This is a genomic window from Mucilaginibacter kameinonensis (genome assembly GCF_003675385.1).
Classification (GTDB): Bacteria; Bacteroidota; Bacteroidia; order Sphingobacteriales; family Sphingobacteriaceae; genus Mucilaginibacter; species Mucilaginibacter kameinonensis.
This window is the reverse complement of sequence record NZ_RCWZ01000002.1, coordinates 634,387-865,072: the sequence shown is the minus strand read 5'-3', so window position 1 is coordinate 865,072 and position 230,686 is coordinate 634,387. Positions and strand designations below refer to the sequence as shown.

General features: G+C 43.3%; 173 protein-coding genes, 1 tRNA gene and 1 riboswitch (2 of these 175 running past the window's edge). Of the genes, 99 read left to right on the top strand and 75 right to left on the bottom strand.

Annotated features, from left to right (window positions below; translation table 11 throughout):
• The 3 genes from EAH55_RS10550 to EAH55_RS10540 all read right to left on the bottom strand — a co-directional run.
• Nucleotides 1-1,001 carry the 5' portion of a PepSY-associated TM helix domain-containing protein gene (locus EAH55_RS10550; protein ID WP_121809587.1) on the bottom strand. 244 nt of this gene lie to the left of the window's left edge, so 1,001 of the gene's 1,245 nt are visible here — the first part of the coding sequence; its start codon is at nucleotides 999-1,001; the stop codon falls past the left edge of the window.
• Nucleotides 1,002-1,056: 55 nt separating this feature from the next.
• Entirely contained in the window at nucleotides 1,057-3,495 is a 2,439-nt protein-coding gene (locus EAH55_RS10545) for a TonB-dependent receptor (RefSeq protein WP_121810039.1), read from the bottom strand.
• Nucleotides 3,496-3,704: 209 nt separating this feature from the next.
• Entirely contained in the window at nucleotides 3,705-4,496 is a 792-nt protein-coding gene (locus EAH55_RS10540; protein ID WP_121809586.1) for an AraC family transcriptional regulator, read from the bottom strand.
• Nucleotides 4,497-4,593: 97 nt separating this feature from the next.
• On the opposite strand from EAH55_RS10540, the gene EAH55_RS10535 reads away from it, so the two are divergent.
• The 6 genes from EAH55_RS10535 (at nucleotide 4,594) to EAH55_RS10510 (ending at nucleotide 9,660) form a co-directional block, all read left to right on the top strand.
• On the top strand, nucleotides 4,594-5,652 hold the full coding sequence (locus tag EAH55_RS10535; protein WP_121809585.1) for an SDR family oxidoreductase: 1,059 nt from the start codon (nucleotides 4,594-4,596) through the stop codon (nucleotides 5,650-5,652).
• Nucleotides 5,653-5,787: 135 nt separating this feature from the next.
• On the top strand, nucleotides 5,788-6,237 hold the full coding sequence (locus EAH55_RS10530) for an SRPBCC family protein (protein WP_121809584.1): 450 nt from the start codon (nucleotides 5,788-5,790) through the stop codon (nucleotides 6,235-6,237).
• Complete coding sequence (locus EAH55_RS10525; protein ID WP_114936969.1) at nucleotides 6,218-6,544, top strand: ArsR/SmtB family transcription factor; 327 nt, start codon at nucleotides 6,218-6,220, stop codon at nucleotides 6,542-6,544. Before EAH55_RS10530 ends, EAH55_RS10525 begins: the two co-directional genes overlap by 20 nt.
• Nucleotides 6,541-6,990, top strand: a complete 450-nt coding sequence (locus tag EAH55_RS10520; protein WP_121809583.1) for an SRPBCC family protein — start codon at nucleotides 6,541-6,543, stop codon at nucleotides 6,988-6,990. The genes EAH55_RS10525 and EAH55_RS10520 overlap by 4 nt, the downstream gene beginning before the upstream one ends.
• Nucleotides 6,991-7,125: 135 nt before the next feature.
• The gene (locus EAH55_RS10515) at nucleotides 7,126-7,626 is read left to right on the top strand and encodes a VOC family protein (protein ID WP_121810038.1); all 501 of its coding nucleotides are present in this window, start codon (nucleotides 7,126-7,128) and stop codon (nucleotides 7,624-7,626) included.
• An 18-nt stretch (nucleotides 7,627-7,644) separates the two neighbouring features.
• Nucleotides 7,645-9,660, top strand: coding sequence for an FAD-dependent oxidoreductase (locus tag EAH55_RS10510; protein WP_121809582.1), 2,016 nt, complete (start codon nucleotides 7,645-7,647; stop codon nucleotides 9,658-9,660).
• Nucleotides 9,661-9,764: 104 nt separating this feature from the next.
• On the opposite strand, the gene EAH55_RS10505 is transcribed toward EAH55_RS10510, so the two are convergent.
• From EAH55_RS10505 to EAH55_RS10450, 12 genes are all read right to left on the bottom strand, one after another.
• Nucleotides 9,765-12,620 carry a M16 family metallopeptidase gene (locus EAH55_RS10505; RefSeq protein WP_121809581.1) on the bottom strand — a complete coding sequence of 952 codons (2,856 nt, stop codon included), beginning with the start codon at nucleotides 12,618-12,620 and terminating at the stop codon, nucleotides 9,765-9,767.
• A gap of 146 nt (nucleotides 12,621-12,766) precedes the next feature.
• On the bottom strand, nucleotides 12,767-13,321 hold the full coding sequence (locus EAH55_RS10500) for a TlpA family protein disulfide reductase (RefSeq protein ID WP_121809580.1): 555 nt from the start codon (nucleotides 13,319-13,321) through the stop codon (nucleotides 12,767-12,769).
• Nucleotides 13,322-13,330: 9 nt separating this feature from the next.
• Nucleotides 13,331-15,211, bottom strand: a complete 1,881-nt coding sequence (locus tag EAH55_RS10495; RefSeq protein WP_121809579.1) for a protein-disulfide reductase DsbD domain-containing protein — start codon at nucleotides 15,209-15,211, stop codon at nucleotides 13,331-13,333.
• 7 nt (nucleotides 15,212-15,218) lie between these two features.
• Nucleotides 15,219-16,355 (bottom strand): TlpA disulfide reductase family protein, encoded by a 1,137-nt coding sequence (locus EAH55_RS10490; protein ID WP_121809578.1) that lies wholly within the window; start codon nucleotides 16,353-16,355, stop codon nucleotides 15,219-15,221.
• Nucleotides 16,356-16,381: 26 nt separating this feature from the next.
• Nucleotides 16,382-17,314 carry a hypothetical protein gene (locus EAH55_RS10485; protein ID WP_121809577.1) on the bottom strand — a complete coding sequence of 311 codons (933 nt, stop codon included), beginning with the start codon at nucleotides 17,312-17,314 and terminating at the stop codon, nucleotides 16,382-16,384.
• Between the two features lie 134 nt (nucleotides 17,315-17,448).
• The gene (locus EAH55_RS10480; RefSeq protein WP_112573903.1) at nucleotides 17,449-18,366 is read right to left on the bottom strand and encodes a zinc-binding metallopeptidase family protein; all 918 of its coding nucleotides are present in this window, start codon (nucleotides 18,364-18,366) and stop codon (nucleotides 17,449-17,451) included.
• A gap of 18 nt (nucleotides 18,367-18,384) precedes the next feature.
• A complete protein-coding gene (locus tag EAH55_RS10475) occupies nucleotides 18,385-19,806 on the bottom strand; it encodes a PKD-like family lipoprotein (protein WP_121809576.1) in 1,422 nt (473 codons plus the stop codon).
• 19 nt (nucleotides 19,807-19,825) lie between these two features.
• Nucleotides 19,826-20,665: a DUF4843 domain-containing protein gene (locus EAH55_RS10470; protein ID WP_162996820.1), complete on the bottom strand. Its 840-nt coding sequence runs from the start codon at nucleotides 20,663-20,665 to the stop codon at nucleotides 19,826-19,828.
• 14 nt (nucleotides 20,666-20,679) lie between these two features.
• Nucleotides 20,680-22,155, bottom strand: a complete 1,476-nt coding sequence (locus tag EAH55_RS10465; RefSeq protein WP_121810037.1) for a RagB/SusD family nutrient uptake outer membrane protein — start codon at nucleotides 22,153-22,155, stop codon at nucleotides 20,680-20,682.
• Nucleotides 22,156-22,166: 11 nt separating this feature from the next.
• The gene (locus EAH55_RS10460; RefSeq protein ID WP_121809574.1) at nucleotides 22,167-25,595 is read right to left on the bottom strand and encodes a SusC/RagA family TonB-linked outer membrane protein; all 3,429 of its coding nucleotides are present in this window, start codon (nucleotides 25,593-25,595) and stop codon (nucleotides 22,167-22,169) included.
• A 224-nt stretch (nucleotides 25,596-25,819) separates the two neighbouring features.
• The gene (locus tag EAH55_RS10455) at nucleotides 25,820-26,986 is read right to left on the bottom strand and encodes a FecR family protein (RefSeq protein WP_121809573.1); all 1,167 of its coding nucleotides are present in this window, start codon (nucleotides 26,984-26,986) and stop codon (nucleotides 25,820-25,822) included.
• Nucleotides 26,987-27,163: 177 nt separating this feature from the next.
• Nucleotides 27,164-27,742, bottom strand: coding sequence for an RNA polymerase sigma factor (locus EAH55_RS10450; protein WP_121809572.1), 579 nt, complete (start codon nucleotides 27,740-27,742; stop codon nucleotides 27,164-27,166).
• A gap of 295 nt (nucleotides 27,743-28,037) precedes the next feature.
• On the opposite strand from EAH55_RS10450, the gene EAH55_RS10445 reads away from it, so the two are divergent.
• From EAH55_RS10445 to EAH55_RS10435, 3 genes are read left to right on the top strand one after another with little or no spacing between them, the layout of a single operon-like run.
• Nucleotides 28,038-28,685: a FadR/GntR family transcriptional regulator gene (locus EAH55_RS10445; protein WP_121809571.1), complete on the top strand. Its 648-nt coding sequence runs from the start codon at nucleotides 28,038-28,040 to the stop codon at nucleotides 28,683-28,685.
• 3 nt (nucleotides 28,686-28,688) lie between these two features.
• On the top strand, nucleotides 28,689-29,522 hold the full coding sequence (locus tag EAH55_RS10440) for a sulfite exporter TauE/SafE family protein (protein WP_121809570.1): 834 nt from the start codon (nucleotides 28,689-28,691) through the stop codon (nucleotides 29,520-29,522).
• A 10-nt stretch (nucleotides 29,523-29,532) separates the two neighbouring features.
• Complete coding sequence (locus EAH55_RS10435) at nucleotides 29,533-29,934, top strand: DUF1634 domain-containing protein (RefSeq protein WP_121809569.1); 402 nt, start codon at nucleotides 29,533-29,535, stop codon at nucleotides 29,932-29,934.
• A gap of 105 nt (nucleotides 29,935-30,039) precedes the next feature.
• Here EAH55_RS10435 and EAH55_RS10430 read toward each other — a convergent pair whose 3' ends face one another.
• Nucleotides 30,040-33,468 (bottom strand): ABC transporter permease, encoded by a 3,429-nt coding sequence (locus EAH55_RS10430; RefSeq protein WP_162996819.1) that lies wholly within the window; start codon nucleotides 33,466-33,468, stop codon nucleotides 30,040-30,042.
• 313 nt (nucleotides 33,469-33,781) lie between these two features.
• Here EAH55_RS10430 and EAH55_RS10425 point away from each other — a divergent pair, with 313 nt between their 5' ends.
• From EAH55_RS10425 to EAH55_RS10370, 12 genes are all read left to right on the top strand, one after another.
• The gene (locus tag EAH55_RS10425) at nucleotides 33,782-34,219 is read left to right on the top strand and encodes a DUF1003 domain-containing protein (protein WP_112573913.1); all 438 of its coding nucleotides are present in this window, start codon (nucleotides 33,782-33,784) and stop codon (nucleotides 34,217-34,219) included.
• Nucleotides 34,220-35,243: 1,024 nt separating this feature from the next.
• Entirely contained in the window at nucleotides 35,244-38,252 is a 3,009-nt protein-coding gene (locus EAH55_RS10420; RefSeq protein ID WP_121809567.1) for a SusC/RagA family TonB-linked outer membrane protein, read from the top strand.
• Between the two features lie 34 nt (nucleotides 38,253-38,286).
• Complete coding sequence (locus EAH55_RS10415; protein ID WP_121810036.1) at nucleotides 38,287-39,795, top strand: RagB/SusD family nutrient uptake outer membrane protein; 1,509 nt, start codon at nucleotides 38,287-38,289, stop codon at nucleotides 39,793-39,795.
• An 11-nt stretch (nucleotides 39,796-39,806) separates the two neighbouring features.
• The gene (locus tag EAH55_RS10410; protein WP_114936948.1) at nucleotides 39,807-40,916 is read left to right on the top strand and encodes a discoidin domain-containing protein; all 1,110 of its coding nucleotides are present in this window, start codon (nucleotides 39,807-39,809) and stop codon (nucleotides 40,914-40,916) included.
• Nucleotides 40,917-40,961: 45 nt separating this feature from the next.
• Nucleotides 40,962-42,050 carry a DUF5007 domain-containing protein gene (locus EAH55_RS10405; RefSeq protein ID WP_244228151.1) on the top strand — a complete coding sequence of 363 codons (1,089 nt, stop codon included), beginning with the start codon at nucleotides 40,962-40,964 and terminating at the stop codon, nucleotides 42,048-42,050.
• Nucleotides 42,051-42,070: 20 nt separating this feature from the next.
• Nucleotides 42,071-45,217, top strand: coding sequence for a SusC/RagA family TonB-linked outer membrane protein (locus tag EAH55_RS10400; RefSeq protein ID WP_121809566.1), 3,147 nt, complete (start codon nucleotides 42,071-42,073; stop codon nucleotides 45,215-45,217).
• Between the two features lie 11 nt (nucleotides 45,218-45,228).
• Complete coding sequence (locus tag EAH55_RS10395) at nucleotides 45,229-46,752, top strand: RagB/SusD family nutrient uptake outer membrane protein (RefSeq protein ID WP_121809565.1); 1,524 nt, start codon at nucleotides 45,229-45,231, stop codon at nucleotides 46,750-46,752.
• 29 nt (nucleotides 46,753-46,781) lie between these two features.
• The gene (locus EAH55_RS10390; RefSeq protein ID WP_162996818.1) at nucleotides 46,782-47,504 is read left to right on the top strand and encodes a fasciclin domain-containing protein; all 723 of its coding nucleotides are present in this window, start codon (nucleotides 46,782-46,784) and stop codon (nucleotides 47,502-47,504) included.
• 41 nt (nucleotides 47,505-47,545) lie between these two features.
• Nucleotides 47,546-49,156: a DUF5008 domain-containing protein gene (locus EAH55_RS10385; protein ID WP_121809563.1), complete on the top strand. Its 1,611-nt coding sequence runs from the start codon at nucleotides 47,546-47,548 to the stop codon at nucleotides 49,154-49,156.
• 30 nt (nucleotides 49,157-49,186) lie between these two features.
• Nucleotides 49,187-50,887, top strand: coding sequence for an alkaline phosphatase family protein (locus tag EAH55_RS10380; RefSeq protein WP_121809562.1), 1,701 nt, complete (start codon nucleotides 49,187-49,189; stop codon nucleotides 50,885-50,887).
• Between the two features lie 32 nt (nucleotides 50,888-50,919).
• A complete protein-coding gene (locus EAH55_RS10375; protein ID WP_162996817.1) occupies nucleotides 50,920-52,353 on the top strand; it encodes a PA14 domain-containing protein in 1,434 nt (477 codons plus the stop codon).
• A 36-nt stretch (nucleotides 52,354-52,389) separates the two neighbouring features.
• Nucleotides 52,390-53,202, top strand: a complete 813-nt coding sequence (locus tag EAH55_RS10370) for a PKD domain-containing protein (protein ID WP_162996816.1) — start codon at nucleotides 52,390-52,392, stop codon at nucleotides 53,200-53,202.
• A 132-nt stretch (nucleotides 53,203-53,334) separates the two neighbouring features.
• Here the strand turns inward: EAH55_RS10370 and EAH55_RS10365 are convergent, their stop codons facing one another.
• The 3 genes from EAH55_RS10365 to EAH55_RS31495 all read right to left on the bottom strand — a co-directional run bounded on the left by EAH55_RS10365 (nucleotide 53,335) and on the right by EAH55_RS31495 (nucleotide 55,301).
• On the bottom strand, nucleotides 53,335-54,417 hold the full coding sequence (locus EAH55_RS10365; protein ID WP_121809559.1) for an MBL fold metallo-hydrolase: 1,083 nt from the start codon (nucleotides 54,415-54,417) through the stop codon (nucleotides 53,335-53,337).
• A 196-nt stretch (nucleotides 54,418-54,613) separates the two neighbouring features.
• The gene (locus tag EAH55_RS10360) at nucleotides 54,614-55,057 is read right to left on the bottom strand and encodes a GNAT family N-acetyltransferase (RefSeq protein WP_121809558.1); all 444 of its coding nucleotides are present in this window, start codon (nucleotides 55,055-55,057) and stop codon (nucleotides 54,614-54,616) included.
• A complete protein-coding gene (locus tag EAH55_RS31495; RefSeq protein ID WP_121809557.1) occupies nucleotides 54,999-55,301 on the bottom strand; it encodes an acyltransferase family protein in 303 nt (100 codons plus the stop codon). Before EAH55_RS31495 ends, EAH55_RS10360 begins: the two co-directional genes overlap by 59 nt.
• Before the next feature lie 186 nt (nucleotides 55,302-55,487).
• Here EAH55_RS31495 and EAH55_RS10350 point away from each other — a divergent pair, with 186 nt between their 5' ends.
• Nucleotides 55,488-56,102 (top strand): Crp/Fnr family transcriptional regulator, encoded by a 615-nt coding sequence (locus tag EAH55_RS10350; protein WP_121809556.1) that lies wholly within the window; start codon nucleotides 55,488-55,490, stop codon nucleotides 56,100-56,102.
• Here the strand turns inward: EAH55_RS10350 and EAH55_RS10345 are convergent.
• Both EAH55_RS10345 and EAH55_RS10340 read right to left on the bottom strand, forming a co-directional pair.
• Nucleotides 56,085-56,399 carry a DMT family transporter gene (locus tag EAH55_RS10345; RefSeq protein WP_114936938.1) on the bottom strand — a complete coding sequence of 105 codons (315 nt, stop codon included), beginning with the start codon at nucleotides 56,397-56,399 and terminating at the stop codon, nucleotides 56,085-56,087. The genes EAH55_RS10350 and EAH55_RS10345 overlap by 18 nt on opposite strands.
• Before the next feature lie 115 nt (nucleotides 56,400-56,514).
• Nucleotides 56,515-57,615 (bottom strand): MraY family glycosyltransferase, encoded by a 1,101-nt coding sequence (locus EAH55_RS10340; RefSeq protein WP_121809555.1) that lies wholly within the window; start codon nucleotides 57,613-57,615, stop codon nucleotides 56,515-56,517.
• 706 nt (nucleotides 57,616-58,321) lie between these two features.
• On the opposite strand from EAH55_RS10340, the gene EAH55_RS10335 reads away from it, so the two are divergent.
• The gene (locus EAH55_RS10335) at nucleotides 58,322-58,945 is read left to right on the top strand and encodes a class I SAM-dependent methyltransferase (RefSeq protein WP_121809554.1); all 624 of its coding nucleotides are present in this window, start codon (nucleotides 58,322-58,324) and stop codon (nucleotides 58,943-58,945) included.
• Here EAH55_RS10335 and EAH55_RS10330 read toward each other — a convergent pair whose 3' ends face one another.
• Entirely contained in the window at nucleotides 58,946-59,695 is a 750-nt protein-coding gene (locus EAH55_RS10330; RefSeq protein WP_121809553.1) for a glycosyltransferase family 2 protein, read from the bottom strand.
• Between the two features lie 129 nt (nucleotides 59,696-59,824).
• Between EAH55_RS10330 and EAH55_RS10325 the strand changes: the two genes are divergently transcribed.
• The 32 genes from EAH55_RS10325 to xrtY all read left to right on the top strand — a co-directional run bounded on the left by EAH55_RS10325 (nucleotide 59,825) and on the right by xrtY (nucleotide 94,371).
• Complete coding sequence (locus EAH55_RS10325; protein ID WP_162996815.1) at nucleotides 59,825-60,577, top strand: polysaccharide biosynthesis/export family protein; 753 nt, start codon at nucleotides 59,825-59,827, stop codon at nucleotides 60,575-60,577.
• The gene (locus tag EAH55_RS10320) at nucleotides 60,577-62,997 is read left to right on the top strand and encodes a GumC family protein (RefSeq protein ID WP_121809551.1); all 2,421 of its coding nucleotides are present in this window, start codon (nucleotides 60,577-60,579) and stop codon (nucleotides 62,995-62,997) included. The genes EAH55_RS10325 and EAH55_RS10320 overlap by 1 nt, the downstream gene beginning before the upstream one ends.
• 12 nt (nucleotides 62,998-63,009) lie before the next feature.
• Complete coding sequence (locus EAH55_RS10315) at nucleotides 63,010-63,528, top strand: UpxY family transcription antiterminator (RefSeq protein WP_112573942.1); 519 nt, start codon at nucleotides 63,010-63,012, stop codon at nucleotides 63,526-63,528.
• Between the two features lie 158 nt (nucleotides 63,529-63,686).
• The gene (gene asnB / locus EAH55_RS10310; RefSeq protein WP_121809550.1) at nucleotides 63,687-65,471 is read left to right on the top strand and encodes an asparagine synthase (glutamine-hydrolyzing); all 1,785 of its coding nucleotides are present in this window, start codon (nucleotides 63,687-63,689) and stop codon (nucleotides 65,469-65,471) included.
• Nucleotides 65,464-66,582 carry a glycosyltransferase family 4 protein gene (locus tag EAH55_RS10305; RefSeq protein WP_121809549.1) on the top strand — a complete coding sequence of 373 codons (1,119 nt, stop codon included), beginning with the start codon at nucleotides 65,464-65,466 and terminating at the stop codon, nucleotides 66,580-66,582. The genes asnB and EAH55_RS10305 overlap by 8 nt, the downstream gene beginning before the upstream one ends.
• A complete protein-coding gene (locus EAH55_RS10300; RefSeq protein ID WP_121809548.1) occupies nucleotides 66,579-67,442 on the top strand; it encodes an ABC transporter permease in 864 nt (287 codons plus the stop codon). The genes EAH55_RS10305 and EAH55_RS10300 overlap by 4 nt, the downstream gene beginning before the upstream one ends.
• Before the next feature lie 3 nt (nucleotides 67,443-67,445).
• The gene (locus EAH55_RS10295; RefSeq protein ID WP_121809547.1) at nucleotides 67,446-68,693 is read left to right on the top strand and encodes an ABC transporter ATP-binding protein; all 1,248 of its coding nucleotides are present in this window, start codon (nucleotides 67,446-67,448) and stop codon (nucleotides 68,691-68,693) included.
• Between the two features lie 2 nt (nucleotides 68,694-68,695).
• Nucleotides 68,696-69,532: a class I SAM-dependent methyltransferase gene (locus tag EAH55_RS10290; protein WP_121809546.1), complete on the top strand. Its 837-nt coding sequence runs from the start codon at nucleotides 68,696-68,698 to the stop codon at nucleotides 69,530-69,532.
• Nucleotides 69,529-70,530, top strand: coding sequence for a glycosyltransferase (locus tag EAH55_RS10285; RefSeq protein WP_121809545.1), 1,002 nt, complete (start codon nucleotides 69,529-69,531; stop codon nucleotides 70,528-70,530). The genes EAH55_RS10290 and EAH55_RS10285 overlap by 4 nt, the downstream gene beginning before the upstream one ends.
• Before the next feature lie 13 nt (nucleotides 70,531-70,543).
• On the top strand, nucleotides 70,544-71,434 hold the full coding sequence (locus tag EAH55_RS10280; RefSeq protein ID WP_121809544.1) for an alpha-1,2-fucosyltransferase: 891 nt from the start codon (nucleotides 70,544-70,546) through the stop codon (nucleotides 71,432-71,434).
• On the top strand, nucleotides 71,427-72,341 hold the full coding sequence (locus EAH55_RS10275) for a glycosyltransferase family 2 protein (protein ID WP_121809543.1): 915 nt from the start codon (nucleotides 71,427-71,429) through the stop codon (nucleotides 72,339-72,341). The genes EAH55_RS10280 and EAH55_RS10275 overlap by 8 nt, the downstream gene beginning before the upstream one ends.
• Before the next feature lie 9 nt (nucleotides 72,342-72,350).
• Nucleotides 72,351-73,472 (top strand): glycosyltransferase family 4 protein, encoded by a 1,122-nt coding sequence (locus EAH55_RS10270; protein ID WP_121809542.1) that lies wholly within the window; start codon nucleotides 72,351-72,353, stop codon nucleotides 73,470-73,472.
• Nucleotides 73,469-74,494, top strand: coding sequence for a glycosyltransferase (locus tag EAH55_RS10265; RefSeq protein WP_121809541.1), 1,026 nt, complete (start codon nucleotides 73,469-73,471; stop codon nucleotides 74,492-74,494). Before EAH55_RS10270 ends, EAH55_RS10265 begins: the two co-directional genes overlap by 4 nt.
• Nucleotides 74,487-75,407 carry a hypothetical protein gene (locus tag EAH55_RS10260; RefSeq protein WP_121809540.1) on the top strand — a complete coding sequence of 307 codons (921 nt, stop codon included), beginning with the start codon at nucleotides 74,487-74,489 and terminating at the stop codon, nucleotides 75,405-75,407. Before EAH55_RS10265 ends, EAH55_RS10260 begins: the two co-directional genes overlap by 8 nt.
• The gene (locus tag EAH55_RS10255) at nucleotides 75,404-76,030 is read left to right on the top strand and encodes an acyltransferase (RefSeq protein ID WP_121809539.1); all 627 of its coding nucleotides are present in this window, start codon (nucleotides 75,404-75,406) and stop codon (nucleotides 76,028-76,030) included. The genes EAH55_RS10260 and EAH55_RS10255 overlap by 4 nt, the downstream gene beginning before the upstream one ends.
• Entirely contained in the window at nucleotides 76,027-76,926 is a 900-nt protein-coding gene (locus tag EAH55_RS10250) for an NAD-dependent epimerase/dehydratase family protein (protein ID WP_121809538.1), read from the top strand. The genes EAH55_RS10255 and EAH55_RS10250 overlap by 4 nt, the downstream gene beginning before the upstream one ends.
• Nucleotides 76,905-78,062, top strand: coding sequence for a glycosyltransferase (locus tag EAH55_RS10245; RefSeq protein WP_121809537.1), 1,158 nt, complete (start codon nucleotides 76,905-76,907; stop codon nucleotides 78,060-78,062). Before EAH55_RS10250 ends, EAH55_RS10245 begins: the two co-directional genes overlap by 22 nt.
• Before the next feature lie 20 nt (nucleotides 78,063-78,082).
• Nucleotides 78,083-79,006: a glycosyltransferase family 2 protein gene (locus EAH55_RS10240; RefSeq protein WP_121809536.1), complete on the top strand. Its 924-nt coding sequence runs from the start codon at nucleotides 78,083-78,085 to the stop codon at nucleotides 79,004-79,006.
• 10 nt (nucleotides 79,007-79,016) lie between these two features.
• Complete coding sequence (locus tag EAH55_RS10235) at nucleotides 79,017-80,213, top strand: glycosyltransferase family 4 protein (protein WP_121809535.1); 1,197 nt, start codon at nucleotides 79,017-79,019, stop codon at nucleotides 80,211-80,213.
• A 24-nt stretch (nucleotides 80,214-80,237) separates the two neighbouring features.
• Nucleotides 80,238-81,146: a glycosyltransferase gene (locus tag EAH55_RS10230; protein ID WP_121809534.1), complete on the top strand. Its 909-nt coding sequence runs from the start codon at nucleotides 80,238-80,240 to the stop codon at nucleotides 81,144-81,146.
• A 26-nt stretch (nucleotides 81,147-81,172) separates the two neighbouring features.
• A complete protein-coding gene (locus EAH55_RS10225; protein ID WP_162996814.1) occupies nucleotides 81,173-82,093 on the top strand; it encodes a glycosyl transferase in 921 nt (306 codons plus the stop codon).
• Complete coding sequence (locus tag EAH55_RS10220) at nucleotides 82,075-83,097, top strand: glycosyltransferase family 2 protein (RefSeq protein ID WP_121809532.1); 1,023 nt, start codon at nucleotides 82,075-82,077, stop codon at nucleotides 83,095-83,097. Before EAH55_RS10225 ends, EAH55_RS10220 begins: the two co-directional genes overlap by 19 nt.
• Entirely contained in the window at nucleotides 83,094-84,074 is a 981-nt protein-coding gene (locus EAH55_RS10215; protein ID WP_121809531.1) for a glycosyltransferase, read from the top strand. Before EAH55_RS10220 ends, EAH55_RS10215 begins: the two co-directional genes overlap by 4 nt.
• Before the next feature lie 33 nt (nucleotides 84,075-84,107).
• A complete protein-coding gene (locus EAH55_RS10210; RefSeq protein ID WP_121809530.1) occupies nucleotides 84,108-84,878 on the top strand; it encodes an FkbM family methyltransferase in 771 nt (256 codons plus the stop codon).
• Nucleotides 84,875-86,032, top strand: a complete 1,158-nt coding sequence (locus tag EAH55_RS10205; RefSeq protein ID WP_121809529.1) for a glycosyltransferase family protein — start codon at nucleotides 84,875-84,877, stop codon at nucleotides 86,030-86,032. The genes EAH55_RS10210 and EAH55_RS10205 overlap by 4 nt, the downstream gene beginning before the upstream one ends.
• 4 nt (nucleotides 86,033-86,036) lie before the next feature.
• Nucleotides 86,037-87,245, top strand: a complete 1,209-nt coding sequence (locus tag EAH55_RS10200) for a glycosyltransferase family 4 protein (RefSeq protein WP_162996813.1) — start codon at nucleotides 86,037-86,039, stop codon at nucleotides 87,243-87,245.
• Nucleotides 87,235-88,194, top strand: coding sequence for a hypothetical protein (locus EAH55_RS10195; RefSeq protein ID WP_121809527.1), 960 nt, complete (start codon nucleotides 87,235-87,237; stop codon nucleotides 88,192-88,194). Before EAH55_RS10200 ends, EAH55_RS10195 begins: the two co-directional genes overlap by 11 nt.
• Before the next feature lie 3 nt (nucleotides 88,195-88,197).
• On the top strand, nucleotides 88,198-89,478 hold the full coding sequence (locus EAH55_RS10190) for a glycosyltransferase (protein ID WP_244228149.1): 1,281 nt from the start codon (nucleotides 88,198-88,200) through the stop codon (nucleotides 89,476-89,478).
• On the top strand, nucleotides 89,465-90,352 hold the full coding sequence (locus tag EAH55_RS10185) for an FkbM family methyltransferase (protein WP_121809526.1): 888 nt from the start codon (nucleotides 89,465-89,467) through the stop codon (nucleotides 90,350-90,352). Before EAH55_RS10190 ends, EAH55_RS10185 begins: the two co-directional genes overlap by 14 nt.
• Nucleotide 90,353: 1 nt before the next feature.
• Complete coding sequence (locus EAH55_RS10180; RefSeq protein WP_121809525.1) at nucleotides 90,354-91,508, top strand: glycosyltransferase family 4 protein; 1,155 nt, start codon at nucleotides 90,354-90,356, stop codon at nucleotides 91,506-91,508.
• The gene (locus EAH55_RS10175; RefSeq protein WP_112573967.1) at nucleotides 91,498-92,910 is read left to right on the top strand and encodes an exosortase Y-associated Wzy-like protein; all 1,413 of its coding nucleotides are present in this window, start codon (nucleotides 91,498-91,500) and stop codon (nucleotides 92,908-92,910) included. The genes EAH55_RS10180 and EAH55_RS10175 overlap by 11 nt, the downstream gene beginning before the upstream one ends.
• 45 nt (nucleotides 92,911-92,955) lie before the next feature.
• The gene (gene xrtY, locus EAH55_RS10170; protein WP_121809524.1) at nucleotides 92,956-94,371 is read left to right on the top strand and encodes an exosortase Y; all 1,416 of its coding nucleotides are present in this window, start codon (nucleotides 92,956-92,958) and stop codon (nucleotides 94,369-94,371) included.
• 394 nt (nucleotides 94,372-94,765) lie between these two features.
• On the opposite strand, the gene EAH55_RS10165 is transcribed toward xrtY, so the two are convergent.
• Both EAH55_RS10165 and EAH55_RS10160 read right to left on the bottom strand, forming a co-directional pair.
• Nucleotides 94,766-95,395 (bottom strand): response regulator, encoded by a 630-nt coding sequence (locus tag EAH55_RS10165; protein ID WP_112573969.1) that lies wholly within the window; start codon nucleotides 95,393-95,395, stop codon nucleotides 94,766-94,768.
• A gap of 69 nt (nucleotides 95,396-95,464) precedes the next feature.
• Nucleotides 95,465-98,284 carry a sensor histidine kinase gene (locus tag EAH55_RS10160; protein WP_162996812.1) on the bottom strand — a complete coding sequence of 940 codons (2,820 nt, stop codon included), beginning with the start codon at nucleotides 98,282-98,284 and terminating at the stop codon, nucleotides 95,465-95,467.
• Between the two features lie 330 nt (nucleotides 98,285-98,614).
• On the opposite strand from EAH55_RS10160, the gene EAH55_RS10155 reads away from it, so the two are divergent.
• Together EAH55_RS10155 and EAH55_RS10150 are read left to right on the top strand one after the other, a co-directional pair.
• Nucleotides 98,615-99,418 (top strand): AraC family transcriptional regulator, encoded by an 804-nt coding sequence (locus EAH55_RS10155; protein ID WP_121809522.1) that lies wholly within the window; start codon nucleotides 98,615-98,617, stop codon nucleotides 99,416-99,418.
• Between the two features lie 72 nt (nucleotides 99,419-99,490).
• Nucleotides 99,491-101,944 carry a TonB-dependent receptor domain-containing protein gene (locus EAH55_RS10150; RefSeq protein WP_121809521.1) on the top strand — a complete coding sequence of 818 codons (2,454 nt, stop codon included), beginning with the start codon at nucleotides 99,491-99,493 and terminating at the stop codon, nucleotides 101,942-101,944.
• 44 nt (nucleotides 101,945-101,988) lie between these two features.
• Here the strand turns inward: EAH55_RS10150 and EAH55_RS10145 are convergent, their stop codons facing one another.
• Together EAH55_RS10145 and EAH55_RS10140 are read right to left on the bottom strand one after the other, a co-directional pair.
• Complete coding sequence (locus tag EAH55_RS10145; RefSeq protein WP_121809520.1) at nucleotides 101,989-102,969, bottom strand: amidohydrolase family protein; 981 nt, start codon at nucleotides 102,967-102,969, stop codon at nucleotides 101,989-101,991.
• 191 nt (nucleotides 102,970-103,160) lie between these two features.
• Nucleotides 103,161-103,745, bottom strand: a complete 585-nt coding sequence (locus EAH55_RS10140) for an RNA polymerase sigma factor (RefSeq protein ID WP_121809519.1) — start codon at nucleotides 103,743-103,745, stop codon at nucleotides 103,161-103,163.
• A 128-nt stretch (nucleotides 103,746-103,873) separates the two neighbouring features.
• On the opposite strand from EAH55_RS10140, the gene EAH55_RS10135 reads away from it, so the two are divergent.
• The 4 genes from EAH55_RS10135 (at nucleotide 103,874) to EAH55_RS10120 (ending at nucleotide 111,692) form a co-directional block, all read left to right on the top strand.
• Entirely contained in the window at nucleotides 103,874-105,046 is a 1,173-nt protein-coding gene (locus EAH55_RS10135) for a FecR family protein (RefSeq protein WP_121809518.1), read from the top strand.
• A 135-nt stretch (nucleotides 105,047-105,181) separates the two neighbouring features.
• Complete coding sequence (locus tag EAH55_RS10130) at nucleotides 105,182-108,601, top strand: TonB-dependent receptor (protein ID WP_162996811.1); 3,420 nt, start codon at nucleotides 105,182-105,184, stop codon at nucleotides 108,599-108,601.
• A gap of 8 nt (nucleotides 108,602-108,609) precedes the next feature.
• On the top strand, nucleotides 108,610-110,130 hold the full coding sequence (locus EAH55_RS10125; protein WP_121809517.1) for a RagB/SusD family nutrient uptake outer membrane protein: 1,521 nt from the start codon (nucleotides 108,610-108,612) through the stop codon (nucleotides 110,128-110,130).
• Between the two features lie 356 nt (nucleotides 110,131-110,486).
• Nucleotides 110,487-111,692, top strand: a complete 1,206-nt coding sequence (locus tag EAH55_RS10120; RefSeq protein ID WP_162996810.1) for a sensor histidine kinase — start codon at nucleotides 110,487-110,489, stop codon at nucleotides 111,690-111,692.
• A gap of 179 nt (nucleotides 111,693-111,871) precedes the next feature.
• Here EAH55_RS10120 and EAH55_RS10115 read toward each other — a convergent pair whose 3' ends face one another.
• A complete protein-coding gene (locus EAH55_RS10115; protein WP_121809515.1) occupies nucleotides 111,872-112,273 on the bottom strand; it encodes a response regulator in 402 nt (133 codons plus the stop codon).
• Nucleotides 112,274-112,554: 281 nt separating this feature from the next.
• Here EAH55_RS10115 and EAH55_RS10110 point away from each other — a divergent pair, with 281 nt between their 5' ends.
• Nucleotides 112,555-112,839 (top strand): hypothetical protein, encoded by a 285-nt coding sequence (locus EAH55_RS10110; RefSeq protein WP_112573979.1) that lies wholly within the window; start codon nucleotides 112,555-112,557, stop codon nucleotides 112,837-112,839.
• 18 nt (nucleotides 112,840-112,857) lie between these two features.
• On the opposite strand, the gene EAH55_RS10105 is transcribed toward EAH55_RS10110, so the two are convergent.
• On the bottom strand, nucleotides 112,858-113,550 hold the full coding sequence (locus tag EAH55_RS10105) for a LytR/AlgR family response regulator transcription factor (protein ID WP_121809514.1): 693 nt from the start codon (nucleotides 113,548-113,550) through the stop codon (nucleotides 112,858-112,860).
• A complete protein-coding gene (locus EAH55_RS10100; protein WP_121809513.1) occupies nucleotides 113,547-114,695 on the bottom strand; it encodes a sensor histidine kinase in 1,149 nt (382 codons plus the stop codon). Before EAH55_RS10100 ends, EAH55_RS10105 begins: the two co-directional genes overlap by 4 nt.
• Before the next feature lie 235 nt (nucleotides 114,696-114,930).
• Between EAH55_RS10100 and EAH55_RS10095 the strand changes: the two genes are divergently transcribed.
• The 3 genes from EAH55_RS10095 (at nucleotide 114,931) to EAH55_RS10085 (ending at nucleotide 120,517) form a co-directional block, all read left to right on the top strand.
• A complete protein-coding gene (locus tag EAH55_RS10095; RefSeq protein WP_121809512.1) occupies nucleotides 114,931-115,857 on the top strand; it encodes a GLPGLI family protein in 927 nt (308 codons plus the stop codon).
• Entirely contained in the window at nucleotides 115,854-118,529 is a 2,676-nt protein-coding gene (locus tag EAH55_RS10090; RefSeq protein ID WP_121809511.1) for a carboxypeptidase-like regulatory domain-containing protein, read from the top strand. The genes EAH55_RS10095 and EAH55_RS10090 overlap by 4 nt, the downstream gene beginning before the upstream one ends.
• A gap of 209 nt (nucleotides 118,530-118,738) precedes the next feature.
• Nucleotides 118,739-120,517, top strand: a complete 1,779-nt coding sequence (locus tag EAH55_RS10085; RefSeq protein WP_121809510.1) for a phospholipase D-like domain-containing protein — start codon at nucleotides 118,739-118,741, stop codon at nucleotides 120,515-120,517.
• A gap of 57 nt (nucleotides 120,518-120,574) precedes the next feature.
• On the opposite strand, the gene EAH55_RS10080 is transcribed toward EAH55_RS10085, so the two are convergent.
• From EAH55_RS10080 to prpB, 3 genes are read right to left on the bottom strand one after another with little or no spacing between them, the layout of a single operon-like run.
• Entirely contained in the window at nucleotides 120,575-122,026 is a 1,452-nt protein-coding gene (locus tag EAH55_RS10080; RefSeq protein WP_121809509.1) for a bifunctional 2-methylcitrate dehydratase/aconitate hydratase, read from the bottom strand.
• Between the two features lie 44 nt (nucleotides 122,027-122,070).
• The gene (gene prpC / locus EAH55_RS10075) at nucleotides 122,071-123,225 is read right to left on the bottom strand and encodes a bifunctional 2-methylcitrate synthase/citrate synthase (RefSeq protein WP_114936889.1); all 1,155 of its coding nucleotides are present in this window, start codon (nucleotides 123,223-123,225) and stop codon (nucleotides 122,071-122,073) included.
• On the bottom strand, nucleotides 123,215-124,117 hold the full coding sequence (gene prpB / locus EAH55_RS10070; RefSeq protein WP_121809508.1) for a methylisocitrate lyase: 903 nt from the start codon (nucleotides 124,115-124,117) through the stop codon (nucleotides 123,215-123,217). The genes prpC and prpB overlap by 11 nt, the downstream gene beginning before the upstream one ends.
• A gap of 235 nt (nucleotides 124,118-124,352) precedes the next feature.
• Between prpB and EAH55_RS10065 the strand changes: the two genes are divergently transcribed.
• Nucleotides 124,353-125,471: a glycosyltransferase family 4 protein gene (locus EAH55_RS10065; RefSeq protein WP_121809507.1), complete on the top strand. Its 1,119-nt coding sequence runs from the start codon at nucleotides 124,353-124,355 to the stop codon at nucleotides 125,469-125,471.
• A 257-nt stretch (nucleotides 125,472-125,728) separates the two neighbouring features.
• Here EAH55_RS10065 and EAH55_RS10060 read toward each other — a convergent pair whose 3' ends face one another.
• Nucleotides 125,729-126,229, bottom strand: coding sequence for an Lrp/AsnC family transcriptional regulator (locus tag EAH55_RS10060; RefSeq protein WP_244228147.1), 501 nt, complete (start codon nucleotides 126,227-126,229; stop codon nucleotides 125,729-125,731).
• 143 nt (nucleotides 126,230-126,372) lie between these two features.
• Nucleotides 126,373-126,568: riboswitch (cobalamin riboswitch) on the top strand.
• A 154-nt stretch (nucleotides 126,569-126,722) separates the two neighbouring features.
• Between EAH55_RS10060 and metE the strand changes: the two genes are divergently transcribed.
• The 3 genes from metE to EAH55_RS10045 all read left to right on the top strand — a co-directional run bounded on the left by metE (nucleotide 126,723) and on the right by EAH55_RS10045 (nucleotide 130,762).
• Complete coding sequence (metE, locus tag EAH55_RS10055) at nucleotides 126,723-129,023, top strand: 5-methyltetrahydropteroyltriglutamate--homocysteine S-methyltransferase (RefSeq protein WP_121809506.1); 2,301 nt, start codon at nucleotides 126,723-126,725, stop codon at nucleotides 129,021-129,023.
• Nucleotides 129,024-129,228: 205 nt separating this feature from the next.
• Nucleotides 129,229-129,645 carry a 6-pyruvoyl trahydropterin synthase family protein gene (locus EAH55_RS10050; protein WP_121810032.1) on the top strand — a complete coding sequence of 139 codons (417 nt, stop codon included), beginning with the start codon at nucleotides 129,229-129,231 and terminating at the stop codon, nucleotides 129,643-129,645.
• 58 nt (nucleotides 129,646-129,703) lie between these two features.
• Nucleotides 129,704-130,762 carry an alpha/beta hydrolase family protein gene (locus EAH55_RS10045; protein ID WP_121809505.1) on the top strand — a complete coding sequence of 353 codons (1,059 nt, stop codon included), beginning with the start codon at nucleotides 129,704-129,706 and terminating at the stop codon, nucleotides 130,760-130,762.
• A gap of 18 nt (nucleotides 130,763-130,780) precedes the next feature.
• Here EAH55_RS10045 and EAH55_RS10040 read toward each other — a convergent pair whose 3' ends face one another.
• A complete protein-coding gene (locus tag EAH55_RS10040) occupies nucleotides 130,781-131,572 on the bottom strand; it encodes a CHAD domain-containing protein (RefSeq protein ID WP_121809504.1) in 792 nt (263 codons plus the stop codon).
• Nucleotides 131,573-131,820: 248 nt separating this feature from the next.
• Here EAH55_RS10040 and EAH55_RS10035 point away from each other — a divergent pair, with 248 nt between their 5' ends.
• Nucleotides 131,821-132,231, top strand: coding sequence for a cupin domain-containing protein (locus tag EAH55_RS10035; protein WP_121809503.1), 411 nt, complete (start codon nucleotides 131,821-131,823; stop codon nucleotides 132,229-132,231).
• A 67-nt stretch (nucleotides 132,232-132,298) separates the two neighbouring features.
• Here the strand turns inward: EAH55_RS10035 and EAH55_RS10030 are convergent, their stop codons facing one another.
• Nucleotides 132,299-135,940 carry a family 78 glycoside hydrolase catalytic domain gene (locus EAH55_RS10030; protein ID WP_121809502.1) on the bottom strand — a complete coding sequence of 1,214 codons (3,642 nt, stop codon included), beginning with the start codon at nucleotides 135,938-135,940 and terminating at the stop codon, nucleotides 132,299-132,301.
• A gap of 179 nt (nucleotides 135,941-136,119) precedes the next feature.
• Between EAH55_RS10030 and EAH55_RS10025 the strand changes: the two genes are divergently transcribed.
• From EAH55_RS10025 to EAH55_RS10005, 5 genes are all read left to right on the top strand, one after another.
• Complete coding sequence (locus tag EAH55_RS10025; protein WP_121809501.1) at nucleotides 136,120-136,569, top strand: MarR family winged helix-turn-helix transcriptional regulator; 450 nt, start codon at nucleotides 136,120-136,122, stop codon at nucleotides 136,567-136,569.
• A 44-nt stretch (nucleotides 136,570-136,613) separates the two neighbouring features.
• Nucleotides 136,614-137,540 carry a DUF6268 family outer membrane beta-barrel protein gene (locus EAH55_RS10020; RefSeq protein ID WP_121809500.1) on the top strand — a complete coding sequence of 309 codons (927 nt, stop codon included), beginning with the start codon at nucleotides 136,614-136,616 and terminating at the stop codon, nucleotides 137,538-137,540.
• A 409-nt stretch (nucleotides 137,541-137,949) separates the two neighbouring features.
• Complete coding sequence (locus tag EAH55_RS10015) at nucleotides 137,950-139,818, top strand: DUF4231 domain-containing protein (protein WP_121809499.1); 1,869 nt, start codon at nucleotides 137,950-137,952, stop codon at nucleotides 139,816-139,818.
• A 99-nt stretch (nucleotides 139,819-139,917) separates the two neighbouring features.
• A complete protein-coding gene (locus EAH55_RS10010) occupies nucleotides 139,918-141,195 on the top strand; it encodes a toll/interleukin-1 receptor domain-containing protein (protein WP_121809498.1) in 1,278 nt (425 codons plus the stop codon).
• A 78-nt stretch (nucleotides 141,196-141,273) separates the two neighbouring features.
• Entirely contained in the window at nucleotides 141,274-143,646 is a 2,373-nt protein-coding gene (locus EAH55_RS10005; protein WP_121809497.1) for a hypothetical protein, read from the top strand.
• An 18-nt stretch (nucleotides 143,647-143,664) separates the two neighbouring features.
• Here the strand turns inward: EAH55_RS10005 and EAH55_RS10000 are convergent, their stop codons facing one another.
• Nucleotides 143,665-145,119, bottom strand: coding sequence for a hypothetical protein (locus EAH55_RS10000; RefSeq protein WP_121809496.1), 1,455 nt, complete (start codon nucleotides 145,117-145,119; stop codon nucleotides 143,665-143,667).
• A gap of 208 nt (nucleotides 145,120-145,327) precedes the next feature.
• Here EAH55_RS10000 and EAH55_RS09995 point away from each other — a divergent pair, with 208 nt between their 5' ends.
• On the top strand, nucleotides 145,328-146,122 hold the full coding sequence (locus EAH55_RS09995; RefSeq protein WP_121809495.1) for a hypothetical protein: 795 nt from the start codon (nucleotides 145,328-145,330) through the stop codon (nucleotides 146,120-146,122).
• A gap of 132 nt (nucleotides 146,123-146,254) precedes the next feature.
• Here the strand turns inward: EAH55_RS09995 and EAH55_RS09990 are convergent, their stop codons facing one another.
• Together EAH55_RS09990 and EAH55_RS09985 are read right to left on the bottom strand one after the other, a co-directional pair.
• A complete protein-coding gene (locus EAH55_RS09990) occupies nucleotides 146,255-147,361 on the bottom strand; it encodes an acyltransferase family protein (protein WP_121809494.1) in 1,107 nt (368 codons plus the stop codon).
• Nucleotides 147,362-148,028: 667 nt separating this feature from the next.
• Complete coding sequence (locus EAH55_RS09985; RefSeq protein WP_121809493.1) at nucleotides 148,029-149,117, bottom strand: YVTN family beta-propeller repeat protein; 1,089 nt, start codon at nucleotides 149,115-149,117, stop codon at nucleotides 148,029-148,031.
• 246 nt (nucleotides 149,118-149,363) lie between these two features.
• Here EAH55_RS09985 and EAH55_RS09980 point away from each other — a divergent pair, with 246 nt between their 5' ends.
• From EAH55_RS09980 to EAH55_RS09965, 4 genes are all read left to right on the top strand, one after another.
• Nucleotides 149,364-149,750 carry a VOC family protein gene (locus tag EAH55_RS09980; RefSeq protein ID WP_121809492.1) on the top strand — a complete coding sequence of 129 codons (387 nt, stop codon included), beginning with the start codon at nucleotides 149,364-149,366 and terminating at the stop codon, nucleotides 149,748-149,750.
• A gap of 44 nt (nucleotides 149,751-149,794) precedes the next feature.
• Complete coding sequence (locus tag EAH55_RS09975; RefSeq protein WP_121809491.1) at nucleotides 149,795-150,037, top strand: hypothetical protein; 243 nt, start codon at nucleotides 149,795-149,797, stop codon at nucleotides 150,035-150,037.
• A gap of 267 nt (nucleotides 150,038-150,304) precedes the next feature.
• On the top strand, nucleotides 150,305-151,330 hold the full coding sequence (locus tag EAH55_RS09970; protein ID WP_121809490.1) for an SDR family NAD(P)-dependent oxidoreductase: 1,026 nt from the start codon (nucleotides 150,305-150,307) through the stop codon (nucleotides 151,328-151,330).
• Nucleotides 151,331-151,372: 42 nt separating this feature from the next.
• Nucleotides 151,373-152,179: a helix-turn-helix domain-containing protein gene (locus EAH55_RS09965; RefSeq protein WP_121809489.1), complete on the top strand. Its 807-nt coding sequence runs from the start codon at nucleotides 151,373-151,375 to the stop codon at nucleotides 152,177-152,179.
• Nucleotides 152,180-152,511: 332 nt separating this feature from the next.
• On the opposite strand, the gene EAH55_RS09960 is transcribed toward EAH55_RS09965, so the two are convergent.
• Nucleotides 152,512-152,584 (bottom strand) — tRNA-Gly (locus EAH55_RS09960).
• Nucleotides 152,585-153,116: 532 nt separating this feature from the next.
• Between EAH55_RS09960 and EAH55_RS09955 the strand changes: the two genes are divergently transcribed.
• Both EAH55_RS09955 and EAH55_RS09950 read left to right on the top strand, forming a co-directional pair.
• Nucleotides 153,117-155,399 carry a glycoside hydrolase family 3 N-terminal domain-containing protein gene (locus EAH55_RS09955; RefSeq protein WP_121809488.1) on the top strand — a complete coding sequence of 761 codons (2,283 nt, stop codon included), beginning with the start codon at nucleotides 153,117-153,119 and terminating at the stop codon, nucleotides 155,397-155,399.
• A gap of 206 nt (nucleotides 155,400-155,605) precedes the next feature.
• Nucleotides 155,606-157,711 carry an AAA family ATPase gene (locus EAH55_RS09950; RefSeq protein ID WP_121809487.1) on the top strand — a complete coding sequence of 702 codons (2,106 nt, stop codon included), beginning with the start codon at nucleotides 155,606-155,608 and terminating at the stop codon, nucleotides 157,709-157,711.
• On the opposite strand, the gene EAH55_RS09945 is transcribed toward EAH55_RS09950, so the two are convergent.
• Nucleotides 157,708-157,929, bottom strand: a complete 222-nt coding sequence (locus tag EAH55_RS09945; RefSeq protein ID WP_121809486.1) for a DUF6965 family protein — start codon at nucleotides 157,927-157,929, stop codon at nucleotides 157,708-157,710. The two genes, EAH55_RS09950 and EAH55_RS09945, sit on opposite strands and share 4 nt — an antisense overlap.
• 51 nt (nucleotides 157,930-157,980) lie before the next feature.
• Complete coding sequence (locus EAH55_RS09940; RefSeq protein ID WP_208644822.1) at nucleotides 157,981-158,439, bottom strand: SRPBCC family protein; 459 nt, start codon at nucleotides 158,437-158,439, stop codon at nucleotides 157,981-157,983.
• A gap of 329 nt (nucleotides 158,440-158,768) precedes the next feature.
• On the opposite strand from EAH55_RS09940, the gene EAH55_RS09935 reads away from it, so the two are divergent.
• The gene (locus EAH55_RS09935; protein WP_162996809.1) at nucleotides 158,769-160,115 is read left to right on the top strand and encodes a ligand-binding sensor domain-containing protein; all 1,347 of its coding nucleotides are present in this window, start codon (nucleotides 158,769-158,771) and stop codon (nucleotides 160,113-160,115) included.
• Nucleotides 160,116-160,123: 8 nt separating this feature from the next.
• On the opposite strand, the gene EAH55_RS09930 is transcribed toward EAH55_RS09935, so the two are convergent.
• Together EAH55_RS09930 and EAH55_RS09925 are read right to left on the bottom strand one after the other, a co-directional pair.
• The gene (locus EAH55_RS09930) at nucleotides 160,124-160,585 is read right to left on the bottom strand and encodes a GyrI-like domain-containing protein (protein ID WP_121809484.1); all 462 of its coding nucleotides are present in this window, start codon (nucleotides 160,583-160,585) and stop codon (nucleotides 160,124-160,126) included.
• A gap of 138 nt (nucleotides 160,586-160,723) precedes the next feature.
• Entirely contained in the window at nucleotides 160,724-161,272 is a 549-nt protein-coding gene (locus EAH55_RS09925; protein ID WP_121809483.1) for an inclusion body family protein, read from the bottom strand.
• Between the two features lie 409 nt (nucleotides 161,273-161,681).
• Here EAH55_RS09925 and EAH55_RS09920 point away from each other — a divergent pair, with 409 nt between their 5' ends.
• From EAH55_RS09920 to EAH55_RS09900, 5 genes are all read left to right on the top strand, one after another.
• Entirely contained in the window at nucleotides 161,682-162,230 is a 549-nt protein-coding gene (locus EAH55_RS09920) for a hypothetical protein (protein ID WP_162996808.1), read from the top strand.
• Nucleotides 162,231-162,252: 22 nt separating this feature from the next.
• Entirely contained in the window at nucleotides 162,253-162,918 is a 666-nt protein-coding gene (locus EAH55_RS09915; RefSeq protein WP_162996807.1) for a hypothetical protein, read from the top strand.
• Entirely contained in the window at nucleotides 162,902-163,708 is an 807-nt protein-coding gene (locus tag EAH55_RS09910) for a sensor histidine kinase (protein ID WP_121809480.1), read from the top strand. The genes EAH55_RS09915 and EAH55_RS09910 overlap by 17 nt, the downstream gene beginning before the upstream one ends.
• Nucleotides 163,709-163,735: 27 nt before the next feature.
• On the top strand, nucleotides 163,736-164,386 hold the full coding sequence (locus EAH55_RS09905) for a response regulator transcription factor (RefSeq protein ID WP_121809479.1): 651 nt from the start codon (nucleotides 163,736-163,738) through the stop codon (nucleotides 164,384-164,386).
• A gap of 247 nt (nucleotides 164,387-164,633) precedes the next feature.
• The gene (locus tag EAH55_RS09900) at nucleotides 164,634-165,329 is read left to right on the top strand and encodes a Crp/Fnr family transcriptional regulator (RefSeq protein ID WP_121809478.1); all 696 of its coding nucleotides are present in this window, start codon (nucleotides 164,634-164,636) and stop codon (nucleotides 165,327-165,329) included.
• Nucleotides 165,330-165,347: 18 nt separating this feature from the next.
• Here EAH55_RS09900 and EAH55_RS09895 read toward each other — a convergent pair whose 3' ends face one another.
• The 7 genes from EAH55_RS09895 to EAH55_RS09865 all read right to left on the bottom strand — a co-directional run bounded on the left by EAH55_RS09895 (nucleotide 165,348) and on the right by EAH55_RS09865 (nucleotide 176,996).
• Nucleotides 165,348-166,289, bottom strand: coding sequence for an AraC family transcriptional regulator (locus tag EAH55_RS09895; protein WP_121809477.1), 942 nt, complete (start codon nucleotides 166,287-166,289; stop codon nucleotides 165,348-165,350).
• A 173-nt stretch (nucleotides 166,290-166,462) separates the two neighbouring features.
• The gene (locus tag EAH55_RS09890; protein ID WP_121809476.1) at nucleotides 166,463-167,317 is read right to left on the bottom strand and encodes a glycerophosphodiester phosphodiesterase family protein; all 855 of its coding nucleotides are present in this window, start codon (nucleotides 167,315-167,317) and stop codon (nucleotides 166,463-166,465) included.
• Between the two features lie 137 nt (nucleotides 167,318-167,454).
• Nucleotides 167,455-169,533 (bottom strand): glycoside hydrolase domain-containing protein, encoded by a 2,079-nt coding sequence (locus EAH55_RS09885; protein WP_121809475.1) that lies wholly within the window; start codon nucleotides 169,531-169,533, stop codon nucleotides 167,455-167,457.
• Nucleotides 169,534-169,589: 56 nt separating this feature from the next.
• On the bottom strand, nucleotides 169,590-171,122 hold the full coding sequence (locus EAH55_RS09880; protein WP_244228145.1) for a RagB/SusD family nutrient uptake outer membrane protein: 1,533 nt from the start codon (nucleotides 171,120-171,122) through the stop codon (nucleotides 169,590-169,592).
• A gap of 22 nt (nucleotides 171,123-171,144) precedes the next feature.
• On the bottom strand, nucleotides 171,145-174,426 hold the full coding sequence (locus EAH55_RS09875; protein ID WP_121809473.1) for a SusC/RagA family TonB-linked outer membrane protein: 3,282 nt from the start codon (nucleotides 174,424-174,426) through the stop codon (nucleotides 171,145-171,147).
• A 377-nt stretch (nucleotides 174,427-174,803) separates the two neighbouring features.
• On the bottom strand, nucleotides 174,804-175,682 hold the full coding sequence (locus tag EAH55_RS09870) for a hypothetical protein (protein WP_121809472.1): 879 nt from the start codon (nucleotides 175,680-175,682) through the stop codon (nucleotides 174,804-174,806).
• 72 nt (nucleotides 175,683-175,754) lie between these two features.
• Nucleotides 175,755-176,996 carry a YdcF family protein gene (locus EAH55_RS09865; protein ID WP_121809471.1) on the bottom strand — a complete coding sequence of 414 codons (1,242 nt, stop codon included), beginning with the start codon at nucleotides 176,994-176,996 and terminating at the stop codon, nucleotides 175,755-175,757.
• 186 nt (nucleotides 176,997-177,182) lie between these two features.
• Here EAH55_RS09865 and EAH55_RS09860 point away from each other — a divergent pair, with 186 nt between their 5' ends.
• The 3 genes from EAH55_RS09860 (at nucleotide 177,183) to EAH55_RS09850 (ending at nucleotide 179,956) form a co-directional block, all read left to right on the top strand.
• Nucleotides 177,183-178,367: a PAS domain-containing sensor histidine kinase gene (locus EAH55_RS09860; protein WP_121809470.1), complete on the top strand. Its 1,185-nt coding sequence runs from the start codon at nucleotides 177,183-177,185 to the stop codon at nucleotides 178,365-178,367.
• A complete protein-coding gene (locus EAH55_RS09855) occupies nucleotides 178,367-179,410 on the top strand; it encodes a response regulator (RefSeq protein ID WP_121809469.1) in 1,044 nt (347 codons plus the stop codon). Before EAH55_RS09860 ends, EAH55_RS09855 begins: the two co-directional genes overlap by 1 nt.
• Nucleotides 179,411-179,494: 84 nt before the next feature.
• Complete coding sequence (locus EAH55_RS09850) at nucleotides 179,495-179,956, top strand: Rossmann-fold NAD(P)-binding domain-containing protein (RefSeq protein ID WP_121809468.1); 462 nt, start codon at nucleotides 179,495-179,497, stop codon at nucleotides 179,954-179,956.
• A gap of 308 nt (nucleotides 179,957-180,264) precedes the next feature.
• Here EAH55_RS09850 and EAH55_RS09845 read toward each other — a convergent pair whose 3' ends face one another.
• From EAH55_RS09845 to EAH55_RS09830, 4 genes are all read right to left on the bottom strand, one after another.
• Complete coding sequence (locus EAH55_RS09845; protein ID WP_121809467.1) at nucleotides 180,265-180,663, bottom strand: hypothetical protein; 399 nt, start codon at nucleotides 180,661-180,663, stop codon at nucleotides 180,265-180,267.
• A 25-nt stretch (nucleotides 180,664-180,688) separates the two neighbouring features.
• Nucleotides 180,689-181,144 carry a hypothetical protein gene (locus EAH55_RS09840; RefSeq protein ID WP_121809466.1) on the bottom strand — a complete coding sequence of 152 codons (456 nt, stop codon included), beginning with the start codon at nucleotides 181,142-181,144 and terminating at the stop codon, nucleotides 180,689-180,691.
• A gap of 74 nt (nucleotides 181,145-181,218) precedes the next feature.
• Nucleotides 181,219-182,625 carry a D-alanyl-D-alanine carboxypeptidase/D-alanyl-D-alanine endopeptidase gene (gene dacB, locus EAH55_RS09835; RefSeq protein WP_121809465.1) on the bottom strand — a complete coding sequence of 469 codons (1,407 nt, stop codon included), beginning with the start codon at nucleotides 182,623-182,625 and terminating at the stop codon, nucleotides 181,219-181,221.
• On the bottom strand, nucleotides 182,603-184,069 hold the full coding sequence (locus tag EAH55_RS09830) for an APC family permease (protein ID WP_121809464.1): 1,467 nt from the start codon (nucleotides 184,067-184,069) through the stop codon (nucleotides 182,603-182,605). Before EAH55_RS09830 ends, dacB begins: the two co-directional genes overlap by 23 nt.
• A 158-nt stretch (nucleotides 184,070-184,227) precedes the next feature.
• On the opposite strand from EAH55_RS09830, the gene EAH55_RS09825 reads away from it, so the two are divergent.
• The 3 genes from EAH55_RS09825 (at nucleotide 184,228) to EAH55_RS31245 (ending at nucleotide 188,201) form a co-directional block, all read left to right on the top strand.
• Nucleotides 184,228-186,471 carry a sodium-translocating pyrophosphatase gene (locus EAH55_RS09825; protein WP_121809463.1) on the top strand — a complete coding sequence of 748 codons (2,244 nt, stop codon included), beginning with the start codon at nucleotides 184,228-184,230 and terminating at the stop codon, nucleotides 186,469-186,471.
• Nucleotides 186,472-186,915: 444 nt separating this feature from the next.
• Nucleotides 186,916-187,236 carry an ArsR/SmtB family transcription factor gene (locus EAH55_RS09820; protein WP_091217982.1) on the top strand — a complete coding sequence of 107 codons (321 nt, stop codon included), beginning with the start codon at nucleotides 186,916-186,918 and terminating at the stop codon, nucleotides 187,234-187,236.
• Nucleotides 187,233-188,201, top strand: coding sequence for an SRPBCC domain-containing protein (locus tag EAH55_RS31245; protein ID WP_121809462.1), 969 nt, complete (start codon nucleotides 187,233-187,235; stop codon nucleotides 188,199-188,201). Before EAH55_RS09820 ends, EAH55_RS31245 begins: the two co-directional genes overlap by 4 nt.
• Before the next feature lie 138 nt (nucleotides 188,202-188,339).
• Here the strand turns inward: EAH55_RS31245 and EAH55_RS09810 are convergent, their stop codons facing one another.
• The 20 genes from EAH55_RS09810 to EAH55_RS09715 form a co-directional block, all read right to left on the bottom strand.
• On the bottom strand, nucleotides 188,340-190,487 hold the full coding sequence (locus EAH55_RS09810) for a GH92 family glycosyl hydrolase (RefSeq protein ID WP_162996806.1): 2,148 nt from the start codon (nucleotides 190,485-190,487) through the stop codon (nucleotides 188,340-188,342).
• Nucleotides 190,488-190,656: 169 nt separating this feature from the next.
• Nucleotides 190,657-192,963, bottom strand: a complete 2,307-nt coding sequence (locus tag EAH55_RS09805) for a glycoside hydrolase family 3 N-terminal domain-containing protein (protein ID WP_162996805.1) — start codon at nucleotides 192,961-192,963, stop codon at nucleotides 190,657-190,659.
• A gap of 141 nt (nucleotides 192,964-193,104) precedes the next feature.
• Nucleotides 193,105-195,372, bottom strand: coding sequence for a beta-N-acetylhexosaminidase (locus EAH55_RS09800; protein WP_121809459.1), 2,268 nt, complete (start codon nucleotides 195,370-195,372; stop codon nucleotides 193,105-193,107).
• Nucleotides 195,373-195,394: 22 nt separating this feature from the next.
• A complete protein-coding gene (locus EAH55_RS09795; RefSeq protein ID WP_121809458.1) occupies nucleotides 195,395-196,555 on the bottom strand; it encodes an acyltransferase family protein in 1,161 nt (386 codons plus the stop codon).
• 14 nt (nucleotides 196,556-196,569) lie between these two features.
• Nucleotides 196,570-199,341, bottom strand: a complete 2,772-nt coding sequence (locus tag EAH55_RS09790) for an alpha-L-rhamnosidase (protein ID WP_121809457.1) — start codon at nucleotides 199,339-199,341, stop codon at nucleotides 196,570-196,572.
• Nucleotides 199,342-199,513: 172 nt separating this feature from the next.
• Complete coding sequence (locus EAH55_RS09785) at nucleotides 199,514-201,010, bottom strand: RagB/SusD family nutrient uptake outer membrane protein (protein ID WP_121809456.1); 1,497 nt, start codon at nucleotides 201,008-201,010, stop codon at nucleotides 199,514-199,516.
• Between the two features lie 50 nt (nucleotides 201,011-201,060).
• Nucleotides 201,061-204,411 (bottom strand): TonB-dependent receptor, encoded by a 3,351-nt coding sequence (locus tag EAH55_RS09780; protein WP_162996804.1) that lies wholly within the window; start codon nucleotides 204,409-204,411, stop codon nucleotides 201,061-201,063.
• A 270-nt stretch (nucleotides 204,412-204,681) separates the two neighbouring features.
• On the bottom strand, nucleotides 204,682-205,842 hold the full coding sequence (locus EAH55_RS09775; RefSeq protein ID WP_121809454.1) for a FecR family protein: 1,161 nt from the start codon (nucleotides 205,840-205,842) through the stop codon (nucleotides 204,682-204,684).
• Between the two features lie 125 nt (nucleotides 205,843-205,967).
• A complete protein-coding gene (locus tag EAH55_RS09770; RefSeq protein ID WP_114936840.1) occupies nucleotides 205,968-206,552 on the bottom strand; it encodes an RNA polymerase sigma-70 factor in 585 nt (194 codons plus the stop codon).
• A gap of 284 nt (nucleotides 206,553-206,836) precedes the next feature.
• Complete coding sequence (locus EAH55_RS09765) at nucleotides 206,837-207,460, bottom strand: alpha/beta hydrolase (RefSeq protein ID WP_121809453.1); 624 nt, start codon at nucleotides 207,458-207,460, stop codon at nucleotides 206,837-206,839.
• 4 nt (nucleotides 207,461-207,464) lie between these two features.
• Nucleotides 207,465-208,400, bottom strand: coding sequence for a ring-cleaving dioxygenase (locus EAH55_RS09760; RefSeq protein WP_121809452.1), 936 nt, complete (start codon nucleotides 208,398-208,400; stop codon nucleotides 207,465-207,467).
• A gap of 265 nt (nucleotides 208,401-208,665) precedes the next feature.
• Nucleotides 208,666-209,457 carry an FHA domain-containing protein gene (locus EAH55_RS09755; RefSeq protein WP_121809451.1) on the bottom strand — a complete coding sequence of 264 codons (792 nt, stop codon included), beginning with the start codon at nucleotides 209,455-209,457 and terminating at the stop codon, nucleotides 208,666-208,668.
• 25 nt (nucleotides 209,458-209,482) lie between these two features.
• Nucleotides 209,483-213,559 (bottom strand): FtsW/RodA/SpoVE family cell cycle protein, encoded by a 4,077-nt coding sequence (locus EAH55_RS09750; RefSeq protein WP_121809450.1) that lies wholly within the window; start codon nucleotides 213,557-213,559, stop codon nucleotides 209,483-209,485.
• Between the two features lie 3 nt (nucleotides 213,560-213,562).
• On the bottom strand, nucleotides 213,563-214,990 hold the full coding sequence (locus EAH55_RS09745) for a PP2C family protein-serine/threonine phosphatase (protein WP_121809449.1): 1,428 nt from the start codon (nucleotides 214,988-214,990) through the stop codon (nucleotides 213,563-213,565).
• Between the two features lie 90 nt (nucleotides 214,991-215,080).
• Entirely contained in the window at nucleotides 215,081-216,046 is a 966-nt protein-coding gene (locus EAH55_RS09740) for a hypothetical protein (protein WP_112568041.1), read from the bottom strand.
• An 18-nt stretch (nucleotides 216,047-216,064) separates the two neighbouring features.
• Nucleotides 216,065-217,495, bottom strand: coding sequence for a serine/threonine protein kinase (locus EAH55_RS09735; protein ID WP_121809448.1), 1,431 nt, complete (start codon nucleotides 217,493-217,495; stop codon nucleotides 216,065-216,067).
• Between the two features lie 252 nt (nucleotides 217,496-217,747).
• Nucleotides 217,748-220,060: a glycoside hydrolase family 20 protein gene (locus EAH55_RS09730; RefSeq protein ID WP_121809447.1), complete on the bottom strand. Its 2,313-nt coding sequence runs from the start codon at nucleotides 220,058-220,060 to the stop codon at nucleotides 217,748-217,750.
• A gap of 169 nt (nucleotides 220,061-220,229) precedes the next feature.
• A complete protein-coding gene (locus EAH55_RS09725) occupies nucleotides 220,230-221,042 on the bottom strand; it encodes an N-acetylmuramoyl-L-alanine amidase family protein (protein ID WP_121809446.1) in 813 nt (270 codons plus the stop codon).
• On the bottom strand, nucleotides 221,039-221,485 hold the full coding sequence (locus tag EAH55_RS09720; protein WP_121809445.1) for a Fur family transcriptional regulator: 447 nt from the start codon (nucleotides 221,483-221,485) through the stop codon (nucleotides 221,039-221,041). The genes EAH55_RS09725 and EAH55_RS09720 overlap by 4 nt, the downstream gene beginning before the upstream one ends.
• 214 nt (nucleotides 221,486-221,699) lie before the next feature.
• A complete protein-coding gene (locus tag EAH55_RS09715) occupies nucleotides 221,700-222,116 on the bottom strand; it encodes a MerC domain-containing protein (protein WP_121809444.1) in 417 nt (138 codons plus the stop codon).
• Between the two features lie 144 nt (nucleotides 222,117-222,260).
• On the opposite strand from EAH55_RS09715, the gene EAH55_RS09710 reads away from it, so the two are divergent.
• On the top strand, nucleotides 222,261-222,899 hold the full coding sequence (locus tag EAH55_RS09710; protein ID WP_121809443.1) for a phosphatase PAP2-related protein: 639 nt from the start codon (nucleotides 222,261-222,263) through the stop codon (nucleotides 222,897-222,899).
• Between the two features lie 121 nt (nucleotides 222,900-223,020).
• On the opposite strand, the gene EAH55_RS09705 is transcribed toward EAH55_RS09710, so the two are convergent.
• Nucleotides 223,021-224,514 carry a gluconokinase gene (locus EAH55_RS09705; RefSeq protein WP_121809442.1) on the bottom strand — a complete coding sequence of 498 codons (1,494 nt, stop codon included), beginning with the start codon at nucleotides 224,512-224,514 and terminating at the stop codon, nucleotides 223,021-223,023.
• 259 nt (nucleotides 224,515-224,773) lie between these two features.
• Between EAH55_RS09705 and rhaT the strand changes: the two genes are divergently transcribed.
• The 4 genes from rhaT to EAH55_RS09685 form a co-directional block, all read left to right on the top strand.
• Nucleotides 224,774-225,853, top strand: coding sequence for an L-rhamnose/proton symporter RhaT (gene rhaT, locus EAH55_RS09700; protein ID WP_121809441.1), 1,080 nt, complete (start codon nucleotides 224,774-224,776; stop codon nucleotides 225,851-225,853).
• 52 nt (nucleotides 225,854-225,905) lie between these two features.
• Complete coding sequence (locus EAH55_RS09695; RefSeq protein WP_121809440.1) at nucleotides 225,906-228,026, top strand: bifunctional aldolase/short-chain dehydrogenase; 2,121 nt, start codon at nucleotides 225,906-225,908, stop codon at nucleotides 228,024-228,026.
• Nucleotides 228,027-228,292: 266 nt separating this feature from the next.
• Nucleotides 228,293-229,567, top strand: coding sequence for a TIM barrel protein (locus EAH55_RS09690; RefSeq protein ID WP_121809439.1), 1,275 nt, complete (start codon nucleotides 228,293-228,295; stop codon nucleotides 229,565-229,567).
• 4 nt (nucleotides 229,568-229,571) lie between these two features.
• Nucleotides 229,572-230,686 carry the 5' portion of an FGGY-family carbohydrate kinase gene (locus EAH55_RS09685; protein WP_121809438.1) on the top strand. Its footprint extends 271 nt past the window's final position, so the window shows 1,115 of its 1,386 coding nt (coding positions 1-1,115); the start codon lies at nucleotides 229,572-229,574; its stop codon lies off the right edge, out of view.

Genomic DNA, 230,686 nt, shown 5'->3' with positions numbered 1-230,686 from the left:
GATGCTTTAATCGGCTTCAGTGTGTATTGATCAAAATTGTAAATATTGGTTTTATAGTAAGTACCCAAACGCAGGTAGGCTATCACCTCAACCAAATCTGCTTTTTGACGGGGTAAATTAATATAAAAGCCCTCTGGCTTATCTTGTATGGCAATCTGGTTCCATAATTTATCTACCGATGCCATGTTAAAAGAAAGCTTTGTGGTAGTATCTGATACCATGGCGGTTTCTTCGGTTAATGATTTACCACCCGATGTAGCCCAATATATTGATTTACTCACCCACTGAAAACTCCACACCAAACCGGTTAAAGCTATGATAAGCAGCAATAGCATACTGTAGAAACCAAAAACATTATGCAGATCATAATTTACCCGCTTAAAGCTGGCGTTCCATTTTACTTTAAAGCTTTTATCGCGCGTGGCTTTAGTCCACTTTTTGGGCCACCATAATACCAGGCCCGATAGCAAAAGCACTACAAAAATCAGTATGGCTACCCCAATTATCGGTCGGCCAATGGGATATGGCAACCACAAGGCACGGTGCCCGTGCAGTATAAACCTAAAGAAATCAAAATCACCCTTGTTACCCACAAAATCTGTAGTCGTTTTTTTCAATACACGGCCGCTGTAGGGATCAATAAAAACGGTTATCAGCAAACCTGTTTTACGGCTGTAAGAAACCGCCGCGGCAGACTGATCTGGCAGTCCGTAATTTAGCGCGGTAGGTTTCATACCTGGCACAGTTTTAACAGCGATATCTGTCAACGCCGAAGGAGGTAGCATTTTTTTATTTTGCGGCTGTACGTGCGTCCAGGGTTCGGTTACACTACGGATCTCTTTTTCAAAAACATAAATGGCGCCTGTAATACTTACAATCACCACAATAATTCCCGAAAAAAGCCCAAGCCACAGGTGCAGCCACGCCGAGATCCTTTTAAACAGTGAGTCGCCTTTCTTTTTGGGTTTAACGGCTTTGGCCGGAGTAGCAATTTTAAGCATACTGAACTAAAAAAGGCAGGCCGGAATCCCGGCCTGCAGGTGAATAAATATTTTTTTAGAAACGATAGCTGATGCCAAGGCGGTAGTTGCGTCCCGCTTCGGCCTGCCAGTAGTAATAAGTGGCATAAGCCGCGCCGCTGTACAGGTATTTATCAAGCAGGTTATACACGTTGGCGCTTATCTTGATATGATCCTTACCCCAGAACAGACCGCCGTCAAACTTGTAATAATCCGGCAACTGTAGCTGGCCGCTGCTGGCGTTCCAGGTCCATGTGGTACGGTCGCCCTGGTACGTTGCACCCGCGTAAACACCACTGTTTTTCAACGGGCCGCTTTGTATGGTATAAGTTAATGAAGCATTGATGTTATGCTTAGCATATCCCGGAACCTTTGCACCAACAACAGCCGTAGCAGGCAGGTTAGCCGCACCACCTGTTTTTGAGATCTTTGAATCGGTATAAGCATAGTTGGCTACCAATGAAAGGCCGCTGAAGATCTGTCCGCGGGTATCAAACTCAATACCCTGGGTTTTGGTTTGACCAACATCTATCACAAAACCTTCTGAACCTTTGTTATCCGGGTCGGCGGTAAGGGTATTGTTTTTGAGAATGCGATAGGCAGATAATGTAGTGCTCCAGCTGCCGTCAAACCAGTCTCGTTTAATACCGGCTTCCAGGTTGTTACCGGTGATTGGTTTTGGTAGGCTACCATCGCGGATCAGGGCGCTTTGCGGCACAAATGATTGGTCATACAGGCCATAAACGGATGTTTGCCTATCGATATTTACACTTACACCAAAACGGGGTGTAAATTTCTTCTGGTTACGGCCGGCAAGGTAATTGATCTCTTTTACATAAGTATAACGGCCGGCAAGGGTTACACGTAGTACATTATCAAAAAAGCCCAGTTCGTCCTGACCGTACACACCGGTGTAAGATTGACTTGAAAGGTTACCCGCACCGCGCTGTGCAAGAGGTTTCGATCTGTCAAATACTGGTAAACCCAAAGCAGGCTGATTGTAAACCGGGTTATTGATATTAAAAGGTTTAGCATCGCTGTCAATAGCGCCGCCTTGTCCCCAATCGGCAATATATTGCTTGTTGCCCAAGTCAAGGCCACCCAATATCCGGTGACGCACCACGCCGGTTTGTACATCGCCATTTAAAAATACCTGGCCAAATTTCATCACGTTTGATGCATCCCAGATACTAACGCTCCTGATCAGATCGCCATTGGCCTTTACACTGTTTACCCATGCCGAGCTTCCCTGCTGTTGGTAGTTAAAATAACCCAGCTGACCGGTTAATTTCCAGTGTTCATCAATCTGGTGGTTAAGGTAGATAAAGGCGCTGTTATCTTTAATATAAGTTGGGGCTATACCGGGTTCTGTTATGGTAAAATCGCGGGGTTTTATCGCATAGCCCTGGGTTGCAAAAACATAGTACGAACCAAGGTTTGATAATTTGGCGTGCTGATAGGTATACTCAAAGGTAAGTGATGTTTTATCATCAACTTTCCAGGTAAGTACAGGCGCTATGCTGAAACGGTCATTAAACTCGTAATTGCGGAACGAGTTTTTGGTTTGATCCATTAAGTTTAAGCGATAAGATAGGCTACCCGATTTAGTGGCTTTACCATCCAGATCTAAAGTGGCACGATACAGGTCATAGCTGCCCATGGTCATCGTAACCTCGCCGTTAAAATCGCGGCCGGTAGGCTTCTTGGTAACTACGTTATAGATACCGCTTGGCTCACCATTGCTCATCATAAAGCCGGCGGGACCTTTTACGAATTCAATACGATCAACAAAGCTCATATCTTCGCTAAGCGGGCCCCAGTTTGAGGTTACGTTCATACCGTTGCGAAATGCCGCGGCACGGCTACCGCGCATATTTACACGGGTGTACAGATCGCCCCAGTGCTCCAGGCGGGTTGCACCACTCACGTTACGGGTAACGCCGTCACTCATGGAGATCACCTGCTGATCGGATAGGGTTTGTGAAGTAATTACCTGGATGTTTTGAGGGGCCTCCAGCAAAGGTTCATTTAGGCGGATAGAGTTGGAGGGCACATCTGCCTTATAACGGCTTTTAGCGCCGGTGATAGCTACTTCTTTTAATAAGCTGGCATTTTCTTTCAGCATAAAATCAAGCGTTTGGGTACTGCCGGACGCTACAGTTACCGATTGTTCTTCGGGAGCAAGGCCCACGGCAGATACACGGATAGTGTAGCTTCCGGGCTTGATTTTCCCAATGGCATAACGACCATCGGCATCGGTAAGGGCACCATAAGTTGTGTTTTTTAAGGCAACGGTAATGCCGATTGCAGGCTGGCCGTCGGCTGTGGTAACCTTACCTTTTATGCTACCGGTTGCACCATCATCAGCCTTAGCTGCGAAAGTTGAAAAAGACAGGATGATTAAGAGAAAGTAAAAATGTTGAAATAATAGTGAAGTAAAGTTTGACCGTTTACTGCAGAGTAAAACAGATTTCATAATTTTGAGTGAAATGATTAATGGATTAAAAGGATCGGTTAACATTAACCCGATGTAAAGTTTGGCGACGGAGCATCGGGATTTTTGTTTTTATAAGAACCTTCAAGGGGGTGCGTTGATGTTCATTGCTAACAGGATTTAGTGCAAAGAAACAACTTATTTAGAATCAGTCCAAATAAAATTAAGGTTACTACTGGTATTAATCAGATTTACAAAGCCTTATGAACAATTTTACTGACGTGACTTTCATCTGTTAATCCAAACTCGGCGGCTATTTGTTTAAGATTATACCTACCACTGGCAATTCGCTGTTTAATTAATTCATTGCGATAATCGCGGATGTAATCGCGTAGCGTAACACCAGTATTCCTTTTAAAATAAGGCCCCATATATTCGCCGGCGATATTGAAGCTGGCAGCCATCACCGGCAGTTTAAGCAACCTGGGTTCGTAAATGTGTTTATGAATATAGCAAAAGATGGCCTGCATATCTTTACTGCCGTTAGCGGGCTTCTTTAACTCAGGCATATTTCTTTGCAACACAGCCGATAACGCAATGATCTGCATCCAAATAAGCTGCTCATTTAAAAACATATCATGCTTTAAAGAAACTATTACATTAAAGATCATCTCAATAGTGTGCCTGTCAGCGTTATTTAATGCAAAGCCTGATAAATGTGTTTCTCTGCTTTTAATCAGATATTCAAGGTTTTGGGCACCATTGCTGGTCTTGTTGCCCGCCTGATGAATATACAGATCGGTAAATTTCAGGTAGATAAACCGGGTGGTCTCTTCTATCTCAAAATAATGAGATTCTTCCGGCCCCAGTAAAAACACATCCCCGGCATTGTAACTAACAGATAACCTGTTTATGATGTGCGAACCTGTCCCTTTTTTGATATAGATCAATTCATAATGGTTATGATTATGTTCGGGGTGAGACCATTTTCCCGTTTCAAAATCAGAAATCAGCACAGGTTCAAATTGCCGGTAACGTTCCATAGCGGAAATATACCATATTATCACAGATAATTACAATTTTGGCTTGTAGCTTTTACCCAATTTTGATCAACAAATATTTGTTATCAAACAAAAAAAAATGGAAACTATAAAAAACACAGCTCTTGTTGTTGGCGCCAACGGGGTGATAGGCAGTAATTTGATAAATTACCTTGCAGGACTTAACAATTGGAACATTATCGCATTATCCCGCCGTGGCGGATCAAACAACGGGAATATCCGCTACGTAGCAGTGGATTTGCTGGATGAAAACGACTATAAGCAAAAACTCAGTGTATTAACTGACGTTACACACATATTTTACGCTGCTTATCAAGACAGACCCACGTGGGCCGGACTGGTACAACCCAACCTTGCAATGCTGATGAATGTTGTTTTAGCAATTGAGCCCATTGCCTACAATTTGCAGCACATCAGTCTTATGCAAGGATACAAAGTATATGGCGCGCACCATGGCCCATTCAAAACACCTGCAAAGGAAAGTGATGCTGGGCATATGCCGCCCGAATTTAATGTAGATCAGCAAATTTTCCTGGAAAAACAGCAGCAAGGTAAAAAATGGTCGTGGTCGGCCATTCGCCCATCAGTGGTCGGCGGTACGGCTATAGGTAACCCTATGAACCTGGCCCTGGTGATTGCGCTATACGCGACAATTTCAAAAGAACTTGGCCTACCTCTTCGTTTTCCGGGTAAACCGGGCGCTTATGATAAACTGTTGGAAATAACAGATGCCACCTTATTGGCTAAGGCTACTGTATGGGCGGCCACTACTCAGGCTGCAGTAAACCAGGCTTTTAATATTAACAATGGTGATTTATTTAGATGGACCGAGCTTTGGCCTAAAATTGCGGCTTACTTTAAAATGGAAACAGCACCGCCGCTTCAAATGCCACTGCAAACTGTTATGGCCGATAAAGAACCACAATGGGAAGCTATCCGGGAAAAATACAACCTTGCGCCACATAGTTACCGCCAGCTATCATCATGGGCGTTCGGCGATTTTGTATTTTCATGGGATTACGATTTTTTTGCCGATGGCAGCAAGGCAAGGCGCATGGGCTTTCATGAATTTATTGATACCGAACAAATGTTCTATGACCTGTTTAATGAACTCCGGGTAAAAAAGATTATACCCTGAACCATCATGCCCCGGTATTTCAAAGAAATAGTTTCTGCCAGAGCAATAGCATGCTATAAGAGTTAAAAAAATGAAAATAAATTTGCGTAACCCACAAGTTACATATAAATTTGAGTAACTTAAAAGTTACCTATTATGGCAAAAATCATTCAACACCAATTATTCTACCCTCACCCACCCGAGGTGGTTTGGGAGTACATTACAAACCAGGAGCTGATAAGCCAGTGGCTAATGCCCGGCGATCTGAAGCCTATATTAGGCCATGAATTTCAATTGAGGGCCAAACCCATGCCTGAAATGGATTTTGACGGAATTTTTTATTGCAAGATCCTGGAAGTTATCCCACACAAAAAACTTTCGTATTCATGGAAATTTGGCCCCGGCAATGGCGAACTGTGCGACTCGACAGTGAACTGGACGCTTATTGAAAAAGATAATGGTACCGAACTTTTGCTGGTACACCGTGACTTTGCCGGCGCTGTAAGTCCGTTGATACTTACATCGATGGAAAAAGGCTGGTTAAGCAATATGCATAAAATACTGAATGCTATAAACGCTGAAAAAGATGGAGCAGCACAGGCTTGATGTATTCCAGGTAATTGCCGACCCGAGCAGGCGACAAATACTGCACCTGCTTTCGAAAGACAGCAGCACGATTAATTCGCTGGCCGAAAATTTTGATATGAGCCGCCCCGCGGTTTCAAAGCATATCAAAGTGCTTTACCATGCCGGCTTTATTGAAATTCAGGACATTGGCCGGGAAAGACATTGCATTTTAAAACAGGATGGCTTTAAAGAACTTAATGAGTGGCTTGCTTACTATGATAAGTTCTGGGGCGATAAACTGGATAAGCTGGGAGCATTAATGAACGATAATTTAAATAAGAAATGAAAGATCAGGATTTAACTGTAACTATAGCGGTAGACAAATCGCCTAAAGAGGCATTTGACGCTATCAATAACGTTCGCGGATGGTGGTCGGAAGAAGTTAAAGGCGGTACGGAAAACCTCAACGATGAGTTTACCTATAAAGCCCGTGACCTCCATCGCTGCACCATGAAGCTCATAGAAGTTGTCCCCAACCAAAAAGTAGTTTGGCTTGTGCTGGACAACTATTTCAGCTTCACCAAAGATCAAACTGAATGGAAAGGCACAAAAGTAATTTTTGAAATTTCTGAAAAGGACGGCAAAACGCAAATCCAATTCACACATCAGGGTTTAGTTCCTCAACATGAGTGCTATGAGGTTTGTTCAAACGCCTGGACAGGTTACATCACAGGCAGCCTGTATAACCTGATCACCACCGGCAAGGGCGAACCCAATCCGAAAGAACGTTAGTTATTATACCGGATAATCCAGACTTCCGAAGTTTTAAAAACTTCGGAAGTCTTCTTATGGGCGATTGATCAGAAACGGCACCTGTATTTACCCGGTCAATTCATTTATATGTTATCTTTAGATAAAACATATAACATGAAAAAGTTTCTGCTCCTCGGGCTGTTTTGCGTGGCCTTTTTACTGGGCTATAGTTTCAATCGTTTAACCAATCCCGTAAACAAAGGCCCGCGGGTAACGGGCCTCGGCGGCATTTTCTTTAAGGCCAAAGATCCCAAGGCTTTAGAAGCATGGTACAGTAAGAACCTCGGAATCCGGGTTGGCGATTACGGTGCAAATTTTGAGTGGCACCAGGGCATGGACAGCACAAAAAAGGGATTTACCGTATGGGCGCCATTTAAAGAAACCACCAAATACTTTCAGCCTTCCGAAAAGCAATTCATGATCAATTACCGTGTTGAAGGCTTAACCCAGCTTTTAGCCCAAATGAAATCGGCAGGTATCCTACCGACCGACACCGTAGAAAAAACAAGCTATGGTGATTTTGTACACCTGATGGACCCCGAGGGCAATAAAATTGAACTATGGGAACCCAATGATGTAGGGTATGCAAAAATGGGTTCTAACACCACCAAATAAAACCCGCCAAACACTACCATGAAAAACCTGTTCAAAACCACCTGGCTTTGCCTGCCCATATTGTTCATAACAGTTAACACCTCCATAGCATCGACATCTGTACTTAACACCGAGGTATGCATTTATGGCGGGACTTCTGCTGGAGTTATAGCCGCTTATACCGCTAAAAAGATGGGGAAACAAGTGCTGCTGATTGAGCCAGGGCTACACCTGGGCGGAATGTCGAGCGGTGGCCTAGGCTTTACCGATATTGGGAACAAGTACGTAGTGACTGGCCTCGCGCGCGATTTTTATCGCCGGATTGGGGCCAATTACGGCAGGTTTGAGCAATGGATATTTGAGCCTAAAGTGGCCGAAAAGATCTTTGATGATTATGTAAACCGCGCCGGTTTCAAAGTTTTAAAAAGCACCCGTATCGTATCGGCACAAAAACAAGGCAGTAAGATCATTAGTATTACCACCGAAGACTCCGAACATCCCGGCAAAATATCCTACCGAACCATTAAAGCAACTATGTTTATCGACTGCTCTTATGAGGGCGACCTGATGGCAAGGGCCGGTGTATCTTATTCTGCCGGTCGCGAGGCCAATAGTGAGTATAACGAAACCATCGACGGCGTTCAGGTGATGGATGGTCATCAGATGCCAGATGGAATTGATCCCTATAAAATACCAGGCGATACTAACAGTGGTCTGTTATGGGGCATCAACCAAGGTAATGTTCGACCTAATGGCAGCGGTGATAAAAAAATCCAGGCCTATAACTATCGTATAACCTTAACTAACGTTCCCGAAAACAGAATTCCCATAACCAGGCCGGACAATTATACCCCCGAACGGTACGAGCTGCTGAAGCGGTTAAAGCAATTGAAACCCTGGAAATCATTTACCGATATTCTCTTTTTGAGCAACATGCCTAACGGAAAAACAGATATCAATAATCTGGGCGGTTTTTCTACCGATATGATCGGGATGAACTGGGATTATCCTGATGCTGACTATGCTAAACGTGCGCAGATCATCAAAGCACATGAGGATTACACCAAGGGCTTGCTCTATTTTGTTAGCCATGATACTTCTGTGCCTGAACAGGTGAGGGAGCAAATGCTGCAATGGGGCTATCCTAAAGATGAGTTTACAGACCATCAGCACTTTAGTCCTCAACTTTACATTCGCGAGGCCCGCCGAATGAAGGGAGAACTGATCATGACCCAACATCATTGCCAAGGCCAGGAAACCGTAACAGACGGCGTGGGCATGGCCGCCTATACTATGGATTCGCACAATTGCGACCGCCAGGTTATCAACGGCATGGCAAAAAATGAAGGCAACGTAGAAGTAGGTGGCTTTGGCCCCTACCCGGTATCTTACCGTGCTATTACCCCTAAAAAGGCGGAGGCTACTAACCTCCTGGTACCGGTTTGCCTGTCAGCAACCCATATCGCATATGGTTCTATTCGCATGGAACCCGTTTTCATGGTACTCGGGCAATCGGCCGCGGTTGCCGCTTGCATAGCTATAGATAAAGGTACAACTGTACAACAGGTTGATGTAGCGTTGATCCGTCAACAACTGCGTGATAACCCGCTTGCCGATGGCAGCATACCCGAAGTTTTGGTTGATAATGATGACACCGCGCACTGCCGGATTACAGGCAACTGGCAAAAAGAAAAATCAGGAGGCTATGGCCCTTCATATTTGCTCGATACCCTGAATTCCGGCGAAGGCAAATCGATAAAATACCTGCCGGAAATAAAGGCGAGTGGAAGCTACAGCGTTTATGCCTATTTCCCAAAAGTCAAGAAAGCGTCGACTAAAACGATGATTAAGATTTTTGATGGTAAACAACTGAATGAAAAAACGATCAACGCGGCATCTCTTGAAGTTGCCGGGCAAACCTCGGGCGAGTGGATTGTGCTGGGCAGCTTTCCTTTATCCAAAGGGCAACAACCATATGTAGAAATCAGCACCAGGTATGCCGACGGAGCTACAGCCGCGGATGCCATTCTGTTTGTGCCGCAAAAAAAGCTTTAGTTAGCTGACAACAACTTGTCCTCAAAAACAAAAAAGCACCCAGATCATACATATGTAGTCCGGGTGCAGTTTTCAGGCCTTTTCCTTACGGATAGCGCTTTTTATTATTTACCGGCAGTTGCTTCCGGAAGCAATTGCATACGGATATAGTTTTTGCCGCTCAGGTATTTTTGCGCGGTGGCTTTTACGCTTTCTATAGTTACACTATTTAAATCCTTAACATAGGTATCTAACTGGTGTAGGTCTTCCTTGTCGTTAATCTGCCCGCCAATATAACCCAACCAGAAGCCGTTGGTACGTACCGCCGTTTCGCGGCTACGGATACTCTCAGCACGCCATTTATCAATGTTTACCTGTGCAGGGCCATTGGTTTTGATCTTGTTTATCTCATCCAGTGTTGAGGCTACCAGCTTGTCGGCATTTTTAGGATCGCAACCGAAGTAAACGAATATTGAATAACGTTGCGTAGGGAACTTGCTGTTATTGGCAAACGCTCCCGGCGAATAAACGCCGCTTTCATCTTCCCTTAAACGCTCAATCAGCCTGATCTCTAAACACTCTTTCAAAGCATCCAGCTGGATCTTTTCGGCAGCACTGTATTCAAACTGGCCAGACCAGATCAAATCAACAGAAGCTTTAGGTTCCGAACCTTTGTATACGTTTTTAGCTATCTGCCCTTCCGGGATGTGGATACCTAAATCTTTAGCCTGTTCGCCCAGGTTTTTGGCCGGTAACGAGGCTATGTATTTTTCAAGCAGCGGTTTAATTTTTTCAATGTCGATATTACCAACAAAGGTGAAGGTCATGCCCGATGCATCGGCAAAACGCTCTTTATAAATAGCATATTCCCGGTCAAGGTCAATCTGATCGATCTTGGCAATACTCGGACCGGTACGGCGAACGTTGTGATTACCCAGTACCGCGCTTAAAGTATCCTGGAACACCGCATTAGGATCGTTCAACCTGTTGGCAAGCCCGGCTTTTGAGCTGGTGATAATACCCTGAAAAAGATCGGCATCTTTACGTGGCTCGGTTAAGTATCCGTAAATAAGCTCAAAGGCCGTTTCCAGGTCTTTAGGGGTTGAGCTTCCGCTAACGCCTTGTGTACGCTCGCTAATGTACGGGCTAACGCTTAGCTGCTTACCCGAAAGGTATTTCTCTAATTGTGTAGGATTATAATTACCTACGCCAAATGATTCCACCATCCCCGACGCGTTTTTAGCCGACTCAAAATCAGCATCGCTGTAAAGCGATGTACCACCCGGTGCAGAAGCACTGAACAAGATCTCGTTATCTTTAAAGTCGGTTGGTTTTAATACTACCTTGATACCATTGCTTAGCGTAAGGGTTGTTGTGCCCAGTGCGGCATCTTTGGTTTCGGCTGTGATTTTGCCGGCTACAGGCGCATTGGCTAACAACGCTTGTTTGCTAACCTCATCGTTATAAGGTTTCAGATCTTCTGCTTCAACATCCTTTATCCAGGTGTTAACCACTGTTTCTGATGGCAGAGTGGCTTTATCCTTTTCAGGCGCAAGCAGCATCACATCACGATTGCTGTTTTTGATAGATGTTTTGGTAACAGCATTCACCTCGCTTAACGCAATACCAGGCAGGTCATTTTTTACCAGGTCATACTCGTAGCTGATACCCGGAGCTGCAGTACCCTTTAAAAAGTATTGCAGGTATTCGTTCACGTAGCTATCGGAATTGGTTTTGTTTTTCTCTTTCAGCGCCGATTCCATATCGCTCAGGAAGCTTTGTTTGGCACGGTCAAGTTCGGTTTGGGTAAAGCCAAAACGTTTAATCCTTTCTGTTTCGCGCCAGGCAGTTTTGAAGCCTTTTTCAAGCTCACCAGGTTTAGCTACAGCGTATACGCTATAGGTATCTAATCCGCCTAAAAAGCCGCTCAGGTCGGCACCACCCTGTAAATATGGCGGATTAGCCTGACGCATGATCTCAGCATAACGGGCGCCAGACATCCTGTTGAATAAACCACGGATAATGCTTTGACGGTATTGAGAAGCGGTATGCAGATCAAGCGCCGGTTGTTTCATGAACACCTGCGCTACAGTAACCGTCATCTCCTTATCGGTAATGGCAATAAACTGATTTTGCCCGGTCAACGGCACTGTATATTTAGTACGAGGCTTTTCAGGAGACGGTTTCTTCAGGTCGCTAAACTTGGCCTTAACGATTTTCTCCATCTCATTAACATCGATATCACCTACTACTATTAAGGCCTGCAAATCCGGACGGTACCAATCGTGGTAAAAACGTTTGATGGTTTCTGGTTTAAAGTTATTCAGCACTTCATCCGTACCGATAGGCAGGCGCAGTGAATAACGTGAGTGGTTAAGGATTATCGGCAGGTAAGCCCTTTGCATGCGTTCCTGTGCGCCTTTACCAAGACGTTTTTCTTCCAGCACAACACCGCGTTCTTTATCAATCTCAGTCGGATCTAAGGTAGCATCCTGGGCCCAGTCGCGCATAATCTGGATGCCGTTTTTCAGGATCTCAGGATTATCAGACGGGATAGGCAATTGATATACCGTTTCATCAAATGAGGTATAAGCATTTAAATCGGCTCCGAAACGTACGCCAGATTTTTGCAGGTAACTCACCAGCTCATTTTTAGGAAAATGTTTGGTGCCGTTAAAGCTCATGTGCTCCATAAAGTGAGCAAGGCCGCGCTGGCTGTCATCTTCCAATACCGAACCAATTTTGTTGGCCAGGTAAAAGGTAACACGTTTTTTGGGTTCTTCGTTATGGCGTATATAGTAGGTAAAACCGTTGGGCAGTTTGCCTGTACGCACTGCCGGGTCAAGAGGCAGGTTCTTTTCGGCTGCGGCCTTTGTTATTTTAGGTTTGCTTACCTGCGCCCATGTAGGAGCTGCCTGAAACGACCAACTGAGGGCAAGGCCCACGCTGGCCAGTAAAATAGTACTTTTTATGCTTTTCATATTTTGTTTATCGGATTAGGATTCAGCGCTAATTTAAAAAAGAGCCGGTATTAAAACCGGCTCTCCGGAAAATTAAACTAACTAAACTGATGAAAACGCCCGAAAGCTTCTTTAAAGGTTGCTAAACGCAATCCTGTTAATGTCTTTTATTTATTAAATGTATCTTTCAGATACCCGTCCATATCGGCAGCAGCCGGGTTAACCAGTATCACCTTCCCTCCGGCATCAAGCATAATAGCAAATGGTACAGACTGGATCCCTAAGGCCGCCATCATTATTGATGCGTCTTTACCTTCCTCGTACCTATCAATTCCCTGCTGCCACGGCATAGCTTCTTTAAGCATCGCGTTTTTCCAGGCTTTGCTGTTCTGATCTATCGAAATGCTAAGTATCTCAAATCCTTTAGCGTGGTACTGTTTATATAACTCTTTAAGGTGCGGAATAGCGGCCCGGCAGGGCATACACCACGACGCCCAGAAATCAACAAGTACCACTTTGCCTTTAACCGATGACAATTTGATGGTTTTACCACCTGCAGTTTGTAACTCAAAAACCGGCAATGGTTTTCCAACAGTCAGATTTTGACTGGCGGCAACCGTATCCCGTTTTGATGATGAAGCTTTTCCATCTGCCTTCCATCCTGTGCTTAAGGCAAGTGCTACCGGTGTTACCAGCATCAACCTTTTAAAATTTATTTTCATAGGGCCGGATTATAAAACCTGTATTTCAATTATTTTTCTTTTTGGCGGGAAACATTTGTTGTTATCACAAACCTGGTAGTAAAGGCCGCATTTGATCACCATTCCGGGCTTTAGTGAGGCCGCGCTTATTTCCGTTTTAAAAGTTGCCTTGTCTTCCCACACAAACATGCCTTCGCCACCGGTAAATGGTACCCCGGCTGATGTTTGCCATTCGGTGCTGGTTATGCCTTTGGGCAACTCAATAATAGGTTGCGTGGTAATAAAAGGGCTGTCTCTGGGCACATACGCGTAAATATGCCAGCCTTGTAAAATATCGGCTTTAACAACCACCTGTTTTTTTCCGTTTGCTTCGTCAACCAATGTGGCGCTCACTACCACCGGGTCGGTACGGGTTGGTATTGTTGCCGCGTTTGCAGTTTTAATGTCGCCGGTTGATGCCGGTACAACTGCCGCTGTTTCAGCTTTATAAGTATTCACCATGAATTTGAAACCACCCGATTCGGTGTAATAAAGGTTCGCTTTGTTCCTGGTCAACCAGTCGCGCCACTCTTTAGCCGACGTGAATTTTTCGATGGTATACCTTTCCAGTATCCTTTGCGCCAGGGCAGGCTCCTCTCCTTTCTCAAGCATTTTGATACATTTCTCCAGCAGCTCAACTTTACGGTTGGAGATACCCAGTTTTTTGGCATCCTCATCAACCTGTAGTGAGTAAGCATCAAGCGGGTAAAAGTATTCGAGGTTGGCAAGGTAGTACTTATGATAAGCTGAGGTATTGGTACCAAACATATCATACATACCACTACCAGCCCAGCTTTTAAGGTAATCGTCAAAGCTTTGTGTATCATCGGTAACCGGCATTTTCAAAAACATCTCGTTTCCACGGCCAATATCTTCGCCTTTGGCTTTGCGGTCTTTAAGTTCCTGCTGCATTTTCAGCAAACGGGCGTTACCCTCTTTTCGGGCAATCAGCGCTTTTTCATACAAATCCTTATCTGTGCGATAGATCATTTCGTTAACCCATTCACGGTTCTCGATCTGCACTTTTTTCATGATAGGTTTCCGGTGATCAAACTTTTTGATGTAGCAAACAGTATTCACCAATACATCCTTAGCTTCATCAGTCATGTGATTGGGCGAACCCGAAAATCCCCACATAAAATAATTACCCTGACGCCCCAATGCTACAGCTTCGGCATTTTTAAGACAAACGCCACCACTTATCGCTTCCGCATCGGGCGAATCATTGAAGCCCTCGCCGTGGGCTACCATGCCGATAATGTATTTATCCTTAGCAGCCGGATCTTCTTTGATCACCTTCCACATTGGCAGTTCCTTTGGCGTTGTGGCTCCCTGGAAACCGTTAAAAAAAGAACCCGGTGTGGGCCTGTTAACCAAAGTCAAATTCACCTTTATAGGTGTATTAAATATAGCATGGCTGGTTTTAATGTTCAGCGCGTCATCCTCCAGACACTGGCAATACCAATCGAATTTCAGGCCAATAGGCAAGCCTACGTTTGGGGCCATTTCATGCATCAGAACTATAGGACGATCAAAACCGGCAGGCAATTTTACTGGCCCGGCATCAAGAATGGTAACATCTACCTTCTCCGACATCGTGGCATCATAATCCCTTACATCCACAACATCAGCCTTTTCAAATCTTTGCTCTAAAAATGCCTTAAAATCGGCCATGCGGGTTTTCCATGCTTCATCAATGGCACCGGTAGCCGTACTGTAATAATTTACATGCTCCGGCTTGGGTTTTGCAGGGTCATAGCCTACATATAACACATGGAGGGCTATTTTACCTGCTCCATGTTTTATTGCATTAGCAAATGTGGCCGCGCCAAACACAAGGCAAAGCAGCAAAGCCAAACTGATCTTTTTCATATCCGTTTTAGTTAAAAATTTCGGCGAGTTTGGTATTCAGGAATTCATCGCGCAAGGTATTGCCGATGATTTTACCATCTTTATCAAGCAAGAAGCTTTGCGGTACAGCCCTAACGCCATATAAACGGCCAACGGCATTGTTCCAGCCTTTAAGGTCAGACACATGGATCCACGGCAAGCCATCTTTAGCGATAGCATCAACCCATTTTTCCTTTACATTATCAAGTGAAACTGAAATGATCTCGAAGCCTTTATCCTTATAAAGCTCGTATTGCTTTTTCAGGTTAGGATTACCTGCACGGCAGGGTGCGCACCAGCTTGCCCAAAACTCAACCAAAACATATTTGCCTTTTAAATCGCTCAGCGAAACCGGCTTTCCGTTTACATCATTTTGGGTAAACATTGGTGCAGCTTTACCGATTGCGGTGATACCGGCAGCCTGTATGCGCTGCTCAAGCTCTTTACCCACATCGGTTCCGCGCAACGTTGCGTTAAGTGCTTTAAATACCGGGCCAACTTTATCTGCATCAACCTTAACACCTGCCGACTCAGACAAGCCTACCAAACCAAAATATGAGTTGGGGTTGTTTTTGGCGAAGAGAAATTGTTTTTCATTTCTATCGGCAATGTTTTTGCGATAACGTGCATCAATAGCTTTTACAAAAGCGGTATCTTTTTGCTGCTCAGGAGTAGCACGTGAAAATTCGGCGTTAACGGCTTTGGTTAAATCCATAATGGTACCGCCTATCTGCTTGTTATATGCCTGAAACTCGTCGTAAACTTTTGAGCCCGTAACTTTAGCATTCACCAGTGAATCGGCCGAGGTATATACCATATTCTCTTTACCGAAATAGATATAAACCACATCTGCATTTGGGGCATAAATAGCGTGTTGTTTGCCCTGCCCGGTATGGTCAAACGCCATGCGGCTGGTAGTTATACCTGATACATTGCCTGTAAATTTAAATGTACCATTGGTAACCACGCATGAATCTTCATGACTGCTGCCGTTATCCATATAATCGATATAGGCTTTGGCAGGTTTATCCAGTTTACCTATGTGTCCGGTAATGCTGAAGTTAGCTTTCTGAGCCGAAGCCATGAGCGGCAACAAGGCAGCCAGAATTGATAATTTTAATTTCATTTTATGTTGTGAGAGTTTAAAAAATGTTATTTGTATTTCAATTTAGGGAACTCCTTGCGGGCCGCGTTGTACTGTGCTTCCCATTCGTCTGTCCAGCCGAAGGCTTGTTTGGCCTGTTCTTTAAGGTTTACACCTGCGGCCCCGCTCCAGAAATGGACAAACTCACCCCAATTGATATCGCGTGTATATTCGCGCCCCTGTTGGTTTTTCTGTTGAGAAAAGTTGGCCGCCAGTAAGGCAAAATATTTATTGAGCACCTTTGCTTTGCCATAGTTGCTGTAAATAGGATAAAACCAGTTTTTAAACCAAAGACTTTTTGGCCGGGGGAAATCATCATACTGGGTTTGCATTTGCTGGTATATTTTTTCAGCCTCATCTTCGCGACCGATATGCAGCATCACATCGTAATTGAAGATCTCCATGAACTTACTGTCGCCCCAAAGCGCATCTGATGGTGAGCCTTTTACTCCATGACTTGCTCCGCTTACTATATGCCCCATTTCATGGATTGGCATCGCGAGCTGTTCGCCGGTTGGCTTTTGCCAGGTACCTAAACCACAGTCGATGGTGTTGCGGTAGTCATGACTATCATCAAAATAAGTAGCAGGATGACCGCCGCCATAAATGCCCTGGTGAAAAACAGTGTATAGCCTTGTTGAATCGCCGAAACGGCCGTAAGTACTTTTAACATATGCCCAGGCGGCCGACATGGTTTTGTACGGCCAGGTAACCGACTTATCCATGCCTTTATCATAGTAAACAGCCACATTTTTATCCTGGTAAACCAATGATAATGCCTGGTCATGCTCAAACCAATGCTCATGCCAGGTTGATGATGGCAGCCCCTGTTTGTAATTTGCTTTTAACTCATCAATTGTTAAACATTTACCATAAAAAAAGGAAAATGATGCAATGATGATCCCCCCTACAAGGAGTTTAGCCGTTGTACTCTTTTTCATTATGATGTAATATCAGTTAACGTATGCAGAACCGGGAACGGCACCCCTACTCTTAAATGAGCGCCGCCCGGCCTGCAAAAATTTTGTTCTATATTCAAGTTCGATGTAATGCGTACCTGCATTAAAAAGGACTATTAATCTTTGTATTTAATATCCGGAAAATCTATCCGGGCCTGGTTAAACTCCTCTTCCCATTCATCGCTCCAGCCAAAAGCGATAGTTGCCTGAAACTTGAGGTTTACCCCTGCTGCTCCACTCCAGAAATGGATCCATTCGCCCCAGTTGAGATCGCGGTTAGACGGAACATATTTGGCATACAACTGGAAATATTTACTAAGCACCGGCCCTTTGCCATAATTATTCCAAACGGGGTAAAACCAACCTGCAAACCAATTTGACTCCGGGTTCGGAAAGACCTCGCGCAGGTCCTTGAGCTGGTAGTAAAGCCGGGAAGCTTCGTCCTGCCTACCGATGTTCATGAGTACATCGTAAATGAAAATCTCAGCAAATTTGCTGTCGTGCCAGATGTTTTGATCTTCATGTGCGTGTCCCCATGAAGCATTAGCTACAATATGTCCCATTTCATGAATAGGGATAGCGATCTGCGTACCTGTTGGATATGTCCAGTTATCCAGCCCGTCGTCGATAGTATTGTGATAATCGTGTGTCGAATCGCGCCAGGATGCGGGGTGGCCGCCGCCTAATTCGCCGGTGGTATCAACCGTTGAATGGAAAATGCAATACAGACGTGGATCTTTGCCAAAGTCGCCATAGTTTTTCTTAACATAAGCCCAGGAGTCAGACATGGCCTTAAAGGTCCACGTAACCGACGGATCCATGTTGGCATCATAGTAAATGGCTACATTATCATCATAATAAACGCGTTTCAACAACTGGTGATGCAAGCCCCAATGCTCCTGCCATGTTTTGGCCGGCGCACCCGGCGGATCAACCTCTTCCTTAACTGTATCCTTTGTTTTTTTGCATGACGCAATGGTTAATACGGCCATGAGCAAGCCTATTAAGAATGTTGTTATCCTTATCAATTTCATGTCGATTTTAATAAATGGTTAATTTTTAGACACTTCATCAACCGGCGCGCCCGGGATGCCTGTAACTGTTCTTTTTATGGTTCCGTTAACGCCAACACTTATATCAAGGAACATCAAAGCTCCATCAACCCCAACAATGAGTTTATTATCATTATCATCCAGCTTGAGCATGGTTACTTTTTTGCCGCCAAAATTGGCGTCAAGCGTCCGCAGGTCCTGGTTAATAGGGTTGTAGCGATAGATTTTATCATTTGATGTAAAGTAAAACACATCCAGGTATGAGCGCTGCCATTTGGTATCGGCGTTTACTAATGCTGCACCTTTAAAAATGCGCTTATCATCGGCGCTGATAATGCGGGTGTTTGAATAATCGTCCATATCAACATTGAACGAAAATTCATAGATCTGTCCATCGTTACTTTTCATGAAAGCATAGTTGCGGCCCGATACTGGTTTCATGAACAGCAAATCTTTCATACCCAATTTTTGCGGGTTAAATGCAGTCCCGGTTACGGTATAAAGTGTATCCAGATAAGCACCTGATGGACTGAAAGACACAAAAGCCGACCGCTTTTTATCGTATCCAAAAAAGAAATTATTGGTATTTGAAAAGTAGGGCGACAATTCATAATTCCCGGCAACCGGATTGGCAAACTTACCCCAGTCTTCGGCAAAAGGAGCGGTTGATGTTACACTCAGATATAATTTATCATTAATAACACCCGATACCCAGCCTTTTGTTGCTTCAAATGCCTCTGGTTTTATTGTTGCCGGCGGAGAAAAGAACTGACCGGGAAAATCCCTTTTCTTTAGCATAGTACTGCCGTCAATAATAACGCTACTCTTATTGGCATCTGCACAAATTACCCAGTAGTCTTGTACGGTGCCGGGCTGATAAAATACAGGCCTCGCAAACAGCTGCAAAGGGGTTTCGGGTAAATTTTCATGGTGAAGAGCAAAATATAGGTCGGGCAGTACGCCAATGGTATCTGCCTTAACAAATGATAGTTTTGTTATGCCGTCCTGCACACTTAAAACCGCTAAACCTTTTGAAAACTGCGTTTTGCCCGATATTTTAAAATCGTAAAAGTATTTCATGCTGTTACGTTTATCGGTAACGGTAAGCTTTGCCGCACGCACACCGGGGGCAAGGCTGTACACCACTTTCAGGGGATAACCTGTGTAATGAATATCACGGGCTTCTTCCTGGATGCTTATCCGCCAGTCAAAATCCAGGTCTTTAGTCGGGTCCGCATCTTTAAAACTGATGTATGGTTGTAGTACAAGGGTATCGCCAATGGTGGCATCAACCGTAGCGTCCTGCAGGTTAACAACAATGGGCTCGGTAGGCGGCGAATATTTATAGTTACCCAAATCCTTTTTGCATGAGCAAAAGGCAAGGATAAGAAGAACACAAATAGTTATAGGATTAAATTTCATGATACGCTGGTTTTATCAATTATTCCATTGTTACTTTTGCCCCTGTTTCGCTGTCAATAAAATAGGATTTATCTACCTCGGGGAAATATTTGTACAGGAACCGTTTGGTTGGCGAATTGATATAGTAAAACTCGTAATCCCTGGTGCCTGCTTTTGGTGTTATAACGTAGCCCTTTTCAGGGTGCTCCTGAACCCAGCCAATAGGATCTCTTAAAAAAGTTCGGGTGTTTTCTATGTAGTACAGGCAACGCGGAATCTGGAAATTAGGATCGCCATAGGTTTTATAGTCAATCAGATCGCGTGTGCCCGAAGTAATTAAAAACAACTGGTGCTTTGTACGGCCGTATTCCTTCACCTCATCAAGCCACGAATTCCACCAGAAAGGTTTTTCAAGCCGGTTTGAGAACAAAATGGTTTTGGTACGCAAACTATCGGGCATATTATTGGTAAAATCACCGGTACCCGAAACACGGATAGTTAATATCACAGAGTTGTTCTCAAGCGCAGCATCCGTATTTTTAAGAATAACTGGAACCTTTACCACGCCCGAATCGGCAGGCATAGTATAAGTTGGTTTCAGTGCTTCGTAATGCAGCGGGCTGGTTGCTGTGGTAGCAGTATCAACCAGGCTAATTGAAAAACTCCTGGCCTGATGGCTCCGTTTACCCGAAATTATTACCGGGATCCAAACCGTATCCTGTACAAGGGTAGGATCGTAAGCAAAAGAATAGGTAAGCGTATCCTTTTTAGGGTAATTGAAATAAATATTATCGGTTGAATTGTAGAAAAACTTTGCATCTTTCTTACATCCAAATAAAATGGTGCCCGCAAGCAGTATAAAAAGTATTTGCTTTTTCATCGTCATCATTATTATTAGTTATTTCTGAAAGCCTCCTCATCTGGCGGCAGCGGGAACACAAATATTTTATCGGTAGCCGGATAGCTAATTCCCGAAGTTGCTTTAACAGGTACGTTAAGCCTTTTATACATGTAAAAGATCTGACTTTCGCCATAAAACTCTTTCCGGGCTTCTTTCAGCAGCAAATCAATAAAATCGGCTTTGGCCGGAATCTCGGTTAAATCGTTCCCTATGCCACGGCTTCGCCTTACGGTGTTATAGTAATTCATTGCTTTAAGCGGATCGGTATCAAAGCTGGCCTCGGCGGCTATGTAGTACATTTCGCTAAGCCTTAATGCCGGTGCAACCAACGGATGCAAGTTTTTTACAGGGGCTGTGTTGGTGAGATATTTTTGCAGCAAAGCTCGTTCAATACTGCTTGACCCAATTTTAGTTTTGAAAAACCATTGCCTGTATCGCCAATCGTCGGCGCCATCCGCACCTGATTCATAGATATCATCTATCTGTGTGCTGGTTGGCGAAAAAAGAGGCGCATCGCCGGCAAAGGCAGCCAACAGGTAGTTTTTAATATCCTTGTTATCATTAATATACCAGCAGCTAATAAGTTCCTTGTAAAAAATACGATCTTTTTTAGTGTTATCGCTTTGGTTAAAATCGGTACCGTTTGTTGCCGGGAAACGTTTTGAATTAATCACCTCATTGGCCATGGCCAAACTATTAACCATGTCGTTTTTATACAGGTATGCCCTTGCAAGCTCGCCGCAAGCTGTAAAATAGTTCATGCGCTGGCGGCGGTTTTGCATAAATAATTCAGGATCAGAAACTTCAGGGTTACCGTCATCGCCAGGATACCCAACGGTATAATTTGAAACGATGGGATCTGAAGAGCGGAACAATGTTCTTGCGGTTTTCAAATCGGTAATAACACTGTCAAGCGCCTGGCTCACCGTCGAGAACTTAGTGCTTTTGATAGTGACCGATGTTACATAAGGGATACCGCTTGCATTAGGCTTGCTTTTGTATGATGGCGCAAACATCCTGAGCATATCAAAATGCAGGTAAGCCCTTAGCGCCAGTGCCTCGCCTTTTATCAGCTCATAATTGTGCCCGGTAAACAGGTTTTTCTTTTTCTCGATATTATTTAAAATGTAGTTGCAATTGGCAATGGCGCGGTAACCTGAATTCCAGATGTCTGTATTGCGGTTAATAAGATCAACATAAGTATAGTTGAAGCTGGCGATATTGGAATAACCAACATCAGTAAAATCATAGTTTTGAGCCATAATATCCAGGTAGCCGAACGTAAGACTTTCGCCATATAGTGACGGACCTGCGCACAGGGTGTACACACCATTAAGAGCCTCTTTAAAACCCTGCTCGTTTTCAAACAGCTGATCCTGCTCAATTTGCGAGGTAGGCTTTACATCCAGAAACTTTTTACATGATGTAAAGGCCATCAGCACGGTTAGTATATATAAATATTTCTTCATTGCTGTATTTGTTAAAATGTAGCCTGTAATGAACATGTTAAACTGCGGGCAAACGGATAATCGATACCCCGCTCCACTCCCGCACTTGCCGAACGGAAAATATCATTGGCCGTAAACGCGATTCTGAGCAGTTGCAGCCCGAGTTTTTTAGCCACTATGCGGTTCACATCGTATGATAAATAAACCGACTTAAGCTCAACCAGGTTATCCTTTTGTACAAAGCGCGATGTGGCGTAAGTAGTACCCAAATCGGCTATATTTTTGTAAAAGGAGATATCGCCAGGCTTTTTCCAGCGCTCTTCAAGGGCACGGCTGTCAACGTTAAACCGCGGATCGGCATTCTCTACCCTATCAACTAAAGTTTGGTTATACAACTGGCCACCAAACTGGTAGTGAAAATTAAAACTTAACAAAAACTGCTTGTAGGTAACATTGCCGCCAAAGTAACCTTCGGCCTTTGGTGTTATATCGCCCACGGGCTGGGTATCTTTTACATCGTAAACGTAAGTGAGCGTGCCATCCCTTTTAACGTAGATCTCCTTTCCTGTTTCCGGGTCAATCCCCATTGACTTTACGGCCCAGATAGTGTTTAATGATAAACCTTCCCGGTACCTGAGCAAAGGTGTACCCTGCAGGTTATTTTTGGTGTTGGCCTGCATGGTATCAACCATGTTGTTGTATGACTTTAAGGCATTGGAAATTTTAACAATGGTGTTTTTATTATGCGCCAGGTTGGCAGTAAGGTTAACATTAATATCCTTTGCCCGGTAAGCATTTACTGTTACAGCAAGCTCATAACCCTTATTGGTCATATCGCCCAGGTTGGCTTTGTAAGTTGTAAAACCGGTTGATGGGGCTATGTTAATATCATTAACCAGGCCATGTGTAAGCTTATAATAGTAATGCGGAATAAGGGTAACCTTGTCATTAAACAAACCCAGATCAAGCCCTACATCATAGTTATCGGTTTTTTGCCATTTCAAGCTTTCGTTACCATAATTATTTACGGTAGCACCTATGCCTGTTGAGTACCAATTGGCACTTTGATAACTATAGGTAGTTTTTGACAGGTACGCCGGAAAATCTACCGAACCAACCATACCTGCGGTTACGGTTAATTTCATCCTGTTAATAACCGGTGAAAGGTTTTTCATAAAATTCTCGCGGTGGATGTTCCAGCCCAAACCGCCCGAATAAAACGGCGCATACCTGCTATTTGAACCAAAAGCCGATGAACCATCAAGGCGGAATGTAGCATCAACCAGGTACCTGTTTTTGTATGAATAGTTGGTTGAGAAAAGCGTACCCACCAGCCTTGTCAGTGTAATATCCCCATTGGGGTGGCCGTCGGGCTCATAGCTGCGGGCAAAGCCTACATTGGTAAACTTATCATTTGAAAAGCCCCTTGCTACAAATGATTTAGCGTCGTTTCTGTCTGATGTGATATTGGCGCCTAAAACCGCGTTAATGGCATGATCGCCCATTATTTTGTTGTAGCTAAGCCTGGCGTTACCATCAATATTGAGCATATTATTGCTGCCATAGGTGTAACTGCCACGGTTTTGAATTTCGCTGGCAGGGGTTAAATAAAATACGTTGCTATATGGCGAAATAAATTGATCGGCAGTAGCTTTATTATCAATCAGGCTAACCAGGCCTAAAAATCGTAAAGACGGCGTAATCCTCCAATCGATTGAAAGATTATCCAAAACCTCAAGGTAAGCGTTCTTATCAAAATTACCCAGGCTGGCTTCATAAAGCGGGTTTAACACAGGTACGTTCTTAAACTGATCCTGCCCTTCGCCATGGGTGTCAACACGCCAGTTGGCAATTTCCCTGATCAGGTTACCGCTTGCATCGCGGATGGGATAATAAGGGTTCATGCGTACATAGGTGCTAAAATCGCCATATTTAGAGTTAGCAGCGTTAACCTGCGTAACCGTAAGCTCATTCTTAAAAAGCAAATTGCGCGTAGGGTTATAGTTAAACACCATACCACCACTGTACCGGGTACGACCCGAACCTTTCATTACACCCGGAGTGTTCTGATAACGCAGATCAATACCATACCTGAATGTTGTATCGCCACCCTCGGCATATAAAGTATGTTTATGGCCAAAGGTGTTTTGCAGGGGCTGCGACAGCCAATAGGTATTTACGCCGCTTACCACATTTTTAAGCCTGCTATAATACATTTCATCAAGCTGGTCTTGCGTATAGGCCGCCGAATTTCCTGTAACATATAAACCCGCCAGCTTTTCATATTCCAGCTTTTGCGATGCGTTAAGTACGTGATAATCGGTTAAATCGGGTGCGGTAACGGTTAGTTCATAGTTATAGGTAAGCTGTAATTTACCGGGCTTGGGCACTTTAGTGGTTATCACAATAACACCGTTTGCAGCGCGTGAGCCATAAACTGCCGTAGCTGCAGCATCTTTTAAAATGGTGATACTGGCTATACGATTGATATCAAGGTCGGTTACTTTTTGCAGGGTTGCCTCAAAGCCGTCCAATATAAAAGCAGGTAAATTGTACGAGCTTGAAAGATTGTTGCGGTCAAGCACACCGCCGTTTAATGATGGTAGCGTGGTTGATCCCCTAACGTTAATTTTGGGCAACGCGTTAGGGTCCGAGCCTAAAAGATTATTTTGATCTATCCTGAAAGAGGGATCAAACGATGCTAAACTCTGAATTATATTATTAGGGTTAACGCGTTTAAGATCATCCCCTTTTATAGTGATGGCGCTACCCGTATAATTATCTCTTTTGATAACCTGGTAGCCGGTTACCACCACATCATTGATATTATTCATTTTTTGCCCAAGCTTTATTAGCATTGGTTTACCTGCAACTGCCTTAATTTCCTTTGTGTTGTAGCCGATATAGGTAAATACCAGCATATCACCTTCATCAACAGTTACTTTAAACTCGCCGTTGCCGTTAGTTTGCCCTAAAAAGGTTTTAGTTTTTTTAAGAGTGATGCTTACCCCCGGCAGGGTTGTTTTATTGTTTGCAGAGTCGATAACTGTGCCGCTTATTTCTATCTTTTTTGCAGCTTCTGCCGGCCCCTCCTCGGGCACCTTATTCCTGATCACGATCGTTTTATTTACTATGGTATAGGTGAGTTCATAGTTTTTGAGCAGGATACCAAGAGCATCGGTTAAAGGCACATTCTTAAGCTCAACATTTTGAGTTTTGCCACCCGTATTTATTTTTTCGCTGTAAAAAAACAAATACCCGGTTTGCAGCTTTATATCCCTGAAAAGAACTTCAAGCGTGGCGTTCTTACGCGATATGGTTACCGTTTGCGAATAACTCGCAGCAGATAAGTGCAATGCGCCAATAAGCAGCAGGATAGTGGTGAGTTTCAATACTAATAAGAATTTGCACTTTACCCCCCGCATTGCGCATACGGCGTTGTAAAGAAAAGTTAATTTCATATTTTTGAATAAGATTGGGTTAATAAAATGCAGCCCAGGGCTTCGACATCTTGTGCTGCCTGACCTATTTTAAACCGGAAGCGGTGAGAGGCTTCCGGTTAATTTTTGGTCTGTTAATAGGAGATATGGCTGAGATTTATCGTAGTTGTTTATCCATCAAGCATTGTTTTAGTGATTAGCATTTAGTTTTGTTCAGTTGTTAGTATAAAGTTTAAGGTTAAATATTATTTACTATACGATACGGTCACTGTTTTACCCTCCACCCTAAATTTCATGTTGTTAAGTTCCAGGATCTTGAAAACATCGGCCAGGTTGCTGCTTCTTGAAATTTCGCCGAAGAATTTTTCAGTCGGCATATCACCCTCATAAACCACATCAATATCATACCAGCGGCTTACCTGGCGCATTACCTCACGGATATCCTCATCTGCAAATGAGAACACACCGTTTTTCCAGGCCACTTCCGCATCAAGATTTACTTGTTGCTTGCTGATAACACCATTACCCTGACGGTTTATTACAGCCTGCTCGCCGGGAACAATAAGCGTTGAGTTGGTTTCTGATATTACCTTCACCGAACCTTCCAGCAGGGTTGTTTTAACAACTGCTTCATCCGCATAAGCATTGATATTAAAATGCGTACCTAATACTTCAATAGTTTGCAATGCTGATTTTACCCTGAAAGGCATCGCTTTATTTTTAGTAACTTCAAAGTACCCTTCACCATTAAGTGTTACCACCCGCTCTGCTCCCTTAAAAACTGTTGGATAGCTTATTGATGATGACGCGTTGAGCCATACGTTGGTACCATCGGGCAGGATCACTTTATATTGCCCCCCTTTTGGTGTGGCCACTGTATTTTGAACAGCCTGATCCTGTCCTGTCGCGTCGGCCTGGTAAACTATCTGCCCATCGGCAGTTTTGGTAATTTTTACGCCAGCCTGTTTGGCTATCTGCCCCTTAGCGGCATCATCAAGCAATATGGTGGTACCGTTAGCCAAAGTAAGCGTAGCCTTGTTTGTTCCGGGCACTATTCCTTTATAGGCATTTGCCGCGAAATTATTGGCCGTATGATTACCACGAATCAAAAAGTAAGCGCCAACCGAAATAAACAACATAATTGATGCCGCCACAGCGTACCTGATCCAGCCAGATCTTGAAGACATGGTAACCGGCTTTTTTTCGAATTGCGCTATCCGCTCGTCAACGTTAGCTTTAATGGCATGTTTCAGATATAGATAGTCGGCCTCATTCTCGTCGGTAATCAGATCATCATTTAAATCAAACAGGTTATAATACGACTCCAGGAATTTAATTTCTTCCTGGGTAGCCTCGCCAAGCCTGTATTTTGTTAGTATTTGTATGAAATATTGTTTGTTCGCCTCGTCCATTTACATCCTTTATATATACATGAGTCGGCAAAATGAAAATAGCCCATGTTAATTGAAAATATTTTTAATGTTTTATTTAAAAATAGCACATATTACCAATCAAACTGATAAAATTGAACCAACAAAGCTGCATTATTAATAAAAAAACGACACCGACTTTAGAGAAAAAACGTTTTATCAGCCCTTTTGATAAAAATAAAGCAATACATGAAATAAAAAAAGTGACTTCCGGAGTGTGGCAAGGGCCTTTCCCATCTGGTTACGGACAGTTTTTGGTGAGATCTGCAGCTGATCTGCAATTTGCTGGCTTGAGAGGCCTTCATTAAAGCGCAAATTGAATATAATACGCTGCTGGGGTGGTAAAGTATCTATGAGCTCGTTAAAAGCTTTTAAAAATTCGTCATGAAGCATATTGGCATCGGCACGACCAAGAGGGCTTTCAATTTCCTGCACGGTATCCGGCAATGCCGCATAGCGCGATTCCTTCTCCATGTATTTGAAAACGCCGTTACGGGCGGCAACCAACAAATAAGCCGACAGGTTTTCAATAGGCGATTTTGACCCGCGCATCCATAATTGCACAAATACATCCTGGGCAATATCCTGCGCGCGCTCAATATCATTAACCCGTTTGTATGCCGTGTTATAAACCTGTTTCCAATATTTGTTATACAACGCGTCAAAGGCAGGTTTGTAGCCTTCGCTGATAAGTTTCAGAAGTTCAGCATCGTCGGCTGATAAGTCAAGGGGGGCCATGTGTTATTTCAATTTCCTATAGCAATCAGGTTAATTACACAAACATCATGGTGGTTCAATGCTTCTTGTTTATGTGTCAAATCCAAATATAGAAATTATCTTATAAAATAGATTTTATAGATTGACATTGGCTGAAGAAATGATCTCGCCCCTTCAACACGATACAAAACCAGCCTGTCATATCAGCTACTCCCCTACCAAAAGCCTTGTAATGTCATACAACTATAAAAGAATTAAATTAAAACATCAGATGTTTAAATAAACATCATACATTTGTGCAGTTTAATAGCTCAACATGGCAGAGAAACTTAGCAATAAAATTATCCGGCTTATCAAAAACGATATTGTTGCCGGTAAATGGAACGAAGGCGATAAGATGCCTTCGGAGTTTGAATTGATGGATTTATATAATGTTGGCCGTTCAACAGTACGCGAAGCCATCAAATCACTCGCAGATGCAGGCGTGCTACGCGTACAGCAGGGATCAGGAACATTTGTAAACGCAATAGCCGATTCAGACAATATTGACCAGCGATTAAAACTTGCCGCCTTTGATGAGATTAATGCAGTGCGCCAGATGCTTGAACTGGAAATTGTCACCCTCGCTTCAAAACACCGTACGGAAGATAACCTCCAGGAAATTAAACTCAGGTTGCAACAGCGTAAGGATGCGATAATGGCCGGGCAGCGGTTAGCCTGTATCGATGCCGATTTATCTTTTCACTCGGCAGTTGCAAAGGCATCTTCAAACAGCGTATTGGCCGATCTGTACCATAGTTTCACAGTAATCATCCGCGATTTTTTTGAAAAACGCGAAAAACAGGGCGTAAATCATTTTGCCATGAGCCATCATTTGCATGAGGCGCTTTATGACGCCATAGCAAAAGGCGATGCCGAAGTCGCACGACAGATTACTACCGAAATTTTAAAAAATAATTATTAAATCATGACCATTTTAACTTTCACCATCATACTATTGGTCGGCGCATATCTGGCTGGCCTTGTAGGTTCATTAACCGGCCTCGGAGGCGGAGTAGTTGTTATTCCTTTGTTAACCCTGGTTTTCCATGTGGATATTCGCTATGCCATTGGCGCGGCCCTGCTTGCTTCTATTGCCAACTCATCAGGCGCGGCAAGCGCGTATGTAAAGGAGGGTATTACCAATATTCGTTTAGGCATGTTCCTGGAAATTGCTACTACCGTTGGGGCGGTCATAGGCGCGTTACTTGCAGTATACACTCCTACTAATACCATCGCGATACTTTTTGGGTGTATCCTGCTTTTTTCGGCAGCAATGACTTTGAGAAAGAAGAACCAGCTTGCACTTACAGAAGGAAGCAAAACATCGGAATTTTTAAAGCTTAACGGTAGCTATCCAACCCCGGCAGGACCGGTTGACTACAAACTTAAAAATGTAGGGGCCGGATTTTCTATCATGACCTTAGCCGGTATACTTTCAGGCTTGCTGGGCATAGGCTCGGGGGCACTCAAGGTACTGGCCATGGATTCAACCATGCACATACCATTTAAAGTAAGCACTACCACAAGTAATTTCATGATTGGCGTTACTGCCGCAGCCAGCGCGGTGGTTTACCTGCAACGGGGCTATATGGACCCGGCAATCGCCTTTCCGGTTGTACTGGGCGTATTAGGAGGGGCATTTACCGGAGCCAGATTACTTAAAAAACTTGATCCAAAAGTATTACGCTATATTTTTTGTGCCGCCATAGTTTTTGTAGCTGCCGAAATGATGTATAACGGATTTCAACACAAATTTTAATTGAAAATATATGAACGCAAATAACAATGGCAAAAACCTGGGCGACCGCGATATTGAGCTCCTTGTAGGGCGATTGCTACGTACCGGTGTAATAACAGCAAGTTGTATAGTACTGCTCGGGGGCATATTATTTCTTATTCAGCATGGTTCGGCCCCGATGCCTTCTTATCATCATTTTAACGGCGAGGATAGTAATTACACTACTTTCGGCGGTATCATTTCAAGCACACTGCAGTTCAATCCAAAAGGCATTGTGCAATTCGGTGTTATGGTGCTTATTGCCACGCCGGTTTTGCGGATAGCATTGTCGCTATTAGGTTTTGCATTAGAAAAAGATAAGCTTTATGTGATTATTACCACAATAGTACTCTGCGTAATGCTATTCAGTACTATAGGCGGATTGAAAGTATAAAACAGCTCAAAGCAGAGGTGATAGCTGTCTTTAAAGCTTCCCTCTGCAATTTAATATCCTACGTTAAGAGATATTCCAATCAGATAACCTGTGCGCAAAGTCGACTCACTCTGTTCTCAAATTCTTTACCGGGTTAGTAATAGCCGCTTTGACTGATTGAAAGCTGATGGTAATCAGGGCAATGAGTATCACTAACATAGCACCTGACGCAAATAGCCACCAGTTAAGTGCTATCCGGTAGGGATAATACTGCAGCCACCTGCTTGTCGCTATCCACGCAAACGGAATGGATACAGCAAGTGCGATCAGGATCAGTTTTAAGAAACCCGCCGATAAGAGTATAACGATCCTGTCTGCCGAGGCTCCAAGTATTTTGCGTACGCCAATCTCCTTAACACGTTTTTCAACGGCTAAAACGGACAGCCCGAATAAACCAATGCACGAGATAAAAATGGTTAATACCGCACTGAACAAAATAATCCCTTTCCACCTGGCTTCGGTGGTATAGCTTTGCTGATTCTGGTCTTGTTTAAAATTGTAACTAAACGGATTTAACGGAAAGAGCGCTCTAAATACTTTAGAGATATGTTGCAGGCTTGCTGTTTCGGTACCGGGCCTGATCCTGATGTACATCATTCCATAATTATTTGCAGGGCTCGCGGTAAATAACTGGGGAAGGATCTTTTCTGTTAAAGGCCGGTAATGATAGTCTTTTACTACGCCTATAACCTGGTAGGTTTCGTTTTCAAAGCTTGATATTTGCTGCCCTATGGCTTGCTTCCACCCTGCCTGTTGCACAAATGCTTCGTTCACCAGTACAGAACGCGTGCGGTCTGAGGAGTATTCGGCAGAAAAGTTCCGGCCTGCCAGTAATGGTATTTTAAGGAGCGGCACGTAAGCTGCATCAACCGTTTCAACAGAAACATTGATCGACTGGTCGCCGTTTACTTTCACCGTATTATTATTGTAGCCGCCGTTCCTGGGTGCCGCATCAATAATATCCGGATCCTTTATCAACTCCTGCCTGAACAAAGCAGCCTGATCGGCACTTAACGGAAATTGATCAATAGTTATTAAATGTCTGTCGTCGTAACCCAGCTTTTGAGTCGTCAGATAATCGAACTGGCGATAAATAGCCATAGCACCAATAATTAAAAACGACGCAAGTGCGAATTGAAAGATGACAAGCGCCTTCTGCAGGCCATTTTTCCCGGCCAGGTTAAACCGGCTGTACAATGTTTCAACAGGCCGATAGCCAGATAAAACCATCGACGGGTAAGCGCCGGCCAATAAGCCGGCAACTATAAAAAGTGCGATATAATCAATGATCAGTTTCGGGCTAAATAAGTAAGAAAGCGATAAGGCTTTATTGGCCAGACTACTGAAGAAAGGTAATACGATAACGACAATTGCAAATGCGAAGATGAAAGCGATGAAACAAAGTACAAAGGACTCGCTTAAGAATTGAAACCGCAACTGCCGGCTTGTACCCCCAATCACCTTACGGATGCCGATCTCCTTGGCCCTTTTTACAGAGCGTGCTACCGTTAGGTTAATGAAATTGATACAGGCAATCAGCAGGACAAAAACGGCTATAGCCGAGAGGATATAAGAAAACTCGGGATTGCTTTTATCACTCAATATCTCATCTTCATTGGGGATGATCTTACCGAGATGGATCCCGGTTAGCGGCTCCAACATATACGACTGGCCAATATGCTGAACATGATATTTGTTTTTGATCTCGCTGATGGCTTTACTGGCGTCCGATTCAAATACCTGGTTCATTTTATCCTGAACCGCTTTGATATCGGCGCCGGGAGAAAGCACCACAAAGGTGCTCAGAAAGGAATTGAACCAATTACCGTTGTTGCTTTCATCTGCCGCCGAAACGCTCAACCGGAGCAGCACCTGGAATTTGATGGATGAATTCTCCGGGCAATTTCTGGCGACTCCAGTGATCATAAAAGGTTTAAAATTACCTTCGTTTTTTACAGAGATGATCTTGCCCAGGGCATCCGCGCTGCCAAAATATTTTTTAGCGACATCTTCTGTAATTACTACCGAATTAGGTTCTGTTAATGCAGATCTGGCATCGCCGTTAAGTAGCGGAAAATTAAATACCGACAAGAAATTTGCATCGACTAAGCAAATTGCCTGCGACCGAATGTCGGTCCCCGTTTTGATATCCGCCTGCGATGGTTGAAAACGGACGAAGCTTTGTATTTCGGGAATTTTCGCGGTAAAACGAGGTCCGGGAAAATAGCCTGTGTAGCTACCATTGTTAATACTTCCATCATCCCTTTTCATTTGCTTATCTATCCGGTAGATCTGACCAACGTTCTGATGAAAACGATCGAAGCTTACCTCGTCCTGAACATAAAGGAGGATCAGCATAGCGCAGGCGAGACCAATGCTCAGCCCGGCGATGTTAATGAAAGAATATACCTTGCTATGCAGCAGGTTTCTGAATGCCGTTTTGAAATAATTCCTGAACATATAATTGCGTTTTAATGTGTTACCTGTCCAAACAGACAGTGTTTCCTGACGCAATATTACAGGGCGAATTGCCGGCGGAACAGCCAATTTATGAGTTGGCCACTCTTTTTCCAGGCTCTTTTTATATTCTGCAGGTGTTTTACCGGTCATTTCCTTGAAAACACGATTGAACGTTCTTTGAGAGTTAAATCCGGATTCGTAGGCGATACCCAGCAACGTGAAATGATTATAACGCGGGTCCTGCATTTTACGGGCTATTTCCCGAACGCGGAGTTCATTAATAAAATCGTTGAAGCTCCTGTTCAATCCTGTATTGATAATGCGGGATAAATCATGTGGATGCATTGTTAATTTCACAGCCAGGGAGCTCAGGGTTAATTCAGCGTCCGCATATAGACGATTGGCAACAACGACCTCCTTCAGCCGCCTGCCCTTCTCCCTCACATCCGAACGATCTGCAAAAGATGCTGCTGGTTGGCCATTACTATCTGGTTGCAATATCGTGCTGGCCGCCACGCCGAACAACACATAAGTAACAGCGAAAGAGAAAAGATCATTCAAGGGCCAGCACAGGCAGAGCAAAGCCAGGAGAATGTGAACTTTTTCCAGCCGCCTGAAAGTAAAACGCGGTTTATCCATCAGTACTGGCTTCAGGCGGCTATAGAACTTTTGGATCAAACTGTATGATAAATAAAGATAACCGATGTTCGAGATCAAGACCAGCCATGGTGATGCAATCAAATACGCAGCCGGCAGGGGCCAGAAATGCATGCTATCCCGCCAGCGAAATTGCCTGTCGGGGTCTGTTTGCCGGCGAACAAAAAAACACCATAAAGGCCCCACCAGTGGTAAGCAGAACGCTATAAGGCCTACAACCTTTAATATAATGGCAACTATAGCCAAACTCAAAAACAAGTTTGCCCATTGGTCTCCCCGTTTTGAAAGCAGTAAAAGAACCACGAGGGGCATTCCCGAAAACAAGGTTCCGAGAGATGCCAGTTCGTAAAAGCCAATATGAAAGGTTATAAATTCCAAGTGAATAAAACAGGGGCAACCATCATTCCAAAATTACAAACAACTAATCAACAACAAATTACACTAAGAAATACCAATTAAACCGTACCGAAAGCGGACGATAAGGTGTACGTTTCCGAAAAGAAACCTCCCTTGAATTAGCCTATAAAATATTGGACATATTCCCTTTTCCAATTAACTAAAGTTTTGAAGTCGGGTTATAACGTGTTAAATTAGTTTAGTCTTTGACTCGCGTTGCCCGCGTTAACTTTAACCGAGGCATAAACGTAGAATTAGGTTCTGAATCAATAGCAACCATATTTAAGTATTACAAATGAAACTAAAGCTAAATCATTTAAAGGCAGAAAAAACCTGGCATCAATTACACAAGGAATCATTAGATTTTGGTCAGCGATTAGCCGACTCAGTTGCGACAGGCATGGGTTCATGGCGCTTTATCATTATCCAAACTATTATTGTAGCCCTTTGGATGATCCTGAATGCCGTTGCATATATCTATCATTGGGATCCGTATCCTTATATATTACTAAACCTTCTTTTTTCAACGCAAGCGGCCTATGCTGCACCTATCATCATGATGGCACAAAACCGCCAAAATGAACGAGACAGGGCCCAGGCCGACGCTGACTATAAGACAAACTGCGATGCTAAAGAAGAAATTGAGGCATTAACAAAAAAACTAAACTCCATTGAAGTTGATAAGCTGGACCGCATATTGGAACTTCTTGAAAAGATGGAAAATAAGAAGTAGTGCCCGTAACGAACCTGCCAAAATTTTCAGCAAGGAAAGAAAAGATTTTAAGCAGGCTTATGCTCTTTATTCAAACACAAGCAAATACGTCAAATTCCGTGGAATAGCCTGTTCAAGATTCCCGGAATTTCTAACGATTGCCTCCTTGTAAGGAATTCCCTCTTATACTCCGCGCCTTTTTATTATCCCATTTTTTCAGGGACTAAAAACTCCTCACAAGATTAGGGAATAGGCCAACCCAACATTTCCTTATACTAAAAGATAGCAACTTCATAACCAACGAGAATTTTAAAGCACCAATTACATTGTTTTAACTAAAAATGTAATTCTTACATTTTATGACAGTTTTTTAATGCACCAAGAACATTTTTTAGCGCGCTGTTAGAATTTAGCATGATGTTTTCAATGATAAAATATCAAAAAAGACAAACATTCTGCCAATTTTGTTAACACTTTTTCAATTGAGATCGATTGTTATTGCTTGAAATAGCAAAAATTTAATATTTCATCAATATCTCTTGGTAAAACGTTTTTGTTAATTATATTTGTTAAAACCAGTTATAAAAATACGTTTACCACTTAATCGTTTAAGCCACCTGACCTGCTTTTTTCGAGATTTACGTAACAAATATATTAACCAATATCACTGACATGAAAAACCTGATTTACCTGTACCTCGTCCTTCAGAAACCAATCATCTGACAAGGAAAAAATTTCGTGCTGAGATTTTAGGCATCAAAGATTTTTATTAATTAACCTAATCACCAAAAGTGAAAAGAACGCTTAGGCATTGCCTTTTTGATGGCAAACCTGAGGGGGCATAACTATGCACCGCTGTCGAGAGTATTCCTGCAGACTACTCCTAACTTCCTGTTCTTTTCACTTGAAAATCAACACTATGGAAAAAGAATTACACGCTACCTAACCTAAGGGCACATGTTATCTGCATAACTCTTTTGCAGGCATAGCAACACATGGCCGTTAAATCAAAATTTTATTTCACAAACTAAAAGATCCATTCATTATGCGATACTTATGGCTGTGCTTTGTGGTTTTCGCAGCAATTACCACGAATGCACTTACGGGCTTAGCTAAGGGGAATGCGGGTAAAAAAAGCAAGGTAAAACGTCCTTTCTATAGTAAGCCTTATGTCCGTCGGGATACAACGGCAAAAGACTCATTATTAAAAGATAGTATAAATATTATTATCAGGCATACCTTATATAATAAGCTTGCGGATAGTGTTACCAAAAAGCCCTATGACCTATCCAAATTCCCGGCTGTTTCCCTGCAGCAACTGTTAAAAGGGCAATTTGCGGGGCTCTATGTGCAGGAACCTTCGGGCGAACCAGGCACTGTTCAAAATATGTTTATAAGGGGCGTACCTATGCCGCTTCTTTCTCAAAGGGATGTTTATCAATCGCAGCCGCTGGTTGTGCTTGATGGTATTCCGCTGGTAACAGAACACCCCTTTGCGTTTGATATACAGTTATATGACTATAACAGGATGGGAACCGCCACCAACCCGTTTGCTGCTATCGATATGAATAATATCGCCTCGGTTGAGGTATTAAAAGACCTGTCGGCTACAGCAATTTATGGTCCCCGTGCGGTTAATGGCGTTATCGTGTTAACCTCTAAAACCCCGGTGGCTGCTAAAAGCATCACCTTTGATTCATATATAGGTTTAGCGCAGCGCCCTCATGTAACTACCATAAACGGCAAGTATGAAAACGCTTTCAGACAGCGCTTTTATGACCTGTATACCACCAATGGCAGGTACTCAGACGATGAAAACTACCCTATTTATCTGAGCGATTCATTGAACAATGTTTATAGCGGAAAATCTGATTGGAGCGATCTTTACTATCGTAACGCGGTAGTTTACGGCATAAACTTCGGCATCTCCGGAGGTACAGATCGTGCTAACTTTCGTTTTTCCCTGGGGGATCTGAAAAACAATGGCATTGCTGATGGAACTATGCTAAACCGTTATAGCGCCATGTTCAATATCAATATGAAGCCGCTCAAATGGTTGCTTTTCTCGACTATGGTAAATGCCAACCGACTGGACAGGCAACGAAACAAATATCTCCGGGACAGATTTGCCCAGATCAATTACTTCCCCGATCTCAGTGCTCCGCTGCCACCCAACAAAGAATATTATGCCGATTATCTGGCACAATACAAAAAGGGCTTTGATAACAACAAGACAAATATTGTTGATGGTTATGCCAAAATAGGCCTCGATCTTGGAAAATTTAAATTCACTACTACCTTTAATGTAGATTATAATGAAGGTTACCGCGACGTATTTTACGCGCGTACCCTTTTGCAAGGCAATAGTTATGCTTCCAATTACTTTGGGTTTAGCCAAAGAATAATGGCAGATAACAGAGCAACTTATGATCTGACAATCAACAAGGTAAACGATTTCCATTTTGAGCTGGGGCAATCAACGCAATGGGATATTTACAAGTACAGCAATGCCTATGCGTACAAAGGCGTAAACGACTACATTAAGATAGACCTCCTGGATTCAAACCCGAAAAATCCTGACGGGTCTGACAATCCTAACTATCTTAATCCTACGGCATTTCCGCGCGAGTTAACCTTCCGTTTTCTGGATAAGATCAAGCATAACCTGGTTTCGTTTTATGCAAAAACCGACTATTCGTTCAAACAAAAATATTTCCTTTCTGCAACCGTGCGTGCCGATGGCTCATCAAACGCTCAGCCTACCAGCCGATGGTTCTATTCGCCTGTGGTATCTGCAGCCTGGAATATTAAGAAAGAGTTATTAGCCAACAACACTATCATCAACGATCTTATTTTACGTGCAAGCGCGGGCAGAATAGGCCGCCTTAACGCGTTTGATAATTACGCACAGGGGCCTCAATACACAGCTTCTGTGGGCTATACCGGTAACTTAACCGTTCCCGGATATAACGCGTTTGGTGTGCTTACCCGGCCCTACTCTACCGGCTGGATTGGTTATGGTATACCGTGGTCATATTCCAATCAGCTTAATATAGGTACCGATGCGGGCTTAATTAATAACCGTTTACACCTTTCGGTTGATTGGTATCTGAAACAGGAAAAGAATTTGCTGATAGGTATCCCGGCCTTTGCCGAGTATGGTTATAAACAGTCTATCGAGAGCGGTATGGCTGTGAATAATACCGGTATAGATGTATCTGTATCTGCCAATATCATTCAGAATACAAAATTTGGCTGGTCATCTTCCTTAAATCTAAATCATAATATCAATAAGCTGAAAGCTTTGCCAAGGGGCTTAAACCAAATCACCATTGATAACAAGCTTTTAAAGGTTGGCAGCCCGGTTGATCAATATTGGTTGCTGATAAACGATGGCATTTATAAATCTGAAAGTGAAATACCTGTTGTAAACGGGCAGCCGCTCAAATACAATGGCATTGCCATGCATGCCGGCGATCCAAAATGGCGGGATATCAATGGCAATAATGTAATTGATAATAACGATAAAGTATTAAAGGGGCATTCATTACCCAAAATATCAGGAGGATACGATAACAATTTCAGGTATGGCAACTGGAATTTGAATATCAACCTGTATTTCAATCTCGGGCGCGACCTTATACACCAGGAAATGGCCAACCGGTTTGATTTTATTAACCGCGAAGGCAACAGCGATGTAAATTCTGTTAAAGAGATCACCTTTTGGGAAAAACGCGGCGACTATAGCAAATACCCGCTGTATAACCCCTGGAGTACAGTTATCCCCTACCGTGTAGATCAGGACCTGTTTCTTGAAAATGCTTCATTCCTGAAATTAAGAACGGTTTCAATCGGGTATGATCTCACCAAAGCCATGCGCTTAAAGAAAATCAAGCTAACCCGGTTCTACGTGTATGCCACTGCCAATAATGTGTTCACTATAACACCTTACACAGGCCAGGATCCCGAATTGGTGAACTATGACGGGTATGATACAGGCTATGGCCTGCCTATACCAAGAACATACACGCTGGGTGTAAAAATGGAATTATGATATGAAAAACGATCACAAAAATCATGTTGTAAAAATGAAAAAGACATTATGTATCGTCCTGATCCTGTTTACCGCAGCAATTACAAGCTGTAATAAAACACTGGATATTGATTCAACAAGGGTTGTGGGCGAAAAAAATATGTGGAATAAGCTTGAAGACGCACGCGCGGGCTTATTAGGTGTGTATGCGCTTACGCGTGCCGCTTTATCTGACAACGATGGCCACTGGCTTTACGGCGATGTACGCACCGGCGAATTTATTAGCCCCAATCGTCAGGACCTGAAAGCAATTTCAACTAATCAGCTCAACGCGTCATACCCAACTGTTGATGCTTTGTCTGACTGGACAAGGTTTTACGCTATCATTAATGCTGCAAACATTTTTCTTGAGCGCATTGGTGATGTAAAAGCAGCCGATAAGCGCTATACAGAAAATTATTTGATAGTTGATGTTGCCCAGGTTCGTTTTTTAAGGGCCTTTACCTATTTCTATATGGTAAGGATCTGGGGAGATGTGCCATTCATCACTGCATCGCACGATGGTAAGTTTGAAAATCAGGCCCGCGAAAGCGGCAGCAAAATATTAGTATGGGCACAGCAGGAAATGCTTAAAGCAGCTGCCGATCTGCCGTTTGTATACAGCAATAACGATGTACAGCAGCCCGGCAATTATTATAATGAAGATGCTACCCGCTGGGGCGGAGCTTTAGCTACCAAAAACTCGGCATACGCGGTGCTGGCCCATTTAGCGGCATGGCAGGGCAACTACACCGATGTTGCTACCTACGCCAAGTTTGTTGAAGATAATTACAGCAAAAGCGGTATCAATTTTCAAAGCACAGAAGATTTGACCAAATCAAACGGGTTCTTTTTTAATAAGAACACCAGCCAGATGTTCGGCTTTAACTCTGACTGGGGACATGTTGACGGATCTGTGACCGGTCACCTCGAAGAGTTAACCCTGGCCGAACCCGTGGTGAATAAAAAAGTGCCGGATATTTATATGCCTAAGGATACCATCCTTAAAATATTTGATATGCCTAAAGACGAACGCTTTAGCATAGATACGCTTGGCCAGCCCCGTACCGAGCGATACTTCACCAATATTAACGGCAAGTACCCCATTTTCAGCAAAGTGAAAGTAATACTGGGGGGCGTTTCTGATCCCACATTCCGGTACTTCACCAGCGCCTTGATCTTTACAAGGATAGAAGATGTCGTATTACTCCGGGCCGAAGCGCTGGCTGTTTTAGGAGATGTGAACGGCGCAGTAAATGAAGTGTTTAATATCATGACCCGCCGGGGGATGACAGATCTTACGATAGACAGCAACCAGGATATTATCGATGTGATATTCAAAGAGCGGCACCGCGAGCTTATGGGCGAGGGCCACCGCTGGTATGATCTGGTACGATACAACAAGATCAAGCAAAACAACCCGGCATTCCTCAAACTCATCAATTCAGGGGGGATTTACTGGCCTGTATCGCGCAAGCTCATCGCACAAAATAACCTGTTAACTCAAAACCCATTTTGGAAATAAACTGACCATATATGAAAAAGTTGATAAAATATATGAGTGCCTTAACGCCGGTGTTGATTGCAGCCTTGCTGCAAAGCGCCTGCAAAAAGGATGGCGGTTATCATGACGCTACAGGCACCAACTCAAAATTTGCGGGTAATACCTATGAGTATTTGAAAAGCAAGCCCGGTGTATATGATTCATTACTGGCGGTAATAAACCGGATGGGCCTGCAACAGACGCTCATGGATAGTAACGTTACCCTTTTTGCGGTTACCAACCCAAGCTTTCAACTGGCAATCAGAAACCTGAATACACTGAGGAGGCAAAGCGACAAAGACCCTTTGTTTTTGGCAAAAGTAGATGGTGTGCAGTTAGACACCATGGTGTCGTACTACATTATCAGGGGTAAACGTACAACCGATTCCCTGCTGCTGCAGGACGGGCTTGACCTTTCCAGCGTACGTTTCGGATACCCTATGCATGGCAAGGTTTCCAAGATTTCAGCTTCAGGACTTACAGGCGGTGGCCCCGATGTTATTGAATTTAGCAATACTAAACGCAGCAAGTTTATCAGAAACTGGGCAACCACTACAACAGGTTCTAATAATATCAGCACCAAAAACGGTATTGTTCATGTGCTAAGCCCCGATCACATTTTTGGTTTTGATGAATTTGTATCGCGCTTAACCTTTGTTCCGCCACCGCCCAACCTCATGACCCTGATAGGTGGTAAGCTTACCGTTTTAAGGGATAACAACGGCGGTCCGGATAATGGCGAAGGCTCTAAAAAAGTAATAGACGGCGACGACCATACCAAGTTCCTGGCCGACCTTCAGGGACGCCTGTGGATGCAGTTTGAGCTAAATGAGCCTGCCGTATCAGGGGTCTACACCCTCACATCTGCCAATGACGCGCCCGAACGTGATCCCAGGGCCTGGACCTACGAAGGCTCAAATGACGGCAAAACCTGGACAGAGTTAGATCGACGGAGCAACTTCTTCTTTGAAGAACGATACCAGACCAAAGTTTTCAGATGCCCCAATACCACAGCTTATAAATTCTACAGGGTAGATATTTCCGAGCTGCGCGATGGCGGCCTTTTCCAACTGGCCGAGTGGACCATCAATAAAGTAAAGTAAGGTATGGAACATCAAAATATCAATGCATTTAAAAAACGAAGAGAGATGCAAACATTCATAAAAATGGGATCTGTAGCGCTGCTGTTTGCTGCGGTCGCGCTCAGTAGTTGCAAAAAGATGTATGGCATTCCAGATGAAAAAGATTATCTGAGTTCGAATGTAAACTACAGCAATAAAGTTTTTGAACCGATTTTAGGCCGAACCACTTTAATGGGCGGGTTTAATGGCGACAATTCAACCCAGCCACTAAAGTTTGAGATCATCAACGCTCGTTTTGGTGACGGCAGGCCGGTGACCGATCTTTTTCAAAAAAGGCCAACCTACGTATGGACAGCACCCTACAACGGGCTTGAAAAGAGCCTGGCCGAGATAGAGGCAAAACGTAAGCTGGAAGATCATCCCTTATTTGAAGTGCGCTCATCTGGCGAATTCATCATGTGGGCCTCTTCCAGCAATGACCTTATCAAGCCAAGACCATCTGACAGTACCAATTTCCCGCAGGATACGCGTTATTTCGACATAAAAATAACCAATACAGGCGGTAGCACCATAATTCGTGACTTGCAGGTACGGCCATTCCGCGAACGCCCATATGAGCCTTCTGACGACTTTAACATTTATTCGGGCGGACCGGCACCTCACCCTAAAACGCCTTATAACCCTGCGAGCCGCAACTATATCAGGCCATTTTTGAACGGGGTAATAGGTGATGCCACCGACATTCCGCTACAGAGTAATGACGATAAAAAAGATGTGGTGGTTTATATCCGTCCGTTTACCGGCGGTACAGGGAACTCGTTAAGGTTTAAGTTTTTGAATAAGGATTCGGTAGAGATGAACCCGGCTTTGCTTAACGAAACAGCCTGGGACAAAATAGTGCATGGCTTTAACATGCAAAAAACTGCCACCTATGTGCAATATGATGTTGCCTATCCTATCCCTTTAGTGGAGGTATCAACTGCTTATGCGCCCGGAGGAACCAGGGACCATGCCGAATTCAAATATTCGCGAATTGGTTTTGGCGGCGGCCGCACAGTGGCAAGTTTCGGGATAGATTTCGCCATATACAAAAAAGGCGACTGGGAGATAGTGTTCCATTTTTTGAAGGACAATCCAAAGTTTAAAGACGAATAACCGATTTAAAACTTATCACGATGAGAAAACACATACTATTTTATATAGTGCTTGTTGTTTGCACAATCTTCTGCTGCACAGAGGTTGATGCACAGGCACAAAATATAACGGTTACCGGTACGGTGGTTGAAAAGGCAACCAATAAAATTTTGCCCGGCGTAAATATTTATATGGGCAGTAAAGGCTTAACGCAAACCGATTATAAAGGAAAGTTTACCATTAGCGTACCAGCTAACAGTACACTTACTTTCACCTTTGTTGGTTTTGTTACGGAAAAAGTAAAGCTTGAACCCGGACAAAAAAATATAACTGTAACATTAACCGAGGATAAGAAGGGCCTTAATGAGGTAATCATTGTAGCCTACCAGAACAGGAATAAAGAATCAACCCCGGGTGCCTCTGTTACTATAACAGCCAAAGATATCCAGGACGTACCAACATCAAACGTTGAAAGCTTGCTGCAAGGTAAGGTAGCCGGCTTAAATATTCAAAATAATACTGGTGCACCAGGTTTCAGGGGCTCTGTTCAGGTACGAGGTTTATCAACCCTGAGTGTATCCGGCAGCGGCAGCGAATCATTCTTACAACCTACGTCTCCACTGTATATCATTGATGGGGTACCGCTGGATGCGGATAAGGCAGCCGAGTTTGGTTTTCAAACGCAGGGGCCGGGTGTGAGTCCTTTATCATTGATACCGGTAGAGGATATCCAGAGCATACAGATCATGAAGGATGCCCAGGCCACCTCCATGTACGGATCAAGAGGTGCTTATGGTGTAATCATCATTACTACCAAGCGCGGAAACTCCAAAGTGCCGCGGGTACGTTATACCGGGAACTTCTTTGTAAACGCTACCCCACAACTACGTGCAACAATTGGAGGTAATGCCGAACGCAGGGCAAAAATCCAGCAGATATTATCAAACGCTACCGTTATTGATGAGCTTAGAAAATTAGGGCAAACCGGCTTCCTGGCCGATAGTTTGAACGCCTATTGGAATAATTCAACAAACTGGCAGTCTATTTTTTATGGCACAACACACAACCAGAGCCATAACGTAGCCTTAGACGGTGGCAACGACCGCTTTAACTATAAAGTGAACATGGGCTACTATTCAGAAAAAGGGGTTATCAAAAACACAGGTTTCGACAGGTATAACCTGAATATGAACATGGAGTTTAAACCTAATGATAAATTCAGGTTCTTCGGCTCATTATTCGGCTCATTAGGAAGTCAGGCTAAGGGTAACGGTGTGGGCTTGCTGCAACAGGGCGTGGCACAAAACGGCCAGGCTTCTACCCTGCTGCCGCCTCCGTCGTTTTATCTTTCGCCCGATGGTGTAACATCGGCCCTTCAAACTCAAAACAGTAACAGCACAAGAAACATCCGTACCAATATTGATGGCCGTTACGAGTTTATCCGGGGTCTGGCGTTATCTTCAAGCATCAGTTACGATTATACATCGGATGCGGAATCAACATTTACACCGGCAGCTGCAAATGCCCAGTTTGCACAGATGTATGATTATGAGGGGCGCAACTTTACATTATATAACCGTAACGCGCTTACTTACGCTAAAACATTCAGCGCCGATCATACCATATTCATTAATACATTTAATGAGATATATAAGCAAGGCGGCCAGAGCGGAATCATCCGCCAAAGCCGTGTCCCTAATGATCAGTTACAGGGGCCGGTTGGGTCCGACTCTTATAATTCAAGAGGCGGTGGCGTATTATCAAACTTCAAAAATGCCACTATCGCATCATTTGCAGGTTCCTTTAATTACGATTATAAAAAGAAATACGTACTGGAGCTATCTTACCGCTTGGATGGTACATCCTCAAACGGCCTGGAGAATCCGTATTCCAAAAACCCTGCAGCCGGTTTAAGGTGGAATTACTATAAGGAAAACTGGTTTAAAAACTGGGACTGGCTCACATCGGGTGGTTTAAGGTTAACCTGGGGCCAGAATATCGTGCCAACCGGTAGCTTGCAAAGTATCTATGGCTTGTACAACCTGAATGGCAATTTCAATAATAATCCAACTATCGGTATTAACTATGAGTTTGTACCTAATCCTGCGCTAAAGCCAACTACAACCACGCAGTATAACCTTGGGTTTGACATGACGATTTTGCAAGGTAAGGTTGACCTGAGTTTTGATACTTATTATAAAAAGGTTGATAATTTATTGTTTGACAGGTTTTTACCTAACAGTACAGGCTTTCAGAAAAAATCAAGTAACGATGTATCCATTGCCGATTATGGGTATGAGCTGATGGTAACCGTAAGACCGCTAACCGCTAAGGATTTTAACTGGACGGTATCATTTAATGGCGCCATTAATCGCGATTACCTGCTGAGGTTACCGGCCGAATACAACGGACAATACATCAAGTTTGATTATAACAACTATCAGCACATCGTTTTCAGGGTGGGTAAAAACACCTTGTCAAACTATCTGCTGGTTAACCAGGGTGTTTATCCAACAGATGCCAATGTGCCTGTAGATCCGGTAACAGGTAAAAAATATCAAACCAATGGGCTTGCCTTCAAAGGCGGTGACCCGATTTTTAAAGACGTTAACGGCGACTATATTCTTGACGACCGGGATTATGAAATAACCGGCAACTCACAACCTTTAATTACGGGTGGTGTATCTACAAATATAAACTACAAGAATTTCGGATTAAATATTTATGCCAGTTATACAGCCAAGAGAACAATATTAAATAACGCGCTGTCAGACAGGCTGTCAATCATGAAGGATCCTTATGCCCTACTGGCCGCGGTTCCATTGGATGACATGGACATTTGGCGAAAACCGGGTGATCATGCTAAGTATCCTAACCCCTATTCGTTTTCAAGGTTTAACCAAATAAGGCCGCTTCGCTCCGATCAGAGTTTATGGCAGGAAGAAGGGGCATACCTCAAGATCAACACGGTTACGCTATCCTACATGTTTGACCGGAAATTTGTACGGCGCTTTGGGTTTAACAACGTAAGGGTTTATTTCTCAACCAATAACCTGATCACATTTTCAGGATATAATGGCCCTAACCCCGAAAACGTAACCTCCCTGGGCCGCGATATATCAAGCGGATACCCGGTACCACGTACTTACAACTTAGGTTTAAATATTGAACTCAATACAAGTAAATAAAACTCAAGATCATGAAAAAAAGTGTTATATACATTTTAGCAGCGGCAGCAAGCTTGTGTTTACCATCCTGTAAAAAGTTTCTGAATGTACAACCCATTGATAAACTAACAGGGAATAACTTTTACCAATCGAAAGATGACGTTGTGGCCAATATTTATGATATGTCAAGAACGTTTTTTGGCAAGATCAACGAAACACATTTTATTGGCGCAACCGGCGAATACCGTTCAGGAGAGGTTTTATATGAGCCCCAATCAGACCTGGGGCCGGCACGTGCATTTGTGGAGGTACTGGGCAGGAATGACCTGCTTGGCCTCATCAACGGAAACCCACCCTGGAATTTCTACAACTTTGGCCTTATTACCGACTGGACAGGCTATTACCAGGTGATACAAAGCGCCAATATCCTTATTTCAAAATTGGAAACCGGCATACCCGGCGTAAGTGCTGCCGAGAAGAAGCAGTTTGAAGGTGAAGCCGCTTTTATACGCGGGCTTGCATACTTCTACATGGTGAGGCTTTATGGCGATGTGCCTTATTATACCGACGCTTTCCATTCAACAGCTTTACCTCGCGAAAACATGGTATCTGTTTTAAATAAATGTATCGCCGATCTTAAAAATTACAAGGACGGTTTACCCTGGACCTACGCCGATCCGGCCTTAAAAGGTGTAAGGGCCAGCAGGGGCAGCGTAATCGCGCTCATCATGAATATGAACATGTGGAATGCCGGCTTTGATAAGCCCAATGCAAACAAATACTACCAGGAAACCGCAGATCTGGGACAGGAGCTTGTTAAGAGCAATGCTTACAGGCTACTGCCAATAACTGAGTGGGCTACTGTTATAAAAGGACGATCGGACGAAAGCCTTTTTGAATTTTACCGCAGTATTAACTATGGCGATCAGAATACCAATGTTGCACCGATTGGTGATATGTTTCTGCACTATCCTTACAAAAGGCCTGAGTACACGCACCGTATCAGCTTTGCTTATTTCAGAGGGGAGTATATGCAAAAACTATATCCGGGATCCTCTGATAAGCGCGCTACTATATGGTTTAACTCCGATATATATGCCGACAACGGAAAATTCATGATGCTCAAGTTTGCTCAGAATGCCTTTGCAACCGGCGAAGAGGATGCCAATCCAGATAACACTTTCATGATATTCAGGTATGCCGGTGAAATACTGCTATGCGCGGAAGCACTGGCCGAACTGGGACAGGATGACCAGGCCATCGCTATGCTGAATAAAGTAAGGGACAGGGCCGAAGCATCACGCTATGCCGGAAGTGGCGGGCAGGATCTTAAAGACTTCATTTTCCTGGAAAGATCGCGCGAACTGATGGGCGAAGGGCACCATTACTTTGACCTGGTACGTACCCGGAGGATCATGAGCAGTGAGTGGTCATACAATGTATTGACACTGGACAAATTTAACCGTGGCGCCTGGACCTGGCCAATCAACAGTAACGCGCTTGCAAATAACCCGTTTATGTCATTAAACATGTATTGGGTAAACGGAGGTAATTAACCTATTCCTAAAAAGTAATGATAAGAAATATGAAAAATATAATTATTGTTTTTGCCGGTTTTTTACTGGTACTCACCGGCTGTAAACGCGATGAGTATTATAAAGATGGCGGTAAAGCCCAGGCCAATTATCCTGCCGATATGCTTCAATATCTGCAAGATAAAGCGGTACCGTTTGATACCATCGCCCAGATCGTAAAACTGGCCGGCATGGAAGAAACATTCCGCAAAAGTGATTTTACCTTTTTTGCGCCTGATGATGACGTGATCAAAAGAACCATAGGCAATAACAAAACCAGCGGCTCTTTAAACTATTTTTTGTTTTATTCCGGTCGTGATACTGTGAAAAAGCTGTCAGATATCGACTCAGCCATATGGAAAAAATACCTGCAACGGTATATGTTCAAAGGTATTAACCACCTTAAAGATTATCCGCAGATAGATTTCAACCTGCAAAATCAGTATCCGGGAGCCCTTTATTATTCTTACAGTGGCGATGTGGAGAACATTGGTGTACTATACGGCGACGCCAATAACATCAAATACATTGGCCCGCGCACGTTGGTTATCAGTTACATATACGACATCAACAACGCTCAAAACGCGGTTTTTCGAAATAATGTCTCCTCATCTGATATCAAACCCACAAATGGGATAGTGCATACCCTGCAGTATAACGCGGCTTACTTCGGATTTAACCAGGATGACTTTTATGAGGAAATATACTTCGCAGGCCTTCATCATTCTGAGTAAAACATTATTAACGACATTCTTTCAATGATAATAAATTGAATATGAGAAGATTTAACCATATCATGATGTTTATCCTGCTGGCACTCACCATAGCGGCTTGCAAAAAGGATAAAACAGTTTATTCCGACCCATATGGGGACGGAAAACCACCATTGGGTGTTACCCTCAGCCCTGACGCTGTACCTGCGCCGGCAGTTGGAACGGTGGGTACAGAGGTAACATTCAAAGCTACAGGCCTGGTCCCCTACAAAGACAAAATAAAGTTCATGTTTAACGGCGAACCCGGTCAGGTTACCGAAGTAACAGAATCAACCATTAAAGTAAAGGTGCCCCCGTTTGGCAGTACCGGTATTACGTCAATTGCCATTGATGATCAGTTAGTACTGGGGCCACTATTTAAGGTATCCGGATTAATTAACATTGATCCTTCTTTCAGGGCCACAGCCGGCGCGAACGGCACTGTAAACCAGGTATATCCTCTTGCTGACGGCAGGAACCTGGTATTGGGTTGGTTTACCAATTACGATAATAAAGGTATTATCACCCCTCTTAACCGCATTGTACGGACTTCGGCTGATGGTGAGTTTGATCGTACTTTCCGGACTGGTAAAGCAGCAAACGGATCATTATCAAGGGTGATAGAACTTGGCGGAAAATATGTTATCGCAGGGGGCTTTAGCGGCTACAACCAGCGTACAGAAAACATCAGCAATATTACCACTTTAAATATTGATGGTAGCATTGATACTATCGGCGTAAAAACTTACAGGCGTCCGTCGCAGACAGATACAACTAAATACTTTCCAAAGTTTAACGGCGGTACCAATGAGTACATATCTAAGATATATAAGCATCAGAACAAAATACTGGCAACCGGCAGCTTCAGATACTATGTAAACCGGGTTTATACCGAGCATAATCATGATTTCACCCGCGATACGGTGATCCTTGATAGTACAGAAATACGACAGATTGCCCGCTTTAACCTGGACGGATCGCTGGACAAAACCTATCGGTTTAATATAGCAAGCAATAAAGGTTTGCCTTCGGCAAATGGCCCGGTTGACTCCTACATGCATACTGATGCTGATCAACTGGAAAAACTGGTGTTATTTGGAAGCTTTACCACGTTTGATCAAGCACCCGCAGGACGCTTGGTTCGCTTAAATGCAAATGGAAACATCGACGACTCATTTAAAACCGGAGCCGGTACAGATAATAGTATCTCATCGCTGACATACAACCCTGTAACCAAAAAATACCTGATAACAGGGATCTTCAGAACATACGATGGCAAACCGGCCATCAGCATGGCGCTGGTTAACCTTGATGGATCTCTTGACCAAAGCTTTGTGGCTAAAACATTTGAAGGAGGTTACCCCGGTTTTGCCCGCCAGCTCAACGATGGATTGATAGTGGTTAGCGGCAGCTTTAAAAAATATAACAATGTTACCCGTAATGGCTTTATGGTGTTGAATACCAAAGGTGAACTTGCCGGAAATTATAACACTACCGGCCCATTCTCAGGTAGCTTGTCTGATATCATCGAAACAAAATCCACTGATGGTAAACGGGCGTTATTGCTGATCGGTAGCATATATCGCTTTGATAATACCCCGGTTAACAATATCATACGTGTAACCATCGAATAAATTTTATGAGAACCTATAATCTATAAGGAAATGCAGAACAGGAAAAAATATAAAGGAATCATTTTTTCAATTATTTGTGCATTGGCTGTTGCAACCATATCATGCAACAAGGATTTTGTACGTACCCTCCCCGATAAAAACTATACGGATACAGCCAAAGCAACATCCGGCGAACGCAAGGTGTTGTACCTGATTGTTGACGGGGCAAGGGGCTCATCCGTAAACAGCGCCAATGTTCCTAATATTAAAACACTACTCCCCTACTCCATTTATAGCTGGGTAGCATTGAGCGATCCGGATTCGACACGGGATGTAAGCAATTGGGCCAATATGCTAACCGGTGTAAAGAAAGAAAAACACAAGATCCTATCAGATGATTTTGCCGGAAACAACCTGGCAACTTATCCTGTGTTTTTTGAAAGGATAAAGGAAGAAAAGCCCAACGCCAAAATTGTCTCTTTTTCATCTTCGGCTATTTTTAAAAACAAATTAACCCAGGGCGCTGCCATAAGCCAGCAATTTGACACCGACGAGCAAATCAAAACTGCCGTAGTTAATAGCCTGAATACAGATACAGCGCAATTGATACTTGGCCATTTTAATGATATCAAAGAAGCCGGCGCCAAATATGGATTTGACAACTCATCATCGCAGTATAAAGCCTCTATTGAAAAGTTTGATGGCTATGTAGGTGAGATGATTGATGCCCTGAAAAAAAGGAAAAATTACGCCAATGAAGATTGGTTGGTAGTAATTGCATCAAGCGGCGGCGGAAAGTTTGCTATTCCGGCTAACCAGGACGACAATACTGTTTTCAGCAACACGGCAGTTAACACGTTTACCATTTATTACAATCCTAAATATAAACAAAGGATAATAGGTAAACCGTTTACCGGCAACAGGTATCTGGGGCGCACAGTGCGTTTAAAGGATACCGGGATACGGGCCGAAATTGATACGGCCGATATTTTTAACCTTGATGACACTACCAAATTCACCATTGAGCTAAAAGTTAAGAAAAATGAGGACAAATTCTTTTGGCCAAGTATTTTGGGTAAAAGGGCACAATGGTCTTCAGGACACCCGGGCGTTGGCTGGGTAATTTACCTGGAAGATGCTTACTGGTATTTTGAATACCGCGGTACTAAAGACGGAGACTATCATCAATGCCGTGGCGGCGACCTGCAAAAAGGCAGATGGCAAAACCTTTCGGTTAAATGCGAAATACGAGCAGGCAGGCGATATATCAGAACCTACACCGACGGGGTTTTCAATAATGAACTGGACGTAACCGAATCGGGGAGTTTTAGCAACCACAGCCCGCTAAAATTGGGGTACTTAAACGGCCAGGGGCATGGTACCCCCGACGTGTATGTAACTGACATCAGATTTTTCAAGATTGACGTGCCCGATGCCGTAATAGGAAATTATGCATGCGAAACATCCATCAGCGAAGGTCACCCTTACTATACTTTTCTGGCGGCGTACTGGCCGGGCACAGATGGTCAGGGTGATAAGATCAGGGATATAGGTCCACAGGCCCGCGACTTCCAATTAAAAGGCAATTATCAATGGGAAGATTTTAATGACCTGATATGCCCGCCACCGGCAGGGGCGCTTGCCCAGTTTGTTCCGCAAACGGCAGATATTCCTGCACAAATAATCAACTGGTTCAGGATACCTAACAGGCAGGCCTGGGGGCTTGATGGCCGCGTTTGGCTTGATCAGTAAAAGTTAACCATTACAAACTAAATTATTTGATGATGAAAAAATACAGATATGTTTTGTTTATCGGATTAATTGTTCTGATAGCGGGAGCCTGCAGGCAAAATAATCTTGATGAGCTTAAAGCAATTCAAAACACCGACAGGAATGTTTCCGGCGCAGGAGCCGATGCCAATGGTGTAGTTGCCGGCAATGAAATAGTTAAAGTACCATTTAAAATATCCTTATCGGGCCCCGCAACTAAGGCGTTCCAGGTAGGTATAACGTTTAATAATGATACCGTTTCCAAACTGATAGCCAACGGTACGCTTAAAAATACGGTAATGCTACCTGCCGGTGCAATTGATTACGACGGCGTGATCAATGTAGCATTCGGGGCTGATACCGCATCCTCTGTTGCCAGTGTCAGGCTATCAGCCATTGAAGCCAATTATGGTAAAAATGTAGCTTTTGCATTTAAATTGACAGATCCCGGCAAGGGCAACCAGATTAAAGGATCACAATCAAATATCCTGGTAGTACTTGATACCAAAACACTTATTAAAGAAAGCGATATTCATTACGTTTCGCTTTTGAATGGCGGTGGTATCTTGAATGTTGATTATCAAAAAAACTACACAACATCGCCGGCAGGTATCACCATTCCGTTAACTATAAACCTGGCGGGTGTGCCGGCAGGTGCATTTAATGTTAATGTGAAACTGAATATGGATACCATTGCCGACCTGGTAAGTAAAAAGGTGCTGCCTGATAACACTATCGCTCTCAAACCCGATCAGTTTAACATTGATACATTGATCAGGGTAAACTCTAACGCCAGCACAGCGGTGATACGCTTATCAATAGGATGGCCTGTTTTTGATGCCAACATAGCCGCTAATAAACGTTTTGGCTTTGTAGTGAGTTTGGTTAATCCGTCAAAACACATCCTGCATCCAACAAACAGCAAAATGATTGTTTTGGTACAGCCAGAGGTTAATCTTGATAACAACTCATACATCACAGGCAACGGTACAGGTTTAAAGGCGGAATACTTTTCGAATAATCAACAGCTTGATTTTGATGGCAGAAAGCCTGATCTTGTACAAATAGAACCCACTATTGATTGGCCTAACGACGGGGTTTGGCAAGCTGCTATACCAAGTATAAGCCATGATAATTTTTCAACCAGGTGGACGGGTGAGTTTCTTGCGCCCGTTCGGGGTGAATACGTGTTCTGGCAGAATGAATGGGACGATGGATCGAGGTTATACATAGACGGTAAGGCCATTATTAATGATTTCACCACCGAATGGGATAAAGACAGCCGTACAGCCAAAATATTCTTAGAACGCGGTAAACGCTATAAAATAGAAGCCGATCATCGTGAAAACGTGGGCGGCCAGCGTGCCCGTTTAACTTTTGAAGTACCATCGGCCGGTATTAATGGCAGAAGGATAGTACCGCAAAGCCAATTATTCCCAGCCCCTTAAGGCAGCTATGCTAATTGATTAATGAAAATTAAGGACATGAAAAAAATATTGCATATCATATCGGTATTTTCAACAGTAGCCCTGTTGTTTGCCGGATGTAAAAAAGATAAGCCCGCGCCACAACCCGAACCGGATGAGCCAAAACCTATTGTGGGTTTTACAGCCGTACGTACAGATAGTGTTGACTTTTTAAGTTATCAATTCACCAGTACGGCCGTCAATTACAAAGATATCCTGTGGCAGTTTGGCGACGATAGCACATCGGCGGAAAAAGCGCCTAAGCACAGGTATGCTTTCGACGGATTATATCACGTAACATTAACAGCCAGAAATTCGCAGGGTTACTCGGCGGCACGGGAAATAATACTGAACGTTGCCGATCCTAATTTTGACCGCACCAAGGTTGGAGAAAACTACTTTGCTACCATAGGCGGCACGTTTACCGTATCGCGCGATAATGGTGGCGGCCCAAACTCAAACGAGGGTTCGTTAAAAGTGGTTGACGGCGACCCGAATACCAAGTTTTTCCAGTCGGGTTTTTCCGGCGACCTGGTGATGAAATATGAACTTAAAACTGCGGTTGTTGCAGGAGCCTATACCATGACATCGGCAAATGATTCTCCTGATCGTGACCCTAAAGGATGGATACTTCAGGGCTCGGAGGACGGTATACGCTGGATAAACCTGCACAGTAAAAACAATGAAGTTTTTGCCAATCGCTTTCAGCGGATCATATATCACTTTAACAATAACGTAGCTTATAAATTTTACAGGATAACCATTAAAACCAATAATGGCAGCCGCGATTTCCAGATGGCTGAGTGGACCGTTAACAAAAAGCAGCCGTAAGGGCTGCTTTTTGTTATAATAAATGAGATGTTAGTATTAAGCTTTTCTTCGGCGGTTGGCTGGTTTCGAACCGAAAAATAAAGAAATGAAAAGGTTCCAATGATGCTGCTATTTTGCCCCGTACACCTTAAATTACTCGAAATCCCACCAGGGTGATAGCTTAGGCGGATTACCCAGGGTGTAAGGCTCCCCAATGCGGGGTACATTCACTGGCATACCCAGCTTTTTGGCTGCCGGCAGGAGTTTTTTTATCGGTTCGTTCCAGGGATGATTTGCTTCTACAAACTTGGCCCAATGGATAGGCTGCAGTAATCGGGTCCGCAGGTCAACAGCTGCCTGCGCGGCCTGCCCCAGCCATAAATGTGTCCATGGCCAGTTCGGGCTATATTGCCCACATTCCAACAGCGCCAAATCGAATGGCCCGTATTGCTTACCAATCTGTTTAAAATGCGGCCCGTATCCGCTGTCACCGCTGTAAAACAAGCGATAGCCGTTTGTTTGTATTACGTACGATGCCCAAAGGGTTTTATTTTCTGTACCATAGGTGCGGTTACTCTTATGTTGTGCAGGGGTGCAGGTAATGCCAAGTCCGCCGGGCAGCGTGGCCGACTGGTTCCAGTTCAATTCTGTAATCCGTTTCGGATCAAACCCCCAGTACACCAGATCTGCCCCTACCCCCATTGGTACTATGGCCATTTTGATACGGCTTTTTAATTTCTTCATCGTGCGGTAATCCAGGTGATCATAATGATCATGAGAAATGATCAGCACATCAATTTGCGGCATATCTTCAGCATGATAATGCATCGTCCCCCGGAACGCTTTCATCAGTCCGGGCACAGGCCCTGCATGGTTACTAAAAACCGGATCGATAAGGATATTACCCTGCCCTGTTTTGATTAACAAAGAAGAATGCCCGAACCAAACTATAACAGGCGCCGGCGCCGTCAATGCTTTCAAATCGGTTTTAACCCAGGGTAACGGATGCGAAGGCCTGACGATTTCCGGATGCCCCCGGAGAAAAAGAAATCTCGTTTTAACGGTTGTATCGGCACGCTCCGCCAGGTTTTCGAAGGCGCCATTTTTATAATTAGGCAAAGTATCAAGCCGGGCAAGTGCCTCGCCATCTGGGTCGTGTCCTAATGACTTCCATATACCACAACCGGCCAACGCCATCAGCGACAACACAGCCATCCCCAACCATAAACTTTTCATACCCAAACCATTGGAATAACGTTCTATCCTTCCAATTATTTCATGAACCTGGCTCCCGTAGTCACGAGGTTAATCAATAAAACTATTTTCCCCACCCACCTAAAGATCAACGCTTGATCTCGTAAAACTCACCGCGTTGCCAGAATATGAAGTCTAAATCATGGATATCCGGCCTGTAAACAGAGTTTATTTTCGCTCACAAATTCAGTTGTTTAAACATAAACACGTACTGATCTGCAAGGGTATAATCCATCATTTCATAAAAGTTATAAACCGGCAGATACTTATTGGTCATTAAAACCAATAGCTCAATTTGGTTGGCGTTAGCATAGTCCTCGCTATATTGCAGCAACTTTTTTCCGTAACCTTTTTTCTGAAACGCAGGCGAAACAAACAATTCATCAATCATTAATTGCCTGTTGGTCCACCAGGTTTTTTTATGACCTAAAATGGCTCCAGCTGGTTCATTATTATCGTAAATAATAAATCCAACAAAATCTCTGTGACCAACTAATTCGGCCAGGTACTGGTGTGCCTTTTCGCTTGTCCATTGGCAATTCCAGGGCGGTGCGTTATAGGCATCAACCAGGATAGCGGCGCAGTGAGACAGATGACTTTCGGTTATTGAGATAATTTCCATGCTGATGTTTGTTAGCTGACCGCTTCAGTAAACCCGAAATAATAAAAAACAGGGGCATCCTGAAACCGTACAAGAATACGCCAATGTAATTCAGAACAGGGTATTCATCGAGCGCGAGTCCATGATCTTTTAATATCTCGTAACAATGACCATAGGCTACAAGTATGATACTTATCCCTTTATCGTAATCGATCCATGACCACCTTTTTTGATTTTGTATAAATCGGGTGTTAAATGGATCCATGAAAAAAAATGCGTTTTTTTGTTTTGCAGGTATTAGATGTAATCATATACCAACACAATTCAAACACCCTAAAATTGTTTGTTTTAATCAAAAAAGTTACGGAAGTAACGAAAATTGAATATTAAACTGCAGTGCGGGTGCGTAATACCGGGCCGGTAACATTTTAGCTATAACAAACATAACAATATGAACTTCCGCGAAATTGTATTTACGATCAAGACGATACCTGAAGAGTCATTCTTGAAGTTGGAAGACATCGTAAAGCAAGTTGCATTACCTAAAGGTCATCTGCTATTTAAAGCAAATAAGATCAACAACCGTATTTATTTTATTGCAAAAGGCATTTCAAGGGCTTTTATTGAGGGTGATCAAAACGAAGTAACCTTTGCTTTTTTTGACGAAGGAAAAATCCTCCTGTCTATTCAAAGCTATGTGATGGATATTGCAGGTTACGAAAGCATCGAATTATTGGAAGATTGCGAGTTGTTCCAGCTCCATAAAAACGACTTGGAAGCCTTATACAGTTCCGATATCCACCTCGCTAATTGGGGACGAAAACTTGCCGATATCTCGTTTGTGGAAACTGAAAAACAAACGATCTCAAGGCAATTCAAAAGCACGCTTGACCGGTACGAGGAGTTTGTTAAATCATATCCAGATATTTTACAGCGGGTGAAACTGAAACATATCGCATCATACCTTGGCATGACCCAGGTTTCCCTGAGCCGCATCAGGGCAAAGGACAAGAGGCGCTTAAGGCAAGCTCAATTAAAGAGTACAGAATCAGGCAAAAGCCTTTAAGCCTATTACAGATGCGATAAGTGTAGTAATGAAAAACATCCGGATAAACGACAAAGGCTCACTAAAGAAAAAAGCCCCAACAATAACAGTTCCGGCGGCACCTATCCCGGTCCACACGGCGTAAGCAGTTCCCAGCGGAATGGTTTGGGTAGCTTTATTAATCAGCACAAAACTAAAAATAATACATACAACGAAACCCAACGTCCATTTCAGGTTGGAGAAGTTGTCAGATAATTTCAAACAAGTGGTAAATCCAATTTCTAAGAGGCCGGCAAAAATTAAACAGATCCAGTTCATGATATTTTTTCCGGCAAAACTAACCGGTAATATCACGCAAAAATTTATCCGATGTTAAATTCTGCAAGGTATATACGACACGAAAAAACGCTTAAAAAACAATTCGGATCCCGCTTCAATTAGATATTGCCAGGGCTGCTTCTTTGCGTTTTTTGGCACGAAGCATAATGGTGATCAGGCAATTGACTATTAAGGAGATAAAAAAAACAAGTCCGATAAGCCAGGAATTCCCCAGCTTGCTGAACAAAAACACGCTACCTATAGAAAGCAAACTCATTACCGAAAGGCATAAGGTTGCCTGAGCATGGTTAAACCCGAGTCGCAGTATACGGTGATGAATGTGGTTCCGATCTGCATCAAACGGCGATTTCCCTTTAGATAACCGGATGGTAAAAACACGCAGCGTATCAAAAACAGGCCCCGCTAATATCGCTACCGTTAGCGCAGGACTATAGAACATCAGATCAGGTGCCCCTCCTCCACTCATGCTTAGGGCGATAAACTTCAATGCCATAACAGACGATACCAATCCAATCAACAAGGCTCCGGTATCGCCCATAAAGATCCTTGCAGGCAATAAGTTAAAACGAAGAAAACCGAGAATTGCACCCGCCATGGCCAAACCTATAGCTGCAAGCTCGTATTGCCTGATATAAAAAAACAAAAAAGCAAAAGTACAATTAACAATGATTCCGGTTGAGGCCGCCAGCGCGTTAATACCATCAATCAGGTTGAAGGAATTGACAATGAGCATAATCAACAAAACAGACATTAAAACACTTGGCAAATAAGGTAAACTGTATATACCAAAAATGCCATACATGCTTGAGATACGGATATCGGCCGGAACAACAAGGATCAGTGCTGCAATTGCCTGTATAACAAATTTTGTACGTGGGTTTACTCCAGACAAGTCATCCTTAAGCCCCATAGCAAACAGAATAATACATGCGGTAAGCATGTAACTTACCGGCAACGACTTGTCAAGTATGCCGAATAAAAGGGCTGTTATGTTAAAACTTACAAAGATCGCCACACCGCCTAAACGGGGTATGCCATGGTCATGCTCCTTTCTAAAATGACCAATATCATCATACAAATGTCGGGCGCGCGCCACGTGCAAAATTGAAGGAATACACAACCAGGTAATTGTGGCCGAAACCAGAAAAATAAGGGTATAAAATACTAAGTGTTGAGATCGTAAAATTTCAAGCATAGTTTATAAAAATCAGGGTGAAGGCCAATTTTAACCGGATAAATGCAACTATTCCCCTCACACAAGCACGATCTCCTTATCCGGATAAAACTGCTTAAGTCATAGCTCCGCATAAACCTTACCAGTATTTTATAAACAATGGTTTAAGCGTAATTAAGGCGATGTTGGCTCTTTTTTCGTCGATTCCATTTATTGTAAAGGAAACACATGGGCGCGTAATCCTCAGATAAAGGAATTATTTCCACACTCGTACTGCTCCATATCTTGAAACATCACCCATAATTTCGTTTTCATTTACAATGCACACGATGTAAGTATCCAACAACAGAGCAAAAAGAAATTGCTGAATAAAGCTTATTTTTAATATGCTCTCGATATTTAAAACGCTGACATTCTGCAGCGAACTAAATATTGAAAGGCTCGCAAATATTTAACAAAAGGGAAACTAAACAAATCCATGTAAGGCTATTAGAAGTTTCATTAGCCAGTAAAAAAAACGTTACATTAGGCAATCTGGTCTGTTGCTTGTTTATTTCGCCGCCACGTGATGAAACTTTGGCGATCGGATAATTAAGAACCCGGGTATTGGTATACTTGCATTGTCATGTAGTTGAGATTGCAAGATCCAATACGTGAACTGCCGATCATATCAATAAATGTTATTATACAACCCATCAACTAACTTATACCCACAGATCATAAGCACATGAGCTCATACCAGGATTACGGTTATCCTAACGACGAAGCCAGCCACGCTTTCAATTATCTTGAACGGCCGTTAACCTCGTTACTAAATCACGATCAAAATACCAGCATCCTCGACCTTGGTTGCGGCAATGGCTTTTTGGTAAATTACCTGCTTAAACACGGTTTTAATGCTTACGGAACTGATGCATCAAAGCAGGGCATTGAAATTGCAGACAAAATAAATCCGGGAAGGTTTTTCGTACAGGATCTTTCGGTTCCCGGCTTACCTAAACAACTCGAAGACATAAAATTCGATACCGTTATCTCAACAGAGGTAATTGAACATCTTTACGACCCTCATGCTTTTATAGCGCTTTGCCGGGATATACTAACACCAACTAAAGGTGAACTGATCATATCAACACCCTATCATGGCTATTTAAAAAACCTGTTCCTGAGCATTTTCAATAAATGGGATAACCATATTAGTCCATTGTGGCAAGGTGGACATATCAAATTCTGGTCGGTAAAAACGCTTACTCAAATTTTAAATGAGCATGGTTTTGAGGTAACTGCATTCAGGGGATGTGGAAGGATACCTTATTTCTGGATGAGCATGATCATTAAGGCCAAGCTCAAGTAACTATGCTTTAAGTTTTAAAAATTGATGCAGCTTGCGAAGCGGTTTTAAAACAACTGTAAGCACAGGTATTTTTATACGGTTATGGTGCATAGCTTTTAAGTCAAATTTCCAGGCTTTAATCCTGTTGCTAAAACTGCTGTTACTAACGCCGCCCGCAAGCATATTAACCAATACCTTATTTAAAAAACAACCATTAACCCTGTGCTTATACATAAATCTAAGCATCAGTTCATAATCTGCCGCCGAACCAAATTCAAGGCTATAAAAACCGTATTTCCCGAACAATTCCCGCTTACAATAAAATGTTGGATGTGGAGGCATAAAACCCCAGCTGAACGAGTTTCTTAAACACTGTTTTGATACCCACCTGCGGATTATATGACCCTGCATCCCTATAACATTTAAGTTTCCGTAAACAACATCTGCATTTTGCTGCTCAAATGAGCGGACAACAGCGGCCAACACATCATTGTCTGCCAGTGCGTCATCTGCATTAAGTGTACCAACAATATTGCCGGTTGCGCGCCTGATCCCTTTGTTCATGGCATCGTATATTCCTTGATCAGGTTCGGAGATAACAACACTTATAAAATCGCGGTATTTGTCGATGATCCGGAGGGTTCCATCTGTCGAACCGCCATCGACGATAATGTATTCTATTTCAGGGTAATTTTGGCTGATAACCGAGTCGATACACCGGGCCAATGTGTTCTCGGCGTTATAAACAACAGTGATTAATGAAACCTTCAAATTCTAAAAATTGGAAAAACACACATCGGTAACACAAATTGTGTATTTTTGAAATATTACACAATAATAGAAATATTCAGCGTAGATACCGCCAATATGCGTAGATCGATATATATTTATTCCTGTTCTTTGATCTTACTTGTTCTAACCTCTTGCGCCGGAAAACAATACCAGGTGCTTTTTGAACAAAAAACTCCCGTTACAGACACAACTTCTTCCAAAAGCACGGGTGATCTCAGCGGTTATCATATCAAGTCTCAGGATATCCTTCAGATCCGGAACCTGCAAAACATCAAATACGTTGTTGACGAATCCCCTTCAGGCAGTTCGCAGACAGGTGGTGCCGGAGGTGCTGGTTCAGGGCAAACTTACCAGGTTGAAGAAGATGGTACCGTAGCGTTGCCGGTGGTAGGCCACGTTGCTGTTGCGGGGCTAACCCGCAGTCAGGCGGCCAAACTTATTGAGGATCTTTACCGTAAAAAGCTTCTTAAAGACCCCATTATTGAGTTAAAGATTACAAATCTGAAGGTGACGCTATTAGGAGAATTTAAAGGGCAGGGAAATTTCCCATTGCTCAAAGACAGGACTACACTTGTTGAGATGATTGGCGAAGCGGGCGGACTATCTGAAAGAGCCAATGAAACTAATATCAAGATTATCCGTGGAGATCAACTAAATCCCCAGGTAACATATATCAACCTGAGGGACATCCAATCAATCAATGATCCCCGGGCTATTTTACAAAGTGGGGATATTATTTACGCGTCTCAAAACAAACGGGCTATTCGTAGTGACAAACTGCAAAACCTATCAACGCTAACACAGCCGATATTGCTTTTGCTTAACACCGCCCTGGTAATTTTATCGCTTTCACGCCGCTAATGGAAGAAACAGAAAAAGTACAGAGAAAGCTTCCTACACAGGAGTTAGATTATTTCAAGATAGCGAAAATATTGCTGAGCCGATGGTATTGGATTGCAGCCTCGGTTGGCATTGCCTTAATTATATCCTACTCCTACCTCTGGTATACGCCTAAAACGTATGCCACATCAGGCACTTTGCGGGTTGAAGAGAAAAAGTCGGAAGTATCTGACCTGATAACGGTAATGGCTACCCCCGATCGCGGGCCGTCAAAAATTCAAAGTATCATATCGGTATTACAAAGCCGGGGCGTGATGCTGAGCGCAATCAAAGATATTGACTATAGGGTGAGCTTTTTCATCTCGGGCCGGGTACGCACAAGCGAAACATATCCTTCCAAGCCGTTGAACATTCAGTTCATTAAATTTGACAGCCTGAATTTTTTCCATGATCTGATCACCTACAAACCTATCGACAAACATAAATTTTCGTTGAGCTATAAGGCCGGAGAAAAAGAGATCGCCAATAATTACGCATACAACAGCCCTGTAACCATAGGTAATACCAGTTTCAATATTAAATCTCCGGGCGAGATGGGGAATAATACTATCCTCCTGTTTAAGTTTAATATCCCGGAAGACTATATCGGTCGTGTTCAGAGCGGTTTCAGGGCTGGTGAAACAGGTAGAAATACCAATATCATTTCCTTACAGGAAACAGACTCAAATCCTGTTTTCGCTGCTGATATTCTTAACAATATCATGAAGGAGTATGTCATTTTTGACAGGAATCAGAAAGCGCAATCTGCCTCTCAGATGATAGACTTTATTGATACACAGCTATCTTTCCTGCTAAACGAGGTAAAAGGCTCAGAAAGCTCTATAGAAAAATACAAAAACAAAACTAAAATACTCGATGTAAGTACAACGTCAACCTCTGCTGGTGCGAAAGCTGCCGAAATCGAGACCAACCGTTCGTTATTAAAAATCCAGATCATCGCGTTAGATCAATTAAAAGATCAGATCACGAATAACAAAGAAAACGTTACCCTGAATTTCAGTACGGGCGGGGCTGCTTTCCCGGCAATAGAAGCCCTAATTGGTAAGCTGGACGCAATACTCGCTGAAAAGGCAACTGTGTTGAAGACGTTTACACCAAATTCTCAGCCGATCCTTGACATTAACCAGCAAATTCTGCAAACCAAGCTTAATCTGTTAAATAACATTAAAGGTATCCGTACCAATATTGAAAAAAACATTGCTTACTTAGATTCGCAGCTGGCACAAATCAACCAAACCATCCAGGCATTACCTGCTGCTCAACGAGATATGGTTAGCCTGCAACGTGATTTTGACATTAATGACAAGGTATATTCTTTTTTATCTGAAAAGAAACTGGAAGCCCAGATCAGCCGTGCGGGAATTTTGCCTGGTGCTACAGTGATTGAAAATGCCCAGCCCAATTTTAGCCCGGTTTCACCTAATGAGCACGATATACACCGCGCCGCAATCATTTTTGGCCTGGCGATAGGTCTCGGTCTTATTGTCCTGATCCGGATTCTTAATCCTTATATTTATGATAAGGAAACTATCGAGAGCCTGACCTCCATCCCTATTCTCGGTATTATCAGAAAATATCCGGACATTGTAGATGAAAACAGCCGCGAAATTCTGGCGCTGAGTAAACCCCGCTCCATATTTGCCGAATCCGTGCGCTCGGTACGAACCAATTTAAGTTTTCTGGCCTCAGAAAAAGCAAGCAAAATTATCTGCGTTACTTCAGAAGTTGCCGGCGAAGGCAAGTCATTTGTGGCTGTAAATTTGTCAAGTACACTTTCACTTATCGATAAAAAAGTAGTTCTTGTGGGTGCGGACTTAAGACGTTCAAGACTCCACAAAACCTTCCATTTATCAAACGATATTGGCTTAAGTAATTACCTTGCCCACCAAAATAATATCGACGATATTATTGTTCATTCGGAACAGGCAAATTTCGACATCATCGTTTCAGGCCCTGTTCCTCCCAATCCTTCCGAGTTGTTGCACAGCGAAAGAATGAAAGCGTTGATTAACGAGTTAAAACAAAGGTATGATGTGATCATGATTGATACGGCGCCAATAGGCCTTGTGTCTGATGCCGTCCCTTTGATCAGATTAAGTGACATCAACATTTTTGTGATCCGCTCAGGCAGATCCAAATTTTATGCAGCCACCATTCCGCAACGTTTAGCAAATGAATACCACCTTGACAATACGGTTATTGTGCTCAACGCTTTTGAAGAAGACCTGCTTCATGCCCGTTATTATACAACCAAATTTACAGGTGAAAACGCGGGTTCAAGGTACTATTACTATTCAACCTACGACGGCTATGAAGGATCCGGATACTATCTGGATGATAAAAAAACTAAATGGTGGGATGTGAGACGATGGTTCAAATAAATTTGCTGAATAATGATGGATTTGAAAGCAGATGGAACAAATAAAAGATGGTATCCTGTTTACACGCACCCACGCGCCGAAAAAAAAGCATGCGAGGCCCTTGCGGGTAAAAAGATCGAGGTATACCTGCCCTTACACCGGCAGTTGAAACAGTGGAGCGACCGAAAGAAATGGGTGGAAGAACCACTTATTAAATCATACCTGTTTGTTAACATTGCCCCACATGAACAAGGCGATGTGCTAATGACAAAAGGAATTTCCCGTTTCCTGTATTTCAGCGGCAAACCCGCGACAATGCCTACCAGTCAGATAACCGAATTAAAGTTATTAATGGCGGGCCCATATGAATTGGAAGTAACTGAAGATAATTTACAGCCCGGCGAAAAAATCAAGGTGAAAGCAGGTGCACTAAAAGGAATGACAGGAGAAATTATATCGCACAAATCGCAAAAACAGTTTATCCTGCGGTTAGAAAGCATAGGACAGTCTATCATTGTTCATACCCTGGCTTCTTACATTCAACGCATTTAATCTTAAGGAATTATTTTTAACTAAAAATCCGGTTATTTTTGTTACCGGGGATCAACCATACGCATTACATTCATTAATGCGCAAACAAATGACTATTAATAAGTTACAATAAAACATTGTGACTTACGCGGCGAAGCCATGTACAAACAGCAAACAAAATGTGCCGGATAGCGGGTATAATTAATAACATGGTACAGCCCGAGGTTCTACTTGAAAAGGTAAAAGTTATGTGCCGTACACTTCAGCATGGAGGACCGGACGACGAGGGGGTACATTATGACCAGAACGGTCACCTGGTATTCGGGCACCGCAGGCTCTCGATCATCGATCTGAGCAGTGGTGGTCATCAGCCAATGGCGGATACGCATGGCAGAGCCTTAATAACGTTCAACGGCGAGATCTATAATTACCTGGAGTTGCGAGGTGAGCTCACCGGACTTGGCATCACATTTAACTCGGCTACAGACACCGAAGTTATATTGCAGGCTTATCTGAAATGGGGTGTAGAAGCCTTCGGAAAATTTAGGGGAATGTTCGCGTTTGCCCTGTTTGATACTGCCCGACGGCTAACCTACCTCGTGCGCGACACCGCCGGTATTAAACCGATTTACTATACCACGCAGGACAATGACTTAAGTTTTGCCTCAGAAATCAGTGCATTTACAGCAGCCGGTATTGCTGCTCAAGAAGACCCAAACTGGCCCATCAGGTTTTTAGCCTTCGGTCATATCCCTGAACCTTATACCACGTTGCTCCAGGTATACAGCTTACCTAAAGGACATTATTTATGCTGGAACCATTCCCTTTCCACTTATCAAATCTGTAGATATCAGCAGCAGGAAAACACAAACAGGATAAACGATATCAACGAGGCGCACGAAATTATTAAGCAAGCTTTGACAAAAGCCGTAAAACGGCAAATGGTTGCAGATGCGCCGCTGGGTGTTTTTTTAAGCGGCGGGATCGACTCAAGCTTGTTAACACTGCTGGCCGACGAAGAAAAAGGCCAACAGCTGAAAACCATATCCATTTTCTTTGACGAAAAACAATACGACGAACAGGCTTACCAAAAGGTAATCTTAAACAAAACCAGGGGAGAAAATTTTTCGCACCTGGTTAAACAAGAAGATTTTGAAAACCACTTCGAACACATCCTGGAAGCTATGGATATGCCAACCACAGATGGTATCAATAGCTGGTTTATTAGTAAATACGCTCATGACAACGGTTTAAAGGCAGTATTATCAGGTATTGGTGCAGATGAGTATTTTGGAGGTTATCCTTCTTTTAGCCGCATCAGATACCTGGGTTATTTACGCAATATTCCACCATTTCTATTCTCTTCTGTACATGGGCTGTTACCCGACGCCTACAAAAAACTTACGTTCCTGGTTGATAAAAGCCCGATTGCCGACTACCTTTTACTTCGAGGCCTGTTCTCACCCGGCGATATCAGCAGGATACTTGACACTGATACCACACAAGTTAAAACTGTACTTTTTGACAATAATGAGGGGTCGGAGTCAAGCCGGTACAGCCCTGAACAGGCTTCATGGTTTGAAACAAACCTTTACATGCAAAATCAACTGCTTCGGGATACCGATGTAATGAGCATGAGCCATGGCCTGGAGGTACGGGTACCATTTTTGGATGAAGATTTTACTGCTGCTGTGCAAAGCATCGCATCCGATATTCGCTTTAATCGTCAGCAACCCAAAAAGCTGCTTATTGATAGCTTCGACATATTACCGGCTTCGGTTTGGAACCGGCCCAAGATGGGTTTTTCATTCCCGCTACAAATATGGATGCGCGAGAACACGCGTATTAACAACCCCGAACACTATAAGGGGAAGTTAGCGCGATACAATATTCAGAAATTTAAAAACGGCCAGATCCACTGGTCAAAAGCCTTTGCACTTTACCAGATACAACCCCATGTCTAAAAAAGTGATCCTTTTCACCCTGCAAACCTTCAGTACCACCGGCGGTATCCAGAAAATGACCCGCACGCTTGGTTACTCCTTACACAAACTTGCCCTTAGCAACAAATGGAATTTTGAACTCTGGTCCGCCTATGATAAACAGGAAGACCTGATGGAACAATACCTTCCACAAAGCAAATTCAAGGGTTTTGGTACAAACCGCATTAATTTTGTTTTAAAAGCGATAAGCCGATATGTAAAACCTGATATCATCATACTTAGCCACATCAACCTCTCCATTATAGGCTTGTTGATTAAATGGGCCCGCCCCAACTGCAAAGTATGGTTGATTGCACATGGCATAGAAGTGTGGCGCAAACTTTCGCCCGTAAAAAAACACCTGCTAAGTAAATGCGACAAGGTAATTTGTGTAAGCAATTTTACCATGCATCAAATGATGGAAAGACACCAGATAAAACGGGATGTTTGCAGTGTGCTCAACAACGCCGTTGATCCTTTTATGAAACAGCCGCCTCTTAGTGATAAGCCGCTGTATCTGGAGTCTCGTTATCAACTGAATAACAGCTCGCCCATTATATTTACGCTTACACGTCTGGCATCTACGGAAAAATATAAAGGATACGAGCTTGTTATACAAGCCATAAACAACTTAAAGCATCAATTCCCGAATATAAAATATGTACTTTCGGGCAAATATGATGAACAGGAAGAGTTGAGGATCAATGAACTGATCACCAGACTGGGAGTAGCAGACCAGGTAATACTCACCGGCTTTATTGAGGAAAATGAACTGGCCGATCATTTTTTAATGGCCGATCTTTTTGTGCTGCCCAGCAGAAAAGAGGGCTTCGGTATCGTTTTTATAGAAGCCATGGCCTGCGGTTTACCTGTTATTTGCGGCAATGCCGATGGCAGTCTCGATGCAGTCAGGAACGGCGAGCTGGGCAGCGCTATCAGCGTTGACGATCCGGATGAACTGGTCAGATGTATAAAAAAGCACTTAGAAAATCCCTTAACAATAGCGAAAAGAAAAGAATTGCAGGAACAGTGCCTTATGCATTTCAATGAACTCGATTACAGGCTAAAAATAAAAACGCTGCTGAACGAATGAGTAAATTAACAGATGAAAAATGGGATATTGAACTAAGCCCACAAAGCAGTCCCTTTGATTTGAAGCTAAAGGATATGTGGCACTACCGGGACTTGTTGGTTTTACTGGTGAGAAGAGACTTTGTTTCCTTTTACAAACAAACCATCCTCGGCCCTTTGTGGTTTTTTGTTCAGCCGCTGTTCACCACAATTATATACACCTTTGTATTTGGGAGTCTTGCTGATATCTCTGCAGACAACCTACCCAAGCCCTTGTTTTACCTTGCAGGTATCACTGCCTGGAATTATTTTGCCGATTGCCTCACGAAAACATCAACTGTTTTTACGGTTAATGCCGGGCTTTTTGGAAAGGTTTACTTTCCAAGGCTGATCGTTCCGTTGAGCATTGTGGTATCAAACCTGCTTCGGTTTGGCGTTCAGATGATCCTGTTCCTTTTAATCATGTTCATTTATGTTTTCAAAGGCGCAAACATCCATCCTAACGCTTTCCTGTTGATATTCCCGTTACTTCTGATACTTATGGCCATGCTTGGTTTGGGGCTCGGTATGATCATATCTGCCATGACTACAAAATACCGCGATCTGAGTTTCCTGGTCACCTTCGGGATCCAACTCATGATGTACTTAACAACAGTAATTTATCCCCTTTCGGCGGTAAAGCAAAAATTTCCAAGTTATACATGGATTGTTGAGTACAACCCGATGACCTCCATTATTGAGGCCTTTAGATATGGCTTTCTCGGCCAGGGAACGTTTACCATGTTGTCATTGGGTATTACTACATTGGTAACCTTCATTATACTTCTGGTTGGCATCTTAATATTTAATCGCGTGGAGCGCACATTCATTGATACTGTCTGATATATGCCAGTTGTTATTAAAGCAGAAAAACTCTCCAAAGCATACCAGTTAGGAGAAATTGGAACGGGAACCATCTCTCGTGACCTTGAACGCTACTGGGCAAAACTGCGCGGCAAGGAAGATCCGTTTTTAAAGATCGGGGAAATCAATGATCGTGCTAAAAAAGGAGAAAGCGACGTCATATGGAGCCTTAAGGACATTAATTTTGACATCAACCAGGGAGACGCCGTTGGCATAATCGGTAAAAACGGTGCAGGCAAAAGCACGCTGCTTAAAATCTTAAGTCGGGTTACCGCTCCAACCACAGGATCCGTTAAGGTGAAAGGCCGCATTGCCAGTTTGCTGGAAGTTGGAACCGGATTTCATCCTGAACTGAGCGGCAAGGAAAACATTTACCTGAATGGGGCCATACTTGGCATGCGCAAGGCCGAAATAAAACGAAAGTTTGATGAGATCGTAGATTTCTCGGGGGTGGAACGCTACATCGACACACCGGTAAAGCGTTACTCATCAGGGATGTACGTACGGCTTGCCTTCGCCGTGGCTGCACACCTGGAGTCAGAAATTCTTATCGTTGACGAGGTTTTAGCTGTTGGCGACGCCGAATTCCAAAAAAAATGTCTTGGAAAAATGGGCGATATCAGCAAAGGCGAAGGCCGGACTGTATTGTTTGTAAGCCATAATATGGGGGCGATAATATCTCTTTGTAATCAGGGAATTTATTTAAAAAACGGCCAGATTACCGGTAACGGCAGCATTGAAGAGGTAATGAAGATCTATTCGGACGACAGGGATGGGGGATATTCAAAAGCCGTCAAGATTCTGAATGACGGTAAAAAAGCCTGGCTATCCGGCTTTAAGGTTACAGATGAAGATGGCACCGAGCATATTCAAATGGAGGGTAAAAAAACTGTACAGCTGGAAATAGACTCAACCAAGCAACTTGAAAACGTTTCTGTCGGGATAGGCATAAACGATGTGAACGATGTAAGGATAACCACGCTCTTTAGTAAATTTTTTGATAAAAAATACACGTTACAGCAGGGTACCAATCAGATAAGTTGCAAAATAAATCACCTCAATTTAAAGCCCGGAACTTACAAAATCGCAATCTATATTGGCAATGATCAGGAAACCCTCGACTATTACGACAATGGTTTGCAATTTGAGATATTCCACTCCGTAAAACAGACACACTTATTACCGGATTCGAGCCAGGGCAGCATATTTACCGAACAAATCTGGATATAAACATGACTGAAGCTGAACGTTTAACCGAAGAAGTTTTCTGCTTAAATTTTGAATTGAACACGCTGGCCAATCAACTGCTCAGGCAGTCGTCAGAACGCTGGGTGCCCGGATTTTTATATGAGAAAACTGAGTATTCACATATTGAAAGATATAAGCTTGCCTGTAATTATACAGCCGGTAAACGGGTAATTGATATTGCATGCGGCGTGGGTAAGGGTAGTAACCTGATGGCTCTTCAAGGTGCAGCCAACAGCGTATACGGGGCCGACATTCAGCCAGATGCTATCAGGTATGCGCAATGGCGCAATGGCCGGGAAAATATTACCTTTCAGGTTAACGACGCCCAACAGTTAGGCATTGAGAACGCCTTTGACATCGCCGTAAGCTTTGAAACGATTGAACATTTACCCGACTATAGAAAATTTTTGACCAGTATAAAAACTACCCTAACAACAAACGGACTGTTTTTGGTTTCTACACCAATTGCATCTATTCCAATAGATAATACTCCGGCAAATCCTTATCATGTGCAGGAATGGGGTTTTCGGGAGTTTCACCATGTAATCGATGAGTTTTTTAATATCGAAAAGGTGTATGTTCAGCTTTACCCTGAAATCCCTCTTCCGCCACCTGTGGTACGGATTGGTTTAACCAGGCGGGTCCTTAATAAAATTAAAAATAAACTGCTCCCCCCGCCCCATAAAGCAGAAACACCGGATCCGGTCATCAAGCCGGATAATGGTTTTTCAAAGATTGAAGAATATACAGGTCAATACAATACTGAAGAACTCGGTAAATCAAGATTAGGTTATCAAATTATTGTAGCCCGGGTAAAATGAGCGATTTAGCTATCATCATACCTGCTTATAAGAAGATATATTTTGATCAAACGCTGGCATCGCTTGCCGCTCAAAGCAACAAAAATTTCACGGTTTATATCGGAGATGATTGCAGCCCGGAAGATTTAAGGTCTATAGCAGAACGGCATCAGGAAGATCTGGACATTGTATACAACCGTTTTGAAAACAATATCGGAGCTAAAAACCTGGTTTTACAATGGAAGAGGTGTGTTGCATTAAGTAAAACTGAAAAATGGATCTGTCTATTTTCGGATGATGACCTGATGGACAGCAATTGCGTTGAAGAGTTTTATAGTACCGTCGACGTTGCAACAAATGATTTTGATATTTTCAGGTTTAACACCGTGGTGATCAATCAGCATGGCGAAATTATGAACCGAGGCACAACTGGCCCGCAAACGGAGAGTTCGGCACAGATGGCTTATAACCTTTTACATGGCAGACGCGGAAATTCTATGCCTGACCATATTTTTTCAAGGAGTATTTATGAAGAATGCGGAGGTTTTGTATTTACCCTTTACGCTCAAGGGGCTGATTGGGCGATGTCTATATTGTTTTCCAGGAAAAAAGGGATGTTTATAATCCCGAACGCCCAAATATATTGGCGTTACAGCGGTATCAATATTTCATCTAACGCTGCCAGGAACAAAAATGATATGATTTGCGGCCATCTGGATTTCATCAGCTGGGCGCTTGTACATTTCGAATACCTGAAAACTACAGCACTGGATATCACTTACGAGATGATTGTTGAGGCCTTACGGTTTAACCTTAAAATGGTGATGCTTTATCATTATAAAGGATTCAATTATAAACAGGCTCCTGCCCTGCTTTTCTTTTATCACAATAAATTGCAGCTATCTTACCGTGAGTCCATCCGGCAAATGATGGAAATCAATGGGCTATCGTTTCTTAATGTGCAAACTGTGAAGCGGGTATTGGTGAAGCTGAGAGATAAAATACTCAAACGGTCATGATCGGCATCAATTTATGGTAATTGTTAAACTACAGGGAGGGCTCGGAAATCAAATGTTTCAGTATGCCGCGGGCAGAGGCCTTTCACAGGGTTCTCCGGTGTATATTGACCATCAGTTCCTGGAAGAAAATCAAACAGACTCACCACATTTTACGGCGAGGAAGTATGAACTGCAGCTATTTAAAAATATAAAGGCTGTTAAAGCCACAGCTAAACAATTAGCAATCTTTAATAAAAATAGCTTTTATTATCGGTTATACAGGCGTTTTTTTAAAACCGTAATAAGCCGGCAGATAGAAAACGAATATATTGACTTTGAAAAAGCGTACGGTAAGCCTGTAAATACATACCTTGATGGCTATTTTCAGTCGGAGAAATATTTCAAACACCTGCGCAATCAATTGTTAGGAGATTTTGAGTTCCCTGCACTCGATACCGACAATGACAACATCAGGAAAAAGATTGAAGCTTCAGCCAACCCGGTGAGCATTCATGTGCGCAGAGGTGATTATTTGAAGTCGCCGGAAGTATATAAGATTCATGGCGTACTTGAAGTACAATATTACCAACAAACATTGAACCTTTTAACAGCAAAGTACGCCGATCTGACCCTTTTTATCTTCTCTGACGACATAGACTGGGCAATGAAAAATTTAAACTTAAACAGCGATCAAACCTGCTATGTAAGTGGTAATCAATCCGAAAATAGCTGGAAGGATATGGCTTTAATGAGTTATTGTAAACATCATATCATCGCAAACAGCAGTTTCAGCTGGTGGGGTGCATGGCTGTCAAAAAGCAACGGCGAAGTTTTTGCACCGGCCAATTGGTTTAATGCCAACAATGTGAAGTTCAATATTCATGACTTTATCCCGGCAAACTGGCATATTATAAGCAATGAATGATCAGCTTGTTTCTGTAATTATGCCTGCTTATAATGCTGAAAAATATATTGCAGCAAGCATTGAAAGTGTAATTCAACAAACCTATACCAATTGGGAGCTACTCATTGTTGACGACGGCTCGACAGATCAAACAGCAGCGGTTATAAAACGTTACGCTTCTGCAGACAAGCGCATTAAATGCTTTTTCCAGGAAAATGGCAGGCAGGGCAAAGCAAAAAATCTTGCTATTGCAAACAGTTCCGGCGTTTTTTTAGCATTTCTGGATGCCGATGATCTTTGGCTTAAAGAAAAGCTGGAGGTTAGTATACATGAAATCAATACAGGGGATTATTCCTTGGTTTTCACAGATTGTTACATTTTTGAAGGGGAGTTGCCCGAGGATTTCTCTACTTTAAAAACAATGGGCGTTCAGTCTGCAGTATACGAAGGGCGCCCGGCCTTACTAACGTTTTTGAATTACAACCAGATTCCTAACCTCACAGTACTGGCAAAAAAAGAGCTATTTCTGAATGCAGGCGGCTTTATTGATAAAGTGGTTGCCGAAGATTACGAAATGTGGCTGCGGCTGTTGAAAAATGGTGCCGTGTTTAAAGCACTTCCGCTTCAACTATCCCTTTACAGGGTGCATAATGAGTCAATAACAGCAAGGGACAGGCATGCAACTCTTGAGCTTATTGAAATCATCAAAACTTTCGGCAAAGAAAACCCGGAATATTGGCAGGATACACAATTGATCATCAGGGAAAAACTTAAACACTGGCTTTATTACGGGCATCAGCGTACTTCCCAAAATTTCAGAACCCTGATCAAAGATGTTTTTAACTTGCCTTTAACTGTTTTGTTTTATACACTAAGTTTGCTAATGCCGGTTGATCAGTTAAGAAAAATAGTTGTCAGGACCTATTAATACCGCTCTGTGGCAATAAAACATATCATCTTCACTAAGTTATTTGATTTCAGCGGAAGTAATACGCACCTGCGAGCCTTGATAAAAGTTTTGGGGCCGCAAAACGTACTACTGGTTTTGGAGGATGAGGACGAAGTAAAATTTCTTGAAAAAGTGGATGAAAGCGGTCTTATAAGTTATAGGATCAAAACAAATCTTTGTGGTTACGCCCATTTACAATACCGGTGGACCACCACTCTAAAAGAGGCGTTTCGACTTTTGAAATCAGTACTTTATATTCAATTACTGAGCATTAGATATGGCCTGGCCGATATTACAGTTTGCGCGGTGGAGCCGGAGAAACATTTATACTTTTTTTGGGCTCCATTCTGCAAGGTTTATTATATCCTGCACACAACGCCCAGCAAAAGATATACATCTTTCACCTCATATACCTGCAACAGAAAACTGGGCAACAGAAAAAAAATCATTACCGTTTCACAGTCCAATAAATCACTGATTAGTAAAAACTGGGAAATAGCCAAAAAGAAGCAAGCATACGTAAACGTTGTTTATAACTGCGTCACAGAACCTAACAGCGGCGTGCAACCCAATATAAAACAGAGTGCTGCCCCTCCGATATATGTCATCACAATGGGGCACGTCATCGGGTACAAAAATCCGGAAACCTGGCTCAGGGTAGCTAAGGCAGTTACCGCAGCACGCCCCCAGGTTACTTTTATCTGGCTTGGGAATGGCCCTTTACTGTATCAATACCTATCGGAAGTAACCAATCAAGAGCAGATCTTTTTTAAAGGAGCCGTAAACAATACCAATGATTATTTGAAAACGGCACATATCTATTACCAACCCAGTTTTTATGAAACTCATGGCATTGCAGTAGTGGAAGCCATGTCTCAATCATTGCCTTGTGTAGTATCAAATGTAGGCGGCCTTCCAGAATCTGTCTGGCATGATTATAATGGCTACCTTGTTGAGTCGGAAAATGTATCTCAACACGTTGAAGCTATCCTTAAATTGATAGATAACGCAGATCTACGCCATTTCTTAGGCGAAAATGCGTTCACAAGGTTTGAAGAAAAATTTAGTTTTGAGCAATTTAAAACACAGCTTAATTCCATTTACAGTTGAATAATACCAGGGGCATATCCGTAATTGTATGCTGCTATAACTCCACGTTACGCCTGCCTGAAACTATCAGGCATTTGGCGCAACAACAGGTTCCGGCTCATTTACCCTGGGAAATATGGATCGTTAACAATGCATCTTCCGATAATACGGCACAGGTTGCTATAAATGAATGGCAAAAATATTCATCCGCAGGTATTGAGTATAATGTAGTGGACGAACCCGTACCAGGATTATTCAATGCCCGGAGAAAAGGAATTGATTGCGCACGCTATGAATACCTGCTATTTTGCGATGATGACAACTGGTTAAACCCCTCCTACCTGGCCACTGCATTTGAAATTATGCAGGCCAATCCGAAAATCGGGGTATTAGGGGGCTGTGGAGAGATCCTTCCGGAAGAACCGGTCACAATGAATGAAACCTTGCTTAGCCAACTGAATGCCAATGGGCCACAGCACTGGGCCGCGACAGACCATTGGGTTTACGGTGCCGGGATGACGATAAGGAAAAGCATTTTTATGGAATTGGCGGAACATGGCTGGTTACAAATTACCACCGGGCGAACAGGTTCTAACTTCCTTTCGGGCGAAGACGCGGAAATTTGTTTTATGTTTTATTTATGCGGCCATCAGATTGTAGCCGATGATAGGTTAACATTCAAACATTTAATTCCAGTAAAAAGACAGAGCATTAAAACCATTATTAATATGGCATTCTGGCTTAGTTACTCCTACTACTTTTTGTATGGCTATATCGCTATGATCAATAAAGAACCTGTGTCTTTGAACGATTTAAGTACCAGGCTATTAAAAAGTCATAGCATATCCTTATTAAGGAGCGTACAAGCGGTAGTGATACAAGCGCTAAAAAAAAGGAAACGACCAACACTGGAACAAAGATGCACCGTATTGAGGCACTACGGCATGGTATCCTCCATTATAAAAAACCGGAAGAAAGTGATAAATCACCAACAACATATTCAGCAGGTTTTGAACTCGGTCAAGCAAGCGGCAAATGAGTAGTACCACTGTTCCGGTATTATTTCTGATTTTCAACCGCCCGGAAAACGCCCAACGTGTATTTGATTGCATCAGGCTGCATCAACCTGAATACCTGTTTATTGCAGCGGATGGTCCGAGGCCAGAAGTACTAACAGACGAGGCATTATGCGCTTTAACAAGAAGTATAGCCACCCAAATAGATTGGGAATGTGAGCTCAAAACACTATTCAGGCCGCAAAATTTAGGTTGTAAGAATGCTGTAAGCGACGCGATCAATTGGTTTTTTGACCATGTGGAGGAAGGCATTATCCTTGAAGATGACTGTTTGCCGGATAATACCTTTTTTTCATTTTGTTCGGAATTACTGGAACGGTTCCGGGATAACGAGCAGGTTATGTCCATCTCCGGTTCTAATTTATTAGGTAAGTCGGGCGATGAGCATTCTCCGTCTTACTTCAGGGCTCATGGCGGGATCTGGGGATGGGCTACATGGAAAAGGGCCTGGAAACGCTACGACATCGACATGAAAGCCTGGCCGGAGAAAGCAACTCAAACGCAGATCAGACAGGCGATTGGAAGCCAGGAATGGTTTAATACCTACTACACTATGTTTGAGAGCGCACACAACAATACATTGGATACCTGGGATATTCAGTGGTTTTATAGCATCCTTATCAATGATGGAATAGCTATTAACCCTTCGGTTAACCTTGTAAAAAACATCGGATTTGAGAGCGGTACGCATATGAATTCGGTAGATAATCCGATAGCTCTATTGCCTGCGTTTTCCATGTCATTCCCCCTGAAACACCCCGGAGAACTTCCGTTGGATGCGGCTTATCTGGAAAATTTATATTTAGCTTTAAATCCGCCTGCTAAACGCAGGCGTTCATTGATCCGGCGGCTAATTAACCTGTGGCGTAACAAACGATGAAAAAACTGATAAAGAAACTGATCACCGGCTTTTTAAAGAAGATCAATATCCACCATATACTTAATACTCTATATCAGGAGCAAAACAACAGGCACATTGAAGCCAATGTGGTTAATTCAGGAGCTATTTTTTATCCTGAAGCCACAGTTTCTAACGCGCAGGACCGGTCAAAAATAACAGTTGGCCAAGGCACTCATATCAGGGGGATGCTGCATGTATTTAAATATGGCGGACAGATCACTATTGGCGAAAACTGCTATATAGGTGATCATTCCAGGATATGGTCGGGCGACAGCGTTAGCATTGGTGATTATGTACAGATATCACATAACGTAAATGTTATGGACACCAATGCCCATGAACTTGACGCCATAGAAAGAGCGGAAAGATATGTAGACCTGGTTAATAATGGCTCGTGGGCAGAAAAGGGCAATGTGCTCACCGCACCCGTGATCATTGAGGATTATGCCTGGATAAGTTTTAATGCCACCATTTTAAAAGGTGTAACTATTGGTAAAGGAGCTATTGTTGGTGCTAATACCGTTGTGACTAAAGATGTGCCACCCTTTACATTAGTGACCGGTAATCCGGCCAGGGTAAAAAAGCAACTTACTGAAAAATGAATATTCTGATCATAGGCTCAAAAGGATTTATAGGCTCTGTCTGCTACAACTTTTTCAAAGATCTGGATGGCTATGATGTTTACGGAGCGGATGTTGTAACGGAATACAACGATCCCAACTATTTTTTAATAGATGCCACCAATGCGGATTTTAAATCGGTGTTCCGAAAACATCAATTTACCTGGTGTGTTAATTGCGCCGGCGCTGCCTCTGTACCAGATTCTTTCATTCGTCCGGAAAAAGATTATCTGTTGAATGTGAACCTGACAGTTGCCCTGCTTAACGCCATCAGGGAAGAAAACAATGATTGTAAGTTCCTGCAGATGTCAAGCGCGGCAGTTTATGGCAATCCCGTTGTTATGCCGATCAAAGAAACCGATAGGCTGGCTCCCCTATCCCCTTATGGCATTCATAAAAAGCAGGCAGAAGAGCTTTGTGAACTATATCATAAATATTATGGGCTAAGCATCTTCATTTTCCGTGTATTTTCCGCATACGGCAGAGGCTTACAAAAGCAATTATTCTGGGATCTTTTCAAAAAATCAAGGTCACAGCAGCATTTCGCTCTTTTTGGTACCGGTGAAGAAACCCGCGAGTTTATTCACGTAACCGACATCGTGAATGCAATGTCACTAGTTATTAGTGGAAACCAAACAGGTTTCAAAATTATTAATATCGCCAATGGCAGCCCAATCACCATAGCAGCAGCTGCCAGTGCGTTTCTTGAAAATATAGAATTTAAGGGAGTCTTTAGCTTTGAAGGAGTGAATCGATCCGGCGACCCGCTTTATTGGCAAGCCGATACAAGTTTGCTGAAAAGTTTAGGCTACCAGCAGCAAATAAGTTTTGAAGATGGTATAAAAGACTATTGTAAATGGCTAAAAGAAAGAGGATAGCGCTCAATTACTCATACAACGAAAATTGGATTGGCGGTACTTATTATATAGAGAATCTTGTAAGCGCATTAAACACACTTGATGAAGAGCTTAAACCGCACCTCGTTTTGATCATTAATAAGCGAAGCGATTATCAAGCTGCTAAAAATAACATATCCTACCCATATATAAGCTTTAGGTTAGGTACCGGAGAGGCCAGTTTTGCCACCCGCTTTTTTAATAAAATAACCAATCGCCTGGTTAAGACCGCATTCTTTAATCAAACTATAAAAAACCTGGATGCGGTATTTCCATATTACAAAAGCATGGCCCAATCTCTCGCCAGTAATAAAATTTATTGGGTAGCAGATTTTCAGGAACATTTCGCCCCCGAATTTTTTAGTGCAGAGGCTATTGAAGGCAGAAAAAGAAGCCAGATGGAGATTCAGGGTTCGTCAGAGCATCTTATTCTGAGCAGCCAAAACGCGGCGGGACATTTTAAATCGCTTTATCCCGGACATCTTGTTAAAGTGCATGTGCTGCCCTTCGCCGTCACTCACCCAGTCTACCGGAATTTGACTATCGGCCCCCTGCTTAAGAAGTTTGATTTGCCTGATATTTATTTCCTTTGCCCCAACCAGTTTTGGAAGCATAAAAACCAGCTTACGGTTATCCAGGCCGTACACAGGCTTAAAAATAATGGTACCAACATTACTGTTGCTTTTACCGGCAATACGGCAGACCTCAGGAACCCTGAATATTTTACAGAACTTAATACTTATGTTCAGCAAAATAATCTTACCGACAATATCAGGTTTCTTGGTTTTATCAAAAGAGAGGAACAATTACAGCTAATGAATAATGCTGTTGCTATTGTTCAGCCATCCCTTTTTGAGGGCTGGAGCACCGTAGTTGAAGACGCTAAATCAATGAATAAGGCATTAATTGTTTCCGATATAGAAGTTCACCAGGAGCAACTTGTTGATAGCAGCGCCAGGTTCTTCGCTCCTTTGGATGTAAAGGACTTAGCGGCAAAATTGGAGCTTGCCATTAGTGCACATCCGCTCCCTTCGCTTTATGCCAATCCTGATTATCAACGCAATATTAAAAATTTCGGCAATGGATTTCTGCGCATAGCGCTACAGGAAACGGCATAACCATTTATTAAGCAAGCAGGATGAATTTACCTGATCTGAAAAAATACCGGGAAGATTTTATAGCAGCAGGCGTTAACGTACCTTTACAGGTAATACCGTCGGGTGGTCTGCTTAAAGTTTTGCCCGCTCCCGATAATCAGCAAACCGGCTGGCCCTGGACCGAGGAAACAGATCCGGAGGTTTACCGCACCAACAATAACTGGCCTAAGCTGACGATAGTTACACCATCCTATAATCAAGGCAGGTTCATTGAACAAACCATTCGCTCCATCCTGCTGCAAAACTATCCTAACCTGGAATATATCGTAATAGATGGCGGAAGTAACGATGAGACCGTCTCTATTCTTGAAAAATACGCACCATGGATCAGCTACTACCGCAGTGCCAGGGATAACGGGCAGGGCCAAGCTATTAACCTGGGGTTTAGCCTGGCATCAGGCGATTTTTATGCATGGATCAATAGCGACGATTATTATCTGAAAGATGTTTTTCAGGAAGTTATCCAACTATTTACACGGTCGAAAGCTAAATTCGTTTATGGTTATGGTTTGAATTATCGCGAAACCACACAACAGTTCGATGTAAGCAAGGTACTGCCATCACTGGACTTCTTTTTGAAAATACCCAATCTTGTACAGCCGTCGTCGTTTTGGAGCGCGACAATACATCAACCTATCTGGGAAAGACTGCATTGCGCGCTTGACTTTGAACTCTGGCTTCGCCTGGTTAAAGGTCAGAAAAGGAAACTAATCAAAAAGCCGCTATCGGTAGCTAATATTCATGATACCGCTAAAACATCAGATGCAAAGATGAAAATGAAGTGGGATGAGGATGAAAAACTGATGTGGTCAGACGAGGGACATGGCGCTGTTCCTCATTGGGGGAAAGTTAACTTCATTAATCGTATAAGAACTAAAATTTACAGATCATTAGGTCTGATATAAAAGGCAGCAGATGAAAATCGCGTATATATCTTATGAATATCCTCCTGACACTGCCGTTGGCGGTATAGCCACCTACGTTCAACAGGTTTCGCGGATGATGCTTGAACGAGGACATATTGTTGAGGTCTTTTGCGCTTCAACGCACCGTACGGTTACAGAGGTAGTGGATGGGATCAAAGTAAATCGCGTATTATGTACAGACAGGGAAATTTTCCATACTGTAATTCTGCCTTTTTTTGAAGCGGCTAACGAAGCCGGAAAATTCGACCTGATTGAGTCGCCGGAATTCTCCGGAGATGGCCTGTCTATTAAACGGAATTTCATGCATATCCCGCTCGTGGTGAGGCTGCATATACCCTGGTTCCTGGTTGATATAATTAATAATCATTATTTAACCTATTTACAAAAATGCAGGTTCATACTCAGCGGTATTATTCGCGGAAAACTATACAGACGTTTCTGGAAACCGCGCAATACTAAAACAGATCCTGATTATCTAACCACGGTGCTGGCAGAGCAAATACATACGCCTTCCATCAGCCTGGGCGATATTGTTGCCCGCAAGTGGCGTATAGACAGGAACCGGATATTGAACATTCCCAATCTGTTTGCTCCCGGAAAAGAACTTCTTAGTATTCCATCAAGCACCAACACAAACACGATAACCTATATAGGCCGCCTGGAAGTTAGAAAAGGGCTTGTAAAGCTGGCAGCTGCCCTGTCAATCGTTTTAAAAGCAAAACCATTTATCAAGGTTAAATTCGTAGGCGGGATACAAAAATCGCCAGTTAAAGGCCTTGATATGAAAGAGTATCTGCTTGAGGTACTGAAAGATTACCGCGATAACCTGGAATTTACCCTGGTACCGGCTCACCTTATTTCAGAAATTTACGCCGGTACGGATATCTGCGTTTTCCCGAGTATCTGGGAAAATTTCCCCTACAGTTGCCTTGAGGCTATGAGCGCCGCGCGTGGCATTGTAGCCAGCCGGGAGGGCGGCATGAAAGATATGCTTGAAGATTGCGATGGAGGCCTGCTTATTGATCCCTCCAACCACATGGAAATAGCGAGGGCACTTATCCGTCTTATTGATAATCCAGACCTGCGAATACAATTGGGAGAAAATGCAAGGAAAAAAGTAGTTGCGGCGTATAGTAACGAAAAAATCGGAGCACTTTTGGAAGAAAATTACAGTAAACTTATTTAAAACAAATCCACAATTTTACCGGTCATGTACCTCTCCGTCGTTATACCAACTTATAACCCGAACAGCGAACGGCTTCTTGCCACAATTGAAGGGCTCAAAAAGCAAAGCGCAGCGCCCGAAGCCTGGGAACTCATTTTAGTAGATAATAACTCTAACAATAAAGTTATTGATGAGATTTCATTACAGTGGAAAGCGGCAGCCCGGGTGGTTATCGAAAAAAATCAAGGACTGACCTACGCCCGGTTAAGAGGTGTAGACGAAGCTAAGGGCGATATTGTAATTTTTGTAGATGATGATAATATTTTGGACGAAAACTATGTTCAAAATGCGAGTACTATTTTTACTGATCACCCAAACATGGGCGCAATAGGTGGAAAATCGCTTCCTGAATTGCCATATGAAGAGCCGGAATGGCTACCCACTTTCTATTTCAGTTTAGCGCTGCGCGATTTCGGCGACGAGGTAATCATTCAGCAATGGGAAAACAAATTCCCCGAATATGGCCCCATAGGTGCCGGTATGGCAGTGCGTAAGGCTGCATTACAATCTTACCGCGCTAAGATCACATCAGGAAAATCGATCATTACCGATCGGAAAGGAAACTCCTTAAGTTCTGGCGGAGATAACGATATATTGCTTGAAATTGTAAAGTCGGGATGGGACAGCGGGTATTTTCCACAGCTGTCCCTGCGCCATATCATCCCGGCAGAGAGGCTGGAAATAAACTACCTTGGCCGGCTTTGCAAAGATCTGAGTAAATCATGGATCTATGTACTGGAAAGTCATGGCATCAGCCCCTGGAAAAAAATACCGGGATGGACAGTGCCTTTAAGGAAACTGAAAAGTTTTGTTGTTTATAAAGCCTGGAAAAACAGCTATAATTACCTCAAATGGAAAGGGGCTTGTGGAACCTTTGAAGGTTTGGCAGGCTAAGCATCTAACAGCAAAAAACTATCAAGTTGCTCCAAAAAATTATAAATATCCTGTACCGTTACCCCAAAGCCAGGCTGAAGACCTTTAAAAGGTTCGGGGGATACAGGAGTTACAAGAAGATGATCCGCCTGAGCCATTTGATGGCATCAAAATCAGCGGAACTCCCCCCGGTGAAATCTTTTGAAGATGGCTTGCCAGTCTATTTCCTGACAGGCAAAAAATATCTTTATCAAACATTGTTTTGCATCCAATCGCTCAACCGGGTGGCCAATGCGCCGCTCAGATTTATATTGGTTGATGATGGCAGTTTTGATGAAGACCTGCTGGCTCAAATCCGTAAACAGCTTCCGGGTGCAGGTATTGTAACCCGGCAGATGATAGAGAAAAATCTCAACAGTATATTACCGGAACAGCGATACCCGCATTTAAACCATAAAAGGAAGGTTTATCCGCACATCAAAAAATTAACGGATATACATACAATCGTGCCTTCAGGCTGGAAAGTAGTTTTAGATTCTGACATGTTATTTTGGAATGAACCAACGGAATTGTTGAATTGGCTACAAAACCCGACATCCCCTATTTATATGCTGGACTGCCAGGAATCGTACGGGTACTCAAGGCACCTGATGGAAGAACTTTGCGGCAGTAAAATACCTGAATTATTAAACGTAGGCGTTATCGGCATGAACAGTGCCGATGTCAACTGGGATAAAATAGACCGGTGGATAGGTGTCCTGGAAGAAAAAGAGGGAGCGTCTTACTACCTGGAACAAGCCTTGACCGCTATGCTACTGACAGGTGTTAAAACAGAAATACTGCCATCTAATACCTACATCGTTAACCCCGATAGCTCAATGGTTAATAATGCGGCAGGTGTGCTACACCATTATGTAGACCTGTCTAAAGATGATTATTTTACAACCGCGTGGAAGAAACTGATTTGAGTCCCCTGGTTTCCATTATCATACCGGTTTATAATTCGGCGCTATATCTCGCCGAAGCTATCAATTCCTGTATTAACCAGACCTGGCAAAATATCGAGGTAATTATTATCGACGACGGATCGACGGATCAATCTCTTTCTATCGCGAAAACCTTTCAAAACGAGCGAATCAGGGTTTATCACCAGGAAAATAAAAACGCTGCTGCTGCCAGGAACAGCGGATTAATGAAAGTAAAAGGAGATTATATTCAGTTCCTCGACGCTGATGACATACTAAGTGCTGATAAAATAGAAAAACAGGTAACCCTGTTAGCCGCGAATCCCGACATGGTTGCAGTTTGCAGCACCATCCATTTTACAGATGGCCGTCAGCCTACCGAATTTGCGCCATCAGCATATGAAGAAGCATTTTTGTTAGACCTGCCCCCATTCAATTTTCTCTTTAATCTTTACGGGGGAAATAATGAAGGCAACGGCTCTATGGTGCAGCCGAATGCCTGGCTATGCCCAAAAAACATTGTAGAAAAAGCCGGCAAATGGAATGAAGACCTAACATTAGATGACGACGGTGAGTTTTTTTGCAGGGTAGTACTGGCATCCAAGGGTGTTTTAAAATCAGCCGGTTACAATTATTACAGGAAATACCAGGGAAGTAAAAACCTGTCGGGCTTAACAACACAGAAACATCTGCGCTCACAGTACGATGCCCTAAGCCTTAAAATTTCATGGCTAAAAGCTAAAAACACATTGCCGGAATTGAAGAATATGCACGCCCGATGGTTACACGGTTTGCTTTTCAAAGCATATCCAGCCTATTCTGAGCTTGAGCGGCAAATCAAAAACGATCTTAAGACATTAAAAGCGGAAATTCGCACGGAGTATCCGTTTGGTACAACAAGCGGCAAATTATTATCCATGGTGTTTGGATGGAAATTTACTAAACGGCTGCAGCTCTTCAAACATCAATTGAGTAAAAGGCCAAACAACTCAGGCAAGCTATCATGAAACGCATTCACCTTTACTTTCGCAAACCACCGGAAAAAGACCGTTATTTTCCCGGCGACAGATATATTTTCTCGGCTGCGCGAAAACTTTTACGGCCGAAGAAAATAAGCGGCATAGAGAAGGTTTTTATTAACCTACGCCTCGGATTCGATGAAATTGGGGTAAACTATGTGGTAAACCGGCCGTTTAAAGAAATAGCCCCCGGTGAACCCGTAGTAGTATTAGGGATTGGCAAACAAGCACTTGAAGGCTATAATAAACCTAATCCTATTATAGCCGGTATCGCATTGGTATCTCATCCCACACAATGGCTCACCATGTGCCAGGATTTTTCAATAGTTAAATACCTGCAACATTCCAAATGGGCTAATGACATTTACATTCCTTATTATGGGGCCGAAGTCTGCGAACTCTGGCCTGCAGGAATAGAAACCCAAAAGTGGCTTCCTGAAAAAGATAAAAAACCGGTTTACGATGTTCTGATATATAATAAAATTAGATGGAATCATGCGGAAATGGAAGCGGAATTGGTTGAGCCTGTCAAAAATAAACTAAAAGAACTTGGGTTGTCATTCACGGAAATCATTTACGGACATTACCAGGAAGCAGATTATCACAAGCTTTTAAAACTATGCCGGTCGATGGTGTTCCTATGTGAACATGAAAGCCAGGGATTTGCCTGTTGCGAAGCTTTATCTATGGATATACCTGTTTACGCCTGGGACCAAAATTTTTGTCTTGACCCTGAAAGAGATAAATGGGGCACACCGGATATACCTGCTTCATCCGTTCCTTTTTTTGATGATACCTGCGGGATGAAATTCAAGAACTATGCAGCGTTTGAAACCGGGTTTGATGCTTTTTGGGAGAAGGTTACACAACAGCAATTTACCCCAAGGGATTATATATTGAAAAACATCACCCTGGAGAAAAGTGCCCGGCGTATGCTGGAAATCATACAGGAAGTTTACGATTAACCGGTAACTAAAACACTCCTATCCATACCGTCCATGAATTTCTCCATCTTATATAAACCAAAAAGACTGATTGAAAGGTTGGCGCTTGAAATAGCGCGTAAACGCCGTATCAGAAAATTAAAAAACACACCAGGGGAAGCGCTGAAACTCGGGCATATCGATTCGCTTGAGCTACTTGAAATAATCGGTAAAGACCCTTTATTGAGCGCAAACCCCATTGTTTATGATGTGGGCAGCAACATCGGTACCTGGACCTTACTTGCCAAATCTGTTTTGCCAAAGGCTTCGGTCCACGCGTTTGAGCCATTATCTTTTCATATTTCACAATTCAATGAAAATTGCAGGGCGTTGAATGATATTTACCTGCACGCGTATTGCGCGGGGAACGAAAACGGAACTGCCACCATCAACATATCCAGTTTTTCTGACTCATCAAGCTTACTATCTGCTACCCCGCTTGAGTTTGAGCATTTTCATATTCAAAAGGCAAATGAGGAGCAAGTAGAAGTTAAACGCCTTGCCGACCTGATTGATAATAAATCTTTATCGCCACCTGATATTATCAAACTTGATGTACAGGGATTTGAATTAGAGGTGCTTAAAGGACTTGGAGATTGGCTAAACTCCTCGAAGTATATTATCTGCGAAGTATCCTTTAAAGAATACTACTATGGCCAGGCACAGTTTCTTGACATTGCCAATTACCTGGCGGGATACCGGTTTCAACTTTTTGCATTCGGCAACAACACACCTTTGGGCACAGAGCTCAACCAGATTGACGTGCTGTTCAAACGACTTTCATGAGGATCTTACTTTCTTTTATGCAGGATAGTGGGGCAGCACCGCACGCAATCCCGGCCTATCGTTTCTGGACTTACTATATCAAAAATGGTATAAACGAAGCTGGTATGAAATGGATAGAGATCCCCGGATTGGATTGGGCCGCCGGGATGGTCCCTTATGAGAAAGACCCGGCCTTAGAACTGTGGAAACAAGAGACCTGGGCGCAAACTGTCAATTACGTAAAAAACAACCGGCAGCATTTTGACATTTTTCTTTGTTACCTGTATCCCAAGCAGATTGACATTAACGCCATTAAACAAATAAGGGCGATGGGCGTGCCTTGTGTTAATTTTTACTGCGATAATATCAGGTCCTTCAGCAAATTACCCCCTGAATTTAAAATATTTGATCTGGTGTGGGTACCGGAATTTGAAGCCCTTAATATGTACCAGGTAGCGGGGGTAGCTCATATTCATCTCCCAATGCCTATGTGGGTGGCGCCAGAATATCGGACGCTTCCTGTTAGGGAAACAGGTGCCATTACCTTTATTGGTTCTAAAGACTACCTGCGTGCGCAACTCCTGGCAAATGTGATCGACAAAGGATTACCGGTACAAATAACCGGAACGGGGTGGCACAATGAAAACGAATCGGCGACTGTGTTACCAGCATCAAATCTATCTGCAAAAATCAGTAATCAACTGCAACTGATACGCCAAACCGGACTGAAAGCCTTTGCTGCCTATCATGTTAAACGGTTTAACAAACAGGAACCGGTTGTTGTACCGCCGGAAAACTTGTTTGAAAAGCCGGATTTTGAAGAATACTTCCGGCTTAGCCGGGAAAGTATGATCACCCTGGGTATAAACCGGGTACCAACCTTTCACAGCTTTGGAAAAAACATATTGACTTACAGCAGGCTCCGGGACCTGGAAGCCTCTATGTTGGGCGCCTGCTACCTTACAGAATATACCGAAGGGCTCGCCCATTTATACGAATTAGGCACTGACATTGAGACATATGCTGATGCAGATGAATTGGTGTTGAAAAGCCGGGAATTAGTCCGGTCCGAAAGTAGGCGAAAAGAATTGAGGGCCAAAAGCCAGCAGAAAGCGCTCGGAGCACATTCAATCCCGGAGTCCCTCCAAAAAATAAAAACCAGGTTATTTAATTAACAACTTGCACGAAACGATCTGCATTGTTACCCAATCGCACCTTTGCCGGAACCCCAGGGTTTTGAAAGAGGCTACAGCACTGGCAGCTGCAGGTTATGATATTCATATTTTAACCGGCAGCGTTTCGGCCGATCTTTATGCTCAGGATTTGTCGGCCATCGCTAACTTTCCAAATATTCGTCTGCAATTGGTATCTGATCTATCCAAAACCAACTCGAAATCAATTTCGGATAGGTTTTTCAATAAATTAGGGCGTTGGGTGATTCGCAGGTTTAAGATAGAAAATAGCCTCGCGCTTGGTTATGGCGCCTTGCGCTATTATGATGCAGCCAGGGCAATAAAAGCCGATCTGTACATTTGCCATCAGGAACTGCCCACCCACATCGGTAGCCGTCTGCTAAAGGCAGGTTTTAAAGTTGCATTTGACCTGGAAGACTGGTACTCTGAAGACCTGCTTCCTGAGGCGCGCACAGAGCGACCGATTGGTTTATTACGCCATGCCGAATCAGAAGCACTTAAAAAAGGAACCTTTTGTATAACAACATCAAACACACTTGCCGAGAAATTGGCCCAACAATATTCATCCCCAAAGCCACAGGTAATTTATAATGTTTTTCCAAGTCCGGAGATCTCCTTTCAAAAGACAAAGCTCTTTAGCAAACCACTAAAACTGTTTTGGTTTTCACAAACCATAGGCCCCGGACGTGGGCTGGAACAGTTTATAAAAGTCCTTTATCTACTAAAAACACCCGTCGAATTGCACTTGTTGGGAAACGTAACGGAGGCCTACAGGCAAAGTTTAATGGCATTGCTCCACAGTCAACATCATCTGTTTTTTCACGACCTTGTACCTGAAAACCAGCTCGCTGCAAAAATAGCTGAATTTGATATTGGCCTGGCTTTGGAACTGAATACACCGGCAAGCCGCAATTATACCATCACCAATAAATTTTTCCAATATATTCAATCCGGATTACCCGTTATCACGAGTGAAACCGAAGGGCAAAAAGAGGGTTATGATTTGTTCAAACCAGGCTTTAAATTATCCCAACAGCCTGATGGTGCAGAAATTGAAGCGCTCGAAAAATGGCTTAATAGTCAGGAGGAATTGCAGTTAGCACGGAACCGGGCAATTGAAGCCGGAACATTTTACAATTGGGAAAACGAATCTAAAAAACTGATTTCATTAGTCGGCACAGCCCTTGAAAAATAAAGTAAGCTTACAGATAAACCTTGCGCCCGGCGACTACCCGCATCTACGCTTCATGCTTAAACATCAGTTGGAGGTATTGGCCGGACAAGTTGACGACATTGTTTTAACAGTTGATACTCGCCCAAGCAAGGGGCGTTTCGCTGATGGCTGGGAGGCCAATAAAACCTTGCTGGACAAATTTCTGGAAACAGACATTAAAAGCAATTATGCAATAAGTATAAACTACGTTGATTACACCCCGGCGACGAAACAAAAGATAGCCGATAAATTCTTTGGTAAAAAGAATATGCCCGACAAAGATTTCAGGGGCGGTCCGTTTTACGCCTACTTTTTCGGGTTGTACTCGGCCCAAAACAATCTCGTTTTACACCTGGATTCGGACATGTTTTTAGGCGGAGGAAGTCAGCAATGGATTGGCGAAGCGGTTAAACTTTTCGAGTCTGATCCAGATTGCTTTGTCGCTTCACCATTACCCGGCCCACCGCACCCGGCCGACATTCTGGTTGGTCAGAATGTTATTCAAAAAGTCGCCCCCTATACATGGGCACTAAAGGGCATGAGTACCAGGATTTTCATGATCGATAAAAGCCGATTTGATGCTGATAAATTGGTATTAACTCAGCCACCGCTTCGTGGACAAATAAAAGCGATTATTGAAGGAAACCCTAATGCCGACCTTCCTGAGCACCTATTTTCGGACTATCTTACAAAGCATCATTTAAAACGGGTCGACTTTTTAGGCAGCGGTAAGGGATTATGGTCGTTACATCCCCCTTATCGTACCGAAGCTTTTTATCAGCACCTACCACAACTCATTGAAAAGATCGGGCAGAATGATCTGCCTGAAAAGCAACAGGGTTTCTATGACATTATCGATGAGGTTTGCGATTGGTCGCCGGCTCGTGAAAAGATCAGCGGTAACCGGTGGTGGAAAAGGATCATAAAATAATCCATGAAAAAACTACTGATCATATCCCCTTATTTTCCACCTGTAAATGCTGCCGATATGCAACGCGTAAGGATGAGTATTCCTTATTTTGTAGCAAACGGCTGGGAAGCAGAAGTAGTTGTTGTGGATGAGCAATATTCAGATCTCCCTACCGATCAATTGCTTTTACAAAGTATCCCGGAAGATATCAGGATCTATAAAATAAAAGCGCTCCCCAAAAACCTCACCTCAAAATTTGGCTTGGGCAGTATTGCTTTGCGGTCGTTGCCGTTTTACAAGAAAAAAATCAGGTCTCTTTTAAAGTCGAAACAATATGATCTGATCTATTTTTCGACTACGCAGTTCCCCGTTTGTATTTTAGGGGCATATTTAAAAAAGCGCTTTGGCATTCCCTATGTAATTGACATGCAGGACCCCTGGCACTCGGATTATTACCAGAATAAACCAAAGGCCCAACGACCGCGTAAATACTGGTTTTCATACCGATTGAACAAATACCTGGAGCCCATTGCCCTGAACAACGCGGACGGTTTGATCAGCGTATCTGACCATTACATTACCGATCTTAAAAACCGATACCCTCGTATTCAGCATATCCCGGCCGCTACAATTACTTTCGGGGCCTTTGAACCCGATATGGAAATTGCCGAAAAAAATCAAAGCAATTTTCCCAAGCTGCTTGATGACTCTCACGTCAATATAGTATATGTAGGGCGTGGTGGAGCAGACATGCAAAAAGCAGTAAGTACCCTTTTCAAGGCGTTCAAAGCCGGACTGGATGCGGGAAACAAAGCTTTGGAGCTTGCAAGGTTCTACTTTATTGGCACCAGTTATGCTCCCGCCGGCGAAGGCAAGCCCAGCATCCTGTCAGTTGCTGATCATTTTGGTGTAACCGGCTACGTAACCGAAATTACCGACAGAATAAGTTATTATCATACATTGCTCACACTAAAGCAGGCCGATGCCCTGTTCATACCGGGCTCCGATGATCCCAAATACACCGCCTCGAAAATTTATCCCTATTTGCTTACGCAAAAACCGATCTTGGCTATCTTTAACGCCTCAAGTTCGGCAATTGGCATTATGAAGGAATATGGAGTAAAACAAGTGTATAATTACGATACGGTTACGGATGATAAGATCAATACCTTTTTACTTTCTATCGTTCAGGGTAATGAACCGCTCCCTAATTATAACGAGGAAGCCGCTGATAAATATTCCGCAAGGCAAATGACTGTAGAACAATGTAAACTTTTTGACCGTGTTATCAGTGGAAAAAATTAAGAGAACTTTCGGCTTTATTTTAAATCACCCTTTAGGTAAAAAGCATCCGTTTAAAGCGTTTTTGAGATTTGTAGGCTGGCAGCTTCAAAGCAGTATTCAACCCTCAAAATTGTTGATAAAACCTTTTGTAGGCAACGTAAATTTTTATGCCCGTAAAGGCCTTACCGGGATAACAGGAAACATTTATACCGGGCTGCACGAATTTGAGGACATGGCATTCCTGCTTCACTTTTTGACCGCGCAGGATGTATTCTTTGATATCGGCGCTAACGCGGGTTCGTACACCTTACTGGCCTCTGGCGTTAGTAATGCAAAAACCATTGCTATTGAGGCTTCGTCAGCCACGGCGATATTAACCGCTAAAAATATCGAGCTAAACCGGCTTCAAAACAAGGTTACGCTGATCCATGCGGCGGCAGGTGCAACGGCAGGACAGTTAAGCTTTTCAAAAAATGAAGATACCACCAACCACGTGGTGCTCGATACTGAAAAAGCAGATGCGGAAATGATAGATGTGATCACTGTAGATTCGTTAACTGCTGACGACTGTCCCTCACTCATTAAGATTGATGTGGAAGGCTTTGAAACGGAAGTGCTTAAAGGAATGAACGAAACTTTAAAACAACCAACGCTAAAAGCCATTATCATTGAGCTGAACGGCAGTGGCTCGCGTTACGGATTTAACGAAGAAGATATTCACCAAACCCTGGTATCTTCGGGTTTTACGCCATACCGGTATGATCCGTTTACGAGGGGATTAAATTTGATACCCTCATTTGGGCATTACAATACCATTTACTGCCGTGACATTGATTTTATCCTGTTACGATTAAAATCGACCCCGAAGTTTACAGCATTGGGGGAAAAAATTTAACATGCGCCTCGCCATTATTACCACCCACCCTATTCAATACTATGCGCCGGTGTTTAAGCTGCTAAGCCAAAGCATAGAGGTGATGGTATTTTATACTTGGGGTGAGGAAGCTCAACAAAAGTTTGATCCCGGTTTCGGCAAAACGATAGCCTGGGATATTCCGCTGCTTGATGGCTACCCTTACCAGTGGGTTAAAAACACGGCTCCAAACCCAGGCTCCCATCATTTTAAAGGAATCGTTAATCCCGACCTGATCAATCAGGTAAAAAATTGGCAACCCGATGCTATTTTAGTGTACGGATGGGCTTACAATAGTCATTTGAAAGTTATACGCCATTTCAAAAATAAAATACCGCTTTATTTTCGGGGCGATTCAACATTACTTGACGGGCAAACAGGCTTCAAAAACCTGTTACGCTCGCTTGCGCTGCGCTGGGTGTACAGCCATGTTGACTATGTTTTTTACGTTGGTACTAACAACAAGGCATATTTTCAGAAATATGGGTTAAAAAACGATCAGCTTTTTTTTGCACCTCACGCTATCGATAACAGCAGGTTCGCTGCAGACCGGTCACAGGAAGCAATTGAGATCAGATCCGGCCTTGGCATTAAACCAAATGATAGGGTTATTTTATTCGCAGGTAAACTGGAGGAAAAAAAATCTCCGCAGATGTTACTTGATGCTTTCCTATCGATGGGCATACCAAATGCTCATCTGTTGTTTGTTGGAAATGGGCCTTTGGAAAATTCCCTTAAAGCAAGTGCAGCTGATTCGGAAAAAGTTCATTTCTTACCATTCCAAAATCAATCGGCCATGCCAGCCATATATCAGGCATGCAATATATTTTGCCTCCCTTCAAAAGGGCCTAACGAAACATGGGGACTTGCGGTAAACGAGGCAATGGCCGCAGGCCGCCCTGTACTTGTATCTGATAAATGTGGCTGTGCAATTGATCTTGTAGATTCGGGTATCAACGGGGAGATGTTTGAAGCCGGAAGCCGGTCTTCTTTAATCCAAAAGTTATCTTTGTTGCTTGAAAACAAAACAGGGTTGAGCACCTTAGGCAACAACGCCAAAACTAAGGTAGCCTCCTGGAGCTTTGAAATCCAGGCCGAAACCATCCTGAAAACGCTGAAGAATACATATGCAAAATAACCAGGCGCCCCTTGAGCGTATTATTGTACTATTCATACCCTGGGCTTTAGCCATGTTGTTTAGCGGCGATCCTAAGCTATCATACTGCGTGGCCTGGCTGGGTTCTTTCCTCATATTTTTCCTTACCCTGACCGGATGGGTAAAACCCCTACCAACAGACAGAGGCATAGCCGAACAACTCATGCGCCCTATTTTTATGGTGCAAATCATTTTTGCGGGCTATATGGCTTGTACATCTATTTTTTATTTTATGGATGTGTTGGGTTATGAGAATTTCGAAAAGGTGGCTACCACCCTGATTGATAAAGACCGGCTGGAGCATACTGCTCAATGCCAGCGTTATTATTGCCTTGCGCATGCTTCTTTTGCTTCGGGTATTTTAATGTTCATGAATTATGAAACCAAGTCAAAGTACTATATCTCGAAGGAAAAGCTGGCTAATCTTTTGATGATGTTCGCTGTCGTCAGCTTTCCGGCGTCTATACTTTTCACCAAGGTTCCTGGTCTGTCCCAATTTGCCAATCAATTCAGTTCACTTAGTTTTATCGCAGGCACCCTGGCCCTCGCTTTCGCTATACCCTTAAAAAAGCCCGGTAACACATTAATTTGTTTCATCTTCTACATATTTAACTTCTACCAGGCCTTAACGTCGGGATTTAAAGAACCGATCATTATCAGTGTATTGGTTTTAGGCATTTTCTTATATCCCAACTATAAAAAAATTGTGATAGGTGTTTTCGTTCCTGCATTGTTACTTTTATTCATGTTCCTCCCCACCTATAACCGTATTTTCCGGCAGAACGCATGGTCGGGGGATGCATCTGCCGATGAGGCTACACAACTGGCTCTTGACGCAGCCATAAACAGCGCAAATACAGGAGAGGAAGATGACTCTAACTGGGGCTTCCTGGTCTTCAGGCTCAGCGAAGTCGATATGTTCATCAAGTTCACGCAATCGACACCAAAAACCATTGATTTTTACGGAACGAAATTGTTCGAGCAATCAGCAATAGCACTTGTACCACGTATTTTCTGGCCTGCAAAACCTATTACGGAAGACTTGGTGATGGAGCGCGTTTTTGACGCTGGTGTAGTTAACAGGGCTTCTTCGGTATCGGCTAAGCCGGCTTTTATTGTCGATGCTTATCTCACCGCCGGCGCTCCGGGCATATTTGTCATTATGCTGGTTTATGGGGCTATTGCGCAAATAATTTCGGTAAAGGCAGAGAAACTCTTCGGCGGCTATATCCTGGGCACTGCCTTGATCTTTAGCGGATTATTCCAAATCATGTGGCGCGGACTTAGCTTCGAGTTTATCATCAACAACATATTCTGGAGCTATATCAGTATGTTGGCCATCCACAAGATCCTTACTGCAGCCAACATTTTAAAAGAGGTTTAAAGCCGTTAAAGAAAACGTAAGTTTGTATAACAGATAGCGTAATTATTGACACCGTTATATTCATTTATCATTTTAACCTATAACGAGGAGCGGCATCTGCCCCGTTTGCTGGCATCCATCAGGGATTTAAACGCCCCTGTTTTTATCTTAGACTCCGGCAGTGAAGATAATACCATCAATATAGCGCAAAACGCAGGGGCTGTTATTTTACAGCATCCATTCGAAAATCATCCTAAACAATGGGATTTCGCGCTTAAAAATTTCGATATTAAAACGCCATGGGTCATTTGCCTGGATGCCGACCAGGAAGTAACGCCCGAGCTTCAACAAAAACTTCGTGATTTCAAAGATGAAGACCACCAGGATATTGATGGCATTTACTTTAACCGTAAAAATTACTTTAAGGGGCAATGGATAAAACATGGAGGCTATTATCCTTTTTACTTGTTAAAAATGATCCGCTACGGCAAAGGGTATTCAGACCTTAATGAAAACATGGACCACCGCTTCATTGTACCGGGCAATACCGAAGTTTGGAAGGATGGGCACATTTTGGAAGAAAACCTAAAAGAAAATCAAATCAGTTTTTGGATAGCCAAACACAACCGCTACAGCGATTTACTGGCGAATGAAGAGGTGGAACGCATAAAAAAATTGAGGACACAAACACTCAATCCAACTTTATTTGGCTCGCCCGATGAACGTACCGCCTGGCTAAAAAATTTATGGTGGCAACTACCTCGCTATGTGAGACCCCTGATTTATTTTACCTATAGGATGATTTTTCAGTTGGGTATTTTAGAAGGGCGAACCGGTGTAATATTCCATTTTTTACAGGGCTTTTGGTTCAGGTTAATTGTGGATGTAAAAATTGACGAGCTTATTAAAGGACCGCAGAAGAAAGAAGATAAAAAATACGCAATGGTTTCCCCTTTCAAATTCGCGTTTAGTTTCCTGTTTTTGTTTGTGATATTTTATTATTTCAACATCCTGTTTTATGGTGCAACCAGCCCGGGAAACCATTATTATCCTTTCCTTGCCGATAACCTCAATTACATCCAGAGCTTACGCTGGTTTTTATTAAGCTGCAGTACGCAAATCTTAAACTGGCTGGGCTTCACGGCTATACATAACGGGACTCAGCTATTAGTGGCTGGTAAAGGCTCTATTGAGGTTGTTTACTCCTGCCTGGGATTAGGATTAATGAGTTTTTTTGCTGCCTTTGTGATTTCTTACCCTAAACAACTAAAGCAGAAGATGATTTTCCTGGTATCAGGGATCCTGGTTATCCAGACTTTAAATATCATGCGCTTTGTACTTTTGGCTTTATTCTGGAGCAAAAAGGCCAACCGCATTGTTGATCATCACACCATCTTCAATATCATCATATACATTATCATCATGATCAGCCTCTATTTTTGGATTACCAAACACGACCAGGTCAAAAGTCAGGGTGATTAAATCTTTCTACTTCTCAAAATAACCCTACTTTCAGCTTCTCCGCTCCCATCCGCAACCGACGTAAACGTCCCGAAAACGAAAAGTTAAAATCCCTGGTTTTGAAAATTATCTATTAAAATTTTTGATTTTATAAGCGGCTTAAACTGTAAACTTCCCGGCTGCAAAAAGTTCATAAAAAAAATTTCAGATCGCATTATGATGCAAACTGAAATTAGCTACTTTGCTTTGCTTCAGCAAAGAAACCCGCGACCTTACGGTCACGAATTTAGATTTATGATAAGGTTTAGGTTTTAAATCACTAACAGGCAGCAAATTTAAACTCCACCCCTCAGTTTCTTTATGATGCTAAATTAGCTTTAACGTCCGGTCTCCGCAATACTGAAAAAGTGGTATATCAGATAGCCCTGAATTTATTAATGGCTTCCACTTTGTTTTGTACCTGCAGCTTAACGTAGGTATTGCGGATATGTTTTTTAACCGTACCTGTAGAAATTTCAAGGCGATCTGCAATTTCTTTGTATTGCAGACCACGCGCCAGGTGGTTAAGGACTTCAACTTCACGCTCTGTAAGATTTTCGGAGGAAACAACAGCCGGCTTTGCCGATGCTGTATTAAATGATGCTATCACCCTGCGCGAGATATAGGCGCTCATGGGCGAACCGCCCGCCGCTATCTCGTTGATCGCGCTCCTGATCTCATCTGCCGATGATTCCTTGAGCATATAACCGGTCGCGCCGCTTTTTAACGATTCAAAAATATTGGTATTATCGTCGTTTATAGTACACACTAAAAATTCGGTATTTGGCAGAAAAGGTTTAGCCCGTCGTATAAATTCAATTCCAGACATACCCTCAAGATTGATGTCAACTATGAAAATATCCGGTTTAAGCTGATCTATCTTTTTTAATACGGATTCGGCATTGGTATATGATCCCATCAAGCTTACTCCGCTCATGTCATGAATAATCTGTTCCAGTCCGCGCCGGTAATGTAAATTATCCTCTATTAAAATGATCTGGAGCATGCCTTCGGTAAATATAAAACGCTAATATCTTAATTTGTCCCGGCTTTCGTTATACCTATTATGGGGTAGTTAAAGGCTTAGTTTAATGCTTACGGATGTACCTTTTCGGGGGGCCGTATCAATTTTCAACTCTGCATTTAACCTTTTTGCACGCGCATGAATGTTACGGAGCCCCATGGTTTCATGCTTACGAATATCCGGATCAAAACCGCGGCCATCATCACGGATGCTGATATGCAGCCGTTCCTTATAAAGGTTGATTGTCAAATAGGCGTTTCGCGCCTTGGAATGCTTAACAATATTATTTAAAACTTCTTTCACAAGCAGGTATATCTGCCGCCTCTTCTCGCCACTGATAATAGTTACAGTTTCCCCAACCGAGGTGTTTTCATGAAAGCTTACATTACTGAATTCAAATATCTTAATAGCTTGCTTATGAATAAAGTTGGCCAGGTTACTTACCTCATCGTTTTCCGGGTCAAGGCTCCAGATAATCAGCCTCATCTGGGTAGATATATCCGTAATAGCCTCATGAATGCCATCTATTTCCTGAAAGTCGGGTTGATCGGCTACCTTCCGGCTCAACAGCTCGGTTCGTAACTTAATACCGGAGATACTTGCCCCCAAATCGTCATGTACTTCACTACTAATCCGCTGACGTTCACGTTGCAGGGCAAGCTCGTTTTCATAATCCTTTTTTTGTAAGCCGATAATAGACAGATAGTATTTACGTACCAGCAAAAACACTATAACTATCGCGCTGATAACAGCCAGGGCCTGGAGCCATACCTGCTGATACCATAAAGGCATCACCGTAAACTGAAAAATAAGCGAAGAGCTCAATTGGTTGAAACGGTCGGCCGCCACTGCTTCCAGCTCATAGTTTCCCGGAGGCAACAGGTCAAACCTTTTTTCGCCGGTAGGTGCAACACTCCAATTTTTATCAACACCTTTTAGCCTGAACCGGTATTGTATTTTGCCCATGCTTTTGTAGGATAAGGCAACGCAATTAAACACAACCGGCTGGCCGTAAGTAAAATTATTTTGAGCTCCGGGCGCCCCGTCATTAATCAGTACCGGTTTGGGCAGGTGCCTGTTCCCCAGGTTTTGAGTAACTGCTATGCCCCTGTCTGTCGCTATATAATAATTAAGACCGTATTTTACTACATCGGCCACATTATCTGACGGAAGCCCGTTACTGGTATTAATCAGGCTTACCTTGTAATCGTGATAATTGTTACTGAAGCTAATAACACTTACCCCATTTGCCGTACAAGCCCACAAGGTGTTAGCATCCGTCCATACCAGCCTACGGATATCGCCCGAAGAGATCAAAGGCGAGTTAAATTGAATCGTTCTTTCCCCGGCAAATAAAAATAAGCCCTGGGCTTCGGTACCTACTGCATATGCCTTATCATTTGCGGCCAGGCATTTAACAGCATTTATCCCTTTATTGGCTAATACCCGCACATAATAAATATCATTGGTGGTTGGCTTTAACCGATACAACCCGTAAAGTGAACCTATCAGCAGCTTGTTGTCAAACCAGGCAAGGGATGTCATGCGTACTGGTTTAAATCTGTAACCTTTTATACGTTTGAACTGCTTTGACAATGCAACAACTGCGTTTTGTGAAATAAAATACACTGTATCAGGCCGCTGCTCAATTCCTTTTATTGGGCCGAAAAAATAGTTTTCGGGGTGCCATGATGACGGGTTATTTTTGGAAACATCTAATCCGAATATGCCGTTATCTGTGCCAATAAGGAGCCTGTTACCCGGAATGGTAAGCAGATTGGTGATCCGGTTAAAGTCCGACCGGTTTTGATTTAAGGATATAGTGCCTATCGGCGGCCTCGGATTAGCGTCAAGTTTTATATAACTCAGCGTGCTTAAAACATGCCCGGCAAAAAGGTAGCCTCCCGCGATGCCCAATTTTAAAGCATCTTCATTTGCCAAACCGCTTTCCTGATCAATAACCTTTACTTCGGGATTGGTGCTTAAAAAAAAGCCTTTATCATAACTGCCAAACCATAAATTATTTTCTCTGTCGATAAGGGTTGAGGTAGTGATATGATTATTCAAATAGTTTCTTCGTTCGCCGGTGATATAGTCTATAATATATGTTCCTTGTTTTACCGTGGTAACGGCAAAGGTGTGTTTCCCGGTGAGATAAACTGAGGTCACGTTACCGGTAAAGGAGAATTTCTCAAGAGGAATGATCCCGCTTCTTTCATACTGATAAACATGCACCCAGTCTTTAGTTATCAATAACAGGTGATTTTGTTCAATAGCTAATCTGTAAGGCCTGGTATTGTTATTAGCTGTTTCATAGTTTAGCTGGCCTTCCGACAGCTCTTTTTCGAGCATATCAAGGTCATTTTCAGATAGGATAATCTCTTCTCCGTCCGAGCCATAAATATACCCGCTTAGGTGTCGGAGGGTATGCCTTTTTGATTTTAGCTCGTCAAAGTGATATACTTTAGTAGTTAGCCTGTAATTTACACAAAGCTCATTATAACGGTTAAAAAAGAAATTGGCAAAAGGTAATACAAGTACCTTCTGAGATGAGTTAACCTTATGTATAAGCCCGTTTTCATAATAACAAACCTTATAATTACTGCAGTAAAAAAAGATCCGGCGATAATTGTCTTCGGCTATCCGGAAGCACTCGTTGCTTTCCAGGCCATCGGCCGATGTGAAATTTTTGAAATGCTGACCATCAAACCTGCTTACGCCCTTATCTGTGGCTATCCAGATAAAACCCCGGCTGTCTTGCATGATATAATTAACCCTCGAACTGAGCAAGCCCTCCGTAGCGTTGTAGTTTTTAAGGTAAACTACCTGGTAGGGCGTATCGGCATATACCCGCCACGGGAATAAAAACAACGTTATTACTAAGAATTTAAAAAAAAAGCTTTTTAGCGGCATTTTTATTATTTGTATCGATTTACTATCGGTACTTTTTAAACATTATACAACTATACAGAATATATAACCCTGTCAATTATATCAACTGATAAATATAGAAAGAAATGCCATGCAAATAAGTAAGCTCCTTCCCTATTATAATTATATATAATCTGTCTAAACGTAATATTAATTGATATGGTTCAGGCTGATATTTTATACAGTGGATATAACAGTACTATCAAACACGAAAAAGTTACCCTACACAAGCGGTGAAGATCTTAATACGTTGCTTATTTTTGAGCAGACATGAGCATATTACCTTTTAAATCAAAGATTGGCCAGGAGCAGATTTTAAAGATCAGTCCTTTTAAGGAAGTGATTAAACCTACCGTGCCGCACAAACACGCCGGGTATTTTGAGCTGATTGTTTTGAGCGACGGGGCAGGCGAACACGTAATAGATGATATTATATACGAGGTAAACCCGCCCATGATATTTTTCCTGAAACCAGGGCAAACGCATTGCTGGAATTTTACCCGGATCCCCAAAGGTTATGTGGTATTGTTTAAGGAGGAGTTGTTGGACGCGCAGCTACTGGCACTGGTTTACCAGCTAAATATTCTGATAGATTTGCAGGACAGCCGCGCTTATATGCAGTTACTGGCCTTATTTCATGAAGAATACGCGCAAACCCAAACAGAGATCCCGGTACTAATGGCTTATATGCGCCTGCTCCTGGAAAAAACCGCCGCACTTTCTGGCAAGGGCCCAAAGCCGCCCGCAAACGCCTTATATTATCAGTTCAAGAGCCTGTTACATAATACTGATGCTGGGGCAAAAAATGTGAAAGATTATGCAGATGAACTGAATGTATCCACACACCAGCTCATCCAGGTTTGCCGCGAAGCCAACGGCAAAACCCCGTCGATGATGCTGACTGAACGCCTGCTGCTGGAGGCTAAAACCTTATTATCGGCCACAGATCACCCGATCAAAGAGATTGCGCATGTATTGCATTTCACCGATACCTCCCACTTTGTTAAGTTTTTTAAAACCAATACTAACCTTACCCCGGGGGCATACCGCGAATTATCACAGTCCAGGCACTAAATATACCGTATAAGGCTGCAATACTACCGCGCACCCTGCAAACGTCAGGGTATTTTTGGGCAAGAATCAGCCATGAAACAACTGTTTGCTTTTTTTCTGCTTTGCAGCCCGGTACTCCTTCTCGCACAAACCGCCCAGCTAAAAGGCAGGGTATTGGATAGTCAAAATCATCAGCCCATAGAATATGCGAGCGTTGCCATGATCCATTCCGGCGATTCGGTCCTGGTGGCGGGCACGGTTACCAAAGCCAACGGCGTATTCGAATTCGGCAAAATAGCAGCCGGAACTTATCGCTTAAAAATTGCATTTATCGGCTACCGTGACATAATCAAAACAGATATCCGCCTAACTCAAGGCCAGCAACTCAATCTCGGCGACGTGCTTTTACAACCGGCCAGTAAACTGCTGAACGAAGTAAATGTGAGGGGACAGCAGGTAAATGCTGTTAATAAAATTGACAGGCAGGTTTACAGAGCCGGTCAGTTTGAGGCAGCCCGCGGTGGCTCGGCTATTGATGTGATCAAAAACCTGCCATCGGTATCTGTTAATGGCGAAGGGAACATCAGCATGCGAGGTTCAGAAAGCTTTATGGTGCTTGTAAATGGCAAACCAGTTATTATCGATGCGCAAACCGTGCTTTCGCAAATACCGGCTAATTCGATAGCGAATATTGAAGTGATAACTTCCCCATCGGCCAAATACGATCCCGACGGGCGTGGCGGTATTCTCAATATCATCACCAAAAAAGGGGCTATAGATGGCGTAACACTGGCCACCAACGTACAGGGTGGTTTACCCAGTACCGGCGATTTCGGTAATACGCGTAAACCTTTACGATTTGGGGCCGATGCCACCCTGAATTACCGCAAAGGCAAATGGGATATTTCGGTAGGTGGTAACTATAACCGCAACGACAATGCCGGGTATCGCGAAGGTGATGTTTACACCAAAAACTTTGCTGCAGGCACTATCACTCGCGTCCCTTCAACCGGCGAACGCAGTTTCAAAAAGTACAATTATGCCGGTCGCGCATCCATCAACTTCACGGCAGACGCGGCCAATGTTTTCTCGGGAGGCCTGTTCCTGGGTCAACGTTACCAGGACCGTGTTGCAGATCTGCTCTATCACAACACTACATCAAACCTGAGCAATAACGCGCTTATTAAAAATACAACCTATTATAATTCCAACCTCCAAACAAAAGAGGGTAGCTTTGCCCTGGCCAACTTGGATTATACGCATACTTTTCAGGATAAGTCAACCTTGGCTGCGGGTATGGTTTATGAACACGCAGATCTTTACGGCAACACCAAAAACCGGAACCAGCATTATCCCAACACAGCCGATACCATCCAATATGTATATAACCCTTACAAACGCCCTATCACGGGCTATCGCTTAACGTTGGATCATAGCTTGCCCATAGGAAAAGGCAAGTTGGAAAGCGGTTACCAGCTAAGGTATGATACGCAGGACGGGCAGTTTGATTATTTAGTTACTCCTCCCACTTCGCAGCCAGACGCGGCCAAGTTTCAGGGCAGCCTTCATGCCAAAAATGTTATCAACGCTGTTTATAGTCAGTATACAGGTAAATCCGGCCAATGGGAATATAACGGAGGCCTGCGATATGAATATGCCACCCGGTCTGTTACCCTTTCCTATGATCCAATGGTACACCGGCTCAATTTGTCAAACCTGTTCCGCTCTGTATTGATACAGTATAATTTAAGCGAGGGTTGGAAGCTTAAGGCCGATTACAGCAGACGCATTAACCGTACCACCAACCTGGAGCTGAACCCTATCCCCGAGCGTGAGCATTCGGAAACGCTGGAAGAAGGTGACCCAGATCTGCTACCAGAATTTATTGACCAGGCAGAACTGGGTTTAACACATAGCTTTAAATCGGGCACGTTTTTTTTAACCGGCTATTATCAGCATATCAAAAACCCGATACAGCGCCTTAACAGTGTTTATGCTGATACCATACTGAACCGGGTTTATACCAATGCAGGCGCAGCCACCCAAATAGGCGTAGAAATGGGCACTAACCTGCAACTAAAGAAATGGTGGAGCTTATACATAGGCGCCAACGCTTATAATTATCATATCAGCGGCGATATCCGCATTCTTGATGAGCCTTTTATCGTTAACAACCGGCGCTGGGCCTATACATTGAATATGAACACAGCTTTCCTGTTTAGTAAAACCTGGAGCGCGCAGGCTAACTTTAACTACCTTTCTAAGCGTCCTACCGCCCAGGGCGAAGATTCCCGGTATTTTATCCCTAATACTTCGGTAAAGAAAACTTTTATGAACGGCCGTTTGGCGGCATCATTGCTTTGGCAAAATATCGACATTTTTAACGCGGCCAAACAACGGATCACCACTTCGGGTACCGACTTCTATACAACTACTAATTACATCTATGAAACCAATATGTTATTGATCAACCTGAGTTTTAACCTCAACCGTTTTACCAGCAAGCTAAAATTACCTAACAGCGAATTGAACGACCGGGAGTTTTAGTGTTTCATAATCAGCAAACATAGCCCGATGTAAATCTGTTTAACTTAAAGTCCAAGAAGTTTTTCGGCATTCCCATGTGCAATTTTTGCTACCTGATCAGGCGGTAGCTGTATTTCATTCAAAAAATCAATACCCATCTGGTTACTGCTAAAGGGGTAATCTACCGATAGGATAATGTTGTCAATACCGATAGTATCCAGGGCCAGTTGCAATGGTGGTTGTGTAAAAAAGCCGCTTGTGGTAATATACAACTGCTCACGAAAAGTATCCTCCAGTGTACGCTGATTCGCTGCCCCGTTACCCGGTTGAAAAGCGCGATTTGACCGCACCCACATCATAGGCAGCATTTCACCCATGTGGCCAATGACAACCTTTAGCTTCGGATACTTATCAAATGTACCTGCTGCTAAAAGCCGAAGTACGTGAACAGCCGTTTCAGAATGCCAGCCCCATCCCCAGCAAGCTATCGCCTCAAACGCTCCTGTTTTACCGCCAACATTACTATAGTATGCGTCCAGTACTGTTTGCGGCGGCAGTCCCGGATGAATGTAGATTGGAACGTCAAGTTTTTCGGCTTTTTCAAATATTGGCGCAAATTTAGGTGTATCCAGAAATTCGCCGTTGGTAAGGCCTCTGATCATTGCACCTCGGAAACCTAAATCATTTACCGTACGTTCCAATTCATCTGCGGCAGCCATCGGCGCGGTCATCGGAAGGTGGGCAAATGCAGTAAAACGCCCGCGGTGATCGCTGATCTTTTCGGCCAGCATGTTATTGTATTTTGTGGCAAAATATGGTGCAGCAGTACTATCTAATAAATTTACATCTGTGTTTTCGACTGAAAGCACCTGCATAGAAATGCCGCATTGATCCATCGAGGTTAAACGTTCGCCGGAGATGTCGGCCAGCTTGGGCATCATCTGTGCTGCTGCGCTCGAATGTCGTCTTTTACTAAGTATATCAGCCGGCAAAAATCCGCTCATCTCCGGAAATGAAACATGCTCTTCTATGGTTACTATTCTCATTTTCACAAGTATTTAAATCAATACAAAGTAAATACAGCGCGTGTTGACCATCAATGGACAATTAACGAGATTAATAGCACAATTCACGGTATAACACACTGTTCAAAATAGATTATGAGCAATATAATCTATATAGAATTGAACAATTACCGGAAAACAAACAAGGAGTACCGCGCAATGTTATGCGCTTACTATTTAAAAAACATATAATATAGGCAAAGTATAGTCGAAACTTGTTTAAAGCAGGTCCGCAGATGTTTTAAGGCCATGGTTATCTGGTTTTCGACGGTTCGTTTGGATATTCCGAGGCGGCCGGCTATTTCCTGATTGCTCAGGTTGTCCATACGGCTCATATAAAATATTTCCTGGCAGCGTTTAGGTAGTTTTTCCAGGTACTGACTTAGCTCCTGTAACAATTCCTGGTTTTTGATACGGAAATCGCCCTGATTATAATCTGGCAGGTTGCTCATTTCCAGGTCGCCAAGTTCTAAGGTTACTGGTGGCTTCGCGGCACGCATACGGTTGTAAACCTGGTAGCGAATGGCCGATAATAAAAAATTAGGAACAGATTCTATTTCCAGTTGACCGCGGCGTTCCCAAATATTCAGGAAAACATCATGTACTGCCTCTTCGCTTTGCTCGCGGTCTTTCAGGTATCTGAGGGCAGTTTTATACAACCTCACCCAATAACGGTCAAAAAGCATAGCAAACGCATGCTCATCGTCGTTACGCACGGCAAGCCAAAGCTCCGGATCACTAACAGGGGTATTGTGCATATAACTGGTCGGATAAAATTAGGAATAATTCAACACTTAAGACAGCCTGTAAAAAAAAATCAAAAAATGTATGTGTGTGCCCGCATGAAATTTACACTAACACCATATAAACCTGCAATTACAACCTAATGATAACCAAAGACGAGTTCCTGGCACTGTATGAGAAATACATGAGCGGCCAATGTACCGATGCTGAAAAACAGCTATTGGATACATACCGCGATGAAATGCTATTGGCCGAAGAAGGTTGGGATGATGAAGATGCTAATGAAACCGATGTACGCGCCCGTATATGGCAACGCCTAAACCAAAACCGCAAAGTAGTATCAATAAGCAAACACAAAATTTATAAAAGCTGGTGGTTGCAAATAGCGGCAGTTTTACTGGTGGCTTTATCAGCAGGATTGCTTTTTATCCCTGCTAAAAAAAATCAGGAAACTGGTAATGTAAACCTGACAGCAAATAAACACCCAAAACCTATTGTTCCGGGCAGCAACAAGGCCTACCTCACCTTAGCCAATGGATCGCAGATTGTACTCGATGACGCAAAAAATGGAGCACTGGCAAATCAATCCGGGGTGAAAGTAAATAAAACAAGTAATGGAGTAGTAGTTTATAAATTCGACAGAAAAGCTGGCGAAAAGGGGCAAAAAGATATTCCTGAAATCAATACCATTACCACCCCCCGTGGCGGCCAATACCAGGTTATATTGGCAGATGGCACCAAAGTGCTGCTCAACGCGGCTTCATCAATCAGGTTCCCGGAGTTTTTTAACGGAACCAACCGCGAAGTTGAATTGACCGGCGAAGCCTATTTTGAGGTTGCAAAAGATAAGGCCCATCCATTTATAGTTAAGGCTAATGGTACGCAGGTGCAGGTATTTGGCACCCACTTTAACATTAATGCTTATAACGATAACCAGGAAATCACCACCACATTGCTTGAGGGATCGGTTAAAATGAGCAAAGGCCTGGCGGCAGTAATGCTTTTACCGGGTCAGCAAGGCAGTGTAAATCAAAACGGTTCATCAATAAAAGTACAAAAGGCCGATGTTGAAGCAAACATGGCGTGGATAAACGGCTTTTTTGTATTTCATGATCAAAGTATTGTGAACATCATGAAGCAGGTAAGCCGCTGGTACGATGTGGATGTTGAATATCAGGATGCCCAGGTTCAGGAAAATGAATTTGGTGGTACTATATCAAAATACAAGGATATTAAAGAGTTGCTTGATAACATTAAGCTAACCGGCAGTATCCATTACAAAATTGAAGGAAGGAGGGTTATCATTATGAAGTAATCAGCTACTTACATAATGCTATCCTTAAAGATGGCCAGGAGCGTTCGCACCGCCCCTGGCACAATGCTACGGGTAGCAAATCAGGTCAGTTAACGATCATTTTTCTCACAACCAATTATTTAACCTAACATTCAAATGTACAAAAATTCTACTGCATTAAAGCGCGGGCAGATACCCCGTGCTGTATCAAAAATATTTCTGATCATGAAATTGTCGTTCTTTTTGTGTCTGGTTTCGATACTTCAGGTAAGTGCCTCAACCACATTTGCACAAAGGATAAGCCTAAGTAAAAATAACGCTTCGCTGGTGGAAACGCTTAAGGACATCCACAGGCAAAGCGGTTATAGCGTGCTTTATAACACCAAAATGCTAAAAAAGGCTTTGCCGGTAAGTGTAGACTTTAAAGATGCAGCACTTGAAGAGGTATTGCGCGAGTGTTTCCGCGATCAGCCTTTTAGTTATGTCATTAACAATACTACCATTGTGGTCACCCCCAAACCCGCCGAAAAGAAACCGGCACAGGTGATAACAGTTACAGGTACGGTAAAAGATCAGAAAGGCGCCCCTTTACCGGGAGTAACCATAAAGGTTAAAGGCAGCAACACAGGTGCGCAAACCAATATCGACGGTAATTATAGCATTACTGTGGATAATAACGCCGTACTGGTTTACTCATTTGTAGGCTTTGTTAACCAGGAGATAACGGTTGGTAACCAAACCAAAATTGATGTGGTACTTAAAGAACAAACATCGGCACTTAACGAAATTGTGGTGGTTGGTTACGGTACACAAAAGAAGGTAAACCTTACAGGTGCCGTAGCAACGGTAACCGGCGAAACACTGAATAAACGCCCGGTAGTGAATACAGCGTCGATGCTTGAGGGTTTAGCTCCGGGTGTACAGGTAAACACAGGTTCTGGCGAGCCGGGAAACGAGGCTGTATCTATCCGCATCCGCGGTAACAGCACGTTTAGCGGTGCAGGTTCAGATCCATTGGTGTTGATTGATGGTGTTCCGGGTAACTTTGCTGATCTTAACCCAACTGATATTGATAACATATCTGTTTTGAAAGACGCAGCTTCGGCTTCCATATATGGTTCAAGGGCCGCAAACGGTGTAGTATTGGTGACAACCAAACAAGGTAAAGCCGGCCAAATGTCTGTTACTTATGATGGTAATTTAGGCTACAACAGTCCTACTAAAATGTTTAAACTGGTAACCAACTCTGCCCAATATATGGAGATGTTTAACCAGGCCCGTATCAACAGCGGTACAACAGATCCGGGTTCACTTTATCCGCAAGATCAGATCGACCTTTACCGCACCAGTACCGACAGGCTGCATTACCCGAATACCGATTGGTTAAGCCTCATCTTCAGGACAGCGGTAACACAAAACCACAACCTGACTTTTAGCGGCGGCAGCGAAAAAACCACTTACAATGTATCATTAGGCTATGTTGATCAGGATGGTATTGAGCGGGGATTTGATTACAAAAGATATAGCGCGCGTATCAACCTAACTTCAAAAATCAATGATCATATCAAATTTGGTACTAACGTATTGCTAAAATCGGGTACCAGGGGCGCTGTAGCCGGTAACCCTTCATCGCCAAGCCAATGGGACGGTTCATCTATGGACCTTTTCCTTTCGGCTATGTCACAGGCTCCTACTTACGGGCCTTACCTGACTGATGGCAGCGGACATTACACCTACAAAGCTTACGACTTTGAGTACAACAACAAAAATCCTATAGCCGTACTGGATCAAAACTTTAGGAGGATCACTAACGATTATGCGGTAAATGCCCAGGGCTGGTTTGAAGTTCAGTTTAACAAAGACTTTTCATGGTATACCAAAGGTGCGGTAAACTTTAACATGAATAAGTACAAGGATTTTAAAGCTACCCTTGATGAGTACAACTTCAAAACAAATCAACTGGCTACCTCGCTTGACCTTGGTAAAGGTTTAACCGATCAGGATGAGCAAACCGTATACACCAACTTATTCAGTTATTTAAACTACGCACACAACTTTCATGGGCATAACCTTAAGGCACAAGTTGGCTACAGTATTGAGCAAAGTAAATATCAATACCTGCAGGGCTACCGCAAAAACTTTCCAGACCTTGATCTGCAGGAGTTGAATGCAGGCGGTTCGGACATACAAAATGCTTATGGCAGCAGCAATCAATGGGCTTTAATGTCGTACTTCGGCCGTTTAAATTATGATTATCTGGGCCGTTACCTGTTAGAGGCTAACGTGCGCGATGACGGAAGTTCAAAATTTGCCGGCAAAAACAAATGGGGCGTGTTTCCATCGTTTTCGGCGGGCTGGCGTGTTACAGAAGAGCCTTTTGTAAAAGCTATGAATTTAACCTGGCTGGATAACTTCAAACTAAGAGGGTCATGGGGACAATTGGGTAATCAGAATATAGTTATTAATGGCTACGGCGCCAATTATCCATATCAGGCCTTACTGAATTTCACCGGTAACTATTCTTTTGACAATTCAACATTGGTAACCGGTGTAGCTCAGCAAAACCTGAACAACCCGGCCATTAAATGGGAAACTACCACCATGACTGATATTGGCCTGGATGTTACCGTTTTCAAAAACTTTAACTTAACTGCCGATTGGTATAACAAAACAACATCTGATATTTTAAGACAGGCCCAGGTTACAGCGGCTGTTGGCTTAAGCGCACCTACTATTAATGACGGTTCGGTGAATAACCGTGGTATTGAGCTTGGCATATCATACAATAACGTAATAACTGACGGTGCTTTAAGAGGTTTAGCCTTTAATGTAGGCGCAAACGTTGATCATAACAGGAACAAACTGGTAAAATTTGGTCAGACCGAAATTGGCGACTATACCATTAACCAAAACGGACAGCCATGGAATTCATTCTATATGTTGCAGGTTGTCGGCATATTCCAGTCGGCACAAGAAGTAGCTAACTCTCCTAAACAGTTCTCTGACTCTACGCTACCAGGCGATTTAAAATACAAAGACGTAAACGGTGACGGCAAAATTGACCAGAATGACAGAACAATTATTGGCGGTGTTTATCCAAAATTAAATTACTCATTTAACCTATCGGCCAGCTTTAAAGGTTTTGATTTGTCGGCCATGATGCAGGGCGTTTACGGCGTTAAATCATACGTGTCTGGCTGGGGTACTATACCTTTTGTACAGGGATCATCGCCAACTACAGATTGGCTGAACGCCTGGACACCAGAGCATCCTTCAACCACTATGCCACGCCTTTATTTCGGCCAAAGTGCACCTGATAAAATCGGTCGCCGGTCTTCATATTTCCTGCAGGATGCATCATACTTAAGACTTAAAAACCTCGTGTTTGGTTATACCCTTCCGTCGCAGCTTACCAAAAAGATAGGTATCAACAGGTTAAGGGTTTATTTTGCAGGCGATAACTTGTTAACCATTACCAAGTTTAAAGGCCTTGATCCTGAACGTTACGGCAGCGGCGACCAGGTGCAGTACCCGCAAAATAAAATCTACTCTTTTGGTTTGAACGTTTCCTTTTAATTAGCCCCATGAAAAATCGAATTATAATAACCATCATATTAATTACATCGCTGTTTTTAGGCGCATGTAAAAAGGCGCTGGACCTTAATCCTAACGACCAGATCGCCACCTCAACTTTCTATAAAACAAAGGCGGATTTTGATGCAGCTTTAGCAGCTGTTTACGCTTCACTTCAAACCGAAGAATTTTCCTACGGCATGGGCTTTAGGGATGGGTTTACCGATAACGGCTATAACCAGTTCAATTCGGGAGCTGCTAAAGATTTTGTACAGGGTAATTTTAACCCTACAACCGGCGGTTACGAAACTGCTATTTATAACGACAGCTATGTTGGCATTGCAAGGGTAAATCTGTTTCTGCAAAACTTAGGCGGTTACAAAGGCGCGGATATTTCTGATAGCCAGCGTAAAATTTACGAAGGCGAAGTAAGGTTTATCCGTGCATTTCTTTACTTCCAGCTATATAGTATTTATGGAGATGTGCCGCTGGTAGTACAGCCGCTTGACCTGAGCAACCAAAAGCAACCTAAAGTGCCTGCTGCGCAAGTACTCGCCCAAATCACTGCAGACCTTGATTATGGCATTGCTAATTTGAGCAGCAACGCTTATTACGCTAACGGTGGCCATGCCGCGGCATCATCTGCCAAAGCTTTAAAGGCAAGGGTATTATTATTTGCGGCTTTCGGTAACACCGGTACCGCTGACGCTACCATGCTAACCCAAGTACGCGACCTTTGCCTCGACTTGATGGGCCAATACAAATTGAGTACCAATTTTGAGGATATCTTCAGAGATGCTACCCAGAAAAACAACACCGAGATCATGTTTTCGGTTAACTTCCTGGCACCAAACAATACAGCTCCATGGGATATGTATTATGGCGACTGGGATGCCTGCGCGCCAATGCAAAATATGGTAGATGCCTACGAGTGTACTGATGGTCAACCGTATGGTACTTCGCCATTGACTGATACTAAAAACCAGTTTAATAACCGCGACCCAAGGCTTGCTAAAACCGTATATGCTGATTCGGTTTATTTTGGCCCCGGCAAAGTTCATCATCCTTCAAACTTAAGGCCTACAGGCTACGGCATTATCAAGTTCCTCGAGCCTAACAATATCCCTTATGGTTTCTCCACCCTTAGCCAACAGGATGCAGTTATATTACGTTTAGGCGAAGTAATGCTGATGTATGCGGAAGCACAAAATGAGATTGCAGGCCCTGACGCGACAGTTTATAAAGCGATGGCCGATTTGCGCGCACGTGTAAATATGCCTGCCTATCCGACCGGTTACACTAAAGATCAGATGCGCGAACGCATCAGGCATGAACGCCGTGTTGAGCTTGCTTTTGAAGGCTTGCGCCATTACGATTTGTTAAGATGGCACATTGCCGGTCCGGTGCTTAACGCGGTAAAATCAACCCTCATTAATTATCATTTTGAGGATAAGTTTTACCACTGGCCACTCCCTCAAACAGAAATTGATAAGAGCGGGGGTGTATTGATACAAAACCCCGATTATAAATAATCTTGTTTTAAAAAGCAGCGGCAAACTCACCGCTGCTTTTTTATTAACACTAAAATATTTCGTCGACATCCTTTGTAAAAGTTAGCGACACCGCTAAATCCAAGTTCAATACCAAGCTCCGGCAAACAAAATTTTAAACATAATAGTTTTAAATTCGTATAATTAACCCGTTTTAGCATTCCGAAGCGTGTTTTTTACGATAGTTACAATTATACATTTGCAGGTTGGTAGTTTTTGATAAAATTTCAGGGATTTGGTCCCGCCTGGTTGGGAATGGAAAGGATTTGCCGCTAACAACCCGGATTTTTCACTCCATCTGCCTGATATGCGTTCTTGCCCTTGTCTATAACATTCCCTTGAATTTTTTTGTAGGCCTTCCTGACATCGCTTTTATAAGCGCGGGGACTCTACTGATTGTTATTGTTCTCTATCTCGCGTCCAGGATCAAAGCGTATACCGGTATAGGCATCTTTATATTTTGCTCTACAAGTCTTGTTCTGTTTACCGTCAACTACTTTCTAAACTCCGGTGTAGATGGCCCAACAGATCTTTTCTTTGTACTGGTGATGGTTATCATGGTTGCTGTTGTACCCGTTAAACGGTATTGGATTGCAGTGACAAGTAATATCCTGATCCTTTTGGCATTGCATTATCTTCAATACCAACATGGTAACTGGGTGCCGTTTACCTACACCAGGAAACTTGACCGATATGTTGATCTTAGTTCAGCATATGTCACTGTGGTAGGAGTTATCTTATTTACGTTTTACGTAATAAGAAGGAATTATGAAATTGAGAAGCAATCTGCAGAAGAAAAAACGGCCGAAATGAAAGTGCTTAATGATGAGAAGAATAAATTGCTATCTATCATCTCGCATGATTTGCGGGCGCCCCTTTCAAACATTCAAAACTACCTCGAGCTTCTTTCCCAAATCAACCTGAGTATGGAGGAAAGATCAGAGATAGAGGAACAGCTGCTCCTTTCAACCAGGGGGACATTAGATTTGCTTAATAATGTACTTTCCTGGTCGAAGAACCAAATGGATGGGATCAAATTTACAAGGACTGTTGTTAATGTTTCCGCATTGCTTTCTTCGCATCTGCTTATTTTTCAACCAATAGCACAACGAAAGAAGATCACATTTCAGATGGCACTTGATCCGCTTTCTGAAATTATTGCGAATGGAGATATGGTTCAACTGATTATCAGGAACCTGGTTAACAATGCCATTAAATTCACCGCTCCGGGCGGAACCATAACTGTTACTACCGCCTCCGAAAATGGCATATGCAGGATAGCTGTAAGCGATAGCGGAAACGGACAGCCGGTTCAATTATCGGATGATATCTTCAATTTAAATTCAGGATCTGTACCGGGAACAGGCAATGAGAAAGGCGCAGGCCTTGGTCTTGTGCTATGTAAACAGTTTACCGAAGCGCTTGAAGGAAAAATATGGTTTGAATGCCATCCTAAAAGTGGTACCACATTTTTTGTAGAGTTTCCTTTACACCAACGGGAAACCATTAAAACAGGGACGAGCGAAACGCTTACTGCAATTTAGAGCGGTCGGATAATCAGCGTGCAATTCCGCCCCAATCCCTTCCATTGTACACTAAGAGATGAAAGACTTCTTATCTATCACTTCCCGAAATAAAGATTAAAAACAGAGATTCGCTTACTATCGGGATATGATACAGACAGTATTCCTATCGTGTTCTTAGCAAACACGTACGCCATTAATTACTCCGCATTAAATAATTTATGCAGATGTTCTGGCGATAGTGGCTTGCTTATAAAATCAAAAACCACATTATATGCCATAGCGCGATCAGCGTCATGTTTAAATACCGATGAGCTTAAAATAACAATCCGGGTACCTTCAGGAGAATAGCCCGACGCGATATATTCGTCGAGAAAATCCCAGCCATCCATTACACGCATGTTAAGATCCAGAAAAATGTATTCGGGTAATGAGTTACCATCCGCTTTAAGTTTATGTAAAAAATCAAGGCCCTCCTGGGCACTCAGGCAACACTTAACATTAATATCGGGATAGTATTTTTTGAGTATAGACTGAGCTATAAAATTGTTAATAGATTCGTCATCAATAACCAGAACCCTTTCAGGTTTAGTATAATTCATGTTGTTCCTCCGGTAATTTAGTAGATGCTTAGGTCGCCCGAACCATGTACGGCTCCGGCTTTATTTAAACTGCCGGTATTACCAGCATAATATTTTTACAACTGAACGGGTACAAGATATGATTTCTTTGGCATATGAAAAAATAAACAACGGTCTGTTAATTTAATTACCGGGTCATAAACTAATTAATTGTTGCATATATATAATCAAACACATAGATTTATTTGTGAGTATTCACTGGTTAAAACAAGGTTGATTATTTATTGTTATAGCTTCCGAAGATGAATCCATTAGAGCTTTCCCAAATAGCCGATCTCAGTTCGGCTGTAGCCCACCTGATCAAAAGCCAGCTGGCAGCAGGCGGAACCGTTACTGCAGTTGCCAACCAAATTGTTGTATCAATTTCCCGTTTTGAAGTAGAGCATAAGCTGGGTAGCCTGCTTCAGCACATCTACCAATCTGTTGATCAGCATTTCCCGGTACGCAAGGAGCACCTTTCGCTGATCATTCGTGATGCTGAAGGCGTTTACGAAAACAGTTTCAAGATCTGGAAGTCGGGTTCTTAATGCTGTCCTCAAAAGATATTATTTAAGCCCCAATCTGCTGCGTAAAAGATCACGATAAGTACTGCCGATGGGGATTTTTTCGCCATTGATGATAAGTTGATGTACTTCGATCATGGCTATATGTTTAATGGCCACTACATATGATTTGTGCACCCGCAAAAAATCTGTTGCCGGTACAAGATCAAAAATATCTCCCATGTTTTCGCGGATAAGGATATTTCTGTCCTTCAAATGAATGGTAATGTAGTTGCCGTCTTTTTCCAGGTATAAGATGTCCCCTACCTTAACCTGGTACGTTTGCGGCCCGCTTTTGATAAAAACGGTTTGCTCATCCTCATTACCTGCATTATTTTTTGACGGCTGTTTGCTTACAGCTTTATTTATTGCCGCAAGATAACGCTCAAAAGTGATGGGTTTAAGCAGGTAATCGAGCGCGTTGAGGTCGTAACTTTCTACCGCATAATGGCTGTAGGCAGTTGTAAAAATGATCATTGGCCTGGGCGATAAGGTTTGCACCAACTGCATTCCGCTGATATCCGGCATGTTAATGTCCAGGAAAATGAGATCTATCTTCTCGCGGTTCAAAAACTCAATTGCCTTTACCGGCTCACGGAAGGTGGCCTTTAAATCAACCAGGCTGGTTTTGTGGCAATAACGTTCAATCACTTCCAGCGCTTTGGGTTCATCATCAATGGCAATACAGGATATCATTCCAGGTCAATTTCAAGTTTAACAATATATTTCCCCTCATCTTCATTTATCTGCAGGTTATGCCTATCCGGATATAGCAGATCAAGCCGCCGTTTTACATTTTCAAGACCTATCCCACTCTTTTCATCTTCCATCTTTTTTACGGCCGCGTATTTAGGATTGGTACAGGTAAAAATCAACCTATTATCTGAAAACAAAATAGCTATATAAATATCAGATGTATGGCCAATAGCAACGCCATGTTTAAAGGCATTTTCTACAAAGGGAATAAACAGCATTGGTGCTATGGTGATATTTCCGGTTTGTGCAGGATGATCAAATAATACGCTTACCTCATCATCGGCATAACGCAGTTTATTAAGTGTGATACAATCTTCCAGATAGGCTATCTCCTTGCTGAGCGGCACACCGCCCGCATTGCTATCATAGATCATATAACGCATCATGCCCGAAAGTTTGGAGATCCCATCGGCAAGTTCATCATTCCCTTTTTCCTGCGCCATCGAAAACAAATTATTAAGCGTATTGAACAAAAAATGCGGATTGATCTGTGATTTGAGGAACTTAATCTCGGTGCTCAGCTGATAGGCCTGCAGTTGATTTCGCGCCAGTTCATTGCGTGCCCATTCCTTTAAAAAGAAATAAGCTATCGACAGCCCGGCTGTAGTAAAAAAGATTAGCAGCATTGTGAGCTGCATGTGCACCCAGTTGCCCAGGGCAAAAATGGAGGTACGGTTTGAAATAAGATGGTCGTGACTATCCTTAGCCCCTGGAAAATCGGGTATTGGCGGCCCAATCGGAAGGTTACTACTTAGCTTAGATCCGACGAAAATATAATTCGCAACAAAGATCAATATAAACCATCCCAAAGCTATGGCAATACCCGCAACCATACTTTTATAATGGAGCGCCTTTTTAAACACCCAGAATATGTTACTATAAAACAGCAGGATCAAAAAAACAAGAGTGAAGCGCGAATAGGGAAAAATGGTATCCACCGCTCTTTTTTCCATGATATTCCCGTTGTGGTTTACACGTACGCTGATTGTTGAACTGGTTAATGAGTTCAGCGTATAGTAAACCCCAATCCAGAACGCCAGGTGGATCAGTATTTCAATAATGTATTTGGCTTTAATGCGGCGCATAAGGTCAAAGGTATATTACCACCCTGCTCATTTATAAATTATTGATGTTAATATAGTGATTTGATGGATAAACCTGCATTTTTTGAAATCCGGACACGAAACCGCCGACGACTTGTTTTGGGTAGCACCTCAAATAACAAATATCCATTTTACACCCGGGCGAATAAGTGGTTCATCACAATGTTTTTGGCGGGTTTAAAGCGCAAAGTAGTATTGCTTAAAAATATCCGAAATTATGAAAAAGCAATTTCTATTAAGTGCCGCCCTTTTATCATGTGCCATCATGGCCCGGGCGCAAAAGCCTGATACCGCTCAATTATTGGTGCATTACAAGTTTTCCCACATCCGCGATACCACCAACCGCGAACACCCCTTCACCGAAAACATGGTTTTAATTGTGGGTAAAAGCGCTGGAGCTTACAAGAGTTATGACAAGCAACTACAGGATGCGCTATTCAGGAAACAAGTGCAGGAACAAATGGCTAACTCGGCAGATGGGCATATAAACATCCAGCGGAAGGCGTCAGGTTCAGGCACGGAATATTATCAATTCCCAAATGGTAAAAAATTGGCAAGGAAAGAGCCGCTGCTATTCAATAATTATCTGATAACAGATGTACTACCCCCGATAGACTGGAAAATAAGCGGCGATACAGCAACTTTTGGCGGCTTGCACTGCCAAAAAGCTACGGCTCATTTCAAAGGGCGGGATTATACGGCCTGGTTCAGCCCCGACTTGCCATTACACATAGGCCCATGGAAACTCAATGGCTTACCGGGAGTAATTGTAGAAGCTTACGATACCAAAAAAGAGGTTGATTTTAAGTTTGACGGAATTGAGAAAGCGGTGATCTCGGCAAAAAAGGATGACCAGCCAACCAGCCAGGCGCCGGGTAACCAGGGACGAATGGCAGTCATGATAGGCATGGACGAAGAAGCCAGCGATCCCAATATTATCCAGATGCCGACCAAGGCCATCAAAACTACCGAAAAGGAGTTTGCCAACCTGCAGGAAGCCATGCGTAAAGACCCTAATGCTTTTGCGCAGTCGATGGCCGCTGCCCAGGCCGCAAGCCAGGGTAGGCCTGCACCCAAAATTGACATCAGGATAGGTCCGCAGCCTGTAATCAATAACCCCATCGAATTACCTGAAAAGAAATGAGCCGATTTATAAAAGCTGTACTGTTGCCGGTTGTGGCCTTACTGTTTTCGGCTCCAGGCTTTGGTCAAAGTATTAAGGGGATAGTGAAAGACAGCACCGGCAAGGTTGTGTCTTATGCTACCGTCAACCTAAAAAACTCGACCAACAACGGTATAATAACGTATGCTATTTCTGATGTAAAAGGTGCGTATACTTTGCTGCTCCCGGTCAATGTACCGGTGAGCAGCCTGGTGATAGAAGTACGTTGCATAGGCTATAAAAATCAGAGCAAAAGTATTACAGATGTACAAGCATCTGTAGATTTTACCTTGTCGCCCTCTATCAACCAGTTACAGGCAGTAGTGATCAAAAGCAGCCGGCCGGTATTGCGCACAAGCGGCGACACCCTCAGTTATAAGGTATCAGATTTCAGCAGCGTGCAGGACAGGGTTATAGGCGATGTGATCAAAAAGCTGCCGGGCATAACGGTTGCAGCCGATGGCAAGATCAGCTACAACAATAAACCTATCTCCAACCTGTACATCGGCGGCGATAACCTGTTGGATGATAAATATAATATCGCTACCGGCACTATTCCGCAGGGCGTGGTAGACCAGGTACAAGTGATCCAAAATCATCAACCGGTTAAAGTACTTCAGAATAAGGTAGTAAGCGACGATGTAGCGCTAAACCTCAGCATAAAAAAAGGGGCTAAGCTACAAATGGTTGGGCAGGAAAGTGTTGGTGCAGGCTTACCCGGCAATTACGATATAAACCTTAACGCCATGATGTTTAAGGATAAGTACAAGGCTATTAATTACATCAAAGGCAACAACACGGGCAACGATTTGCAGGAGGACCTGGTATCGCACAATTTTGCCGATTACGTAAACCGGATAGATAACAACGTACCACCAACCGTGCTATCGCTTGGTTCGGTGAATGATCCGGCCTTATCACGCGACAGGTATTTGTTCGACCGCTCCGGTCTTCTCAATCTGAATAACCTTGTCAACTTTAAGAAGAGTGTCCAACTTAAAATCAACGCATGGTATTTACATGATACCCGGCGGCAGGACTATAGCCAGCACACCACTATCTACTTGCCCGGCGACACCGTGCGCTATGATGAAACCCAACGCAACCGTTTTCAGCCCGATTTGTTGCATACCCAATTTACATTGAATATCAACCGGGATAAGTATTACCTGAATAATGTGCTGTTATTGGATAATAACCGGTCTACCAATTATTCGAGCCTCAATACCAATGGCAACATGGTAAACCAGGTATTCAGGGACAACGCGCTGAGTTTTTCCAATGAATTTAACCTGATCAAATCAATGCGATCAGGCAATATCATCGAAGCCTATTCATATATCAGTCATTCATCCGAGCCAGAGAACAGGGCTATCGAACCCAATTATAATGCAGCGACATTCAATAACAATGTACCCTACGCCCGGCTGTTGCAAAATGTAAATGTGCCCACGTGGTTTACCAATAACTACATATCCTTCAAAATACCATCAAATCTCATCACGCAAAGTTTCCGGACAGGATTCAATATACAATCGCAAACGTTAACGTCAAACCTGAACGTTGTGCAGACTAACAATACGGTGAACCTGGAATCGGACAGTTCAATCAATCATTTAAGCTGGAGCCGGAAAAAACTGTATGCCGAAGCAGCTTATGACCTGCCGGGCGAAATCCTTAAAGTAAACCTGACACTACCGGTAAGCCTGCAGCAGATCAACTATTCGGATACATTATATGCGCTGCAAAAAAGTTTGACACGGTTGTATTTCAATCCGCAATTAAGAGTAAAGTATCAAACAGGCCTTGAAAACTACCTAACGTTCCTATACAGCTATCGCAACGAAACAGGCGCTATAACAGATATGTACCAGGGCTACATATTGAAAGATTACCGGACGCTTTACGCCAATAACGCCGCCCTAACCGAACGGCAGAACCAACAAGCAGCCTTGGGCTTCAACTACCGAAAAGCACTCACTCTGTTTTTCGCCAGCCTGAACGCGCAATACAATCATATCGCTTCCAATAATATCGCTTCTTATATGATCACCAATAACTTGCAGCAGCGCATGGTACTCCCCTCCCCAAACAGCACCGATTCCTGGGCGGCGAGCGGTACAGTTAGTAAATATTCCTTCGCGTTAAAAACTACTTTTGGTGCCGGCGTCCAATGGCAAAGCAACAGATCGGTACAGATTCAGAATAATTCACTTTTGCCTTTCAACACCACATCAGAAACCGTTAACATAAGTGCCAATACCAAAGTAGATGAGCAGGTAAACTTTAGCTACAAGGCTATTTTTACGCAAACCGATAGTCATTCGGCGGCAGTGGCATCGGCGTATCATATTAACCAATTGCTTCAGCAGGCATTTATCAACTATAGCCCAACAACCAATTTACAATTCAAATTATCGGGCGAGCATTATTTTACCCGCCAGCGCGGCAACCCCGATCTAAAATACTTTTTCGCAGATGCTTCCGCAAGACTACGGGTAGAAAAATGGAAAACCGACCTGGAGCTGAGTGCCGTCAACTTCCTGAATGTAAAAACCTATGATGCGCTTTACCTAACGGCCAATACGTTAACAGCGAGTTCCTATACTTTGCCGGGCAGGATTATACTGTTAAAGGTGATGTTTAATCTATAATGTTTTGTTCAATTTATTGAGATCGGCCATGCAATCAATTCCCTCAAACCTGTCGGCTCGGAGCGGCGTCACTACTTCCAAAGTACAACCCAGTCAATCAAATAGTTAAGGCATTTTTTACTAATAATTGTTTATATTATTTAAACACGCTTAACACATCTTTGGGTATATTTATATCAACCAATTCCTGCAACCTTAAATTTATCACTATGGCGACTTTATCACTTAAAAAACCTGCAGATATCCACATCAAGGTTACTGCCTGTAACAACTGCGATGACGTTCAGCTCACCTGGCGTACACTTGACAACATGAATACCGACAGCCCGGTAGAAGGCTGTTTAGGCTTTATGATTGAAAGACAAAGAAAAACTAAAAATAAGTGGGGAAAAACAGAGATCCTTCGAAACCGTGTTGGGTTTGACTCTGCTAACGTTGATCCTGAAAAACCTGAATCGCTCTCCCAACCATCTTCTATCTGGCCATTTCAACGATACAGTTGGACAGAACATGGTGCAAACAATAACGATAGCGTCCGTTATCGCGTTTCATGCCTGGGGAAGAAAGCAAATACAGTGCTTGGGGAAACCAAACTACAGGTAATTGCGAAATCTTCATGGACGGCTCAAATCGATGTAAACGCGGCCGCGGGTGATGATATCGAAGTTTATTTTAACCGGGGCGCGGTGATGTCGCAGTATGTGGCCAGAATAGCCCGCGAAAAAAAATGGACTGCTAATGATATTTCTAATAACGTTAGATTGATCCAGGAACCGTTACGGATCTTTTTATCCGGAGAATTACGGATTGCACTGCTCAAGCTGCTGAATACCGTAATACAAGATCCGTTTCTGGATATTCATGCCGCACTCTTCGAATTGTCGGATACAGAACTGATAGATAAACTGAAACAAATAGGCCCAAGGGCGCACATCGTCCTGTCTGACGGTGCAAATACAAAAACAATTGATGGTCATACCGCTTTTGTCGATGAAAACGAAGATGTACGCGCTGATCTAAAGTTGGCCGGTGTAAACGTATCAGACAGATTGCTGGCTAAAGAAGGCCTGGGCCACAACAAAATACTCATCACCGTTGATAACCGTACGGATAAGGCAGTGTCTGCCTGGACTGGCAGCACCAATTGGTCGCCTACCGGGCTCTGCACTCAATTAAATAATGGCATCCTGTTAAAAGATGCTGCTGTAGCCGGTTTATATTACGATTATTGGAAAAAGCTAAAACAAGCCGGAAGCGCCTTTACATCAGACCTGGTGACTTTCAATGGCAATACTCCCAAAACTATCGGTAATGTAAGCGCATGGTTCACCAGGACAGAGAAGGCTGCAAAAAAAACAACCCCGGTTGATATCAAATATCTGCAGAATTTGGTTAACAATGCAAAAGAATCCATCCTGTATGTTATGTTTCAGCCCGGCGGTGAACCTTTGACAAGTATCGTAAAAAAGGCAGCACAAGATGGGATGTATATACGCGGTGTTGTGAGTACGGTAATTGCCAGCAATCGGGAAAACTTCAGGCTCCTGGACGAAACCAAGGACATGCCTTATACCACCAACCTGGTTCAGCCGGAAGGGATCGGGAATGATTTTAGCTTTTGGGTTGGTGAAGTTACCCGGAACATATTTTTAAGTAAAATAGGCTTCGCAATTACACACGCCAAAATGATTGTTATAGATGCTTTTACTGATAACCCGATTGTTGTTACCGGCTCTCACAATTTCTCATCAAGCGCCAGCCAGGCAAATGACGAAAATTTTGTTGTAATTACAGGAAATAAAGCGCTGGCAAAACATTACGCGGTTGCCTGTATATCTACATACGCTCATTATCGCTGGCGTGCTTATTTGCATGATATGGAAGCTGCCGGTAAAAAGCCATGGAGCCAGCTTAACAGTGATCCTGCCTGGCAAAACAGTTACCTGCAAAATACCCGAACCCTCAGGGAACTTAGTGAATGGTGCTAAACTATAAAGGCTTCCTGTTTTAGCAGGAAGCCTTTATGATAAGTATTTCGATCATATCTACATCACCATCAAATCCACAAATTCATTAACCGGGGTGTTCACCAGTCTATCATAATCCAATGCAGCACTCAAAATATTTTGCTGCTGTTTTTCGGCAAAGATCCTGGCCAGGTTAATTTTAAATTTATCCAGCAGTTTAGGTATGCCTTCTTCACGGCGGCGTTTATGACCTATTGGATATTCAACCACTACTTCATCCAGTATAGTTCCATCATTCAGTTCAACTGTCAGGGCATTGGAAATTGAGCGTTTTTCGGGGTCGAGGTAATCTTTAGTGAACTGCGGGTCTTCCACGCAGGCCATTTTATCACGTAGTATATCGATACGGATATCCGCGGCAACATTGTCTTCATAATCGGCGGCGGTGAGCCTTCCAAATATCAGCGGCACCGCAATCATGTATTGGATACAATGATCCCTGTCCGCAGGGTTATTTAAAGGCCCTTTTTTATCGATGATACGTATAGCGGCCTCATGGGTACGAATAGTGATTCTCTTAATGTCGTTAGCAGTTTTACCGACTTCCTTCAGTTTATTGTGCAGGGTCATTGCCGCTTCAACTGCGGTTTGCGAGTGAAATTCAGCAGGGAACGAAATCTTAAACAGGATATGCTCCATTACATAAGAACCATAATCACGCTGAAACTTAAACGCATTCCCTTTAAATGAAACATCATAAAAGCCCCATGTTTTGGCGGTAAGTACCGATGGATATCCCATTTCGCCTGTTTGGGCTATTAAGGCCAAGCGTACAGCTCTTGATGTAGCATCGCCGGCTGCCCATGATTTGCGGCTGCCCGTATTAGGTGAATGGCGGTAGGTACGTAAAGCCTGCCCATCAACAAAAGCTAATGATACTGCGTTTATCAACTCATCGCGGGTTAAGCCAATCAGCCTGCCAACTACCGCTACAGAAGCCACTTTCACTAAAAACACATGATCCAGGCCTACTTTATTAAATGAGTTTTCAAGCGCCAGCACACCTTGTATTTCGTGCGCCCGCACCATAGCGTCAAGCACGTCTTTCATCAGCAATGCGGGTTTACCTTCAGCAACTAATGTACGCGACAGCCAATCTGCTACAGCTAAAATACCACCGAGGTTATCTGAGGGGTGCCCCCACTCTGCCGCCAGCCAGGTATCGTTAAAATCCAGCCAGCGCACAATCGCGCCTATATTAAACGCAGCCTGAATAGGATCAAGCTGAAATGATGTTCCGGGAACTTTAGCGCCGTTGGGCACTATGGTACCTTTAACTACGGGGCCCAACAACTTGGTGCAGGCCGGATAAGTTAAAGCTTCAAACCCGCAGCCCAAAGTATCCAGCAGGCAATAGTGTGCTGTTTTCCAGGCCTGGTCACTTTTAATTTCATAGTTTAACACATAATCTACTATATCGGTTAGTACTTTATCCGGTTGTGGTCGTTCGTTTGAGATATGGGCTGACATGAATTTATTTTAGATTTTTGGTTATTAAAGATTTCTATTGGCGATTAACATCTTTTATCCAGCGGGACAAACTCCTTGTTATCCGGTCCGATATAATTAGCGCTCGGGCGGATGATCTTGCCATCCTGCCGTTGTTCAATGATATGAGCGCTCCATCCTGTGATACGTGATATCACAAAAAGCGGTGTGAACATTAAGGTTGGTACACCCATCAGGTGATAGGAAACAGCAGAGAACCAATCGAGGTTGGGGAACATCTTCTTTTCGTTCCACATCAGTGTTTCCAGACGCTCGGCAATGTTAAACAGCAGCATATCACCCGATTCTTCCGAGAGGCTTTTTGCTACTTTTTTGATCACCACATTTCGTGGGTCGGATATGGTATATACCGGGTGCCCAAAACCAATAATCACCTCCTTATTGGCCAAACGTTTGCGGATATCCTCTTCGGCCTCATCCGGCGAATTATAACGGCTTTGGATATCAAAAGCCACCTCATTTGCGCCACCATGTTTAGGCCCCCGCAAAGCGCCGATCGCTCCTGTAACGGCCGAATAAATATCTGAACCCGTACCTGCAATTACCCTGCTGGTAAAGGTGGAAGCATTAAACTCATGCTCGGCATACAGGTTTAAAGAGATCTGCATAGCACGCTCCCATGAAGCTGAAGGTTTACGGCCATGCAACAGGTGAAGAAAATGCGCGCCAATACTATCGTCATCGGTTTCCACCTCAATGCTTTTGCCGTTGTGCGCATAATGGTACCAATATAACAAAGCCGAACTGAAGCAGGCTAATAGCTTATCCGCGATATCCCTCGCTCCGGAAACATTGTGGTCATCTTTTTCGGGCTGAATGCTCCCGATAGCCGATACGGTTGAGCGCATAACATCCATAGGATGCGCCGCCGCCGGAATCTGCTGCAGAATATTCTTTACCGAGTTAGGCAATCCCCGCATTGATTTCAGCTTGGTTTTATAGTTGGCCAGTTGCGGTTTACTGGGTAGCGAACCATAAATGAGCAGGTAAGCTACCTCCTCAAACTCCGCCTGGTCGGCAAGGTCAAGAATATTGTATCCCCGGTAATGCAGGTCATTACCGCTTTTTCCTACGCTGCACAAGGCAGTATTTCCGGCAATAACTCCCGAAAGAGCCACGCTCTTTTTAGGTTTGAACGTATTTTCAGTATTACTTTCCATCCTGGTTCTTCTTAAAAAGGTCGTCTAATTTTTGCTCATAAGCGTGGTACCCTATGCTTTTATATAACTCTTCGCGGGTTTGCATCGTGTCCAGTACATTTTTCTGGGTGCCATCCTTACGGATATGCTGATATACATTTTGTGCGGCCTTATTTGCTGCCCTAAATGCCGAAAGCGGGTAAAGCACCAGCTCTACACCTGCCTCTCCAAGTTCTTCAACCGTATACATCGGGATCATGCCAAACTCTGTAATATTGGCCAGTACTGGGATACCGGTTGCTTCCACAAACTTCCGGTAATAGCTTAGGTCTGGAACGGCCTCAGCAAAAATGAAATCGGCACCGGCTTCTTTGTAAGCAACCGCCCGCTCCAGGGTTTTCTCTAATCCCTCGTTGGCAAAGGCATCGGTGCGGGCACCTATTACAAAATGCTCATCTGTACGGGCGTCTGCCGCAGCTTTTAAACGGTCAACCATTTCATCTTTACTTACTACTTCCTTACCGGGGCGATGCCCGCAGCGTTTGGCCCCTACCTGGTCTTCAATATGCAAAGCAGCTGCTCCGGCTTTAATTAGAGACTTAACAGTACGGGCAACATTAAACGCGGATGGTCCAAAGCCGGTGTCAACATCTACCAGTAATGGCAGGTCACAAACATTGGTGATCCTTTGAATGTCGATAAGCACATCTTCCAGAGTTGTGATTCCCAAATCAGGGATGCCTAAGGATCCGGCGGCTACGCCGCCGCCTGATAAATAAATAGCGTTAAAGCCGGCCTGTTGTGCCAGCAATGCGTGGTTGGCATTTATAGCGCCAACTATTTGTAGTGGTTTTTCATTTCGCAAGGCCTCACGAAATTTCTGGCCCGGCGATTTAGGGTTATTTGGTTGCATCGTAAACTTTTTAGAAAAGTACGTTTGTTAAAGCCCCTTTAATTGGAAAAGGAACTATTGCCAAGTTAGAAAATAAATCCAAACAAATCCCCTCCATCAACCGGCTTTAAAAACATCAGCATTATAAAAACGAGTCCGTTAAGCAACCCGGCGCAAAATTCTCCCGTAACTAATAGTGATTACAATGCTTTAGAAAGGTTTATCCCTATTCCGAAAAGCATTAAATATTATTTCAATGAAGCACAAAACACTGGTCATTTTAACTCCCGGCTTTCCCGAACATGAAGGCGACAGTACCTGCATCCCCCCGCAGCAGGTTTTTGTAAAGGCCTTACAGGAAGAACATCCGGAATTAAATATAGTGGTGCTTACTTTTCAATATCCCTTTTTCAGTGGCGAATATCTGTGGCATGGTATAAAGGTTATCGCGTTTGGCAATCCCCGCAACAGCAGGGTTGTCCGGCGTTTTACCGGGCTCAAGGTGCTCAGGGTTTTACATAAGCTTCACAAGGAGACCCAGATCATTGGTATGTTAAGTTTCTGGCTTGGCAAATGTGCTTACATCGGTAATATATTTGCCCGCAGATATGGGCTAAAGCATTACACCTGGCTATTAGGGCAGGATGCGAAAGCGGGCAATAAGTATTTTACCAAAGCAAAACCAACTGCAAATAGATTGATCGCTTTGTCTGATTTCCTGGTGCGTGAGTTTAATAACAATTATGCTATAAAACCGGCACATATAATTCCGGTTGGGATTGATGTTACCCGGTTTAAAGACTCTAATGCCAAACGGGATATTGATATTATTGGAGCAGGCTCATTGATCCCATTAAAACAATACCATGTGTTTTTAGAAGTAATTGCTTCGCTGAAAATAGCTATCCCCGGCGTAAAAGCGGCAATTATTGGCGATGGTACCGAAATGAAGCGTCTAAAGGAAATGGCTGCAGCACTTGGCCTGACAAATAATGTTTCCTTTGCAGGCAGGTTGCCTCATGAAGAGGTATTACAAATGATGCAGCGTGCCAAGGTATTTTTACACACCTCAAATTATGAAGGTTTCGGTGCGGTTTGCCTGGAGGCATTGTACGCCGGGGCGCAGGTTTTGAGTTTTGTAAAACCGATGGACGCCACAATCGAAAACTGGCGTATCGCTGCTGATAAAATGGAAATGGTTAATATGCTCAGACGTTTACTAACTAACCCGGATGCCGGCTATCAAAGCATTTTACCTTTCACAATACAACAAAACGCGAAAGCAATGATGCAGTTATTTGAATCAAACGAAGCAACTAACGTGAGGGTTCGGCCTGCGGAAACTTCAAAACTAAATCACCAACTATATATTTGAGCGACCGTTTTAAATGCAAAATATTCGTTGCCGTTGGTTTTAACCAACGGTACAAAGACTGAAAAGCTCTGGCTTTAGCCTAATTACACATGTGGATTTGGGCTAAAGCCCGCTTGTTACCATTCATTATTCCGTTGGTTAAAACCAACGGCAATGAAGCATTGCTTAACGAATAATCTTTCATCAAATTTAAAGACGCATGTGATGCGTCTCCACGTGAAACTTTCAAATAAAATCTAATATCCTTTAGATCATCATTATAAATTGATATTATAAGAGTTCTTATTCTCACACATGACAAAAGTGCTGTGTGTACTCCCGATGCTTGTCACCGAGCCCAGTTTATTAAATACAAAATCCTGGTAGTGTTTCATATCCCTCGCGTAAACTTTCAGCAGAAAATCGAAATCACCGGAAATATTATAACATTCTACTACTTCTTTAAGCTTCAGGATATCGGTCACAAAGCTATGCCCAATGCTTTTATCGTGTTGTTTAAGCTTGATATTGCAGAAAACTATTAAACCGTAATTAAGCTTTTCTGCATCAATCAGGGCAATGTATTTTTTGATGTACCCGTTGGCCTTCAGTCGTTTTACCCTTTCAAAAACCGGCGTTGGCGAAAGGTTTACTTTGGCCGCCAGTTCTTTTATGGTTAGTTCCGAATCGTCGCCCAGCAGCTTGAGCAATTGTATATCTGTATCGTCCAGTTCTTCCATAGAATATTTTTCTTTTATCGCGAAGATTACAACCTTCAATTAGTTCAATAATCTTAAATAAAAACCAAATGTAGATTTTTAAACCTATTTAAATACCATTAATTAGTTATTAAATCTTACTTATTAGCTTTGTTCAGAATTTAATCCTAAAACAAGAGGATAAATCACAACAAAAGTTCTTTACTTTCTCTACCGGAAAAGGTTGTCCCATAAGCTATGGGAAATTAAAAGGGAACCGTGTGCAAATCACGGGCTGTCGCGCAACTGTAAATAACAAGAAAGTTTCGGCCTGCAATGTCCACTGACCACCAAACAGCGGTTGGGAAGGACGGCGGAAATGTTATAAGCCAGGATACCTGCCCTTTTCGGAAAGACGATGCTTTCGCGAAATAAAGCAAATGGTCTGACCTGATGGTTTTCAATAGCTGGCAATAGCCTGCCCGAACGCCTGAGTATGCCCTGTTTTTTCGTGAATCGCTGTAAAGTTTGTAAAAACACTTTCAACTGTTTTCTAACTAAAATCTTTAAAGAAATGCTAACGCAAAACCTCGGTTATCCGCGAATAGGTAGCCAAAGACAACTCAAAAAAGCCTGCGAACAATTCTGGGCAGGTAAAATCGACCTGAAAGAATTAAAGGAAGTTGCCCGTAAAATCAAAGAAGAGAACTGGCAAACCCAGTTGGATGCAGGTATCGACCTAATCCCCTGCAACGATTTTAGCTTTTACGACCAGGTATTAGACACCAGCCTAATGCTGGGCGTTATTCCTCAGCGTTATTCGCCTGTACTATCCCAGGTAAAAGCCAACAGCGAAATTGACCTTTATTTTGCCATGGCGCGTGGTTATCAGAAAGATGGACTTGATATTACCGCCATGGAAATGACCAAATGGCTGGATACCAATTATCATTACATCGTTCCTGAATTTACCGCTAATCAGGAGTTCAGCATTTTTCACGAAAATGTTTTTGGCGAATACAACAGCGCCAAACAACAATTGGGGCAAAAGGCCAAGCCAGTATTGGTTGGCCCCGTAAGCTACCTGCTGCTGGGCAAAGAGAAAGAAGCAGGCTTTGAGCGTGTTGACCTGATCAAAAAATTGGTGCCTGTTTATATCGAGATCATTAACCGCCTGAAACAACAGGGCGCCGAATGGATCCAGCTTGATGAGCCTTGTCTGGCCCTTGATCTGTCGAAAAAAGAAAAAGAAGCTTTTGAATTTGCCTACCGCTCAATTGCCAACAGGGTAAGCGGCGTTAAGCTACTGGTAGCAACCTATTTTGAAGCTTTACTGGACAATACACAACTGGCCGTTAATCTTCCTGTAAGTGCATTGCATATCGACCTTGTACGTGCTCCAGAACAACTGGACGAAGTTCTCGCACTGATCCCGGCTCACCTTAAACTCTCTCTCGGCCTGGTTGACGGGCGTAACGTATGGAAAAACGACTACGAAAAATCGCTAAGCCTGATCAATAAAGCAGTTGAGAAATTGGGTACCGAAAGGGTGATTATCGCTCCTTCGTGCTCGTTGCTGCATAGCCCGATAGATCTTGACCTTGAAACGGCCATCGATCCTGAAATTAAACACTGGATGGCATTTGCCAAACAAAAGCTAAATGAGATAAGTGAACTGAAGCAGATAACCGAAGGAAATAACGATTTGCTTGAAACGAATATAAAAGCGATCGCCAGCAGAAGATCATCGCAAAAAGTGCATAAACAAACGGTGAAAGACCGTGTTACGGCTATTACCGCAGCTGATGCTACCCGCCAAAGCGCTTTCCCGGCACGTCAGCAATTGCAGCGTGAGCGTTTTAACTTACCTTCCTTCCCTACTACTACCATTGGTTCCTTTCCACAAACAGATGATATCCGCCAGTTAAGGGCAAAATTCAAAAAGGGCGACCTGACCATCGAGCAATACGAAAAGGAAATAGAACAGGCAACTATCGAAGCTATCCGCTGGCAGGAAGACATAGGCCTTGATGTACTGGTGCATGGCGAATTTGAGCGCAATGACATGGTTGAATATTTTGGCGAACAGCTTGATGGCTTCCTGTTCAGTAAAAATGGATGGGTACAAAGCTATGGCAGCCGCTGTGTAAAACCACCTGTAATTTATGGTGATGTAAGTCGCCCTAAGGATATGACTGTACGCTGGAGCGCATTTGCCGCGGCACAAACCGACAAACCGATGAAGGGTATGTTAACCGGTCCGGTAACTATTTTACAATGGTCGTTTGTGCGCGATGATCAGCCGAGAGATGTAACTACCAACCAGATCGCTTTGGCTATTCATGATGAAGTTTTGGCGTTGGAAGCCGCTGGCATTGGCATTGTACAAATTGACGAGGCGGCCATTCGTGAGGGTTTGCCGTTACGGAAAGCTAAGCGCCCGCATTATTTGGATTGGGCGGTTAACGCATTCCGGATCACAGCCAGTGGCGTTCAGGATCAAACACAGATCCACACGCATATGTGTTACAGCGAGTTTAACGATATCATTGAACATATAGCGGCGATGGATGCCGATGTGATCACGATTGAAACATCGAGGTCGCAAATGGAACTGTTACAGGCATTTGCCTATTTTGAATATCCAAACGAGATAGGCCCCGGTGTGTATGACATCCATTCGCCACGAGTGCCTACAACCCAGGAAATGGCTTCCCTGCTGGCCAAAGCAGCCGATCTGCTCCCGGCGCAACGCCTATGGGTAAATCCCGATTGTGGCTTGAAAACCCGCAAATGGCCTGAAACCAAAGCCGCCTTAGAAAATATGGTAGCCGCGGCCAGACAGGCAAGGGAGCAGATTAGTGTAGAAGTGTAATTAGTTAACAGATGTTGCTTTAAAAGAAATATTAAATCCCCTCTTGAGAGGGGCGCGGAGGAAAGGGCGTTGGCAGGGGTGGGTTTACACGATTAGTATATTGGAGTAGAGACACACCCCTCCACCCCTATCAAGAGGGGAATCGCACTTCCCCCGCTTTTTATGGCTACAGCGTTTACCAGCTTTTTTATAAGAATTAAAAATGATTGTACATGTTACCCGCCGGGAACACTTTAACGCCGCGCACCGGATGTACCGGGAAGAATGGAGCGCCGAACAAAACGAAGCCGTATTTGGCAAATGCGCCAACCCGAACTGGCATGGCCATAACTACAACCTTTTTGTAACAGTTAAAGGCGAGATCAGCTACGAAAGTGGCTACCTTATTGATCTGAAATCACTTAAAGTGATCATACAGGAATACGTGATCGAAAAACTCGACCATAAAAACCTGAACCTTGATGTTGATTTTATGAAAGGAAAAATGGCAACCACGGAATTAATCTGTGTCGAAATCTTCAATCAGCTGAAAACACCTGTAGAGGCAAATAAAGGCGTTTTCCTGCATTCGGTAAGGCTGTATGAAACCGAAAATAATTCGGCGGAGTATTTTGGAGGGTAAATTGTTACACTGGTTAACAGGTATGTTTTTATACATTGTACCTGTAAATCATCTCACTATGTTATCCAAGATCAACGCATTTTGTATTGGCATTCTGTTTTCAACCTCACCACTGCTTTCATTTGCACAGCAGGTAAATTATCCTCCTGCAGATAAAGTCGCGTGGGATTTTAAGAAACTGCTGGAAAGACCGCGGGTGCCATTAAACCCATCTTTTACTATAACTAAAACAGATTCTGTTATTATAGAGCATGGTTTTATTTACAGCGAAAAGAACGAGCGCGTCCCTATCCTGATCTACAAACCGGTTACAGGGGCCAAACCATACCCTGCTGTTATTTTTCTGCATGGCACAGGGGGTAAAAAAGAAGATAACAGGAAAATGCTTTACCAGCTTACTAAAAAAGGGATCATAGGCGTGGCTATTGATGCACGCTTTCATGGTGAACGCATTGCCGGTGGCGCCCATGGCTCAAAAGAATACGCGGCCGCAGCTACCGCGGCCTGGGAAAATAAAGACAATGCACATCAAACCCACCCGTTTTTGTTTGACACCGCTTTTGACCTTTGGCGGGTAACAGATTACTTAACCAGCCGACCAGATGTTGACGCCAACCGGATTGGCATGGGAGGCATTTCTATGGGAGGTATTGAAACATGGCTTGCGGCATCGGTTGATAAGCGGATAAAAGTGGTGGTACTGGATATCGCTGTACAAAGCTTCAAATGGTCGTTAGAAAATGATAAATGGCAAGGGCGTGCGGGTACCATTCAGGCTGCTCATTTGCGGGCAGCTAAAGATCTCGGTGATTCGGCTGTGAATAAACGAAATGTTAAAGCGGTATGGGATAAGCTGCTGCCGGGCATCACCGGCGAGTTTGATTGCCCATCGATGATCCGGTTGATAGCTCCCCGCCCGATGTTGGTTCTTGGCACCGAAAATGACCAGAATTGCCCACTCCCGGGAGCAGATATCGCCTATGCCTCTGCTTTAAAAATGTATACCGCAAAAAATGCGAACGATAAAATTAAACGGGATGTAACACCGAAACTCCCGCATACATCAACACCCGAACATTTTAAAATGACACTGGATTGGTTTAGTAAGTGGCTGTAAGCTCTTTTACTAACAGGTTTAATCTATTTGGGCCAGCGGCAGATCGTTTACTGTAGTAGCTCTTGTATAAAAATCTTTAACTAACGAGGTAAGATGCCGTTTTAAGCGTGTCTTTTCTTTTTTCAACGCGTCTACCAGTTGCTCGTTTTCGGCCTCCCCTGTTGCGAATAAGGCGATAGCGACTTCCTTATCGTGCCACTCACCAATAATATCCTGCACCTCATCCAGATAAGCGATGTTAAAAGGTTGATTGAGCACCGGTTTAACCAGCTTATAATTATAAATTAGCATTTTTAACTGCTTGCGGCAGGCATGTAAAGCGGTATCCGCATAAGGCGGGGCAAGGCAAACAGCAAGCTGCTCCAATTGCTGTCTGTAGTAAAAATCAATATGGATATCGCTGATTTTCGGGATAACTTTTTTGAGCTTTCGCCGGGCCCAGCGCAGGCGTTGCAGGTGTTTACTTGCCTCCGAACGAAAATCATGAGCAGATTGCTTCATTAACTTGCGCTGCCCCTCCATCATTTCAGGCTGCGCTATTAAAAACTGCTTTGTTAGTTCGAGGTTGATATAGGCGTTCCTGATCTCTCCGGCCGCTTTAAATAACTTGCGCACAGGCTTCAGCTCTTTTTCCAATTGCTTAACCGGCAAACCACTGTCTGCCAATATCAAAAAAGCCCGCAACTTCTTCACCTGTACCCTGAAACGGTGCAGATCTTCCTGTTTGCCTTTTTTATCAAAGGCTTTCAGATGCGAACGCAGGTTTGTCCACTCATCTTTAAAGTATAAAAGTTCTTCTTTTAATTTCATGCCGGGGATCCTATCACAAATGTTTATTATACAAGATAAGGAAAAATAATTCAATTAGGCTTGGCTTGCTGACGGAAGCTCAGGATCCTTCGAAAGACGAGTATCACAACCGGAAAAAAGTAATTGAGTATGACCAATTCAGGAGCAGAAATGTCTGTTTAAAGTATAATATGGCCTAACTCATCGCCATAATATTCTGTTACAGGCAAATGCGGTTGTAGCTTTACTAAAAATTAAAACCAAAAGCTATGAAAACTAATAAAAACAGACTGGCTACAGTCATCATTATCGCCATCCTTGCCATTTTTACACTGCCTGCATCGTCCCAGGCACAACAGAAAATAAACGGTCGTACCGAATTGCAACGTCATGACCTCAGCATTCCCAACCACGAAATGGTACAGATCCGTGTAGACATCGAAAAAGGCCAGTCTTACCCACAGCACAAACACCCCGGCGAAGAAATTATTTATGTACTTGAAGGCGTGTTAGAATACCAGGTAGAGGGCAAACAACCGACAACGCTTAAAGCTGGTGATGTTTTATTTATCCCTTACGGAACGGTGCATGCGGTAAAAAATGTGGGCGATACCAAGGCGGTTGAACTTGCTACTTATATTGTTGAAAAAGACAAGCCGCTTGTTACGCTTATTAAGTAATAACCTCACCCAAACCCTCTCCAAAGGAGAGGGCTTAAAAAGCATTAATGTATATGACGTTATTATATCACAAGCTCGATTTAAACTGATACGAGCCGGGCATTAATTTATAAACGGCTTTACCGCTTTCAAACCTGACAAAACTGATACCTTTTGCACTGGCAACAGGTTTACCACCTTCGGTTACCTGTTTAGCAGTACTTACAGGCAAAAATAATGTTGCCGAAGTATTTGCTGGCACTGTAGCATTATAAGTTAATGTTTTGCCACTTACAGACCAGCTGCTGTTTATCCTGCCGTAAGGCGAATCATAGGATCCTTTTGCCCAGGTCATCCCACCGGTTGGGTCGGGCTCTGGTTGCAGGATAAACTTTTTAAAGCCAGGTTCATCGCGTTGGATGCCGATGGAATAAGCCAGCATCCACTGACCAATGGCTCCAAACGAATAATGATTAAACGAGTTCATACTGTTATTCCCGCCGAAACCATTCTCTACGGTATAGCCGTTCAACCTTTCCCAAATGGTTGTAGCTCCCTGGTCAATGGCGTATAACCATGACGGATAATGCTCGTTTTGCAGCAGTTTATAAGCCAGATCTGAATGCCCATGATCAGAAAGCGCCTTGCTGATACCGGCGGTACCTACAAAGCCTGTCATCAAAGAATAAGCCGGGCGAACAATTCCCTGGTCGTCTTTATTTTCACGCTCAACAGCAGCTGCCAGATTTTTCGCCATATCGCTGATATTGTCTGTGTTGAACACCCCGAGCGCCAAACCAGTAGCATAAGCGGTTTGGGTATCCGATTCTTTAAACTCCTTTTTGCCCGGTTCGCCAAACATACCGCCGCCAATCAAACCAACTGCCTTTTTATCGGCATTAACAAAGGTTTTATTAAAGAATGCTTTACGCTCATCGTATTTCTTCCTGAACTTTTCGGCATCATCTTTCTTCCCTAAAATACCTGCAACCTTTGCCATAATTCCCAGGTCATAAACATGATATGCCGTAACCGGGAAAGCTGTGCCCAATTGCATATACTGCGGACCAAGCCAATCGCCCAGTACACCATCAGTACTGAAGCCTGTTTTCGGATCGATAGTTCCATCCACATAATCCATATACTTGCTCATGGCATCATAATGCTCGGCAAGCAGGGCTACGTCGTTATATTGCTGATAGGTTTCCCAAGCCACAGTGATCCCGGCGCTCCCCCATATCACACCACCAAAGCCGCCGCCCACAGGGGCAATATCAGTAAATCTGCCTTGCTCGGCCTGCATATCGCGCATGGCCAGCATATGTCTGCGCAAAAACTGATCGGCATTGGATACATAAGTGGCAGTACGCGAAAAGATGCTGATATCGCCCGACCAGCCCATCCGTTCATTCCTTTGGGGGCAATCTGTCGGTATGGTTAAAAAGTTATCGATGTTTGACCAGGTCAGGTTAGACCATAGCTTATTCACTTTCGGGTTAGACGTAGCGTAATCGGCCGTTAGTTGTTTTACCGAACTGATTGCCAGTCCCTGCACATCGTTAAGCGGCAGCGGACTATCAATACCGGTAATTTCAATATACTGATACCCATGCGAAGTAAAATGCGGTTGAAACACCTGTTCGCCATCTTTCATGATATAAAGATCCTGGCTTAGGGCTGCACGGTAATTCTCGGTCATGATCATGCCTACATTTTTACCAGATTCTTTAAGAGCAGGGTACAGGATCTCGGCATAACGAAAAGTGAGTTTCTTGCCGGCGATACCATTTTTGATGCTTATTTTAGGTACCCCCACAAAGTTCTGCCCCATATCATAAACATAAACGCCTTTTCTAACCTCTTTCACCGCTTTTGCAGTCAGCGTTTTATAAATGCCTGCCGATGTTCCGATCTGTCCGATCATCGAAATGTGATCAAAATCAAGCGGGATCTTTTTTCCGAAGTAATCAGTCTCATCGCCTGTATAAGTGGTTCCTTTAAGCGATATTTCCGTAGCTTTTTGCCAACCATGATCATCATAAGCTGCCGTATTCCAATTTTTAACAGCGGCTTCTCTTGTAGCATCATCAACCTCGCCCATATCCAAGCTGCTGTAAACCACAGGACCATGATTAAAATATTTCCAGTTTTTTTCGTTGGTTTTGATCACTTCCTCCGAACCATCGGCATAGGTAATTACCAGTTTAGCCAACAGTGATTGCCTGTCGCCAAAATGGTTCCAGACAGAACCGTAGCTGAGCAAGCCACTCCACCAGCCTTCGCCAAGCATGGCGCCAATAGCGTTTTGCCCTTTACCTATCATGGCGGTTACATCATAAGTTTGGTAAAGGTGGGTTTTGTTGTACTGGGTAAGACCTGGATTATAATAATCATTCCCAACCCTTTTTCCGTTCAGATAAACCTCATAAATACCTCTCGCGGTTACATAAAGCCTTGCTTTGGCAATTGCTTTATCCGCATTAAATACCGAGCGCAGCATTGGCATAGCATTGCGGCTTGGGTCGGCAAGGACAAAAGCTCCAGCGCTGCCACCGCTCAGTTCATATTTCCCATCTTTAATAGCTAAACCTGATCCGGACGAAGCAACCGCTTCCTTAAAAATCCCATTATAATTATTTGCCTCTGGATTTTCGCTAAACAAGATATTACGCGGCGACCTGATATTGGGAACCGACAAATCAGAAAATTCAGCCTTCTGACCCTGATCTGCAGAGAAGCCGATTTCGCCCAGCATACCGTACGAAATTACATCATGACCCGGCCCCAGCGGGTTAAGCGTAATTACGGCCCCGCGGTTGGCCGGTACCGGTTTGGCAACAGCTACACCGTTTTTCTCGTCGGCAATAAATGTTATATCGTCATCAACAGTAAATGTGAGCGTGCCAAATTCATTATGGATTTGAATGGCGTGCGGTTTGTTCTTATTGCCATTTCCAATCAGGTCGGTTTTTACCGGGAAGCTTTTAAAAACTTTACCTAAGGTATCTTTATCAGAGTACCCCGCCCGGTATACATTGATCCGTGCATTGCCCTCCTGCTCCAGACCTGAAATATCCAGTTCCACCTTAAAGTAGGATTGATTTTTTTTATTGGCGAGTTGAAAAATGTTCTTGTTGCTATCCATCAAACGCGGATCGTTAGCGGCAAAAACAACGCTCGCCTTTGAACTGCCTTCGGCGATAGCCACTTTATATTTCAGGTTATACAGGGGCAGATAATGCGCGTAAAGCACCAGGTCATCGTCCCCACCTCCTATCCATTGCGCACCATCCCAGGCCGACATGCCGGTATCCATCAGTCCGGTTTCAAACCAGGAGCTGGCGGATGAAACTGCACCTGTTTGATCCCACACATTCACCGTCCAGTTATAACGGGTTGTGGCTTTGAGCGCGGAGCCCGCATAAACCACGGATAAAGCTGTTCCGCTTTTCATTTTGGCGCTGTTCCAAACTACTTTTCCCTGCGGGTCTTTTACAGTGATCTGGTAGGCTGTTTGGGTGTATCCCCTCGCCCCTTCGGGCGCAAGCATCTGCCAGCTAAACCGGGGCAGTTTAACATCAATGCCAATAGGATGCTCCGTATACTCTACCTCCAGGTTAACAATTCTGGTTCCTTTTGTAGCAGCGTACAGGTTAATACATGTGAATGAAAATAACAGCAATAAAATAAAGGCAGCCGATGGGGCTATCGAAGCGCGACTTTTTATCATGGTTGGGTTTACAGTAAAAATAATTGGTTAAAGCAATATGCATATTAAATAGCGCTTAACTGTCCCCTACTTACCCCCTGATATATAATTTTCTTGTATACGATGAACCCACAATATTCCTGAGAAATTAAATTCAAAACAAATGGTTGATATATCAACCATTTGTTTACCTTTGTAATATGGATCAAAATAAGATTAATCCTGTACCACCCTACATGATCGCACAGATCGGGATGGTATCTAACAGGCTGCGCCGGGAATGTGATAAAGTATTCCGTGATCAGGATTTTCCCCTGGAGATGGACCAACTGCAGGTCTTACTTAGTCTTTATTACTGTGGGCCATCTTCTCAGCAGGAGATCTGTTATGGACTGCAACGTGACAAGGCATCCGTTAACAGAACCATTGCTTTTTTGCTCAAAAACGACATGGTGAAAGTAGAGCAGGACATTGATGATAAACGGAAAACCCGTGTAGAGTTAACAGAATATGGTCAAAAACTCTCTTTGCAGGCCAACGCCGTACTCGAAAAATTTGATAAAGCCTTGGTTGCTGAATTTACTGAGGAAGAGAAAATACTGTTTGACAGCCTCTTGAAGAAACTAATTTCAATAGTTACCCCTATGTAATCAACCCGCATCTCCTATAAATTTTCTTAAAACAACTAACGGACATGAAAAAATGCATTTTTCTTCTGACAGGATTCCTATTGCCTGTGCTATCCTACTGCCAAAGCCCCGATACTGTAAAACATAAAAAGTTTCTTACCACAGCGCCTTTTCTCGGTGGAGTTAATGTAACCGATATTGTTACCCCTGTTAAAGTAAACAACAACACCATAACCATCCAACAGCCGATAGCCGATATCGGCATCCCGGTTTATAAAGATTTTTCGAGTGTAAATTCGGTATTGGTAAAAACCGGAGTCCGCTACCGGGGGCTTTTCCTGTCGAACGAGGAAAAGATTGGCGAAAACGCGTTCCATTCCATCACGGTTCCGCTGTTACTGAATTACTCGCTTTCACGCACTAAAACAATTTCTTTTTTAAGTTTAGCTACCGCAGGTTCGGATTTTAAACGCGGTATTGAAGCCAACGACATCCTATATACACTTGGTGTACGCCTCGGCTTCCGGTCGAGCCAGGCTTTTAAATGGGGAGTTACGCTGATCTATACCCGCAACTACTCAGGAGAGTTTCTGTTACCACTGCCCGATTTTGACTGGACCATTAACGAAAACTGGAACCTTACCGCCGTTTTACCCTCAAGGGCTTCGTTAAAGCGCAGGCTTTCAAGTTCGCAATCATTGGGTATAACCACGGCCATTGACGGAAGCATGTACCGGCTCAATACCGGCAACCAAGCGCAATATCTGCATTTACGCCAAAACAGCGCCGGCTTACTTTATGACCTTACACTTGGCAGGAGGTGGAAGTTCACCCTCGTGGCCGGCCATACTTTTATGCAAAAACTGGAAACATTCAACATGGATCAAAAAGTGCCTTTTGAAGGATTTGCAAAGCTTAACGACAGGGTGGCGAATATTTCCTATAACAAAAACTCGTTTTTATTTCAGGGCGGGCTGAGTTATCAGTTTTGATGACTGACTGTTTGATGGTTCGACTCCGGGATGGGGTATCTGGCCGGTGTTATCTCGATTTCTTGAATTAACTCCGGCCTTTTTTATAATACATTGTTAATATGACAGATGATAACCTTGTAGGATACTTATTTTCGATCGCCCCTACCGCTTTTTACCCTGTTTTAAAAAGGAATAGTTATAACCTTTTGGCGCTCATCATATCGCCAACTTCCTCGCCGCTTTCCCATCACTTTTTATTTTAATCCCGTAAAGTTCGCCCGCTCGCCATCCAACAGCTGTTCCCACCGATCAAATAATTACAGTTCTCATATAGATATTTACTTACGTTTTTTTAATAATAAACTTTATTAAAAAAATACCTATCTTACTGATCACAAATCAGTTGAACCGATCACAACCTATAACCATGGCCAACGACCCGAGCAAACCAAATGAAGCTATCCTTAGCCAAACCATTGTATTTCCTAATAAAGAGATTCTGGCATTGCTACCTGACCTGCATTGCGATAATCAGGAGCTTGCTGCAGCCCTTAATCTAAAGGATTTTTCTTCGCTGGTTGTGCTTATGGGTGGCGCGGGCAGCCTTGATACTACCCTCATTCCACGGCTTAATCGCCTGTATAATCTCGCTATTGTGCCAGCCGTTGCCGAATCTGGCGCAGTAGTAATTGATGGAGGAACCGACGCCGGTGTAATGCGCCTGATGGGGCAAAGTTTATCTGATCGAAAAAGCGAAGCCCATCTTATCGGTGTTGCTCCAGCCGCCTTAGTCACCTATCCCCACATGGAAGGAACTCCTGCAACCGACAGTGCGCCACTCGAACCTAACCATGACCATTTTATTCTTACCCCGGGCAATGTCTGGGGCGATGAGACAGATACTTTTTTTGATATCGTAAGCATACTACTTGAACGGGACGTCGTAAGCTTACCCACAACAAAATCGAAGAAGCAGCCCCCTATAGACAAGGTCAAAGGTGTAGGATTGCTCATCGGCGGGGACACCATTAGTCGACAGGAAGTTCTACGCGCCGTGAGATTAGGAATTGGAATTATACTCGTAGCGGGCAGTGGAGGATTGGCTGACCTTCTTTGCAATGCATTAAAGGACTCTTCCACAATATCTGCCGATGCCGACATCGCCGAGATTATAGCCAACGGCAAACTATATCCCTATCAATTAACCGACCCAGATAAAGGACTTTACAGACTTATCATCCGGGAACTCGGCATTGACAATGTATTGCTCAAGGCTTGGGAACTTTTTGCAGATTATGATGCTAACGCGAAAATCCATCAAAAGCGTCAACTTAACATTCAACTAATCCTGATTTTACTGGGGATCATTTCGGCAATCTTTGGCATCTGGCTGAAAAGCGGTGATTTTAAACCAGATGCTAAAGATAAAGAATGGCATGGACTAGGCTGGTATCTACACACTGCGCTTTTAGTACTTCCCATCCTGACGGCAGTATGCCTGACAGTCACCAATAAATTCAAACCTGGGGTTAAATGGCTCCTGCTACGTGCAGGCGCAGAAACACTTAAATCGGAAATATATGCTTATCGAGCCCGTGCCGCAGCTTACGCACTCAATCCTGAACATACCCTTGCCGAGCAGGTCCGGACTATCAGCCAGCGTATTATGCGTACTGAAGTGAATCATTCCGCTATGATTCCTTATGATAAATCAAAAGGCTTTCCGCCTTACATGTTTGCCGCATCCGGAAAGGATAATGGCTTTAGTATGCTTAATCCCGACCAATACATTCGCTTTCGTCTCGACGATCAACTGAACTATTATCGTAAAACTGTTCGAAAACTTGACGCCAAGGTCCGTGTACTCTATTACACCAGTTTTATTATTGCCGGTGGTGCTACATTGTTGAGTTTCACCGAGAATCAAGCCTGGATCGCAGTGTCCTCGTCAGCAATCGCTGGTATCGCCAGTTATCTCGGCTATGCACAACTAGAAAGTTCGATTGTCAAATACAACCAAGGTAGAACCGACTTGGATAATATTAAAACCTGGTGGCTAACACTTAGCGCAAAAGAACAGGCGCTGCCTGAGAACTTCGATTCACTGGTTAAACATACAGAACAAACTATCACCGCCGAGATAGACGGTTGGGTACAACGCATGCAGAACTCACTGGCTGACCTTAATAAAGCGCAACAAAAATCTTCCGGCGGCGGTTTAAGCCGAAAATCCCCTGAAAGAGGCAGCCGTAGTAATAGTAATAACGCAAAAGGAAAAAAGAAAAAAACATCCTAAACAGCAAAAAATGGAGGAAAAAATCATCTTTAAGGCATTTTTAAGCCACAGGTATCGCTCCCCGAAATCAACCTGTATTTTTTTAAGGTTTTTGATCGGATGGCTGAAGTCCAGTTCGATGTTGACGAAGGGGTTTTCAGCACAAACGTCAGCCGTCTGCAACGCATTATCCGTGAATCGGATGCTTTTATTGGTATTTATCCTTTCCCTGGTACTGAAGATGAAGCACGTAATTTTGAAGAATTAAGAAAACAATCCCGTTATTTTCGACTGGAAATGGATATGGCCATTCGATCAAACAAACCGGTAATTGTTTTTTACGATCGGCGTTATAGGGATCTCATCCGCCCGGTACCGGGAGCGGTTACCGTTGCCTTTAATCATCGCGACGTCACCGGCACAGGCGGCTATGCTAACCAGGCCAGCCATGAAAAAGCTTTTCAAGAGTTTGCTAACGTCGTTGAACGCCACAAAGCCTTCGAAGTTTCTCTTAATCGGCCTGAAAGAACAAAGGTGCTTTTATTTTCCAGCAGCGAAAATCAGGAATATATTGACCAGTTGAGCACCACAATTAGAGATCACTATTTTGCAGAACCACTGATTGTTAGAAATGCGCCTGTATTGGATGCAGTTTTACAATGCTTACTTGCGGAAGTTGATCTTGTAATAATCGATGAAGCGCAACAACCTGTTAATACAGGTTTGGTTGCCTACCTTCATGGTCGCTTCGTTCCGGCTATCCGACTTCAATATCAAGCAAACGAAGCAATAGTGCCGATGAGCCTAACTGAACAATTTTTATTTAGCGGCCTCGAGATTGGCTATCGTAAGGACCTGATTATTTGGACGAATCGAGAGACGCTTATTGAAGAACTGGCCGCAAAACTTGATCAGATTTGTTCAGATATCCGACGTATAAATACTTACAACGAAGCTGCGAATTATTTCAATAGTGCCAGCCTACGAAAAGAAGCCATCTTTGTCAGTTATTCCGGAAAGGATATTGAGGTAGCCCAAGCCGTTATCACTGTTCTGAAGAAACATTTTCAGACAGTCTTCGATTATCGAGACGGCGCTTCCATCCAGCCAGGTAAACCTTGGCTGAACGAGATATTCGAAAAATTAGCGGTCAGCGCAATTGGTATCAACCTATTTTCCGAAAACTATTTTCAAAGCGAAAATTGCAAACACGAAGCTTTACAAATGGTTGCTAATCACGACAATGGTAAGCTAAGATTATTCCCTGTCAAATTGTACGAGCAATCCCTGGAGATACCCTCTTACTTTCAAAGCATACAATATCTTCGTTATTACGAGCTTAAGAATGATCCTGAAAAGTTGATCGGCATCATTCTTAAACTAATTAATAGCCTTTAATCATCAGCCAGAAAACAAAGAAAACAGCAAAGAAGCCTTCGAGATAATCAGCAACCTTTACCTATAAATCTATCACCAATGCCATCAAAAACGCCCACTGATGTCACTGACTCCGGAAGCGAATGCCAGATTCTGATCAACCGTGCACAGAAGCAGCGCCGCGACGCCCGAATCATCAATATCCTCATCCGGTTCCTGATGACGCTATGCTTTCTCGCGCTTCCAATCTGGTTCCTGTACCTTGTTTTTGTGATCAATGGAGCCAGCTATATTCCCTTTCTATTGATGCCTCTCGTTTACGCAGTATTTTTTGTAGTTCCTTTTTTAATTAGTTTACCGGTTGTCCTACCTTTAGCATTGCGTCATCAAAACATCGCACGCATCGTTGTATTTCGGAAGTTTAACCACCCTGCATCTTCACGTGCTCTGCGCCGTATCATACGTTACGATCTTTCACCATTCGGACACCTGTTTACCCTCTCTGACAGTCGCCTAAAAATCAAATGGTATATTCGCATTCCATTCTTTATTGGCCAATTCGGTCTTTTTCATTTCCAGCAGCGAATAATCAAAACCCAAGTTCATCTTCAAAGACTTGAGACACGGCTCCGCCATACCACCTGGTTAAATATTAATTGGCTACTCAGTTCGCAAAAGCTTTTTGCAGTTAAGACAGTAGATGCGCTATGGCGTGATGCTGCACAAATATTGTTGAATAATTGCAGCCTGGTGATTTTTGACATCAGTCAGCCTACTGACGCTATGGGATGGGAGGTACAGGAAGCAACTCTACTCGTTTCCCAGCGATCTTTTATTTTTATTGCTTCTTTATACGCCAAAGAAGTAGCGACACAATGGAAGGAACACCTCGATCACAGCGAAAATCATGATATTCCACTATTTTTTTACGACAAAAGAGGACGTCTTGAGCAACCTGCCGAGTTTCGCCAAAAAGTGGCCGAAGTAATCTCTTTGAACAGGCGGCAAGCAAAAGCGGAAACCAGCGAAGACCAATATGTACTCCGCAGGACCATGTTAACTTCCGGTATCATGCTCGCGGGTTTCTCGCTGTTACTCTTTTTGCTCAGCCCGTATCTGTTTCCTGCCTGGGTTGGTAAGCATTCCCCGTTTCCGCAACAAGCCGTCCGCGCCTACATTCAGGAAGAGATCAGGGACAGTCCAACCAATGTTGCTGATATTGCCCAGAGGCTCAAAACCGAATGGCCTAAAACAGTTGCCGCAATTTCCATCGCTGATGCCCGCGATCATGATGCGGGCGAATGCATCGGTATTCAACGCGCCCTTTATCAACTCGCCGATTCTACCTTTTTTAAACAGTATCAAGAACTTGCTACTGATGGGGAGCCTGCTATAGCAGATACTGCCGCATCCTTACTCAAGCGTTGGCCAGGGCCTCGACTCCGCCAGGCTGTATTTCAACTTTTACCATATCCTCGAATTGACACCCGTGTTCGTGCAGTACAATTGCTTGAAAAGCTGCCGATGGACACGACACTTAGCGGTGCCATCATTGACATACTTAAGCAAACGCCCGATAAGGTACAAAGAATGCCGGTTGTGCACCATCAAAAGTCAGATACACTTTATGCCGATGCGGAATTACACCAGGCTGAAAGTGATGCTTATCTTGGTCTTTATTATCACCTTAAGCCTTTTATAACGGCAACTCTAATTGGTAATGTGCAACGAGCTTACCTCGGTAGCCATTACCTGCCACTAAAAGTTGCCACAGGATTATGGCTTGCCGATCATCAGGATGCCACGGGGCTACCAGCACTTATTGCCAGTTATCGGGTCACAGGCACTAAACAAATACTCATTCGCTGGTTCACGCATCCTTACGAGGATGAGATCGCCACTGCAATTAAAGGTCTAATTCGGCCAACCGCCTTGCCCGATCTAAAAGCACTGTCTGCTGTTCTGGATAGCATCCGTCTATATGAAAGCGATGCTTTAAGAATACATGTTTACCAACTCATTGCCGAAAATGTGCCCGAAGTAGACGCAAAAACCTTTTTCAAATCGGTAAAACCTAATGACATTGCCCTACACTACCTTTTAACCGATGCTTTCAACCAAACAAAATCAGCAAATAAACCTATCTGGATTGCTCTGATCAAGTACGCTCGCCCCGGGCTACACGAACAATTAAAAGCTGATACCGCGGACACCCGAACGGAAGCCGCTCAACTACTCGCCAGAATAGGCGACCCTGCAGGCGTACCTACTGTGATACACGACAGCAAAATAACCCGGAAAGTACTTTTAATTTTTCAAACACACCCATATCAGCAGGTAGCCGTCAACACGCTGATCCTGCTTGAACAAACCCTTAAAAAACCGTATAATCCAAAGATATTCCACGACGCGCAAAAGAACACGACCGATCCCAAATTGCTTGCAGAATTGCAAAAACTTACCGGCCCATAACCAGATTCTGTTGACATGTTAAAGTTCGATTTCTCCCAATAACTGAAACACGCCACTTACTTTCATGCCTTTACGCAGTTCAGTAAATCGCATATTTTCAATATTAATAAACATCGGAATGGTAAAGAAATCTTCAATATCGTCGTTATTGATCAGTTTTATTTTAACCACATAGCCTTCAGCACTACCACGCTCCAGCACATCGTTCCTGTAAAAATTCTCAACTATACCAATAAATTCAAAGCAACCAAATTCAGCCAGTTGTTTATGAGGTATATAGCCGGTAAATCCTTCAGAAAGGGTAATATCTTGACCTTCATTTTGAATGTCAGTTTCAGATTCAGCCAATACAAATAATATCGCACTGAATAAAATATCCAGTTTGGGTTGATTGTGATAAATATCTTTATTTATAGCGTAGTCGGTAGCGAAATATGTTACCCCAAATGTATCACGTCCCCCTCCGCTAATTACTGCTTCTAAATCCTTAGTGTGTTCCCATTCGTTGATCTGTTCGTTTACCACGTCAATAGATTTTGTGGCCCTGACATGTGGCACAATAGTTCGGTTTGAACCGTCCGCAGTTTTCGCACCTCTAAAAATCACATCACCGTATGACATCTCATAAACAGATATTTCAGGGGTAGAATTTTTCAGATGATCGTTCATGAAAGTTGCGGCCATATATTGAGCCAATAAGCTTTTTGAAACAGCCTGTTTTTTGAAGCCCAGTATACCTCCCCACATGTTACTTAATGATCCGCTATTTGTTTTTTTGATTTGAAGACCAGCTTCATTTTCATATGTCTCGGCCCTAATTTCTATTTTTTCCTGAAAATAATCTTTGCCATCCTCCAATTTGGTTGATAGAATAGCGTCGTTTTGCCTCTTTGAAAAACCATGAAACCCTTTAAAAATTACTTCATCGCCTTTCATTGTATAAGGAATAGCCAAATACTCAATAGTATTGTTGAGTTTATATTTTACGGTAATCGCGTGCATATCCGCAGAGTTGTCGGCTACATGGTGATTATCATCTTTTTTAAATTCAGAATGATAAAGAATAACCCATGACTTGATTTGCCCTGCATCTACTCTTTTATTTAATTCTGCTTCCATCCGTTCAACTCCCTGTACCGCTGTAAGGCTATAATTATCGTCGCCGACTATAAAAAGATAACCGACTAATTCTCCATCGAGCTTTTCATAAGCAGCAATGGGAGCTGTAACACCCTGAAACATCATACCCAAAAAGCGCACTACATATTCTGCGTATTTGAAAATGAAATTAAAGCTTTCTTCTGCACCGTCCGCGCGATCATCAATATAGTGGTTGGTGTTAATTTCCGGATCAGGAGGAGCGTCGATTACCTGCGTTTTTAACGCAGCGGCATGGGGCGGCACTTCCGTTATTGCTATTTTTTCGGTTTCTTTACTTTGGTTTTTTCTTCTCAAAAAATCAAATAATCCCATAGTTGACAGTTTACAGTTAATAGGTTTTTGATCAAATGTAAAAAAGTTTACGATTCAACAGCAAACAGGACGGATAATCAAAGCACTCTTAAAATGATGCAAACGATCGTCGCTTTTGGTCTACAATGCTATGTTTTCGGTTCGACTCCAATTCACGCCCCCCACTCAAAAAACTGTAACTTTATCCTATGCTAATTGAAAATCACAAATGAAAGACGAAGATTATAAGCCTTTCTACCTTAATAATATACTGGTAATAGATGAAGGCTATTACGTTTTAAATGGATTCCCATTATACTTCCCCAATGAAGACTTATATTATGAGATACATATTAAATCGAATGACAGTTTAAAAATCATCAAAAGTTATGTCGAAGATTGGATATATATTGATTTGATCTCCACAGTAGAGTTAGAAATTTACACTGGTGAACATATTCAAGAGTGTTTTAGCGATGGGCCAAGCTCATATACATATTACTCTTACAGGGAAATAGAAAAGACTTTTAAAAACGAATGGAAACCGAAGGTTAAGAATTTAGAAGTTAAATTTCACAAGCTATTAAATCAACGACTGCCTGCCTATATAACGGCAAGAAGCAACGTCGTTCAGAATTTCAAATGCCTATATAAAGAAATTTCCCCTAACAACAATAACACCGACAAAGCCCATACTTTTCTTTTTGCGTCTTTATATAGTTTTCCTGGCTCTGATCTCGCTTCTGAAGCTTATTTACATTCACTTATAAATCCGAGCAAAGAACTGATCTTATTTAAAGATTGGAAATCTGACTACCTATACTTGGAAGCAAAATATAATAGTTTAGTAAATATCGACTTGGACAACTATGTCATTGTTAAAAACCACGTAATTGATATTTATAAGAATATGTTTAACCACGTGCTGCCATCTTTGAAATACAATTTCGAAGATGTTGATGAACCGAAATATACGACGCTTTTTACCTCTTTGATTAAAATGCTTGATAAAACAGAAGCTTAATAATTAGTTGACATTGTGCTGTCGGATTTATTTAAAATCCATAATAAATTGGTTCAAATTCAATAACCCCTTTATAATAAGAGCCTATCATTCAATTTTTAACAATGGCTACTTTTCACCAACCTCATTCCCCTACCCAAGCTTCTTCCGCAGCCATTTCCTAACCGGCTCATCATACCATTTCAATGCGGCGTAGGCTAAAACTATTCCGCCTATTAAAATAAGTAACGCGTAAGGCCAGGCCTGTGCAATGGTTATGCCTTTGTTATTGCTGATCCAGGCCACGTAAAAATAAACCAGCGGGTAATGTACCAGGTAAAGCGGATAAGATATGTCGCCCAGGAATTTGCAGATCCTGCTTTCCCGTTGAGTTTGCATCACGCCACTGGCGCCAAGGTATACGATAACCGGGAAAACGATAATGATACAAACAGATTCATAGATCCCATTCATCCAGCCATTGTCGGCACCGCCAATGCGCGGCATATACAATACAATGGCCACTAAAAGGCTGCACCATAAAAAAGCGTTTTTAATTTGAGTTGGCTTAACTATGCGTGAAAGTAATAAACCGGCAAAGAAAGGGTACATGGTACGGGTTATCCCGATCCTGACCTGCTCTACATTCAACGTCCAGCCACCGCTGACATCGCCATTACTAATAGCCAGGTGTGCAAGCGCGATAGCAGCAATGCCTACCAGAATACTCAATGCTGTTTTAGAAAATTTCCTGATCCAGAGGGCGTAAAGAATGTTGGCAATGTATTCGAAAAATAACGACCAGCCCACGCTATTCATCGGGTGCATCTCTTCCCATCCACGGATATCAAGCGATAGCGGCACCGGCAGAATAGTATAACCGATTAGCGTTACCAGCAGCATTTTCCAAACCGGAACGGTATGAATGAGCGGCCAAAGCGTAGAATCTGTAAAATAAAACCCGATAGCGCCGAGCGTCATCCCCAAAACCACCATAGGTTGAAGGCGCTCGATACGGCGTTTGAAAAAACTGCCGACAGTCATTTTATGCCAGCGGTCGTCATATGCATAGCCGATCACGAAACCGGATAGTAAAAAGAAAAAGTCGACAGCGAGATAGCCGTGATTGACAAGATTATCTAAATGACCGGTTGATAAAGGCTCGGTTAAGTGAAAGGTTACTACGATTATGGCCGCGACGCCGCGAAGGCCATCTAAGATGGGATAGTGTGGCTTGGTCGCCAGCTCATTATTGTTCATTAATAAATTTAGATTTGCAGGATAAGAATTAAAATCGGCGCAAAATATAAAAAAAATGCATCTATCAAGTAGAAAATCGATTTATCATGTCATTACTACAGGGAAGCATGGTAGCTCTGTATAGCATGCGATTGCTTCGTTCCTTCTCCCCCATGACATAATTAAAATTGGGGTCATACTGAGCCCGTCGAAGCATAGCGGGGCGGGCCTCTGCGCGCGTCCTTCGACAGGCTACTCATGACATAATTAAAACCGGATGTTTTTCGCAGCAGATCAGCTTCAGGTGAAAACGGGCAGAACAATGCGGGCAGTGTGCGGCTGCAGGGGCATAGCAAGTTTTTGCAGAAGCTGGGGAAAGGGCGAATCGGGGCAAAATAATTGCAGCCCGTGGTTCTGTTCGTTTTGCAGGGCAAAGGCCGGGCGGTGGACTTAGGATAGGGTGTGCGCAAAGAAGCCTTTCTGCTGCAAGCCTTTTTGGGTACTTTTGTGGCGACAAAAGTACCTGGCCCCGCGCGGCCAGGAGCGCGACGATGTAAGTTCAATACAACAATAGTCATTACCTGCCTCTGTGCGATTGCTTCGTGCCTCGCAATGACGCGGCGGATATGTCATTTAGCCTTTGCAGATCTCTATTTTCTCCCACTCAGCGCGAGAGGCGCATTTTTTATCACCGCCTAACTACCCAGGCCAAACCATCTGCCCCGCGAATATCAATATGCCCGCTTACTTCTAATTTTTTTAGATCAATCACGGCCACATAGTTATCAGAAGTGCAACCTATAAACGCGCGTGATCCGTCATCATCTACCAGGATGCCCGCCGCGCCGCGGCCGGTATTTATGCGTTTTATTTCCCGGTGCGATGCCGCGTCAAAAATAAACAGATCACCTGTCCGGAGACTGGTAACCAATACCCGTTTGCCATCAGGCGTAAACTGAAGACGGTTGGCTCCCACAACCTTCGCATCAATTGTAGCGGTTACTTTTTTGGCTGTAACATCAATAACTGAAATATTACCATCTTCAGCACCGGCAGTCCACAATTCACGGCCATCGGGTGATACATCAAAACCTTCAGAACCTTTGGACACCGGGATAACCGTTTGCCTCCATTCCTGACGCGCCGGAGGTGCAAATCCGGGTGGAGGTGTTGGTCCCGGCGGAGGGCCTGCCGGCTGACTGGGGCCATCAGCCAAAATACTTACAGTTGCCGAGTTAACATTTGTAGTATAAACCTGCTTCCCATCGGCAGTAACATAGATCATGTGCGTCCGGTCCTGCCCTGTTCCCATTGCCCAGTCAAATTTATTGGTTGCCGGATCATAACGGCCAACAGCTTTAGCCCCTTCTGCCGAAAACCACACTTTACCCGCGGCAAACATTAAGCCATGCGGCCCCATCAGCGGCCTGGTATCAAGCGCGGGTAAAGCTTTTTGTGCCACAAGATCAACCAGGCTAAGCTCATGTAGGCTCCCGCCGCCATAAATGGATACATAGGCCGTCTTCCCGTCAGCCGAGGCGATAACCTCATGCGGATCGGAACCTACGGGAACACTGGCTATAACCTTCAGCGTAACCGGATCTATAACAGACAGAGTATGATCACTTTTAGAAAGCGCAAGCAACGAACGTACTGGCGTTGACTGCGCCTTACATCGGGCGGCAATAAAAACTATCAACAAAAAACTTAAGGTAAACAATTTGCTCAGGCTGGATTTTGCATCTTTAAATACCTGGCTGCGTGCAGCTTTATTCATAGGGCTTACAAATTGGAGAACGGTTTATAACTCGGTGGAGGATATGACCAGAAGAACTGATCTCTCCTTAAAACAAATATACTGATCCCCTAAATTGTTTTCCCCACCAACGGCGTACAAATCGACGATAACCAGAACGTTACCTATTACGACTCATTTTTTATAGACCAGCCGCCGTAAAACTGAGATGAAAGCTATTGCCTATCTACTATCCGCTCCATATATTTATGTAAGCAATTCCCCTCAATGAATCAGGCATATATCGCAGGTATCGCTCCATTCTTTATCGTTCATAATGTTACGGCTTCACTTTCGTTTTATGGCGAAATGCTCAACTTTGAAACTGTTTTCCAGGAACCTGCTCATGATCCGTTTTTTGCCATTGTGCAGCGCGATGGAGCTATGATCTTTCTTAAGGCGGTAGAGGCAGATCCGCTTCCTAATTCCAGTCGTGCCCGGGATGCCCGTTGGGATGCTTATGTAAGCGTTCCTAACCCAGATATACTGGCTGCAGAATTCATATCACGGGATGTTACTTTCACCCAACCATTACAGGATACCCATGACGGCCTGCGTGGTTTTGAACTGACAGACGCCGATGGCTACATCCTGTTTTTTGGCAGGCCGCTTTAACGGTCTAACTGCTAAACAGGTACGTTTTTTGCCGCAGGTATAGCATGGATCAACATTATTTACTGAACTCCATTGATGGGGTCGACGTTATTTTAATTCCGGGTTCAGGCAGTAGCGTGTGCGTGTTTGACCCGGGAGCGCAGCCCAGTCCGGGTTTGCCAGAGCCTCTTAGGGCAACTATATTGGATAAAGAACTGGCTTTTCAGCAAACAGGCGGCATTACCATTTCAGAAGAGGAACTGTTGAAAGTTATTCGCTGGTATAGCTACCGCAAAACGTTTTCCTGAAAACATTACTGGAATTTACCCTACAAACCCACCTTTGTGCCTGTTAAAAGGTAAATCAGGCGTATACAAACTTTCCCGAACCGGGGAAGATTTAACCCTGCCATAGCACCTCCCTGCTATCCCCTCCTATCACTGATCTTATTGTATCAAAACTGTTACAGATTTTCTTTTCTATAAAAATGGCCTTTAAAACAAAAAACATCGGCCTTTAAAACAAAGGCGCTGTAGCCCCTTGCCCATACTTTTGTTTCATTAAAACATTAAAAAATGGAACAAGTAAAAGATAATTATAATGGAGCATTACAGAAACCGCTGAATTCAGGATTTGGCGCCCAATCAACCACTGCCGACGTTATTAAAGGGATTGACCTTAGCGGTAAAACAGCTATTGTAACCGGCGGCTATGCGGGCATCGGTTTAGAAACCGTAAAAACATTGGTATCGGCCGGGGCAAAAGTTATTGTACCTGCACGCGATTACAACAAAGCCGCTAAAAATCTTGAAGGTGTACCTAACGTAACCATTAAAGTGATGGACCTGATGGATCCTGCCTCTGTTGATTCCTTCGCTGTAGATTTTCTGAAAACCGCCGCCCCGCTTCACCTGCTCATCAATAACGCGGGTATCATGTGGGTGCCGCTTCAGCACGATGCGAAGGGCTATGAATCGCAACTGGTAACCAATCACCTCGGGCATTTCCAGCTTACCGCCTTACTTTGGCCAGCGCTTAAAAAAGCCAATGGCGCAAGGGTGATCAATGTATCTTCTTACGGTCATCAGATTTCGCCTTTTGATTTTGACGATCCTAATTTCCTCCGTCGCGATTATGAAACCCTGACGGCCTACGGTCAATCAAAAACAGCCAATAATCTTTTTACTGTAGAGCTTGACCACCGGGGTAAAGATTTCGGGGTTCGCTCCTACTCATTGCATCCTGGTTCGGTAAACGGTACCGACCTTGGCAGGGCCGCCTCGGTAGAGTTATTTCAACAGATGGGCATGTTTGATGCCGACGGAAATATATTCCCGGAAGTGGCAGCCCGGCTAAAAACTGTAGAGCAGGGTGCCGCCACTTCAGTGTGGTGTGCCACCAGTCCGCAACTTGATAACATAGGCGGTGTTTATTGTGAAAATGCCGATGTTGCCGATCTGGACTTGGGGGACATTGAACATAAATATGATGAGCCCCTCACTTTACGTGGCGTAAAACCATATTCGGTTGATGCGGAAAGTGCCCAAAAACTGTGGGTATTAAGCGAAGAAATGACAGGTGTAAAATTTGCGGCAAACTAAGATCGGTTGTAGCTTTATATTAACCGGCAGCATCAATGAACCATGGAATTTAAAACACATTATTTAAGCCCAGATATTAAACTCTCAAATTTTGAGGATAAGCCTTTCCGAACAGAGGTGTTGTTTGAACATCACATGCTGATCTGGTTTATTTCGGGCGAAACAAAGATAGTGCAGGCCGATTCGATACATGTTTTTGGTGCCGGTGATATATTCCTGATCCCCCGTAATCAGCTAACCACGGTAATTAACTATCCCAAGGATGGTTTACCTCATAAAACAGTAGCCATGCACCTCACCATGCCAATGCTCAAAGAGTTTTATACCAAGAACCCGCCAAAGACTCGCCTGTTGCATTCGCCAGGGATCAGGAACTTTGGTAAGCACCCGCTATTGGAAAGCTGCCTGGCCTCGCTGATCCCGTACTTTGACCTGAAGGATGGATTGCCGGAAAACCTCGCTTCGCTGAAAATTGAAGAAGCGGTAAACGTTTTGAGGATAATTGATAGCGATATAGATGGAATACTGGCAAATTTCCAGGAGCCCGGCAAAATTGACCTGACCAGTTTTATGGAGCGAAACTTCATGTTCAATATGCCGATGGAAAAGTTTGGTTACCTCACCGGCCGCAGCCTGACTACCTTTAAACGGGACTTTAAGAAAAGCTTTGATTCCACCCCACAAAAGTGGCTCACCCAAAAACGACTGGAGCTGGCGCACTACCGCATCCGGGAACAAAACAGAAAACCATCAGATGTATATGCAGAAGTGGGATTTGAAAACCTGTCGCATTTTACCTATGCTTTTAAGAAGCATTTCAGTTATTCGCCAACGGCTGACAGCCATTAATCAAAAAAACGCTGGATTGTGCAATTCCACCTTGAAGGCGATAGCAGATATACGTCATGATATGATGCACCATCGGTGCTACCTATTTGTAGCCAGAAGACAAAAACAACCATTTGCGCCGTTAGGTGCTACCCAAATACGGCGATGTTTATAACCATGTTGAAAGGGTAGCCTCTACGAGGCAAAGGATTATTATAGTTATTTTGCTACAAACAGGTATCCCCTACGGGGAATTAGAAACTATTAAATTGCGAATAAACACCAGCTCTCAAGGATAAATTAACAAAAGCTGAAAAAGAAAAAGCCTTTCTCTGAACAGAAAAAGGCTTTTGAGCGAAAGACGAGATTCGAACTCGCGACCCCGACCTTGGCAAGGTCGTGCTCTACCAACTGAGCTACTTTCGCGTTGGTGGCCGCAAATATATAACTTCAGGTATATGCAGTCAAAATATTTTTTCACTTTTTAAGTATTAAAATTAACACGCTTTTAATCAAATATTTACACAAGCAAAATTTCGCAATCCTATCAAATATCGTTGACCTCATCAAAAAACAGGCACTCAAAAAACTTCAAAAATGGTCTATTTCTCCTTTTCATTATCCATTTTGCGTAATTACCCCGTAAAATCAACTGACGGAAATTGCTCCCTTCTTTCTTAATTTCTCCAAGCTTTTGCCCTGCTTGTCCGATATTTTAGTCCATCATTTATTTAGGTTTGTCCATTTTTATAACGAGGTCAAAGAACTACTTTGCTGCATTCATATCCATGAAATAATGGCCAGTACAAACCCTACATCAGTAACCATAAATTAATCTCAAGTCATTTTGTTCAAATTGGTGAAACGTTTTATCTTCGCATTTATATTCGCAATCGATTGCGCATATTATTCAATCTATAATCAATTAAAACCCAATACGCCTACTACCTAACATTTTATGAAAAGAAGCTCCGTTTTAATCTCCATACTGCTTTTAATTACGATAAAAAGCTTCGGTGCCTCGTGCACAGCAGCCGATACCCCATTATACAAAAACAAAAAAGCAGCTGTAAATGCCCGGGTTGAAGACTTGCTGGCGAGAATGACGCTGAAAGAAAAAATTGAGCAGCTGCAAAACAGGGCATCGGGCAGGGCCGATGAAATTGAAAACATTTTTAAAGGCGAAAGCTACGGCTGCACCCATGAAATGAACATGAAAGCAGCCGATTGCGCCGATATGTACCAAAAATTGCAAACCTACATGCTCACCAAAACCAGGCTGGGTATCCCGATCCTTACCGCGGCAGAAGGGATTGAAGGCATCCTGCAAAACGGTTGCACCCTGTTCCCCCAAGAACTTGCCCAGGGCAGCACCTTTAATCCGGCGCTGATCCGTAAAATGACCGAGGCAGCCGGAGCCGAAGCAGACGTGATCGGTATTCACCAGATCCTTTCGCCTGTATTGGATATTGCCCGCGAGCTGAGATGGGGCCGTGTTGAAGAAACTTACGGCGAAGATCCTTACCTGATAGCTCAAATGGGTGTTGCCTTTGTTAACGGTTATCAAAAATACAATATCACCTGTACGCCTAAGCATTTCATGGCGCATGGCTCCCCTTCCGGTGGGTTAAATTGCGCTAATGTAAGCGGCGGTGAACGCGAACTGCGCAGCCTGTATATGTATCCGTTTAAAAGGGTTATTGCCGAGGCCAATCCGTTGGCTGTTATGTCATGCTATAGCTCGTACGATGGCATCGCGCTTAGCGGCTCTCATTACTACATGACCGATATCCTGCGTAACGAACTTGGCTTTAAAGGCTATGTATATTCTGACTGGGGATCGGTTGACCGGTTGCTAACTTTCCACCATGCGGTTTCAACCCAGGAAGATGCCGCTAAGATGGCCCTCATTGCCGGCATTGATCTTGATATTGACGATGCGTATCAACACCTGCAAAAACTGGTTGAAAGCGGTAAACTGGATCTGAAATATATTGATCTGGCAGTTCGCCGGGTTTTGACGGTTAAGTTTACCCTGGGTTTGTTTGATGCTCCATATAGCAATCCGGCCAGGGTTGATAAAGTGGTACACAGTGCCGCAAACGTGGCTATATCAAAGGAAGTAGCCGACGAAAGTGCCGTGCTTGTTAAGAACAGCAATAATATTTTGCCGTTAAACCTGTCCAAATACAAATCAATAGCTGTTGTAGGCCCCAACAGTAACCAAACCATTTTCGGCGATTACTCCTGGACACAACGTGACCCGAAAGAAGGAATAACTTTACTGCAGGGCCTCAAGGAAGTTATCGGCAATAAAATCACTATAAATAATGCCGAGGGCTGCGACTGGTGGAGCCAGGATAAAACGCATATTGCCGAGGCTGTTAAGGCTGTAGAGGCAAGCGATATCGCCATAGTTGCTATCGGTACACGCAGTACATTTTTAGGTCGAAGCCCTAAATATTCAACATCCGGCGAAGGTTTCGACCTTTCATCGCTTGAGCTGCCGGGGGTACAAATGGATTTACTGAAAGCTATAAAAGCAACCGGCAAGCCAATGATTGTGGTATTTATTGCAGGTAAGCCCCTGGCTATGCCATGGGTTAAAGACAATGCCGATGCTGTACTTGTACAATGGTATGGCGGCGAAAAACAAGGACGTACAATTGCCGATATCCTTACCGGTGCAGTAAACCCATCGGGTAGGTTAAATGTATCGTTCCCACGCAGCACCGGTAACACCCCTTGTTTCTACAACCATTATGTAACTGACAGGGAAGAACCATTTGACCAGCCCGGCACTCCTGAAGATCCTAAAATGCACTACATTTTTGATAAACCCGAACCTGTTTGGAATTTTGGCTACGGTTTAAGCTACACCAGTTTTAAATACAGCAATTGCACTTTGGCTGATTCCGTTTTTTCGGCCAAAGGTGGAACCATCAAGGTATCTGTTGATGTAGAAAATACCGGCACCCGTGATGGCAAAGAAGTGGTGCAGCTATATATCCACGATAAATTCAGCTCGGTTGCTACACCTGTAAAACAACTTAAAGCTTTCAGCAAAGTATTGATCAAGGCAGGCAAACGCGCAACCGTAACCCTTGAAGTACCTGTTTCTGAACTGGGACTATATAACGACAAGATGCAATATGTGGTGGAGCCCGGTGAATTTGAAGTTCAGGTAGGTAAGGCCGCAGATGATATTATGTTTACTAAAACTGTAATTATAAAGGAATAAAACGTCATTGCGAGGCACGAAGCAATCTCCGATTAGCAAAGTCCCTCTGTATAGTTCGCGATTGCTTCGTGCCTCGCAATGACGCCATTTTTACCAATACGTTCTTGAATTTTAACTGTTGATAACCCAATCCCTCACTCTCATACCTAATTATTAAATTTGAAAATGATTTCCTGGTTGGGAAGCGGTGATATAATAACAAGTGTATGGTGTTGGAGCCTTTTCATGAACTCGTCCTTAAATTTATTGAAAATACAAACCGACCTATATTTTTAACCGGTAAGGCGGGTACAGGTAAAACCACTTTTTTGCGCTGGATCAGGGCAAACATTACCAAAAACCTGGCAGTTGTAGCACCTACGGCGGTCGCCGCCATTAATGCCGGAGGTGTAACCATCCATTCATTTTTCCAGGTGCCTTTCGGTCCACAAGTACCGGTAACCGATCACAACAATCCTAATATTCTGTTAAGACAGGTAAGCCTCGAAAAATCGAACATATTAAAATGCCTTGATCTACTTATTATCGATGAGATCAGTATGGTGCGGGCAGATACTCTCGACTATATCGATACCGTATTGCGCCAGGTTAAAGGATCAGCACGACCTTTCGGCGGTGTTCAGTTGCTGATGATTGGCGACCTGTTTCAGCTCCCTCCTGTTTATGAAAAAGATTGGCCGGTATTGCGGAACTTTTATAAAGGCCCCTATTTTTTTGATAGCCTGGCATTTCAAAAATTTCCGGTGCTAACTTTTGAACTCACGCAGGTTTACCGCCAAAAGGATCCGGTATTTGTGGAGATCCTGAACAGCATCAGGAATGGTTATGCTAATGGCGAAATGCTTGATAAGCTGAACGCGCATTATAACCCTAACCTTAACGCCAACTGGCTTAAGGACTATGTAACCCTGTCAACCCATAACCAACTGGTTAACGAAATTAACCAGCAACGTTTAACGGAGCTTGATGGCGAAGCACATACTTTTAAGGCCACTGTAACAGGAGATTTCCCGAAAGAAGCCTACCCTGCCGAAGAAGAACTGGTATTAAAGGTTGGCGCGCAGGTAATGTTTATCAAAAATGACAGCTCGGGTAAAAAGCAATATTATAACGGGCGCACCGGGCGCATCATTGCTATGGGGCCGGGCAATATCCGCCTAAGCTTTCTGGATGACAGCTCTGAATTTGAGGTGATCCCCGAAAGCTGGCAAAATGTAAAGTATGCCTTGGCCGAAGATGAGCAAAAAGTAAATGAGCAAAATAATGGCTCTTTCAGCCAGTATCCATTGCGCCTGGCCTGGGCTATAACCATCCATAAAAGCCAGGGCCTTACTTTTGAAAAAGCGGTTATTGATGTTGATGCGGCTTTTGCTTTCGGGCAGGCTTATGTGGCATTAAGTCGCTGCCGTTCATTGGAAGGCATGATCCTGAAATCGCCTGTACGGCCCGAAAATATCCGTACCGATCCCGAGATCATCAGCTTTATGCAAAACGCGGCCATTTCCATGCCCGACGAAAGCTTACTGGAAAGTACTATCCGGCAAATTGCATTGGAAGAGATGAAAGATGTTTTTGACTTTTCGATGCTTACCGGTGCCTGGAAACAGCTTAAAACTATTATGCTTGCAGGAGGGGTTAAAAACAGCCCTTTATCTGACAGTATCAACAAAACAGACCTTAATTGGGATACCGATATAAAAAGCGTTGGCGACCGCTTTATCCGGAAAGAACTCGCCGCTTTGCCCGATGATCAATTGATATGGGATAACACAACATTTATAGCCAGGTTAAAAAATGCCGCCAACTATTTTCTGCCCAAACTAAATGCGTTTTCTGAAGCTATTAACAGTTTATATACTGCCGTAAATAGCACCAACCCGCCGGCAGAATTTTACGATAGCTTAAATCACTTATTGGTAAACCTGAAGGCCAAAACAGCCGCCTTTGTACGCCTGCCTATTGCCTCGTCGGGCAGGGATATTTTATCATCAGTGCAGGAAGCCGGGATAAGCTATAAGCCGGTATACAAAAACTGGAACCCTAAAGCCCTGCCAAAAGAAAAGGAAATTGTAAACCCCGAACTTTACAAGCAGTTGTTAAACTGGCGTAAGGTAACCAGTCTTGAGCGCAAAATTCCTGAACATACTTTAGTATCAGAAAATATGCTTCGCGACATCACCGCAAAACTGCCACGATCATTAAACCAGCTTTCGCAGTTAAAAAGCTTTGGTGATGCCAAAGCAACAGACCTGGGCGAACCCATCCTGAAAATGATCAGAAGCTATTTAGGCGAAAACGATCTATTTTCTTAAAACCTTGGAATTTCGGGTCCGTTGTAAGGGTTTTCGAGGGCGTGTTTGATCCGCATTAACTGGTACTGGTGACGCCAGTTATCGGGATAGTTTTTCATGTTTTTCAACAATTGCTTAACAAAATCGGCAACATGGAGCTGAGTCGTAGCGCGGTCTAATCTTAATTCCTGGGGTAATGTAACATTATTAAAGTATTCACTCAATTCTTCGTAGCTCATGGCGCAAAAGTAGCGGTTTTTTAACTTATCTGCGTAAAAAACACACCTGCATTACTTTCCTTTCGGAAATTTATCGCCAACTAAATTTAAATGAATACCATGTTCCAGCCAGGCTTTCAATCCATCTAAAACTGTGGTAAATCCACCTGTCGAATCTTTGATAGCAGCAATGAGTTCATCCCCCGTTTTATTAAAGCCGTAATGCTGGATCTCTACATAGGTAGCGTTATCGCCCATGGGTTTAAAATTAAAATCGACAGTTGTTGCTGGTGTTCCCCATTCAATGGTTATTAACTCGTTCTCTTTAATGGCAGATGCAACAACCACCGATGATACACCATACATTTCCCATGACCAGGTAACTTGTTTGCCGGTTTCCAGTTTACCTGTAGATTGGGTAAACCAGAAATGTGTGGTAACAGCAGGATCAGTAAAGGCGTTAAAAACTTCCGCAACTGGCTTGCGGACCAACATTTGGGCTTCGGCACTTTTTGATTTTTCGGCTTTCATTTTTAATAATTATAGGTTGGGATAACTGGCTTTGACTAATAAACATACTCCTATTTTAAATGTTTGTAATAAACACGCTAAAAACAAATGGCTTCATATTATCCTCATTTATGATGTGTATCTTTGTTTAACATTATTTAACTATCATTCGCTTGGAGTTTCGCGTTTGCTTTCTTTTATTTATAAGCGTAATGCTGGCATTGTTATCCCCAACTAAAATCCGCAGAATATTTTTTATCTGCCTGTTTATCTTTATTTTACCTTCAGCCCTATCGGCGCAAAATCTTTTTTTGCAAAAGGTAGAGATGTGTAATATCACTAATTATTGCATGGACTGCGGCGATGAAAAGGCCAGCTGTGATCAGCTTGCCATTGATTTTGTTTCTGCAAGGATCAATAACCGTTATCTGCTAAAAGACGCGACCGGCGCAATAACCTTTCAAGTGTTGGTTGATGAACGGGGTTTCAGCTGCGTGCTCAGTCATAACGATGCGACTAAAAGCGCGCTTACCAACGAGCTGATAACCTATCTTAATGGCTGTATCTGGAAGCCGGCTAAAATTGATGGCAAACCTGTAGCTGCATCTGTAAATGTTATCTTCCGCTTTATCAGTGGAGGCGTTTACGGCCAGGTACAAAGGCTTGATCTCACCGAGATGAAACCTCCAGGCGACCCAATCATTTATAATAAAAACGTTACCTACCCCAACCCATCGTTAAAAAACTACGATTTTACGGTTTGGACAAAATACAACTCGCCGCTGGTTGATAATATCAGTAAATCGGCAGCGATGGATCAATCGGATTTGTTATGGTATGCCACCGAAAAAGGCATGACCCGTTTTGAAGGCACAACCTTTATCCCGGTTAATGAATACAATTCGCCATTCCCGTCAGATGCCAACATTAAAGAAGTAACTATCGACAGGGACAACAACAAGTGGGTTTATTACGATAACAAAATATTTATGTATGGCAGCGGTGGCTGGCAGCTGTTTGATTTTAAACAGTTTTTAACAGGCGGCGTAAACCAGGTATTGAATAGCCGCAATGGCGAATTACTTTTCACCACACCAAACGGCCTCGTTGTAAAACGGAAGGATAAAGTAGTAGTGATCAACAAAAAATCGATGCCTGAAATGCCTTCAAGCAATGTGCTTTTTGCTTATGTAGATGGTCAGAAACGGCTTTGGATTGGTACTTCAAAAGGCACCATCATGATTGATAAAAACATTATTACTTCATTTAACAGCCTTAACAATACCCCGTTAAAAAACACTACCATTTCGGGAGCGGTTGAGGATGAAAAAGGCAATGTTTACTTCTCATTGGTTGATTGCAATAAACAACCCGGCGAAACTGATAGCGAAAAAGAAGGTGTGGCAGTATTAAAGTTTAATGGAACCTGGTTGCATTATAACGATCAAAACTCGGGCATGCCTGCCAACCACGTCAACACCATGCTGTATGATAAATTTGATCACGTTTTGTGGCTGGGTACAGATGAATCGGGCATAGTCAGGTTTGACCTGAATAACGGCTGGGAGAATTACCACAACAACAATTCGCCGCTACCTGGATTTACCATTTACCAGATGGTGCAGGACTCAAAAGGAGTTATTTACGCTACCACCGCTAATGGTTTATTAAGGATCAGGAAAAAATCGGGGGCATAAAAGGTTAATTAATCTTCAGAAATCTCCATGTAGATCTCTGTTGTTACTAATCCTTCGTTAAAAGTCAGGATCTGGTAGCCCGCGTTTGATTTCAATTTGGTTTGGCGTGCATGGATATACGCAAACAGATCACCGTAGCCTTTCATGATGGCCTGCATCGGATCGCCGGTAACTCTTGTGTACAGGAACGTTCCAAGCATATCAATGGCAGTAAGTGATGTTTCTGACAGATCAGTATTGCCTTCTGTAACTACACCTTGAAAGCTTCTTTGTTCGTCAGCCGGGGTAACCTCCGGGTTGTCATAATAGATGCCGCAAATTTTATACGGAATAAACGGTATTTGAGCCGAGGCTAACTCATTTTGAACAGCTGAAACATATGACGATGCTCCTGAATAGCTACCTGTAAATACTTTCCCAATAAGCTTTGTAGGATTATTAATTGCTATTACCTGTACTGTATCTTCCATTTTGGTTTGTATTTGGCATAACTAATATAACGGCATTTTTTATATCATCTGCTATTAATTTAGCATACCGCCCAAAAACAAAAGCCCGCTATCATGACAGATAAGCCGGGCTTTTGCTTTTTTCAGGTTTATGCAGGGTTAGCTTTGTACAGTAACGGTTGGATCCCAGTAATAGTAGCCAAATAATACAGGCTGATCAACACCTCTTTGGCGTGTATAAAGCGCAAATGACACATTATACTGCTCGGTGCCTTTGGCCACTACAGTTGCCTGGTTAAACCAAAAATTTTGAGTTGAAAACCCAACCGGGATAGCGGTACCATCGGCAGGTAAAATACCGGTACGGGTATATACGCTGAAAGTTACGTTATTGAATACAGTATCCTGGGCGTACTTTTCTAACTTGTAAATAACTACAGCCGAATCAAAGTTGCCGAACTCTGATACCGCGTACCAACGTATAACGTCACCTACATCGGCTTTGATGTTAAGGTCGGCGCCGCCAGAACCTGTAATAGTATTGCCGCGGGTAGCAACCATATACATATAGCTGTGAGGCAGGCCTGTAGGAGCGTTAGGATCCTGGCTTGGAGTTGGAAAATCGGTAGTGATAGCATCGGTATCTATCACAATCTGGATGTTGATGATCTCCTGCGTGGTGGAGACAAATTCGCTGGTAATTGCCATGACTAAAAGGGTTTTAGGATAAATAAATGTCCCTACTCTTTAAAGGATTTTCGGGTTAACTCCTTTGTCAAAGCAAAAAAGACCGAAGCGCTTCTTAACCGGTTTTTCTCAATTGCTTATCACACTACAAACTTCCGCTTATTTAAACCGGCTTATTAGAGAATAAATACACTTAAATAAAATAAGTATTTATACGTATACAAACCATAAAAACACCCTTTCACACTTTTTCACACATCATAACTTTGCCACAAAGGAAAATCATTAATAAACTATAAGAAAAATCAATAATTTGCGTGAAATTATTTCACAGTAGTATAATTAATTTCTCACTTATATAATTTATTATTACCAACACAAAACACAAATAATACAACTATATTACCTACTTATATAAACCTATAATATCATGAAAAAACGACCCCTTAACTTTTTGAAGCCAATTGCGATAGCAAGTGCCGTTTGCTTGTTTTTCGCCATGACATCGTGCAAGCAGGCTACCAGGTTTGCCCAGGTAAAGTACACAGCAACTCAGGTTAACTACTGGCTCGACTCGTCAACAACCGACAGTTTCATTTTCCAGTTTTACAGTCCGCAGGTTGATGATGTTAAAAAACCTTATCAGCTTGTATCATACATCCTTGACACTGCCGGCAACTACCTTAACCCGGTACACCCGGATACTTTAGCCATTGCAAAAGATACGTTGATTAACTTAACCGGTCCCGTAGTTTTAGGCAATAACTATCTTACCAAAAAAGCAATAAAAGCTGTAATATCTACCGACAGCGGAAAGAAACGTGATTATGACTACCTGGTTTTTACGCCTAAAATCTTAGCTTCGAACCAGCACCTGGTGTATGCTATAGGGCTGGTAAAAAATGGCCAGCTTATTAACTATGCCGATTCGGATACGCAGGACATTGACTCAAATCCATCACCTCCGGCAAAAATGTAATATTGGCTAAAACTGTTGCAAAGTGGAACAGCTAATTAAAGGTATATCTGACTGGTCGGAGGTTTGGGCGTTGCTCATTCCTTTGGCCATTCTTTGCTTGAAGAAAAAACAGCCGGCCTTTAATAAACCTGTTGTTAGTTATTTATGGGCGGCACTGGTAATCAATATAACTATTGATGTAATATGGAAGTTAAAAACGATACTGCCACGCCCGTATAACACCAATAACTATTTATATAACGTACATTCTATAATCAGGCTGTTGCTGTTTAGCTCGTTTTTTATAAAGCTTAATCAACAGTTCCTGTCAAAAACAAAAAAGTTGGCGCCGTATGTTTTTTTAGGATTTGTACTTATTAACTTCGGCTTCTATCAAAACTTTTTTGATTACGGGCAACTGAGCAGCAGGCTACTGTCGTTCGAGGCGGTAATTATGATGTTTTATTGTATGCAATATTATCTGTTTAAAATAACCGAAGATGAAGAACCCGGCAAAAAACAGCCCGACTTTTGGATAGTTACCGGTCTGGGCATTTATTATACCGTAAACTTCTTCATTTTTTTATTATACAATGAACTAACGGTCCGCTTGCACAACTTTGCCATAAACCTGTGGAACATTCACAATTTCACGTATACCATTTTATGTGTATTTATAGCTAAAGGGTTGTATGAAACAAACGAATGATGATATCAGGCTCCTGCTCTTTATGGGTATTGCGGTTATGCTTTCATTATTCGCGAGCATATTGCTCATTTTCATATTTTTTCAACGGAAAAAATACCAGTATCAGCAAAAAATACAAAAACTGCACCAAACCCAACAAAATCAGCTAATAGAAGCCGCCGTGCGCAGCGAAGAAACTGAACGGCACCGTATTGCCGAAGAATTGCATGACGAGGTTGGGGCTATTTTATCAGCGTCGAAGCTGCATTTGCAGGGGGTAAAGATCAACGTTATTGATAAAAACAACGAGCCCAGGTATGAGAAAGGTCAGGAATTACTTGACATAGCCATTAAACAGGTGCGTGGCATTTCGCATAACCTGCATTCGAGTATACTCAAGGAGTTTGGCTTAAATGAGGCCATCAGACATTTTGCCGAAAAAATAGCCAATAATGACCTTATATATATCACAACAGATCTCGATGATTCATACACCGCCCAGGCCAATGAAAACGATATCAGCATATATCGTATGGTACAGGAGTTAATGAACAATATACTTAAACACGCCAAACCTCAAAAAATACATATTACATCAGTTTATAATCCGGATGCTTTGAACTTGAGCATTTTCCATAACGGGCAGGGATTAAGTCACGCCCAATATGAGGAACTGAAATTTGATAAGCGGGGACTTGGATTAAAGGCAATCCAAACCCGTATAATTTTGCTAAAGGGCGAAGTATCTTTTAATTACAAACCTGAGGGGTATTACATTAACATCAATATCCCGCGGGCAATTACAATCTAATTATTACAACACTTCAAATACAAGGCGATGAAACCTATTAAAATTGCCATAGCCGATGATTACACCATTTACAGGGAAGGCCTGAAAGTTGGCCTTACCCAGGATGAAAACCTGGAGGTGATACTTGAAGCCGCAGATGGAGAAGACCTGATATCGGGCATAGAAAGCAATATGCCCGATGTTATTATTATGGACCTTAAAATGCCTGTAATGGATGGCATGGAGGCTACCAAACTGGTAAAAAAGAAATACCCTGATATAAAAATTTTAGTGGTAACGATGTATGACGATGAAAAATTCGTAATTCATTTAATGGAGATTGGTGCAAACGGCTACCTATTAAAAAATGCAGAGGCGGAGGAGATCAGGAAAGCGATTTACTCGGTACATGAAACGGGCTACTACTTTAATAATATAGTAAGTAACGCGCTGTTAAAAAAACTGGTGATAAAAGGCAATATCAAACCTTCCTTTAAAGAAGGCGTTGAGCTTACCGAGCGGGAACAAGATGTACTAAAACTGATCTGTGCCGAAAAAACAGCCAACGAAATGGGCAAACAACTTTTTCTTAGTCCACGTTCTGTTGAAGGTATCAGACAGCGACTAATTGATAAGGTAGGAGTTAGAAATACCGCCGGACTCGTCATGTTTGCAGTAAAAAATGGAATAATTGAATAAAAATCAACAAAAAACCAACACAAATTTTATCCAAAAATAAAAATCACATTAAAACACATCGAAAAAACCAAAATAAAAGACAACACTAAATTAAAAATATCAAAATATAGTCAACAAAAAGCATTTAAAATCCATTTAAATCAAACAATTAGCAATATAAATTGCAAATAATTAAATAAATTATCGATAAATTTAATTTTCCTTAATATTTTTACAACTAAGGTTGACTGATTGATTTAAGATTTGAATGAAAAGAAATATTCAATGCGATAATAACACGTGTTTTTTATGCAAAGGCTGCATAAAAGAATGGCTGCCTGCCATAGCAGCCAACAAAAAGAACTTTAGCGTAAAAAAAGGACAGGTTATTTTCAGTGAGGGAGATCCTGTGAAGGGTATTTATTTTGTATATGAAGGCAATGTAAAAGTTCATAAAAAATGGGGTGCCGACAAAGAGCTTATTATCCGCTTTGCCAATAAGGGCGCTATTTTTGGCCACCGTGTTTTAGGCAAACACGCAACCCACTACCCTATTTCGGCCACAGCTTTAGAACCCGGCATAATATGCTTTATTGACATGGAGTTTTTTGAGGCTACCTTAAAGGTGAACCCTCAGTTTGCATACCAGTTACTTTTATTTTTTGCTGATGAGCTACAGGAGGCTGAACACAAAATGCGTAACCTTGCGCATATGCCGGTAAAAGGCCGTGTAGCCCAGGCCCTCATAAGCCTTCAGGAACAATTTGGAACAAATCCAGATGGCCATATTAATGTAGAACTTACCCGGCAGGATTTAGCCTCTTATGCCGGCGCTACTTATGAAACGGTTTTCAGGGTGGTTAATGAACTGCTACAGGAAAAACTGATCAGTACCAACGGCAAAAAGATCAGTATCATAAACCATGAAGGGCTGCTTGCTTTAACGCAGGATGATGATTTGTAAGGAAGACAAATAACAACCTCACCCAACCAAATTCCGCACCTCAACCGGCGACAATGACGTTTGCTTTTTAAAGAAGTTTGAAAAATGCGACAGCTGTTCAAAGCCCAAGCTGTAGGCAATTTCCGAGATGTTCCAGTCGGTTTGTTTGAGCAGGATGCGGGCTTCCTGAATGATCCTGCTTGCTATATGCTCCGTCGTAGTTTTTCCGGTGCTTTCTTTTAACACCTTATTAAGGTGGTTGCTGTGTACGGCAAGCCTGTCGGCATAATCTTTCGCGGTACGGAGAACAACTTTTTGATCGGGCGATGCGATAGGGAATTGCCTTTCCAACAATTCAATAAATAACGATGACACTCTCGCAGATGCATTGTTACTATTACTGTAATTGGTAAACGGCTGCAATTTCTGCCCGTAATGAATCAGCTCCATTACGTAATTCCTTATCAGGTCATACTTGTAAGGGTAATCGGATGCTATTTCCTGCTGCATCTTTTTAAAAATGAGGCTAATCTCCTCCGCCTGCGCGTCGGTAAGCATAAACACGGGGCAACCTCCCGGACTAAAAATCGGTAACGCGTCAAGCACTACACCACTTTTTGATTGTACAAGAAATGCGTCAGTAAAAATGCAGAAATACCCCGACTGGTCTGCATCCTGCGGCTTCCAACTGTACGGTATTTTAGGGGTACCAAATACTAAAGCGTTTTTCTCAATATCTATAACTTTATCAGCATATTCGGCAATATTGCGTCCCTTAACCAGGTTTATTTTGTAGTACAACCTACGATTGTAGGGCACATGGGTTGGATCCTTTTTTATTTTGGTGATTATGTCGGCAAGGTTGAAGACATTGAAATGGCCAACCTCCTTGTCAATATCAACAGGAAGCAAATCCCCTACCGTGCTATTGGTGAGTGCGGCAGCATTCTTGTAAAAATCCTCTACAGTTACAGTTTTCATTTTAAGCCCTTGGAGTTACCACACGAATTTAGCAATAAAACATACCATTACCTTTACACCTAAATCATCGAGGTGTAAATAAGTGGCAATTTAATAGCTTTTACATATCAAACGGGGTCATAAAAGCAGAGGTCATAAAAAAACCGGCTTTAAAGTTAAAGCCGGTTCTTATTTTATTTATGCAGGCGCTTTTTACGCAGATATTCCAGCATTAACTGCGGGCGATCTGTTTGAATGATGGTAGCTCCGTGGGCAATGATCCAGTCCCAGCTGTCTTTTTTATTGTCATCTTCCACAGCGGTATCATCATCGTGCCCGGCATTCAATGAAGCCCAAAGCGAGTTGATCCACACTCTTGAACCTGTTTGAGTAATGAATTTATTATCACGCAAAATAGCAGAGGTATCTTTGGTGAAGTTCAACTCAAAAGCGTAAGGCTTCATATTTTTCAGATAATCGACAATAATTTGTTTTGCGTCCGGCTTATCCAGATTAACCACAGGCATATAAATGATGCTATCTAAAAGGCTTGGGTAGCGGGCTTTAAGATCAGCATAAGGCACTTCCGATTTAAAGATAGCCTGTTGTACTGTACCGGTTTCTTTCAATACTGCTAAAGCTTCATGATAGTAATCATAGCTTTTATCAAGGTTTACCTTTACACCTGTACCCTTAAGTGCCAGCATTACTTCTTTAAGTGTCGGGATCTGATTTTTAGTTACTCGTCCGATGCCATTCCTCAAGCCAAATTTCCTGATCTCTTCAAAAGTATAATCGGCAGGTTTGCCTTTGCCATTTGTTGTACGATCAATGGTACCATCGTGCATGATCACCACAACGCCATCTTTGGTTTTCTTCAGGTCAAGCTCAACAATATCAACACCCATTTGAGCGGCATATTGAAAAGCCCTTAATGAATTTTCGGGTGCATTGCGCCAATCGCCGCGGTGCGCGGTTACCTGAATTTTGTTTTGTGCAGCCGCAGATAATGAAATAGCAGAGGCCAGTATTAATAGTTTTAATTTCATGTTATTTTATATTCTATTTTAAAACGTCGCTGCTCGGCTTCGGCCAAGTGGCTATCCCCCCAACTTTTAAACGACGGCAAGAGGCCGCTTGGTAGTTACCACTCGGCAGGAGCCGAGTGGCGGCAGGTTCTATCTTTTTACTTCATATCAATATCCGACACCCACTGATCGCTCACACCAAATTGCTCATTTGGTTTATCAGCGGCGGTGATCACCAGCGTTCCGCCGCTCATAATTTCCTGATGGGTAAGCCAGTTACGGTTCAACTTTTTACCATTTAACATGACCGACTGGATATATATCCTGCCTTCCACATAGTTAGGCACATTTATGGTGAAAGCTTTGCCGCCTGGCCATGTAAATTGCACCTGCTTAAACAGCGGCACATTCAAATAATAAACCGGCCAACCTACGCAAGCAGGTGAAACGCCTGTAGCAGCGAAAACAAACCATGCCGACATAGCACCGGCATCGTCATCCATAGTGCGCACATAGGTATCCGGCTTATTTTGATAAATAACATCAACAAAGGGATCAATACCACGGCTATTATCATTAAAATAATATTGCACTACGGTATCTGCTGCATATTTATGAACAGCAGCTTGTGATTTCCATGGTTGTGCCGATGCATTGTACATAAACGGTACCTGGATATCGGGTTCGTTTGCGTGATTATAATAATCGTTATCAAAAAACTGATCTAACTGACGAATGTATTCCTTTTCACCGCCTATCAGTTCGGTCAGTCCTTTGATATCAAACGGAACAAACCAACGGTATTGCCAGATGGTTCCCTGGTAAAGCCCGCGCGCCGAAACACGGTCGACATCATTTTTGGTGATATCTTTAAAATCCTTGTTCCAAAACTCTTTATAGCCCAGTGCTTTTTGTTTGTACTGATTAGCAAGCTCAGTTTTACCGGCAATGGCCAGGATCTGTGAAAATGCCCAGGTATCATAGCTCGATTCCAAAGCCTTGTCCGGGTGCGAAAAATCAAGCTTATCTACATCTGATTTCAGCGAATCCAAAACACCCGCAAAATCAACCTTGTAACCTTTGCGGTAAGCATCCAGCAATACAACAATAGCATGTTCAGTACGCACAGTATTTGAGGGCTCATGCTTTGTAGCATAATCCTTTTTACCGAAACGATAAAGATTGGTAAGCGATGTAGTTATGGATTGGTATCTGTCGGGATATAAAATGGACAACAACGGTAATTGCGTACGGTAATTATCCCAAATAGCCCAGCCATTATAAATACTGTCTTTGGTAGTTTGTAAACTGCCATCAGTTGCCCGGAAGCTGCCATCGGTTTCCGAAACCACATAAGGCGATTGAACTGTGCGGTAAAGCATAGAATAAAAAAGTTTTTCGCGCTCGGGATTGCCTTTTACCTTGATGCGACTTAATATTTTATTCCATCCTTCACTGCTTTGCACTTTCATTTGCTCAAAGCCGATGGTTTTAACCGATGCCTTAGCATGTGCTATATCAACCGAAGAAACAGCTACACTTAACTGCACCTGATCTGCATTGGCATTCGCTATTAATTTATGTGCGTCGCCCGGAACAAAAGTTACAGGCTGGTTAAATTTGATACAATAGTAAACCCGGTAAGTGCCCACATTACAAGTTGTTCGCGAATCTATCCAGCCGGTGATTTCGTTGTTTCCCAACTCATGCTCTTCGGCAACAAAACGGTTGGCAAGCGTATGACTTAAGTCGATAAAAAACCCCTTTTTGCCCTGCGGAAAACTATAGCTTTCGACACCGGCATTTTGATAGACTGCAATTTTGGTTGAGATATGGTTACTGAAAGCTACCTGGTAAAATCCAGGTCCGGCTTGTTCCGTTACTTTGTTAAGAACAGAAGCGCCTGCATCATCACCTAAAAAAGGCTTAATTAAGATGTTACCACCGCTGCCCTGGCAGCCCACACCCTCAAAACGGTTGTGGGTAAAGCCTAAAAACAACTTAGCCTTATGCTCGTAACCCATGTGCAGGTTAGGGTAAGTTTGAGGCCCTATACTTAACATACTGAAAGGATACGAAGCGGCAGGCGACATTTGCCCATGATCGCCGGAGGAGCCTACAAAAACATTTACCTGGCTGGCAGGGCTGGCTTCGGCGGGCTTTTTAGTTTGGGATGAAGCCTTAAAACCGATAAATAACGAAGAGAATACAGATAGAATAATGAACGTATTTTTCATGGCGCAAAATAAAAAAAGGAGGGGCTGGGCCCCTCCTTTTCTATGTAACATCAATATTAATAACCCGGGTTTTGGTACATCTTAACAGGGTCAAGTTTGTACTCATCAAACGGAATTGGATAATAACGATCTTTAGTAGTAAAGTTTGCCAATGAAGCCAAACCAAAATCGGTTTGCTTTTTAGCGTGGAAGTAAGCAACCAGTTCGTCGGTGGTAAACGTACGCAGCAAATCAAACCAGCGGTGGTGCTCAAATGCAAGCTCAACACGGCGCTCGTGTAAAATAGCAAGCTTAAGCGTTGGGTACCTTGTAGCATAATCGCTGTTAGTAATTGATACCGCATAGGTTGGCATACCTGCCCGGGTACGCACCTGGTCAAGGAAGCTGATAGCAGTAGCCTGATCGCCAAGGTAGTTGTTAACTTCGGCCAATGAAAGGATCACGTCGGCATAACGCATCAGGATCCAGTCGTTACCACCGTAACCGTTAATACCTGCAGCAGTGCTAACATCTCTGAATTTGGTAACAAACCAATCTTTTACAATTGGATCATTTGCGTATTTTACAGAGAAAGTCATACGCGGGTCGCCGGTTTCATACTCGTTAATCAAATCATGAGTAACGTTATAACCTGCACCTGTCGACACTTTCTGCGAGTTAATAGTTTCGCCTTTAGCCTGGAAATTGGCAGCTATTGATGAGCTATAGTTTAAGTCGCCTTGAATGTTCACAATCTGGAAGATCAGCTCCGGACATGTTGTTTTCTTAGAAACATCAAAAACATCGGTATAAGGAACAGCATTCAACGCGCCGAAAGTGCGCATGTTGTAAGCATTCATTAAAAATGTTTTAGCATTGTTAAGGTTAGCTGTACGGTTAGCCTGATCCTGTGTAGTAGCCATGGTAAGGTAAACCTGGCCTAACAGGAAGTTGGCAGCAGCTTTTGAAGCACGACCGGTTGAAGCCTGCAGGTTAGGCAGCGGGCTGGCAATCACATCGGTTAAATCGGTAACAATTTGCTGATAAACAGTTGCCTGTTTTTCGCGGAAAGTTTGTGCCGAAACATCGCCTGCTGATGATAACGCTTTAGTTACCAAAGGCACATCGCCCCAGGTGCGTACCAGATCGAAATAAATAAAGGCACGCAAAAATTTAGCTTCAGCAGCATATTTCAGTTTTACTGAGTTATCAGGAAACGGAACCTGATCAATATGCGACAACACAGAATTTGCACGGCTAACTGTAGTATACAACGATACCCAGTGGCTTTTAAGGTAAGTGTTGGTTGGTAATATAGAAAAGTTACCAAACTGGAAAGGCTCACCTGAGTTTGACTGGTTATCCTGTGTACCGGTATCATCCGAGCGTTGGTCTGTCCAAAGGTCACTGCCTTCACCAACGTTATTGCCGCTGCGCAATGATTGGTATATACCGTTTACGGCAAGCAAAACATCGTTAGGAGTTTTATAGCTCGCGTCAACTGATATGGCGTTCGGATCGCTTTCATTCAAGAAGTCTTTTTTACAAGACGGGGCTATCGCCACAACTGCAGCAAGGCAGGCCATGGCTATAAATTTCTTATTCATCATCTATATCTCTTTAAAAAATTTATTAAAAAGTAACATTAACACCTAAGTTGTACGATCTAACCAGTGGATAAGTACCATAATCGATACCCGGAGCAAGGTTAGGGTTTTGAGTGTTGTTTGAAGCAGCACCCGAGTAGTTGTAATCAACGTCAGGGTTATAACCTTTGTACTTGGTAATGGTAAACGCGTTAACCACACTTGCAAATACACGTGCTTTGCTCAGGCCTAAAGTTTGTTGTAAGAAATTAGGCAGCGTATAACCTAAAGTCAGGTTAGTACAACGCAGGTATGAGCCGCTTTGCAGGTAAAAGGTTGATAAACGGGTACTGTTACTTTGTGTACCGGCACGTGAAGCGCGGTAAAATGAACCGTCGCCAGGATCGGCTTCATTACGGTAACGTTGTGCAACGTTAGCATACTGGTTGCCTGAACCTTCACCATTGTACAAGTAATAATCCTGTCCGTCAAGGATCTGGTTACCATATGAACCGTTAAAAGAAGCACTTGCATCAAAACGTTTCCAGGTACTGTTGAAAGCAAAGCCGTAAGTGAATTTGGCGTATGGTGAACCGATAACGGTTTTATCAGCATCGTTAACAATACCGTCTTTATTGGTGTCAACAAACCAAAGGTCACCAATTTTGGCAGGGTTTGTTTGTGAGGCCGATGGTGCTGTTTTACCTAAGTTTGAAGCATTAATTATACCACCAACTTTAAAGCCGTAAAACATACCTAAAGGCTGGCCTTGTGTTGTGATGCTGGTTAAGTATGAACGCTCAGCACCGTTAATGATGATTGTATTTTGTGCAGGCAATTTAACTACCTTGTTGCGGTTTAATGAAATGTTACCGCTTGCACCAAAAGTAAAGTCCTTGTTGTTGATGATCTTACCGTCTAACTGCAGGTCAAAACCGGTGTTACGGATTTTTGAATCGCGCAGGTTGGTAAGGATGGTTGTACTGCCCGAAATAGCCGATATTGGCTGGTTGTACAACAGGTTGTATGAATAACTCAGGTAATAGTTGGCAATAACCTGCAACCTGCCGTTAAATAAACCTATATCAGTACCAAAGTTATACTGCGAAGTAGTTTCCCATTTCAGGGTGTTGTCTTTAAGACCACCAGGATAAGTAGCTGTTACAGCACTGTTACCATCAAGTACTACACCTGTAGGAGTTGCCAATGTTTGCTGGATGTTGTAGTTACCAATGTTGTAGTTACCACTTTTACCCCAGCTTGCACGGATTTTAACTGTTGATTGATCACCAAGAAAGCTATGGTAGAACGATTCGTCAGAAAGGTTCCAGCCTGCAGCAACAGAAGGGAAATAACCATATTTATTTGCCGGTCCGAAACGTGATGAACCATCGGCACGGAAAGATGCGGTTAAGAAATATTTACCAGCGTAGTTATAGTTGGCACGACCAAGATATGACAACAAAGTGAAAGCATTTTTGTAAGCTGAGTTTAAGCTAAAGTTAGCCGCCAAAGCTCCTTTGTTTGATATTTCGGGGATATTGTCATTCTGGAAACCGTTAGCAGTAACACTAAAATAGTCATTAGTAGTACGCTGCGCTGTATAACCGGCCAAAGCATCAAAATGGTGTTTACCAATTTGTTTGTTATAGTTTAAGGTAAACTCGGCAAGCTTATCAACCGTTGTTAAGTTTGAAGCCTGAGCGTTGGCTGCCAATATTGATTGTTGAGAACCCGGAGGGAAAGCACCGCTACTCAATGTAGTAGGGTAATAATAATCGTACTTTTCAGTATAAGTTTGAGTACCCAGGTTAGTTTTAAAGTTAAAACCAGGTAATATGTTATACGTTACGTTAGCATTATAAGTGCTGCGGTAACCTTTCCTGTTAATTTTAACACGCTCTGCAAGGGCAACCGGGTTTTCAATTCCCTGGTAACCATATTGGGTTGAACCGGCAGCTTCAGCATTGGTTGCCAGTGTACCGTCGGCATTATAAGCCGGCAGATATGGCATATAGATCAAAGCGCCCAACACCGGACCGTGGTCAAAACGACCTTCGGGAATTTCCTGGTTGGTGTTTTGAGTATACGATACGTTTGCACCAATGTGGATACGTTTGCTTACATCGCCCTCAACATTTGAACGGAAGTTATAACGCTGCTGACCTGATGATACGATAATACCAGGGTTGTTTTGGTAAGAACCGCTAACATAATAACGCACATTATTAGCTGCGCCACCAGAGAATGAAAGGGTATGTTTCTGGAAAATAGCGTTACGATATAATTCGTCCTGCCAGTCGGTATTTACAGTTTGCTTAATAGGGCTTTGTGTTGCAAAATTGTATAAACCATCCGGGATACTCACACTACCAGTATTACCAACATTGGCAACACGGGTTGCATTGTTATCAGAGTACATGGCGTCGTTCCAAGTGTGACCGCTGTTTATCCAAAGATCATGATAAGCGTTGTTACGGCCATCAATAACCAATAAAGCAGCCTGATCGGCATCTAACAATTTCACTTTGTGCGCAAGCTGGTCAACACCGGTTTGTACATCATATTCAAAACGGCCTTTGCCTTCCTTGCCTTTTTTGGTAGTGATCAATACTACACCACCAGAAGCACGGGAACCGTAAATGGCAGCAGATGCAGCATCTTTCAAAATGTCGATGCTTTCGATATCATCAGGGTTAATGAAAATATCATTGCCCGCAGGATAGCCATCAATTACATATAAAGGATCAGAGCTGGCATTTAACGAACCAACACCTCTTACCCTGATCTTGGTGCTTGTGTAAGGCGCACCACTGGTTTGTGATATTTGCACACCTGCTACTTTACCTGCAAGGGCCTGGCCTAATGAAGGAGCCGAAAGATTAAGATCACCCGGTTTTATGCTGGCAATAGCACCGGTAACGTCGCTTTTACGGATAGTTTGGTAACCGATGGCTACAACCTCGTTTAGCATGTTTGCCTTTGGCTTCATCTTAACGTTAATGGTTGATGAATTGCCAACAGTTACTTCCTGCTGATCGTAACCAATAAAATTGAATACCAACACGGCGCCTTCTTCGGCCGAAATGGTGTATTTACCGTTTGTGTTAGTTGCAGTACCCTTGTCAGAACCTTTAATCCTAACAGATACGCCTGGTAATGGAAGATTAGTTTCGTCGGTAACTGTACCGGTAATTGGCTTTGCGGCATTAAATACTATATTCTTTGCCGAAGCGTTTGAGATAAAAGGTTTTAGCAAAACCAGTAAAAATAATACAGGAATTAAAAAAAACCTGCTCAAAAGATTTGGATTAATCTTTTTATTCATACTTTTAAAATTGATTGTTGAAAGAAATGACTTAAAGCCTTGGATCGCTTTTGAGTTATTTGACAATTTTCCCGGACCAGGTGAGTGTTAGCGCATTCACCGGTTCTTAGTTTTATCGCCGAGCTCGATGTTAAGTTGAAGTTAATGTTACATAGGCGGCTTTTTTAAAGAAGTGAGCAAATAATTAATAGTTTCATAATTATTATTGCGTTAATATTAAACAATATTAATAAATAGTTATTAATATTGTAATAATTGCAGCAAAGCTAAACCAGTTATCTTAACCAAAGGATACCTTAGTGTTAAGTTTATATTAACAAACAATAAAAAATACCTGCCTTTTTGCAGGCATTTTTACTTTAGTAAAGTCTTAAACACTACCATGAAGTAGTGGTAAAATTCACGTTATTTTTTCTTGATGAAGTAACGGCTATCCCCTTAACATCGCCGCCAAGCAATGAAAAACCTTCCAACTCGTCGCCCCTGTCTATGCCATCAACCTGCCTAAGCACCACCTGCTTACCCGTCTCAATCGACTTTTTAAGATCAACGTAAGTAAACCGCCACTGCCTCCCTTCAAGCTTATTCTGAATAAGCACCAGAACGCCTTTATCAGCCTTCCAAAACAAGTTTTGTACCCACGGTGTGCATGTAAACTTTTTGTAAAGTACGCCGGGCTCCTTGGTGCTTTTGGCTTTAGCCAGTTTTTCCGGGTCGTATAAACGTACTTCGTTGCCGTGATCACCATAATCGGCAGTGGCTACATACCACTTATTATTATATTTAACATACTCCGGCCGAGTGCCTTGTATACAGGCGTCGTCCTCAATGGTGTTGATCAGGTTACCATCAAGCGTACCTGTTTTAAGCAAGCCTTTCCAGTTTACGTTATAAATTACAGCGCGCCATTGACTTCCGGCAGCGTTTAGCCTGATAGAATTACCTATAAAAGTTGGCCCTTTATCATTATTGTAAGCAATACCTGTGGGATGGTTAATAACATCCTGCCCGCTTTGGGTTAGCTTATATTCTTTATGCTGATACATCAGGCTATCGTGATCCAGCTTAAACTCGCGGATCATCCCTACTTCCCTGTCGCCATATAAAAATATACGACCGTTTTGGTAAGAGATGCCCTGGCAGGCGCCCAACGAATCGACGGTGATGGCGCGATCAAGTTTTTGATCAATTGTCCCGGTGGTGATACTGCCGATACCTAAAACAGCAGCTATTATAGTTAGAGTAAGTTTTTGCATGTGTTTAAATGATGTAATTACATTAATGATCTCACAGCCGCTTTAAGCTTTTCGCATTCTGCTTTCAGCTTCTTAACGAGGGTCAAGTGGTTCGTCCGGATCAATTTGTTTCGCTTCTTCAACCGGGTAATATTCTACTTCGGTTTCAGAGTTACGTTTAGCCAGTTTATAAGGCACATAGTTGAGTTCCTTTTGGCAGCGGGCATCCATAGTCATGATAAAATCAGTTTGTGATTTATCGGTTACTACAATCCCCGGCTTATCGGCAGGGATACCATACTTATAAAGCAACCTTGCGCTGTTACGCATGTTGGTAGTTGTATGGCGAGCATGCGGTTCAATGATGATCACGTTTTCCGGCATATGAAGCGCTTTCATCAGGTAAACCTTCATTTCTTCGGCCTCGTTATATTTTGTTTTATAAGGGTGCACCTTACCACCCGATACAATAATAAAAGGTGCCTTGCCAGCCTTATATTCCTGTACCGCCAGCCTGCAGCGCAGCATCCCCTCCCCGCTCAGCGGCGATGTTAAATTATCAGGCCCAGCACCCGGCACAAGGATGTTTGAATATGGATAATCGGCCCACTTAATGGTTTTAACACTGGTTACCGCGGCTTTATTGGCATTCAGCTCCATCGGCTCGTAATTAGCAGGATCCTGCCTTTCGTTAATCTGCAAATAAAGTAAAGCAGCCTGCATAGCCGGTTCAAAAAACAATTTGGTTCCTTTAATGTCGCCTATCAAAGTAGCAGAGGCATCATACATCAGCGTATAATATGCCCTCGATCTAACATTATAGCTAATGGAATCTATTTGCGGATAGTTAGGCTTTTTACCTTCGGCATAAACAGCTATTGTGTAGTTAATACTACCTGCATCCTGCTCCCATGCTTTTACAAGCAGCTGCTCAGGGGATAATTTTTTATACAAACTATAAAAGCCAGATGGAATTAGTTTTGATTTAACCAGCTTATCAAGAGCATTGCCTGTTTTATACAAAGCAGTAAGGCGCTCGCTCACCGTTTTGATATCATCATCGGTCAGTTTTACGGCTGCTGTAAGGCATGAGGCATCTTTACAATCGGTAAGTGAAGCATTAAGGGCGCTTAGCTTCTTTTGTAAAAGCTGAGCCAGTTCCGGATCATTCTTGAGTAAAGCGCTTACTTCGGCATCCTGTTCAAAAAAAGTAAGCAGGCCGTAGTTTTTTGTCTTTACGTAATCTGTCGGGGTATTTTTAACAGAAGCCGGGGCTTGTGCGGAAGCGCTTAAACCGCCTAAACCAAGCATTGCTAATAGCAGGAGTTTTTTCATTGAGCTGTTTTTTAACAAGGCGCAAATAACGCCCAAGCAGATAAACTCAAGGTTAACTACCGGTAACTTTCCTCTTACAAAACAGGCCTAATTTTGATTTAAATTAAGATATGCAATCTTTGGGATAAAATAATCCATGTCAATTTTGATATTTGCAAAAGCTGATAATTATACCGAATATCCCTCATGGAAAATGCCGCCTTACTGAAAGCCATTATTGAAAACGCTATTGATGGTATTATCACCATTGATGAACGGGGGAATATCGAAACCATCAACCCTTCGGCATGTAAACTTTTTCAGTACGAACCCAGTGAGGTTGTTGGCAAAAACGTATCCATATTAATGCCCCAGCCTTACAAGCAGGAGCATGATCATTATATTGACCGTTATCAAACTACCGGCAGGGCGCACATTATAGGTATAGGTCGTGAAGTAACGGGATTACGGAAAGATGGCTCGCAATTCCCGTTCAGGCTTGGCGTTAGCGACGTGAATTTTTCAGGTCGTAAAATATATGCAGGCTTTATCCATGACCTGAGCCGCGAAAAGGAAGCCGAGGACAAACTGAAAGAGTACGCCGCTCACTTAGAGGATGTAGTTGAAGAACGCACCTTATCATTAAAGCAATCTGTCCGTGAACTGCAAAAAGCAAAAGAAGAGGTCAGTCAGTCCCTCGAAAAAGAGAAAGAACTGGGACAACTGAAGAGCCGCTTTGTATCCATGGCCTCGCATGAGTTTCGCACCCCCCTGAGTGCTGTGCAGCTGTCGGCTTCACTTATTGATAAATATGCCGAGCCGCTGCATAGTCCGCAAATAGGCAAACATGTGAATAAGATCAAGAACGCCGTTGGTAACCTTACCACTATCCTGAATGATTTTCTTTCGCTCGAAAAACTGGAAGCCGGCCGTGTTGAACCATCATACACTTCTTTTGATATCGTTAAGCTGGCCGAGGAAATAACTGAAGAAATGCAGCTCATGGCTAAGCAGAATCAAAATATCCTTTACCAACATACCGGTACCACCAGCATGGTACAGCTTGATACCAACCTGCTTAAAAACTGCATTATCAACCTTATTACCAACGCCATCAAATATTCGGGCGAAAACAGCTTTATTGAGTTTAACACCGAAATAAATGAATCAGGTTGTTCCGTAACTATCAAAGACAACGGCATAGGGATACCGGAGAGCGATCAGAAACATTTATTCGAAGCATTTTTCAGGGCGCACAATACCGGTAATATCCCCGGCACTGGTTTAGGACTAAACATTGTTGCCCGGTATGCCGCGCTCATGAACGGTAGGGTTGATTTTGAAAGCAATGTAAACGAAGGCACTTCATTCACCATTTCATTCCCCGCATAATGAGCCAAAAGATCCTGATCATAGAAGATAATACCGACATCCGCGAAAATGTAGTAGAAATACTGGAATTGGCCGGTTACACTGTTTTTGAAGCGGACAATGGCAAAACCGGTGTGGACCTTGCCATAAAAAACCTACCCGATGTTATTTTGTGCGATATTATGATGCCCGAGCTTGATGGCTATGGCGTTTTATACATGCTGAACAAAAACCCGGAAACGGCCACCATCCCCTTTATATTTTTAACCGCGAAAGCCGAACGCATTGACCAGCGCAAGGGCATGGAAATGGGCGCGGATGATTACCTGACCAAGCCCTTTGATGATATGGAACTACTAAGCGCTATTGAAAGCAGAATCCGAAAAAAAACTGCCCAGCAAAACTTTTATAGCCAATCGCTTGATAATTTAAGTTCTATCGTATCAAAAAACACCGGTCTCGCCGAACTAAAACGCATTATTGCCGAACGTAAGGCGCGCCTGTTTAAAAAAGACCAGGTTATTTATTATGATGGCGATAAAGGGACTGGCTTATACCTGATATTGAAAGGCAGGGTTAAAACCGTTAAACTGGCCGACGATGGCCGCGAACTGATGACAGGCATCCACTCGGCCGAAGAGTACCTGGGTGTAAATGCCATGCTCTCCAACGAGGCATATACCGATACCGCCACGGCGATGGAGGATAGCCTGCTCTGTCTGATTCCTAAAGAACAGTTGGATAACCTGCTTAATTTATATCCGGACGTAGCACGTGAATTTATCAAGTTACTCTCCAATCATATCCGCGACAGGGAAGAACAGCTTTTGCAGCTGGCCTATAACTCGGTACGGAAAAGAATGGCCGATACCCTGATGCGATTGTATAAACAACAGGGAGGTGATTTCAAAGTTTCACGCGAGGACCTTGCGGCCATGGCCGGCGTCGCGACAGAAACTGTAAGCCGTACCCTTACCGATTTTAAAGATGAAAACCTCATTGATAAAAAAGGCAGTCACATCACGGTACTCTCACCCGAACGGCTCGGCAAAATGAAAAACTGACCTTCATCACTTTTTTAGCTGATATTGCTCATTCTTGCAACGATGGCTTAAGGGTAGCTTTGCCTTTGGTTAAGTAAATTAAGGATGAAAGCGATAGCCTACAATATCAAGCCCTTCGAAAAAGAATTTTTGGCGATAGCCAACCATAAAAAGCATGAGATTACGCTGATATCAAACAATCTCACAACAGATACCGCCATATTTGCGGAGGGGAAAACGGCAGCTATCATAACTGTTGATGATGAAGTATCTGCTGATGTTATGGAGAAGCTGGCGACAGCAGGTATTAAATACATTGTTACCCGATCTTCCGAGACAAACCATATTAATAAAGCAGCCGCAGCGCAATTTGGCATTAAACTGGCCAATATTCCCTTAACCTCACCACAACATATCCAGAGTGGCGATGACGAATTACAAGAGATTTCCAATCAAACCATCCGTTGCCTGGATTTGTGGCAGTTAAATAAATGTGTAGGCAAAGCTTGTGTTTGTGCTAAAGGGTGCAGAGCTGTAATTGAGGATGAGGTAAAGGAAACTGTATAGTCATCTTTCGAAAATTCCCTCCAACCTATATTTCTAAAGTTGCCATTTTACCGTATCTAAAAAAAGTACGTAGTATATTTCTTGATATGCACCATTAGGTGCTACCTATTTATAGAATCTCATTCCAAAAGGTCTTTTTGCGCCGTGGGTGCTACCCTATTAATGAAGTTTATAATCGACATTATAAGGGTAGCCTCTATGAGGCAAAGGATTGTTGTTCCTATTTTACTACAAATAGGTATCCCCTACGGGGAATTGTAAATGAAGAGTTATAAAGCATATGCGTTTCAATAAAAAAACAAACAGGCTTACTTCTGTATCAACACCAACAATTGCTGTGGGGTTTCGTAGGTTGTACCTTTATAACTAAGGGCTTTAACGCCAACACATACGGTGTCTACAGTCTTAGCAGCATGTGTGATGTAGATTTTTCCCCTTACATCCGGCTCGGTACCGTCATTCACCATTTTCATTCCGGTTAATAACTGCATTACACTGTCGATACCAGGCTTCTTATCAAAATGTTTTTCTTTCCCTTCGGGGAAGTAATAATCAAACTTATCGCAGGTGATCCTAAACTGGGTTTCACGGCCAAGCTCAGTAAACTTAAACTTGATAGATTGAACATCGTCATTTGAGTTAGTTTTGCTTTTGCAGGCTACAAATGATGCTATCGCAAGTAATAAAAAGGCATTAAGTTTTTTCATTGGTTTATAGGCTCTTAAACGTATACTAATATCGGGGTTTTACATATACAACGTAAATATAATCCTGATAAGCCATCCATGTACTTGCCTTTTCAGTATAACAAATATCAAGGGCGTTTACATATGTCCAATATTGCGATTTATTGCCAAAATGAAAGCGTACGCCAAGAGTAGTATTTCTGGTCTTAAGCATGGTACGGATTTCCATACGGGCAAAATCAAGCAACGACCTGTCACTTACCGGGTTCCCATTGATGTTAACATCGACATAACTTCTATTGGGCAGAAAGCTAACCTTATATTCTGCAGGTGTAAACCTTGGCCATGAAGGATCAAACATCACCAAATCAATACAGTTTCGCTGTGTAAACACTTTATGCTGGTGAAAGAAAAACACACAGAGCACGGGGAATAAAACCAGACTAATCAATCCGGGAGCATAGGTTATAGGTTTATGGGGAGCTAAGGTTAAGATTTTCATGATGAGGTTTATAGGATTAAGCTAAGTCTATAACGTCAAATCATGAAAATTATTCCGTCAACCAGCCCAATCCCCTACTTCAACTCATCCAACACCCTGAACATTTTTTCCTTTATCCCCCGGCTCGATCCGCTGAAGTTGTTGACCATGATAGAAAAGCAAAGCTCTCGCCCATTTTTGGTTTGATAGCCTGCGTAGCATAACACATTGTTGATGCTTCCGCTTTTCATTTTCATATCGTTATAGACTGGTAAACTGGTATAAAAATCAGCAAACCAGCTTTCTTTTTTAGCCGATTGCAGGATCCGGGCCAGCGTAAGAGTAGTTACCCTATCGCCGGGCGAAAGACCGCTGCCATCATAAATATTTAAACTCCGCGTATCTATCCCCCTTGCTGCCCAAAACTTTTGCACCTCGTCAACGCCATTGGCAGTTGTAGGTTTTCGGCCCTGTTTCCAGGCTATGGTTTTGAGCAATTGCTCGGCATACAGGTTTATACTTTTCTGGTTAAGCCAGTAAACTATTTTGCTTAAAGCAGGTGAAGATATAGTCGCCAGATTTTTACTGATAACTGGTAATGGCAGATTCTTAGCGCTTAATGTCGCCGCCGATTCCGGCTCATTGCTAATGATAATACCTAAGCTCCTGAGCGTATCATTAAGGCGTAAAGCAGCATCATAAGCGGCATCGGGCAGGGCTGCAGAAATACTTTTCTTTTCCTGATCAACGGCATAGCTGCCACGCAGGTACATTACTTTGCTACCAACCGGTAAAAACGCGTAAGCGTTATCTCCCGAGCCCGATGAGCCATTGAGCAATTCGCTTTTAAATGAGAGATAAGGCATTAGCGGAACAGTACGGGACACACCAACCGGGTTACCAACAACACCCGTACGCAACTTAATATCAAACTGGTTTTCGCGCCAGCAAAGACCGGAGGTACCTGCTCCATAATAATTGCCTATATCCTGCCAGATCCATCCTTCGGGGATAGATTGTGTTCCGAAAATACTGTCATCACCAATAATTCGGCCGGTAATCTTTTTAATGCCCGCCTTTCGCAAAGCATCAGCCATTAAGGTCAATACGTGCCCCTCTTTAGTTTGCTCATAGCGCCAGCTGCCCAGGGTTGGGTCGCCGGCACCTTTTATGATGATATCGCCGTTCAGGGTACCATCGGCACCAATATCGCCGGTATAACCCAATTGCGTTTGATACTGAAAATCCGGACCTAAAACGTTAAAGGCCGTAATACTGGTAATAGTTTTTAACGTTGAAGCCGTAGCCAGGCCCATATTTGGATTGCCGGCAAACACCTGTTCGCCGGTTTTGGCATCAAGTACAGTTAACGATAGCGAAGCATAACTGCATTGACTATCGGCCTGCAAACGCCCAAATGCATTTGATATTTTTTGCTGAAGCGTTTGTCCCGCAACAGATCCTCCTATAAATAAAAAACTAACTAACAGTAACCGTTTCATCCTCATTCTTAACGTTCCGCTTCGAAATATAATATAGCGGAATCCCTATCAATACAATTACAAGGCCATACAAAGCGAAATCCCGTTTGTAGGCAAACAACAATATACAAAACGCTACGCCCATAATAATATAAAGGGCGGGCAAAATTGGATAACCAATAGCTTTATAAGGGCGCTCGGCATTGGGCAGCTTAGCACGTAAAATAAATATGCCCAATATGGTTAACACGTAAAATACTACTACTACAAATGAGATCATATCAAGCAAATCGCCATATCTACCGCTAAGGCACAATAACGAAGCAACCACGCACTGGATCCACAAACCAAACTGCGGCACGCCGAATTTATTGAGGTTACCGGTTTGCTTAAAAAACAATCTGTCTTTAGCCATAGTGTAATATACCCTTGCTCCTGAAAGGATCAAACCGTTGTTGCAACCAAACGTTGATATCATGATCATTACCGCAATTACATAAGTACCGATATTACCAAAAATAACGTGCGAAGCCGCCACAGCCACCCTGTCCTTATCGGCGACAGTAATTTCGTGTAATGATAGTACACCTGTATAAACTACGTTAGCCATTACATAAATAAAGGTTACAATGATAGTACCCCACATCATGCTTAAAGCAACATCGCGTTTTGGATTTTTCATTTCGCCGGCAACAAAGGTTACGCTGTTCCAGGCATCGCTGCTAAAGATTGAACCCACCATGGCCGCTGCGATAGCGCCAAGGGCAGTACCTGTTGTGAGTGTAGTAATACTGCCGTCTTTATTCAGGTTATGTAAATCCCAGGCATTTGTCCAGTTGGCATGCCATATATCTGCCTTGAAAGCGAATAATCCAAAAACTATCAGACCGAAAAGACTAATCAACTTTGTTAAGGTGAACACGGTTTGAATCACCTTACCACCCTTCACACCCCGGGTATTTACATAAGTTAAAATAATGATCAGTATAATAGATACCACCTGCGCGGCACTTATGGTAAAAAATTTCGGATCGCCGGTTGATGTTGCCCCGATTTGCCATTTCCATAATATATTATCCTCACTAAAAGCTGGGATCAAATATGCGGTAAATTTACTAAAGGCCACCCCTACCGCGGCAATGGTACCGGTTTGGATCACCGCGAAAAAACTCCATCCATATAAAAAAGCGATCAGCTTATTGTAGGCCTCTTTTAAATAAACATATTGGCCTCCTGCTTTAGGAAACATACCGCTCAGTTCTCCATAACTCAGGGCGGCAGTGAGCGTCATGAATCCGGTGATTATCCAAATGGCTATAAGCCAACCGGCTGAGCCTACGTTACGGGTAATATCTGCACTAACAATAAAAATACCTGAGCCTATCATGGAGCCTGATACCAGCATGGTACCATCCAGCAGGCTAAGCTCATGTTTCATTTTGGGTTGCGATGAGTTTTTCGCCATATATAATTTTAGAGTTTAAATCTCTAAACTATTCAAAAACTTTAATATTAAGGATCACTATTGTAAATAAATAAAATTACTATTTTGCAATACCAATTATTATTTACACACTGTGTAAAAACCAACACAGTGCCTACTTACTAAACCAAATTTGTGATATGGATTTTCTGAACAATTACTTAATTTATTTAATTCCTGTTTTTGGACTTATCGGGATCCTTGTTATGGCAATTAAAGCCGCCTGGGTTACCAAACAAAACGCCGGCGACGGCGACATGGCTACACTGGCCGGTTACATTGCAGATGGTGCTATGGCCTTTTTACGTGCCGAGTGGAAAATACTTGGAGGCTTTGTTGCCGTTGCCGGTATTTTACTGGCATGGTCAGGTACAACAGTTGCTACATCAAGCCCGGTTATAGCCATATCATTTGTGATTGGCGCGTTTTTATCGGCATTTGCCGGTTACCTGGGGATGCGTATTGCTACAAAAGCTAACGTACGAACTACACAAGCTGCCCGTACCAGCCTGGCGCAAGCGTTAAAAGTATCATTTACCGGCGGAACAGTAATGGGCCTTGGTGTTGCCGGTTTGGCTATCATTGGTTTAGGGTCACTGTTTATTGTTTTTTACCAGGTTTATGTAGTTAAGGTAACAGGCAGTACGGTTAACGGCGAGGCCATGGCAAAAGCGCTTGATGTTTTAGCCGGCTTTTCGTTAGGTGCAGAATCTATAGCGCTGTTTGCACGTGTTGGCGGCGGCATATATACCAAAGCGGCCGACGTAGGTGCCGACCTTGTAGGTAAGGTTGAAGCTGGTATCCCTGAGGATGATGTTCGTAATCCAGCTACAATTGCAGATAACGTGGGTGATAACGTGGGCGACGTTGCCGGTATGGGTGCCGACCTTTTTGGCTCTTATGTGGCTACCATGCTTGCTACCATGGTATTGGGCCGCGAAATTGTATCTCACGATAATTTTGGAGGGATAGCACCGGTTTTATTACCGATGGTAATTGCAGGCCTTGGTCTGATATTCTCAATTGTTGGTGCCGCTATGGTGAAAATCAAATCAGAAACAGACAGCGTGCAAAACGCGTTGAATATAGGCAACTGGGCATCTATTGTGCTAACTGCTATCGCTACTTATTTTGTAGTGCAATGGATGCTACCATCCGGCGAATTTCATATGGTACGTGATGAAGTTAACGGCGTTGTAAAAGCAACAGTGATACCTTTCACTAAAAATGGTGTTTTTGGCGCAATTGTGGTTGGTCTTGTAGTGGGTACCTTAATGTCTATTATTACCGAGTATTATACGGCTATGGGGAAACGCCCGGTGCTAAGCATTATCAGGCAATCTTCAACCGGGCACGCTACAAATATCATCGGTGGCTTATCAGTAGGCATGGAATCAACCGTGCTGCCTATTCTTGTTTTGGCATCAGGTATTTATGGCTCGTACTATTTTGCCGGTTTATACGGTGTTGCTATTGCAGCTGCAGGCATGATGGCTACCACTGCTATGCAACTGGCTATTGACGCATTTGGACCAATTGCAGATAATGCCGGAGGTATAGCTGAAATGAGCCGTCTGCCCGAAGAAGTTCGTCACCGCACCGATAACCTGGATGCTGTGGGCAATACTACAGCTGCTACAGGCAAGGGCTTCGCTATTGCTTCGGCAGCATTAACTTCACTGGCGCTATTCGCTGCCTTTGTGGGTGTTGCAGGCATTGAGCATATTGATATTTACAAAGCAGATGTATTGGCTGGCTTATTTGTTGGCGGGATGATCCCTTTTATCTTTTCGGCCCTGTGTATTTCGGCGGTAGGCCGTGCGGCTATGGCTATGGTAGAAGAAGTTAGGCGTCAATTCCGCGAGATACCAGGCATTATGGAATATAAAGCTAAACCCGAGTATGAGAAATGCGTAGCCATATCAACCAAAGCTTCTATCCGCGAAATGGTGGCGCCGGGTTTAATAGCCCTGATCACTCCTGTTATTATCGGCTTTGCATTTGGCCCCGAAGTATTGGGCGGCCTGCTTGCGGGCGTTACGGTATCTGGCGTACTGATGGGTATTTTTCAAAGCAACGCGGGCGGCGCGTGGGATAACGCTAAAAAATCATTTGAGAAAGGCTGCGATATTAACGGCGAGATCTTTTACAAAAAATCCGAACCGCATAAAGCATCAGTAACCGGTGATACTGTGGGTGATCCGTTTAAAGATACTTCTGGCCCATCAATGAACATTTTGATCAAGTTAATGTCGATTGTTTCATTGGTTATCGCACCTCACCTCAACAGCCATCAAACTGCAACCGCTGCCAGGGTTCAAAAGGAGATGAATAAACAACCTATGAGCATTCATATGGTTGTTAAAGCAGAGAAAAGTGTTTAATAGTTTTTATATCTAATGAGAAAAGCCGCCTGTTGAGGGCGGCTTTTTTGTTATTGTCTGAACCGCGATTTATGGAATTTGCCGGATTATTGGATTTACTGATCTTACATTCTATATTTCGTGTTAGGGATTGCAGCGGATACCGGCCTGTGGTTAATGCCTGTGCAGTATGAGCGGAAAGCCCGGGCCGAAGGTAACACCATAATTATGTGAATCAGGCCCTGTCCTAAAAATTCAGCAAATTAAACACCAGACTTACGAAGTTTTAAAAACTTCGTAAGTCTTCAACTCATTTGAATACTTAGCTAAATTTTCGGAATGCTAAAATCCTGCCCATCCTGAAAATCCCATAAATCCAGGTTCAGACATTTTTTTTCAAATAAATTTCCGCAACCGATTAATTGCATATATATTTGCAATCAAACGGTTGCAAAAAGAGTTTTTATGAGAAGAGATGTATTCCAGGCGATTGCCGATCCTACCCGCCGCGCTATTATCAGTCTGCTGGCCTTACAGGCCATGACGCCCAATGCCATTGCCGAACATTTTCAGAGCAGCAGGCAAGCTGTATCCAAACATATCCAGATCCTTAGCGAATGCCAGCTGGTTAGTCAAAAACAAACCGGCCGCGAAATCTATTATCATTTTAACGCTCAAAAAATGAAAGAAGTGGATGTTTGGATGGATCAGTTCCGCGCCCTGTGGGAAACCCGTTTTAGCCAATTAGATAATGTATTACAAAACCTAAAAAACAAACAGTCATGACAAAAAACGAAGCCGTATTTACCAAAGACCTGCAAAACAAAAAGCTAAATGTAATTAGGACTTTTGACGCACCGATTAACTTAGTATGGCAGGCATGGACAGAAAGCGAGATTCTTGACCAATGGTGGGCACCTAAACCCTATCGTGCCGAAACCAAAACTATGGATTTCAGGGAAGGGGGATACTGGCTATACCAGATGGTTGGCCCCGAACATACGGAGCATCCAACATGGTGTAAGGAAGCATTCAAAACTATTGTAGTTCCTGAAAAAATAACCAACGCGGTTTCATTTTGTGACGAAAATGGCGAAACAAACACCAACTTCCCTATCATGAACTGGGAGAAGAATTTCACCGACGAAGGTGAACATACCACCGTTAACATCGATATCTATTTTGATAAAGTGGAGGATATGCAAACTATTGTTGGCATGGGCTTCCAGGAAGGTTTCACCGCCGGCTTAAGCAACCTGGATCATTACCTGAGCACCGCTTTCAAGATCAGGAAAGAACTCAAAACAAGCACCGCCGCAAGGGTCACCACTTATCTAAACTTTCCGGGCAATACCGAAGAAGCTTTCATATTTTACAAAGAGGTTTTTAGAGGCGAATTTACCGGCAAAAAGCTTACCCGTTTTAGTGATATAGAGCTGCCTCCCGAGGTTCAGATGAACGAAGCCGATAAAAAGCTGATCATACATGCGGAGCTTACTATTATGGGCGGGCATGTATTAATGGCAACCGATGCTCCGGAAAGCATGGGTTTTAAAATGCATACAGGTAACAACATGCACATCAACGTCGAGCCTGAAAGCCGAGAGGAAACAGAACGCCTGTTCAATGAACTTTCGGCCGGAGGAAAGGTAAGCATGCCGTTGCGGGATATGTTCTTTGGAGCGTACTTCGCAGAGCTTACGGATAAGTATGGTATTAACTGGATGCTGAATTATCAGACAAAGGAGTAAGACTGTCTGAATCAGAATGTCTGAACCGGAATTTGTTGAATTCTTTGAATGGGCAGAATTTAATGGTCGTCCTACATCTTCGACAGAATAAAATTCGATTAATTACTTAATTCAATAAATTCCGGTTCAGACATTTTTTTAATACACCGGCTCCTTCGCCTTGCTTCCCATCAAAAATACCAGTTTCCCGCCTTTCATAATATCCTGATGTGTTATATATTCCTTACTGTAAGGCTTACCATTTAAGCTGATACTTTGCACATACTTATTCTCCTTCGATAATCCCCTGGCCTCTATCACAAAGCTTTTACCACCCGTCAAAGCAATACTCACTTTATCAAGCAGTGGCGCGCCAAAAACATAACGACCATCAGCGGGATTTACCGGGTAAAAACCCATCGCCGTAAAAATATACCAGGCCGACATCTGACCGCAATCATCGTTGCCCGAAAGGCCATCGGGTTTGTTTATATAAAATTGATCGGCAATTTGCCTTACCAGTTCCTGCGTTCTGGCTGGGTTACCGGCAAGCGTATATAAATAAGCTACATGATGATTAGGCTCGTTCCCGTGGGCATATTGCCCTATCAGCCCGGTTACATCAAGTGTTGAACCTTTTCCAAACACTTTCGAATCCATCAAAAACAACGAATCCAGCTTACCCAAAAACGCCTTTTTGCCACCCATCAATTTGATTAGGCCCGGAATATCATGCTGCACCTGCCAGGTGTATTGCCAGGCGTTGCCTTCGGTATAGTCGCCCCCTACGGCCAGTTGACCACTATCAAGGTTGGCAAAGGGATTTACCCATTCGCCGTTTGAGTTGCGGCCGCGCATCAACCGGGTACTTTTATCAAACAGGTTATTATAAAACCGCGACCGTTTAATGAAATAATTATAGTCGCTTTGTTTATTTAGCGCTTTGGCCAGTTGAGCTGCACACCAATCGTCATAAGTGGCTTCCAAAGTACGGGAAACGGCTTCACGTTTTACAGTATCCGATGGCAGGTAACCGTAACGCATATACAGGCTCCAATCGTATTTGGGGTTTTTGTTATGCGTGAGTGTGTTTTTAATAGCCTTAAAGGCCTTTTGCTTGTCAAAGCCTTTAATACCTTTCAGGGCGGCATCTACAATTACAGGCACTGCATGGTTACCAATCATAGCGTAACTTTCCTTGCCCCACAGCGTCCAGATGGGCAGCATGCCTGCAACAGCATTGTGCTGTAACATGCTCTCAGCCATTTGTCCATCCTTGTCCGGGCAAATAATGGTATACAATGGATGGGCTGCCCTGTAAGTATCCCAAAGCGAGAAGGTGGAATAAAACACTTTATCGGCAGAGCGGTGCATCAGGCTATCGGCTCCACGATACTGCCCATCAACATCGGCAATATTATTGGGTTGGATAAGTGCATGGTACAGACTGGTATAAAAGGCGATTTTCTCATTTTCGCTGCCCTGAGCTTTAAGCTTGCCAAAATTTCGTTCCCAGGCTTGACTCGCCTCGGTTCTAACCTGCTCAAATGTTTTATTTTGCGTTTCGGCCAGCAGGTTTTTACGAGCCCCGGCAATACTCACGCCCGAAATGCCAACTTTAGCTTCTACAGCTTCGCCAGGTTTCAGATCGAAATCAAGCACCAAACGGCGTTTGTTTTCTCCATCGATAAAATGGTGACCGGTAAACGGACGGTTAAAAATAGCGGCAAAATACACCTGCTTATCAACCCACTGGCTCGAAAAGGCATAGCCGCTTATAGCAGTTTTACTGTCGATAGTAATCTCTCCTTCAGATACATGCTCCGCCAGCTGCTCGGCACTTTCTACCAGTCCGCTTTGCATATCAACAAGCAGGTGGGCTTTACCGGTTTTATTAAAAGTATACCTATGCAAACCGGTATGCACGGAAGCTGTTAGCTGAGCTCTGATGTTGTTGTCGCTTAAAACTACCTCGTAGTAGCCTGGAGAAGCTTTTTCTTGCTGATGAGAAAACCTGCTTTGAAACTTTTGCGGATCTTTGCCTTGAAATGGGAAAAACAGTACGTCGCCTAAATCAACCCCTCCCGTACCACTCAGGTGCGTATGTGCAAAGCCCGTGATCACGGTATCCTCGTAGCGATAACCTGAACAATAGTTCCAGCCGAAGTTACCGGTTTCAGGACTAAGCTGTATCATACCAAATGGCACCGTAGCCCCCGGAAAGGTATGCCCGGTTGCAGATGTGCCAATGAACGTGTTTACATATTTAATCAGCGAATCCGGAGGCTTTTGATGAAAAAATGACATCGCGAGCAAGGGCTTGTCTCCCTGAGCTTGTCGAAGGGTCGCGCGCAGAGGCCTTGCCCACCATGCTTCGACAAGCTCAGCATGACACCCATTTTTGAACGCCTTTGGCACTGCCCCGACAGATGCAACCGATAATATTAGAACAACGACAATCAACTTTTTCATACACTTATTCCTTGTACTCGATTGTTTTTTTGAGCACCACATCCTCGGCCGAACGGGCTATCATTACATCAAATGTACCGGGTTCAGTCATTTGTTTCATATTGTTATTCCAGATGGAAATATCCTCAGGTTTTACCTTAAACTCTACTGTCCGGGTTTCGCCGGGTTTAAGGCTAATCTTATCAAAACCTTTGAGGGCCATCACCGGCGTTGTTACTGAATTTACTTTATTGCCGAGATACATCTGCACTACTTCTTTACCTGCCACGCTGCCGGTATTGGTTACATCTACAGAAACGGTGATAGCTTCATTTTTAGTGAATGATGCAGCCGAAACCTGCATATTACTGTATTTAAAAGAGGTATAACTCAACCCATAACCAAAAGGGAACAATACATCGGGCGACGAAAAAACATAGTCCTGCCCCGGTTTTTCGGGTGAACCCGGATTATGGTAAAAACCTTTATTGGATGCTACATGATTATAAAATACCGGGATGTGTCCGGTTGATTGTGGAATTGATACAGTTAGCCTTCCCGATGGATTTACCTTACCAAACAGGACATTGGCTATAGCATTGCCGCCCCGCTCGCCGGGATACCATGCTTCCACAATGGCTGGGACATTTTCCTTTTCCCATTTGATGCTTTGTGGGCGACCATGTACCAGTACCAATATCACGGGCTTACCGGTTTTATAAACGGCCTGTAGCAGTTCACGCTGTACGCCATCAGGGTTAATATCGGTAACGTCATAGCCCTCACCGCAAGTGAAAGGATCTTTAGGCTCGCTTTCGGGTGCATGGCCATTCCACCCTACGCCAGAAAACACAACGCTTGTTGTACCTAAAACTACTACCACAGCATCGCTATTTTTTGCGGCGGTAATAGCATCAGCAAAACCGCTTTTATCGGAGCCGGAAAGCGCACAGCCCTTTGCATAGTTGATCTTTACCTTGCTGCCAACCAATTGCTTAATACCATTAAGCGCGGTTGTGCCCGATCGGCTATCTCGGGTGGAGCTGTAGTCGCCGTACTGAACCTGGTTGGCATTGGGGCCAATCACAGCCAAAGATTTCAGGTTATTTATATGAAGCGGCAAGAGCTGTTTATCATTTTTAAGCAGGATGATTGACTCTTCGGCTATTTGCTGTGATAATGCCACATGATCTGGCGTATGCACCCGCTTTTTTAATGCCGAAGTATTAGGTAACGCCTTTTCAAACAAACCTGCTTTAAACTTTATCGTGAGGATGCGGGCAACAGCACTATCAATCTGTGCTTCTTTTACTTTACCCTCGTTCACCAAAGCAATCAGCTTGCCATAAACATCTGAGCTTGGTGCTTCCAGATCAACCCCTGCACTCAGGCCTATGGGCGCGGCACCTTCAGCATCTTTAGCGATATGATGAAAGGTGTACAGATGTTTGAGCCCTTCATAATCCGAAAACACATAACCCTCAAAACCCCACTCCTGCTTTAAGATAGTTTGCAGCAGGAAATGATTGGCATGCGCAGGCACGCCGTCAATCTCGTTGTAGGCAGGCATTATGGCATAGATATTTGCCTTTTGCACGGCATCTTTAAAAGGAGGTAAAAACATCGACCTTAATTCGCGTTCCCCTACTGATGCCGGGGCCAGGTTAATGCCAGCCACAGGGATGCTGTAAGCCGCGAAATGTTTGGCTGTACACATCACCTTATCTTTGCCTATATCGTTTATGGTTTGTGAAGTGTCGCCTTGCATCCCTATTACAAAGGAAGTACCCATTTTGCTCACGAGGTAAGGATCTTCGGCGTAACATTCTTCGTTACGGCCGTAACGTGGGTCGCGAATCAAATCAAACAGTGGCGAAAGCGCCTGGTCAACTCCCGATGAGGAAGCTTCATAAGCGATTACCGAACCCATTTTTTCTATCAACGCCGGGTTCCAGGTACTGCCTTGTGCTATTGCCTGCGGAAAAATAGTAGCACCTGCCGCCAATTGTCCGTGCAAGCATTCTCCTATTTGGATGGGCGGGATCCCAAGTCTTGTTTTTTCCTTCGCGTATTTTTTGGCAGCAATTGAAAGCGATGCTATATCATTGATATTGGTAAACGGGCTTTCACAAACGCCGTACGCAATTGGGTTTTGCATAGAGCCTTTTAACGAGTTCATACTCATCTGCCCAACCTTTTCCTCCAAAGTCATGCGGCCCAGCAAGTCCTTCACCCGATCGGTTAAAGGCGCTTTAGGATCTTTATAAACCTGTGCCCCTGCAACGTTAATTACAAAAGCGAACACGGCAAGCAAGAATAATTTCTTTTGCATAGGTGTATGGTTTGGCAGTTTATAAAACGATAAATGCACCACAAGAACCGTCATTGCGAGGAACGAAGCAATCGCGAGCTATACAGAGCGGACCTGCAAATCGGGGATTGCTTCGTTCCTCCCAATGACGCTTTTTTATTGTTAATGCACCAAATAAAACTTCGGGTAGAGCTTCTCTCCTCCTGCAATCTTTAATGCTATCAGGGTTTGATTTTCATTCGCCTTATCGGCAATGTAATGTCCGCTTAATGCATACACACCTTTTTTCAAATGTAATAAAGCTTTTTGCGGTTCAACATAAGTATTCAGTCCCATTTTTATTACCGGCTCGTCATCCAGAAACAAAGCGGGACTAACCTCAAACCCGGAAGTTAATTCATAATCCGCTTCCTTGGTTATCTTGATGAACCCCTTAATTTTCACCCAATTAATAAACCCTTCGCCCAATGACCTCACAGGCACAATCAGATTTGTTTCCCCTGTTTCTGCGGGTCTTTCATTTTCCAGCTTATCTATATCGTGCTCTTTGGTTTTAAAAACCTCGTAAAACATTCCCGGTTTCAAGTTAGCTGCTTTTTCGCGGGATGCTTTGATAGTTATCCGTTTGATATTGGCCATTTGACGAATATGCTGATCATTCAGCGTCCAGGTAGTAAATGTTCTCAGGCCGATGCTATCTTTCAAAGGCACATCTATATTAACCGGGAAAGCAACAGCCGCGCTATTAACGTCCGGCATTTTGCCGTTTAGCGCATAACGAACTTTAGCTCCCGTTAACGGGTAATTCAGCGTTAATTTAAACCTGTTTTTATTGGTGATGATATTATCCACACCGTCAATATCAGGCAAACGGGCATTAAAATTCCATAGCTTAAACAAGCCGTACTGGTTTTTCATTTTCCAGCCAAAGCGATCAAGGTTCTTTTCATTTTTCGGGCTCCAGGTGAGTTCGGCCACGGCAAGGGCGCGTGGGTAAACCATGTACTGCAGGTGTTGTGCATTGGGTACCTTTTCATTCCAGATATTGCCTTGTGCCCCTAAAATGTATTCAGCTTCGGCATTGGTAAGCTCTTTTGATTGCGGCTCATAATTGTACACCATTTGCCATGTCACCGGCGGGTTCCAGCCTATTGGCTCCAGATCTTCATTGGCCTGCGGGGCATCAAAATACATGTAGGGTAAGGGCGTCATTACTACGTGGTGGCGCATCTTGGCAGCGGCTATGCCCCCAGCCTCACCCTGCCAGCTCATTACTGTGGCCGATTCGGCAAGACCGCCTTGAAGAATCTCATCCCAGCCTACCAGGCGTTTGTTTTTTGATAGCAGAAATTTCTCTATTCGCTTGATGAAATAACTTTGTACCTCTTTTTCACTTTTCAGATGCTCCCGTTTCATGAGGGCAACGGCAGTAGGGCTCTTCAGCCAATCAACCATTTCGGCCTCATCACCGCCTATGTGCACATACTGGTTCGGAAATAACCCGATTACTTCAGTCAGTACATCCTCCATAAATTTGAAGGTGAACTCGCTCGGGTCCAGCATTCGTACCCGGTGTTTGGCACCTGTGGAGTCTTGACAGCCCAACTGCGGATAAGCAAAAATGGCCGCTTCGCTGTGCCCCGGCATCTCTATTTCGGGCAGAATGGTTACAAACCTGTCCTGCGCGTATTTGATCACATCACGGATTTCATCTTTGGTATAAAAACCATCACGGCCGTCATCTATCAGGTTGTCCAGTTTTCTGAACTCACTCCTCTTAGCGTAGTAGCTGATTTTTGAGCCCACTTCGGTTAGGCGTGGATATTTATCAATCTGAATGCGCCAGCCCTCATCGTCGGTTAAGTGCCAGTGAAAGGTATTGAGCTTATAATGAGCCATTACATCTATATACTTTTTCACTTCATCAACCGTAAAAAAATGGCGACTTACATCCAGGCTTAAACCCCGCCAGCCAAATCGTGGCTGATCGGCCACGGTACAGGCAGCAACTTTTATGGCAGTCGCTTTATCCGTCGGCAACAACTGAATCAGTGTTTGAACCCCATAAAACACGCCTGCACCGCTCCCGCTGATGCTCACGGATGCAGGGCTTACATTCATGGTATAAGTGCTTTCGGCATTAGACCAAACATTGTTTAACCTGATGGCTGTTTTGACAGGGATCTTTTCAAATACCTTTACTGTTGTTTGCAGACCATAGTTTTGATTAAGATAATCCTGAAGGTATTTGCCTACCGGTTCGGTTTCTTTATTAACCCCGATTACAGCATTCTTGCTCAATAAAAAGCTCCCTTTACCTCCTTTTAAACTTACAGGCTGCGGAATAATATGAAACTGCGCCCTTGTTGTTACCGATAAAAACAGCGAAGCGAATAGTAAAATATATTTCAGAGATAGTGTTTTCTTCATTTCAGCAGATAATGAAACGGGGTTATACCTTAACGGTGATATTCTTTTTATAAAGGATCCAAACCGGAACAAATATGATCAGTACGGTCAGGATGGCTCCGGCCAGTGAGGCGTTTTCGGGCGAAAGATACGGTACGAACAGATTATTGTAGGTGAACGACCATAAATTAGTTTTTTGCACCGGAATAGCAGCTATTAAAGCGGGAATGATATCGGCCAAAACATAAGCAGCAATGGCATTACGGCCGAAAGCCAAAAATGGCGACAGTAAAGCTTTATTCCCTTTAATATCAATAAACCAGTATGAAAGCGCAAGGATATTAATAGCTAAACCTGCAGTAAGCAGCACGAACGAGCTTGTCCACAGTTGTTTGTTTATAGGGAAAAAAGTATTCCAAATTAAGGCAAGCGCTATCAACAAAATACCCACGCCCATCATTTTAAACAGCTCAGCACTGGTTTTAAACTTTCCGGTTTTAAGCCAGGTACCGGTAAATACACCCAGCAGGCAGGTAGCAACAGATGGGATAGTTCCCAGCAAGCCTTCCGGATCCCAGGTTTTGGATGCCCCCCAAAGGTGATTTTCGGTAAAAACCGATCTATCTATCCAGGCCCCTAAATTGGTAGCAGGTTCAAGGTTTGGCGTTCCGAAACCCGGTACAGGTACCAGGGTCATTAATAGATAATAGCCGATAAGACAGCTTACAGCGATAATTACCTGTGTACGGATGTCGGTTTTAACATACAACAAGGCAGTTATGCCAAATACGAGCCCGATGCGCTGCAACACACCGGGAAAACGCAGATGCGCGAATTGAAAATCGTTTATCAGGGGTAAGCAAACGCCAAGGGCTATGATAATCAGCGTACGCCTTAATATTGATAAGAGCAATTTGTTATGGTTAACTGTGTCAGCCTTTTTGCTTTCCATAGCGTACACGATGGATACGCCCACCATAAACAGGAAAAACGGAAACACAAGGTCAGTCGGGGTACAGCCATTCCATTTAGAATGTTCAAGCGGCCAATAGATATGTCCCCAATCGCCGGGATCATTTACCAGGATCATGGCAGCTACAGTAAAACCCCTGAAAAAATCAAGCGATAGCAGCCTTGGACGGCTCGCCTTTGCGGTGCCAGTATTTTTAAGTGGTTCCTGCTGATTGATTACCGAAGCTGCCATGTGTTATTATCCTGTTAGCTATTCTTTTTATGTGTTTTTAAGATGTATTTAAATTGGTATATGCCCGAACCAATGTCCATCTGCATATCGCCGCCAGCAGGTTTGATGTTGGCAATATCTTTATTGCTGTTAATATCGATATTACCTTCGGTAACCGGGCCATCAACTGCCGGCAAAGTTATAGTAGCAGTTGTATTTGGCGGCACAATCACATCAAGGGTAAAAATCCCATTATCAATACTCCATGCCGATTTTACCTTTCCGTAAAGGGTTTCCAGCTCGGCGTTGGCATTGGTTAATTTACCTCCCGGATGCGGAAAGATATTGATTTTATGAAAACCCGGCGAACCCTCGTCCGTGTTGATACCGGCTATTACGCGGTACATCCAATCGCCTATGGCACCATAGGCATAGTGGTTAAAAGAGTTCATTTCCGGATCTTCAAAGGTACCGTTGGGTTTTATACCATCCCAGCGTTCCCAAATTGTAGTTGCCCCGTTTTTTACGGGATAAAGCCATGAGGGGTATGACTCCTTCATCAACAGGTCATAGGCGATATCGGTGTGACCGAAACGACTTAACACGTGGCAGATGTAGGGTGTGCCTAAAAAGCCTGTTGTAATGTGCTCGTCATAATCCTCAATATTGTTCACCAGCCTTTTGGCTGCAGATTCGCGCAGATTTTCGGGCAGCAGATCAAAGTTCAGCGCCAGTACATAAGATGTCTGCGTGCCGGAGATCATGCGGCCGTTGGGCGTAACATATTCTGCCAGGAAAGCCTTTTTAACATCTGCCAGCAAATCGGTGTATTTTTTAATGTCGTCCTGCTTACCTAATATGGTAGCGGCATTGATAACCAATTGGGTTGAGTAAGCATAAAATGCCTGCGCTATCAGATTTTTATCGGTAAGGGCGGCGCCATCAGCATAGTCGGTACCCGCGTAAAACAGCCAGTCGCCAAAGTGATTACCTGTGTCCCATAAACCATTACGGGTATGGCGGGTAATGTATGCCACCCAGGCTGTCATACTTGGATATTGATTTTCTAAAACCTGCTTATCGCCATAAGCCAGGTAAATATTCCAGGGAGCAATTGTTGCCACATCGCTCCAACCCGAAGCTGCTGCTGATGCACTGTCCAACATATCAGGAATCACATAGGGAACAGCTCCGTTTTTATGCTGATCGGCAGAAAGATCTTTTAGCCACTTGGTAAAAAATCCGGCTACATCCATATTGAAAGTTGCAGTGCGGCAAAACGCCTGGGCATCACCTGTCCAGCCCATTCGTTCGTCGCGTTGCGGGCAGTCAGTAGGCACATCAATAAAATTACCTTTTTGTCCCCACTGAATATTATGCTGTAACTGGTTAATAAGCGGGTTAGATGTTGAGAACATGCCCGTTTGCGCCATATCTGAGTATAAAGCAAAAGCAGCTACGTTTGTTGAATCCAGTTGTCCGTTATATCCTTCTATCTTCAGGTATCTAAAGCCCTGAAAGGTAAAATGCGGCTCGAAGGTTTCTACACTATCCCCTTTAAAAATGTAAACATTTTCCTGTTTGGCTGTACGAAGGTTTTTGGTGTAGAAGTTACCTTTCTGATCCAGCACCTCGGCATGAAATAGTTTTACAGTATCTCCGGCCTTTGCCTTCAGCTTAAATTGTACCCAGCCCACCAGGTTCTGACCAAAGTCAACCACATGCTCGCCTGCCGGGGTAGTAAATACCTTAAGCGGCTTAAACATTTCGTGCTTGCGCACCGGCGGGCCAAGGGTTGCCACTAAATTATCTTTAACGGTATCAATCGTACGTACCGAATCCCAATTCAGATCTTTATAAGCAATTGTCGACCAGCCTTTCTTCTCCTTACGGGCGTCATAAACCTCGCCATCAAAAAACGATGATGAACGGATTGGCCCATAAGCCACTTTCCATGTTTTATCCGAATTGATCAGTACGCGTTTGCCATTGGTATAAACTACTTCTAACTGAAACAACAAACCGAGCTTGGTACCGTATACATTTTTTCTGCGATTGTAAGTGTAGCCGCGGTACCAGCCATCGCCCAATGTCACTCCTACGGCATTATCGCCTTTCAGTAAATCAGCAGTTACATCATAAACCTGGTATTGCAGGCGTTTATTGTAGCTTGTCCATCCCGGGCCGAAGTAATCTGTGCTAATCCGTTTTCCGTTGAATTGTGCCTCGTAAAGGCCGTGTGCTGTGATGTATAAATGAGCGGCACGTACTTTATGATCAAGCTTAAATGTTTTCCGGAACATAGGGCTTGGGCCGCCTGTAGTATCCGACAGGTAGTTATCTTCAATCCATTTGGCGCTCCAATCGGCAGGTTTAAGCAAGCCCATTTTCCAGGAGTTAACCATGCTCCAGGGGGTAACCTGCTGCCTGTTGTTCCAGATACGCACCTGCCAGTAAACTTTTTGACGTGAGGCAAGCGCCGGGCCAGCATAATAAACATGAAGCGATTCGCCTGAGGCAACCTTACCTGAAGTCCAGAGCAGTTCTTTGCCTTTAAGTAACGATACCGCATTAGTGCCCACCCTTACTTCATAAGCAACCTGCTGTACATTCCGGTCGCGCGTTATGAGTTTCCAGCCGAGGCGGGGTGTAGCCTGGTCTATGGAGATGGGATTTATTTTGTATTCACAAATCAGGTTATCAACCCGGAACGGTGGGGGAACCGGCGGCGCTTTTTGCGCTTGTGCAATTATCGGCAGATACAAAAAAAGCAATATAGTGATGCGTGTGCATACCTTTTTACACATACCTTTTTGGGTTTAATAATTCATGCTATTAAATATACTTTAACAGCGATATTGTTTTGATATGCAACACTAATTTTTATTAAGCAGGCCTTAAAAATGATGTGATCATTGCAATACACATTATAAACGTAATATGGCCCGGTAAAAGTTTTAACCTGGCCATGTAACATTATCAGTGCTCAAGGTTGCCCTCGTTTAAAGGGTATTGGAACAACAGGCGAATATTGTTATATGCTGCTGAATTAATTTGCCATGAACTATTTTTATATGCCCTTTCGCTAACGGCATGAGCTTTCATCACCTCGGTAGCTTTACCTGTGCGAAGCAAATCAAACCAGCGATGGTTTTCAAAAGCAAGCTCAACCTGGCGCTCATGCGCCATAGCCGCACGAAACTCCTCCTGGCTGGAAACATTCAGATCTGCGTTTGAGTTACCCATTGTTTTATCCTCTAAACCAGCACGTTCTCTAACCAGGTTAAGATATTTAAAAGCGTCCCCGCCGCCTGCAAAACCTTGTTCATTTAAACATTCGGCCAGCATCAGGTAAACATCAGCATAACGGTAAACAGGGAAGTTGTTTGGCGTTACGCCTTTAACTGCTGTTTTGGGCCCGGTATATTTCTTTATGAAAGGCAGATCGATACCATACTCATCCGAAGTAAAATCGATAAGTGAAGCGTCTTTTCTTTGATCGCCATCTTCAAAGGCATTCACCAGATCCTGGGTGGGGATATTCCATCCGTTTTGGGCATTGTTATCAATGGAATAACCTGTAACATCTTCATCATAATAATCCCAGGGGATAAATGTGTCGATAAAATCGCTACCCAAGCCATTGGGACCTTCTATGTATTGAATTTCAAAGATCGATTCCGGGCCATTTTCCTTACTTAGATTGAAGTTGTCCGCATAATTAGCGTTCAAACTGTAAACGCCTGATGATATCACACTACGTAAAAGCGGGATAGCCAAATCAAATTTTTTCTGGGTCATGTATACTTCGGCAAGCATGGTTTCGGCGGTGCCTTTGGTAACCCTGCCTTTATCCGATGTATTCTCATATTTTAAAGGCAATTTAGTAATGGCAGCTTGCGCATCGGCTATAATCTGCGTATAAACCGATGCCGCCGGCGATTTAGTAGCCAGATTATAAGCATCGCCCACCGATTTTGGTTCGGTAAGTACCAGCGGTACATCACCAAACATACGTACCAGGTTAAAGTAATTGAATGCACGTAAAAACAAAGCCTGCCCGCCAATAGTATCCGTAGTTGCGGCATCAAGCTTGGCAAGTGGCAAACGGTTAAGGATCACGTTGCACCTGCCGATATCCGTATATGAGGTATTAAAGTAGGTTTCTACAATATCATTATTATTTAATTCACGAAACTCATCCAGTTCCTCTTTACTGGTGCCCGAACGGTCATAAGGGTCAAACTCGTATGATGTATTATCAGACCGCATTTCGCCAAGCGCCCAAAACGATCCCGTATATAGTCCCTGAAGCGGTTCGTAAGCGCCATTTATAGCTTGTACAAACTGCGCTTTTGATTTATAAAAGTTGGCGCTGTTCTGCGTGTCTGTAGGTTGCAGGTTCAGGTAGTCTTTTTTACAGCCATAAAAACCAACAACTGCCAGGGTAAGAAAAAGGTATATGCTTTTTTTCATGTTTTCCGATTCTTAATGTTGCTCAATTGAGTTCTAAATAATTGCAGCGCTTAAAAAGTAAGGTTACAACCTAAAGTATAAACCGCCGAAACAGGATAACCTGTAAAGTTCACATTTGGAGATAACGAACGGTTACCCTGCTGCCCCTCTATACCAACTTCGGGATTACCGCCTTTGTACCCAGTTATAAGAATGGCATTCTGAGCGCTGAAATACACCCTGAAATTTCTACTGAACTTAGTTTTGAAATTATACCCAAGGTCGATATTCTTTACCATCAAATAGGAATTGCTCTCCACCCAGTATGAGGGGTAAAAATCGCGGGCCAAACCAGTATTTGATGTTGTGGTTGGTATTAAACCAGCTCCCGGTTGTTGCGGTGACCGCCAGCGGTTTATAACGCTTTGTTCAACATTAAAAATACCATCCAGGTTGGTAGTAAACTGCTTGTACATGTCAAAAACATGCCCCCCTACCGAGCCAGCTGATATGATATTCAAATCAAATTGTTTATAACTGAAGTGGTTATTAAAGCCAAATGTAAATTTAGGCCACGGGTTGCCAATTGGCACCTGGTCTTTCCCGTCAAGAACGCCATCATGATTTACGTCCTTATACCTGATATTGCCCACTGTTTCGCCGTCAAAGTGAGGATACTTGTCCAAATCGGCCTGACTTTGAAATATACCTTCAAAAATATATCCGTAAAACTGCCCGAGAGGCAACCCTACCATAGTAATACTGGTTGGGTTGTCATTCAAGGGTGCGTCATAGATTTGAGGTGTAGGGCCAAGACTCATAACCTTGTTACGATTAAACGATATGTTAAAATCTGTATTCCAGTTAAAAGCTTTGCTAACGATATTCTTGGTGGTTACTGTAAATTCAAAACCTCTGTTGCGTACATTTCCAACGTTTGATAACGCATATCCATAGCCTGAAACAGTCGGGATAGGTATATATTGTAATAACCTTTCGGTAAAGCGGTTATAATACTCGGCAATTAAGTAAACACGACCTTTGAATAATGAAAGGTCCATGCCAACGTCAAACTGTTTGGTAGTTTCCCAGCCTACTTCGGCGTTACCAAGGGAGGTAATTGATTTACCGGGAGCTATTCCGCCACCAAAAGTATAATTAGTTTGATCTACCGTAGCAATGTAATCATAGTTACCAACGCTATTGTTACCGGCATGACCGTAACTGGCTGTAAATTTAACCTGATCGATCACATTTGTTTTCGGAAAGAATGATTCGTCTGAAATACGCCAACCGCCTGATACCGATGGGAAGGTGCCCCACCTGTGCCCTGGTGCAAACCTCGAAGATCCGTCACGGCGTATAGATGCACTTAGCAGGTATTTGTCTTTAAACGCGTAATTTACCCTGCCTATTAATGATAATAGCCTCCACTCTTCGTCGGTTGAGCTTGCTGTAATTATTGTAGCTGCCCTCACTGATTGGATCACATCATCCGGATAACCTGTACCATAGGTTAAACGATAATGATTGGTTTCCTGCTGTATTGAATAATCGCCCAAAACAGTTAAAGAGTGATTACCCCAGGTTTTTTTATAGGTAACTGAGTTTTCACTTAACCAGTTAAATGAATTTGACGAGTTAAATGATCCAACAGCCTTTACCTGTGTTCCATCTTTATTAGCATTCCGGAAGCCGCCCAAAAACGAGGGACGAAAGTAGTCGCCATTGCTGTTCTGATAATCGATACCAAAGGTAGATTTGATATCAAGCCCTTTAATTACTTCCCAGTTAACATACGTATTGGCCAATGTGCGGAACTGAGCATACTTGTTGGTGGTATTTAACAACTCGCTTACAGGATTGGCATTCAATGCTGTACCGGCAATATTTCCGTTGCCCGCCGAACCCACCACACTTGTATACGATCCATCGGGTTGCTTCACCGGTGTAAGCGGACTTTCAAGATAAGCCTGGCTTAGTATAGCCTGGTCAAAGTGACCATCGGTTTGCTGTAATTTACGTTGGCTATAAGTTGGCGCTATACTAAGACCTGCGGTAACATTTTTAAAAAGGTCTGCGTCCATATTGGCTTTTACAGAATATCTTCTGAAGCCGGTATTAAGCACCGTGCCCTCCTGATCAAAGTACCCTAATGAAAATAAGGAACGCATTTTATCAGTACCGTTTGCTACGGTAACATCATAATTTTGCATAGGTGCATTACGTGTAACCGCGTTATACCAATCGGTACCTTTACCCAACGCCTGTGGGTTCCTGAACGCTTCGGGTACCTGATCTGTACTAAAAGGTATATTGTTTATCTTATCCAGATCCTGTAAAGCCTCAATACGCCATTGCGCATATTGCTGGGCGGTCATCATTTTGAGCTTGGTTCCCGACAATATCGTTTGCACACCTGTCGAGGTATTAACAGTAACACTTGATTCCCCTTTTTTTGCTCTTTTCGTGGTGATTAGAATAACCCCGTTTGAACCTCTCGAGCCGTAAATAGCAGTAGAAGCGGCATCTTTTAATACGCTGATATTTTCAATATCATCCGGGTTAATAGTACTTAAAGGGTTAGAATACTGATCAAACCCGGGCGAGATAGGAAAACCATCAACTACATATAGTGGATCATCACCCGCACCTACTGAACCTGCACCCCGGATATTAACAGATACGCCGCCGCCTGGAGTACCTGTCACCTGGTTTACAGTAACGCCGGCCAGCTGACCAGCCAGCTTCAAATCAACACTTGCGGCCTTGATCTCTTTAATATTGGCCATTTTTACCGTACCGACTGCGCCTGTTACATCTTTACGTTCCTGGTTACCATAGCCAACAACAACAACCTCTTTTAATTCTTTGTTATCCTCACCCAAAACAACGTTGATAGTTGTCCGCTTATTAACTGCTTCCTCTTTGGTTTGAAAACCGATAAATGTAAAAACCAGCGTAGCATTGTCTTCAGCGCTGAGCGTGTACTTTCCATCCACACCTGTTATAGCGCCAACATTGGTGCCTTTTACTTTAACATTAACGCCCGGCAGCGGTTGATTTTTATCATCCACCACAGTACCGCTTATGGTTATAGGTGCTTGTGCCGCGCTTCCATCTGAAGCATTCTTTTTATTCACGATGATATTTTTATCATCAATAACATAAGTTAAAGGTTCATCCTTAAAGCACTGTTGTAAAGCTTCCTGTAATGTGGCGTTATTAAGTGAAAGATTAACCGGTTTAGTTTTGGAGATATCCTTGTACCTGTAGAAAAAATAGTAGCCGCTTTGCTTCTCAATTGCTTTAAAAGCTTTATCAAGTGCTATACTCCTCTCATTCAGAGTTATAGATTGTGAAAAGCTTTTAGCACTTAGCTGCAGGCAGCCGATAGTTAGTAATAAGACGGTTAATCTCATCGTCAAAAACAGTTTTGAATGTGTACCAAAGGCACTAAATACTTTACCAGTAAAGTTTAAATGCATAACTTCGTGATGTTTGGGTTAAAAAAATCTGTTATTGAAAACTCAGGAAAGATTGATCCAATTCATTATGCCGGAAGCGTTGCAGCGCTTCCGGCTTTTCTTTCAATTTGGATAAGGGAACTTAGGTTGGAATATTTTGAGGTTTTATAGTCAGTGTTTCTTCATAGATTGGGTTTAGTGGTTAAAAATCAGTTGCCGGTTATTTTAAGGGGTAACAATTATCTTTTTGTTCTCGATCCTAAAACGCACGTGGCTTAATTCAAGGATATGCAACACCTGCGATAGTTTTACATCCCTCCTGATCTTACCTACAAACTCATCATCAGGTATTTTACCTTCGTAAATTACTTCGGTACCATACCACCTCGAAAGCTGCTTCATAATATCTTGTATGTTTACCCGCTCAAAGTCAAAAAAGCCATTTTTCCAGGCTACTGTTTCGTCGGTATCAACATCAATAATTTTAATGCCTTTATCATTTATGACACCCTGCTGACCGGGTTTAAGCGTACCACTTACATTGCCATGCGTTAAACGCACCAGGCCTTCAAGCAGCGTAGTTTTAACCGCGGCTTCGTCATTGTAGGCCATGATGTTAAAATGGGTACCCAATACAGATACGTTAATATCTTTAACCTTCACATTAAAAGGTTTTGCTTTATTTCTGGCCACTTCAAAATAACCTTCGCCGCTAAGTTCTACTTCACGTTCGTTACCGGTAAACGCTGTAGGAAACTTCAGGGAAGAGGCCGAATTAAGCCAAACCTTTGAACCATCGGGCAGTACAACCTGGTACTGGCCTCCTACAGGGGTGCTGATAGAGTTATAAGCAACAGGTCCGTTTTGCTGATCCTTATCGGCAGAATAAACTACCTGGCCATCACTGATTTTATTTACGCTGATGTTGCCAGTCTGGTTCAACAAACCAATCTTTGCCGAATCCAATATCAGTTTGGTACCGTTGGCTAGGGTTAAAATAGCCCTGTTATCACCAGGATCCACATCGTGTTTTACAACCGCTTTATTTTGCGCCGTTAATTGCTGCTGATCATGTTTATGATACCAGTGATAAACAGCGGTACCTGATACGGCCAATAGTATTACAGCAGCGGCTACATTTCTGAAAAAGTGAAGCCCTACAACTTTCGGGCTTTTGTTAGATACCGGTTCGGCTATAGCTTGCCTGATATTGCCTAACATACGGTCTTCCAGTTCCTGTTTAACGCCAAGAACTGTTTCATCCCACTCGTCGGCATCGCCCTGAAAGCTTTCGAAGAAATTCAACAGCTTTTCCTTGTCCTCAGCAGTTGTCTGCCCGGCCAGGTATTTATCTATCAGCTGTAAAAATTCTTGCTTTTGCACCATAGTGGTTTTGTGAGGGAGAGTAAAAAAATGGGGGTATCCCCTACGCCGAAATGAAAAAAAATTAAAAATATTTTTGAAGATGCATTAACCGCAGAAATACATACTGAAAATCAGCAACTTGAATATTATTTATCCAACAGAAACATTAGCGCTTCCACGATAAATACAGTACTCAAAGAGCCTCGGAGCTCACGAAGCGCTTTAGTTAAGTGATTTTCGACGGTTTTGGTGGAGATATTTAGCTGCAAGGCAATTTCTTTATGACTAAGGCACTCTTCGCGACTCAGCTTGTACACTTCCCGGCATTTTTCGGGCAGGGTATCAATTACCTGGTTTATTTGCAATAAAAGTTCTTTATGTTCGATGCTGTTGTGTGTGGCAGGGGTATGCAAGCGTTCAATCAGATCATCAAAAATTTCGTTTCTAACGGGTGCGCCTGTCCGGATCTGCCTGTAAACACCATACCGTACCGATGCATACAAATAGGCTTTTAACGATACGTTGATCTGAACTTCAGCACGGCAATCCCAAAGTTTTATAAACAGCTCCTGGATGATATCTTCGCAGGCCTGCCTGTCTTTCAGAATATTATATGCTGCCTTAAAAAGCGAAGCCCAATATCGCCTGTAAATCATGGTTAGCGCCGCTTCATCATCAGCCTTTAAGCGGCTAATGAGCACCGTATCGCTCATCACAATTTTATCAGACATAGTCTACCAATTAAGTTATCAGAAAAACAAAGGCTAAAATTACTTAAATATTAAGTTATTATATTTAAAAAGTAAAAATAAGCTTAACTGCTGTTTACCAATGAGTTAATTACAAATTCCATCTATCAAATATTCATATAAAATAAGTTAAAGATTAACAAAAAATGCGGATATAATTTATTTGTTAAGCAACCATTATCAACCAGTCTTTCTATCGAAACATAAAAAAAGAGCCACCCCTCCGGGCGGCTCTCCACTCTTAAAACACTCAACTTTGAAAACAATCAATTCTTCAATATCTCATTTGCCAATACTAATTCTTCGTGTGAGATAGTATGCTGGCGGCCTTTATAAATTTTAAGGGTAACATCCGCGTTTAAAGTTTTTAATATTTCAACGCTATCATTAACCCTGCTCACAGGTACGTGTGGGTCCGGATCGCCGGTGGTAACAAGTATTGGGGTATTATTAAAATCGCCTTTATAGTTTTCTTTAACTAACTGCTCTCCTATCAATCCTCCTGTAAAAGCGATTGCTCCGCCATAGCTGCCCGCGTTACGGGTAACGTATTCAAGCGTTAAACAAGCTCCCTGCGAAAAACCAAGGAAATAAATATTTTCCTGCGCTATTCCTTTTTGTTTAATATCCTCAACCAACTCGCCAATTACCTCAAGGGCCGAATCCAATGCAGGCTGGTTATTCTGAACCGGAGCCATAAAACTGTAAGGATACCAGCTATGTTCATTAGCCTGTGGAGCAAAGATGGCGTAACCATCCAGTTCAAGATGATCTTTAAGCGAGATTATACTGTTTGCCGATGCTCCGCGACCATGTAGCATAATGATGGCTTTATCGGCCTGCTCGGCGGGAACTCCCGCCGAAACAACCTGTTTTGTGTGCCTGTACATCTGATTAAACTAATGATGGTAATGCTTTTTCTAACTCGCCGCGCAGGTTTTCATACTGTGCAGGCAATTTTAAACCTGTACCCAATAATTCCACCGGTTCGTCAACCGCGAAGCCTGGGTTATCAGTTGCAATTTCAAACAAAACACCACCTGGTTCGCGGAAGTATAGTGAATAGAAATAGTTCCTGTCTATTTTGTCGGTGATATGCAAACCAAGGTTGGCTATCTTTTCACGGTATTCCATCAGCACTTTTTCGTTAGGTACGCGAAACGCTACGTGGTGAACAGAGCCACCGGCTACATGACCGGCAACTTCTCCGGCAACTTCAACCAGATCAACAATTGCTGCATTTTCAACAGCATCGGTAATAAACCTGTAGCGATTAACGTGTTGCTCTAACAAACGGTAGCCTAATACATCGGTTAATATTTTGGCAGTCGCCTCAATTTTGTTTGATGTGATGGTGATGCTGTGAAAACCTTTGGTAGCGTTAGCAGCGGTTACTTCGGCTGTTTCCCAGGGTTTGCGGCTATCGGCTGTTTTTGGTACGATGAGCTCAAATTTCAAACCATCGGGATCCAGGAAAGTAAGATACTGTTCGCCAAATTTTTCGGCAGGTTTATTATAGATCACGTTGTTATCTTCAAACCTTTTCAACCAGAAATCAAGACTTCCTTCCGGCACTGAATAGCCAATTTCGGTTACCTGCCTTGCACCACGACGACCGCTTGTTATACCTTCCCAGGGGAAGAAAGTAAGGATAGAGCCGGGAGTACCGTTTCTATCGCCGTAGTATAAGTGATATGTACCGGGATCATCAAAGTTTACGGTTTTTTTTACCAACCTTAAGCCTAATATACGGGTATAAAAATCATAGTTTTTTTTGGCATTACCTGCAATTGCAGTGATGTGGTGAATGCCGTTTATAGTGTTTTCCATTGTTGTCCTTGTTTTAAATCTTTTAATACTTGCTGTGTTATTATGATTCAAAATTACGGTCAAATTAGCCGGCGGCACTTGATGTAGGATAAGAAAAACGGGGAGGGGATTTTTATTTGAAGAGAATTTCTAAGTAACGGTCTTCATTATGTCATTGCGAGGAGGAACGACGAAGCAATCGCATGCTCTACAGGGCGGTCCTGCTTCCGTGCGATTGCTTCGTTCCTCGCAATGACATATTTTAACAATGGCCAATAACACTAAACTAAGATGCCACCGTACTATACAAAAACACCGCCGATTCACCCAATATAACCTGATCACCTTCACTAAGCGGGTGGCCTATCTGGGTTGAATTAAGTTTGATCATTTTGCCATCGGCGGCTATATGAATCTTGGTTTTGTTGCGTGGCGGAACCCCGCCCTCATCGGCAAAGATCATGAAACGTTCGCTTTCATTATCCCATTCAATGTGAGCGTGCTGCCTGCTGATGTATTTGTTGCTTTCGTCCCGGCTCTCACCCGGAAAAACCAGTTGATTTAGCCTGAATGAACCATTTTCGGTCACGGCCTTTTTATCCCGACCGATGTTGAGCTTAGGGTCGGCAGCTTTGATCTGGTATTCTTCTTTTTCGGCCTCGCCACTCAGGATGCGCAAATAGGCGGTAAAGGAGGCTGCATTATGGGCAACCTGCTTACGGGTATTCATGACAAAGGCCACATCCAGGTCGTGCATTCTTTTGGCGTCTGTAGGAAACTGCTCTGTAAATTCAACATCAAGCGTCCAGTCGGATGGTAGGTTGATAGCAAAATCGTCGGCTATTTTTTGCACCTCGTTTTTGAATAGCTGTTTGTCGTGCACATAAACCGCCCCTTCATAAATAGATTTATCCTCGTTATCGGCAGCTATAAAAAGCTTCAATTCTTTAATATGGCCGCCCTCTCCGCCTTCTATCTTCTGTAACGATTCTTTAATGAAACGCAATATCGCTTCACGTAAGCTTTTTACATCCCAGGGTTGCTTTTCGCCGCTTCTTTTAAATAAACTAAATGCCATTTGCTCTTTCCTTTCTGCTTAAACACTATTCTTCGGTGGTAGTTTCCGCTTCCATGCTTTTTATGTAACCCTTCTTTAACAGGAATGGTATCACATGGTTCCCGGCCAAATGCACCGCGTCTGATGATCCGCGTGTGGATTCAATACGGATACAAACTACGATATAACCGCTGCCTTTTTCTTTTGGTGCAAAGAAAACATACCAGCCATCGTTAACACTCTGATTCCTGACAATACGCTCGGGCGTACCGGTTTTACCCGCAACCTTTATACCTAATATAGGCGTTTTAGGCGCACTTTGCTCAATCATATATTGTTTTAACAAAGCGGCATAACGCGGGTCATCGGCCAGTTTGATGCCGCTTTTCACATTCACTGTCGAGTCGGCAATTTTAAGCGCAAACCTGTTAGGCATCAATACGCCGCTATTGGCTACGCCGGATACCAGTCTCGCCACTGCTGCCGGAGTAGCAATCAACTCGCCCTGTCCCCAAGCCATACCCGAAATACCCTTGGCCCTTGTTTTATGGATATTATTAGGATCGTACCGTGGCTTGGTATTAAACTCGGTTTTACGCCATAAAGCGCGCCACTTATCTTCCTGAGAGACGTTTAGCACTGGCTTATTGTAATAATAACCACCTACCCCATGCAAAAACATACCTGTTTTAAGATACAGCGTAGCCATGTATTCTTCAAGGTGCTCCTGGTTGGCCAGCTTAATAAAGTAAACGTTGTTTGATTTGGCGATAGCCCGTTCCATCGTGATCATCCCGGTTTCATCGGGCTCGATACCTTTGGTACGGATCCGCTCTTCGGTGCTTACATGATACTGTACTTCAGCGGCGGCTATTCCCAATTTATTAAATGCCGACATCGCCGTTAAAACTTTGGCTGTTGAACCCGGTTGACTGGCATAGGTAAAACCCAGATCGGTAGTGGTTAACCATGTTGCCAGCTTATTCTGATCGGCGAGGGGCATAGTAAGCTGATCCCAGTTATGCACCGGAGGCAACGGATATTGTGCAGAGGTAAGCACATCGCCGGTATTTGATTCAACAATCACAACGGAAACCCGGTTATCATACAACGAAGTGTCAGACGCTATAGATTGCTGGATACTGGTTTGCAAATCGGCATCCATCGTAAGCTTTACATCGCGATTCTTATTTTTAAACGCCTCTACTTCCGGTCCGTTGATGTCGCTGATAAGAAGGTTAGCCAAAGCGCTGTAATCTTTTTTAGCTACGGTCATTTCCTTCATGCCGCGGGGCAAAAACCGGTCTTCCTGGTAGCGTGATGCCTTAACGTTATAATTGGTAATAGGCATATGGAAACCGCGAAGCTCGGCGGCATGTTCATATTCGGCAAAATAACCATTGGTGCTCCCGTTAAATACCCCGGTATTTTGATCGCCCGTCCAAAAAAACATTTGCTCTTCAAAAGGATAAAACCTGTCCAAACGCTTGTGCATAGCAGAATCCAGGTCATAATGCAGCATGCCCGAAGCGCTTAACTTATTCTTTTGTTTTTCGATAAGCTCGGGCTTGCTGGTAGCCAAGATAAGTCCGTTACGATCATAGATAGTACCGGCCTGCAATCTGTTCATTAATATGGCTATACGCGGATTATAGCTAAACATGCGCAGTCCGCTTTTATCGGCAACTAAAGCAGGTTTTACCACCCACTGTTTATTATCAGTTGTATAACGTGAAACATTGGTTACCAGCAATATCACTCCGGCCAACGCAGCCGCCAATGCAGGCACCAGGTTTTTGTCCTGTTGTTTGGTGATATAATCCATTTGCACTGCCGTACCACGTACCGAAGATACAGATAACAGGAAACCGGCCGCTAACAGGTTTATTACCAGCGATGAGCCACCATAACTTTCAAAAGGCAGGGAAACACCCGATAATGGCAACGCGCCAATAGAGCCGCCCGCTATCAGCAAAAACTGCACAAAGGTACATACCCCTATGCCTGCGCTGAGGTAGAATAGTAGTGGCATCCCCGTTTGCCTGCCTATGATTATAGACCGATGCAGGTACAATAAAAACAGGATGAACACGGCTGCCATACCGGCCCAGCCAAATTCTTCGCCGATAGATGGCAGGATCATATCGGTATGTGCTTCAGGAATTGTTTTGGCAAAGCCCTGCCCTACGCCCTGCCCGCTTAAGCCACCACTGGCCATAGCCCAAAGGCCGTTGGCTACCTGGTCGCCGCCATATACCTCGTTATTCCAGGCATCCTGCCAAATGGCTTTACGCTCCACCAAACGCTCTACCGGACCGGGGATGATTTTATCAAGACCAGGAATTTTATCAATGGTTAAAAACGCTGTGATCACCACCAAAGCCATAATGGCCGATTCGCTCAACCTTCTGCGCCTGAAAAACACAACGCCGCCAAGGGAGCAGAACGTGATAAGGGCACTAAGCCACACATTATCAAAAAACCATGTGGTAAGTACAAACAGCACCACAAAGCCGGCCATGTACAGGAAATCGCCCCGCGAAAACGAGAACAGGATAATGAAAGTGAAGCAAATTACCATGGCCGGGCCCAAATCGCCCAAAACCAAAAACAGTAACAGCGTGATTATAGTAGCGATAAGCGCGAACGAAAAGAACGACCAACGCTTGCTCCAGCTGGCGTACTGACTGATGAATTTTTCGTTAGTGGCAAAAAATCCTGCAAGGAAAATAACAATGAGATACTTCACAATCTCGCTCGGCTGAAAACCCAACAGGTTAACTTTTACCCCGCTACCCTCCGGACCGGAGCCGAATAAAATAGTAGAGAAAAGTATAGCCATTGCTACAATAGCCCATGGCCAGCCGTTGGCAGCGCTCCTGCTCCATTTAAAAATAAGCAAACGGTAAAAGCCCGAATCCGGATTGAGCTTACGCAGGTTAAACAACTGAATAATACAGATGCCTGCTATACCTATACCAAGATAAATAAGCGTATCCTTAGCCAAAAACCTGTCGCGCAGTGGGTCCTGCAAACTTAAAAGGGTAAGGAACGAGATCCCGGTAAGCATCATGATCAGCGGTAAAATGATCTGATCGGCGTTGGGATACCGCGCGCTGAGTAATAAGTGTACGATGATAAACCCGGCAAAAAAACTGCCGGCTATAATCCAGTACCACATATTAAACTCATCCTGGTAACGTACTATGAACGCGCCTTCTTTTTTCAGGATATTAAAATCGCGGGTAGAAAGCAGCTTGATGCTATGTGGCGCCTGGCTAAACTTAAAGCTTACATCTTTATCCAGCTCATCAATGCCTTGCGAGCGGCCAAATTCAAAACCTGGTTGCATCGGCAACACCGAAAATGCTTTACCCGTGGGCAATTGCGCAAACACAAACCGGCCTTCGGCATCGGTACGCGTAAATGCTGTTAATGACTGTAGTACTTTCTTTTTCTGATCGTTAAGCACATACAGTTTTTTGTACGATGAGCCGTTTTCCGAAAAAGACGTCTTCGCCCCGGTTTCTTCATCGCTATAAATACTATCACGAGGCAATATCATGGTTAGTTTAACCAATACACCGGGCACAGGTTCGCCTTTATGCGCTATAGTTCCTTTGATGCTGTATTCGCCGAGGTTGAGGTCTGTTTGGGCACCCAAAGATGGCGGATTCTTTAATTCCTGCTCAAAGCGAATAGAGTCATCGCCGGTATAGCCTAAAAGCGTACGGGAAGTAAGTACACGTTTCTTGAAAGTTTCGCCACCCTTTTCAAAAGCCTCATCGGCATTTACATAATATTTGCGTTTGTTGAGTTCGCCGGTATTATCAACCAGGTCGCCGGCTGCTTTACGGGATGCGATTACGGATTCAATGTAATCCACATCACGCGGATCATCGAAATAATAGCCCTTTTTAAGCAACGCTTTTACATTTTGGGCAGTGTTGGGCGAATTAAGATTTACGATTGTACCATCTTTCAGGCGTTTATCAACATCGGTAAACTTAAGTTGCAGCACACTGTAAAGCCTTACAAATAAAACGGCCAGCAGTATGCCTGTAAGCAACAGGAACAGCCGCTCCATTCCTCTGCCGGGTACTTTTGGTTTTTCCTGGGCCATTTATTAGTGGGTAGCTTTAGTTGGGACAGAATCAGTTTTGAACATACTGCCAAACAACCTGCCTGAGATATATTTTTTATTAGGGAACAGGTACGATACCTGTACCGGTGTTAAACAGTTATTGAACTGCACATTTTTCAAAACCAAAGCATCATTATGCGTCACGATAGCTGTGGGGAAACCATCAAAGGCTACACTATCAAGCACTACATATTTACAATTTGCAGCCAACACAATAGCAGGCCCCTTATAGATTGAATCTTTTTTAAATACAATGGCACCTTTAGTTTTGATGTAAAGACTATCCTTATTGATATGCAAGGTATCGCTCAACACAATTGGCTGCTGAAAATCTGCTGCCGAAAGTAATAGCGTATGGCCTTTTAATTTATTGATGGTATCCTGTAGCTTAAGTTCTACTGCGTTTTTCACCGGACGGGCCACCAGGGTATCTATCTTCTTGGGGATAGCGGCTTGGTCGGCGTTCTTTTTAAACTGCCAGATAAATCCGCCTAAAAAAATGAAACAGAGCAGGGTGAGTATGGCTACTGTACCGCCATTGCCTTTGGTTTTCACTACAGGTTCGGGCTCCTCCTGCTTCTTTATCGGCGCAGGAACTACTTCTGGCTGATCTACCGTTTTTGCGGCAACTACGGGCTTGGTGGCACTGTGTTGTTTGCGTTCTTTATCGTTATGAACCAAAACCACGGTCACGTTATCTTTGCCGCCCCGACTATTGGCAGCATCAATCAGTTTTTTACCTTTTTGAGGCAAGTTGTCACTGCTTGTAAGAATTTCGGTGATTTTACCTTTGTCAACCAGATCGGTGAGGCCATCGCTGCAAAGCAACAGGATATCGCCCGGCAAAAACGGAGAATTACCTGTTTCTACAAAATCAGGGTCTTTACTGATCTGTCCTGCAAAACCAAGTGCCTTATTGATCTCGTTGCGTTTGGGATGATCCATAGCCGCTTCTTCGGTCAGCCTGCCGGAATCTTCCAGGAAGCCAACAAAAGAATGATCTTTTGAGATCTTGATCAGTGAATAATCGCGAAGCAAATACAGGCGGGTATCCCCTACGTGGGCATAGTAAAACTTATTATTGATCACATCAACAACGGCCAGCGTAAGCACACAGGCCATATTTTCCAACTCTTTGTTCTGTACCTTTTCATCATAAATACGCTGATTGGCAATGGTGAACGTATTTACCAGCAACGGCACAATATCGCCTGCTATGTATTGCAACTGCTCCAGGATGGTGGCGCGGGCAATTTCGGCGGCTATTTCACCACCGGCATAACCTCCTACCCCATCAACCACACAGGCTATGATAAAATTACCATCGCCCGATTTTTCGGCAATAAAGGCATCTTCATTGTTTTGCCTTTGTTTACCGGTATCTGTTATCCCGAAAAAATTATTTGCCATGGTTTTAACTGGATTTTTTTATGTCGATAAAATGAGCTACCAATAACAGCACACATATAGCCAGCAGCCCTATTGATAATATTTGTGACATTATGGTTCGGGTTTAAATATGTTGATACCTACTATACCGTTAAGCAATATCCTGGAGTTGAACGGCAGCTCCACCCATTGCGGCGAGTTTACATCGCTTCCGGCTACTTCCATTTCATTGATCAGCGTACGCTCGCCAAATGAGGCCAGGTAAAATTTACCATCAGCTTTATTTAACCTGATGCGAAGGTGCGGCGTATTTACCCATTCAGACGGCACTTTGAATACCGCCTGCTCGTCCCTTTCCTCGTCCTCGCCCGATACTACGATATCATCGTCCTTTACCAGGTATTCTACCTTACGGCCAACAAATTGCTTATCGGGCATAATAGTTTCCAAACGGGCCAATACCTTGGTTCCGGGCTTGCTTACCTCTTTTTCGTTATAATGCAGATCGTTAGCGTAAGGCAATTCGTAATAGCCCTCGCTATAATAAGTGAAACCTTTTAAAACATCATTGCTGATATCAAGCGTTTGGGCAACCCCTGTTTGACGGGGAATGAAAGTAACCCGCAGGTTTTCTTCCTTTTTATTACTTGTACCGGGCAGCAGTTTTCCTATAAAGCCTTTATCGCCACGTTTGTAATCGGGGTGCGATACCAGCCTGAATACCCATTTTGAGCTTGAAGGCTCTACCTTTTTGCCTACTTCCTGGTATTCGCGCAGCAGCTCGTAAAATTTCTTCACCGATTCATTAACAATGATGCCGAACAAGCCCGATCTGTTATTCACAAAATCCTGGTAGTCTTCCTCATTAAAGCTGATGATAAACTCGTGGTAAAAAACTACCCTATCGGCAAAAGACAGCTGTTTGATTGATTCCTTGAATTTTTCAATGATGTACATATACACGTCATCAGGCGTGAGGGCTTTTATTTTAACGGCCTCTTCATTTACCGGTTTTCCGTTGGGCAAAAACCAATCCTGCAGACCAATTCGTTTCCAAAAAGTTGATTTAGGTTCCATTCCGTATTTGCTAAATCATTAAAAATTTAAGTTAGAGGTGTCCGCCCTTTTTACACTGTCGCGGTAAAACTGGGTATCCTGTTTTTGTTGTTTTGCACGCTGAATGTTGCGTAATATCGAATCGGCAGTGGAATCCACTTCGGGTGGGATATTGCTTTCATCCCTAAAATCATTTGCTTTAGGTTCCTGTGTAACAGAATCTTTTTTTTCTGGCAGAATTGCTTTATTATTTGCAGCTGAGTCGGTCTGCTTTTTCGAGGATTTAAACAACCTGTTCACCACGCCATGATAAATGCGGCCACCAAACTTATCCATCACCACTGCCGAAAACACAGTGAAACCGCAAAGCAGTATCATGAACAAAACGAAAATAGGTTTTGACATACGCACAGCTTTATTATCAACCGGGGCGTTGTTAATTACCTGTGCAGGCTGCTTGTTTTCGTTTTCCTGGTAATATAAAACAAGGCCTTGCAGGCGTTCGTTTTCCTTCAGCAAAACTTCGGTATTCCATGATTCATCAGGATGCGTTGGGCTGATAGCGCCAATACTGCCCTGCATTAAAGCTTCCTGAAGCTCGATGCCGTTGGCGTACCGGTTACTGACATCCTTTTGCAAACATTTGGCAACTATCTGTAACAACCAGGCCGGAACCTGCATCTGCATTTCCTTTTGCTCTTCCGACCAGCTTTCGGGTAGGTTTTTACGGCGCAGTTCCATCACATCCGGAACTTCCGATTCCATATGGGCCAGCATCACGGCTGTACGGGCTGTTTCGCCATTGTCTTTTAACGGAAAAGGCACCTGGCCGGCTATCAGCTCATATAGAATAATACCGTAGCTGTACACATCCGTTTGGAAATACATCAGGCCCTCGTTTTGCTCGGGCGCCATAAATTCAATAGCCCCGGCATGGCGAATACTGGTGCGGCGCTGATCATCAGACATAGCCGAAAGACCGAAGTCAAGCAGTACATAATTGCCGGTGTGTACGTTAAATTTTACGTTATTACTTTTGATATCGCCGTGCTTTACCGAAACCTTATGGCAGTGCGATAAAGCGTTTGCCAGCTGATCGGCCAGTTTAATGATCTCTTTAATATTGAAGATGGCCTCATGAGGCGGCTTCAGCAGATCTTCCAGATCGGGACCATCAATATATTCCATTTCGATAAACGGGAACGAGCCACTTTCGGTAATGCCCGAATTAAGGATCTTAACCACATTGGGATTAGGTTCTTCGTTTACCTTTTTTAATTTTTCGACCTCATTCTGGAAATTACGAAAATTTTTATCGTCGGTACTTTCGGTATGAATAGGTGTTGGCAGGAGTTTTACCGCGGTAATAATAGGCCCATAACGGCGACCTTTATAAACAGAGCCCTGACCGCCCGTTCGTAAAGCCCCCATGTTTTCCAAACCTTCGGTAATAGTAAATACTTTGCTCATTGAGTTATACTTGGGGAATCAGTATTAGTGACAAATATTAAAAACTTTTTACTCAACATAACGCAGGCATTAGTGTTTGGTATAAAAATATAAAAAAATAACCGCTGATTAGGGTGATTTCGTTGATTACGCTGATTAAGAATTCTGTCTGAACTCGAATTTGTCGAATTTAAAGAATGGAAAGAATGCTTAGCAAATTCAATAAATTCCCCTAATTCGATAAATTCGAGTTCAGACAAAAATCATGGTTCCTTATTGAATAATTATCTCATCCACCATTAACCAGGCCTTTGCTCCGGCGATGTACTCGCCCGGCGGAATAATGCCTTTATTTGTTGCCTTTACCCTGATGTAACGCGCCTGCTGTGTTTTGATGTTGGCCCGTACCGTGTTGATGCCATTATCCGGGAAATCCGTTTGCCGGTAAACCTCGGTGTAGTTAGTACCATCTGCCGATACCTCAAAGGTTAGCAGCATTGGCTCCCACATTTTTTGCCAGTGGTATTTTAAGATATTGATGCCTAATTTCGATACACCTTGCATCGATCCGAGATCAACAACTGCTTCCAGATCATCTCCACTGAAGCCATACCACTGCCCATCATTATACAGCTTACTACCGAAAACACCGTTTACCAAACCAAATGTATTACCGGGATTATAGCCCCCCTGCGGCTGATTTTTAAGTGTTACCGCCTTGCCAATAGCCTGATGAATGGTAAACGATTTTTCATAAACGCGCCCAACCTGTTTATCTTTCATAAAAACTGCAGCCTTGATCGCTCCGGTTGAAGCAACAGTGATGGGGCCGTTGTATTCTTTGGCATTCACCCCAGGTTCGGTGCCATCTGTAGTATAAAATATTTTGGCACCTGGTAAGGTGGTATGGAGATTTAAGGCTACCAGGTGATCTGCTGTTTCGGTAACAGAATCGGTGATCTCGTCAAATACCTCGGCAGCATTTATATTCAGATTGAGTAACGGTTGATGATACCTCAGTCGTTTTAAAAAGTCATCATAGTTTTTGTTTTCCTTAGAGCTCCAGGCTACTTCGGCCAAAGCCAGCATCCGCGGAAATAACTGCCGCTCGGCCTGTGCCGGACTGGCCATGTACTCGCTCCAAGCATTGGCTTGTACGCCTTTGATATATTGGGCTTCCTCACCACTGAGCTCACTGGTTATCGGTTCGTAATTATATACTTTGCTTAACGGCGTGTAACCGCCACCCGCTAATGGCTCGGCAGCATAAAGCGACTGGTAATAGTCCAGGTACACGTATTTTTCGGGCGTCATGATGGCTTCATGATGTTGTTTGGCTGCGGCTATACCACCCTCCTCACCCGTCCAGCTCATTACGGTTGCGCCGGGTGTAAGTCCGCCCTCCAATATCTCGTCCCAGCCTATGATTTGCCTGCCTTTACTGTTCAGGTATTTTTCCATACGGCCGATGAAATAGCTTTGCAGTTCCTTTTCATCCTTCAGGTGTTCGTCCTTAATACGTTTTTGACATTTAGGGCAGGCTTTCCATTTGGTTTTAGGGCATTCATCGCCGCCAATATGGATGTATTTTGAGGGGAACAGGGGCAACACCTCATCCATTACGTTTTGTAAAAAAGTAAAAGTTTCATCATTACCGGCACAATACACATCATCAAAAATCCCCCAATAAGTGGCGGCTTTATACGGTCCGCCGGTACAGCCCAATTGTGGATAAGCGGCCAATGCAGCCAACGCATGCCCCGGCATTTCAATTTCCGGGATCACGGTGATATGTCTTTGGGTAGCATATTTTACAATATCTTTTACCTCGTCCTGCGTGTAATAGCCGCCATAGCGTTTACCATCAAACCTGTGCGGACTATCTTTTTTATGGCCGATGATGGTTTCATCGCGGTAAGCAGATACGCTTTGCAGCAAAGGATATTTCTTTATTTCGATGCGCCAGCCTTGATCATCAGTAAGGTGCCAATGGAAAGTATTGATCTTGTACAACGCCAGCAGGTCAATCCACTTTTTAATAGTTTGAGGATCGAAAAAATGACGGCTTACATCAAGGTGCATGCCCCGGTAAGCGAAACGGGGATAATCGGTAATGGAGTAGCCTTTAACCGTTATTTTATCTTTACTGATATCTAATAATTGAATAAGCGATTGCAAGCCATAAAAAACACCGGCCTCGTCATGCCCGGTGATGGTTATTCTATGAGGTTTAACTTCTAAGGTGTATCCTTCAGGTTGGCTAACGCGCTTCGGATTAAGCTGAAGCCACAAATTTGAAGCAGTCATCTTGTGATTTACAAACGGCGTAGTTTCATGAATATCTCTTACCAAACGTATATAATCCCTGAAAAAGGTAACATTATTTACACCAATACCATTCCCTATACCAATTTTAAATTCCCGTGGAAATACATAGACTGTGTTGTCACTTTTTATTTTGACAGGCTGCGGTATAATGCCCTGTGTGCCGGTCTGCGCTTTACCTGGCAAAACAAAGCCAATACACAACAGAATTAAAGCAACAATTTTTATGCGTTTGCGCGAGGGTAAATTATAACTGATCATCAAAAGTAAATGTAAAACCGAATATACTTTTTTTGATGATGGAAAGGGAAGAATCTCGTTAAAAGGTTTTTTGTAGAGACGCATCACATGTGTCTCCCACAGGACAATCCCGTGCAGTGCAGGCAAAAAAACGCATGTGATGCGTCTCTACGTTTAATTTTATGGGCACTTACGACCCTATCGCTTTCCGGTAATTCCGAAGCGCCCGGATGATCGACATTACAATTTCATGTTGCCCTTCGTCGGAATTCAGATACTCTTCTTCTTCAGGATTATTAATAAAACCCGTTTCTATCAGTACAGCGGGCATAGCGCTGTGGGCCAGCACCAATACGCCCTGCTCTTTTACGCCATTGCTTTCGCGCCCATCTATCCCGGTAAATTCGTCGTCAAGCAAATCGCCGAAACGGATGCTTTGTTTGCGGTATTTCTGGATATAGGCATTAAGGATAATGAGGTTGGAGGGATCACTTTCGTCATAGCTCTCGTAGTTTTGCTTGTAATCCTTCTCCTGGAAAATAGAAGAGTTTTCACGTACTGCCTCTTCCTGTTCTTTAAGGCGATGGAAACCGTATACCAATAACAATACACCTTTTTGTTTATGCGCACGAGCGGCAGTGCCCTCCGGCGACGAGTTACAGTGAATGGAGATAAACAAATTGCCATGATTTTGATTGGCAATAGCCGAACGCTGGTTTAGCGGAATAAAAGTATCATCGGTACGGGTAAGGATAGATTTTACATCGGTGATGGCCGTATCCCATGCTGCCTTGAGTTTCAGCGCTATCGATAACGTTACATTTTTCTCAAACGAATGCGAGCCGCGTGCACCGGCATCCTTACCGCCATGCCCGGCATCTATAACAACCGTTTTAAACTTAAATGTTGAAACAGCAGCCGGTATAGTATCTTTTTGCTGCGCGAATGAACTTTGAAACAAAAACAACAGGATGGTTATCCCCAGGAAAGCGGAGTATCTCATTTCTTAACCGCCTTTTTACTGCATCTTGGACACAAGCCATGCGCATATAAAGTAAAGCCATGCGGCTCAAAACCTGCCGGAAGATTGATAGCAGGCAGGTTCAGATCATTTAAACAATATACATTTTTGCACTGTGTACAATTAAAATGCAGGTGCTCGTCATGATGATCGTGCTCATTACAGTTTGATGAACACAGCGCATAATTTGCTGTTCCGTCCAGATCAAATACTTTGTGAATGATCCCTTTCTCTTCAAAAGCGTTCAGGATCCGGTAAAGGGTAACCCTATCGATATCATGCATCAGGCTTTCCAGATCGGGCTGGGAAGTAGCCGTATGCCTTGACGACATCATTGACAAAACCCGCAATCGAGGCGCGGTTTTTTTCAGGTGATGCTTATCAAGCAAATGCTCAAAATGATGGATATCCCGGGTTTGTGTCATGTATTAATCAGGTCTTTATTTTTATAAGGCCGCTAATTTAATAATGGTACGTATAATATGCGCTATTAGTTGCCGGCTTTTATAACGGTATTTTTTATTGGCTTAGTATGATGCTTAGATATCAAAACGTTATGCTTTTCATGATTGCAAGCCGGGCTCAAAAAGCAATTGAATATCAAAAATGCATAAAAGAATTTCCTGTGGCGCTTGTCCATTATTCAACTTTTTTCAGTTTATAAGTTTTATGATCATGGCTGCAGGCTCCTGTATACTTATAGTTTACATAATGCGCGGCAGCAATCAATAAACCTCCAAATGGAACAATCATCGCCTCAGTTTTTCCTATAGCCAACCCGTGGCCGCCTATAATGATAGCAAAACCCAATACCAGCATAGCTAAAGGTAAAGCACGGTGATGTGTTCGCCTATATGATAGCCCAATAGAATACACACCTATAGCTAAAGCAAAAATGATCATCCCCCACTCTACCCAGGCATTGGCCAAAAAACCAAGACCAACCAGCGGTAAACTGGTAAACGCCAAAGGCACCACCGCGCAATGAACGGCGCAAAGCGTTGACGCGGTTATACCGATATTATCCAGCCGGGGCGAAAGCTTTTGAAAATCCATGACGCAAATATAAATAAGTTAATGCAACAAAATTGCATCTGATTTTATTATACTTACAATAGCTTCTTAAATTAACAAATACCTGACAATTACTTAATATTAATCAGCAAACCGTATTTTTGCGGCCTTATAATAAAATACAGTTTGAATTTATCCCACATTTACCATATAAAACAACTTTGGCAAAGCGCTTACAATACAAAGGCCAGCAGGCTTAAATTATTGAGCGCCACTATTGTCATAGTTACTATCATCAACCTGCTGCCCTCCTTTTTCAAGTACATTGAACGCCGCACAGATGGCGTTGTATTGAATGATTGGATATTGGCCCATTTGCCATCTCACGATCTTTCGGTACCAATTTTTATACTCATCTGGAGTATGGGCCTGCTCATGATGTGGCGGGGATTGTATAACCCAAGGATATGCATCAGCTACATCTGGACGCTAAACCTTGTTTGTATAGCCCGTTTTGTTACCATCAGTTTGGTAAAGCTTAATCCACCGGTTGGGCTCGTCCCTCTTATTGATCCGAGTACCAGCGTTTTTTACGGACATACGTTTATCACTAAAGACCTGTTTTTTTCAGGCCATACAGCAACCATGGTACTGGTATACCTGCACCTGCAAAAACCTGTTGATAAACTAATCGCTCTAATTTGCGCCATAGTATTAGTAGTGTTGTTACTCATACAGCACATTCATTATACTATTGACGTTGTTGCCGCACCATTTTTTGTATATGGTTGCTGGAGATTGGTTAAGTGGCTTGGACTGGATTAAATTACTCGATAACCCATCATCCTGAACTTGTTTCAGGATCCCACAAGCCAGGTTTACTCCTTGCAAATCGGCTTAGCGAGTGAGGTGCCGAAATAAATTCGGCATGACGAAATTTTGAATTTCACTCCCATCCATCTACGAGATGCATGCTGTCCTTTAAATCGCCGTACAGTTTTTTAAATACCGGGAACATTCGGCTGTAAAGCGAATGGTTATCAATATTAGGTTCAATGAATTCCTGATGCTCCACGTGGGTGAGCGTTTCATAACTTTTAGGATATAATACCCGTGCTGCCAGGTAGATTGCACCTAATGCCGATGAATCTTCAGATTGCAGTACCGCCAACTTTTTGCCCGTAATATCGGCCAAAATCTGTGTCCACACCGCCGAACTGGTAAAACCGCCGCTGATATTTACCTGAGTAATTTCACCCGATGCATCTTCCAGTGTTTTAAGTACATCGTTCAGCGCAAAACAGATGCCCTCCAATCCTGCGCGTAAAAAGTGCGAACGGGTGTGTGCCGGTTTGATATTAAAGAAAGTACCGCTGGTTTTGGTGTCCCAAAGCGGGGCACGTTCGCCGTACAGGTAAGGTAAAAATATCAGTCCGTTACTACCTGCCGGTACGGATGCGATCTCAGCAAACAAAGCATCGTAATCGGCAGCAGTAAGGTTTTCCTTCTGCAAAAAGTTTTTCAGCAACCAATTTACCGCTATCCCGCCGTTATTTACGGCACCGCCACAAACATAAGTTTGTTCGTCCAGCAGATAGTTAAAAATCATGGCTTCGTAATTGTAAACCGGCTTTGGGTTTGTAATACGTACCGCGCCACTGGTGCCAATGGTAAGCGCGGCCACACCGGGGCTATTGGTATGGCTGCCGAGGTTAGCACATGCACCATCGCTCGCTCCTGTTACAAATGACGTGTCAGCAATGATACCGGTTAATGAAACAACTTCGGGCTTAACATCATTACGATAATAAGTGGTATTAACCGGGGCTGATAACTTTGCGGTTGTAATGCCCGTTACCCTCATGGCCTCCTCATTCCACTCTTTTTTTACAATATCAAACAAACCTGTTGCTGAAGCAATAGAATAATCCACCTCAAAAACACCAAAAAGCCTAAACCAGATAAACTCTTTTATCGAAATAAATTTGTGCGCCGCTTCAAAAACATCGACCCGGTTAGCACGCAGCCACAGCAACTTATTTAAAGGCGACATAGCATGAATAGCTGTACCGCAGTTGTGATATAATGATGCACCTTGCTCGGTTTGCCTTAAAGCTTGTGCTATATTCTCGCTCCGGGCATCGGCCCAGGTCATCATGGGTAACAGTGCTTCGCCATGCTCATTAACGGGAATAATGCTGTGCATGGCACTGCTCAGGCTTACAGCTTGTGGCACCGCTCCTAATTTGGCAGTAATACCAGCGAGGCATTTTACAAAAGCATCCCAGATCAACAGTGGATCCTGCTCACTATAACCGGGTTCGGGGCTATTAATAGGATAATGATTGGATACCGTACCCAATGGTTCGCCCGTTAAGCTAATAGCTACGGCCTTAGTACTGCCGGTGCCAATATCAATCCCTAAAATATATGCCTGCATAGTGATGTATTTGACGCCAAATTAATAAACAGAACCGGGATTGTCTGAATCAGAATTGTCTGAATTATGTCTGAACTCGAATTAAACGAATTTATAGAATCACCAGAAATTAAAAAATTCGATAAATTCATTTCATTGTTAATTCCGGTTCAGACAATCCCGGTTCAGACAAAATCAACGGTCAAAACCGACAGCAGGGGACAGTTCGGGTATATTTATTATCTACATTAGCCTTACCAATATAAACCAATTAGAGAATATGCAAGTAATTTTAGGGGTCATCTTTCATTTTATCGGTGGCTTTGCTTCGGGGAGCTTTTACATCCCCTACAAAAAAATAAAAGACTGGGCCTGGGAAAGCTACTGGATAGTAGGTGGCATTTTTTCATGGCTTATTGTACCACCGCTGGCAGCATGGCTAACTATACCGGGTTTCGCGGATATTATAAGCCATACCGATACAGCAACCCTGGGCTGGACATACCTGATGGGGCTGTTATGGGGAATTGGAGGTTTAACATACGGCCTTGGAGTACGCTATTTAGGAGTTTCATTGGGCAGCACCATCATTCTGGGCTTATGCTCAGTTTTTGGGTCGATAATCCCATCGGTGTATTACGATTTTTTTCCGAAGGAAGGGAAAGACACTTTTACCCTGATGCTGCATACCCAATGGGGGCAAATGGTTTTATTAGGTATTTTGCTTTGTGTGGTGGGTATTATCATATGCGGTAAGGCCGGCACCATGAAAGAGAAAGAACTATCAAGCGATAAAACCATAGCACAAGAAAACAAGGATTACCGATTTGGCCTGGGTATCGTAGTAGCTATAATATCAGGTGTATTAAGCGCCTGTTTTAACTTTGGTATAGAGGCCGGTAAAACTATGGCCGATACAGCTAACCACGCATGGCAGGCTGGGCATCCGGGGCAAGGTAATTTCCTCTATGCCAATAATGTAACCTATATCATTATTCTCTGGGGAGGCCTTACAACCAACTTTATATGGTGTATGGTGCTAAATACCCGCAACAAAACGTTTGATAATTATACCGATAAAAAAACACCATTGCTTAAAAACTACCTGTTTGCGGCATTGGCCGGTACAACCTGGTTTTTACAATTCTTTTTTTACGGCATGGGCGAAAGCAAAATGGGCAATGGCGCAAGCTCGTGGATCCTGCACATGGCTTTCATTATCCTGATAGCCAATACCTGGGGACTTGTTCTTAAAGAATGGAAAGGTGTAAGCAAAAAAGCCTTCGCCACAGTAATAGCCGGTATAGCAGTCATCATCCTATCGGTGCTGGTTGTAGGCTACGGAAACTCAATTAAATAACAATCAAAATAAATCAATAATTCACTAATTCAACAATTCAGTAATTAAACATATGTCTGTCAAAACAACACAATTTAAGCATGTAAGCTACCTTTGGGATGATGCTAAGGCCGCCGAACTGGAAGGCGACGAAGTTGCCCTGCTTATATACCGTTCAAACCTTTTAGGTGCCGATCTGCGCCTTACTAACTACGGCGGCGGCAATACTTCATGTAAACTGATGAGTAAAGACCCGCTTACCGGTAACGAGGTTGAAGTAATGTGGATTAAAGGATCTGGCGGCGACATCGGTACGCTGAAAAAAAGCGGTCTCGCAGCCCTGTATGTTGATCGTTTACGCAGCCTGAAAAATATCTATCGCGGGGTGGAATTTGAAGATGAAATGGTTGAACTTTTTAACCACTGCATCTACGATCTTAACTCAAAAGCGCCATCAATTGATACACCGTTACACGGCTTCCTGCCATTTAAACATATCGATCACCTGCACCCGGATGCAGCCATTGCAATCGCGGCAGCAAAAGATGGAAAGAAAATTACCCAGGAACTCTTTAACGGCACTATTGGTTGGGTTGAATGGAAAAAACCCGGCTTTGAGCTTGGCCTGCAATTAAAACAATGTTTGGATGAAAATCCGGGTATCCGTGGCATCATGCTGGGTTCGCACGGTTTATTTACCTGGGGCGATACCGCTTACGAAAGCTACATGAACACGCTTGAAGTTATTGAGCGCTGTGCAGAATATCTTGAAGAAAATTACGGCAAAAAAGGCCCTGTTTTTGGCGGACAAAAAGTTGAAAGCCTTGACGAATCGGCCCGTAAAAAACAGGCTGCCGCCCTTGCACCGGTATTACGTGGCTTTTGCTCAAGCTACAGGCACATGGTAGGTCATTTTACCGATGATGCCCGCGTATTGGAGTTTATCAATTCAAATGATCTTGATCGCTTAGCACCGCTGGGTACCAGTTGTCCGGATCACTTCCTGCGTACCAAAATCAGTCCGCTGGTACTTGACCTCGCCCCAGGCGAAGACCTGAGCGATGTTACTGCTTTAAAAGCACGCTTAGCTCCTGCATTTGAGGCCTACCGCCAAATGTATACCGACTATTACAACACTTGCAAACATGATAATAGCCCGGCCATCAGGGATACCAACCCGGTAATTATCCTTTACCCGGGTGTAGGTTTGTTCTCTTTCTCGAAAGACAAACAAACAGCCCGTGTTGCCGCCGAGTTTTATACCAATGCCATCAACGTAATGAAAGGCGCCGAGGCTATCTCTGAATATACCTCTCTCCCACGCCAGGAAGCTTTTGATATCGAGTACTGGTTACTGGAAGAGGCCAAATTACAGCGTATGCCTAAGCCAAAAGCTTTATCGGGTAAAATTGCCCTGATCACAGGCAGCGCGGGCGGCATAGGTAAAGCCATCGCCAAAAAATTTGTTGACGAGGGTGCGGTAGTTATCTTAAATGATATGAACGCAGAGCGTTTGGAAGGTGCCGGCGAAGAGTTCAAAAAACAATACGGTAAGGATTCATACACTACTGCCATACTTGATGTTACCAAAGCCGATCAGATCAACGAAGCCCTTGAAATTGCCGCATTAGCATTCGGAGGTGTGGATATCGTGGTGAACAATGCCGGTTTATCTATCTCTAAATCAATTGCAGATCATACCGAAAAAGATTGGGACCTGTTGTATGATGTATTGGTGAAAGGCCAGTTCTTCATTACACAGGCTGCCGTAGCTGTGATGAAAAAACAAGATATTGGCGGCGATATCATTAACATTGTAAGTAAAAACGCTTTGGTAAGCGGACCGAACAACGCGGGCTACGGTTCCGCGAAATCGGCCCAGTTACACCTGAGCAGGCTGAACGCTGCTGAGCTTGGCACCGATAAGATCCGTGTGAACGTGGTTAACCCGGATGCCGTAATCAGCGACAGCAATATTTGGGCCGGCGGATGGGCCGAAGGTCGCGCCAAAGCTTATGGCGTTACTGTTGACGAGCTACCTGCTTACTATGCCAAACGTACTTTATTAAACGAGGTGATTTTACCTGCTGATATCGCCAACGCTTGTTTCGCCTTTACAGGCGGCCTGCTCAACAAATCAACCGGCAACGTGTTGAATGTTGATGGTGGCGTGGCCATGGCGTTTGTAAGATAGTTAATGGCTCATAGATCATGGTTCATGGTCTTAGCTTAAAGACTTACGAAGTTTTAAAAACTTCGTAAGTCTGGTTAATCGTTTAGCTTTAAAGAAAATAAAACCATGTCATTGCGAGCGATAGAGTGGCAATCGCACGGAAGCGTGGTCACCATGCGTAGCCACTCTGTATAGCATGCGATTGCTTCGTTCCTCGCAATGACATAAATATAAACTTAGCAAGTTTAAGTGCTCTTGCTTAACTTGCTATATAACCAATACCAATTATGCAGTTAGAAAAATATAAAATTGATGAAGCCAATCATCAACAGCTAAAAGATCATCAGCGCAAATTTGATTTTGTTGCCGGTGATGTGAAAAATCTGGATGCTATCCTGCAAAAACTGATTGATTTTAATATCGCTATACCAAGCTGGGCTTTAGGTACCGGCGGTACACGCTTCGGCAGATTTTCGGGTGGTGGCGAGCCCCGCAGCCTGGAAGAAAAGATAGAAGATGTAGGTTTAATCCACGCGCTTAACCGCAGCAGCAACTCTATATCGCTGCATATTCCCTGGGATATCCCATCTAATGCTTCGGCCATCAAAGCTCATGCAGCACAATTAGGTCTGCATTTTGACGCCGTTAACTCCAATACCTTTCAGGATCAACCGGATCAGGAATTTAGCTACAAATTTGGCTCATTGCACCATGTAGATAAAGCGGTGCGTAAACAGGCTGTTGCCCACAATATCGAGGTAATTAAATACGGCGTTGAGCTTGACTCCAAAGCATTATCGGTGTGGCTGTCGGACGGATCCAATTTCCCTGGTCAGCTGAATATGCGTGGTGCGTTTGAACGCACTTTAGAAAGCTTGCAGGAAATTTATGATGCCCTGCCCGATGACTGGAAAGTTTGGGTAGAGTACAAACCTTACGAGCCAAACTTTTATTCAACTACCATCGGCGATTGGGGGCAATCATACTTATTGTCGTCTAAATTGGGCCAAAAAGCCCAAACCCTGGTTGACTTGGGGCACCACTTACAGGGTGCGAATATTGAGCAGATAGTTTCATTATTGCTGATGGAAGGAAAGCTTGCAGGTTTCCACTTTAACGATTCAAAATATGGCGATGATGACCTTACCGTTGGCAGCATCAACCCATATCAATTGTTCCTGATCTTTAACGAATTGGTTGAAGGTATGGATGCCCGTGGTATGACACACGCTACCTCTATAGGCTGGATGATCGACGCGTCGCACAACATTAAAGATCCGATTGAAGATCTGTTGCAATCTGTTGAGGCTATTAAGATAGCTTATGCGCAAGCACTTTTAGTAGATACACAGGCATTAGTACAGGCACAACAGGATAACGATGTGGTTTTGGCCCAGGAAATATTACAGCAAGCTTATCGCACCGATGTTCGTTCGCTATTGGCCGAGGCGCGTTTAAGGGCAGGCGGCGCGTTAAACCCGCTGGCTATTTACAGACAGCAAACCATCAGGCAGCAACTGATAAACGAAAGAGGAGCTAAAGCGGTATCAACCGGATTGTAAGCCTATGGAGCCGATACCCGTTATAGCCGTTTTTGATGTGGGTAAAACCAACAAGAAGCTGTTCCTGTTCGATCAGAACTACAAGATAGTTTTTGAACGCACGGCCCGCTTCCTGGAAACCCACGACGAGGACGGCGACGCATGTGAAAACCTCGACAGCCTCAGGCTATCGGTGTTTGACTCATTGCGCGAAATTTTCAAGCATAAAGAATTTGATCTTAAGGCGGTTAACTTTTCAACTTACGGAGCCAGCTTTGTTTATGTTGATGAATATGGCAAGCCGCTTACGCCATTGTATAATTACCTAAAGCCATATCCGCCTGAATTGGGCAGGCAGTTTTATGAAAGCCATGGCGATGAAGCCAGGTTTGCACTTGAAACTGCTTCGCCCGTTCTGGGCAACCTCAATTCCGGCCTGCAATTGTACAGGCTCAAGTATGAACAACCCGAAGTATTTAAGCGGATAAAGTATGCGCTGCATTTGCCGCAGTACATGAGTTACCTCATCAGCGGGCAAATGGTGAGCGATCTAACCAGCATCGGCTGCCACACTGCGCTTTGGGACTTTGGTAAAAACAATTATCACAATTGGTTGAGCGAGGAGGGTATTCTGCCTAAAATGGCCCCCCTTCACCCTGCCGATAGTGTTTTGTCCGCCGAATTTCCGGGCAGTACTTATAAAGTTGGCATTGGGTTACATGATAGCTCTGCGGCATTGATCCCTTACCTCGTAAGCTTTAATATGCCTTTTGTGCTGATCTCGACAGGTACATGGTCTATCAGCTTAAATCCATTCAACCAAACGCCACTTACCCCCGATGAGTTGAAACATGATTGCCTCAACTACCTGCAATACAAAGGTAGCCCGGTAAAGGCATCGCGCTTGTTTACCGGCTACGAGTATGAGCAACAGGTAAAACGGATAGCCGCTCATTTTAACCAGGACGAGATCAGGTACCGTACCATAAATTACGATCCGGCTATTGCAGCGCGGTTAAGTAGTCAACCGGCATTACAGGCTAACGAAAGTGAAGGATTACAGAAGTCGGTATTTGAGCAGCGTGATTTAAACAGCTTTGCAGATGATGTTGAAGCCTATCATCAACTCATGATTGATAT

Bases quoted from the DNA above. Each gene is read 5' to 3' on its own strand.
- EAH55_RS10425 (WP_112573913.1), top strand. From the start codon at position 33,782: ATGAAACTAAAGCTAAATCATTTAAAGGCAGAAAAAACCTGGCATCAA.
- EAH55_RS09825 (WP_121809463.1), top strand. From the start codon at position 184,228: ATGGATTTTCTGAACAATTACTTAATTTATTTAATTCCTGTTTTTGGA.
- EAH55_RS10180 (WP_121809525.1), top strand. From the start codon at position 90,354: ATGCGCCTCGCCATTATTACCACCCACCCTATTCAATACTATGCGCCG.
- EAH55_RS10190 (WP_244228149.1), top strand. From the start codon at position 88,198: ATGAAAAAACTACTGATCATATCCCCTTATTTTCCACCTGTAAATGCT.
- EAH55_RS09980 (WP_121809492.1), top strand. From the start codon at position 149,364: ATGAATCAGGCATATATCGCAGGTATCGCTCCATTCTTTATCGTTCAT.
- EAH55_RS10215 (WP_121809531.1), top strand. From the start codon at position 83,094: ATGAAACGCATTCACCTTTACTTTCGCAAACCACCGGAAAAAGACCGT.
- EAH55_RS09695 (WP_121809440.1), top strand. From the start codon at position 225,906: ATGTCTGTCAAAACAACACAATTTAAGCATGTAAGCTACCTTTGGGAT.
- metE (WP_121809506.1), top strand. From the start codon at position 126,723: ATGCTAACGCAAAACCTCGGTTATCCGCGAATAGGTAGCCAAAGACAA.
- EAH55_RS09750 (WP_121809450.1), bottom strand. From the start codon at position 213,559: ATGGCCCAGGAAAAACCAAAAGTACCCGGCAGAGGAATGGAGCGGCTG.
- EAH55_RS10470 (WP_162996820.1), bottom strand. From the start codon at position 20,665: ATGAAAAAGCAAATACTTTTTATACTGCTTGCGGGCACCATTTTATTT.
- EAH55_RS09955 (WP_121809488.1), top strand. From the start codon at position 153,117: ATGAAAAGAAGCTCCGTTTTAATCTCCATACTGCTTTTAATTACGATA.
- EAH55_RS10015 (WP_121809499.1), top strand. From the start codon at position 137,950: ATGGCCAACGACCCGAGCAAACCAAATGAAGCTATCCTTAGCCAAACC.
- EAH55_RS09840 (WP_121809466.1), bottom strand. From the start codon at position 181,144: ATGAAAATCTTAACCTTAGCTCCCCATAAACCTATAACCTATGCTCCC.
- EAH55_RS10300 (WP_121809548.1), top strand. From the start codon at position 66,579: ATGAGTAAATTAACAGATGAAAAATGGGATATTGAACTAAGCCCACAA.
- EAH55_RS09885 (WP_121809475.1), bottom strand. From the start codon at position 169,533: ATGAAAAATACGTTCATTATTCTATCTGTATTCTCTTCGTTATTTATC.
- EAH55_RS09870 (WP_121809472.1), bottom strand. From the start codon at position 175,682: ATGCAAAAACTTACTCTAACTATAATAGCTGCTGTTTTAGGTATCGGC.
- EAH55_RS10375 (WP_162996817.1), top strand. From the start codon at position 50,920: ATGAAAAAATACAGATATGTTTTGTTTATCGGATTAATTGTTCTGATA.
- EAH55_RS10240 (WP_121809536.1), top strand. From the start codon at position 78,083: ATGAATTTACCTGATCTGAAAAAATACCGGGAAGATTTTATAGCAGCA.
- prpB (WP_121809508.1), bottom strand. From the start codon at position 124,117: ATGCAACCAAATAACCCTAAATCGCCGGGCCAGAAATTTCGTGAGGCC.
- EAH55_RS10520 (WP_121809583.1), top strand. From the start codon at position 6,541: ATGAAAGATCAGGATTTAACTGTAACTATAGCGGTAGACAAATCGCCT.
- EAH55_RS10025 (WP_121809501.1), top strand. From the start codon at position 136,120: ATGGATCAAAATAAGATTAATCCTGTACCACCCTACATGATCGCACAG.
- EAH55_RS10295 (WP_121809547.1), top strand. From the start codon at position 67,446: ATGCCAGTTGTTATTAAAGCAGAAAAACTCTCCAAAGCATACCAGTTA.
- EAH55_RS10510 (WP_121809582.1), top strand. From the start codon at position 7,645: ATGAAAAACCTGTTCAAAACCACCTGGCTTTGCCTGCCCATATTGTTC.
- EAH55_RS10480 (WP_112573903.1), bottom strand. From the start codon at position 18,366: ATGAAATTGATAAGGATAACAACATTCTTAATAGGCTTGCTCATGGCC.
- EAH55_RS09905 (WP_121809479.1), top strand. From the start codon at position 163,736: ATGAAACCTATTAAAATTGCCATAGCCGATGATTACACCATTTACAGG.
- EAH55_RS09755 (WP_121809451.1), bottom strand. From the start codon at position 209,457: ATGGCATTTAGTTTATTTAAAAGAAGCGGCGAAAAGCAACCCTGGGAT.
- EAH55_RS10365 (WP_121809559.1), bottom strand. From the start codon at position 54,417: ATGAAAAGTTTATGGTTGGGGATGGCTGTGTTGTCGCTGATGGCGTTG.
- EAH55_RS10385 (WP_121809563.1), top strand. From the start codon at position 47,546: ATGAGAAGATTTAACCATATCATGATGTTTATCCTGCTGGCACTCACC.
- EAH55_RS10175 (WP_112573967.1), top strand. From the start codon at position 91,498: ATGCAAAATAACCAGGCGCCCCTTGAGCGTATTATTGTACTATTCATA.
- EAH55_RS10500 (WP_121809580.1), bottom strand. From the start codon at position 13,321: ATGAAAATAAATTTTAAAAGGTTGATGCTGGTAACACCGGTAGCACTT.
- EAH55_RS10210 (WP_121809530.1), top strand. From the start codon at position 84,108: ATGAATTTCTCCATCTTATATAAACCAAAAAGACTGATTGAAAGGTTG.
- EAH55_RS09745 (WP_121809449.1), bottom strand. From the start codon at position 214,990: ATGGCAAATAATTTTTTCGGGATAACAGATACCGGTAAACAAAGGCAA.
- EAH55_RS10475 (WP_121809576.1), bottom strand. From the start codon at position 19,806: ATGAAATTTAATCCTATAACTATTTGTGTTCTTCTTATCCTTGCCTTT.
- EAH55_RS10405 (WP_244228151.1), top strand. From the start codon at position 40,962: ATGCAAACATTCATAAAAATGGGATCTGTAGCGCTGCTGTTTGCTGCG.
- EAH55_RS10285 (WP_121809545.1), top strand. From the start codon at position 69,529: ATGAGCGATTTAGCTATCATCATACCTGCTTATAAGAAGATATATTTT.
- EAH55_RS09925 (WP_121809483.1), bottom strand. From the start codon at position 161,272: ATGGCAATTACCAGCGAATTTGTCTCCACCACGCAGGAGATCATCAAC.
- EAH55_RS10110 (WP_112573979.1), top strand. From the start codon at position 112,555: ATGAATCCATTAGAGCTTTCCCAAATAGCCGATCTCAGTTCGGCTGTA.
- EAH55_RS09950 (WP_121809487.1), top strand. From the start codon at position 155,606: ATGGTGTTGGAGCCTTTTCATGAACTCGTCCTTAAATTTATTGAAAAT.
- EAH55_RS09910 (WP_121809480.1), top strand. From the start codon at position 162,902: ATGAAACAAACGAATGATGATATCAGGCTCCTGCTCTTTATGGGTATT.
- EAH55_RS09810 (WP_162996806.1), bottom strand. From the start codon at position 190,487: ATGTCATTTTTTCATCAAAAGCCTCCGGATTCGCTGATTAAATATGTA.
- EAH55_RS10420 (WP_121809567.1), top strand. From the start codon at position 35,244: ATGCGATACTTATGGCTGTGCTTTGTGGTTTTCGCAGCAATTACCACG.
- EAH55_RS10130 (WP_162996811.1), top strand. From the start codon at position 105,182: ATGTACAAAAATTCTACTGCATTAAAGCGCGGGCAGATACCCCGTGCT.
- EAH55_RS10035 (WP_121809503.1), top strand. From the start codon at position 131,821: ATGAAAACTAATAAAAACAGACTGGCTACAGTCATCATTATCGCCATC.
- EAH55_RS09735 (WP_121809448.1), bottom strand. From the start codon at position 217,495: ATGAGCAAAGTATTTACTATTACCGAAGGTTTGGAAAACATGGGGGCT.
- EAH55_RS09790 (WP_121809457.1), bottom strand. From the start codon at position 199,341: ATGTGTAAAAAGGTATGCACACGCATCACTATATTGCTTTTTTTGTAT.
- EAH55_RS10230 (WP_121809534.1), top strand. From the start codon at position 80,238: ATGTACCTCTCCGTCGTTATACCAACTTATAACCCGAACAGCGAACGG.
- EAH55_RS10485 (WP_121809577.1), bottom strand. From the start codon at position 17,314: ATGAAAAAGAGTACAACGGCTAAACTCCTTGTAGGGGGGATCATCATT.
- EAH55_RS10350 (WP_121809556.1), top strand. From the start codon at position 55,488: ATGAACTTCCGCGAAATTGTATTTACGATCAAGACGATACCTGAAGAG.
- EAH55_RS10535 (WP_121809585.1), top strand. From the start codon at position 4,594: ATGGAAACTATAAAAAACACAGCTCTTGTTGTTGGCGCCAACGGGGTG.
- EAH55_RS10360 (WP_121809558.1), bottom strand. From the start codon at position 55,057: ATGGAAATTATCTCAATAACCGAAAGTCATCTGTCTCACTGCGCCGCT.
- EAH55_RS09940 (WP_208644822.1), bottom strand. From the start codon at position 158,439: ATGAAAGCCGAAAAATCAAAAAGTGCCGAAGCCCAAATGTTGGTCCGC.
- EAH55_RS10435 (WP_121809569.1), top strand. From the start codon at position 29,533: ATGAACGCAAATAACAATGGCAAAAACCTGGGCGACCGCGATATTGAG.
- EAH55_RS10065 (WP_121809507.1), top strand. From the start codon at position 124,353: ATGAAGCACAAAACACTGGTCATTTTAACTCCCGGCTTTCCCGAACAT.
- EAH55_RS10150 (WP_121809521.1), top strand. From the start codon at position 99,491: ATGAAACAACTGTTTGCTTTTTTTCTGCTTTGCAGCCCGGTACTCCTT.
- EAH55_RS10505 (WP_121809581.1), bottom strand. From the start codon at position 12,620: ATGAAAAGCATAAAAAGTACTATTTTACTGGCCAGCGTGGGCCTTGCC.
- EAH55_RS10370 (WP_162996816.1), top strand. From the start codon at position 52,390: ATGAAAAAAATATTGCATATCATATCGGTATTTTCAACAGTAGCCCTG.
- prpC (WP_114936889.1), bottom strand. From the start codon at position 123,225: ATGGAAAGTAATACTGAAAATACGTTCAAACCTAAAAAGAGCGTGGCT.
- EAH55_RS09995 (WP_121809495.1), top strand. From the start codon at position 145,328: ATGAAAGACGAAGATTATAAGCCTTTCTACCTTAATAATATACTGGTA.
- EAH55_RS10525 (WP_114936969.1), top strand. From the start codon at position 6,218: ATGGAGCAGCACAGGCTTGATGTATTCCAGGTAATTGCCGACCCGAGC.
- EAH55_RS10545 (WP_121810039.1), bottom strand. From the start codon at position 3,495: ATGAAATCTGTTTTACTCTGCAGTAAACGGTCAAACTTTACTTCACTA.
- EAH55_RS10400 (WP_121809566.1), top strand. From the start codon at position 42,071: ATGAGAAAACACATACTATTTTATATAGTGCTTGTTGTTTGCACAATC.
- EAH55_RS09895 (WP_121809477.1), bottom strand. From the start codon at position 166,289: ATGAAAACTGTAACTGTAGAGGATTTTTACAAGAATGCTGCCGCACTC.
- EAH55_RS31245 (WP_121809462.1), top strand. From the start codon at position 187,233: ATGACAAAAAACGAAGCCGTATTTACCAAAGACCTGCAAAACAAAAAG.
- EAH55_RS09770 (WP_114936840.1), bottom strand. From the start codon at position 206,552: ATGTCTGATAAAATTGTGATGAGCGATACGGTGCTCATTAGCCGCTTA.
- EAH55_RS10530 (WP_121809584.1), top strand. From the start codon at position 5,788: ATGGCAAAAATCATTCAACACCAATTATTCTACCCTCACCCACCCGAG.
- EAH55_RS10030 (WP_121809502.1), bottom strand. From the start codon at position 135,940: ATGATAAAAAGTCGCGCTTCGATAGCCCCATCGGCTGCCTTTATTTTA.
- EAH55_RS09780 (WP_162996804.1), bottom strand. From the start codon at position 204,411: ATGAGATTAACCGTCTTATTACTAACTATCGGCTGCCTGCAGCTAAGT.
- EAH55_RS09850 (WP_121809468.1), top strand. From the start codon at position 179,495: ATGAAAGCGATAGCCTACAATATCAAGCCCTTCGAAAAAGAATTTTTG.
- EAH55_RS10250 (WP_121809538.1), top strand. From the start codon at position 76,027: ATGAATATTCTGATCATAGGCTCAAAAGGATTTATAGGCTCTGTCTGC.
- EAH55_RS10000 (WP_121809496.1), bottom strand. From the start codon at position 145,119: ATGGGATTATTTGATTTTTTGAGAAGAAAAAACCAAAGTAAAGAAACC.
- EAH55_RS10165 (WP_112573969.1), bottom strand. From the start codon at position 95,395: ATGCTCCAGATCATTTTAATAGAGGATAATTTACATTACCGGCGCGGA.
- EAH55_RS09890 (WP_121809476.1), bottom strand. From the start codon at position 167,317: ATGAAATTAAAACTATTAATACTGGCCTCTGCTATTTCATTATCTGCG.
- EAH55_RS10105 (WP_121809514.1), bottom strand. From the start codon at position 113,550: ATGATATCCTGTATTGCCATTGATGATGAACCCAAAGCGCTGGAAGTG.
- EAH55_RS09730 (WP_121809447.1), bottom strand. From the start codon at position 220,060: ATGATCAGTTATAATTTACCCTCGCGCAAACGCATAAAAATTGTTGCT.
- EAH55_RS09785 (WP_121809456.1), bottom strand. From the start codon at position 201,010: ATGAAAAAAAGCATATACCTTTTTCTTACCCTGGCAGTTGTTGGTTTT.
- EAH55_RS10140 (WP_121809519.1), bottom strand. From the start codon at position 103,745: ATGCACAATACCCCTGTTAGTGATCCGGAGCTTTGGCTTGCCGTGCGT.
- EAH55_RS09760 (WP_121809452.1), bottom strand. From the start codon at position 208,400: ATGGAAAACACTATAAACGGCATTCACCACATCACTGCAATTGCAGGT.
- EAH55_RS10445 (WP_121809571.1), top strand. From the start codon at position 28,038: ATGGCAGAGAAACTTAGCAATAAAATTATCCGGCTTATCAAAAACGAT.
- EAH55_RS31495 (WP_121809557.1), bottom strand. From the start codon at position 55,301: ATGGATCCATTTAACACCCGATTTATACAAAATCAAAAAAGGTGGTCA.
- EAH55_RS10380 (WP_121809562.1), top strand. From the start codon at position 49,187: ATGCAGAACAGGAAAAAATATAAAGGAATCATTTTTTCAATTATTTGT.
- EAH55_RS09795 (WP_121809458.1), bottom strand. From the start codon at position 196,555: ATGGCAGCTTCGGTAATCAATCAGCAGGAACCACTTAAAAATACTGGC.
- EAH55_RS09800 (WP_121809459.1), bottom strand. From the start codon at position 195,372: ATGAAGAAAACACTATCTCTGAAATATATTTTACTATTCGCTTCGCTG.
- EAH55_RS10040 (WP_121809504.1), bottom strand. From the start codon at position 131,572: ATGAAATTAAAAGAAGAACTTTTATACTTTAAAGATGAGTGGACAAAC.
- EAH55_RS10085 (WP_121809510.1), top strand. From the start codon at position 118,739: ATGGCGACTTTATCACTTAAAAAACCTGCAGATATCCACATCAAGGTT.
- asnB (WP_121809550.1), top strand. From the start codon at position 63,687: ATGTGCCGGATAGCGGGTATAATTAATAACATGGTACAGCCCGAGGTT.
- EAH55_RS10345 (WP_114936938.1), bottom strand. From the start codon at position 56,399: ATGAACTGGATCTGTTTAATTTTTGCCGGCCTCTTAGAAATTGGATTT.
- EAH55_RS10335 (WP_121809554.1), top strand. From the start codon at position 58,322: ATGAGCTCATACCAGGATTACGGTTATCCTAACGACGAAGCCAGCCAC.
- EAH55_RS10245 (WP_121809537.1), top strand. From the start codon at position 76,905: ATGGCTAAAAGAAAGAGGATAGCGCTCAATTACTCATACAACGAAAAT.
- EAH55_RS09945 (WP_121809486.1), bottom strand. From the start codon at position 157,929: ATGAGCTACGAAGAATTGAGTGAATACTTTAATAATGTTACATTACCC.
- EAH55_RS09720 (WP_121809445.1), bottom strand. From the start codon at position 221,485: ATGACACAAACCCGGGATATCCATCATTTTGAGCATTTGCTTGATAAG.
- EAH55_RS09820 (WP_091217982.1), top strand. From the start codon at position 186,916: ATGAGAAGAGATGTATTCCAGGCGATTGCCGATCCTACCCGCCGCGCT.
- EAH55_RS10320 (WP_121809551.1), top strand. From the start codon at position 60,577: ATGGAAGAAACAGAAAAAGTACAGAGAAAGCTTCCTACACAGGAGTTA.
- EAH55_RS09860 (WP_121809470.1), top strand. From the start codon at position 177,183: ATGGAAAATGCCGCCTTACTGAAAGCCATTATTGAAAACGCTATTGAT.
- EAH55_RS09715 (WP_121809444.1), bottom strand. From the start codon at position 222,116: ATGGATTTTCAAAAGCTTTCGCCCCGGCTGGATAATATCGGTATAACC.
- EAH55_RS10440 (WP_121809570.1), top strand. From the start codon at position 28,689: ATGACCATTTTAACTTTCACCATCATACTATTGGTCGGCGCATATCTG.
- EAH55_RS10465 (WP_121810037.1), bottom strand. From the start codon at position 22,155: ATGAAGAAATATTTATATATACTAACCGTGCTGATGGCCTTTACATCA.
- EAH55_RS10290 (WP_121809546.1), top strand. From the start codon at position 68,696: ATGACTGAAGCTGAACGTTTAACCGAAGAAGTTTTCTGCTTAAATTTT.
- EAH55_RS10005 (WP_121809497.1), top strand. From the start codon at position 141,274: ATGCCATCAAAAACGCCCACTGATGTCACTGACTCCGGAAGCGAATGC.
- EAH55_RS10155 (WP_121809522.1), top strand. From the start codon at position 98,615: ATGAGCATATTACCTTTTAAATCAAAGATTGGCCAGGAGCAGATTTTA.
- EAH55_RS10100 (WP_121809513.1), bottom strand. From the start codon at position 114,695: ATGCGCCGCATTAAAGCCAAATACATTATTGAAATACTGATCCACCTG.
- EAH55_RS10490 (WP_121809578.1), bottom strand. From the start codon at position 16,355: ATGAAATTAAAATTATCAATTCTGGCTGCCTTGTTGCCGCTCATGGCT.
- EAH55_RS10090 (WP_121809511.1), top strand. From the start codon at position 115,854: ATGAGCCGATTTATAAAAGCTGTACTGTTGCCGGTTGTGGCCTTACTG.
- EAH55_RS09705 (WP_121809442.1), bottom strand. From the start codon at position 224,514: ATGCAGGCATATATTTTAGGGATTGATATTGGCACCGGCAGTACTAAG.
- EAH55_RS10340 (WP_121809555.1), bottom strand. From the start codon at position 57,615: ATGCTTGAAATTTTACGATCTCAACACTTAGTATTTTATACCCTTATT.
- EAH55_RS10125 (WP_121809517.1), top strand. From the start codon at position 108,610: ATGAAAAATCGAATTATAATAACCATCATATTAATTACATCGCTGTTT.
- EAH55_RS10275 (WP_121809543.1), top strand. From the start codon at position 71,427: ATGAATGATCAGCTTGTTTCTGTAATTATGCCTGCTTATAATGCTGAA.
- EAH55_RS10515 (WP_121810038.1), top strand. From the start codon at position 7,126: ATGAAAAAGTTTCTGCTCCTCGGGCTGTTTTGCGTGGCCTTTTTACTG.
- EAH55_RS09930 (WP_121809484.1), bottom strand. From the start codon at position 160,585: ATGGAAGATACAGTACAGGTAATAGCAATTAATAATCCTACAAAGCTT.
- EAH55_RS09965 (WP_121809489.1), top strand. From the start codon at position 151,373: ATGGAATTTAAAACACATTATTTAAGCCCAGATATTAAACTCTCAAAT.
- EAH55_RS09805 (WP_162996805.1), bottom strand. From the start codon at position 192,963: ATGCAAAAGAAATTATTCTTGCTTGCCGTGTTCGCTTTTGTAATTAAC.
- rhaT (WP_121809441.1), top strand. From the start codon at position 224,774: ATGCAAGTAATTTTAGGGGTCATCTTTCATTTTATCGGTGGCTTTGCT.
- EAH55_RS10045 (WP_121809505.1), top strand. From the start codon at position 129,704: ATGTTATCCAAGATCAACGCATTTTGTATTGGCATTCTGTTTTCAACC.
- EAH55_RS10460 (WP_121809574.1), bottom strand. From the start codon at position 25,595: ATGAAATTAACTTTTCTTTACAACGCCGTATGCGCAATGCGGGGGGTA.
- EAH55_RS10540 (WP_121809586.1), bottom strand. From the start codon at position 4,496: ATGGAACGTTACCGGCAATTTGAACCTGTGCTGATTTCTGATTTTGAA.
- EAH55_RS10115 (WP_121809515.1), bottom strand. From the start codon at position 112,273: ATGAATTATACTAAACCTGAAAGGGTTCTGGTTATTGATGACGAATCT.
- EAH55_RS09865 (WP_121809471.1), bottom strand. From the start codon at position 176,996: ATGAAAAAACTCCTGCTATTAGCAATGCTTGGTTTAGGCGGTTTAAGC.
- EAH55_RS10260 (WP_121809540.1), top strand. From the start codon at position 74,487: ATGAGTAGTACCACTGTTCCGGTATTATTTCTGATTTTCAACCGCCCG.
- EAH55_RS09690 (WP_121809439.1), top strand. From the start codon at position 228,293: ATGCAGTTAGAAAAATATAAAATTGATGAAGCCAATCATCAACAGCTA.
- EAH55_RS09830 (WP_121809464.1), bottom strand. From the start codon at position 184,069: ATGGCGAAAAACTCATCGCAACCCAAAATGAAACATGAGCTTAGCCTG.
- EAH55_RS10305 (WP_121809549.1), top strand. From the start codon at position 65,464: ATGTCTAAAAAAGTGATCCTTTTCACCCTGCAAACCTTCAGTACCACC.
- EAH55_RS09740 (WP_112568041.1), bottom strand. From the start codon at position 216,046: ATGGAACCTAAATCAACTTTTTGGAAACGAATTGGTCTGCAGGATTGG.
- EAH55_RS10390 (WP_162996818.1), top strand. From the start codon at position 46,782: ATGAAAAATATAATTATTGTTTTTGCCGGTTTTTTACTGGTACTCACC.
- EAH55_RS10415 (WP_121810036.1), top strand. From the start codon at position 38,287: ATGAAAAAGACATTATGTATCGTCCTGATCCTGTTTACCGCAGCAATT.
- EAH55_RS09920 (WP_162996808.1), top strand. From the start codon at position 161,682: ATGAAAAAACGACCCCTTAACTTTTTGAAGCCAATTGCGATAGCAAGT.
- EAH55_RS10395 (WP_121809565.1), top strand. From the start codon at position 45,229: ATGAAAAAAAGTGTTATATACATTTTAGCAGCGGCAGCAAGCTTGTGT.
- EAH55_RS10450 (WP_121809572.1), bottom strand. From the start codon at position 27,742: ATGGCCCCCCTTGACTTATCAGCCGACGATGCTGAACTTCTGAAACTT.
- EAH55_RS10205 (WP_121809529.1), top strand. From the start codon at position 84,875: ATGAGGATCTTACTTTCTTTTATGCAGGATAGTGGGGCAGCACCGCAC.
- EAH55_RS10255 (WP_121809539.1), top strand. From the start codon at position 75,404: ATGAAAAAACTGATAAAGAAACTGATCACCGGCTTTTTAAAGAAGATC.
- EAH55_RS09970 (WP_121809490.1), top strand. From the start codon at position 150,305: ATGGAACAAGTAAAAGATAATTATAATGGAGCATTACAGAAACCGCTG.
- EAH55_RS09875 (WP_121809473.1), bottom strand. From the start codon at position 174,426: ATGAATAAAAAGATTAATCCAAATCTTTTGAGCAGGTTTTTTTTAATT.
- EAH55_RS10010 (WP_121809498.1), top strand. From the start codon at position 139,918: ATGGCTGAAGTCCAGTTCGATGTTGACGAAGGGGTTTTCAGCACAAAC.
- EAH55_RS09990 (WP_121809494.1), bottom strand. From the start codon at position 147,361: ATGAACAATAATGAGCTGGCGACCAAGCCACACTATCCCATCTTAGAT.
- EAH55_RS09765 (WP_121809453.1), bottom strand. From the start codon at position 207,460: ATGTACAGGCACACAAAACAGGTTGTTTCGGCGGGAGTTCCCGCCGAG.
- EAH55_RS10145 (WP_121809520.1), bottom strand. From the start codon at position 102,969: ATGAGAATAGTAACCATAGAAGAGCATGTTTCATTTCCGGAGATGAGC.
- EAH55_RS09775 (WP_121809454.1), bottom strand. From the start codon at position 205,842: ATGGTGCAAAAGCAAGAATTTTTACAGCTGATAGATAAATACCTGGCC.
- EAH55_RS09900 (WP_121809478.1), top strand. From the start codon at position 164,634: ATGAAAAGAAATATTCAATGCGATAATAACACGTGTTTTTTATGCAAA.
- EAH55_RS10410 (WP_114936948.1), top strand. From the start codon at position 39,807: ATGAAAAAGTTGATAAAATATATGAGTGCCTTAACGCCGGTGTTGATT.
- EAH55_RS10235 (WP_121809535.1), top strand. From the start codon at position 79,017: ATGAAAATCGCGTATATATCTTATGAATATCCTCCTGACACTGCCGTT.
- EAH55_RS10095 (WP_121809512.1), top strand. From the start codon at position 114,931: ATGAAAAAGCAATTTCTATTAAGTGCCGCCCTTTTATCATGTGCCATC.
- EAH55_RS09935 (WP_162996809.1), top strand. From the start codon at position 158,769: ATGGACTGCGGCGATGAAAAGGCCAGCTGTGATCAGCTTGCCATTGAT.
- EAH55_RS10020 (WP_121809500.1), top strand. From the start codon at position 136,614: ATGAAAAAATGCATTTTTCTTCTGACAGGATTCCTATTGCCTGTGCTA.
- EAH55_RS10495 (WP_121809579.1), bottom strand. From the start codon at position 15,211: ATGAAAAAGATCAGTTTGGCTTTGCTGCTTTGCCTTGTGTTTGGCGCG.
- EAH55_RS09880 (WP_244228145.1), bottom strand. From the start codon at position 171,122: ATGATGAATAAGAAATTTATAGCCATGGCCTGCCTTGCTGCAGTTGTG.
- EAH55_RS10135 (WP_121809518.1), top strand. From the start codon at position 103,874: ATGATAACCAAAGACGAGTTCCTGGCACTGTATGAGAAATACATGAGC.
- EAH55_RS10080 (WP_121809509.1), bottom strand. From the start codon at position 122,026: ATGTCAGCCCATATCTCAAACGAACGACCACAACCGGATAAAGTACTA.
- EAH55_RS10315 (WP_112573942.1), top strand. From the start codon at position 63,010: ATGATGGATTTGAAAGCAGATGGAACAAATAAAAGATGGTATCCTGTT.
- EAH55_RS09845 (WP_121809467.1), bottom strand. From the start codon at position 180,663: ATGAAAAAACTTAATGCCTTTTTATTACTTGCGATAGCATCATTTGTA.
- EAH55_RS10455 (WP_121809573.1), bottom strand. From the start codon at position 26,986: ATGGACGAGGCGAACAAACAATATTTCATACAAATACTAACAAAATAC.
- EAH55_RS09985 (WP_121809493.1), bottom strand. From the start codon at position 149,117: ATGAATAAAGCTGCACGCAGCCAGGTATTTAAAGATGCAAAATCCAGC.
- EAH55_RS09725 (WP_121809446.1), bottom strand. From the start codon at position 221,042: ATGAGATACTCCGCTTTCCTGGGGATAACCATCCTGTTGTTTTTGTTT.
- EAH55_RS10280 (WP_121809544.1), top strand. From the start codon at position 70,544: ATGGTAATTGTTAAACTACAGGGAGGGCTCGGAAATCAAATGTTTCAG.
- EAH55_RS09975 (WP_121809491.1), top strand. From the start codon at position 149,795: ATGGATCAACATTATTTACTGAACTCCATTGATGGGGTCGACGTTATT.
- EAH55_RS09855 (WP_121809469.1), top strand. From the start codon at position 178,367: ATGAGCCAAAAGATCCTGATCATAGAAGATAATACCGACATCCGCGAA.
- dacB (WP_121809465.1), bottom strand. From the start codon at position 182,625: ATGAAACGGTTACTGTTAGTTAGTTTTTTATTTATAGGAGGATCTGTT.